This is a genomic window from Brevibacterium sp. JSBI002, from assembly GCF_026013965.1.
Lineage (GTDB): Bacteria > Actinomycetota > Actinomycetes > Actinomycetales > Brevibacteriaceae > Brevibacterium.
The window spans coordinates 1,727,327-1,958,012 of sequence record NZ_CP110341.1; the positions used below are offsets into that span (position 1 = coordinate 1,727,327).

At 64.6% G+C, this 230,686-nt stretch carries 201 protein-coding genes, 6 tRNA genes, 1 other RNA gene and 10 pseudogenes (1 of these 218 only partly in view); 80 read left to right on the top strand and 138 right to left on the bottom strand.

Translation table 11 applies throughout. The features are described from left to right. The first annotated feature begins 6 nt into the window (after positions 1 to 6). The 8 genes and pseudogenes from LJ362_RS07920 to gluQRS all read left to right on the top strand — a co-directional run bounded on the left by LJ362_RS07920 (position 7) and on the right by gluQRS (position 8,011). A pseudogene (locus LJ362_RS07920) lies at positions 7 to 1,562 on the top strand (ABC transporter permease). A gap of 29 nt (positions 1,563 to 1,591) precedes the next feature. Then, the gene (locus LJ362_RS07925) at positions 1,592 to 3,280 is read left to right on the top strand and encodes an AMP-binding protein (protein ID WP_264801631.1); all 1,689 of its coding nucleotides are present in this window, start codon (positions 1,592 to 1,594) and stop codon (positions 3,278 to 3,280) included. A gap of 125 nt (positions 3,281 to 3,405) precedes the next feature. Beyond that, positions 3,406 to 4,155: an amino acid ABC transporter ATP-binding protein gene (locus LJ362_RS07930; protein WP_413774237.1), complete on the top strand. Its 750-nt coding sequence runs from the start codon at positions 3,406 to 3,408 to the stop codon at positions 4,153 to 4,155. Between the two features lie 34 nt (positions 4,156 to 4,189). Then, on the top strand, positions 4,190 to 5,089 hold the full coding sequence (locus LJ362_RS07935; RefSeq protein WP_264801632.1) for a glutamate ABC transporter substrate-binding protein: 900 nt from the start codon (positions 4,190 to 4,192) through the stop codon (positions 5,087 to 5,089). A gap of 70 nt (positions 5,090 to 5,159) precedes the next feature. Continuing rightward, positions 5,160 to 5,822, top strand: coding sequence for an amino acid ABC transporter permease (locus LJ362_RS07940; protein ID WP_264801633.1), 663 nt, complete (start codon positions 5,160 to 5,162; stop codon positions 5,820 to 5,822). After that, entirely contained in the window at positions 5,819 to 6,661 is an 843-nt protein-coding gene (locus LJ362_RS07945; protein ID WP_264801634.1) for an amino acid ABC transporter permease, read from the top strand. Before LJ362_RS07940 ends, LJ362_RS07945 begins: the two co-directional genes overlap by 4 nt. Before the next feature lie 94 nt (positions 6,662 to 6,755). Continuing rightward, the gene (locus LJ362_RS07950; protein ID WP_264801635.1) at positions 6,756 to 7,076 is read left to right on the top strand and encodes a GNAT family N-acetyltransferase; all 321 of its coding nucleotides are present in this window, start codon (positions 6,756 to 6,758) and stop codon (positions 7,074 to 7,076) included. Further along, positions 7,073 to 8,011 carry a tRNA glutamyl-Q(34) synthetase GluQRS gene (gene gluQRS, locus LJ362_RS07955; RefSeq protein ID WP_264801636.1) on the top strand — a complete coding sequence of 313 codons (939 nt, stop codon included), beginning with the start codon at positions 7,073 to 7,075 and terminating at the stop codon, positions 8,009 to 8,011. The genes LJ362_RS07950 and gluQRS overlap by 4 nt, the downstream gene beginning before the upstream one ends. Positions 8,012 to 8,055: 44 nt before the next feature. Here gluQRS and LJ362_RS07960 read toward each other — a convergent pair whose 3' ends face one another. Next, on the bottom strand, positions 8,056 to 9,267 hold the full coding sequence (locus LJ362_RS07960) for a glycosyltransferase (protein ID WP_413774248.1): 1,212 nt from the start codon (positions 9,265 to 9,267) through the stop codon (positions 8,056 to 8,058). After that, positions 9,268 to 10,179 (bottom strand): DMT family transporter, encoded by a 912-nt coding sequence (locus LJ362_RS07965; RefSeq protein ID WP_264801638.1) that lies wholly within the window; start codon positions 10,177 to 10,179, stop codon positions 9,268 to 9,270. A 256-nt stretch (positions 10,180 to 10,435) separates the two neighbouring features. Here LJ362_RS07965 and LJ362_RS07970 point away from each other — a divergent pair. From LJ362_RS07970 to LJ362_RS07990, 5 genes are all read left to right on the top strand, one after another. Then, a tRNA-Asn gene (locus tag LJ362_RS07970) sits at positions 10,436 to 10,508 on the top strand. A 227-nt stretch (positions 10,509 to 10,735) separates the two neighbouring features. Further along, the gene (locus LJ362_RS07975; protein WP_264801639.1) at positions 10,736 to 11,752 is read left to right on the top strand and encodes an LLM class flavin-dependent oxidoreductase; all 1,017 of its coding nucleotides are present in this window, start codon (positions 10,736 to 10,738) and stop codon (positions 11,750 to 11,752) included. Positions 11,753 to 11,848: 96 nt separating this feature from the next. Next, the gene (locus LJ362_RS07980; protein WP_413774249.1) at positions 11,849 to 13,270 is read left to right on the top strand and encodes an MFS transporter; all 1,422 of its coding nucleotides are present in this window, start codon (positions 11,849 to 11,851) and stop codon (positions 13,268 to 13,270) included. 102 nt (positions 13,271 to 13,372) lie between these two features. Further along, positions 13,373 to 14,674, top strand: coding sequence for an EAL domain-containing protein (locus LJ362_RS07985; RefSeq protein WP_264801642.1), 1,302 nt, complete (start codon positions 13,373 to 13,375; stop codon positions 14,672 to 14,674). 92 nt (positions 14,675 to 14,766) lie between these two features. Continuing rightward, a tRNA-Ile gene (locus LJ362_RS07990) sits at positions 14,767 to 14,840 on the top strand. Between the two features lie 74 nt (positions 14,841 to 14,914). Here the strand turns inward: LJ362_RS07990 and LJ362_RS07995 are convergent. Continuing rightward, positions 14,915 to 15,436, bottom strand: a complete 522-nt coding sequence (locus LJ362_RS07995) for a hypothetical protein (protein ID WP_264801643.1) — start codon at positions 15,434 to 15,436, stop codon at positions 14,915 to 14,917. A gap of 157 nt (positions 15,437 to 15,593) precedes the next feature. Between LJ362_RS07995 and LJ362_RS08000 the strand changes: the two genes are divergently transcribed. Further along, entirely contained in the window at positions 15,594 to 16,085 is a 492-nt protein-coding gene (locus tag LJ362_RS08000; protein WP_264801800.1) for a DUF3145 domain-containing protein, read from the top strand. 229 nt (positions 16,086 to 16,314) lie between these two features. Here LJ362_RS08000 and LJ362_RS08005 read toward each other — a convergent pair whose 3' ends face one another. The 6 genes from LJ362_RS08005 to aceE form a co-directional block, all read right to left on the bottom strand. Continuing rightward, complete coding sequence (locus tag LJ362_RS08005) at positions 16,315 to 17,559, bottom strand: beta-ketoacyl-[acyl-carrier-protein] synthase family protein (RefSeq protein WP_264801644.1); 1,245 nt, start codon at positions 17,557 to 17,559, stop codon at positions 16,315 to 16,317. A 67-nt stretch (positions 17,560 to 17,626) separates the two neighbouring features. Continuing rightward, on the bottom strand, positions 17,627 to 17,878 hold the full coding sequence (locus LJ362_RS08010) for an acyl carrier protein (RefSeq protein WP_025776743.1): 252 nt from the start codon (positions 17,876 to 17,878) through the stop codon (positions 17,627 to 17,629). Positions 17,879 to 17,997: 119 nt separating this feature from the next. Beyond that, positions 17,998 to 18,999, bottom strand: a complete 1,002-nt coding sequence (locus tag LJ362_RS08015; protein WP_264801645.1) for a beta-ketoacyl-ACP synthase III — start codon at positions 18,997 to 18,999, stop codon at positions 17,998 to 18,000. A gap of 17 nt (positions 19,000 to 19,016) precedes the next feature. Next, the gene (locus LJ362_RS08020) at positions 19,017 to 19,922 is read right to left on the bottom strand and encodes an ACP S-malonyltransferase (protein ID WP_264801647.1); all 906 of its coding nucleotides are present in this window, start codon (positions 19,920 to 19,922) and stop codon (positions 19,017 to 19,019) included. 34 nt (positions 19,923 to 19,956) lie between these two features. After that, complete coding sequence (locus LJ362_RS08025) at positions 19,957 to 21,177, bottom strand: PucR family transcriptional regulator (RefSeq protein ID WP_264801648.1); 1,221 nt, start codon at positions 21,175 to 21,177, stop codon at positions 19,957 to 19,959. 126 nt (positions 21,178 to 21,303) lie between these two features. After that, on the bottom strand, positions 21,304 to 24,066 hold the full coding sequence (aceE, locus tag LJ362_RS08030; RefSeq protein ID WP_264801649.1) for a pyruvate dehydrogenase (acetyl-transferring), homodimeric type: 2,763 nt from the start codon (positions 24,064 to 24,066) through the stop codon (positions 21,304 to 21,306). 294 nt (positions 24,067 to 24,360) lie between these two features. On the opposite strand from aceE, the gene LJ362_RS08035 reads away from it, so the two are divergent. The 3 genes from LJ362_RS08035 to LJ362_RS08045 all read left to right on the top strand — a co-directional run bounded on the left by LJ362_RS08035 (position 24,361) and on the right by LJ362_RS08045 (position 25,737). Then, positions 24,361 to 24,804 (top strand): DUF3052 domain-containing protein, encoded by a 444-nt coding sequence (locus LJ362_RS08035; protein WP_264801650.1) that lies wholly within the window; start codon positions 24,361 to 24,363, stop codon positions 24,802 to 24,804. Continuing rightward, positions 24,801 to 25,268 (top strand): redoxin domain-containing protein, encoded by a 468-nt coding sequence (locus LJ362_RS08040; protein WP_264801651.1) that lies wholly within the window; start codon positions 24,801 to 24,803, stop codon positions 25,266 to 25,268. Before LJ362_RS08035 ends, LJ362_RS08040 begins: the two co-directional genes overlap by 4 nt. 64 nt (positions 25,269 to 25,332) lie before the next feature. Continuing rightward, positions 25,333 to 25,737 carry an HIT family protein gene (locus tag LJ362_RS08045; RefSeq protein ID WP_262776898.1) on the top strand — a complete coding sequence of 135 codons (405 nt, stop codon included), beginning with the start codon at positions 25,333 to 25,335 and terminating at the stop codon, positions 25,735 to 25,737. Positions 25,738 to 25,763: 26 nt separating this feature from the next. Here LJ362_RS08045 and LJ362_RS08050 read toward each other — a convergent pair. Together LJ362_RS08050 and LJ362_RS08055 are read right to left on the bottom strand one after the other, a co-directional pair. Then, a pseudogene (locus LJ362_RS08050) lies at positions 25,764 to 26,371 on the bottom strand (MerR family transcriptional regulator). A 71-nt stretch (positions 26,372 to 26,442) separates the two neighbouring features. Beyond that, on the bottom strand, positions 26,443 to 27,624 hold the full coding sequence (locus tag LJ362_RS08055; RefSeq protein WP_264801652.1) for a trans-sulfuration enzyme family protein: 1,182 nt from the start codon (positions 27,622 to 27,624) through the stop codon (positions 26,443 to 26,445). 109 nt (positions 27,625 to 27,733) lie between these two features. Here LJ362_RS08055 and LJ362_RS08060 point away from each other — a divergent pair, with 109 nt between their 5' ends. Further along, positions 27,734 to 28,210, top strand: coding sequence for an Lrp/AsnC family transcriptional regulator (locus LJ362_RS08060; RefSeq protein WP_264801654.1), 477 nt, complete (start codon positions 27,734 to 27,736; stop codon positions 28,208 to 28,210). 17 nt (positions 28,211 to 28,227) lie between these two features. Next, on the top strand, positions 28,228 to 28,656 hold the full coding sequence (locus LJ362_RS08065; protein WP_264801656.1) for a DUF1801 domain-containing protein: 429 nt from the start codon (positions 28,228 to 28,230) through the stop codon (positions 28,654 to 28,656). A gap of 79 nt (positions 28,657 to 28,735) precedes the next feature. On the opposite strand, the gene LJ362_RS08070 is transcribed toward LJ362_RS08065, so the two are convergent. From LJ362_RS08070 to LJ362_RS08080, 3 genes are all read right to left on the bottom strand, one after another. Continuing rightward, the gene (locus LJ362_RS08070; RefSeq protein ID WP_264801657.1) at positions 28,736 to 29,326 is read right to left on the bottom strand and encodes a DUF2249 domain-containing protein; all 591 of its coding nucleotides are present in this window, start codon (positions 29,324 to 29,326) and stop codon (positions 28,736 to 28,738) included. Between the two features lie 158 nt (positions 29,327 to 29,484). Beyond that, positions 29,485 to 29,558 (bottom strand) — tRNA-Val (locus tag LJ362_RS08075). 118 nt (positions 29,559 to 29,676) lie between these two features. Then, positions 29,677 to 30,162 (bottom strand): TetR family transcriptional regulator, encoded by a 486-nt coding sequence (locus LJ362_RS08080; RefSeq protein WP_264801658.1) that lies wholly within the window; start codon positions 30,160 to 30,162, stop codon positions 29,677 to 29,679. Between the two features lie 82 nt (positions 30,163 to 30,244). Between LJ362_RS08080 and LJ362_RS08085 the strand changes: the two genes are divergently transcribed. Then, positions 30,245 to 30,321 (top strand) — tRNA-Pro (locus LJ362_RS08085). Positions 30,322 to 30,438: 117 nt separating this feature from the next. Here the strand turns inward: LJ362_RS08085 and LJ362_RS08090 are convergent. Continuing rightward, a complete protein-coding gene (locus tag LJ362_RS08090; protein ID WP_264801659.1) occupies positions 30,439 to 31,905 on the bottom strand; it encodes a uracil-xanthine permease family protein in 1,467 nt (488 codons plus the stop codon). 260 nt (positions 31,906 to 32,165) lie between these two features. On the opposite strand from LJ362_RS08090, the gene LJ362_RS08095 reads away from it, so the two are divergent. Then, positions 32,166 to 33,056: a radical SAM protein gene (locus LJ362_RS08095; protein ID WP_264801661.1), complete on the top strand. Its 891-nt coding sequence runs from the start codon at positions 32,166 to 32,168 to the stop codon at positions 33,054 to 33,056. Positions 33,057 to 33,070: 14 nt separating this feature from the next. Here LJ362_RS08095 and LJ362_RS08100 read toward each other — a convergent pair whose 3' ends face one another. Beyond that, the gene (locus tag LJ362_RS08100; RefSeq protein WP_264801662.1) at positions 33,071 to 34,612 is read right to left on the bottom strand and encodes a fatty acyl-CoA synthetase; all 1,542 of its coding nucleotides are present in this window, start codon (positions 34,610 to 34,612) and stop codon (positions 33,071 to 33,073) included. A gap of 118 nt (positions 34,613 to 34,730) precedes the next feature. Between LJ362_RS08100 and LJ362_RS08105 the strand changes: the two genes are divergently transcribed. Both LJ362_RS08105 and LJ362_RS08110 read left to right on the top strand, forming a co-directional pair. Then, positions 34,731 to 35,585, top strand: coding sequence for a Nif3-like dinuclear metal center hexameric protein (locus tag LJ362_RS08105; RefSeq protein WP_264801663.1), 855 nt, complete (start codon positions 34,731 to 34,733; stop codon positions 35,583 to 35,585). Between the two features lie 14 nt (positions 35,586 to 35,599). Then, positions 35,600 to 36,328 carry a zinc ribbon domain-containing protein gene (locus tag LJ362_RS08110; protein ID WP_264801664.1) on the top strand — a complete coding sequence of 243 codons (729 nt, stop codon included), beginning with the start codon at positions 35,600 to 35,602 and terminating at the stop codon, positions 36,326 to 36,328. 57 nt (positions 36,329 to 36,385) lie between these two features. On the opposite strand, the gene LJ362_RS08115 is transcribed toward LJ362_RS08110, so the two are convergent. After that, a complete protein-coding gene (locus tag LJ362_RS08115) occupies positions 36,386 to 37,162 on the bottom strand; it encodes a YaaA family protein (protein ID WP_264801665.1) in 777 nt (258 codons plus the stop codon). A gap of 141 nt (positions 37,163 to 37,303) precedes the next feature. On the opposite strand from LJ362_RS08115, the gene rnpB reads away from it, so the two are divergent. Beyond that, an RNA gene (rnpB, locus tag LJ362_RS08120) (RNase P RNA component class A) lies at positions 37,304 to 37,672 on the top strand. A 27-nt stretch (positions 37,673 to 37,699) separates the two neighbouring features. Here rnpB and ppgK read toward each other — a convergent pair. Further along, positions 37,700 to 38,533: a polyphosphate--glucose phosphotransferase gene (ppgK, locus tag LJ362_RS08125; RefSeq protein ID WP_264801667.1), complete on the bottom strand. Its 834-nt coding sequence runs from the start codon at positions 38,531 to 38,533 to the stop codon at positions 37,700 to 37,702. A 1-nt stretch (position 38,534) separates the two neighbouring features. Next, complete coding sequence (map, locus tag LJ362_RS08130; RefSeq protein ID WP_264801669.1) at positions 38,535 to 39,443, bottom strand: type I methionyl aminopeptidase; 909 nt, start codon at positions 39,441 to 39,443, stop codon at positions 38,535 to 38,537. A 125-nt stretch (positions 39,444 to 39,568) separates the two neighbouring features. Here map and LJ362_RS08135 point away from each other — a divergent pair, with 125 nt between their 5' ends. Continuing rightward, positions 39,569 to 40,294 carry a FadR/GntR family transcriptional regulator gene (locus LJ362_RS08135; protein ID WP_264801670.1) on the top strand — a complete coding sequence of 242 codons (726 nt, stop codon included), beginning with the start codon at positions 39,569 to 39,571 and terminating at the stop codon, positions 40,292 to 40,294. 77 nt (positions 40,295 to 40,371) lie between these two features. Here the strand turns inward: LJ362_RS08135 and ald are convergent, their stop codons facing one another. Continuing rightward, complete coding sequence (gene ald, locus LJ362_RS08140) at positions 40,372 to 41,490, bottom strand: alanine dehydrogenase (RefSeq protein ID WP_264801671.1); 1,119 nt, start codon at positions 41,488 to 41,490, stop codon at positions 40,372 to 40,374. 319 nt (positions 41,491 to 41,809) lie between these two features. Between ald and LJ362_RS08145 the strand changes: the two genes are divergently transcribed. Genes LJ362_RS08145 through LJ362_RS08155 form a run of 3 tightly spaced genes read left to right on the top strand, consistent with a single transcriptional unit; the run spans position 41,810 to position 46,417 of the window. Further along, positions 41,810 to 42,013, top strand: a complete 204-nt coding sequence (locus tag LJ362_RS08145) for a hypothetical protein (RefSeq protein ID WP_062242447.1) — start codon at positions 41,810 to 41,812, stop codon at positions 42,011 to 42,013. Between the two features lie 4 nt (positions 42,014 to 42,017). After that, positions 42,018 to 43,376, top strand: a complete 1,359-nt coding sequence (glnA, locus tag LJ362_RS08150) for a type I glutamate--ammonia ligase (protein WP_264801672.1) — start codon at positions 42,018 to 42,020, stop codon at positions 43,374 to 43,376. Next, a complete protein-coding gene (locus tag LJ362_RS08155; protein ID WP_264801673.1) occupies positions 43,376 to 46,417 on the top strand; it encodes a bifunctional [glutamine synthetase] adenylyltransferase/[glutamine synthetase]-adenylyl-L-tyrosine phosphorylase in 3,042 nt (1,013 codons plus the stop codon). Before glnA (LJ362_RS08150) ends, LJ362_RS08155 begins: the two co-directional genes overlap by 1 nt. A 78-nt stretch (positions 46,418 to 46,495) precedes the next feature. On the opposite strand, the gene LJ362_RS08160 is transcribed toward LJ362_RS08155, so the two are convergent. Then, positions 46,496 to 47,962: a mycothione reductase gene (locus LJ362_RS08160; protein ID WP_264801674.1), complete on the bottom strand. Its 1,467-nt coding sequence runs from the start codon at positions 47,960 to 47,962 to the stop codon at positions 46,496 to 46,498. Between the two features lie 150 nt (positions 47,963 to 48,112). Further along, positions 48,113 to 49,537: a type I glutamate--ammonia ligase gene (gene glnA / locus LJ362_RS08165; protein ID WP_101547431.1), complete on the bottom strand. Its 1,425-nt coding sequence runs from the start codon at positions 49,535 to 49,537 to the stop codon at positions 48,113 to 48,115. Between the two features lie 143 nt (positions 49,538 to 49,680). On the opposite strand from glnA (LJ362_RS08165), the gene LJ362_RS08170 reads away from it, so the two are divergent. Continuing rightward, positions 49,681 to 50,121, top strand: coding sequence for an RDD family protein (locus tag LJ362_RS08170; RefSeq protein WP_264801675.1), 441 nt, complete (start codon positions 49,681 to 49,683; stop codon positions 50,119 to 50,121). A 172-nt stretch (positions 50,122 to 50,293) separates the two neighbouring features. Here LJ362_RS08170 and LJ362_RS08175 read toward each other — a convergent pair whose 3' ends face one another. The 3 genes from LJ362_RS08175 to lipB all read right to left on the bottom strand — a co-directional run bounded on the left by LJ362_RS08175 (position 50,294) and on the right by lipB (position 52,796). Next, entirely contained in the window at positions 50,294 to 51,031 is a 738-nt protein-coding gene (locus LJ362_RS08175; protein ID WP_139467176.1) for a DUF4191 domain-containing protein, read from the bottom strand. 63 nt (positions 51,032 to 51,094) lie between these two features. Continuing rightward, positions 51,095 to 52,147, bottom strand: coding sequence for a lipoyl synthase (lipA, locus tag LJ362_RS08180; protein ID WP_092013963.1), 1,053 nt, complete (start codon positions 52,145 to 52,147; stop codon positions 51,095 to 51,097). Between the two features lie 10 nt (positions 52,148 to 52,157). Then, positions 52,158 to 52,796, bottom strand: a complete 639-nt coding sequence (gene lipB / locus LJ362_RS08185) for a lipoyl(octanoyl) transferase LipB (protein WP_264801676.1) — start codon at positions 52,794 to 52,796, stop codon at positions 52,158 to 52,160. A gap of 168 nt (positions 52,797 to 52,964) precedes the next feature. On the opposite strand from lipB, the gene LJ362_RS08190 reads away from it, so the two are divergent. Continuing rightward, positions 52,965 to 54,380 (top strand): hypothetical protein, encoded by a 1,416-nt coding sequence (locus LJ362_RS08190; protein WP_264801677.1) that lies wholly within the window; start codon positions 52,965 to 52,967, stop codon positions 54,378 to 54,380. A gap of 62 nt (positions 54,381 to 54,442) precedes the next feature. On the opposite strand, the gene sucB is transcribed toward LJ362_RS08190, so the two are convergent. The 3 genes from sucB to LJ362_RS08205 form a co-directional block, all read right to left on the bottom strand. Continuing rightward, positions 54,443 to 56,329, bottom strand: a complete 1,887-nt coding sequence (gene sucB / locus LJ362_RS08195) for a 2-oxoglutarate dehydrogenase, E2 component, dihydrolipoamide succinyltransferase (protein WP_264801678.1) — start codon at positions 56,327 to 56,329, stop codon at positions 54,443 to 54,445. Positions 56,330 to 56,350: 21 nt separating this feature from the next. Further along, on the bottom strand, positions 56,351 to 57,739 hold the full coding sequence (gene lpdA / locus LJ362_RS08200) for a dihydrolipoyl dehydrogenase (protein WP_264801679.1): 1,389 nt from the start codon (positions 57,737 to 57,739) through the stop codon (positions 56,351 to 56,353). Between the two features lie 153 nt (positions 57,740 to 57,892). After that, positions 57,893 to 59,368, bottom strand: a complete 1,476-nt coding sequence (locus LJ362_RS08205) for a leucyl aminopeptidase (RefSeq protein ID WP_264801680.1) — start codon at positions 59,366 to 59,368, stop codon at positions 57,893 to 57,895. A gap of 122 nt (positions 59,369 to 59,490) precedes the next feature. On the opposite strand from LJ362_RS08205, the gene LJ362_RS08210 reads away from it, so the two are divergent. Beyond that, positions 59,491 to 60,597, top strand: a complete 1,107-nt coding sequence (locus LJ362_RS08210) for a quinone-dependent dihydroorotate dehydrogenase (protein ID WP_264801681.1) — start codon at positions 59,491 to 59,493, stop codon at positions 60,595 to 60,597. Here the strand turns inward: LJ362_RS08210 and LJ362_RS08215 are convergent. Further along, a complete protein-coding gene (locus LJ362_RS08215; protein ID WP_264801682.1) occupies positions 60,572 to 61,183 on the bottom strand; it encodes a DUF3043 domain-containing protein in 612 nt (203 codons plus the stop codon). The genes LJ362_RS08210 and LJ362_RS08215 overlap by 26 nt on opposite strands. A 23-nt stretch (positions 61,184 to 61,206) precedes the next feature. Here LJ362_RS08215 and LJ362_RS08220 point away from each other — a divergent pair, with 23 nt between their 5' ends. The 6 genes and pseudogenes from LJ362_RS08220 (at position 61,207) to LJ362_RS08245 (ending at position 66,797) form a co-directional block, all read left to right on the top strand. Continuing rightward, entirely contained in the window at positions 61,207 to 62,583 is a 1,377-nt protein-coding gene (locus LJ362_RS08220) for a dipeptidase (RefSeq protein WP_264801684.1), read from the top strand. Between the two features lie 79 nt (positions 62,584 to 62,662). Beyond that, positions 62,663 to 63,016, top strand: a complete 354-nt coding sequence (locus tag LJ362_RS08225) for a HesB/IscA family protein (RefSeq protein WP_025778316.1) — start codon at positions 62,663 to 62,665, stop codon at positions 63,014 to 63,016. Between the two features lie 29 nt (positions 63,017 to 63,045). Then, positions 63,046 to 63,723: a leucyl/phenylalanyl-tRNA--protein transferase gene (gene aat / locus LJ362_RS08230; protein ID WP_264801686.1), complete on the top strand. Its 678-nt coding sequence runs from the start codon at positions 63,046 to 63,048 to the stop codon at positions 63,721 to 63,723. Positions 63,724 to 63,833: 110 nt separating this feature from the next. Continuing rightward, a complete protein-coding gene (gene coxB / locus LJ362_RS08235; RefSeq protein WP_139467187.1) occupies positions 63,834 to 64,706 on the top strand; it encodes a cytochrome c oxidase subunit II in 873 nt (290 codons plus the stop codon). After that, positions 64,703 to 66,399, top strand: a pseudogene (ctaD, locus tag LJ362_RS08240) (cytochrome c oxidase subunit I). The gene coxB and the pseudogene ctaD overlap by 4 nt, the downstream one beginning before the upstream one ends. Further along, a complete protein-coding gene (locus LJ362_RS08245; RefSeq protein ID WP_264801688.1) occupies positions 66,396 to 66,797 on the top strand; it encodes a cytochrome c oxidase subunit 4 in 402 nt (133 codons plus the stop codon). The pseudogene ctaD and the gene LJ362_RS08245 overlap by 4 nt, the downstream one beginning before the upstream one ends. A 1,169-nt stretch (positions 66,798 to 67,966) precedes the next feature. Here LJ362_RS08245 and LJ362_RS08250 read toward each other — a convergent pair. The 4 genes from LJ362_RS08250 to LJ362_RS08265 are packed head-to-tail and all read right to left on the bottom strand — an operon-like array spanning position 67,967 to position 72,094. Then, the gene (locus LJ362_RS08250; protein ID WP_264801689.1) at positions 67,967 to 69,592 is read right to left on the bottom strand and encodes a cytochrome b; all 1,626 of its coding nucleotides are present in this window, start codon (positions 69,590 to 69,592) and stop codon (positions 67,967 to 67,969) included. Beyond that, positions 69,589 to 70,632, bottom strand: coding sequence for a ubiquinol-cytochrome c reductase iron-sulfur subunit (locus LJ362_RS08255; protein ID WP_264801690.1), 1,044 nt, complete (start codon positions 70,630 to 70,632; stop codon positions 69,589 to 69,591). Before LJ362_RS08255 ends, LJ362_RS08250 begins: the two co-directional genes overlap by 4 nt. A 49-nt stretch (positions 70,633 to 70,681) precedes the next feature. Then, positions 70,682 to 71,467 (bottom strand): c-type cytochrome, encoded by a 786-nt coding sequence (locus tag LJ362_RS08260; RefSeq protein WP_101544143.1) that lies wholly within the window; start codon positions 71,465 to 71,467, stop codon positions 70,682 to 70,684. Between the two features lie 57 nt (positions 71,468 to 71,524). Further along, positions 71,525 to 72,094 carry a heme-copper oxidase subunit III gene (locus tag LJ362_RS08265; protein ID WP_264801801.1) on the bottom strand — a complete coding sequence of 190 codons (570 nt, stop codon included), beginning with the start codon at positions 72,092 to 72,094 and terminating at the stop codon, positions 71,525 to 71,527. Between the two features lie 284 nt (positions 72,095 to 72,378). On the opposite strand from LJ362_RS08265, the gene trpD reads away from it, so the two are divergent. Next, the gene (gene trpD, locus LJ362_RS08270) at positions 72,379 to 73,500 is read left to right on the top strand and encodes an anthranilate phosphoribosyltransferase (protein ID WP_264801691.1); all 1,122 of its coding nucleotides are present in this window, start codon (positions 72,379 to 72,381) and stop codon (positions 73,498 to 73,500) included. On the opposite strand, the gene LJ362_RS08275 is transcribed toward trpD, so the two are convergent. Genes LJ362_RS08275 through LJ362_RS08285 form a run of 3 tightly spaced genes read right to left on the bottom strand, consistent with a single transcriptional unit; the run spans position 73,468 to position 76,542 of the window. After that, positions 73,468 to 75,225, bottom strand: coding sequence for a DEDD exonuclease domain-containing protein (locus LJ362_RS08275; RefSeq protein WP_264801692.1), 1,758 nt, complete (start codon positions 75,223 to 75,225; stop codon positions 73,468 to 73,470). The genes trpD and LJ362_RS08275 overlap by 33 nt on opposite strands. 47 nt (positions 75,226 to 75,272) lie before the next feature. Next, positions 75,273 to 75,725: a hypothetical protein gene (locus LJ362_RS08280; RefSeq protein WP_264801694.1), complete on the bottom strand. Its 453-nt coding sequence runs from the start codon at positions 75,723 to 75,725 to the stop codon at positions 75,273 to 75,275. 28 nt (positions 75,726 to 75,753) lie between these two features. Next, positions 75,754 to 76,542 carry an alpha/beta hydrolase gene (locus LJ362_RS08285; protein ID WP_264801695.1) on the bottom strand — a complete coding sequence of 263 codons (789 nt, stop codon included), beginning with the start codon at positions 76,540 to 76,542 and terminating at the stop codon, positions 75,754 to 75,756. Positions 76,543 to 76,648: 106 nt separating this feature from the next. Between LJ362_RS08285 and LJ362_RS08290 the strand changes: the two genes are divergently transcribed. Beyond that, positions 76,649 to 77,401 carry a lysophospholipid acyltransferase family protein gene (locus LJ362_RS08290; protein ID WP_264801802.1) on the top strand — a complete coding sequence of 251 codons (753 nt, stop codon included), beginning with the start codon at positions 76,649 to 76,651 and terminating at the stop codon, positions 77,399 to 77,401. A 248-nt stretch (positions 77,402 to 77,649) separates the two neighbouring features. After that, positions 77,650 to 78,231, top strand: a complete 582-nt coding sequence (locus tag LJ362_RS08295) for a MerR family transcriptional regulator (protein ID WP_101544153.1) — start codon at positions 77,650 to 77,652, stop codon at positions 78,229 to 78,231. A 200-nt stretch (positions 78,232 to 78,431) separates the two neighbouring features. Here the strand turns inward: LJ362_RS08295 and LJ362_RS08300 are convergent, their stop codons facing one another. Continuing rightward, on the bottom strand, positions 78,432 to 79,277 hold the full coding sequence (locus LJ362_RS08300; protein WP_264801696.1) for a ParA family protein: 846 nt from the start codon (positions 79,275 to 79,277) through the stop codon (positions 78,432 to 78,434). Between the two features lie 175 nt (positions 79,278 to 79,452). On the opposite strand from LJ362_RS08300, the gene LJ362_RS08305 reads away from it, so the two are divergent. The 3 genes from LJ362_RS08305 to LJ362_RS08315 are packed head-to-tail and all read left to right on the top strand — an operon-like array spanning position 79,453 to position 84,258. Then, positions 79,453 to 82,854 (top strand): pyruvate carboxylase, encoded by a 3,402-nt coding sequence (locus LJ362_RS08305; RefSeq protein WP_264801699.1) that lies wholly within the window; start codon positions 79,453 to 79,455, stop codon positions 82,852 to 82,854. Further along, complete coding sequence (locus LJ362_RS08310; RefSeq protein WP_264801700.1) at positions 82,847 to 83,353, top strand: peptide deformylase; 507 nt, start codon at positions 82,847 to 82,849, stop codon at positions 83,351 to 83,353. Before LJ362_RS08305 ends, LJ362_RS08310 begins: the two co-directional genes overlap by 8 nt. Positions 83,354 to 83,403: 50 nt before the next feature. Then, positions 83,404 to 84,258 (top strand): 3-hydroxybutyryl-CoA dehydrogenase, encoded by an 855-nt coding sequence (locus tag LJ362_RS08315; RefSeq protein WP_264801701.1) that lies wholly within the window; start codon positions 83,404 to 83,406, stop codon positions 84,256 to 84,258. An 85-nt stretch (positions 84,259 to 84,343) separates the two neighbouring features. Here LJ362_RS08315 and LJ362_RS08320 read toward each other — a convergent pair whose 3' ends face one another. Beyond that, on the bottom strand, positions 84,344 to 85,603 hold the full coding sequence (locus LJ362_RS08320) for an aminotransferase class I/II-fold pyridoxal phosphate-dependent enzyme (RefSeq protein ID WP_264801702.1): 1,260 nt from the start codon (positions 85,601 to 85,603) through the stop codon (positions 84,344 to 84,346). 129 nt (positions 85,604 to 85,732) lie between these two features. Between LJ362_RS08320 and LJ362_RS08325 the strand changes: the two genes are divergently transcribed. After that, a complete protein-coding gene (locus LJ362_RS08325; protein ID WP_264801703.1) occupies positions 85,733 to 86,467 on the top strand; it encodes a class I SAM-dependent methyltransferase in 735 nt (244 codons plus the stop codon). A gap of 112 nt (positions 86,468 to 86,579) precedes the next feature. Here the strand turns inward: LJ362_RS08325 and LJ362_RS08330 are convergent, their stop codons facing one another. Next, the gene (locus LJ362_RS08330; RefSeq protein ID WP_264801704.1) at positions 86,580 to 87,050 is read right to left on the bottom strand and encodes an Hsp20/alpha crystallin family protein; all 471 of its coding nucleotides are present in this window, start codon (positions 87,048 to 87,050) and stop codon (positions 86,580 to 86,582) included. A gap of 82 nt (positions 87,051 to 87,132) precedes the next feature. On the opposite strand from LJ362_RS08330, the gene LJ362_RS08335 reads away from it, so the two are divergent. Then, entirely contained in the window at positions 87,133 to 88,065 is a 933-nt protein-coding gene (locus LJ362_RS08335) for an AEC family transporter (RefSeq protein ID WP_264801705.1), read from the top strand. Between the two features lie 137 nt (positions 88,066 to 88,202). Here LJ362_RS08335 and LJ362_RS08340 read toward each other — a convergent pair whose 3' ends face one another. The 5 genes from LJ362_RS08340 to LJ362_RS08360 form a co-directional block, all read right to left on the bottom strand. Beyond that, positions 88,203 to 88,718 carry a ferritin gene (locus LJ362_RS08340; protein ID WP_264801706.1) on the bottom strand — a complete coding sequence of 172 codons (516 nt, stop codon included), beginning with the start codon at positions 88,716 to 88,718 and terminating at the stop codon, positions 88,203 to 88,205. A 159-nt stretch (positions 88,719 to 88,877) separates the two neighbouring features. Continuing rightward, on the bottom strand, positions 88,878 to 90,311 hold the full coding sequence (locus LJ362_RS08345; RefSeq protein ID WP_264801707.1) for an amidase family protein: 1,434 nt from the start codon (positions 90,309 to 90,311) through the stop codon (positions 88,878 to 88,880). Continuing rightward, on the bottom strand, positions 90,308 to 91,549 hold the full coding sequence (locus LJ362_RS08350; RefSeq protein ID WP_264801709.1) for an amidohydrolase: 1,242 nt from the start codon (positions 91,547 to 91,549) through the stop codon (positions 90,308 to 90,310). Before LJ362_RS08350 ends, LJ362_RS08345 begins: the two co-directional genes overlap by 4 nt. Positions 91,550 to 91,643: 94 nt before the next feature. Then, complete coding sequence (locus LJ362_RS08355; RefSeq protein ID WP_264801711.1) at positions 91,644 to 92,381, bottom strand: hypothetical protein; 738 nt, start codon at positions 92,379 to 92,381, stop codon at positions 91,644 to 91,646. A gap of 9 nt (positions 92,382 to 92,390) precedes the next feature. Further along, entirely contained in the window at positions 92,391 to 93,137 is a 747-nt protein-coding gene (locus tag LJ362_RS08360) for a DUF5058 family protein (RefSeq protein WP_139467210.1), read from the bottom strand. 248 nt (positions 93,138 to 93,385) lie between these two features. On the opposite strand from LJ362_RS08360, the gene LJ362_RS08365 reads away from it, so the two are divergent. Next, complete coding sequence (locus LJ362_RS08365; protein WP_264801713.1) at positions 93,386 to 93,946, top strand: maleylpyruvate isomerase N-terminal domain-containing protein; 561 nt, start codon at positions 93,386 to 93,388, stop codon at positions 93,944 to 93,946. Positions 93,947 to 93,983: 37 nt separating this feature from the next. Here the strand turns inward: LJ362_RS08365 and LJ362_RS08370 are convergent. The 9 genes and pseudogenes from LJ362_RS08370 to LJ362_RS08410 all read right to left on the bottom strand — a co-directional run bounded on the left by LJ362_RS08370 (position 93,984) and on the right by LJ362_RS08410 (position 103,146). Continuing rightward, positions 93,984 to 94,501: pseudogene (locus LJ362_RS08370) on the bottom strand (hotdog fold domain-containing protein). Between the two features lie 48 nt (positions 94,502 to 94,549). Beyond that, a complete protein-coding gene (locus tag LJ362_RS08375; RefSeq protein WP_264801714.1) occupies positions 94,550 to 94,954 on the bottom strand; it encodes a DUF1801 domain-containing protein in 405 nt (134 codons plus the stop codon). Positions 94,955 to 95,326: 372 nt separating this feature from the next. After that, on the bottom strand, positions 95,327 to 95,791 hold the full coding sequence (locus tag LJ362_RS08380; RefSeq protein ID WP_320109165.1) for a transglycosylase family protein: 465 nt from the start codon (positions 95,789 to 95,791) through the stop codon (positions 95,327 to 95,329). Positions 95,792 to 95,961: 170 nt separating this feature from the next. After that, a pseudogene (locus tag LJ362_RS08385) lies at positions 95,962 to 98,342 on the bottom strand (ATP-binding cassette domain-containing protein). Beyond that, the gene (locus LJ362_RS08390) at positions 98,339 to 98,749 is read right to left on the bottom strand and encodes a VOC family protein (RefSeq protein ID WP_410710001.1); all 411 of its coding nucleotides are present in this window, start codon (positions 98,747 to 98,749) and stop codon (positions 98,339 to 98,341) included. The pseudogene LJ362_RS08385 and the gene LJ362_RS08390 overlap by 4 nt, the downstream one beginning before the upstream one ends. 19 nt (positions 98,750 to 98,768) lie before the next feature. Then, positions 98,769 to 99,176, bottom strand: a complete 408-nt coding sequence (locus tag LJ362_RS08395; protein ID WP_264801717.1) for a helix-turn-helix transcriptional regulator — start codon at positions 99,174 to 99,176, stop codon at positions 98,769 to 98,771. Beyond that, positions 99,173 to 100,696 (bottom strand): APC family permease, encoded by a 1,524-nt coding sequence (locus LJ362_RS08400; RefSeq protein WP_264801718.1) that lies wholly within the window; start codon positions 100,694 to 100,696, stop codon positions 99,173 to 99,175. Before LJ362_RS08400 ends, LJ362_RS08395 begins: the two co-directional genes overlap by 4 nt. 1 nt (position 100,697) lies before the next feature. Next, on the bottom strand, positions 100,698 to 102,056 hold the full coding sequence (locus LJ362_RS08405) for a flavin monoamine oxidase family protein (protein ID WP_264801719.1): 1,359 nt from the start codon (positions 102,054 to 102,056) through the stop codon (positions 100,698 to 100,700). A gap of 103 nt (positions 102,057 to 102,159) precedes the next feature. Beyond that, positions 102,160 to 103,146, bottom strand: coding sequence for an SDR family oxidoreductase (locus LJ362_RS08410; protein ID WP_264801720.1), 987 nt, complete (start codon positions 103,144 to 103,146; stop codon positions 102,160 to 102,162). A gap of 63 nt (positions 103,147 to 103,209) precedes the next feature. Here LJ362_RS08410 and LJ362_RS08415 point away from each other — a divergent pair, with 63 nt between their 5' ends. Beyond that, positions 103,210 to 104,145 (top strand): helix-turn-helix transcriptional regulator, encoded by a 936-nt coding sequence (locus LJ362_RS08415; protein WP_264801721.1) that lies wholly within the window; start codon positions 103,210 to 103,212, stop codon positions 104,143 to 104,145. Positions 104,146 to 104,174: 29 nt separating this feature from the next. Here LJ362_RS08415 and LJ362_RS16920 read toward each other — a convergent pair whose 3' ends face one another. Continuing rightward, entirely contained in the window at positions 104,175 to 104,975 is an 801-nt protein-coding gene (locus LJ362_RS16920; protein WP_320109166.1) for a septal ring lytic transglycosylase RlpA family protein, read from the bottom strand. Between the two features lie 256 nt (positions 104,976 to 105,231). Next, positions 105,232 to 105,555, bottom strand: a complete 324-nt coding sequence (locus LJ362_RS08425; RefSeq protein ID WP_139908032.1) for a hypothetical protein — start codon at positions 105,553 to 105,555, stop codon at positions 105,232 to 105,234. 56 nt (positions 105,556 to 105,611) lie between these two features. Between LJ362_RS08425 and LJ362_RS08430 the strand changes: the two genes are divergently transcribed. Together LJ362_RS08430 and LJ362_RS08435 are read left to right on the top strand one after the other, a co-directional pair. After that, entirely contained in the window at positions 105,612 to 106,376 is a 765-nt protein-coding gene (locus tag LJ362_RS08430; protein WP_264801722.1) for a glycerophosphodiester phosphodiesterase family protein, read from the top strand. Positions 106,377 to 106,561: 185 nt separating this feature from the next. After that, on the top strand, positions 106,562 to 106,903 hold the full coding sequence (locus LJ362_RS08435) for an RNA polymerase-binding protein RbpA (protein WP_098731087.1): 342 nt from the start codon (positions 106,562 to 106,564) through the stop codon (positions 106,901 to 106,903). Between the two features lie 124 nt (positions 106,904 to 107,027). Here the strand turns inward: LJ362_RS08435 and LJ362_RS08440 are convergent, their stop codons facing one another. Both LJ362_RS08440 and LJ362_RS08445 read right to left on the bottom strand, forming a co-directional pair. After that, positions 107,028 to 107,786: a polyprenol monophosphomannose synthase gene (locus LJ362_RS08440; protein WP_264801724.1), complete on the bottom strand. Its 759-nt coding sequence runs from the start codon at positions 107,784 to 107,786 to the stop codon at positions 107,028 to 107,030. 277 nt (positions 107,787 to 108,063) lie between these two features. After that, entirely contained in the window at positions 108,064 to 108,990 is a 927-nt protein-coding gene (locus tag LJ362_RS08445; RefSeq protein WP_264801805.1) for a metal-dependent hydrolase, read from the bottom strand. A gap of 76 nt (positions 108,991 to 109,066) precedes the next feature. On the opposite strand from LJ362_RS08445, the gene LJ362_RS08450 reads away from it, so the two are divergent. Further along, positions 109,067 to 110,770 (top strand): 5'-3' exonuclease H3TH domain-containing protein, encoded by a 1,704-nt coding sequence (locus LJ362_RS08450; RefSeq protein WP_264801726.1) that lies wholly within the window; start codon positions 109,067 to 109,069, stop codon positions 110,768 to 110,770. A 42-nt stretch (positions 110,771 to 110,812) separates the two neighbouring features. Beyond that, a complete protein-coding gene (secA2, locus tag LJ362_RS08455; protein ID WP_264801728.1) occupies positions 110,813 to 113,074 on the top strand; it encodes an accessory Sec system translocase SecA2 in 2,262 nt (753 codons plus the stop codon). 54 nt (positions 113,075 to 113,128) lie between these two features. Here the strand turns inward: secA2 and LJ362_RS08460 are convergent, their stop codons facing one another. From LJ362_RS08460 to LJ362_RS08480, 5 genes are all read right to left on the bottom strand, one after another. Next, positions 113,129 to 115,849: a DEAD/DEAH box helicase gene (locus tag LJ362_RS08460; RefSeq protein WP_264801730.1), complete on the bottom strand. Its 2,721-nt coding sequence runs from the start codon at positions 115,847 to 115,849 to the stop codon at positions 113,129 to 113,131. Beyond that, positions 115,842 to 116,684 carry a twin-arginine translocase subunit TatC gene (tatC, locus tag LJ362_RS08465; RefSeq protein WP_308423766.1) on the bottom strand — a complete coding sequence of 281 codons (843 nt, stop codon included), beginning with the start codon at positions 116,682 to 116,684 and terminating at the stop codon, positions 115,842 to 115,844. The genes LJ362_RS08460 and tatC overlap by 8 nt, the downstream gene beginning before the upstream one ends. Then, positions 116,681 to 116,962 carry a Sec-independent protein translocase subunit TatA gene (gene tatA / locus LJ362_RS08470; RefSeq protein WP_139467226.1) on the bottom strand — a complete coding sequence of 94 codons (282 nt, stop codon included), beginning with the start codon at positions 116,960 to 116,962 and terminating at the stop codon, positions 116,681 to 116,683. Before tatA ends, tatC begins: the two co-directional genes overlap by 4 nt. A gap of 86 nt (positions 116,963 to 117,048) precedes the next feature. Beyond that, positions 117,049 to 117,936 (bottom strand): WYL domain-containing protein, encoded by an 888-nt coding sequence (locus LJ362_RS08475; protein WP_264801732.1) that lies wholly within the window; start codon positions 117,934 to 117,936, stop codon positions 117,049 to 117,051. Beyond that, positions 117,920 to 118,942, bottom strand: coding sequence for a helix-turn-helix transcriptional regulator (locus tag LJ362_RS08480; RefSeq protein WP_264801733.1), 1,023 nt, complete (start codon positions 118,940 to 118,942; stop codon positions 117,920 to 117,922). The genes LJ362_RS08475 and LJ362_RS08480 overlap by 17 nt, the downstream gene beginning before the upstream one ends. Positions 118,943 to 118,982: 40 nt before the next feature. On the opposite strand from LJ362_RS08480, the gene LJ362_RS08485 reads away from it, so the two are divergent. Then, a complete protein-coding gene (locus tag LJ362_RS08485) occupies positions 118,983 to 120,116 on the top strand; it encodes a DUF3866 family protein (RefSeq protein ID WP_264801734.1) in 1,134 nt (377 codons plus the stop codon). Positions 120,117 to 120,255: 139 nt separating this feature from the next. Here LJ362_RS08485 and LJ362_RS08490 read toward each other — a convergent pair whose 3' ends face one another. The 7 genes from LJ362_RS08490 to dop form a co-directional block, all read right to left on the bottom strand. Beyond that, positions 120,256 to 120,630, bottom strand: coding sequence for an FKBP-type peptidyl-prolyl cis-trans isomerase (locus LJ362_RS08490; RefSeq protein ID WP_025778366.1), 375 nt, complete (start codon positions 120,628 to 120,630; stop codon positions 120,256 to 120,258). 42 nt (positions 120,631 to 120,672) lie between these two features. Next, the gene (locus LJ362_RS08495) at positions 120,673 to 121,626 is read right to left on the bottom strand and encodes an FKBP-type peptidyl-prolyl cis-trans isomerase (RefSeq protein WP_264801735.1); all 954 of its coding nucleotides are present in this window, start codon (positions 121,624 to 121,626) and stop codon (positions 120,673 to 120,675) included. Between the two features lie 64 nt (positions 121,627 to 121,690). After that, a complete protein-coding gene (gene pafA / locus LJ362_RS08500; RefSeq protein WP_264801736.1) occupies positions 121,691 to 123,094 on the bottom strand; it encodes a Pup--protein ligase in 1,404 nt (467 codons plus the stop codon). Next, positions 123,095 to 123,784 carry a proteasome subunit alpha gene (gene prcA / locus LJ362_RS08505; RefSeq protein WP_264801737.1) on the bottom strand — a complete coding sequence of 230 codons (690 nt, stop codon included), beginning with the start codon at positions 123,782 to 123,784 and terminating at the stop codon, positions 123,095 to 123,097. It lies immediately after the preceding gene. A gap of 34 nt (positions 123,785 to 123,818) precedes the next feature. Beyond that, positions 123,819 to 124,616, bottom strand: a complete 798-nt coding sequence (gene prcB, locus LJ362_RS08510) for a proteasome subunit beta (protein ID WP_264801738.1) — start codon at positions 124,614 to 124,616, stop codon at positions 123,819 to 123,821. Between the two features lies 1 nt (position 124,617). Then, entirely contained in the window at positions 124,618 to 124,809 is a 192-nt protein-coding gene (locus tag LJ362_RS08515; RefSeq protein ID WP_167196257.1) for a ubiquitin-like protein Pup, read from the bottom strand. Positions 124,810 to 124,820: 11 nt separating this feature from the next. Then, positions 124,821 to 126,350 carry a depupylase/deamidase Dop gene (gene dop, locus LJ362_RS08520; RefSeq protein ID WP_264801740.1) on the bottom strand — a complete coding sequence of 510 codons (1,530 nt, stop codon included), beginning with the start codon at positions 126,348 to 126,350 and terminating at the stop codon, positions 124,821 to 124,823. Between the two features lie 32 nt (positions 126,351 to 126,382). Here dop and LJ362_RS08525 point away from each other — a divergent pair, with 32 nt between their 5' ends. Then, positions 126,383 to 126,787, top strand: a complete 405-nt coding sequence (locus LJ362_RS08525) for a DUF3054 domain-containing protein (RefSeq protein WP_264801742.1) — start codon at positions 126,383 to 126,385, stop codon at positions 126,785 to 126,787. A gap of 102 nt (positions 126,788 to 126,889) precedes the next feature. On the opposite strand, the gene arc is transcribed toward LJ362_RS08525, so the two are convergent. From arc to LJ362_RS08540, 3 genes are read right to left on the bottom strand one after another with little or no spacing between them, the layout of a single operon-like run. Then, positions 126,890 to 128,542, bottom strand: coding sequence for a proteasome ATPase (gene arc, locus LJ362_RS08530; protein ID WP_173152260.1), 1,653 nt, complete (start codon positions 128,540 to 128,542; stop codon positions 126,890 to 126,892). Next, positions 128,539 to 129,612 carry a tRNA (adenine-N1)-methyltransferase gene (locus LJ362_RS08535; RefSeq protein WP_264801743.1) on the bottom strand — a complete coding sequence of 358 codons (1,074 nt, stop codon included), beginning with the start codon at positions 129,610 to 129,612 and terminating at the stop codon, positions 128,539 to 128,541. The genes arc and LJ362_RS08535 overlap by 4 nt, the downstream gene beginning before the upstream one ends. A 45-nt stretch (positions 129,613 to 129,657) precedes the next feature. Beyond that, complete coding sequence (locus tag LJ362_RS08540) at positions 129,658 to 130,818, bottom strand: site-2 protease family protein (RefSeq protein WP_264801744.1); 1,161 nt, start codon at positions 130,816 to 130,818, stop codon at positions 129,658 to 129,660. Positions 130,819 to 130,945: 127 nt separating this feature from the next. On the opposite strand from LJ362_RS08540, the gene LJ362_RS08545 reads away from it, so the two are divergent. Then, the gene (locus LJ362_RS08545) at positions 130,946 to 131,755 is read left to right on the top strand and encodes a RecB family exonuclease (RefSeq protein ID WP_264801745.1); all 810 of its coding nucleotides are present in this window, start codon (positions 130,946 to 130,948) and stop codon (positions 131,753 to 131,755) included. Between the two features lie 3 nt (positions 131,756 to 131,758). Here LJ362_RS08545 and LJ362_RS08550 read toward each other — a convergent pair whose 3' ends face one another. Further along, a complete protein-coding gene (locus tag LJ362_RS08550) occupies positions 131,759 to 132,433 on the bottom strand; it encodes an HAD family hydrolase (protein ID WP_264801746.1) in 675 nt (224 codons plus the stop codon). 22 nt (positions 132,434 to 132,455) lie between these two features. On the opposite strand from LJ362_RS08550, the gene LJ362_RS08555 reads away from it, so the two are divergent. Next, a complete protein-coding gene (locus LJ362_RS08555; RefSeq protein WP_173152272.1) occupies positions 132,456 to 133,286 on the top strand; it encodes a proteasome assembly chaperone family protein in 831 nt (276 codons plus the stop codon). A gap of 56 nt (positions 133,287 to 133,342) precedes the next feature. Here LJ362_RS08555 and mshC read toward each other — a convergent pair. The 3 genes and pseudogenes from mshC to LJ362_RS08570 form a co-directional block, all read right to left on the bottom strand. Then, a pseudogene (gene mshC / locus LJ362_RS08560) lies at positions 133,343 to 134,600 on the bottom strand (cysteine--1-D-myo-inosityl 2-amino-2-deoxy-alpha-D-glucopyranoside ligase). Positions 134,601 to 134,660: 60 nt separating this feature from the next. Further along, positions 134,661 to 135,473, bottom strand: coding sequence for an SCO1664 family protein (locus LJ362_RS08565; RefSeq protein WP_173152276.1), 813 nt, complete (start codon positions 135,471 to 135,473; stop codon positions 134,661 to 134,663). A 6-nt stretch (positions 135,474 to 135,479) separates the two neighbouring features. After that, the gene (locus LJ362_RS08570) at positions 135,480 to 136,043 is read right to left on the bottom strand and encodes a DUF3090 family protein (RefSeq protein WP_115614059.1); all 564 of its coding nucleotides are present in this window, start codon (positions 136,041 to 136,043) and stop codon (positions 135,480 to 135,482) included. 57 nt (positions 136,044 to 136,100) lie between these two features. Between LJ362_RS08570 and LJ362_RS08575 the strand changes: the two genes are divergently transcribed. Then, positions 136,101 to 136,361, top strand: a complete 261-nt coding sequence (locus LJ362_RS08575) for a hypothetical protein (RefSeq protein ID WP_025778383.1) — start codon at positions 136,101 to 136,103, stop codon at positions 136,359 to 136,361. A 29-nt stretch (positions 136,362 to 136,390) separates the two neighbouring features. Here LJ362_RS08575 and LJ362_RS08580 read toward each other — a convergent pair whose 3' ends face one another. After that, positions 136,391 to 137,305, bottom strand: a complete 915-nt coding sequence (locus LJ362_RS08580) for an aldo/keto reductase (protein WP_264801747.1) — start codon at positions 137,303 to 137,305, stop codon at positions 136,391 to 136,393. Positions 137,306 to 137,374: 69 nt separating this feature from the next. On the opposite strand from LJ362_RS08580, the gene LJ362_RS08585 reads away from it, so the two are divergent. Continuing rightward, the gene (locus tag LJ362_RS08585; RefSeq protein ID WP_173152284.1) at positions 137,375 to 138,211 is read left to right on the top strand and encodes an undecaprenyl-diphosphate phosphatase; all 837 of its coding nucleotides are present in this window, start codon (positions 137,375 to 137,377) and stop codon (positions 138,209 to 138,211) included. A 78-nt stretch (positions 138,212 to 138,289) separates the two neighbouring features. On the opposite strand, the gene LJ362_RS08590 is transcribed toward LJ362_RS08585, so the two are convergent. Next, on the bottom strand, positions 138,290 to 139,003 hold the full coding sequence (locus LJ362_RS08590) for a histidine phosphatase family protein (protein ID WP_264801748.1): 714 nt from the start codon (positions 139,001 to 139,003) through the stop codon (positions 138,290 to 138,292). 58 nt (positions 139,004 to 139,061) lie between these two features. On the opposite strand from LJ362_RS08590, the gene LJ362_RS08595 reads away from it, so the two are divergent. Beyond that, the gene (locus tag LJ362_RS08595) at positions 139,062 to 139,244 is read left to right on the top strand and encodes a DUF5703 family protein (RefSeq protein ID WP_173152290.1); all 183 of its coding nucleotides are present in this window, start codon (positions 139,062 to 139,064) and stop codon (positions 139,242 to 139,244) included. A gap of 141 nt (positions 139,245 to 139,385) precedes the next feature. After that, positions 139,386 to 139,610, top strand: a complete 225-nt coding sequence (locus LJ362_RS08600; RefSeq protein ID WP_245395758.1) for a hypothetical protein — start codon at positions 139,386 to 139,388, stop codon at positions 139,608 to 139,610. On the opposite strand, the gene LJ362_RS08605 is transcribed toward LJ362_RS08600, so the two are convergent. From LJ362_RS08605 to LJ362_RS08625, 5 genes are all read right to left on the bottom strand, one after another. Further along, the gene (locus tag LJ362_RS08605) at positions 139,564 to 140,871 is read right to left on the bottom strand and encodes a M20/M25/M40 family metallo-hydrolase (RefSeq protein WP_173152292.1); all 1,308 of its coding nucleotides are present in this window, start codon (positions 140,869 to 140,871) and stop codon (positions 139,564 to 139,566) included. The genes LJ362_RS08600 and LJ362_RS08605 overlap by 47 nt on opposite strands. 147 nt (positions 140,872 to 141,018) lie before the next feature. Beyond that, a tRNA-Leu gene (locus tag LJ362_RS08610) sits at positions 141,019 to 141,106 on the bottom strand. Positions 141,107 to 141,190: 84 nt separating this feature from the next. Next, the gene (locus LJ362_RS08615) at positions 141,191 to 142,042 is read right to left on the bottom strand and encodes a MaoC family dehydratase (RefSeq protein WP_173152294.1); all 852 of its coding nucleotides are present in this window, start codon (positions 142,040 to 142,042) and stop codon (positions 141,191 to 141,193) included. Beyond that, entirely contained in the window at positions 142,039 to 143,391 is a 1,353-nt protein-coding gene (locus LJ362_RS08620; protein WP_264801749.1) for a 3-oxoacyl-ACP reductase, read from the bottom strand. Before LJ362_RS08620 ends, LJ362_RS08615 begins: the two co-directional genes overlap by 4 nt. Further along, positions 143,388 to 144,677, bottom strand: a complete 1,290-nt coding sequence (locus LJ362_RS08625; RefSeq protein WP_264801750.1) for an acetyl-CoA C-acetyltransferase — start codon at positions 144,675 to 144,677, stop codon at positions 143,388 to 143,390. The genes LJ362_RS08620 and LJ362_RS08625 overlap by 4 nt, the downstream gene beginning before the upstream one ends. A gap of 58 nt (positions 144,678 to 144,735) precedes the next feature. Here LJ362_RS08625 and LJ362_RS08630 point away from each other — a divergent pair, with 58 nt between their 5' ends. Both LJ362_RS08630 and LJ362_RS08635 read left to right on the top strand, forming a co-directional pair. Further along, the gene (locus LJ362_RS08630; protein WP_264798659.1) at positions 144,736 to 145,347 is read left to right on the top strand and encodes a TetR/AcrR family transcriptional regulator; all 612 of its coding nucleotides are present in this window, start codon (positions 144,736 to 144,738) and stop codon (positions 145,345 to 145,347) included. Further along, positions 145,344 to 147,383 carry an acyl-CoA dehydrogenase family protein gene (locus LJ362_RS08635; RefSeq protein ID WP_264798660.1) on the top strand — a complete coding sequence of 680 codons (2,040 nt, stop codon included), beginning with the start codon at positions 145,344 to 145,346 and terminating at the stop codon, positions 147,381 to 147,383. The genes LJ362_RS08630 and LJ362_RS08635 overlap by 4 nt, the downstream gene beginning before the upstream one ends. A 129-nt stretch (positions 147,384 to 147,512) precedes the next feature. Here the strand turns inward: LJ362_RS08635 and metX are convergent, their stop codons facing one another. The 6 genes and pseudogenes from metX to LJ362_RS08660 form a co-directional block, all read right to left on the bottom strand. Next, positions 147,513 to 148,547 carry a homoserine O-acetyltransferase MetX gene (gene metX / locus LJ362_RS08640; protein WP_264798661.1) on the bottom strand — a complete coding sequence of 345 codons (1,035 nt, stop codon included), beginning with the start codon at positions 148,545 to 148,547 and terminating at the stop codon, positions 147,513 to 147,515. A gap of 1 nt (position 148,548) precedes the next feature. Continuing rightward, positions 148,549 to 149,871: an O-acetylhomoserine aminocarboxypropyltransferase/cysteine synthase family protein gene (locus tag LJ362_RS08645; RefSeq protein WP_264798663.1), complete on the bottom strand. Its 1,323-nt coding sequence runs from the start codon at positions 149,869 to 149,871 to the stop codon at positions 148,549 to 148,551. Between the two features lie 152 nt (positions 149,872 to 150,023). Continuing rightward, positions 150,024 to 151,112: a hypothetical protein gene (locus LJ362_RS16925; protein ID WP_413774250.1), complete on the bottom strand. Its 1,089-nt coding sequence runs from the start codon at positions 151,110 to 151,112 to the stop codon at positions 150,024 to 150,026. Beyond that, positions 151,101 to 153,439: pseudogene (dnaE, locus tag LJ362_RS16930) on the bottom strand (DNA polymerase III subunit alpha); the annotation flags it as partial. The pseudogene dnaE and the gene LJ362_RS16925, both read right to left, overlap by 12 nt. Before the next feature lie 47 nt (positions 153,440 to 153,486). Beyond that, positions 153,487 to 155,112 carry a Y-family DNA polymerase gene (locus LJ362_RS08655; RefSeq protein WP_264798664.1) on the bottom strand — a complete coding sequence of 542 codons (1,626 nt, stop codon included), beginning with the start codon at positions 155,110 to 155,112 and terminating at the stop codon, positions 153,487 to 153,489. Beyond that, positions 155,102 to 155,872 carry a DNA recombination/repair protein RecA gene (locus LJ362_RS08660; RefSeq protein ID WP_264798665.1) on the bottom strand — a complete coding sequence of 257 codons (771 nt, stop codon included), beginning with the start codon at positions 155,870 to 155,872 and terminating at the stop codon, positions 155,102 to 155,104. Before LJ362_RS08660 ends, LJ362_RS08655 begins: the two co-directional genes overlap by 11 nt. A 433-nt stretch (positions 155,873 to 156,305) precedes the next feature. Between LJ362_RS08660 and LJ362_RS08665 the strand changes: the two genes are divergently transcribed. From LJ362_RS08665 to LJ362_RS08675, 3 genes are read left to right on the top strand one after another with little or no spacing between them, the layout of a single operon-like run. Continuing rightward, positions 156,306 to 156,974, top strand: a complete 669-nt coding sequence (locus LJ362_RS08665) for a class I SAM-dependent methyltransferase (RefSeq protein ID WP_264798666.1) — start codon at positions 156,306 to 156,308, stop codon at positions 156,972 to 156,974. Between the two features lie 20 nt (positions 156,975 to 156,994). Continuing rightward, positions 156,995 to 157,459 carry a tRNA (cytidine(34)-2'-O)-methyltransferase gene (locus tag LJ362_RS08670; protein WP_173152323.1) on the top strand — a complete coding sequence of 155 codons (465 nt, stop codon included), beginning with the start codon at positions 156,995 to 156,997 and terminating at the stop codon, positions 157,457 to 157,459. A gap of 45 nt (positions 157,460 to 157,504) precedes the next feature. Continuing rightward, entirely contained in the window at positions 157,505 to 158,329 is an 825-nt protein-coding gene (locus LJ362_RS08675; protein WP_264798668.1) for a PfkB family carbohydrate kinase, read from the top strand. A 152-nt stretch (positions 158,330 to 158,481) separates the two neighbouring features. Here LJ362_RS08675 and LJ362_RS08680 read toward each other — a convergent pair whose 3' ends face one another. Further along, positions 158,482 to 158,736 (bottom strand): type B 50S ribosomal protein L31, encoded by a 255-nt coding sequence (locus tag LJ362_RS08680; protein WP_101544255.1) that lies wholly within the window; start codon positions 158,734 to 158,736, stop codon positions 158,482 to 158,484. A gap of 177 nt (positions 158,737 to 158,913) precedes the next feature. Between LJ362_RS08680 and LJ362_RS08685 the strand changes: the two genes are divergently transcribed. Next, a complete protein-coding gene (locus LJ362_RS08685; protein WP_264798670.1) occupies positions 158,914 to 159,465 on the top strand; it encodes a YbaK/EbsC family protein in 552 nt (183 codons plus the stop codon). Positions 159,466 to 159,510: 45 nt separating this feature from the next. Here LJ362_RS08685 and LJ362_RS08690 read toward each other — a convergent pair whose 3' ends face one another. The 4 genes from LJ362_RS08690 to LJ362_RS08705 are packed head-to-tail and all read right to left on the bottom strand — an operon-like array spanning position 159,511 to position 162,911. Further along, a complete protein-coding gene (locus tag LJ362_RS08690) occupies positions 159,511 to 160,281 on the bottom strand; it encodes a phosphatase (protein ID WP_264798671.1) in 771 nt (256 codons plus the stop codon). 45 nt (positions 160,282 to 160,326) lie between these two features. Then, positions 160,327 to 161,256 (bottom strand): TrmH family RNA methyltransferase, encoded by a 930-nt coding sequence (locus LJ362_RS08695; protein WP_264798672.1) that lies wholly within the window; start codon positions 161,254 to 161,256, stop codon positions 160,327 to 160,329. A gap of 30 nt (positions 161,257 to 161,286) precedes the next feature. Next, on the bottom strand, positions 161,287 to 162,123 hold the full coding sequence (locus LJ362_RS08700; protein WP_264798673.1) for a sulfite exporter TauE/SafE family protein: 837 nt from the start codon (positions 162,121 to 162,123) through the stop codon (positions 161,287 to 161,289). A gap of 2 nt (positions 162,124 to 162,125) precedes the next feature. Continuing rightward, positions 162,126 to 162,911, bottom strand: coding sequence for an ABC transporter ATP-binding protein (locus LJ362_RS08705; protein WP_139908060.1), 786 nt, complete (start codon positions 162,909 to 162,911; stop codon positions 162,126 to 162,128). A 256-nt stretch (positions 162,912 to 163,167) separates the two neighbouring features. Here LJ362_RS08705 and LJ362_RS08710 point away from each other — a divergent pair, with 256 nt between their 5' ends. Both LJ362_RS08710 and serB read left to right on the top strand, forming a co-directional pair. Then, the gene (locus tag LJ362_RS08710) at positions 163,168 to 163,689 is read left to right on the top strand and encodes a hypothetical protein (RefSeq protein ID WP_264798674.1); all 522 of its coding nucleotides are present in this window, start codon (positions 163,168 to 163,170) and stop codon (positions 163,687 to 163,689) included. Then, entirely contained in the window at positions 163,686 to 164,363 is a 678-nt protein-coding gene (gene serB, locus LJ362_RS08715) for a phosphoserine phosphatase SerB (RefSeq protein ID WP_264798675.1), read from the top strand. The genes LJ362_RS08710 and serB overlap by 4 nt, the downstream gene beginning before the upstream one ends. 116 nt (positions 164,364 to 164,479) lie before the next feature. On the opposite strand, the gene LJ362_RS08720 is transcribed toward serB, so the two are convergent. From LJ362_RS08720 to LJ362_RS08730, 3 genes are all read right to left on the bottom strand, one after another. Then, entirely contained in the window at positions 164,480 to 164,986 is a 507-nt protein-coding gene (locus tag LJ362_RS08720) for a SixA phosphatase family protein (RefSeq protein WP_264798676.1), read from the bottom strand. Positions 164,987 to 164,994: 8 nt separating this feature from the next. Further along, entirely contained in the window at positions 164,995 to 165,753 is a 759-nt protein-coding gene (fabI, locus tag LJ362_RS08725) for an enoyl-ACP reductase FabI (protein WP_101544266.1), read from the bottom strand. A gap of 147 nt (positions 165,754 to 165,900) precedes the next feature. Continuing rightward, the gene (locus tag LJ362_RS08730) at positions 165,901 to 166,611 is read right to left on the bottom strand and encodes a beta-ketoacyl-ACP reductase (protein WP_264798677.1); all 711 of its coding nucleotides are present in this window, start codon (positions 166,609 to 166,611) and stop codon (positions 165,901 to 165,903) included. Between the two features lie 184 nt (positions 166,612 to 166,795). Here LJ362_RS08730 and LJ362_RS08735 point away from each other — a divergent pair, with 184 nt between their 5' ends. Further along, the gene (locus LJ362_RS08735) at positions 166,796 to 167,344 is read left to right on the top strand and encodes a DUF3099 domain-containing protein (protein WP_264801807.1); all 549 of its coding nucleotides are present in this window, start codon (positions 166,796 to 166,798) and stop codon (positions 167,342 to 167,344) included. A 90-nt stretch (positions 167,345 to 167,434) separates the two neighbouring features. Further along, the gene (locus tag LJ362_RS08740) at positions 167,435 to 168,337 is read left to right on the top strand and encodes an SURF1 family protein (protein ID WP_264798678.1); all 903 of its coding nucleotides are present in this window, start codon (positions 167,435 to 167,437) and stop codon (positions 168,335 to 168,337) included. 51 nt (positions 168,338 to 168,388) lie between these two features. Here LJ362_RS08740 and LJ362_RS08745 read toward each other — a convergent pair whose 3' ends face one another. From LJ362_RS08745 to LJ362_RS08790, 10 genes are all read right to left on the bottom strand, one after another. Next, entirely contained in the window at positions 168,389 to 169,987 is a 1,599-nt protein-coding gene (locus tag LJ362_RS08745; protein ID WP_092013696.1) for an ABC-F family ATP-binding cassette domain-containing protein, read from the bottom strand. A gap of 145 nt (positions 169,988 to 170,132) precedes the next feature. Continuing rightward, positions 170,133 to 170,684: a ribonuclease H family protein gene (locus LJ362_RS08750; RefSeq protein ID WP_413774202.1), complete on the bottom strand. Its 552-nt coding sequence runs from the start codon at positions 170,682 to 170,684 to the stop codon at positions 170,133 to 170,135. A gap of 215 nt (positions 170,685 to 170,899) precedes the next feature. Continuing rightward, a complete protein-coding gene (locus tag LJ362_RS08755; RefSeq protein WP_025778421.1) occupies positions 170,900 to 171,235 on the bottom strand; it encodes a metal-sulfur cluster assembly factor in 336 nt (111 codons plus the stop codon). Then, entirely contained in the window at positions 171,228 to 171,707 is a 480-nt protein-coding gene (sufU, locus tag LJ362_RS08760; protein ID WP_264798679.1) for a Fe-S cluster assembly sulfur transfer protein SufU, read from the bottom strand. Before sufU ends, LJ362_RS08755 begins: the two co-directional genes overlap by 8 nt. A gap of 16 nt (positions 171,708 to 171,723) precedes the next feature. Next, a complete protein-coding gene (locus LJ362_RS08765; protein ID WP_264798681.1) occupies positions 171,724 to 172,974 on the bottom strand; it encodes a SufS family cysteine desulfurase in 1,251 nt (416 codons plus the stop codon). Further along, on the bottom strand, positions 172,974 to 173,732 hold the full coding sequence (sufC, locus tag LJ362_RS08770) for a Fe-S cluster assembly ATPase SufC (RefSeq protein WP_264798682.1): 759 nt from the start codon (positions 173,730 to 173,732) through the stop codon (positions 172,974 to 172,976). The genes LJ362_RS08765 and sufC overlap by 1 nt, the downstream gene beginning before the upstream one ends. A 27-nt stretch (positions 173,733 to 173,759) precedes the next feature. Continuing rightward, positions 173,760 to 174,083 carry a non-heme iron oxygenase ferredoxin subunit gene (locus tag LJ362_RS08775; protein WP_101553526.1) on the bottom strand — a complete coding sequence of 108 codons (324 nt, stop codon included), beginning with the start codon at positions 174,081 to 174,083 and terminating at the stop codon, positions 173,760 to 173,762. Further along, a complete protein-coding gene (sufD, locus tag LJ362_RS08780) occupies positions 174,080 to 175,255 on the bottom strand; it encodes a Fe-S cluster assembly protein SufD (RefSeq protein ID WP_264798683.1) in 1,176 nt (391 codons plus the stop codon). The genes LJ362_RS08775 and sufD overlap by 4 nt, the downstream gene beginning before the upstream one ends. A 40-nt stretch (positions 175,256 to 175,295) precedes the next feature. Continuing rightward, positions 175,296 to 176,726, bottom strand: a complete 1,431-nt coding sequence (sufB, locus tag LJ362_RS08785) for a Fe-S cluster assembly protein SufB (protein WP_039207512.1) — start codon at positions 176,724 to 176,726, stop codon at positions 175,296 to 175,298. Further along, the gene (locus LJ362_RS08790; protein ID WP_139467280.1) at positions 176,723 to 177,442 is read right to left on the bottom strand and encodes a helix-turn-helix transcriptional regulator; all 720 of its coding nucleotides are present in this window, start codon (positions 177,440 to 177,442) and stop codon (positions 176,723 to 176,725) included. The genes sufB and LJ362_RS08790 overlap by 4 nt, the downstream gene beginning before the upstream one ends. A 137-nt stretch (positions 177,443 to 177,579) precedes the next feature. Between LJ362_RS08790 and LJ362_RS08795 the strand changes: the two genes are divergently transcribed. From LJ362_RS08795 to LJ362_RS08810, 4 genes are read left to right on the top strand one after another with little or no spacing between them, the layout of a single operon-like run. Then, a complete protein-coding gene (locus LJ362_RS08795) occupies positions 177,580 to 178,497 on the top strand; it encodes an ABC transporter ATP-binding protein (RefSeq protein WP_264798684.1) in 918 nt (305 codons plus the stop codon). Continuing rightward, entirely contained in the window at positions 178,494 to 179,225 is a 732-nt protein-coding gene (locus LJ362_RS08800) for an ABC transporter permease (protein ID WP_264798685.1), read from the top strand. Before LJ362_RS08795 ends, LJ362_RS08800 begins: the two co-directional genes overlap by 4 nt. Before the next feature lie 8 nt (positions 179,226 to 179,233). After that, positions 179,234 to 180,136 (top strand): COX15/CtaA family protein, encoded by a 903-nt coding sequence (locus LJ362_RS08805; protein ID WP_264798686.1) that lies wholly within the window; start codon positions 179,234 to 179,236, stop codon positions 180,134 to 180,136. Positions 180,137 to 180,152: 16 nt separating this feature from the next. Further along, complete coding sequence (locus LJ362_RS08810; RefSeq protein ID WP_264798687.1) at positions 180,153 to 180,563, top strand: VOC family protein; 411 nt, start codon at positions 180,153 to 180,155, stop codon at positions 180,561 to 180,563. Positions 180,564 to 180,693: 130 nt separating this feature from the next. On the opposite strand, the gene LJ362_RS08815 is transcribed toward LJ362_RS08810, so the two are convergent. Next, positions 180,694 to 181,680: a heme o synthase gene (locus LJ362_RS08815; protein ID WP_101544292.1), complete on the bottom strand. Its 987-nt coding sequence runs from the start codon at positions 181,678 to 181,680 to the stop codon at positions 180,694 to 180,696. 10 nt (positions 181,681 to 181,690) lie between these two features. Then, complete coding sequence (locus LJ362_RS08820) at positions 181,691 to 182,248, bottom strand: hypothetical protein (RefSeq protein WP_264798688.1); 558 nt, start codon at positions 182,246 to 182,248, stop codon at positions 181,691 to 181,693. A gap of 226 nt (positions 182,249 to 182,474) precedes the next feature. On the opposite strand from LJ362_RS08820, the pseudogene tkt reads away from it, so the two are divergent. The 3 genes and pseudogenes from tkt to LJ362_RS08835 all read left to right on the top strand — a co-directional run. Beyond that, a pseudogene (tkt, locus tag LJ362_RS08825) lies at positions 182,475 to 184,555 on the top strand (transketolase). Continuing rightward, positions 184,552 to 185,655, top strand: a complete 1,104-nt coding sequence (tal, locus tag LJ362_RS08830) for a transaldolase (protein WP_101544296.1) — start codon at positions 184,552 to 184,554, stop codon at positions 185,653 to 185,655. The pseudogene tkt and the gene tal overlap by 4 nt, the downstream one beginning before the upstream one ends. 242 nt (positions 185,656 to 185,897) lie before the next feature. Further along, a pseudogene (locus tag LJ362_RS08835) lies at positions 185,898 to 186,425 on the top strand (glucose-6-phosphate isomerase); the annotation flags it as partial. Positions 186,426 to 187,427: 1,002 nt separating this feature from the next. Here the strand turns inward: LJ362_RS08835 and secG are convergent. The 10 genes and pseudogenes from secG to LJ362_RS08885 all read right to left on the bottom strand — a co-directional run bounded on the left by secG (position 187,428) and on the right by LJ362_RS08885 (position 201,022). Then, positions 187,428 to 187,673 carry a preprotein translocase subunit SecG gene (secG, locus tag LJ362_RS08840; RefSeq protein ID WP_101544300.1) on the bottom strand — a complete coding sequence of 82 codons (246 nt, stop codon included), beginning with the start codon at positions 187,671 to 187,673 and terminating at the stop codon, positions 187,428 to 187,430. Positions 187,674 to 187,728: 55 nt separating this feature from the next. Further along, on the bottom strand, positions 187,729 to 188,514 hold the full coding sequence (gene tpiA / locus LJ362_RS08845) for a triose-phosphate isomerase (protein WP_264798689.1): 786 nt from the start codon (positions 188,512 to 188,514) through the stop codon (positions 187,729 to 187,731). A 14-nt stretch (positions 188,515 to 188,528) separates the two neighbouring features. Then, entirely contained in the window at positions 188,529 to 189,746 is a 1,218-nt protein-coding gene (locus LJ362_RS08850) for a phosphoglycerate kinase (protein WP_264798690.1), read from the bottom strand. Then, positions 189,743 to 190,743, bottom strand: a pseudogene (gene gap, locus LJ362_RS08855) (type I glyceraldehyde-3-phosphate dehydrogenase). The gene LJ362_RS08850 and the pseudogene gap overlap by 4 nt, the downstream one beginning before the upstream one ends. A gap of 9 nt (positions 190,744 to 190,752) precedes the next feature. Continuing rightward, the gene (whiA, locus tag LJ362_RS08860; RefSeq protein ID WP_039207494.1) at positions 190,753 to 191,736 is read right to left on the bottom strand and encodes a DNA-binding protein WhiA; all 984 of its coding nucleotides are present in this window, start codon (positions 191,734 to 191,736) and stop codon (positions 190,753 to 190,755) included. 25 nt (positions 191,737 to 191,761) lie between these two features. Then, a complete protein-coding gene (locus LJ362_RS08865) occupies positions 191,762 to 192,757 on the bottom strand; it encodes a gluconeogenesis factor YvcK family protein (protein ID WP_264798691.1) in 996 nt (331 codons plus the stop codon). Between the two features lies 1 nt (position 192,758). Beyond that, entirely contained in the window at positions 192,759 to 193,649 is an 891-nt protein-coding gene (gene rapZ / locus LJ362_RS08870; protein ID WP_373284074.1) for an RNase adapter RapZ, read from the bottom strand. An 84-nt stretch (positions 193,650 to 193,733) separates the two neighbouring features. Continuing rightward, positions 193,734 to 195,593: an excinuclease ABC subunit UvrC gene (gene uvrC, locus LJ362_RS08875; RefSeq protein WP_264798692.1), complete on the bottom strand. Its 1,860-nt coding sequence runs from the start codon at positions 195,591 to 195,593 to the stop codon at positions 193,734 to 193,736. 5 nt (positions 195,594 to 195,598) lie between these two features. Beyond that, positions 195,599 to 198,469 carry an excinuclease ABC subunit UvrA gene (uvrA, locus tag LJ362_RS08880; protein ID WP_264801809.1) on the bottom strand — a complete coding sequence of 957 codons (2,871 nt, stop codon included), beginning with the start codon at positions 198,467 to 198,469 and terminating at the stop codon, positions 195,599 to 195,601. A 57-nt stretch (positions 198,470 to 198,526) separates the two neighbouring features. Next, positions 198,527 to 201,022 carry a DEAD/DEAH box helicase gene (locus LJ362_RS08885; protein WP_264798693.1) on the bottom strand — a complete coding sequence of 832 codons (2,496 nt, stop codon included), beginning with the start codon at positions 201,020 to 201,022 and terminating at the stop codon, positions 198,527 to 198,529. 65 nt (positions 201,023 to 201,087) lie between these two features. On the opposite strand from LJ362_RS08885, the gene LJ362_RS08890 reads away from it, so the two are divergent. Next, positions 201,088 to 201,378 (top strand): YciI family protein, encoded by a 291-nt coding sequence (locus LJ362_RS08890; RefSeq protein ID WP_264798694.1) that lies wholly within the window; start codon positions 201,088 to 201,090, stop codon positions 201,376 to 201,378. A gap of 132 nt (positions 201,379 to 201,510) precedes the next feature. Here the strand turns inward: LJ362_RS08890 and LJ362_RS08895 are convergent, their stop codons facing one another. The 5 genes from LJ362_RS08895 to rpsA form a co-directional block, all read right to left on the bottom strand. Continuing rightward, positions 201,511 to 202,569 (bottom strand): TerC family protein, encoded by a 1,059-nt coding sequence (locus LJ362_RS08895; RefSeq protein ID WP_264798696.1) that lies wholly within the window; start codon positions 202,567 to 202,569, stop codon positions 201,511 to 201,513. A 186-nt stretch (positions 202,570 to 202,755) separates the two neighbouring features. Further along, positions 202,756 to 204,888 (bottom strand): excinuclease ABC subunit UvrB, encoded by a 2,133-nt coding sequence (uvrB, locus tag LJ362_RS08900; RefSeq protein ID WP_139467298.1) that lies wholly within the window; start codon positions 204,886 to 204,888, stop codon positions 202,756 to 202,758. Positions 204,889 to 204,978: 90 nt separating this feature from the next. Further along, a complete protein-coding gene (coaE, locus tag LJ362_RS08905) occupies positions 204,979 to 206,154 on the bottom strand; it encodes a dephospho-CoA kinase (protein WP_264798697.1) in 1,176 nt (391 codons plus the stop codon). A gap of 9 nt (positions 206,155 to 206,163) precedes the next feature. Then, complete coding sequence (locus LJ362_RS08910; protein ID WP_264798699.1) at positions 206,164 to 207,990, bottom strand: hypothetical protein; 1,827 nt, start codon at positions 207,988 to 207,990, stop codon at positions 206,164 to 206,166. Between the two features lie 46 nt (positions 207,991 to 208,036). Next, the gene (gene rpsA / locus LJ362_RS08915) at positions 208,037 to 209,521 is read right to left on the bottom strand and encodes a 30S ribosomal protein S1 (RefSeq protein WP_167196481.1); all 1,485 of its coding nucleotides are present in this window, start codon (positions 209,519 to 209,521) and stop codon (positions 208,037 to 208,039) included. A gap of 206 nt (positions 209,522 to 209,727) precedes the next feature. Here rpsA and LJ362_RS08920 point away from each other — a divergent pair, with 206 nt between their 5' ends. Beyond that, entirely contained in the window at positions 209,728 to 210,567 is an 840-nt protein-coding gene (locus LJ362_RS08920; RefSeq protein WP_264798700.1) for a class I SAM-dependent methyltransferase, read from the top strand. A 189-nt stretch (positions 210,568 to 210,756) separates the two neighbouring features. Here the strand turns inward: LJ362_RS08920 and polA are convergent, their stop codons facing one another. Then, on the bottom strand, positions 210,757 to 213,420 hold the full coding sequence (polA, locus tag LJ362_RS08925) for a DNA polymerase I (RefSeq protein ID WP_264798701.1): 2,664 nt from the start codon (positions 213,418 to 213,420) through the stop codon (positions 210,757 to 210,759). Positions 213,421 to 213,462: 42 nt separating this feature from the next. Here polA and LJ362_RS08930 point away from each other — a divergent pair, with 42 nt between their 5' ends. Further along, positions 213,463 to 213,924 (top strand): PaaI family thioesterase, encoded by a 462-nt coding sequence (locus LJ362_RS08930; protein WP_264798702.1) that lies wholly within the window; start codon positions 213,463 to 213,465, stop codon positions 213,922 to 213,924. Between the two features lie 153 nt (positions 213,925 to 214,077). On the opposite strand, the gene LJ362_RS08935 is transcribed toward LJ362_RS08930, so the two are convergent. After that, entirely contained in the window at positions 214,078 to 214,698 is a 621-nt protein-coding gene (locus tag LJ362_RS08935; protein ID WP_373284070.1) for an ANTAR domain-containing response regulator, read from the bottom strand. Positions 214,699 to 214,890: 192 nt separating this feature from the next. Here LJ362_RS08935 and LJ362_RS08940 point away from each other — a divergent pair. Further along, positions 214,891 to 214,972, top strand: a tRNA-Leu gene (locus LJ362_RS08940). A 75-nt stretch (positions 214,973 to 215,047) separates the two neighbouring features. On the opposite strand, the gene LJ362_RS08945 is transcribed toward LJ362_RS08940, so the two are convergent. The 12 genes from LJ362_RS08945 to trpE all read right to left on the bottom strand — a co-directional run. Then, positions 215,048 to 215,608, bottom strand: coding sequence for a GNAT family N-acetyltransferase (locus LJ362_RS08945; protein ID WP_264798703.1), 561 nt, complete (start codon positions 215,606 to 215,608; stop codon positions 215,048 to 215,050). Beyond that, complete coding sequence (locus LJ362_RS08950) at positions 215,565 to 216,938, bottom strand: dicarboxylate/amino acid:cation symporter (RefSeq protein WP_264798704.1); 1,374 nt, start codon at positions 216,936 to 216,938, stop codon at positions 215,565 to 215,567. Before LJ362_RS08950 ends, LJ362_RS08945 begins: the two co-directional genes overlap by 44 nt. A 218-nt stretch (positions 216,939 to 217,156) precedes the next feature. Continuing rightward, positions 217,157 to 218,704, bottom strand: a complete 1,548-nt coding sequence (gene pyk / locus LJ362_RS08955; protein ID WP_264798705.1) for a pyruvate kinase — start codon at positions 218,702 to 218,704, stop codon at positions 217,157 to 217,159. A 126-nt stretch (positions 218,705 to 218,830) separates the two neighbouring features. Next, entirely contained in the window at positions 218,831 to 220,279 is a 1,449-nt protein-coding gene (locus tag LJ362_RS08960; protein WP_264798706.1) for a glutamate synthase subunit beta, read from the bottom strand. Then, positions 220,272 to 224,966, bottom strand: a complete 4,695-nt coding sequence (gene gltB, locus LJ362_RS08965; protein ID WP_264798707.1) for a glutamate synthase large subunit — start codon at positions 224,964 to 224,966, stop codon at positions 220,272 to 220,274. The genes LJ362_RS08960 and gltB overlap by 8 nt, the downstream gene beginning before the upstream one ends. A gap of 175 nt (positions 224,967 to 225,141) precedes the next feature. After that, positions 225,142 to 226,317, bottom strand: a complete 1,176-nt coding sequence (locus tag LJ362_RS08970; RefSeq protein WP_264798708.1) for a prolipoprotein diacylglyceryl transferase — start codon at positions 226,315 to 226,317, stop codon at positions 225,142 to 225,144. Beyond that, complete coding sequence (gene trpA / locus LJ362_RS08975) at positions 226,314 to 227,105, bottom strand: tryptophan synthase subunit alpha (protein WP_264798709.1); 792 nt, start codon at positions 227,103 to 227,105, stop codon at positions 226,314 to 226,316. The genes LJ362_RS08970 and trpA overlap by 4 nt, the downstream gene beginning before the upstream one ends. Further along, the gene (gene trpB, locus LJ362_RS08980) at positions 227,102 to 228,316 is read right to left on the bottom strand and encodes a tryptophan synthase subunit beta (RefSeq protein WP_264798710.1); all 1,215 of its coding nucleotides are present in this window, start codon (positions 228,314 to 228,316) and stop codon (positions 227,102 to 227,104) included. The genes trpA and trpB overlap by 4 nt, the downstream gene beginning before the upstream one ends. Positions 228,317 to 228,443: 127 nt before the next feature. Beyond that, positions 228,444 to 229,241: an indole-3-glycerol phosphate synthase TrpC gene (gene trpC / locus LJ362_RS08985; protein WP_264798711.1), complete on the bottom strand. Its 798-nt coding sequence runs from the start codon at positions 229,239 to 229,241 to the stop codon at positions 228,444 to 228,446. Next, entirely contained in the window at positions 229,238 to 229,507 is a 270-nt protein-coding gene (locus LJ362_RS08990; RefSeq protein WP_173152511.1) for an HGxxPAAW family protein, read from the bottom strand. Before LJ362_RS08990 ends, trpC begins: the two co-directional genes overlap by 4 nt. Positions 229,508 to 229,603: 96 nt before the next feature. Then, positions 229,604 to 230,152, bottom strand: coding sequence for a Trp biosynthesis-associated membrane protein (locus LJ362_RS08995; protein WP_264798713.1), 549 nt, complete (start codon positions 230,150 to 230,152; stop codon positions 229,604 to 229,606). 4 nt (positions 230,153 to 230,156) lie between these two features. Further along, positions 230,157 to 230,686, bottom strand: the end of a protein-coding gene (gene trpE / locus LJ362_RS09000) for an anthranilate synthase component I (protein ID WP_413774203.1). The gene runs 1,111 nt beyond the window's last position; 530 of the gene's 1,641 nt are visible here — the last part of the coding sequence; the start codon falls outside the window, past its right edge; the stop codon is at positions 230,157 to 230,159.

The window sequence follows — 230,686 nt, forward strand, 5'->3', positions numbered from 1 at the left end:
ATCGGGATGGTCTCCCGCATCGACCCGCAGGGCCTCCTCGACGTCATCCGCGCCGAGGAATCCCGGCTCGCGATGCAGCTGTCCCTGCTGACCTCGGTGATCTCGGCCCTGGTCAGCGTCGCCCTCGGGTTCCCGCTGGGCTACCTGCTCGCGACCAAGGACTTCCGCGGACAGCGGATCGTGCGCACCCTCATCCTGCTGCCGCTCGTGCTTCCACCGGTGGTCAGCGGTCTGGCACTGCTCTACACCTGGGGGCGCTCGGCCGTTCTCGGCGGCGCCGCGGAAGATCTCGGACTGAGCCTGGCCTACACCACCTCGGCGGTGATCATGGCCCAGATCTTCGTCTCGCTGCCGTTCATGGTCATGTCGGTCGAGACCGCAACCACGGCTCTGGGGCGTCGCTTCGAGCTCACCGCCGCCGAACTCGGGGCGAAACCCGACCGCGTGTTCTTCACGGTCACGCTGCCGCTCCTGCGCAACGGCATCACCACTGGCGCCGTCCTCTGCTTCGCTCGCTCCCTCGGCGAATTCGGTGCCACCCTGACCTTCGCCGGATCCCTCTCCGGCGTCACTCGCACGATGCCCCTGCAGATCTACCTCGTCCGCGAATCGGATCCGCAGGCCGCCATCGGCCTGTCCCTGCTGCTCATCGTCATCGCCGTGGTCATCATCGTCCTAGCCTACCGATCCCCGCACGCCCCCCGCCTCCGCCCGACACCCCGGACGGTGAAGTCCACCCTCGCCGAGGCGGCCACCCCGCCACCGCGCCATGACCGGGCACAGGGTGCTCCGATCACATCCGGTCCACCGTCCGGAGGGCGTCTGAGCACCGCGGTGGAACTTGCCGAGCGGGGAATCGCTCTCGACTTCACCGTCCCCGCCGGGGCGACGACCGCGATCATCGGGCGCAACGGCGCCGGCAAATCGAGCCTCTTCCACATCCTCACCGGAGCGCTGCGCCCCGACTCCGGACACCTGCGCATCGGTGACGATGCGATCTTCGATCTGGACGCCGGGCACTGGCCGGCCATCCACGACCGCGGCATCATCCATCTGGCGCAGAACCCGCTGCTGTTCCCACACCTGAGCGTCATCGACAACGCGAGCTACGGTCTACGCGCTCACGGCATGGCCCGCGGGCGGCCCGGGAACGGGCGCAGGACATGCTCGACCGCCTCGGCGTCGGTCACTGTGCGCAACGGCGACCCGAAGCGGTCTCGGGCGGCCAGGCCGCACGCATCGCTCTGGCCCGCGCCCTCCTCGTCGATCCGCGGCTGCTTCTGCTCGACGAGCCCCTTGCCGCACTCGACGTCGATGTGCGCGTCGAGACCCGTCAGGTGGTCGCCGAACTCCTGGCCGATCGCAGCGCACTGCTCATCACTCATGACATCGACGACGTCAGCGCGCTGGCCGATGAGCTCGTGCTCGTCGAAGACGGAGCGGTGGAACTGTCGGCCCAGGTAGGGCACGTCGATCCAGGGCAAGCCGGAGCAGGGGAGGACTTTCTGCGGAGCTTTTGCATGATGGACCGCGACGGCATAGTGTGCAATCAGTCACATTGAACCACTGACATTTCAAGGAGCACAGCGCCGTGGCCGAACTGTCCTATTCCTCCGGTATCTCCACCGAACCCCTGCTCGGGATCACCATCGGAGAGCACTTCAAACGCATCGCGACTGCGAACCCCGATGCCTTGGCACTCGTCGACCGGAAATCGAACCGGCGGTGGACGTACTCGGAGTTCGACGCCGACACCGATGCACTGGCCGTGGGACTGCTCGAACGCGGCGTGAAGAAGGGCGACCGAGTCGGGATCTGGGCGCAGAACGTTGCCGAATGGGCCCTCGTCCAGTACGCGACCGCGAAGATGGGCGCCATCCTCGTCAACGTCAACCCCGCCTACCGCAGCCACGAACTCGAATACGTGGCCAAGCAGTCCGGGATGACGCTGCTCATCTCGCAGGTCGTGGCGCCCCCGCATTCGGATTTCCACGCCATCGGCACCGAGGTGGCTGCGAAGGTCCCGGCACTCGACCTGGTGTTCCTCGACACCGTCCCCGAGGACCTCATCGGCGGCGCGAACATCGGCGAACGTCAGTCCTTCGCCCGCCTCATCGGACACGGCAGGCAGCTGCTGGCCGACTCGGGCGCGAAGTACGGCGTCCGCCTGCAGCAGGTGATGGACGACCTGTCGGCCGATGAGCCGATCAACATCCAATACACCTCAGGCACCACCGGATTCCCCAAAGGCGTGACGCTCAGCCACCACAACATCCTCAACAACGGATTCTTCATCGGCGAGACGCTCTCATACACCACTGCTGACACCGTCGTCGTGCCCGTGCCCTACTACCACTGCTTCGGCATGGTCATCGGCAACCTCGCCGCACTCAGCCACGGAGCGGCGATCGTGCTGCCCTCACCCGGCTTCGACCCGCTGGAGACGATGACCGCCGTCACCGAGGAGAAGGCCACCTCCCTCTATGGTGTGCCGACGATGTTCATCGCCGAACTCGAACACCCGCAGTTCTCCGAATTCGATTTCTCGAGCCTGCGCACCGGCGTCATGGCCGGGTCCCCGTGCCCGGTGAACACGATGCGCAGAGTCATCGACGATATGAACATGTCGGAGGTCGCCATCTGCTACGGCATGACCGAAACGGCACCCGTGTCGATGATGACCCGCGTCGACGACTCCCTGGAGAAGCGCACCCAGACGGTCGGGCGCGTGATGCCCCATCTCGAGATCAAGATCGCCGACCCGGTCACCGGACAGACTCTCCCGCGTGGACAGAAGGGCGAATTCTGCACCCGCGGCTACGCGGTCATGCTCGGATACTGGGAGCAGCCCGACAAGACGGCGGAGACGATCGACGCAGCTCGGTGGATCCACACCGGCGACCTCGCGATCATGGACGAGGACGGCTACGTCGACATCTCCGGTCGCATCAAGGACATGGTCATCCGCGGCGGCGAGAACGTCTATCCGCGGGAGATCGAAGAGTTCCTCTACCACCACCCGGCCATCCGCGACGTCCAGGTCGTCGGGGTCTCCGACGAGAAGTACGGGGAGGAGCTCATGGCCTGGGTGATCCTCAAGGACGGCTTCGAAACCCTGAGCGCCGAGGAGCTGCGGGAGTTCTGCTCCGGCAAACTCGCCCACTTCAAGATCCCCCGCTACGTCGAGGTCCGGGATTCCTTCCCCATGACGGTGTCGGGAAAGATCCGCAAGATCGAACTTCGCGAAGAGGGCGAGAGGATCGCACACGCCGCCGTCTGAGGCCCAGCCGCGATCCGGAACCGAACTGCTTTCGGATCGAGCCTGAGATCACAAGTCGGTTGCAGTTCGAACCCGACCGGGCATGAGTTTCTCTTGTGTGCCCGAATTCACTAGGATCATTGTTCATGAGAGCTGAATCACAGCCATTGGTGTCGCTGACGAACGTCGAAAAGCACTACGGCGATTTCCACGCATTGAAGAATGTCAACCTCGACATCGCCGAACGCGAGGTCGTTGTCGTCATCGGCCCGTCAGGATCGGGCAAATCGACCCTGTGCCGGACGATCAACCGTCTCGAGACGATCACCTCGGGCAGCATCACCATCGACGGCAAGGAGCTGCCAGCTGAAGGTGCGGCACTGGCCCAGCTGCGCTCGGACGTGGGCATGGTCTTCCAGGCGTTCAACCTGTTCGCCCACAAGACGATCCTCGAAAACGTCACGCTCGGCCCGATCAAGGTGAGGAAGCTGTCGAAGTCCGAAGCGGACAAGCAGGCCATGGCCCTGCTCGAACGCGTCGGAGTCGCGCACCAGGCCGACAAATATCCCGCACAGCTGTCCGGCGGACAGCAGCAGCGCGTCGCGATCGCTCGATCGCTGGCGATGAAACCGAAGGTGATGCTCTTCGACGAGCCCACCTCGGCGCTCGACCCGGAGATGATCAACGAAGTCCTCGACGTCATGGTCGGGCTCGCCGAGGAGGGCATGACGATGGTCGTGGTCACCCACGAGATGGGCTTCGCCCGCAAAGCGGCACACCGCGTCGTGTTCATGGCCGACGGGGAGATCGTCGAAGTCGCCGAGCCCGAGGAGTTCTTCACCAATCCGCAGAGCGGGCGGGCCAAGGACTTCCTGTCGAAGATCCTGACGAACTGAAACCACCGCACCACCTCACTCACAAGGAGAGACAATGAAGAAGCTCAGACTCGCGGTCGCCTCGGTGGCCATCGGCATGTTGGCGCTCAGCGGCTGCGGCCAGGGCGGAACCCCAGATGCTCCGGCCGAAGGTGATGGCGCCCAGGCCGAAGCACCCGAATACAAGGTCAATGACAGCGCGGACGTTGCTGACTCGAAGACCTGGAAGGCTGCGAAGGACGCCGGCGAGATCACCATCGGCGTGAAGAAGGACCAGCCGGGACTCGGCAACGTCAAGGCCGGTTCGAAGGAGCCCGAGGGCTTCGATATCGAGATCGCGAAGATGGTCGCCGCCCAGCTCGGCTTCAAGCCGGACCACATCAAGTACACGGAGACCGTTTCGGCCAACCGCGAGCCGTTCCTCCAGCAGGGCAACGTCGATATGGTCGTGGCGACCTATACGATCAACGACGAGCGCAAGAAGGTCGTCGACTTCGCAGGACCCTACTACGTGGCCGGCCAGGACCTCCTCGTGGCCGAGGACTCCGACATCACCGGACCCGATGACCTCGCAGGGAAGAAGGTCTGCTCCGTCGACGGTTCGACCCCGGCACAGAACATCAAGGAGAAGTACAAGAAGGCCGAGCTCGTCACCTACGATGCCTACTCGAAGTGCGTGACCGACCTGCAGTCGGGATCCGTCGATGCGGTGACCACGGACGATGCGATCCTGCGTGGCTACGCCAAGCAGTATGAGGGCGAGTTCAAGGTCGTCGGCAAGCCCTTCACCGAGGAGCCCTACGGTGTCGGTCTGCCCAAGGGCGACGATGCACTGCGCGACGCAGTCAACGATGCTCTGGAGAAGGGCATGGACGACGGTGACTGGAAGAAGGCCTTCGAATACACCCTCGGCTCCACCGATGATGTCGACATGCCCAAAGTCGACCGCTACTGACCCAGTCCACAGATTGACATGATGCGAGGGCACCGTCAGCGGTGCCCTCGCATCGATTAAGGAATCTGCTATGGATTTCCTGGAGCTTCTCCAGATGTTCCTCTCCGGTGCGTGGGGAACGATCAAACTCTTCACCATCGCCTTGATCGGATCCATGATTCTCGGCACGGTGCTGGCTGCCATGCGGGTCTCGCCGACCCCGGTGCTGCGGATCGCGGCATCGACGTACATCAACGTCGTCCGGAACACTCCGCTGACCCTGGTGATGTTCTTCTGCGCGTTCGGACTGCCGTTCCTCGACATCCGATTCGGTGCGACGAGCTCATTCAACTCCTTCGTGTACGCGACGATCGCTCTCATCGCCTACACGGCTTGCTTCGTTGCGGAGACTCTGAAGTCGGGAATCTCGACGATTCCCGTCGGTCAGGCCGAAGCCGCCCGAGCGGTCGGTCTGAGGTTCGGTCAGACTCTGGGCGAAGTGATCCTGCCGCAGGCTTTCCGCACGGTGATTCCGCCCCTGGGCAGCGTGATCATCGCGATGCTCAAGAACACATCGATCGCCTCGGCGTTCAACAACCGAGAGCTCATCTCCGCGATGCGCAACGCCATCGAGGTCCGTGGTGACCTCGTCATTCCGATCCTGTTCGGCACCGCCTTGGCCTACCTGGTCCTGGCTCTGCTGCTCGGCCGTGTCTTCGACTACCTGGAGAAGAAGCTGGTGATTCTGCGATGAGCGCACCGACACAAGTTCTGTTCGACGAACCGGGCCCGAAGGCGCGCCGGAACAACATCATCCTCTCGATCGTGTCTCTGATCGTGCTCTTGGCACTTGCGGCCTTCGTGGTCTGGAAGTTCGCCGATGCCGGTCAGCTCGAACCCGCGAAGTGGTACCCCTTCACCTTCGCGCAGATCCAGATGGTGCTCTTCCAGGGAATGCTCGCCACCCTCAAGGTCGCCGTTGTCGCATCGGTGCTTGCGATGGTCGTCGGTGTCGTCTTCGCTCTCCTGCGGCTGTCGAACAAGAGGGTCGTCTCCGTTCCCGGAACGATCGTTCTCGAGTTCTTCCGCGGAGTTCCCGTCCTGCTGCTGATCTTTGCGATGTTCCTTCTGTTCGGCAACGAGATCGGTTCCTTCTGGTCGGTCGTCTTCGGCCTGACCCTCTACAACGGAATGGTGCTGGCCGAGATCATCCGTGCAGGCATCCTCGCCGTCCCCACCGGGCAGCGTGAAGCGGCCATGGCGATCGGGCTGCGCTCGGGACAGGTGATGAGTCTGGTGCTCATGCCGCAGGCGCTGCGAGCGATGATGCCGACGATCATCGCTCAGATCGTCGTGCTCCTGAAGGATTCGGCTCTGGGCTTCATCGTCACGTATCAGGATCTGCTCTACCAGGTGAACCTCATCGGGCGAGAGTACAACAACCTGTTGCCGACGTTCATCGTCGGGGCACTCCTGTTCATCATCATCAACATGATCGTCGCCGGGTTCGCCCGCTGGCTCGAATCCCGACTCCAGCGAAAGACGACCGCCGATACCGAGGCGGATGCTCTGACCTCGAAGATCATCGACTGATTCCCCGGTTGCGAACAGGGCCCGGTCGACAGCGACCTGGCCCTGTTCGACCATGTATCGTTCACATAGGAGTCGGCCATGAAGGAGTGCATCAATGCCACAGCCTCAACTCAGCCCCACACCGGTTCGAATGGTGAAGAACATCGACCGCGAACGGTACGAGCTGTTCACCGATGAGACCCCGGGAGAGTTCATCGGGTTCCTCGCCTACCAGGTCATCGATGACCACACTCTGGAACTCCAGCACACGATCATCTCCGAAGGCTTCTCCCGACGAGGCTTCGCCCGTACCCTTGTCACCCAGGTGCTCGACCTCATCCGGGCCGACGGGTCGACCATCGTGCCGACCTGTTCGTACGTCCAGGACTACCTCGAGCGGTTCCCGCAGTACGGCGATCTCGTGTCCCCTCAGTGACGGAGAGACAGCAAGGCGGCGGAGCGGGCCGTTTCGCTCCGAGCCCGAGCGGTGACCTCCACATCGGCAATATCCGCTCCGGACTGCTCAGCTATGTGCGTGCCCGGCAGACGGGCCGGCGGTTCGTGTGGCGGATCGAAGACCTCGATCGGGTGAAGGCCGGAGCGGCCGACTCACAGCTTCAGGTCTTCGCCGAACTCGGCGTCGACCCAGACGAAGCTCCTCTGGTCCAATCCGAACGCACTGCCGAATACGCCGCCGCGATTGCGAGGCTGGAGGCGGACGGACTCGTCTACGAATGCTATTGCTCACGCAAGGACATCGCTCAGGCCCCGAGCGCACCGCACGCACCACCCGGGGCGTACCCGGGGACCTGTCGCCGCCTCGGGGAAGAAGAGCGCGAGTCCGCCCGACTGAGGCTCGAAGCGAGCAATCGGCGCCCGGCGCTGCGTCTGCGCGCGGACAACCGAGTCCACAGCATCGACGATGTGCTGCTGGGCCGGGTGGAGGCCGTCGTCGACGATCTCGTGCTGCGGCGAGGTGACGGTGTCTTCGCCTACAATCTCACCGTCGTCGTCGATGATGCAGCGACCGGAATCGACGAGATCCTGCGCGGCGACGATCTCGCTTCTTCGGCACCCCGGCAGGCGTACCTGGCACGGCTGCTTGGTCTGCCCGAACCGGACTGGGTGCATGTTCCACTGGTGCTCAACGACAGTGGTCAGCGGCTGGCCAAACGCGATGGAGCGGTGACCTATCAGCAGCTGCGCGGCCTCGGCTGGACCAATGAAGACGTCTTCGCCTGGATGCAGCAGTCACTGGGATTCGACGGAGACGGTGCCCCGTGGAGATCCGTCGACGATATGGTCAGGGACATCGACTTCGCTCGGATGGCGACGACGCCGACGGTCTTCATCCCGCCTGCGGGCTCCTAGGGCCGATTCCGCTCAGGCCGTTTCCTCGTCAGGCCGATGCTTCATCAGGCTGCGGAAGAGTCGACGGCGTCTCGGATGACGTCGTCGTAGATCGCTTCGAAGGTGTCGAGGGTGTATTCGATATCGTGTTTGGCCACGACATCGAGCGACGCCTTCGACATGGCATCGAGTTCATCATCGGGCATCCGGCAGATGCGGGTGAAGCGGTCCGCCAGCGCATCGGTGTCGCGCGGCGGAAACAGGTACCCGTTGACTTCGTCGCGGACGAGGTGCGGCAGGGCCACAGCATCGGCGAGGACCACAGGTTTGCGCGACGCCAGTGCCTCCAGCGTAGCGATGGACTGCAGCTCGGCGGTCGACGGCATGCAGAAGAAGGTGCAGCGCTGGTACGCCTCCATGAGCGCCTTGTCACTGATCTTCCCGAGCACATGCACACGATCGGCGATGCCGAGTTCGGCAGCCAGCTGCTTCAGCGGCTCCTCCTGGTCACCGCCGCCGACGATATCGGCTTCGAGCCCCAGCGCGGGATCGGTCTTGGCCACGGCCTCGACGATGTCGGAGGCATGCTTCTCCGAGGAGAGCCGACCGACGAAGAGAACACGTGGGGGAACGGCACGCGACGCGGCGCAGTCGAGTTCGCGCAGATGGGCAAAGCGTTCCAGATCGATCCCGCAGGACACTGCCCTGATGGGCGAGGAGAACCCGTTCTCGGTGAGCAGATCGGCGGCCAGCTGCGTCGGAACCGTGATGAAATCGGCGGACTGGAACTTCCGGCGCAGGTCCCACCAGGCGATGGCGGTGCCGCCGTCGAGAACGGCCTTCGGAGCTTTGAGATAGGGGCGGACGTTGTCGGGCATGAAATGGTTCGTGGCCACGACAGGGATTCCGCGCCTGATCGACTCGGAGAACGCATAGCGGCCGATGACGAAGTGCGCCTGAGTATGCACGACATCGGGGCGGACGCTGTCGAGGAGCCGTGAGAGCTCGGGCTTCGTCTCCCACGGCATGCAGATCATCCACGTCGGGTGCAGCGGCCACCTGTGGGCGGTGAGTCGGTGGACGGTGACCCCGTTCTCGACACTGACCGAGGGTTTGCCCGTGGCCGAGGGGCAGGCGACGTGGACATCATTTCCGCGAGCGGCGAGACCTTCGGCCAACCGTTCGGCGAATTTCGCGGCACCGTTGACTTCGGGGGCGTACGTCTCCGCCGGGATGAGGATGCGGCGTTTCGGGGTGGGACGGTGCGCAGACAGGATTCAGCTCTCCTCGGTGTCGGTCATGGTGCCGGAACGGCGGGCGTTCCGGCGCTGAGCTTCTCGATCTCTGACATCGGGATGATACCGCGACAATACAACGACGGCCGCGCAGGCGACCAATCCGGTGAGCGAGATGAGGATGATGAGCCAGACGGGGGAGTGGGCCGCCTCGCCGAGGACGACGGTGCCGAGGATGACGGCGCCGATCGGGTCGATGACGGTCAGGCCGGCGATGACCATCTCCGGGGGGCCAGCGGCATAGGAATTCTGGACGAACAGGGACCCCAGTGCCACGGCCGCCAGAAGCGCTGCGACATTGATCCAGGTGACCTGATCGAGCCCGGCCTGGAGGAACTGGACGCTGACCAGGTGAGCGTTCGTCGCCACACAGGCGAACAGCAGGCCGGCGGCGATGATGAGCACGAGCTGAGGGGCGTGGCGGAAGACCACCACGATCACCAGGCCGACCGCCACGGCGACGGCAGTGATCCAGAACAGCGGCATCGCATCGGCTCCGAGGTGGACCTCCGACTGTGCCGTCGTCGCCGAGAGCGCGACGAAGAGCGTCACCCCGGCGGTGCACCAGACGACTGACTGGACGAGTCGCCTGTTGACCTTGAGCCCGCGGTGGCGGACGCCGAGCAGCACCGAGACGATGAGTGAGAACGCCCCGATCGGCTGCACGACCATCACCGGAGCCAGCGCCAGGGCCACGAAATTGCCCGCCGTTCCCACTCCGAGGATGATCAGCCCGAGCAGCCACCGACGATTGCGCAGCAGCTCGGCGAAATGGGCCCAGCTGAGTCCGTTGTGGGAGGCATCCTGCCCGGCGACCGCATCGTGCTGATACAAGGCGCCATAGGCCAGTGCCACGGCCGCGAGGACGGCGAGGGCGATTGCCACTATGGTCACGATGAGTCTTCCGGTGTCGACGGTGTGGATGTGGGGAGCGGATCGCTTCGAGTCTATCGCGCGGGGCGGCGGCGAAGATGGCCGCAGACTGTGTTTGTGCTGACTGTAAGGCAACCCTGCGGCGACAGGTGGGGAAACCCACAGCGGCGCGGCCGAGGCACCCTCAAGGCTGTGAGCTAAAGCACTCGTCACGGTTTTGTTCGCCGGCCAGGGGATTTGCTAAGCTGGAACACACGTCCGCAGGAAACTGCGGCATTCCTCCGTAGCTCAGTTGGCAGAGCATTCGACTGTTAATCGAAGGGTCGCTGGTTCGAGCCCAGCCGGGGGAGCAGCCAAGGCCCCGTCCGTTAGGACGGGGCCTTCGTCGTTCCTTGCCGCTTTTGTCACAGCTGTCTCGCGGCGGTGCGCGCCTCACCTGCTCGATCAAGCCCCAGCGCGTCTGTCGACCCGTGGACGTTCGGATATCCGTGTTACGCCTTGAACGACACCTGCCACCGCGCTCGGTGTCGTCGACGTGTATGGGGAATAGGCTCTGCACGCGGCGAGTTCTTCGGGCATGAAGTCTTTCGGATTCCTCAGTTTCGGTCACTACGACAACTCTGGCGACCTCGACGCCGGGCGGATGCTGCGCGATGCGATGGAGATCTCCGTCGGTGCCGACGAGCTCGGCGTCAACGGTGCCTACTTCCGAGTCCACCATTTCGCGACCCAGGCGGCCTCTCCCATTCCGCTGCTGTCGACGATCGCCGCGAAGACCAGCAACATCGAGGTCGGTACCGGGGTCATCGACATGAGATATGAGAACCCGCTCTATCTCGCCGAGGAGGCCGCCGCCCTCGATCTGCTCTCCGACCAGCGAGTGGCGCTGGGCATCAGTCGCGGATCCCCGGAACCGGCCCTGCGCGGTTGGGAAGCCTTCGGCTACGAGGATCCCACCGAGACGAAGGCCGCGAACATGGCCAGGGAGAAGTTCGATCGGTTCCTCCGGGCCATCCGCGGCGAGGAACTTGCCCCGGCCGATCCGCAGCAGTTCGGTCCGGGGAAGCGCCTGCGCATCGAACCGCATTCCCCTGGCCTTGAACGCCGCATCTGGTGGGGAGCTGGATCCGCTTCCACTGCCGAATGGGCGGCAAAGCAGGGTGTCAACCTGATGAGTTCGACTCTGCTCACCGAGGCGACCGGCGCGGCATTCGGAGACCTGCAGGCCGAGCAGATCGCCAGGTATCGTCAGGCGTGGAGCGCCGCGGGGCACGGATGGGCTCCGAGAGTGTCCGTCAGCCGCAGCGTCTTCCCGATCACCTCCGACCTCGACGACCTCTATTTCGGTCGGCGTGGGGCCGGCGAAGGTGACCAGATCGGCATCATCGACGACACTCGCTCGACGTTCGGCCGTACCTACGCGGGTGAACCGGACAAGCTGATCGACGAGCTCAAGTCCGACCCGGCGATCGCGGCAGCCGACACCCTCATGCTCACCATCCCCAGTCAGCTCGGAGCCGACTACAACCTGCATATCCTCGAGTCCTTTGCCAAGCACGTCGCGCCGGCGCTGGGCTGGGTTCCTGCCGGATAATGCTGAGACGCGGGGTCGAACCGGACTGCATGAACGTAGGATGAGACGAGCCAGAGACGATGAAAATGAGGGGGCCGCGTGAGCGAGAGCACGAAGATGACGCAGACGCAGAAGCGCATCCTCCTCATCGGCCTCGTTCCCCTCTTCATGTCCCTGCTGTCGGTGTCCAGCATCAACGTCGTCCTGCCCTCGATCGCTGCTGATATCGACGCTTCCACTTCGGCGCTGCAATGGGTGCTCACCGGTTATGCGCTGTCCTTCGGCGTGGTCCTCGTCGCCGCCGGACGTGCCGGAGACGTCTTCGGACGCGGACAGCTGTTCGTCATCGGAGTCGGTCTGTTCGGACTGTCCTCGCTGGTGGCCGGAATCGCCCCTGATCCGCTGACGCTCAACATCTCCCGAGTGGCCATGGGGCTTGGCTCCGGATTCCTCAACCCGCAGGTCGTGGGTCTGCTGCAGCAGTACTTCCAGGGGCCGCCGCGCGGTCGTGCATTCGGGCTGATGGGCACCACCGTCGGTTTGTCAGTGGCTATCGGCCCTGTGCTCGGCGGTGCCCTCATCGCGGCCTTCGGCAGCGACCTCGGCTGGAGAGCGACCTTCCTGGTCAATGTTCCCTTCGCCATCGCCTCCCTCATTCTCGCCCGGGTCTGGCTGCCTGCCGGCGCATGGCGACCTGCCGTCGACCAGGACGCGAAGAACTCCGACGGCGGCAAGGATCTCGACCCTGTGGGGGTCATCCTCCTCGGCGTCGGCGTCCTCCTGATCCTCCTGCCGTTCGTCGAATCATCGCTGGGCTGGTTCATCTGGCTGTCCCTGCCGATCGGCATCGGCATGGTCTGGGTGTGGGCCCGGTGGGAACGTCGGTACGCGCGTCTGGGCCGTCCCCCGATGGTCGATCTCGATCTCTTCCGCATCCGCAGCTTCAGCAACGGTTCGATCATCATCGCCCTCTACTTCCTCGGCGTCACCAGCGTCTGGGTCCTCGTCGCCATGTACATGCAGCAGGGGCTGGGACACACCGCCTTGGCCGCGGGAATGATCGGTCTGCCTGCCGCGCTGTGCTCGGCGGTCTCAGCCGATGTGTCCGGACGGTTCGTCTTCCAGATCGGACGCCGCCTCGTTGTCTGGGGGATCGCGCTGTGCCTCGTCGGTCTGGTGGCCACGATCGCCGTCGTCGCGCTGCTGTCCCAGGGCATCGGCAGCGAGTGGTGGATGCTGCTGACCCTGGCGTTCATCGGCTCCGCGCAGGGCATGGTCATCAGCCCCAATCAGACTCTCACCCTGCAGGAGGTCCCCCTGAGGTACGCCGGGTCCTCGGGAGGAGTGCTCCAGACCGGGCAGCGCATCGGCACTTCGATGGGGCTGGCGATCATGACCGCGCTGGCGTTCTCGATCACCGCGGTGAGCAATTGGCATTGGGGGATGATGGGGGCGTTCGTCGCGATCGCCGTCATCGTCATCCTCGCCGGTATCGTCGGTCTCATCGAGGTTCGCCGAGGCGGCCCCCGCCGGGCTTGAGTGCCGCTCGCGCCGCGCCCGGCCGAGTCAGGCAATCGTCAGCTGTCAGCGCAATAATGTTACGGATTTTAGACAATCCGCTGTGTCCGAATGTGGAAGACTATGAACGCACATCAGCCCATGGAAGGAACCACAGTGGTCGAGGCCGTACCCGATGACGAGCTGGAGCTCGAGGAACTCGTGCGCTCGGGCGGGATAGAAACCTTTTTCGCCCCTGTCGTCGACGCACTGACTTTCCAGCGGGTCGGCCACCAGATTCTGCAGGCTCCCACGGGTTCCCCGGAGCTGGGTCGTGCCGAGTCAGAGAACCTGCGTCACGCCATGCGCGTCTCGACGATCACGGGTGATATCGACGCCTCTCTGCGTGACTCCGCGCTGCGCACGGCAGAAGGTGCCGGACTGCCGAAGTCGAACCGCCTGTTCCTCCATGCCGAAGCTGAGTCTTTTGCGACCCTCGAGGACCGTACCGGAGAACCCGACCGCTCGGTCATCCTCCAGCTCGACGCTACCCGGGTCGCCTCGTCCCCGGCCTCCGTGCTGCGCTCGGTGCGGTCGGCACGCGCCATGGGCTGGGGAGTGGGCATGTCTTCTGTGGGTGCCGACCTGCGCAGCACCGCCTTCGTCCCGCTGGTCAATCCTTCGGTGGTCGGACTCCACCCGGACGTTCTGCGCATCGACTGCGACTCTCATCTTGCCGAACTCAACCGTCTTCTCCACGCCCATCTCGAACGCACCGGTGCGGTCATCCTCGCCGACGGTGTCGAGACCGAAGACGATCTGGACCGTGTGCGTGCGCTCGGGGCGCGGTTCATGTCCGGACCCTACTTCGGTGAGGCCACGAAGCAGCCGCAGGCGTTCTCCGAGCCGAGCGAGGACGCCCTCGTCTCTCACTACTCTCGCAATCTGCCGGCACTGGGCACCCCGTATTCGATCTCTCAGGGACTGCGGCGGGAGCCTCTGGTGATGAACCGCGAACTGCTCGTCGCTCAGATCGCTGCCTTGGAAGAGCGCGCTCTGGCATCGGGTACCGCAACCATCACCCTCGGCGTGTTCGGGGAGGACGACGAATTCTCCGAGGCGACGCGACTCCGGTACGAGAAGATCCGGGACACTGTGGGGCTCACGGCGATGTTCTCCGGCGGCTTCGACGGACCGCCGATTCCCGGAGTGCGCACCGGACTCGTCGATGCGTCCGATCCCATCCGCAACGAACACGGCGTCGTTGTGGTCGGGCCGGACTGGTCGGGCATGGTTGCCGCGTCGAAGCGCAACGACCCGGGCAGCGACGGACAGACCGTCTTCGATGTCTACATCACGACCGACCGCTACACATGCGTCGACGCCGCACGCAGCGTTCTCACTCGCGTCGCACCTCTTACCGCAACAGCGAACCTGCGCGCCTGAGCAGCGCGAGTCCGGGTGTCTCGACTCCGCAGAACGCACGTGTGATCCGAATGGGGAAGCGGACTCCGATGGTGCTAATGTTGTCTCGGCTGGCCCCTGTAGCTCAGCTGGTTAGAGCAGGGAACTCATAATTCCTTGGCCGTCGGTTCAAGTCCGACCGGGGGCACCGCGAACCATCGAACCGGTTCGGACGACCGTCTTACTCGCCTGATCAGTTGCCGACGAGCGGACGGCACGTCGTCAGTCCTCCTCTGGCGCGTTCTCAGTCTGCCTGTTCGGTGTGAAGACGGTGTCGGACAGTGGCGCATACGCGAGCCAACCTCCATCAGGACTGCTTCTGACAGGTTCGGCGATCCGACGGTCATCTTCGTCCACTTCGTCGAACAGGCTTGTGAAGGCGGATTCCGCATTCGAGTTCTCGGTGGCTTGCTCAGCCCGCGAATACACTGTCTCCGCGCCGGTCTCGTACGATGAGAACCTCACGACGAATTGCGGACCCACTTCGGCAGAGACCAATCGTGCGAGACGAACGCCCTCCTCGGTGAATGCGCGCGCTGCCGCATCGGAAACCCAGTCGATCTCATCGTTGAGCGAGTCATAGTAGGACTGTTCCCACGCCTGCAGCTCCGCGACGAGGCCAGTGGACAGCCCTGATTTCAGGTAGTTGATGGGATCGCGGATCCACAGCACCGAACATGCATAGTCGGGGAACATGCGGATGGTCCGCGGCGGTCGTTCGTCGGGCATATGAGCCTCGGTCATGGGGCCAGCCTAACGTCGGTGATCAGCTCGGCATAGACACCCGACCCCACCAGCATTTTTGGTGCTTGGCTGCACGCCGAACATCGACTATCATGTGGTCAGCACCTCCTTTCGGATCGTAGGGGAAGACGTATCGAGGTAGGAGGCAGAAATGGATATGACTCAGGGCGTACTCTTCGTCCACTCAGCACCTCGTGCGCTGTGCCCTCACATCGAGTGGGCAGCGGGCGGGGCCATCGGCGCACAGGCACGCTTCGACTGGACACCCCAGCCGGCAGCACCAGGCCTCGTGCGCGCAGAAGTCTGCTGGCGCGCGCCCGCAGGCTCCGGAGCTCGCATCGCATCCGCACTGCGCGGCTGGGATTCGCTCCGCTATGAAGTCACCGAGGAGCCCTCGGCCGGAGTCGACGGCGGTCGATGGAGCCACACACCCGATCTGGGCATCTACCACGCTGTCACCGATACGGCCGGCAATATCCTCGTCCCTGAGGACCGCATTCGCTCCGTGATGGAACGCGCTGCCGGGGACCCGACGAAGTTCTCCTCGGAGATGGCGAGCGCCCTCGGTGAGGCGTGGGACGAGGAACTCGACGCGTTCCGCCACGCAGGTGAAGGCGCACCGGTGCGCTGGCTGACGAAGGTCGGCTGAGCCGCTCCCTTCACCGCCGAACTGCAGTCAGCCGCGAGAGTTCGGACGTTCACAAATGCCGATGGGCACACCTTCCTACCTCGGGTGTGCCCATTTCGCATGTCCCCGCGCGTGACCCCGCATACCGCCAGGAACGCCAACGGCCCACTCTGAGCTGAACAGCACAGTTTCAAAACCGTGCTATCCGACTCAGAGTGGGCCGTAGAGCTGTCTGAGTTCGCTCAGGACCTCAGACTGAGCGGAACGCGACGACGGCGTTATGACCACCGAAGCCGAACGAGTTCGTGATCGCTGCGATATCGCCGACAGGCAGATCCGCAGGAGTGTCACGGACGATGTTGATCCCTTTGACCTTCGGGTCGACTTCGTCGACGTTGATGGTCGGGGGAGCGGTGCGAGTCTGCAGCGCCTTGACCGTGAGGATCGCCTCCACGGCACCCGTACCTCCGAGGAGGTGTCCGGTCATCGACTTCGTGGCCGAGACCAGTGCATCGGAGACGTTGTCACCGAGGAGTTCGCTGATGGCCAGCGATTCCGGGATGTCTCCGATAGGAGTCGACGTGGCATGGGCGTTGACGTGCTTGATTTCGGCGGCGGTCAACCCGCCGGCGTCGAGTGCCTGCTGCATGGCGGCCAGCGCGTGCTTGCCCTCCGGCTCTCCGCCGGTGATGTGGTAGGCGTCGTTCGAGATGCCCCAGCTGGCCACCTCGGCGTAGATCTTCGCTCCACGAGCCTTCGCATGCTCCTCGGTCTCGAGGATGAGCGTGCCCGCACCTTCGCCCATGACGAAGCCGTCGCGGTCGACGTCATAGGGACGCGAAGCGGTCTCGGGCGAATCCGTGCGACGCGACAGCGCCTGCATCGAATTGAACGCGGCAAGAGTGATCGGGTGGATCGCTGCTTCCGAACCGCCGGCGATGATGATGTCGGCCTTGCCCGAAGCGAGAACGTCATAGGCGTGGCCGAGGCTCTCGGTCGATGAGGCGCAGGCGGAGACCAGGGTCTGCACGCCGGCACGAGCCTTGAATTCCATGCCGATAGCGGCTGCAGGTCCGTTGGGCATGAGCATGGGAACTGTCAGGGGCATGACCCGGCGCGGGCCTTCCTCCTGCAGGGTGTCCCAGGCGTCGAGCAGAGTCCAGACTCCGCCGATTCCGGTGGCCCAGGAGACGGCGGTGCGTTCCGGATCGGTCTCCTCGAGACCGGCATCGGCCATGGCTTCACGAGCAGAGATGAGAGCGAACTGGCTCGAAGGATCGAGGCGTTTGGCCTGGACCCGTTTGAGATTGTCGGGCACGACCTGTGGGTCGACCTGCGCTGCGAAGTCCACGGCGAGGCCGTACTTCTCTGACCAATCGTTGTCCATTGTGTGGACGCCGGACTGACCGGCCAGAATGGCTTCCCAAGTGGCATCGACAGTCGCGCCCAAGGGGGTTACCGCACCGATTCCGGTGACGACAACTTTAGATGTCATGGTACAAACCTCGTCGATAGTGTGGACACGGCCCGTCTGTGGACGGGCCGTGTTCGGCTGCTGTGCGTCAGGCTTCCTGAGCCTTGTTGATGTAGTCGACAGCGTCCTGAACGGTGACGAGGTCCTTGACGTCGTCATCGGGGATCTTCACGCCGAACTTCTTCTCAGCGTTGACGACGATGGTCATCATCGAGATGGAGTCGATGTCGAGGTCATCGGTGAACGACTTGTCGGCTTCGACTGCTTCGACAGCCAGGCCGGTCTCTTCGTTGACGATCTCTGCCAGCCCAGCGAGGACTTCAGCTTCGGTGAATGCCATTTCTTTCCTACTTTCTGATTTCGGTCGAGGGTTTTTCGACCGTTTGAGGAACTTTTCGACGAGTGTCCCGCCGAATATCTTAGGACATTCACGGAGAGTTTTCCGTGAATGGGTGTGTTTCAGGGCAGGCGCACGACCTGAGCACCGTAGACGAGGCCCGCGCCGAAGCCCATCTGCAGGGCGAGGCCGCCGCTGAGTTCGGGCTGTTCCCGCAGGAGCCGTTCGGTGGCCAGTGGGATCGACGCCGCCGAGGTGTTCCCGTTGTCGGCGATGTCACGTGCGATGACAACGGATTCGGGGAGCTTCAGCTGCTTGGCGAGCTCGTCGATGATGCGCATGTTCGCCTGGTGCGGGATGAAGGCAGCGAGATCCTCGGCCTCGATGCCGGAAGCAGCGAGAGCCTCCTTGGCCACCTCGGCGCCGTCCCACACGGCCCAGCGGAAGACGGTGGGTCCGTCCTGACGCAGGGTCGGGAACGGCAGGTCGCGGTCATCGCGGATGTCGTAGAGCGAATCGGTCATCCGGATGGTCGACCAGTTCTCGCCCTTCGAACCCCACACGGTCTTCGAGATTCCCGGCTCATCGGCCGAGGTCACCACCACTGCGCCTGCGCCATCACCGAGGATGAACGAGATCGACCGATCCTCGGGGTCGATGACCTCGGAGAGCTTCTCGGCACCGATGACCAGCACGTTGTCCATGGTTCCGGCCCGCACCAGGGCATCGGCCTGGGAGATTCCGTAGCAGTACCCGGCGCAGGCGGCGCTGATGTCCCAGGCCGGGATCGGGCCGGTGCCCAGTCGAGCGGTGAGAGCCGCCGCCGCAGACGGGGTGAAGTACTCGAAGGTGACGGTGGAGATGATGATTCCGCCGATGTCCTCAGGCTTCAGGCCGGACGAGGCGATGGCCTCCAGCGCGGCTTCCTCGCACATGTCGAGCACGCCGACGTCCTTGCTGGCCCGACGCCGGGTGATGATGCCCGTGCGCTGACGGATCCACTCGTCCGAGGAGTTGATCGGACCGGCGATATCGTCATTGGTGACGAGGTTCTCAGCTCGGTAGGCGCCGATCCCGGCGATGCGGGAGAAAGTGCCGAGTTCGGCTGTCTTGAGTGTAGGCATTGGTCTTCCTTCGATTCTCAGGCGTGGGCTGCCGCGAACTCACGCGCGCCGTCGAGGTCGGCGGCTGACTTGATGGCGAATGTCTCCACGCCCTTCATGGCACGTCGAGCGATCCCGGCGAGTGTGCCGCCGGGGACGAGTTCGATCATTCCGGTGACGCCGGAGCTCAGCAGGGTCTCCTGGCACAGATCCCAGCGCACCGGGTTCGTGACCTGCTTGACCAGACGGTCGACATACTCGCGACCGGCCTCGACCGCAGTGCCGTCGGAGTTGCTGAGGATCGAGACGACAGGGTCGGAGACCTCCATCGCCGAGGCGGCGGCAGCGAGATCGGCGGTGGCGGCAGCCATGAACTCGGTGTGGAAGGCGCCGGCCACTGCCAGCGGGATGACCCGAGCCCGCTCAGGCGGGTTCTCAGCCAGGGCCTCGAGCGCCTCGAGAGAGCCTGCGGCCACGGTCTGGCCCCCACCGTTGACATTGGCAGGGCTGGCTCCGGCGGCCTCGATCGCGGCGAGAACATCCTCGGGCTGGCCGCCGACCACGGCGGACATGCCGGTCGGAGTGGCGGCGGCAGCGGCGGCCATTCCATCGGCACGGACCTTGACGAAGGCCATGGCGTCGGCCGGGGTGAAGATGCCTGCGATCTGTGCGGCCGCAATCTCACCCACGGAGTGGCCGGCGACGACGGCAGGGCTGACGCCGAGCTCGGCGGCGCAGGCGATGGCGGAGGCGACGAGCAGAGGCTGTGCCACCGCAGTGTCCTTGATCGTCTCGTCATCGGATTCGGTTCCGTGCAGACGCAGATCGATTCCCGAGGCTGTCGAGAGTTCGTCGATCTGTGCCGAGAAGGTGTCGAGTTCGAGGAACGAACTCAGGAAACCGGTCTTCTGGGCTCCCTGGCCCGGACAGGTGATTGCAAGCACTCAGTTCTCTTTTCGTTGGGTTCCGTTGTTCAATCTAATGGACACTGGACCGATCTCGGTGAGATTTGTCGCTGTTCGACAATACGCCGTCCTCGGACAGTCGCCCATACACCAAGGCGATGTGGATGACGAAGGCATCACGCGATGTCGTCGGATCGAGCCCGATGGCGTCGGTGATCTTCCGCAGTCGGTAGCGCACAGTATTCGGATGCACGGACAGTGCCTTGGCCGTGGCTTCGAGCGAGGACCCGAATTCGACATAGGCGCTCACGGTCTTCAGCAGCTGGCCCGTTCCCGAGGTCAGCGGTTCGTAATAGCGTTCGATGAGTTCGGTCAAGGCGATCTGGTCCCCGGACAGAGCGCGTTCGGGCAGAAGATCATCGGCTTTCACCGGGCGGGGGGAGTCGGGGCGGGCGGTCGCGGCCTTGAGCGCGCGGATCGCCGCCTTCGCCGAGGTGGCCGCTTCGGCAAGTCCCGGCACTGCCGGTCCGACGATGACTTCGGAGGGTCCGAAGCAGTCCGAGAGGTCCTCGACGGCATCGTCGAGTTCCGTCACGCCGCCGAGGACGATGAGCAGACGGTTGTCGTGGATGCCCACAAGCGCGTCATCGGCCCACCGACTGGCCTTACGGCGGATGCCGTCCAATCCCTTCTTCGCCGAGCGCTGCGGGGCGCGGCCGACGATGACGCACACGGGGCCCTCTGACTGCCAGCCGAAGGCAGCGGTCCGGCTGGCGAGTTCGTCGACGGAGTCTCCGCGGACGAGAGCGTCGACGACCATCGCCTCGAGTCGCGCGTCCCAGCTGCCTCTGGCCTCTGCGGCCCGGGCGTAGACATCGGCCGCGGCGAACGCGATCTCCCGGGAGTAGATGAGCACGGCCTCGCGCAGCGCCGGTTGCTCGACGGGACGAGCGATGTCCGGAACGCGTTCCTCGACGACCTCGACGACGATCTTGAGCAGCTGCAGGGTCTGCTGCAGGCTGATGGCCCGGATGAGGTCGCGTGGCGCGGTTTTGAAGATGTCGGAGACCACGCGCAGATTCGTATCGGGCTTGCGGTACCAATCGACGAACGAGGAGATGCCCGATTGGGCGAGCAGCCCCACCCAGGAGCGGTCTGACGACGACATCGAGCGGTACCAGGGCAGCTGAGCCTCCAGCCGCTGCAGAGTCACCGATGACAGGACGCCGACTCCGGCGCGCAGTCTGCGGGCGGTTTCGGCACGACGGCGCAAGGTCTCGGCATCAGACATCATGAGCACGAGTTTAGATGAATCGGAACAATCCGGTTGTCAGCGACATACAAAGAGTCGAAAAAGGCGACAAACATGGCCGGAGTCTTGGAGACTCCGGCCATATTCGCTTTCAGCTTGCGGGCGAGTTCAGGCGCCTGCTCCCTCGGTTGAACCCGAGTTGCCGGCACGGACATCGTTGAGCTGGTACTTCTCAGCCGCCTCGGCGGCCTTGTCGATCGAGATCTTCCCGGTATCGGCCAGCGAGATGAGCGCCTGCGTGACCACGGAAGGACCATCGACCAGGTAGTAGCGACGTGCCGCGGGACGGGTGTCCGAGATTCCGTATCCGTCGGTCCCCAGCGAGGTGAAGTGGCTGGGCACGTACTGACGGATCTGATCCGGCACTGCGCGCATATAATCCGAGGTCGCAATGACCGGGCCCTCGGTCTCGGCCATCTTCTCGGTGACATACGGAGTCCGCGGTTCGGATTCGGGGTTCTTCAGACGCTCGTTCTCGGCGTCGAGTCCGTCACGGCGCAGCTCGGTCCACGACGTCACCGACCACACATCGGCCGAGACGCCCCAGTCCTGATCAAGCAGCTCCTGAGCCTCGAGCACCCACGGCACACCGACACCTGAGGCCATCAGCTGAACCTTCGGCCCGCCGTTGTCTGGTCCCTTCTTCAGGAGGTAGAGACCCTTGAGCACGCCTTCGACGTCGAGATCCTCCGGTTCGGGCGGCTGGACCATGGGCTCGTTGTACATCGTGATGTAGTAGAGCACGTCAGGGTCTCGCTCATCGGCGGGATCGTACATCCGTTGGATGCCGTCCTTGACGATATGCGCGATCTCATAGCTGTAGGCCGGGTCATAGGAGACCACGGACGGGTAGGTCGACGCCAGCACGTGCGAATGTCCGTCGCCGTGCTGGAGGCCCTCGGCCACCAGAGTGGTGCGTCCCGCGGTGGCGCCGAGGACGAAGCCGCGAGCCATCTGGTCACCGGCGGCCCAGAAGAAGTCACCGGTGCGTTGGAAGCCGAACATCGAGTAGAAGATGTAGAACGGGATCATCGGCTCACCGTGGGTGGCATACGAGGTGCCGACCGCAGTCAGCGCCGCGGTCGCCCCGGCCTCGTTGATGCCGACGTGGAGCAGTTGACCGTCCGTGGCCTCCTTGTAGGCGAGGAACAGGTCGCGGTCGACGGAGATGTAGTTCTGCCCGTGCGGATTGTAGATCTTCGCTGTGGGGAAGAACGAGTCCATGCCGAAGGTGCGAGCCTCATCGGGGATGATCGGCACGATCCGGTGGCCGAACTCCTTCTCCCGCATGAGGTCTTTGAGCACGCGCACGAAGCCCATCGTGGTGGCGATCTCCTGCTTGCCTGATCCACGACGACCGGCCTGGTAGGCCTTGTCCGAGGGCATCTTGAGATCGATATGGGTCGACCGACGCTCGGGGGAGTAGCCGCCGAGCTCCGCGCGGCGCTCCTGCATGTACTTGATCTCGGGTGCGTCGACGCCCGGGTGGTAGTACGGAGGCAGCTTCGGATTGTCCTCGAGCTCCTTGTCCGAGATCGGGATCTGGAAGTGGTCGCGGGCGAGCTTGAGATCGTCGACCGTGAGCTTCTTCATCTGGTGCGTGGCGTTGCGGGCCTCGAAGTGCGGTCCGAGCGAGTAGCCCTTGACCGTCTTGACGAGGATCACGGTGGGCTGTCCGGTGTGCTCCATCGCGGCCTTGTAGGCGGCGAAGACCTTTCGGTAGTCATGCCCGCCGCGCTTGAGGTTCCAGATCTGCTCGTCGCTGTAGTCCTCGACCATCGCCTTCGTCCGCGGGTCGCGGCCGAAGAAGTTGTCGCGCACGAAGCCGCCGGACTCACCCTTGTAGGTCTGGTAATCGCCGTCGGGGGTGGCATTCATGAGGTTGACGAGCGCGCCGTCGCGGTCCTTGGCCAGCAGCGCGTCCCACTCGCGTCCCCAGACGACCTTGATGACGTTCCAGCCGGCACCGCGGAAGTACGACTCGAGTTCCTGCATGATCTTGCCGTTGCCGCGGACGGGTCCGTCGAGACGCTGCAGGTTGCAGTTGATGACGAAATTGAGGTTGTCGAGCTCTTCGAAGGCAGCGACGTGGAGCATGCCGCGGCTCTCCGGCTCGTCGAGCTCGCCGTCACCGAGGAAAGCCCAGGTCTGCTGCTGGGAGGTGTCCTTGATCCCTCGATTGTGCAGATACTTGTCGAACTGTGCCTGCGCGATCGCATTCATCGGTCCCAGACCCATCGACACCGTCGGATGCTCCCAGAAGTCGGGCAGCTGGTGCGGGTGGGGGTAGGACGGCAGTCCCTGCGGCTTGCCGTCGATGAAGTGCGATTGCTGCTGGCGGAAGCCGTCGAGCTGTTCGGCGCTCATCCGGCCCTCGAGATAGGCACGGGCATACATGCCGGGGGAGGCATGGCCCTGATAGAAGATGTGGTCGCCGCCGCCTGGATGGTCCTTGCCGCGGAAGAAGTGATTGAGGCCGACCTCGTAGAGGGTCGCCGAGGAGGCGTAGGTGGAGATGTGGCCGCCGACCTCGACCCCGGGACGCTGGGCGCGGTGGACGAGCATGGCGGCATTCCAGCGGTTCCAGCGACGGTAGCGGCGTTCGACCTCTTCGTCTCCGGGGAACCAGGGTTCGTTCTCCGGGCCGATGGTGTTGACGTAGTCGGTGGCGGTGAGGCTGGGCACGCCGATCTGCTTCTGGCGAGAGCGCTCGAGCATGCGCAGCATGACATAGCGTGCTCGAGTCCGACCGCCCTCGTCGATGAGGCCATCGAGGGAGGCCAGCCATTCGGCGGTCTCCTCCGGGTCGATGTCGGGCACCTGGCTGGGCAGCCCGTTGAGGATGGGCCCGCCCTGATTCCGATTGTCCACGATGTGGTCCTCTCTTCAGCTCCACGATCTTCTTTGGTGTAGAGATCATGACCATCGGATGGTGTGTGCTCCGCAGGTTGTCTGAGCCCAGAGGCCACCCGATCTACCTGTCAGCCTAGTACTCCCAGCCGAACTTCGCGCTCCCGCGAAGTTGTGATCTCTCTGACGCATCTGCACACTGTGCCGACAGGTTCACGGTCCGGTGTGCCGTTTGAGTGCCGTTTGAGTGCGCTTGCCGCACGCGGGCGCGCCGATTATTTGCACCTTGACCACTGTTGGCGGAAGAATACGAGCATGAGCAACTCCGCTTCTGAAAGGACATCCTCCACTTCGACCCTCGCAAACGAGCTGGGACACAACCTCGGTTTGAAAAAGGGCGACTATGTGCAAGAGGTCGGCTATGACGACGACGTCGATCAGGCACTCTGCGAGGCGATCGAGAACATCATCGGAGACAAGATCGCCGATGGCGAAGAGGATGACGTCTACGACGTGATCCTCATGTGGTGGCGGTCGGACGACGATGACCTCGTCGACGGTCTCGTCGACGCCCAGACCACATTGAAGGAGGGCGGAGCCGTGTGGCTGCTCAGCCCGAAGGCGAACCGTCCGGGACACATCAGCCCGGCCGACATCTCCGAAGCGGCGCCCACCGCCGGAATGCATGTGACTTCTACGGTCAGCGCCGCCGATGACTGGGCCGGATTCCGGCTCGTGGGCAAGAAGAACTATTCATGATCCTGCGGCCCGGTGATCGGGCCCCGGATCTCACCCTTCCCGATCATCTCGGGTCGGTCATCGCCCTCAACGAGGCGGCCCCACCTGCCGCTCGTTTGCTCGCATTCGTTCCGTTCGCCTTCTCTCCGATCTGCGGAGACGAACTCGCCGCTCTCGACAAGTGGCAGGAACGGATGCGAAAGGGTTCCCGGGCCGTCGACGTGGTGGTCGTCTCAACCGACTCCAAGTACACTTTGGCGGCGTGGGCCCGGCAGACGGGAGTCGACGTCACTCTCGCATCGGATTTCTGGCCCCATGGTGAAGCGGCTCGCGCGTTCGGCGTCTTCGATCAGGTCCACGGAGTCGCCGAACGAGGAGTCTTCGTCATCTCACCTGCGGGTACGATCGTGAGTGGCAGGAAGGTCGCCCGCTCCGAGACTCGGGATTTCTCCGAGGATGTCGCCGTGGCGCTTTCCAGCCTCTGAGAATCGAGCCCCCGCCGAAGAGCCGATCGACGGCACCTTCGGCGCCTGTTGAGGAGGACACCTTATGGCCACGCTGTTCACGAAGATCATCAACGGAGAGATCCCCGGCACCTTCGTCCATCAGGATGACAAGTGCGTCGCATTCCTCGATGTCGCTCCGATGACAGAGGGCCATGTCATGGTCGTCCCGCGCGACGAGATCTCTCACTGGATCGACGCCGACGCAGAGCTTCTCGCCCACCTCACCGCAGTGGCGAAGAGAATCGGAGAAGCCCAGAAAGCTGCCTTCGACTGCGAGCGGATCGGCCTCCTCATCGTCGGCTACGAAGTACCCCACCTGCACATCCACGTCCTGCCGACGAACTCCATGGATGACTTCGACATCTCCGACCGTGCTCCGATGCAGACACCGGAGCAGCTGGAGGCGCCCGCCGAGAAGATTCGGCAGGCGCTCTCCGAACTGTCCTGATCCGGTGCTGCTCGGATCAGATCGACTCAGAGGCCGTTGGCCTCGAGGCAGCGGTCGGGTGAGTCCCTGACGAGTTCGGCTCCCGCGGTTCCGCCGTAGTTCGCGCCGAACCGCGGGTCGTCGACATACATCTGCCCGAGACCGCGCACGTATCCTGCGAGGTCTCCGTCGGGATCAGTGGCGGGCGTGCCCGGGACTGCCCGCAGCCATTCGATATGGCGTCGGCACCCCAGCGCCTGGTCACTTCCTCTTCGTATTCGCGATGGTCGAAACCATCGAACATCTCTTCAGCCCTGAGCGGCTCACCGGCTTTCAGTCGTGTGATGGTGACGGTGACGGCGGCGAGCTGTCGGTCGAGCCTGTCTCTCTCGCGTCTGAGCGAGACCAGATGCTGCGACAGCGCCTCGACCGGATCGTCTCTCCGATCGAGCACCTCCGCGATCGTCGTCAACGGCAGACCCAGCTCCTTGAGCAGCAGGATGCGCTGGGGGCGCACCAGAGCCGCTTCGTCGTAGCAGCGATAGCCGTTGGCGGCGATCGAGGTCGGCGGCAGCAGACCGATGGCGTCATAATGACGCAGGGTTCGGCTCATCGTTCCCGTCAGCCGTGCGATTTCCTGAATGGACCAGTCCATGTCTGACAGCTCAGAAGTTGACGCAGCGTCAAGGTCAAGAGCCGTTTGAGAAGTTCGACGAGTGAGCGGTGTCAGGCCGCTTCGCGAATTGCGTCCAGCGCTGTGAACAGGTCGCGTGCGAGGTCGTCGACATGCTCGAGCCCGACCGCCAGGCGGACGAGGCCGTCTCCGGGCTTCGCTGTCGCCGCTACGGGCCGGTGGGTGAGTGAGGCAGGGTGCTGGATGAGCGTATCGGCGCCGCCGAGCGACACCGCGTGCACGATGAGGTCGCAGTGCTCGACGAAGGTGCGAGCCGCTTCGAATCCACCGGCGAGTTCGATGGCGATCATCGCCCCGCCGCCGCGCATCTGGGAACCGACCAGCCCGCGCGGATCGGAATCGGCGAGCCCGGGGTAGTGGACCCGGGCGACCTCGGGGCGCGTCCGGAGACGACGAGCGAGCTCACCAGCGGTGTCCTGAGCTGCGCGCATCCGCACGGCCAGCGTCCGCAGCCCACGATGGAGGAGATAGGCGCCCATCGGGTGCAGAAGGGCCCCGGTGATGGCGCGGACCCGGCGCAGACGCATGGTCCATTCGGAGTTCGTTGCGATGATTCCGCCCATCGCGTCGCCGTGACCGCCGAGGTATTTCGTGGCGCTGTGGAGGACGAGGGCGGCCCCGTGATCGATCGGCCGTTGGAGCACAGGGGTGCAGAAGGTGTTGTCCACCAGTACCGGGACATCTCCCGCGGCGGCGACGACCGAGCCGATGTCGACGAGATCGAGGCTGGGGTTCGCCGGTGTCTCGATGATGACGAGCCCGGTGTCTTTGCGAATCGCCTCGGCGATCTGGTCCTCTTCCGCCCAGGTCACAGACGTACCGAGGAGCCCCGACTCAAGCAGGTGGTCGCTGCCTCCATAGAGGGGACGGACGGCGACGATATGGGGTGTTCCGGCCTCGACTGCAGCCAGCAGTGCGGCGGTCATGGCGGCCATTCCCGTGGCGAAGGCGACGGCGGATTCGGCGTTCTCCAATTCGGCGAGCGCGGATTCGAATCGCGCCACACCGGGCTGCCACAGACGTTGGTAGACCGGGGAGTCCCCTTCTTTCAGGGGATGTCCGCCGGCGAGGCTCTCATAGGAATCTCCTCCCGTGCGGACGTCGTTGACCGGGTTGGTGGTGGAGAGGTCGATGGCGGGGACATGGACGCCTGCGGCCGCGAGGCCGTCCATTCCGCCATGAACCAATCGTGTATCAGGGTGCATAGAAGTCATAAGCGCATTCAATACACTTCTCCCGGTCTGCGCAAGGAATGTGCAATCTCCTGCAAGTATTCGGCCGTTTCCCGGATAGCCTGCGATCAGATATGGGAGACTGTGACTCATGTCGCAGAACTTCTCACTCGATGACACCGATCTTCGCCTTCTGCAGGAGCTCAACGCCGATGCCCGGGCCTCAGGTGCGGTCTTGGCCGCAGCCGTCGGGATCTCCGAATCGACGGTCTCCCTGCGTCTCAAGAGACTGAAGTCGCTCGGCGTCATCCGCGGCCTCCATATCGACGTCGATCCGGCTGCGCTCGGGGTCGGTCTGCAGGCGCTCGTATCGATTCGGCTGGCCAAACATGATCGGGCCGAGATCGACGCATTCACGGCGGCTGCACCGAAGTTCCCGGGGGTGGTGCGGATGTACCACATGGCCGGAGCCGACGACTACCTGCTGCATATTGTCGCCACTGACACCGCTGCGGTGCAGTCCTTCGTCCTCGACTACCTCACCCGATTTCCCGCTGTCGCACATACGCGGACGAACCTCATCTATCGGGTCGAAGACGGTTCCGCCTGGATCCCTTCGGAGACCTGAACTGCCATACTGGCTTCATGGCAGAGAACAAGACCCAGCCGACGGAAGCCGATGTCGCCGCATACCTCGATTCGGTGACTCCCGAGAAGCGTCGCGAGGATGGAATCTCTCTCGATGCGATCTTCCGAGAAGTCACCGGTGAGGAACCCGTGATGTGGGGACCCTCGATCGTCGGCTACGGCCGGTACCACTATCGGTCGCCCGTGAACCCGCGCAACCACGGTGAGTGGCCGGCCACGGGATTCTCCCCGCGCAAGAGCCAGCTCTCTCTGTACGGACTCAAGGACCTTCCCGAAGGAGCGAAGCTGCTCCCGCAGCTCGGCAAGTACACCGAGGGGGCCGGGTGTGTCTACGTGCGTCGATTGGAGAACATCGACGAGGCGGTGCTGCGCAGACTCATTGCGATCGCCGCTGCTCGTCCAGATGATCCCGAACCGGGCAGCTGATCACTCGCGCTGACGGCCGCTGACAGAACCTGCCCGAGAGATCGCAGAAGGACATCGTTGGCCGAGAACGTCTCAGTGTTCAGCTGCGCGCGGTGATGCTCAGCCCCGGTTTGCGCTGGTGGATCGAGAAGTACTGCAGTCCCGCCACGGTGTCGGCCAGGAAACGACGACGAGAACGACGGGGCAGCCACGCGATCTGACCGGGGGACAGGTCGATCGTTCCCGTTTCGGTCTCGAGGGTGCCTGCACCGGCGAGGACGTGGATGAGCACGTCGAGCGATGGACCCGTGTGCTCGCGGATCTCGCCGCCGGGGGCGAGCGCGATGATATTCGCGTCGAGGTCGCGTCGCTGCGTCGGCAGCTGCCAGACGGACCCGGACTTCTCAGCCGGGCTCGAAAGCTCGGCGACATCAAACACGATGCGTGGTGCGGGGGTGGCGGCACGACGGATGATGCGCACCCGAACCCCGTCCTGCGTGCTCTCCAGCGGCTCCCACCCGACCGCCTCGGCGAACTCGCGGTCCATTTCGACGCGCAGCCCTTCAGGCGAGTGGTCATTGATGAGGATCAGGCTGGAGCCGACGTCAAGATCTTCATACGCTCTGATGATGAGCGGATGCCGTTCCGGTTTCGGTATCGACCGGACGTCGATGACGGGTTCGTCTGCCACGGCTGCCCCTCTCAATCGCTTGGATAGTTCCTCCTCGAAACTATCACCGGAGTGATGACTGCCGGCCTGGGCCGGCCAGCGGCGCCGGGCAAAGACCGCTCGGGTCAGTCCTACAGGAGAACGGAAAAGGCACCCCGTGATACGGGGTGCCTTGACGGTGGGCCCAGAGGGACTCGAACCCCCGACCCTCTCGGTGTAAACGAGATGCTCTAGCCAACTGAGCTATAGGCCCCACCTGCGTCGTCGATGTCTCCGACAGCGCTTGATCAGTATGCCACATCCGAGGGGGACCGGCGAAACGGGAACGCAGGCGGTCGCGGGACCGGTCAGTGCGTCGGTCCGGACTGCCATCAGGAGGATCGGAGCAGGCGTGCCGCATTGGCGGCGAAATTCTCAGCTGCCTCTGCGGTGTCGACGTCGAAGATCCTGCGATTCTGCTCCACGGCCACGGCACCGAGTGTGAGGGTGAGGATTCCGTGCGAGAGTTCGGCCCCCAGGCGATCAGCCCCCAGTGCCTGTGGCGCAACGTCTGTCGGAGCGATCGAATACCCCAGCAGCACGATCTCTGCTCCATCACGGTATTTCAGCAGCACCTCGCGCAGAGACATCGCCGCGGCGAGCGGGTCGGCAGTGGCAGGACAGAGGGCATCGACTTCGGCTTTGAGCGAACGCGAGATGAGGATGAGCAGTGACTGCTTGTCCTTGACGTGCCAGTACAGTGCAGACGGCTGAACGTCGAGTTCGCGGGCGAGCCGGCGCATGGACAGATCGCCCAGACCGTACTGCGAAAGGATGCTCAACGCAGTGGTGGTGATGCTTTCGGCTGTCAGTGCCAATGAGACATACCTTTCATTCTCGTGCAGCGGCCCTTCCCGATTTTTCAGAACGCGTTCCCCTCGCTATAGTAGTTCCTGGTCACGGGATATAGCGCAGCTTGGTAGCGCGCCTCGTTCGGGACGAGGAGGTCGTGGGTTCGAATCCCGCTATCCCGACCAAGGGAAAGTGCCGCAGCATCGCTCAGGCGAGGTTGCGGCACTTTTGCATTCTGTACGAATTGTGATGGGGGCGCGCTGCTCGAAACGGCAGTGCGCCCCCATCGTTTCAACTGGTGCTCAGGCGGGTGCGCCCGGCTCTTGGGAGGCGCCGTCCGTCGCGTCGGAAGCGAACGGGCGGGTCGCCCGGCCCCGTCGAGGAGCCTGCGGCGCGTCGGTTCGGTCGGCCGCCTCGGCGAAGTTCTCCGCGACGATGTCGGGATCCGTGCCCCGCCACCGGGCGATCGCCTTCATCACCTGATAGACGATGATCGCCGAGGCGGTGCCCAGGGCAATGCCTTCGAACTGCAGTCCGCCCGGGGTCCAGGTGAAGTTCGCGATGGCGACGATGAGCGAGACCGCGGCAGTGTTGAGGTTGATCGGGTTCGAGAAGTCGACCTTGTTCTCCACCCAGATCCGCACGCCGAGCATGCCGATCATTCCGTACAGCACGGTCGCAGCTCCGCCGAGGACCCCGGGAGGGATCGTTGCGATGATCTCACCGAACTTCGGCAGCATGCTGAGGACGAGGGCGATGATCGCCGCACACAGGTAGGCGGCAGTGGAGAAGATGCGCGTGGCTGCCATGACGCCGATGTTCTCGGCATAGGTCGTCGTTCCCGAACCGCCGCCGGATCCGGCGAGGATGGTGGAGAAACCGTCGGCGAAGAGTGTCCGGCCCGTCAGGTGATCGAGGTCGCGGCCGGTCATTGCGGCGACCGATTTCACATGGCCGATGTTCTCGGCGATGAGGACGAGGACGACGGGCAGGAACAGGCCGAGGTAGCCGAGATCGAACGCCGGTGCATGGAACGCGGGCAGTCCCACCCAGTCGGCTTTCGAGACGGTGGAGAAGTCGAGCTCACCCTGCAGCCAGGCAGCACCATAGCCGACCAGGACGCCGATGAGGATCGAGAGTCGGCCGAGCATCCCGCGGAAGAGCACCGTGGTCAGCAGAATCGCGACGATCGTGATCACGGCGGTCAGGGGAGCGGCCTTGACCCAATCCCAGGCGGCCGGAGCCAGGTTGAGGCCGATGAGGGCCACAATGGCCCCGGTCACCACTGGGGGCATTGTCACTTCGATCCATCGGACGCCGACGAAATGGACCACGAGCCCGACGAGCGCCAAGGTGACTCCCACCGAGATGATTCCACCTTGAGCCAACGCCATGGCATGAGGTTCGAGGTTCTCTCCGGCCGTCGCCGAGAACCCCGTGACCGCCCCGATCGGAGCGAGCAGCCCGAACGACGAAGCGAGGTAGGAGGGCATCATGCCCTTCGTGATGAGCAGGAACAGCAGCGTGCCGATGGCGGTGAAGAACAGCGTCGTCGACGGTGGGAACCCGGTGAGCAGGGGCACGAGGAACGTCGCGCCGAACATCGCCACGACGTGCTGTGCGCCGATGCTGATGGTCCGCGGCCAACTCAGACGCTCTTCCGGCAGAACCCTCTCACCGGGAGCGATCGTCCGCCCGTTTCCCTGCAGACGCCAGCCGCGGCGATTGCCTGTTCCTTCGCGAGTGTCCGTGGGTGCCGACTCCGCCATTGTGCTCCTCGTTCCGTTCATCCCTGTACTGGGTCGTTGGCCGGCGATCGGGCAGCGCTCGGGGCCGGCGAAAGAATTCTATGCTCCAGCTCACCGGCACGCCGACTCGAACGCTGACGAACCGGCATGGCGGGTGTGTCTGAGGGCCCTGCTCCGGAAGGCGGGTTCAGCATTCTGGTAGCGTATTGAACAGTGTTCAGGGGATCTGGGCTGGATCGATTCCGACCTTGTTCAATCGCACGGAGACAAAGGACCAATCGATGACGACTGTGAACCCTGACCAGAACGTGAACCCCGAAAGGCTCGCCGAGTCCATTCTCAACGGGGGAGCAGCCACTGAATCCGACGCACTCGCTCTCCTGGCTACGCCGGATGAGGAGCTGTTCGGTCTCGTCCATGCCGGATCGCGACTCCGCCGAGAGCACTTCGGCATGACGGTCAAGTTGAACTATCTCGTCAACCTCAAATCGGGAATGTGCCCGGAAAGCTGCACCTACTGCTCACAGTCACTGGGGTCGACGGCCGAGATCCTCAAATACTCGTGGCTGAGCACCGCCGAGGCCATGGATCAGGCGAGCATGGGCATCGGCGGCGGGGCGTCGCGCGTCTGCCTCGTCGCCAGCGGTCGTGGGCCGAGCCGTCGCGATGTGGGCCGCGTCGGTGAGATCGTCGAACGCCTCAAAGACGAGAATCCCGAAGTCGAGGTGTGTGCGTGTCTGGGCATCCTCGAGGAAGGTCAGGCCGAGGCGCTCAAGGAAGCCGGCGCCGATGCCTACAACCACAACATCAACACCGCGGAATCCTTCCACGACAACATCGTGAAGACCCACACCTACGCGGACCGGACGAATACCGTCGAACACGCCAAGGCGGCTGGACTCTCACCCTGCAGCGGCCTCATCGTCGGGCTCGGCGACTACCTCACCGCCGAGGGCCAAGCCGCCGCCGATGACTTCGCCATGATCCGCGACAACGGATTCACCATCCTCGGCCAGGAGGGCGGGGAGGCCCGGACAGAGGAACCCGTTGCAGGATGCGGTGGGGAAGCCGGCTGCTGTTCCGATCGGCAGACCACCGCCGAGGCGGCCGCCCACACCGATCCCGTCATCCGCCGACGCGGCGCGGGCACCGCTGAAGTCGCCAACGCCTGAGGGGCCGCGTGCCCTCAGGCTTGGCGCAGGCTGCGCTTGAGGATCTTCCCGGCTGAGTTCTTCGGCAGTTCGGCAACGAACTCCACCCGCTTGGGCACCTTGAACCCGGCCAAGCGGGACTTGACGTGGCCGATGACATCGTCGGCCGACAGCGGCGGCTGTCCGTCCTTGAGGACGACGAAGGCGGCCACCGCCTCGATCCACTTCTCATCGGCAATCCCGACCACAGCCACCTCGGCGACCTGCGGCAGCTCGAAGACGGCATCCTCGACCTGGCGGCTGGCGACCAGCACGCCACCCGTGTTGATGACGTCCTTGACTCGGTCGACGACCTCGACGAAGCCCTCGTCGTCGACCTTGACGAGGTCCCCGGAATGGAACCAGCCGTTGTCGAACGCCTCGGCGGTGGCTTCCGGCCGGTTCCAGTAGCCTTCGCACAGCTGCGGCGACCGGTAGAGGATCTCGCCCTCCTCGCCGGTGCCGACGTCGTCACCGCCGGCGTCGACGACGCGGGTCTCGACGAACATCACCGGGCGACCGGCCGAACCCGGGTGATCGTCGTGCTCCTCGGGGCGCAGCACAGTGCACAGCGGGCCGAGCTCCGACTGGCCGAAGCAGTTGTAGAAGCCCAGCTGCGGAAGCCGTTGGCGCAGGCGCTCGAGGATCGGTCCGGGCATAATCGAAGCACCGTAGTAGGCCTTGTGGAGGCTGTCGAGGTTGCGTGTTTCGAGGTCGGGGCTGTTGGCCAATGCCACCCAGACAGTGGGGGCGGCGAAGAACGAATTGACCTCCCGTTCCTCGAAGATGGCGAGCAGCTGCTCGGGCACGGGCGCGGGGACGATGATGTTGTGCGCGCCGATCGACAGAAGCGGCAGCAGGAAGACGTGCATCTGCGCAGAGTGATAGAGCGGCAGGGCATGGACCGCGCGATCGGTCGCGGCGAAGTCGAGGGACATCAGCGACGACAGGTACTCGTGCAGAAGGGCACGATGGGACATCACCGCACCTTTCGGCGCCGAGGTGGTGCCGGAGGTGTAGAGCAGCTGTGCCACGTCCGTGTCGTCGACGGAGAATTCTGCGCTGCCGGCAGGGGCGATGTCCTCCGCGGTGGCGACCGGAACGAGATCGGCGAAGTCGATCACCTGCGCCTCGGCTCCGGTCGGGGTTGAGGTGACGGCGGACTTGAGGTCGGAGTCGGCGAAGACGATCTCGGCACCGGAGTTGCTGAGGATGTAGTCGAGTTCGTCGCTCTTCAGCTGATAATTGACCGGCACGTGGATGAACCCGGCACGGGCGCAGCCGAGATAGAGGAGGACGAAGACGTCGGAGTTCTTCCCATAGGCGGCGACACGGTCGCCCTTGGTCACGCCGAGACGAACCAGTTCGCGGGCCACTGCGGTCACGGCAGAGTCGAGTTCTGCATAGGTCCAGGTTCGGTCGCCGAATTCGATGGCTGTATCGGTGGGGAAACGGCCGGCGCTGCGTCGGATGAGATCAGAGACCGTGGACGAGGTTCTGATGACGGGTGATTCGGAGGAGGCGAGTGTAGTTGTCATGATCCAAATATATGAGCCAGATCACGTTCGGCGAAAATCGTCCGCCGATCGCTGGCCAGGGTCCTCGGTCCCACGGTGCCGGCGATGTGTCCCGGTTCGGATGTAATAGTGTGGGGGCATGAGACATCCGAAGGTGAGTGACTGCGTAGAGGTGTTCGACTCACTGTGGCCCCCGGCCCTGGCCGAACCCTGGGATTCCGTGGGACTGGCCGTCGGCGACCCCGACGCCGAGGTCCAGTCGATCCTCGTGGCTCTTGATCCGATGGATGCCGTGATCGCCGAGGCCGTCGTTCTCGGCGCGGATCTGGTGTTCAACCATCATCCGCTCATGCTCAAACCCGTGAAGTCGGTGAACGCCGCAACCTTGAAGGGTGGAGCCGTCCACACTCTCATCAGCAACGATATTGCGCTGTTCAATGCGCACACGAACGCCGATTCGGCCCGCGGGGGAGTCTCCGATGTGCTCATCTCACTCTTGGGGATCGAGAGCGCGCAGCCACTGTCCCCGCATGACGAGGCTGATGATTCGGGACGCGGCTCGCTGCCGACCGGGATCGGCCGCGTCGGCGACCTTGACCGGCCCACACCGGTCCGGGACCTTGCCAGGCGACTGGCCGCGCAGCTGCCGCGCACCACGACCGGTGTGCGCATCGCCGGCGATCCCGCTGCGACAGCGACCCGTGTCGCGGTCTGCGGCGGCGCCGGCGACTCGCTGTTCGACGAGGTCCGGGCCAGCGGCGCCGACGTCTACGTCACCGCCGACCTCCGCCATCACCCGGCCACCGAGGCGCTTGACGCGGCGAATCGTCGAGAGCGCGGACTCTCGCTCATCGACGTCTCCCACTGGGCGTCTGAGACAGTCTGGCTGAATGCGGCGGCCGAGGCACTCGAGACCGAATTCGCGCGGCGCGGGTTCACTGTCTCGCTGCAGCACTCGGCGGTCAACACCGACCCCTGGGTCGAACGGTACTGACAAGGAGACCGACGATGCTCATCACCGACAGCCAGAGAACTGCGCTGCAGACCCTCATCGAACTCACCGCCCACGGGCGCGCCCTCCAGTTCGAACATGACAACCCGAAGAGGGCAGAGGAGCTGCAGGAGCTCATCTCCCGGCACAAGGAGCTCGGAGCGAAGCGGACCGAGGCCGCCGATGTCGTCGACGGCCATCAGGACGCCATCACCGAAGCCGCCGGACTCATCGAAGCACAGCGATCGAAGATCGAGAAAAAGACCGCCGAGCTCAACGACGGTACCGGTCTGACCAGCAGAGATATGGTGAATCTGCAAGAGGAGATCGCCGGTCACAAAGCTCGGGTCGCCGAACTCGAAGAATCGCAGCTGGAGGAGATGGAGAAGCTCGAAGCCGCTGAAGACGAACTCGCGGCAGTCGATGACCGAATCGCCGAAGTCACGGCCTCCGGCAAAGAGGTGCAGACTGCGGTGAAGGACAGGAAGTCGGAACTGCGGGAACTCATTGCCGAGAACGAGGCAGCGGCGTCGGGCGCGAGGAGCGAGTTGCCGCAGCAGCTGCTCACGACATTCGATGCCAATGTCCGGCAGGGCGGTCCCGGAGCCGCCCTGCTCAATGGTCCGAACTGTCAGGCGTGCGGGCAGGAGATCGGCGGAGCGGTCTGGCACGGAATGCTCGGCGCCGATGCCAACGAAACCTATGAATGCGAAGAATGCGAGGCAGTGCTGCTGCGTCGCAGCTGATCCTGTCCCGGCTGATCTCGTCGACGTTGAAGGACAGAGTCGCTGTTGACGAGCCTCTCAGTCGCGGATGACGATCATGAGGTTCGCCGGTTTCGAGTTCGTCGAGGCTGTGAATTCAACCTCATAGAACTGCTCGGCCCGGGACACAAGGTCTTCAGCCGTCTCCGGCAGGGCCCGATCATCGGAGAGCAGCCGACCGGCGAACTCGCCTCGATAGAACTTCGCCCAGTGGGAGACGACGCGACGTTTCCCGCCGCTGACGGACACCGCGCCCATGGTGACGACCTGATCGGTGGGACCCGGCCACACGGACCGGTAATCGCTCGAGCGGCAGTCGAGGGCCACCTCGGCGGGGTCGAGGGAGCAGGACTTCGCCAGAACCGGCTTCCAATAGGATGTCAGCTTTCCCAAGGTCCCCAGATCGGTCTTCATCGCCAGTCGGTAAGCAGGGATCTCATCGAGTCCGTGCACCCGGCCGAACAGGGCGGAGAATACGTGGACGTCGTGGAGGCGGTCCCGCAGCTTTTCGTCATCGTTCGACTGCGCCACCAGCTCGCCAGCGCCCATCGCCTCATAGAGCACACCGGAATAGGTGAGCAGCGCGGGGGCACAGGGGATCTCATCGAGGACGGTATTCCGTTCGACGTCCGCGGCGAGCGACGCGCCGACGCCGAGCTTCTCGAGGGCATCTCGGCGTTTCGAGACCTTCTTCAGCGCAGCGAGCACACGCTTGCGCTTCGTGGTGAGTTCCGGAGCCGAGAGACCGTCGAGATCGAGCGTGGGACCGGTCGGCGACGGAGTCTTGCCCTCGGAGGGCGGCAGGAGGATCTTCACCACCCCATCGTATGATCACGCAGTGACGCGGCTGGGACCGGGTGCGGATGAGGTTGATCACGTTCGGTCTCCGGCCTCCGCTGCGTGTGGGTGCCGTGTGCGTGGGGGAGTCGCGGAGCGACTACACTGGGATGCTTGAGGACAGGTCACCAGACGGTCGCGGCTCTCTTCGTGAGGGCTGAGGAACGTCCGGGCTCCACAGAGCAGGGATGGTGGGTAACACCCACCCGGGGCGACCCGCGGGCCAGTGCAACAGAAAGCAGACCGCCCAGTTCCGACTGGGTAAGGGTGAAACGGTGGTGTAAGAGACCACCAGTGCGGCGGGTGACCGTCGCTGCTGGGTAAACCCCATCCGGAGCAAGATCAGACAGACGACGTTCGAGGCTGCTCGCCGAGTCGTCGGGTGGATTGCTTGAGGCCGGTGGCAACATCGGTCCCAGATAGATGACCGTCAGGCGAGAAGGGCAACTGACTCGTCGACAGAACCCGGCTTATCGGTGGCCTGTCCTCATTCTCAGCGTCTTCGGCTGTGTCCTCTCAAGACGGACTGCGACGGACCTTCGCCTTTCCGTCGTTGACTGCGATCATCGCGGCTCCCACGATTCCGGCGTTGTTGTACAGCTTCGCCGCCTTGAGTTTCGCCCGCGTCCTGATGAGCGGCAGGAACTGGTCATGGGACTTCGAGACGCCACCGCCGACGATGATGACGTCGGGCGCGACCAGCAGTTCAATCTGGGCATAGTACTGCTGCAGCCGCGCCGACCATTCCGGATATGTCAGTCCCAGCCTGGTCCTGACCGATTCCGCTGCCTGTGTCTCGGCATCGGCGCCGTTCATCTCGATATGGCCGAGCTCGGTGTACGGAACCAGCCGGCCCTGAGTGAACAGTGCGGTTCCGATTCCCGTGCCCAACGTCGTCAGCAGCACCGTCTTCTTCCGGTGCTTGCGTCCGGCACCGAAGGTCATCTCGGCCAGTCCGGCGGCATCGGCGTCGTTGAGGAAGTACACGGTGCGGCCCGTGCTCTCGCCGATGATGTCGGCGATGGGCGAACCGACCCAACTCTGGTCGAGGTTCGCCGTGTATTCGACGAGTCCTTCGCGGATGACGCCGGGGAATCCGCAGCCGACCGGAAGGGAGTCGATAGCGGCACGGTCGGCGACGAGTTCGAGTTCGACGGCACGTTCGCTCAGCGCATCCAACACCGTGGCGATCGTCGCAGCCACGGCATCCGGGGTGCTCGGCTTCGGAGTGAGCTCGCGCAGCCTCTTGAACGGCAGCTTGCCCGTCACCGTGTCGACGAGTGCCGCTTTGATCCCGGTGCCGCCGATGTCGATTCCGATCGCAAAGCGTGGTGAGGTCTCCGCGCTCAACTCAGCTCTCCTCATGTGCGGGTCCGGCGGCAATCGCGGTGTCGGCATCGGGCAGAGTCAGGATATCGGCACCGGATTCGGTCACCACCAGCGTATGCTCGAACTGAGCGGAGCGCTTGCGATCCTTCGTCACCACGGTCCACGAATCATCCCAGACGTCCCAGTCGATCGTGCCGAGGTTGAGCATCGGTTCGATCGTGAAGATCATTCCCGGTTCCATCGTCTCCGCGTGGGCGGGAGCCGCGTCATAGTGCGGGATGATGAGCCCGGAGTGGAATTCGCGTCCGACGCCGTGCCCGCTGTAGTCGCGCACGACTCCATAGTCGAAGCGCTTCGCGTACTTCTCGATCACCCGTCCGATGACGTTGATCTGACGCCCCGGCTTGACCGCCTTGATTCCTCGCATCATCGACTCGTAGGTGCGTTCGATGAGCAGACGGGACTCCTCATCGGCGTCTCCGGCGGTGAATGTGTAGTTCGTGTCTCCGTGCATGCCCTGGTAGTAGGCGGTGATATCGACATTGACGATGTCGCCGCCTTCGATGACGGTCGAATCGGGGATGCCGTGGCAGATCACCTCGTTGACGGAGGTGCACACGGATTTCGGGAAACCGCGATAGCTCAGCGTCGACGGGTACGCTCCGTGATCGCACATGAACTCGTGCGCCACCCTGTCGATGTCGTCGGTCGTGATGCCGGGGACGATCATCTCGCCGACGGCAGCCAGGGCATTGGCCGCGATCCGACCGGCCGCCCGGACCACCTCGACCTCCTCGGGGCTGTAGAAATTGTTTCCCCGACCTTCATCGGCGTCGGCGCGACCGACGTACTCCGGGCGGGGGATGTCCTTCGGCACACCGCGTTCGGGCGAAATGGTGCCGGGCGTGAGCAGGCGAGTGTGAACAGTCATGATGGTGTCGATCCTATGCTGGAAACGCGGCTTTGTCCCGCTGCCCGGTCGCCTGTCGATGCCGCGGTGCGGTGCCGGTGGAGTCTAGAATCGGAAGCAGCCGTGCCAAGGAAGCGGGAGGCAGATTGAGCGACGACACGACATCGGCGGGCCACGAGTTCGCTGGACTGGGCGAAGTGGTGAGCCTGACGAGCGCGCCGCAGCAGATCGCCGACCATATCCTCTCCGGAATCGCCGTCGGAGCGCTGCCGGAAGGCACCCTGCTGCCGGGTGAACGCACGTTGGCCGCGGATCTGCAGGTGTCCCGTTCCAGCGTGCGCGCAGCTCTGCTGCGGTTAGAGCGTCTCGGAGTCGTCGAGCGCCGCCGTGGACGCGGGGGAGGGACGTTCGTCAAGACCGCCCGCCCCGAGGCGCTGGCTCCCATGGCCGGCAGAATCGACGAATTCCATGCCGAACGGCGGAACCTGCTCGACGCCCGCGCCGTCTTCCAGAATTCTCTAGCGGCGACAGCCGCACTGCGACGCACCGAGGAGGAGCTGAGCGAGCTCCGGGAACTGGCCGAGGTCTATTCGCAACGCGCCGAGGCGGCCGCCGCGCGCACGGCGGACGCGCAGTTCCATTTCGCCATCGCCCGTGCCGGGCACAACCCGGAACTCGTGCGCATGGCCATCGACCTCGATACGAAGATCAACGCCGGTTTCCGTCACGACCCGTTCTCTCCAGAGCTCTTCGACCACGCTGTGGACGACCACGCTGCGATCGTCGAGGCGATCGCCGCCGGAGACGCCGCAGCGGCGGGAAGGCTCTGCGAAGAGCACTTCAGGTACACGACCATCGTCCCCCGCCCCTAACCCAATTACTACCTGACGGCGGCCCAGCAACCTCGCGCCAGGTTGCTGGGCCGCCGTCAGGTAGTAATAGGGGTTTTTCAGTTGGCTAGGGCGTGGGCCACGGACACTGCTTCGAAGCCGAATGCCTCGGCGACGTTGTCGTTCGTGACGTGCCCGTTGTGGATGTTGAGACCACGGGCCAGAGCCGAATCGTTCGACAGTGCCTTGTGCCACCCCTGGTTAGCGACCTTCACAGCAAAGGGCAGAGTCGCATTCGTCAGCGCCGCAGTGGCTGTGTTCGGCACCGCACCCGGCATGTTCGCCACGCAGTAGTAGACCGAGTTATGGACGGTGAACGTCGGATCGTCGTGAGTCGTCGGATGAGAATTCTCGAAGCAACCGCCCTGGTCGATGGCGATATCGACGAGCACCGATCCCGGCTTCATCCCAGCGACCATCTCGTCGGTGACGAGCTTCGGCGCCTTCTTGCCCGGGATGAGCACCGAACCGATGACGAGGTCGGCGGTGGCCAGCGACTTCGTGATCTCGTACTTGTTCGACACCTTCGTGCCGATGGCACCTGCGAAGGTCTCATCGATCTGCCGCAGACGCGGAATGTTGATGTCGATGACCTCGACGGTCGCTCCGAGGCCCAAAGCCATCCGGGCGGCATTCGTCCCAGCCACACCGGCACCGATGACGACGACATTCGCCCGCTCGACCCCGGGGACACCGGACAACAGGATCCCGCGGCCGCCGTTGGCCTTGAGCAGGCTGTGAGCGCCGACCTGAGTCGACAGGCGTCCGGCGATCTCGCTCATCGGAGCCAGCAGCGGCAGTCCGCCGCCGTCGGGCTGGACGGTCTCATAGGCGATGGCGGTGGTGCCGGCCTCCATGAGCGCCGTGGTGAGCGCCTCATCCGCGGCGAGGTGGAGGTAGGTGAACAGGACGAGATCCGTGCGCAGGAAGCCGTACTCCTGGGCGATCGGCTCCTTGACCTTGAGCACGAGGTCGCCGGCGGCCCACGTGGTGGCGGCGTCAGGGGCGATCTTCGCTCCGGCAGCCTCGTATTCGGCATCGGCGATGAAAGAGCCCTCACCGGCTCCTGCCTGCACGGTGACCTCATGGCCGTGGGCGACGAGTTCATGGACGCCGGCAGCGGTGATGGCGACTCGGAACTCATTGTTCTTGACCTCGGTGGGCACTGAAATGCGCATGGTGTGTCCTTCTCTCCTGATCGTGTGCCGCAGGGGCGGAGGCGGCCGACTTCTCCGTCGGTCGTCCATGATGACAACTCTATTCCTTAGAAGGTTTGGAGAGCAAACCTTTAAATCTGTTTTCGTCACCAATGATGCGAAATCAGTGCGTCTGGGTGCCAGATATCGCGGAAAACATGATTCCAGTCGGGCTCAGACTGCACCAAAGATGCAGATAGGGCGCTTCCAACGCATAAGCGACACATTCCGTCAGTTCGCGACTTGAAACGGTAAGCTGAAAGCGTCAATGCAGAACCCCGCAGAGGAGAGAAGGCTCGCCATGGGACTCTACGAAGATATCGACGACCCGAACTCGAAGTACTACTTCAACCTCGAGACGAACACCGTGGAAAAGGGCCTGGTCAGCGACTGGACCCACCGCATGGGGCCCTACGAGACCGAGGAGGTCGCCCGCGCCGCCCTGGAGAAGGCACGTGAACGCAATCAGCAGTGGGACGAAGACGACGAGAAGTGGAACGGCTGAATAGATGTCGCGTCAGGAGGAATTCGTTCTCAGGACCGTCGAGGATCGTGAAGTGCGATTCATCCGACTCTGGTTCACTGATGTCCTGGGACAGCTGAAGTCCGTGGCCATCGTCCCCGCCGAACTCGAAGGCGCCTTCTCCGAAGGCATCGGATTCGACGGCTCGGCAGTCGAAGGGCTGTCCCGGGTGTTCGAGGCCGATATGGTGCTCAAACCCGACCCCTCGACGTTCTCTCTGCTGCCCTGGCGCGGAGAGATCGAACCGACTGGGAGGATGTTCTGCGATATCCATGTGCCCGGGGGAGACCCAGCGCCGGCCGATCCGCGCAACGTCCTCAAACGCACTCTGGCCAAAGCCGCCGAACGCGGCTTCACCTTCTATGTGCATCCTGAGATCGAGTTCTACCTCTTCAAGACCGACAATCTCGACCCTGTGACCGGGATCAGCGACGGCACAGCGCCGATGCCGGTCGACACAGCAGGCTACTTCGACCATGTCAACGGGGGAACGGCCAATGACTTCCGCCGCGAAGCAGTCACCATGCTCGAAGCCATGGGACTGTCGGTGGAATTCTCCCACCATGAGGCCGGACCTGGTCAGAACGAGATCGACCTGCGCTACGCCGACGCGCTGACAATGGCCGACAACGTCATGACGTTTCGGTCGGTCATCAAAGAGGTCGCGATCTCCCAAGGCGTCTACGCTTCGTTCATGCCCAAGCCGATGGCCGATCAGCCAGGCAACGGGATGCACACGCATGTCTCCCTGTTCGAGGGCGAGAACAATGCCTTCTTCGAACCGGGGGCCGAATATCAGCTGTCGAAGACCGGCCGACAGTTCATCGCCGGACTGCTCACCCACGCCGCCGAGATTTCGGCAGTGACCAACCAGCACGTGAACTCCTATAAACGTCTATGGACCGGCCATGAAGCTCCGTCGTACATCTCGTGGGGCCACCGCAACCGTTCTGCTCTCGTACGGGTCCCGCAGTACAACTCCGGAAAGTCCTCGTCCGCTCGTGTCGAGTACCGTGCGCTGGATTCCTCCGCCAACCCGTACCTGTCGTATGCGCTCATGCTCGCAGCGGGACTGAAAGGGATCGAAGAGGGCTACGAACTGCCCGAAGAGGCCGAGGACAACGTCTGGCTGCTCTCTTCCACCGAACGTCGGGCGATGGGGATCGAAGCGCTGCCGCGCAGTCTGTCTCATGCCCTGGAGCTGATGGAGGGATCGGATCTCGTCGCCGAGACCCTGGGCGAAGAGGTGTTCGACTTCTTTCTGCGCAACAAACGGCAGGAATGGGCCGATTACCGCGCGCAGGTGACTCCATATGAGCTCGCGAAGCACTTCACCTCGATGTGATGGCCGCTATCACCTCACGCACGACCAGCGTGCCGGAGGCCACCTCTCGGTTCCTCCATGAGCTCGATGAGCTCCTCGGCGTCCCTCTGGCCACTGATTCGCGGTTCGTTGATCTCCTCATGGCAACCCCGGATCCGCATGGAGCGGCGCTGGGTCTGCTGCGCGTGATCGAGGCCGCAGGGGAGGGTTCCGCGGCCCTGCTGGACGCAGTGCGGACCGGATCGAAGAGCGAGCTGGCCGAGGACGAACTCAACCGGCCCCTCCTGGCCCGGCTCCTCGCGGTCGTCGGCACCTCGGAGGCGATGGTCGACCATCTGGTCCGGCATCCCGACTCCCTGCCGCTGCTGCTCGTTCCCGACCCGTTCCTGCTGATCTCCACGCCTGCCGCCTCGGCGGTATCCCTGCGAGCAGAGATGCTCACGGTCCTCGGTGCGGACCCCGAGGACCCGGCTCCGCGCGCGACTGTGACCGGAGATGACGGGGTCAAGGCGCTGCGAAGGAACTACCGGGATGCGGTGCTTCGCCTCGTCGCCGATGATCTGGCGGCGGAGTCTCCTGACGAAATCGTCGACCATGTCATGGCAGTCCTCTCCGACCTGGCCGCCGCTGCCCTCGACGCGGCGCTGGCCATCGCACGAGCCGAACTCGACGAGGCGGCCGACGTCCGTCTGGCGGTCATCGCTTTGGGTAAGACCGGAGCACGAGAACTCAACTACGTCTCCGATGTCGATGTCGTCTTCGTTCTCGATTCCGCCGAGACCGAAGGGGCCAGGAGCCTGGCCACCGACCTCGCCCAACGCATGCGCGGCATCCTCTCCGATGCCGGTGGTGAGCCTGCACTGTGGGAAGTCGATACGGCGCTGCGCCCCGAAGGCAAAGCCGGTGCGCTCGTGCGTACGCTGTCGGAGTTCGAGCACTATTACGCCGATATCGCGGAGAACTGGGAATTCCAGGCCCTCCTCAAGGCCCGACCGGTTGCCGGCGATGTCGCAGTGGGGGAGGCGTTCTCCCAGTCGCTCCTGCCCTTGGTCTGGCAGGCGGCCAGCCGTCCCGGCTTCATCGACGGGATCCGTGCGATGCGTCGGCGCGTCGTCGACCTCATCCCGGCGGTCGAAGCCCCGCGTCAGATCAAACTGGGTCGCGGCGGTTTGCGTGATGTCGAATTCTCCGCACAGATGCTCCAGCTCGTCCATGGACGCAATGATGAGGACATCCGCACCCCGAATACGCTCGTCGCCCTCGGTGAACTCGGAGAACATGGCTATATCGGGCAGCAGGACGCCTCCGTTTTCTCCACTGCATACCGGTTCATGCGTGTCGTCGAACACCGAGTGCAGATCCCGAGGATGATGCGCAATGCGCTCATTCCCGATGATGAAGCCAAGCTGCGAACGTTGGCTCGTTCCGTCTTCCGGTCCGGATCTCGAACCGGGGATCGCCTCGAAGAGGCCCGCCGCGACTATGCCAAACAGGTCACCCGCCTCCACGAACAGATCTTCTATCGGCCCATCCTCGAGGCGGCTGTCGGCGTCCACGGCGCCGTCGTCGATGCACAGAAGCGGGGGTCGAGCCTGCAGGCTGCCGCCGATCGTCTCCAGGCGTTCGGGTACGTGGACCCACAAGGAGCTTTGGGTCATATCAAGGCGCTGACGACTGGGATGTCTCGCACTGCCATGGTCATCAAGCAGGTGCTTCCGGCCCTGCTCGATTGGTTCTCCGATGGAGTCGAGCCCGACCGAGCACTGCTGGCCTTCCGCCGGCTGAGCGAATCGCTGTCCTCCTCCGGCTGGTTCCTCAAGATGCTCCGCGACTCCGGTCTGGCGGCCAAATCTGTGGCCGAAGTGCTCTCCCTGTCCGGATATGCGACGGAACTTCTGCTGCGCCAGCCCGCCGCTGTCGCCTGGTTGGACCGCCACGAGAACCTCGAGGCCCGTGACCTGGCGATTCTCAATGCTGAGGTCGATGGACTGCTCAAGCGCCATGGCGCCGAGGCGGTGACTCCGATCCGTGAGACCTACAGCCGTGAACTTCTGCGGATCGCGTTGCGCGACGTCCTCGGGGTCGGGGACCGAGTCGCCATACCCGGTGATCTCTCCGATCTCATGGACCTGGCGATCAGAGGTGCCCTGCAGGCGGTCCGAGCAGACCTCGACGGGCCCGAGACCCCGGACTACGAATTCGCAATCATCGCCATGGGTCGGTGGGGCGGACGGGAGATCGGCTACTTCTCGGACGCCGATGCGATGTTCGTCTACCGTCCCGTGTCAGACGACCTCGACGCCGAGGCGCGCGGAAGGCTGGGCAAGCACGTGACGAAGGTGGCCCTCCAGCTGTCGACTCGTCTCAAGGCCAGCGAAGGCGCTCAAGGGGTCGATCTCGATGCTGATCTGCGTCCGGAGGGCAAGAACGGCCCCTTGGTGCGCAGCTTCTCGTCTTACCAGGCCTATTACGCAAAGTGGTCCCAACCGTGGGAGGCGCAGGCGTTGCTGCGGGCCAGGCCGGTGGCAGGCGATGACGGCCTCATCGCCGACTACCTGGCGCTCATCGATCCGCTGCGCTATCCGTCGGAGATGCCGCAGAAGGCACTGACGCAGGTGCGCACTCTCAAGGCGCGAATGGAAGACGAGCGACTGCCGCGCAATGCCGATAAGCGACGACATCTCAAGCTCGGCCGGGGAAGCCTCTCCGATGTCGAATGGACCGTTCAGCTTCTGCAGCTCCAGCACGGGCATCAGGTGGAAGGGCTGCGCACGACCTCGACGCTGACGGCCCTCGACGTGGCCGCTGACGGGGGTCTGCTGCCGACCGAGGACGCCGAGCAGCTGGCTGCTGCCTGGCAGCTGGCCACCGATGTGCGTTCGGCCGTGATGCTCTTCCGTGGGCGCACCGCCGAGTCGCTGCCGGCCGATCATACCGAGCTCGAGGCCACAGCCCGCCTGCTCGGTTATCCGGCTGGGGCGGGCCATGACCTCGAAGACGACTATCTGCGCACCACCAGGCACGCACGTTCAGTGATGGAATACCGCTTCTACGACTTCTGATTCTCCAGGTGCGGCAGTCCGCCTACGTGCGATCTGCCGCTCCCGGTCATCGGCCGAATCGGTAGTCGGTGGATGTGCTCACTCGTCGAATTCGAGTCCGAGCAGGGCGTTTTCGACCACCTCGGGCAGGGCGGGGTGGATCCAGTACTGGCCGGTTGCCACCTCGTCGGCTGTCTGGCTGAAGGCCATGGCCTGGATGAGTGGTTGAATGAGCATCGAGGCTTCGTGACCGACGATATGAGCGCCGAGGATGCGCCTGGTGCTGCGATCGGCGATGATCTTCACGACTCCCGGATCATCGGCCATCGCCCAACCATAGGCGACATCGGAGAACTTCTGCACCTTGATCGTGACGTCGTGTCCGGCATCAATGGCTTCTGCTTCGGTCATGCCCACATAGGCGACCTGTGGGGAGGAGAAGACGGCACCGGGAACGGCATGGTGATTGACTGCGGCGAGGTCGTTCGCCCGAGCACTGCCGGGCGACCCTGCGGCAACGTCTGCGGCCAGATTGCGGCCGACGATCTTCGCTTCGTGGTTGGCGACGTGTTTGAGCTGGTGGGGTGAGGAGATGTCTCCGAGAGCGAATACTCCGGGAACGGGCTGGCCGGCCGCGAGGACTCTTTGGTATTCGTCCACGGACAGGCGGTTTCCGTCGGTGATGTCGAAGCCGGCGGCCTCGACGTCGAGCTCGGCGGTGTTGGGAACCCTTCCCGTGGCCACGAGCACTCCGTCGGCGGTGATCGTGTCCGGCAGGTCCGCCTCGGCGAGGCGGCCGCTGGGTTCGAGGGTCAACGTGACTTCACCGGCGGCGATGTCGATCTGCTTGGACTGGGCACCGTGCAGGACGGCGTGGGAGGAGTCGAAGATGCGGGTGAACTCGTCGGCGGCCTCCGCGTCGATATTGCCCAGGAGGCGGGGGCCGCGAGCGAGCACGGTCACCTCGGTGCCGAGGGCGGCGAAGACGTGGGCGAATTCCATGGCGATGATCCCGGAGCCGATTATGACCAGTCGCTTCGGCTGTTCGGCACGGCGCATCACCGTGTTCGATGTGAACACCGGGTAGTCATCGGTGTCGATGCGGGCGGTGTCGAGCCCTGCGATGTCGGGGATGATCGGGTGGGCGCCGGCGGCGATGACGATGCGATCGGCGGTGATCTCCTCACCGGATGCGGTGCGCACGGCCTTCTCTCCAGTGAAGTGAACATGTTCGGGGATGACCGTGATATTGGGCTGACGGTCGCTGCTGCGGTACTCGCGTCCTCCGGACTCGATCGCGTCGATGCGGGAGAATATGCGGTCCTGGAGCCCGGCCCAATCGACTTTCGGGTGGGTCGGGGTGAGATTGTAGCGGTCGGCCTGGGTGGCCTGCTCGGCAAGGGTGGCGGGGTAGACGAACATCTTCGTCGGGATGCACCCGACATTGAGGCAGGTGCCGCCGAAGTGCCATTCCTCGGCGATGGCGGTCTTCAGTCCGGCGAACCGCTTGTCGAGGAACATGTTTCCCGAACCGGTGCCGATGAGCAGCAGGTCATAATGCGTCAAAGTCCATCCCTTCGATGGTGCGTGATCCGACCGGCCGCGTCGACGGCCGCAGAGCCGAAAGGGCGCCACGGGTGATAACCCGTGACGCCCTCACTCTATTCCACTTCGCTGCCCGATCTCGGTTCGACTGGGATCGGCCAACGGCCGAGATCAGAGTGCGTAGTAGAGCTCGAACTCCGTCGGTGTCGGACGCAGGCGAGCGACATCGAGTTCGTTCTCACGCTTGATGCGGATCCACGTCTCGATGAGGTCGGGAGTGAACACATCGCCGGCGGTGAGGAAGTCGTGATCCTTCTCCAGCTCGTTGAGCGCCTCGTCGAGGGTGCCGGGGACAAGCTTGATGTCCTTGGCCTCCTCAGGCGGAAGCTCGTAGAGGTCCTTGTCGATGGGCTCCGGCGGTTCGATGCGGTTGCGGATTCCGTCGAGTCCGGCCATGAGCTGGGCCGAGAAGGCGAGGTAGGGGTTCGACGAGGGGTCCGGAACGCGGAACTCGAGCCGCTTGGCCTTCGGTGAGGATCCGGTCACCGGAATGCGGATCGCGGCAGAACGGTTGCGCGCGGAGTAGACGAGGTTGACCGGAGCCTCATAGCCGGGCACGAGGCGGCGGTAGGAGTTGATAGTCGGGTTCGTGAACGCCAGCACCGCCCCGGCGTGCTCGATGAGTCCTCCGATGTACCAGCGAGCCAGGTCGGAGAGTCCGCCGTAGCCGTTCTCGTCGTAGAACAGCGGCTCGCCGTTCTTCCACAGCGACTGGTGGCAGTGCATGCCGGAGCCGTTGTCGTCGAAGAGCGGCTTGGGCATGAAGGTCGCGGACTTGCCGAGCTCGAAAGCGGTGTTCTTGATCACGTACTTGAAGTCGAGCAACTGATCGCCTGCGTGCTGGAGCGTCTTGAACTTGTAGTTGATCTCCTGCTGACCGGCGGTGCCGACCTCATGGTGCGCCCGCTCCATCTCGAAGCCGATCTCCTCGAGCGTCAGCGACATCTTGTCGCGGACATCTGCGTACTGATCCTGCGGCGAGACCGGGAAGTAGCCGCCCTTGAACGGGGTCTTGTAGCCCTGGTTTCCGCCGACCTCGTCAGAACCGGTGTTCCACGCAGCTTCCTGTGAGCCGATCTTGTAGAAGCTGCCGCCGGGAGTGTTCTCGTAGCGGATGGAGTCGAAGAGGTAGAACTCGGCCTCGGCGCCGAAGAAGACAGTGTCGGCGATCCCAGTGGATTCGAGGTAGGCCTCGGCCTTGGCCGCGACCTGCCGGGGATCGCGGGAGTAGGGCTCATCGGTGAACGGATCGACGATCGAGTGCGTGACGACCAGCGTCTTGGCCTCACGGAAGGGGTCGATGTACGCGGAGGTGACATCGGCCAGCAGTTTCATATCGGATTCGTGGATGCCCTGGAAGCCTGTGATGGAGGACCCGTCGAAGAGCAGACCTTCGGTGATCTCCTCGGTGCCGTATGAGGCGGCGGGGAGATTGAAGTGCTGGACCACACCGGGCAGGTCGCAGAACCGGACATCGACGAATTTGACGTCATTGTCCGATATGTAGTTGACGAGTTCTTCAGCAGACGAGAACACTTAGGTCTCCTAGTTCGTGTACGGTGGCCGTTTGTCCTGACCACGGTCAATCTTAGTCGCCGAAGAATGAAGTGGTGATGTCGACCATGTTTCGGGCATGTTTCCTGAGGATCCACTCAGGCCGGGTTTCGTAGGCTGGGGGAGTGATCAATCGTGACGACCTTGGTTCCTGGCTCGAAGGACCCCGGTTCGACAGGGAAGTAGACGACTGGCCCGGAAAGCGGCTGGGTCTGCCTGTCAACGGCTCGCATTCTCTGGCCCCGGCGTGGAAGCGAATCCTCGCCCTGCTCGTCGACTGGCTGATGTGTCTGGCGATCGCCAATCTCATCGATCCGGCGAATCCGATCCTCGCGCCCGCGTTCTTCGCCCTCGAGAATTTCGTGCTCGTGGGAACTCTCGGGTATTCGGTTGGCCATCGTCTCTTCGGCATCGAAGTCCGGCGCCTCGACGGCCACGTGCCGGGACTGATCAAGTCGCTCATCCGCGCCGTTCTCGTCGTGCTCGTCATTCCGGCGCTGATCTTCAACCGCGACAACCGCGGAGTCCACGACCTTGCGGCAGGAACCGTCATCCTCCGCCGCTGACCTCCCAATTGCTACCTGACGGCGGCCCAGCAACTCGCGCGAGGTTGCTGGGCCGCCGTCAGGTAGCAATTGGAGGGGAATACACGGGGAATGGGAAGCGGCGCCGACTCTCGTTGAGTCGGCGCCGCTTTCTTTCGCCTCGGCCGAGGGGTTTCGGCGCAGGGGACGCGGGTCAGCGTCCGCGCATCGCCTTGTGGTTCGGGCGGGCCTTGTTCGGGTCGATGCCCTTCGGGATCGGCGGGCGCGTGCCCTGCGTCCCGAGAGCAGCCAGACGATTGCGCACGGCCAGGACCTCGGCGCGGTTGAGCTTGCGCGGCAGCTTCTGCACGGCCGGGACGACCTGCTTCATCGCGAGCTGGCCCTCTTCCTTGCCGCCCTGGAAGGTGTGCACCGGAACATTGGGGAGGATGCGTTCGTGGCGCTTCTTCTCCTTGGCCAGCAGCTTCGCGCTGCGTCCCTTCGGACCTTCGCTCAGCAGCACGACGCCGGCACGACCGGTGGACCGGAACACGAGGTCGCGGCTCTTCGGATCGACGGCGATCGGCTTCTCATCCATCAGGTAGCCGCGGCGGGCCGTGTTGAGAACGGCGCCGAAGGCTCCCGGCTGCCCGTCCATCTGAGCGAAAGCGGCGGTCTCGGCGAAGCGGCCGAGCATGAACATCCCCAACAGCAGACCGACCATGAAGCCGAGGATCGTCGTGAAGATCGCGGTGGTGCCGCCGATGAGCAGACCGATCAGCAGACCGATGAGCGTGCATCCGAGGATCGCCGCGGCCAGCAGCCACGGGGTCGCTTTGTTGTGTTTGGCGGACAGCTCGTAGACCTGACGCATCTGCGCCAGTCGACCGGGCTTCTTGTTCGGATCCTTCGGCTTGCGCCGGAACAGTCCCTTACGCGGTTCTTCGCTCATTCTCTCACTTGCTCTTGAGGGGCGTTGCGGCGTCGCCTCCGGAAATCAGGGGGAGGCCGACGCTCATTGCTCAGCAGTCAAGTCTACCTCTTCGCCGGGGCCGAAGGTATCCACAACGGCCTGCGCCTCCTGCTTGGCGGGCGTGTGCTTGTCCAGGTGCGCCAGATGCGAGGGGATCTCCTCTCCACGACGGCGCATGGCGGTGGCCCACAGGCGACCGGCACGGTACGACGAACGCACGAGCGGACCCGACATGACACCGAGGAAGCCGATCTCCTCTGCGGCATCGCGCAGCATCACGAAATCGGCGGGCTTGACCCACCGGGTGACGGGATGGTGCCGGGGAGAGGGACGCAGGTACTGCGTGATGGTGATGAGGTCGCAGCCGGCATCGTGGAGGTCCTGGAGTGCGGAGATGATCTCGTCGTTCGTCTCACCCATCCCGAGGATGAGGTTCGATTTAGTGACCAGACCGGCCTCACGGGCCTGAGTGATCACCGACAGCGACCGTTCGTAGCGGAAAGCGGGACGGATGCGCTTGAAGATGCGCGGAACCGTTTCGACATTGTGCGCGAGCACCTCGGGGCGGGAGGAGAACACCTCGGCGAGCTGATCCGGCTTGGCATTGAAATCGGGGATGAGCAGCTCGACGCCGGTGCCGCGACCGTCGACATACGAAAGGTCGTGGATCTGACGCACGGTCTCGGCATAGAGCCAGGCGCCGCCGTCTTCGAGGTCGTCTCGTGCCACACCGGTGATCGTCGAGTAGCGCAGACCCATCTCAGCCACCGAGGCGGCCACGCGGCGAGGTTCGTCAGCGTCGAATTCGGCCGGTCGTCCGGTGTCGATCTGGCAGAAGTCACAGCGCCGGGTGCACTGTTCACCGCCGATGAGGAAGGTCGCTTCGCGATCTTCCCAGCATTCGAAGATGTTCGGGCAGCCTGCCTCTTCGCAGACCGTGTGCAGCTCCTGCTTGCGCACGAGCGACTTCAGCGCGGTGTACTCGGGGCCGATATGGGCCTTCGCCTTGATCCAGGCCGGCTTGTCCTCGATGGGAGTTTCGGAGTTGCGGGCTTCGACGCGGAGCATGCGGCGGCCCTCTGGTGCGATCGTCATCTGAGTTCTCCTAAGCGGTGATGGTCTCGTGCAGGGTTTCGTCGAGTCGCTGCGCCACATCTTCGGGAGTGACCGTGCGACCGAGCTCAGCACTGATGGACGTGGTGTCGGCGTCTGTGATCCCACACGGGATGATGGACTCATAGGCGCCGAGGTCGTTGCTGCAGTTCAGGGCCAGGCCGTGCATCGTCACGCCTTCGTGGATGCGGATGCCGATGGCGCCGATCTTGCGGTCACGACGGAGTTCGTCGCCGCGCAGCCAGACACCGGCACGGCCTTCGATCGTGGTCGCCTCGATCTCGTATTCGGAGAGCAGTCGGATCATCGCATCCTCGAGTTGGGACACGAAGAGTCGGACCTCTTTGGGGTCGTTGAGCTTGTAGATGCAGTAGGCGACCAGCTGTCCGGGACCGTGCCAGGTGATCTTCCCGCCGCGGTCGACGTCGATGACATCGGTGCCGTCGGTGGGCCGTTCGAAGTCCTCGGTGCGTTTGCCGGCCGTATAAACCGGGGAATGCTCGAGGAGCAGGATCGTCGACCGACGGTCGCCTGCGAGCACTTCGTCGTGGTATCTCTTCTGCAATTCCCAAGTCTGCCGATAGTCCGAGAGGACAGGGGCGAACCCGAGCGTTTCTGTGGCCAGGGGCATGGCTCCACACTATGACTCTTGATCCCAGTGTTCAATTTGTTTCCAATCACATCTGCCGACCTCCACCGAGGCTGTGGCCCTTGACACATAACGACATCGGCTAGCATCATTACACATCATTAAACATGATTAAACGCAACTGATCATCATCAACGGAGATGAGGAACCATGACATGGGTGTTCCAAGCAACGATTGCGGATGATATCCACCGCGTCGTCGATTCCGACGGTCGCAGTGCGTGGGGCGTCGTGCACAATGACTTCGATGCCGACGATCCCCGTGTACTCGCCCTCACCGAGGTGGCTCTGCCGAACGGCGCCCGTTCCCTTCTCATCGTCCCCGCTTCGCCCGGAGGGCTCGTCCTCGACGTGATCCGCGCCTATCAGGGACTGACCGAGGCCGAGCTGTGCACCCTGTTCCTGGGCATCATCGAGGAGCTCACGACGTGCACGCGGCCAGAGGATCGGCTCACTCTGACCGCGTTCTCCCTCGACGCACACGGTCGACCGGTCATCATTCCCGGAGTCTCGGCGCCCATGGCGACGACACCGCGCCGCGCCGTGGGAGAGATGATCTATCACGCCGTCCACGGGCGTCCGTGGGCCGAGGTGCTGCTTCCCGTCGAACTCGCACTGTCCGATTCATCGTCGGCGCTGCGGTCACTTGTCGCAGGTCTCCTGGACGATGCGGCGTCCGATATCGGGTTGGGCACCGCCCTCGCCGAGGCGGCCGATTCCCTGCGTGCACTCGACCGTCCCGCTGCGCTGCCAATGGTGCCGGCCGAGAGCGGGACGTCGCCGGAATCGGCCCTCACGGCTCGACTGCGCGTGGCAACTGGGCTCAGACCGAACCGGCGATCGGAGGAGGACAGCGGTTCGACGTGCAGCGCACCGGCTCCGCCTCTGCGCAGGGGCGGAGTGTCTCCGCTGCGCGCCGAGGCGAAGAGTTCGCGACGCTCGAGACGCAAACGCGGGCGCGCCGATGGCCGAAAGGGATGGATGACACCGCTGTTGGACTCCGTGGACTCCCTGTGGACACGCGTGCGGGCGGTGGACCTGCAGCGTTGGTTCGGACGCAGCACCCTGCTCATCGGCCTCACCGTGTGCCTGACGGTTCTCGGCGGAATCGTCGTCTGGTCCTCATGGTCGTCCACCGCGGCCGTGAGCGGAGAGGAGGCGTCGTCGGCCAAAGGGGCGGACAGGTCGCCCGAACCGCAGCCAACGATGAACGCAGACGACATGACCGCAGTCCTCGAGGAGCTGTGTGCGTCACGGGCAACAGCTCTCAGCAAGGGCGACGAGGCGGCGCTGAAGGCGCTGACGGTGCCCGAATCAGCCGCCGCAGCGGCCGATGAGCTCATCGATCTTTCGGCGTATGCCGACTCCGACTATTCGATTGATGTCGAGGACGTGGAGATCGTCGCCGCCGACGATGACCGGGTGGTAGCCTCGGCGCTCATGCGCTCGAGCGGAGGCACCGGGGCCGACCTGGTGGAGTTCGCCGAGCAGACAGTCGAGTTCGAACTGCGCAGAGTCGAGGGGGCATGGCTCGTGGCGGAGGTACGGGAGGCAACGTCGCGGTGAATGGCCCGAGGGGCCGACCACGAATGGTCGGCCCCTCGAAGAGGTGTGTCGGTCAGTCAGGCTCAGAGGTCGAGATCGGCCTCGAAGTTGCCTTCTTCCAGACGTGCCTTGATGGTCTGCAGGAATCGTCCTGCATCCGCACCGTCGACCAACTGGTGGTTGTAGGTCAACGGCAGGTACACCATGTCGCGGATGGCGATCGCCTCGTCACCGTCGGCCGTCTTCACGGCGATGGGACGGCGAACGATCGCGCCCGTGCCGATGATGCCCATCTGCGGCTGGTTGATGATCGGCGTGTCGAACAGCGCCCCGACGGAACCGATGTTGGTCACCGTGAAGGTTCCGCCCGAGAGCTCGTCCGGCATGATCTTGTTGCTGCGAGTCCGGTCAGCGACATCGTCGATGGCCTTTGACAGACCTGCGACGCTGAGATCACCGGCATCCTTGATCACGGGCACGAGCAGTCCGCGCGGGGTATCGACCGCGACGGCCAGGTGCTCGTGATCGAAGTAGGTGATCTGTTGCGACTCGAGATCGTACTGGGCGTTGACCTTCGGGTGCACCTGAAGCGCTTCGACGATGGCCTTGGCGAAGAACGGCAGGTAGGTCAGCTTCGAACCGTGCTTGGCCTGGAACGCTTCCTTGTTGGCCTTGCGCAGCTTGACGACGCGAGACATATCCACTTCGATGACCTGCGTGAGCTGAGCGGAGACATCGAGGGACTCGCTCATGCGCTTGGCGATGGTCTGGCGGATACGCGAGGCCTTCTCCGTGGTGCCGCGCAGCTTCGCAGCCTCCTCGGGGATCTCGACCTTGAACGGAGCCTTCGGTGCCCCGGCCGATGCGCCGGACTGTGCCGCGGGAGCGGCAGCAGGGCCGTTCTTCGCCGCCGACTCGACATCCTGCTTGCGGATGCGTCCGCCCACTCCGGTGCCGGTGACCTGCGAGAGATCGACACCCTTCTCGCGGGCCAGACGGCGCACGAGGGGAGTGACGTAGGCAGCGTTCTCGCCGACGGTGTCGGCGGCGGCAGGTGCCTGTGCAGCGGCCTCCACCGGCTCTTCGGCCTGAGCGGCAGAAGCCGACTGCGCCGACGCGTCTGCGGCCGGCTTGGGAGCCGATTCCTGCTTCGGCGCCTCCTCCTTGGGGGCTTCCTGTTTCGGAGCCTCTTCAGCGGGGGCTTCCTCCTTCGGAGCTTCCTCGGCGGGGGCTTCCTCCTTCGGAGCTTCCTCGGCGGGGGCTTCCTCCTTCGGAGCTTCCTCGGCCGGTGCGGATTCGGCCGGGGCACCGGAACCGATGCGGGCCAGAGGCGCGCCGACCTCGACGGTGTCGTCCTCGTCCGCCAGGTGAGCCTGAACGACTCCGGCAACGGGGGAGGGGACCTCGGTGTCGACCTTGTCGGTGGAGACCTCGAGAAGCGGTTCGTCGACCTCGACCTCTTCACCGACCTCCTTGAGCCAGCGGGTCACGGTGCCCTCGGTGACGGATTCGCCGAGCGCGGGCATCGTGATCTCGGTGCCTTCGGAGGATGCGGAATCCGAAGCGGCAGGGGCCGACTCCTCCGCCGGTGCCTCATCGGCTGCCGGTGCTTCGTCAGCGGGAGCCTCTTCAGCAGGGGCTTCCTCGGCCGAAGCCTCTTCAGCAGGGGCTTCTTCGGCCGAAGCCTCAGCAGGCTCCTCGGCGGGTTCCTCGTCGTCGGATGAAGCGCCGCTGCCGTCGCCGATGTAGGCGAGGTCGCCGCCGACCTCGACCACGTCATCTTCTTCGGCCAGGATCTTCTCGAGGGTGCCGGCGTACGGGCTCGGGATCTCAGTGTCGACCTTGTCGGTCGACACCTCGAGCAACGGTTCGTCTACCTCGACTTCTTCGCCCACTTCCTTGAGCCAGCGAGTGACAGTGCCCTCGGTGACCGACTCTCCGAGAGCCGGCATCTGAACGGAATTCGACATGAGTATTCGTCTCCTCGGATCTTATGAGTGGAAGTGCAGAGGTTTGCCGGCCAGGGCCAGGTGGGCCTCGCCGAGTGCTTCGTTCTGCGTGGGGTGCGCGTGGATGAGCTGCGCGACTTCCTCGGGGAATGCTTCCCAATTGACGATGAGCTGAGCTTCACCGGCCTGCTCGGACAGACGCGCGCCGATACCGTGCACGCCCACGACCGGACCGTCCTTTTCCCGGACGACCTTGATCAGACCTGTCGTGTTCAGGATCACGGACTTGCCGTTGCCGCCGAGGTTGTACTCGAGCGATTCGACCTGATCCTTGCCGTACTTCTCTTCCGCCTGTGCGGAGGAGAGTCCGACGGAGAAGATCTCCGGTTCGCAGTAGGTTACGCGGGGGATACCGGATTCGACGACCGGTGCCGGGTTGAGTCCGGCGATCTCCTCGGCGATGAAGATGCCCTGGCCGAAGGCGCGGTGGGCCAGTTGGAGTCCGGGGACGATATCGCCGCAGGCGTAGATGTTGCCGACGCCGGTGTGGAGACGTTCGTTGGCGAGGACGAATCCGCGATCCATCGGGATACCCTGCTCTTCGAAGCCGAAGCCCTCGGTGACCGGGCCGCGGCCGACCGCCACGAGGAGGTACTCCGCCTCGAGCGTCGAACCGTCTTCGAGAGTAACCTTGACCCCGTCGGCCGTCTCTTCGACGCCCTTGAACATGACGCCGAGCTTGAACTTGATCTTGCGCTTCTTGAAAGCGCGCTCGAGGTTCTTCGAGATGGTCTCGTCCTCGTTGGCAACGAGGTGCTTGAGGCCCTCGACGATCGTGACGTCAGCTCCGAAGGAGTTCCAGACGCTGGCGAACTCGACGCCGATGACGCCGCCGCCGAGCACGATGGCCGAGCTCGGGACCTTGTCGAGCTGGAGAGCTTCGGTGCTCGTGATCACGCGGTCGGTGACCTCGAGTCCGATGGTCTTCGATGTCGAACCGGTCGAGAGCAGAACGTTCGTGCCCTTGACGGTGTGGTTGCCGTCTTCGCCGGTGACCTCGACAGTGTCTTTGCCGACGAGCTTGCCGGTGCCGAAGTAGGTGTCGATTCCGCGAGCCTTGACCAGACCCTGCAGACCCTTGTAGTTGCGGGTGATGACCCCGTCCTTGTACTCGAGCACCTTGGCGATGTCGATCCCCTTGAACTCGGCTTCGATGCCGAAGGTCTCGGAGTTCTTGGCGGTGTCGGCGACTTCTGCGGCGTGCAGAAGAGCCTTCGTCGGAACGCAGCCACGGTGCAGGCAGGTGCCTCCCACCTTGTCGCGTTCGATCAAAGCGACCTTCATGTCGAGCTCTGCGGCTCGCAGAGCAGCGGCATAGCCACCGGTTCCGCCACCCAGAACGACAAGGTCGTAGGTCAATTCGTCACTCACGGATTTCTCCTCGTAGCTGTGAATAAGCCTGCAGTACGCAGCTTTCAGTCTTATCTTTCCACTTTTCTTGCGCGGGGCGAAGAAAAACGCTGTCTGATTGGACACAGGTGGGCATCATCACGTTCACCTCGACAGCGTGTAGAACCACCGGGCTCAGGCCTTCGCCTTCGCGATTTCGATGAGGGTGCGCACCGCGGCTCCGGTCGCGGCCTTCGGTGTGTAGCCGAAGGGTGCTGAACCGTTGAAGCTCGGTCCGGCGATGTCGATATGCGCCCAGTTCGCATCCTCTCCGACGAACTCACGCAGGAACGCCGCAGCGGCGAGCATGCCGCCGGGGCGCGGTCCTGAGTTCGTGAGATCGGCGGCGGTGGAGTCGAATCCGGAGAGCATCTCCTCGGGGATCGGCATCGCCCACATCTGCTCACCGGCCACGGTCGCCGAGGCGATGACCTCTGCCCGTGCGGCCTCGGAGCCCATGACACCGGAGGTGCGTTCGCCGAGTGCGACGATCTGAGCACCGGTGAGTGTGGCCACATCGATGAGCAGATCCGGATTCTCCGCACCGGCGTCGGTGAGCGCATCGGCGAGGACGAGTCGGCCCTCGGCATCGGTGTTCGTGACCTCGACGGTCTTGCCGCTGCGCATCTTCAGCACATCGCTAGGGCGCTGTGCCGAAGACCCGGGCATGTTCTCCGCCATCGGCAGCCACGCGGTGACCCGCACCGGGAGCTTGAGGTCGGCGATGCCGAAGAGCGCCTGCACAACGGCCGCGGAACCGGCCATATCGGACTTCATGTCCTCCATGCTCTTCGCCGGCTTGAGTGAGATGCCGCCGGAGTCGAAGGTGATTCCCTTGCCGACGAAGCTGAGATGGCGCTTGGCGCCGCGAGGGGCGTATTCGACCTTGACGAGGCGAGGTCCGCGGGTCGAACCCTGGCCGACGCCGATGATTCCGCCGTAGCCTCCGGCCTTGAGCTCCTTCTCACCGAGCACGGTGACCTTGAGCTTGCGGTCCTTGGCCTGGTCCTTGACGATCTCGGCGTAGGACTCGGGGTAGAGATCGAGCGGGGGAGTGTTGACGAGATCGCGAGCTCTGTTCGTCGCGGCCGCGATCACTTCGCCGGCGTCATGGGCCGCGGCGAAGGTCTTGCCCTTGGGTCCGATGACGGTGATCTCGCCCGGCGTCGTGCCCTCGCTGCGGTAGTCGAGGAAACGGTAGGTTCCGAGTCCCACACCCACCGTGACAGCTTCGACCTCGGTCGGAGTAGTGGCGGGCAGGGCCAGAGCGATCGACTCGACACCGTCGAGCACGCGCAGCGCCGCCCCAGCGCCGCGACGCAGCGATTCAGCGGTTGCCGCGACATCGGAGTCATCGGGATCGAAGTCGCCGAGTCCGACGAGCAGGACGGAGTCGGCGGCGACACCCTTCGGAGCGGGAACACGAGCGGTGGATCCGGCCTTTCCGCTGAACCCGATGGCGCGAGCGGCTTCGTCGATGGCGGTCTTCGCCGCTTTCGCCCCTTCGAGCCCGAGGACCGTCGAGTCCGCTGCCGCCAGCACCAGAACGGAGGCGGTGGCCTTCACCGGTGAGGTCGTGGAGTAGCTGCTGAGGGTGGTTGCACCAGCCATGAGTTCCCTTTCAGTCGTCTTTGAACGTTGATTCGATCCTAATGCCAAACACGTCGACTTGCTGAAGCAGTGAGTCGAGCGCCTGCTGAAGCGATGAGGGAGTCTGACATATTCTTAGGTGCGTGTACTCATTGATCTTCAGACTCCTCTTCGTTCCGATGGATGCCGAACGGGCCCATCACCTCTCGTTCTCCGCGCTGCGCCTTCTTGACTCCGTTCCTCTGCTCGGTCGCCTGCTCCGCTTGGTCTGTGCCCGCGGCTCCGTCCGGCCCGTTCAGGTGATGGGTCTGCCCTTCCCCAACCGAGTGGGCCTGGCCGCCGGGTTCGATAAGAACGGTGTGGGGGTCCGTGCTCTGTCGTCGCTGGGCTTCGGACATATCGAAGTCGGAACGATCACCGCCCATGCGCAGCCGGGCAATGACCGTCCGCGGCTGTTCCGTCTGCGGAAGAATCTCGCCCTGCTCAATCGGATGGGGTTCAACAACGACGGTGCCCGGCAGGCGTCGTTCAACATCGCCGCTGAACGGAAGAAGATCGAGTCCCTCCCGCAGCGCCTGCGTCCGATCGTGGGCATCAACATCGGCAAGACGAAGGTCGTCGAGGCAGCCGATGCGGTGGCCGACTACGCGGCATCGACCCGTGCGCTGGCTCCTTTGGCCGACTACCTCGTCATCAATGTCAGCTCACCGAACACACCCGGTCTGCGCGACCTGCAGTCCGTGGACAGCCTGGAGCCGATCATCACCGCCGTCCGCGACACCGCCGCCGAGGTGGTCGAGAGTCCGCGATCGACGCTGGGCCATGTGCCCCTGCTGGTCAAGATCGCCCCGGATCTCGCCGACGAGGATGTCGTCGAGATCTGCGACCTCGCTCTGCGCACCGGCGTCGACGGACTCATCACGACGAACACGACGATCGATCGTGGTGTGCTGTCCGGCGCCGAGGCGGAATTCGCCGAAGGTCAGGCCGGCGGCATCTCCGGACGCCCGGTGGCCGAACGCTCACTCGAGGTGCTGCGTCTGGTTAAGAAGCATGTGGGAGACGAGCTCACCGTCATCTCCGTCGGCGGTGTCGCGGATGCGAAAGACGCCCGGGCTCGAGTAGCCGCGGGCGCCGATCTTGTCCAGGCCTATTCGGAGATGATCTACTCCGGTCCGTTCTTTCCCGGCCGCATCGCGCGCGGCCTCGAGTCGAGTCGACTGCTCATTCGGGGTACTGGCGGCGCTTGACCTGGGGCTTGGGCATGCGCAGCGGACGCAGCTGGATGCTGCGCATGACCGCGTAGAAGGTGATGCCCCGTTCGACTTCGCCGAACTTGTTGCGCAGCCGGTTCTTGAGGATGTAGTTGAGCACGAACCCGTCGAGGACGATCAGTGCGATGAGACCCCAGACGGCGTAGGTGAAGTACTGCTGGATCTGCACCGGCTGCGTGAACGCGATGACGAGGATCAGGATCGCGGCAGGAATGAAGATCTCGCCGATCGAGAAGCGGGCATCGATGTAGTCGCGGATGTACCGGCGCTGCGGGCCCTTGTCACGGCGGGTGAGGTATTTCTCCTCGCCGTTCATCATGCCGATGCGTGCGCGGTCGCGCTCCTGCCGCTGGTGCTCCTTGGCTTGTCTGTTCGCGACTTTGCGATCCTTGTTCACCAAGGGCTGACGGCGCGCTGACTCCTGTTGGCTGCGCTTGGGCGTGGGCCGTCCCTTCTTCGCCTCCGCTTCGCGACGGGCGTCGGCTTCTGCGGAGAGGTCGTCATGGACTGGCTGAGAGGCGGAGGTTTCTTCGACCGCGCGAGATTTTTTGCTTCCGAACACGAGATGAATACTACCTTTGGAGAATGAGCGAATCGACTTCAGCACTTGACAGTGCACAATTGCATGCCGAACTGGACACTATCTTCGACGAGGTTCTCGGCAATCTCACGGATCTCGTCGCCATCCCCTCCGTCGCGTGGCCGAGCTTCGACGCCGCGAATGTCACGGCCAGCGCCGAGGCTGTCGCGGGCTTGGCGCGTCAGCTCGGCCTCGAGACGGAGATTCTCACCGCGAAGCAGTCGGACGGCGCCGACGGATACCCGGCCGTCGTCGCCTCCGTGCCGGCGCCGGAGGGCGCCCCGACCGTCCTCCTCTACGCCCATCACGATGTGCAGCCGCCCGGCCGCGCCGAGGATTGGGCCACCGAACCCTTCGTCGCCACCCGGAAGGGCGACCGCCTCTTCGGCCGTGGAGCCGCCGACGACAAGGCCGGGATCATGGTCCACCTCACGGCTCTGCGGCTGCTGGCCGACCGCCTCGGTGTCGGTGTGACGCTCTTCTTCGAAGGTGAGGAAGAAGCCGGCAGCCCGAGCTTCCGCAATTTCCTCGAGACCTACCGGGACCGCCTGCGCGCCGATGTCATCGTCGTCGCCGATTCGGGCAACTGGGCCGCGGGCACTCCGGCCCTGACGACGAGCCTGCGCGGAATGTGCGCCGTCGAATTCGAGGTCTCCACCCTCGACCACGCCGTGCATTCGGGAATGTACGGGGGAGTGGCACCGGATGCGATGCTCGCGATGACGAAGCTGCTGGCCACCCTCCATGACGACAACGGCTCCGTCGCTGTCGCCGGCCTGCACTCGAGCACAGAGACGTCCATCGACTTCGACGAGGCGACGCTGCGAACAGACTCCGGGGTGCTCGCGGAAACCGAGCTCATCGGCGCAGGCACCTTGGCCTCCCGTCTGTGGACACAGCCGTCGATCACCGTCATCGGTCTCGACATTCCCGATGTGGCGGTCTCCTCGAATACCCTGCAGTCCTCACTGAAGGCCAAGCTCTCGATCCGACTCGCGCCCGGGGACACCCCCGCCTCGGCGGTCCGGGCCGTCGAGGAGCATCTGCGCGCGCATCTGCCCTTCGGTGCGCAGCTGAGCATCGGAGAGACCGAGGGCGGAAGCCCCTGGCAGGCCGATGAGAACGACACTGTGGTCCGGACCGCCCGCCAGGCGCTCACCGACGCTTGGGGCACCGAATCGGTGACGATGGGCATCGGCGGATCGATCCCCTTCATCGCCGATCTGCTCGATGTGTTCCCCCGCGCATCGATCCTCGTGACGGGCGTCGAAGATCCCGACGCGAGGGCCCACAGCGCCAACGAATCGCTCTACCTGCCCGATTTCAAAGCCGCGATCGTCGCCGAAGCCCTGCTGCTGCAGCGCCTCGGCGACCAAGGATGACACGAACGGGGAATAGCTTGCAGGGCACCGACGTTGTCACCGGTGTAGCCTGGGGACAGGAACGCGAAAAGGAGTAACCATGACTGTGACCGAAAAAGCAGAAGCCACCCACGAGGTGGAGCTGTCGTCGACCGCTGCCGACAAGGTCCGCAGCCTGCTGGAACAGGAAGGTCGTGACGACCTGCGCCTGCGCGTGGCTGTCCAGCCCGGCGGATGTTCCGGACTGATCTATCAGCTCTATTTCGATGAGCGTTTCCTCGACGGAGACGCAGTCCGCGACTTCGACGGCGTCGAGGTCATCGTCGACCGGATGAGCGTTCCCTACCTCAGCGGTTCGACCATCGACTTCTCCGACACCATCGAGAAGCAGGGCTTCACCATCGACAACCCCAACGCTGGCGGATCCTGCGCCTGCGGAGACTCGTTCCACTGATCAGCCTCGGCTGAGGAGGAGCGCTTCTCATGGACCTGGAGGATCTGCGTGCCGTGTCGTACACGGCAACGCAGCCCCAGGTCCTTTTGTCGTATCGGGCCGGACTCTTCCCGATGGGAGTCGGCCACGGGGGCACCGGTCGGATGGGATGGTGGGCTCCACGACGACGTGGAGTTCTGTTTCCCGGTGACCTGCGCGTGACGAAGAGCCTGCGCAAATCGATGAAGCACTTCACCTTCACCACCAACCGAGCCTTCATGCACGTCATCCGGGCGTGTGCCGACCCGCGGCGGACGGGCAGCTGGATCACCGAGGAGATGATCGAGCTCTATCAGGGCCTCCACGACGACGGGTGGGCGCATTCGGTCGAGGTCTGGAACGACGATGAGCTCGTCGGCGGACTCTACGGAGTCGCCATCGGTTCGTTCTTCGCCGGCGAATCGATGTTCCACACTCAACGGGACGCCTCCAAGGCCGCGCTGGCCCACCTCGTCGGACTCTTCGACGGAACCGACGTCGTCAGCGGAGAAAGCCGGTCCACCTCGGCGGATGCGGATACGGGACCGGGGGAGTGGCTCATCGACACCCAGTGGCAGACATCACACCTTGCCACCCTCGGCGTGTCGGAGATCAGCGGCCTGGAGTACTCCGCGCACCTAGATTCCGCGCTCAGGGGCAGTGTCTGTCAGCATATTCTCAACAAATGAACATCTGCAGGTGAATTTCTACCGCGTGTAGCGGTAGTCTTATGAGTGACAGAGTAAGTACACGTCTCTCGGCCTGACCTGGAGACGCAGAACGTTGTGAAAGGCTGCACGTGGATTCTCCGAATCAGTCAGGACCGCAGCGGTCCTGGGCGAAGCGGCTCGGCATTCTGAGCGCCGTGTTGATACCGGCGTTGCTATCGGGTTGCACTAAAGAGCAGATCGCCACAGGATTTTTTCCCGTCGAATCGCAAGGCGCGACGAACCACACGGATGCCTATACAGCGCTGTGGAACGGCGGCTGGATCGCCCTTCTCATCGTGGGCCTCATCGTGTGGGGACTCATCCTGTGGGCCATGGTCGCCTACCGCCGCCGCAAGAACGATCGCGGACTGCCGGTGCAGATGCGCTACAGCATGCCGATCGAAATCCTCTTCACGGTGACTCCGGTCGTCCTCGTCCTCGGCTTCTTCTTCCAGAACGTCCAGGTCATGGAGAAGACGACGGATGACTCCACCCCTGGCGAGCAGGTCATCGAGGTCGCTGCCAAGCAGTGGGCCTGGGACTTCAACTATGAGACCGAAGACGTCTACTACGCCGGCACTCAGGTTGCCCTCGACGGCACCGAAGCCCCCGAGAAGACCGCTCCCGTCCTCTATCTCCCCGTCGACACCGACCTGGAGATCCGCCTGCACTCCCGCGACGTCCTCCACTCCTTCTGGGTTCCCGCCTTCCTCGAGAAGCGCGATATGATCCCCGGCCACGATCAGAGCCTGCATCTGCGTGCCGAGAAGGAAGGCGAGTACGTCGGCAAGTGTGCCGAGCTGTGCGGTGAGTACCACTCGGAGATGCTTTTCAACGTCAAGGTCGTGTCCAAGGAAGAATTCCAGGAGTACACGCAGTCGCTTGCCGATCAAGGCAACACAGGCCAGCTGGGACCGGAGTACGATCGCAACTGGTACCCGAAAGAAGGTGCTGAGAAATGACCGCCACGATGGATCAGGCGGCTCTTGATGCTCCGGTAGTTCCACGGAGCAAGGGCAAGATCATCGTCGACTGGATCACGTCGACGGACCATAAGACGATCGGGTACATGTACCTCATCGGCTCGTTCTTCTTCTTCTGCGTCGGCGGTGTGATGGCGCTCATCATCCGCCTCGAGCTCTTCGAGCCCGGAATGCAGATCGTTGAGACCAAGGAACAGTACAACCAGCTGTTCACCATGCACGGCACATTGATGCTGCTGATGTTCGCCACCCCGCTGTTCGCCGGCTTCGCCAACGTCATCATGCCGTTGCAGATCGGCGCTCCGGACGTGGCGTTCCCGCGGCTGAATGCCTTCGCCTTCTGGATGTACCTCTTCGGCAGCCTCGTGGCCATCTCCGGATTCCTCACCCCTCAGGGTGCGGCATCCTTCGGCTGGACCGCCTACGCGCCATTGAGCAATACGACGTTCACACCGGGCGCCGGTGGTAACTTGTGGGTCCTCGGGCTCGCCCTGCAGGCTTCGGAACCATCCTCGGCTCCGTCAACTTCATCACCACTGTGATCACCATGCGCGCCCCGGGCATGACCATGTTCCGCATGCCGATCTTCACCTGGAACGTCCTGGTCACCGGCATCCTCGTGCTCATGGCCTTCCAGCCTCTGGCTGCTGCGCTGCTGGTGCTCGGTTCCGACCGCGTCCTCGGTTCCCATGTGTTCAGTCCGGGCAACGGCGGACCGATACTCTGGCAGCACCTGTTCTGGTTCTTCGGCCATCCGGAGGTCTATGTCATTGCGTTGCCGTTCTTCGGCATCGTCACAGAGATCTTCCCGGTGTTCAGCCGCAAGCCGGTCTTCGGCTACAAGGAACTCGTATTCGCGACAGTTGCCATCGCTGCGCTGTCGGTGACCGTGTGGGCCCACCACATGTACGTCACGGGCGTCGTGGCACTGCCGTTCTTCGCCTTCATGACGATGCTCATCGCGATTCCGACAGGTGTGAAGTTCTTCAACTGGATCGGCACGATGTGGAGAGGCTCGATCACATTCGAGACTCCCATCGTGTGGTCGATCGGCTTCCTCGCAACGTTCCTCTTCGGCGGTCTGACCGGAGTCATCCTGGCCAGCCCGGCTCTCGACCAGCATGTGTCCGACACCTACTTCGTCGTGGCGCACTTCCACTACGTCGTATTCGGCACCGTCGTGTTCGCGATGTTCGCCGGATTCTACTTCTGGTGGCCGAAGTGGACGGGCAAGATGCTCAACGAGAAGCTCGGTCACATCCACTTCTGGATGCTGTTCATCGGCTTCCACGGAACCTTCCTCGTCCAGCATTGGCTGGGTGTCGACGGAATGCCGCGTCGTTACGCCGACTACCTGCCGCAGGACGGCTTCACCTGGATGAACCAGGTGTCGACGGTCGGTTCGCTGCTGCTGGGTCTGTCCATGGTTCCGTTCTTCTGGAACGTGTGGATTACCCACCGCAATGCACCCAAGGTGACGGTCGATGATCCATGGGGCTACGGAGGATCGCTCGAATGGGCCACCTCGTGCCCGCCCCCGCGTCACAACTTCACCTCGCTGCCGCGGATCCGCTCCGAACGTCCTGCCTTCGACCTCAACCACCCCGAGCTGCTTGAATACAGCGGTCACGGCCAGGCAGAACCCCAGCTCACAGGAGACAACGCCAAATGAAGTCATCGATCTACGTCTTCAACCTCTGCGGCCTGTTCTTCATCGCAGTCGGGATCTTCTACGGCTTCTTCACCGACTTCACCGAGCTCGTCGGATTCCCGGCGCTGCTCCTCGTCGGGCTGATGGCCCTGATGATCGGCGTCTACCTCTGGCTGACGGATCGACGCGTCGGTCGTCAGCCTCAGGACAACGACGACGCCGAGATCTCCGACGCCGATGCCGACTACGGTATGTTCAGCCCGTGGAGCTGGTGGCCGATCTTCAGCGCGGGCGCTGCCGCCGTCGCCTTCTATGGAATTGCGATGGGCTGGTGGATCTTCCCTTTCGGTGTCGTGCTCGGCATCATCGCGCTCGTCGGTCTCACCTACGAACACGATCGCGGGGATTTTGCCCACTGATTCAGTGATCTGATCGCCCAGCCACTGTGGCCCGGACTCAAATCGAGTCCGGGCCACAGTGTTATTCACCAGCTGCGGACAGACGGACACAGGCGGACAGGGGAGCAGCACGGGGCACTCTCCTCCGGTTCCTCGTCGGCGCCGTAGTCGCTTACGGAAGCTTTGAAGAGTTCTTGCTGACCATAGGGACACTCGTGGGGTCGGTTCTGCCGTTCGCAGCCGGAGCAACCGTTCGAAGGCTGTTCCGGAGTAAGCGGCCGAAGGCTGTTTTGGTCTGAACTCATCACTTTTCTCCGGTGTGCATTTCTGGACATTGTGTACCAGTACACCAAAGCGCACCGCCACGAAGCAGCCGTTATGCCGACCCAATCGCCAAGAGCGACATCTGGTCCACCACAGTTCGGGGCCCACTAGGGTTCCGGCTCCAGCGAATGTGTGTGACTGGAGTCCAACTCCCATGCAGTCGTTGAGGTGTCCTATAAGTGTGTGCGAACTGAGCCCGATAAGCCCCCTCTTCACGTTGAACCCACTAGGGCGGACACGGAGGTAGCCAGAGTCGGTTCAAAGCTGACGAATGCCTTGGTGACGCTCTTGCGCTGGCCAAGATTCAGCAGTGAGTTCCTGTACCGCTCAGAGCATTCCTCTCCTGCCCGGCTTGAGTCTGATGAGCCTCAATCGTCAGTTGCGACTTTCAGAGCAGCTATGAGACGGCCTCGGGCCGGCGGAGACAGACTTCATCGCTGGCATCCACTGAACGAACGCCCTTCTTCGTGCTAGAGATGCCCGAGGCGAACGGAAGCATACGTTCGGAAGCTTCGTGCAGGCCTGTCAGGGCTGCTCGGAAGTCGCAGACGACCTCGTGCTTGTCTCAGGCGTTAACAGACGCAGAACGCGGCTCTCATGGCCTCCGCCGAGAGTTTCCACTCGCGGAGAGGCAGACCAACTCGACACGAGACTATTCCTAATGAGGCGGCAGCGGTTCAAGCCGGGTGTTACCGCCACAGGCGAGCAGACACTGAGACAGACAGGTTCAGCTGCAGATCGCCAAATCCGTAGGAGGAAGACGGAGTAGGTGACGGGGAGTGACGACTGAGCGCTTCTTCTGTGAATAGAGCGAGGGGCTCAGCAGTTGAACTGCTGAGCCCCTCGTATCTGGCTTGTCGAACCTGTCAGTGTCCGAGTTCCTTGTTGTTCGAACCCTCGACAGCGTCGTGGTCGTGGTGCGAAGCTTCGAGTTCCTGCTTCGTCACAGGCGACACACGATCTTCGAAGAAGAAGCGAGACAGACGTGCACGCAGCTTCTCCATTCCCGTGATCTTGCCCTCGGCGTTCGGCTCGGCCGGAATGTAGGTCGGCGACTCGAATGCGGTGATCTTCCACAGCTTGTGCGGGGGAAGAGCCTCGTGGCGTTCGAGGAACTCACCGTGGGGCAGACGGATGATATGAGCCGTCTCCCTACCGTGCAGAGCGATCTCGCGGTCCTTGCGCTGAAGTGCGAGGCACATGCGCTTGGTGATGATGTAACCGATGATCGGTCCGAAGAAGAACAGGAATCGGAAGATGTAGATCATATCGTTGAGCGACATCTGGAAGAACACAGCGATGATGTCACCCGATGCAGCCGCCCACATGTTGCAGTAGAAGATGATTCCGGCAACGCCGATGGCGGTGCGAGTCGGGTTATTGCGGGGACGATCGAGGATGTGGTGCTCTCGATGGTCCTTCTGCAGCCACGCCTCGAAGAACGGATAGATGAACATGACAGCGAACACGCCGCCCATGACGAGCACGGCACTGTTGATGTTGAACGAGATCGGCCATCCGAAGATGTAGAACTCGAACCAGCCCGGAACGATGCGGAGGAATCCGTCGGCCCAGCCGATGTACCAGTCAGGCTGGGTACCAGCCGAGACCGGGGAGGGATCGTACGGACCGTAGTTCCAGATCGGGTTGATCGTGAACAAGGCCGAGATGAGCGAGAGCAGACCGAAGATGAGGAAGAAGAATCCTCCGCCCTTGGCCGCGAAGGTCGGCAGAACCGGTTCTCCGACGACGTTCTTCTCCGTATTTCCTGCACCCGGGTACTGGGTGTGCTTGTGTACGACGACGAACATCAGGTGGATGCCGATGAGCGCGATGAGCAGGGCCGGCACGATCATGATGTGCAGGGTGTAGAGACGGGCCACGATGTCGATGCCCGGGAACTCTCCGCCGAAGAGGAAGAACGAGATATAGGTTCCCACGAGCGGCAGCGACTTCAGGATGCCGTCGATGATTCGCAGGCCGTTGCCCGAGAGCAGGTCATCGGGGAGCGAGTAGCCGGTGAAGCCGGCAGCCATGCCCATGATGACGAGCAGAACACCGACGACCCAGTTGAGCTCACGCGGACGACGGAAAGCGCCGGTGAAGAACACACGAAGCATGTGGACGCTCAATGCGGCGACGAAGAGCAGCGCACCCCAGTGGTGCATCTGTCGGATGAACAGACCGCCGCGGATCTCCAGGGAGATTGCGAGTGTCGAGTCATAGGCTTCGGAGATCTCAACTCCGCGCAGCGGCAGCCAGGGTCCGTCATAGTGAAGTTCACCCATGGCCGGCTGGAAGAAGAACGTGAGGAACGTTCCGGACAGGACGACGATGATGAAGCTGTAGAGAGCAACCTCGCCGAGCATGAACGACCAGTGGGAGGGGAAGATCTTGCGACCGAACTCGCGCACGAGGACAGATGCCCCGACGCGGGTTTCGGCGAAGTTCGCCGCCTTCCCGATGGTGGTGGTTGGCTGTGTAGTACTCATGGGTGGTTGATCTCCCAGAACGTAGGTCCGACAGGCTCAGGGAAGTCCGACTGGGCAACCAGGTAGCCTTCGCTGTCCACGGTGATGGGCAGCTGAGGAAGCGGTCGTTTGGCCGGGCCGAAGATGACCTTGCAGTGTTCCGTCACGTCGAAGGTCGACTGGTGGCAGGGGCACAGCAGGTGGTGCGTCTGGTGCTCGTACAGTGCGACGGGGCAGCCGACGTGGGTGCAGATCTTCGAGTAGGCGACGATGCCGTCGTACGACCAATCCTTGCGATCCGGATCCTCTTTGAGTTCCTTGGGATCAATGCGCATGAGAAGCACGGCCGCTTTGGCCTTCTCGTCCAGCGGGTGCTCGCTGACCTCCTCGTCGCCGATGCCCGAAGGCAGGACGTGGTAGGCCGAGCCGATTGTGACTTCGTCAGCCTTGATCGGACGTTCGGAATCGACCGAGGGGATTCCGCCGACATCGCGGATGAGGCGAGTGCCCTTCTGCCAGAGCGTGTTGAACATCTTGTCGCCCGGCAGCGGACCGAGGTCGCGGAAGACGAGGACTGCGGGCAGCGGAGCGATCGCCAGCGCCGCGATGAGGGTGTTGCGCAGCAGCGGACGGCGGGCGATGCCCGACTCTTCCTTGGCCTGGTGGAGGATCTCGAGCGCAATCGCCTGATCCTCTTCGCTGCCGCCGATGTCATGGCGTTCGTCGATGCCCTCATGATCGCTCATGAGGTTCTTGGCCCAGAGCACTGCGCCGAAGCCGATGGAGAACATCGCGACAGCGGCGCCGAGGCCGACGAACATGTTGTGGAGGCGGATGCTCTGCATCGATTCGCCCGGAGTGAACAGGAAGTACGCCACGATGAACCAGATGGTTCCGATCATCGAGAGGATGAACCAGGCGGCTACCTGTCGTTCGGCGATCTTCTCGGCACGTGGGTCCGAATCGGCCAAGCGCGGTTTGTGCTCGGGCAGACCTGGGTTCGTGAACCCGTTCAACTCCTCGAGCTGGCTGCCGCCGCCGGAGTGCTCTTTCGAGGTCATTGAATTCCCCGTCTATTCTCGTAATTGATGGTGAACGACACTGTCAGACTCACTTGGCCCTGGATGACAGCCACACTGTCAGACCGATGACGGCAGCAAGTCCGAAGAACCAGATGAACAGGCCCTCTGCCACTGGACCCAGCGATCCGAGCTTGAATCCGCCGGGGGAGGGGTTGTCCGAGACTTCCTTGACGTAGGCGATGACATCGCGCTTGTCTTCGGGAGTCAGGTTCGCGTCGTTGAAGATCGGCATGTTCTGCGGGCCGGTCTGCATCGCTTCGTAGAGGTGCTTCTCGGAGACTTCGGACAGGTTCGGTGCGTACTTGCCGCGGGTCAGCGCACCACCGGAGCCGACCACGTTGTGGCACATGGCGCAGTTGGTGCGGAACAGACCGCCGCCGGCAGCGGGGTCACCCTTCGAAGCATCGAGGTACTCGTCTTCGGGAACTGCCGGCCCGGGGCCGAGCGAGGCAACGTAGGCAGCGATCTGAGCAGTCTGCTCTTCGTCGAACTGCGGTTCCTTGACGCGAGCCTGCGGGCCGTTGGCCTGCAGCGGCATGCGTCCGGTGCCGACCTGGAAGTCCACAGCAGCAGCGCCGACGCCGATGAGACCGGGACCGGCCTTCGAACCTTCGGCGTTCATGCCGTGACAGGTGGCACAGTTGGCCGCGAAGAGTTTCTTGCCTTCTTCGATATCAGAGGCGCTGGCCGTGTCCGCCTTGGCGCTCGAAGTCTGCGTGAAGAGTGCATAGGCTCCGCCGGTCAGCAGCAGTCCCACGAGAAGAAGCGCGACCAGCGCCATGGGATGTCTGCGGCGATCTGCTAGAAGCTTCACTTGATCGTCCTTTGCTTGAAGTGTTGTGAGTCCTGGGGGCCGAGCATCTCAGGCCGGCTACTGGAGCAGGTAGATGATGCCGAACAGACCGATCCAGACGACATCGACGAAGTGCCAGTAGTAGGACACGCAGATTGCGAATGTGGCTTCGTGGTGACCGAACTTCTTCGCTCCATAGGCGCGTCCGATGACGAGCAGGAAGCAGATGAGTCCGATTGTCACGTGAATGCCGTGGAAGCCCGTGGTCAGGTAGAAGACGGAGCCGTAGCCGTCGGAGCTGATCGAGATGCCCTCGCTGACGAGGGTCGCGTACTCCATGACCTGACCGGAGACGAAGATCGCGCCCAGGGCGAAGGTGAGGTAGAACCACTCGACCATTCCCCATTTGGCGATGTTGAACAGCGAGCCGGTCCGCCGAGGGCGGAACCGCTCGGCAGCGAACACACCGATCTGGCAGGTGAACGAAGACGACACCAGGATCAACGTGTTGCCGAGAGCGTAGGGGATGTCGAGGATCTGGGTCCTCGCCTCCCACAGCTCCGGAACAACGGATCGGACGGTGAAGTACATGGCGAAGAGCGCGGCAAAGAACATCAGGTCGCTCGCGAGGAACACGATGAAGCCCACCGTGGTCACATTCGGACGATTGACAACCGGATGTGCTGGCGCTGTTTGAGATGCAGTGGCAGTTGACACAACCCCATTATTACCCGTCTCGGGGTGAGTTTTCATCTTTTACCCAGGTTTCGAGGAAGAAATTTCTACACGACGTAGCAAAAACCGCGATCTGGTGCCGAAATCTCGTTTCGGAAGCCGCTTCCGCCCGCGTGTCGAAGTCGCGATAGTATGCCGCAGGTAAGGTCCGCCCTGTTCTTCGGGGCGGCGGCAGCCCCTAGTGAGAGTTCAGACGGATGACCGATTCCACGCCCTTGACCACCCCGGCAGCTCAGGCTTCCGAGGCCCGCACCACGGTTCCGGCGGCTGCTGAGAACTGGCCCGACCTGCTCATGGCTCTCATGCACCAGCAGGACCTCGATGGAGACCAGGCGGCTTGGGCGATGGATCAGATCATGTCGGGCAAGACTCCGGATGTGACAATGGCCGCATTTCTCGCAGCACACCACACGAAGGGCGAGACCGTCGAGGAGATCGCCGGCCTCGTGGCGGCGATGATGGACCATGCCGTGCCCCTGCCGGGACTCGAAGACTCCGTCGACATCGTCGGCACCGGAGGCGACCGCGCGAAGACGGCGAACATCTCCTCGACCGCGGCCATGATCATCTCCGCCACCGGGCAGCGGGTCGTCAAGCACGGAAACCGCGCGACATCCTCGGCGTCGGGATCGGCCGATGTACTCGAAGCGCTCGGCGTGCGGTTCGACATCACCCCCGAACAGACCGGTCAGATCGCCCAAGAGGTCGGACTGGCCTTCTGCTTCGCCAACGTGTTCCACCCGTCGATGCAGTTCGTCGCTGCAGTGCGGCGTCAGATCAACGTCCCCACCGCGTTCAATATCCTCGGCCCCCTGACGAACCCGGCTCGGGCCAGGCATACGGCCATCGGCGTCGCCGATGCCCAGATGGCCCCGCTCGTCGTCGGCACGCTGGCCAAGCGCGGGCACCAGGCCGTGGTGTTCCGGTCGCGTGATGGTCTCGACGAGCTGAGCAACACCGATGTCAACGATGTGTGGGAAGTCCGTCACGGCGAGATCGAACACACGACCTTCGACGCCCTCGACCTCGGCATCGAGCGGGCGACGAAGGACGATCTGCGCGGCGGCGGTCCGAATGAGAACGCGGCCATCACGCGCGCAGTCCTCGACGGCGAACGATCGGCAGTGCGCGACATCGTGGCCATCAACGCCGCGGCGGCTCTCGTCGCCGCCGACGAGTCGGCTGTAGGCACCTTCACGGAGCGTTTGGCCCTCAAACTCGAGACTGCGACGGAGACGATCGACAACGGGGGCGGCGCGAACAAGCTCCAACAGCTCATCGACGTCTCACACAGAGTCGCTGAGACGAACCGCTCCTGAGCTGAGTGCATGGCTGGTCGCTCCCTGTCGGGGCAGCGACCAGCCATGACCGCCTGAGGGAGTCACGGAGACGAGCTCGGCGGTCTCCAGCCAGCCGGCCAGCAGTCGCGACTCCTCCGCAAGCGAGTCTGTCTCCTGCGGAAGCGCTCCGGGGGCAGGGACCCATTCGGCCGTCGAATGCAGCGCCGACAGGGAATCTCCCATGGCCTGCCTGGTCGACACATGGCCGGCACCGGCGAGTTTCCCGTGACGGATGATCGCCAGGTCCCAGCCTGAGTCGAAACCGGGGGCCGCCGCAATCAGTTCGGGAACTCTCCGCAGAGCCGTGACCTGTTCGGCCCGCGCCGCGGTGGACACCGCCGAACGCATTGCGTCACGAACCTCGGCGGCCGTTTCGAACCGGGCCTCTCCGGACAGTCGCTGCATCCGCTCAGCGGCCAAGCGATGCAGTGAGGACAGGTCCCCACCGAGCAGAGCGAAGAGTTCGCGGATCGAACTCCGATAATCATCGACATCGTTGATCCCAGCGCAGGGACCGCCGCACTGACCCACCTGCGCACTCACACAGGGACGATGTTCGCCGAGGCTGCGCTGCGTGATCGTCGCCGTGCACCTCTTGACCGGGTAGAGGGTGTCGAGGAGTTCCTTGACAGCCTGTGCCGACTTCCGTGACCGGAACGGTCCCAGCGGCGGAGCGGGGGAGCGTTCGAGCGCCGAGTTCGCCCGAACCACCGACAGTCGGGGGAAGAGCTCATCGCTGAGCACGATCCACGAATTGCGTTCAGGGTTCTTCGACCGTCGGTTGTACGGCGGCGCCAGCTCTCCGATGAGACGGATCTCGCGGACTTCGGCTTCCAGCGCGTGGGCGCAGGGCAGGCAGCTGACCTCCTGTGCCGCGGTGATCATCTCGGCCATGCGGCCACGGTTCTCCGAGGCGTTGAAGTACCCGCGCACCCGCCTGGCCATATTTCCGGACTTGCCGATGTAGAGCACACGGCGAGTGCCATCGAGGAACATGTAGACGCCGGGCTCCGGGGGGACGTCCTTGGCCAGATGGGATTTCGCCTGACGCTTCGCCCACCCCGACTGTCTGACGGTCGACAGCTCCTCCAGCGTCGTCACACCGTAGCCGCCGAATCGTTCGAACAGGTGGTGGAGGAGCTCGCCGGTGGCACGTGCGTCGGAGAGCGCACGGTGATCGGGCTCGACCTGAGTGCCGAAATGAGCGGCGAGCGTCGAGAGTTTGTGGTTGCGCACTTCGTCGCGGCCGACGACGCGCCGGGCCAGCGTGACGGTATCGAGGACTGTGGGCGCCGGCCAGTGGTAGTCGAGGCGTTCGCAGGCCGAGCGGAGGAATCCGATGTCGAAGGGCGCGTTGTGTGCCACCAGCACCGCACCGACGGAGAATTCCAGAAAGCTCGGCAGGACCGAGCTGATCGGGGGTGCATCATCGACCATCGCATGAGTGATGCCGGTGAGCCGGGCCACGAACGGGCTGATCACGGAGTGTTCCGGTTTGACCAGGGTCTGGAACTCGCCGATGACCTCGCCGCCGCGCGTCTTGACCGCGCCGATCTCGGTGATCTCCGACTGCCCGGCTCGGGTGCCTGTCGTTTCGAGGTCGACGATGACGAAGGTGACGTCGGACAGGGGAGTTCCGAGGCTGTCGAAGGACAGCTGAGTGTTGTGCAGTGCGCTGGGTGCGCGGTCGAAGGGGACGGTCATGATGCCCAGTCTCTCAGGTGCCGCTGACACGAAGCGGTCAGCATCGCTCACACCGAGGATCCGTCGCCGTCGTCGGCGGAACGATGGCTCGGCAGATGGAAGAACAGACCGACCGCGCCGCCGATGCCGACGGCCAGACCGATGAGCAGGTACCACCCGGGCAGCGGCCTGAAGAAGATCACGCCGACGAGCAGGAGAACGACCGCGCCGAGAGCCGCGGCCCAGGACAGCACCAGGGTGGGCGAAGCGGTGCGCCACCCGATCGGCTCCGCCGGTTCACGCTCCCAATGCTCGGTGTCCTCGAGGGCGTCGCGAACATCCTCGGCGGGCATATCACCCATCGTCGCCGAGGGTTCTGCGATCTGCCGGACGAGGTCGTCCCAGTCCGCGTCGCTGATGCGCGAGCGGTCGTGCCCGATCCTCTCCGGATCGGGAACGTCTCGTCGCCAGTCCTCCCGGCCCTCGTCGTCGGGAGTCGAAGCGGTGCCCTCGTCGTTCATACCTGAATCAGCAATTCCGCGGCCTCAGCTATTCCCCGGCCACGGACTGACAGACCACGGTCTCTTCGGTGGAGACCGTCTGCAGGACTGCCTCGGCGATGGTGTTCGCATCGAAATCGAGGGTCGCCACATGGCGGGACCGGCGGAGGGCGACGATCTTCGGCGGGTGCGGAAGGTCCGATCGCAGCGCCCGCAGCGTTCGCGGACTCACGACGTTGTCCTCACCGGAGATCATAGCCGTGACGGGACAGGTGACTTTCCACAGATCGTCGCGCAGTGTCCGCAGCGCACGATGGAACGTCGCCAGAGGCGCCACCGGCGTCCGCTCATAGGCGTACTCATCGCGGTCCGGGTGGGCGATGTCGCCGCCGATCGACGGAATCGTGCGCACGACGTGCCTGAGCACCGGCAGCAGGGGAGCGAAGGGAGAGTCGATGAAGAGAGCAGGATTGACCACGACGATCTCGTCGGGTGCGCCCTCTGCCGCCGCCAGGGCAAGTGCCAGGGCCCCACCCATCGACAGCCCGGCGACGACGACACGCTCGTGGTCGGCCTGCAGCCGACCCAGCTCTGTGCGCGCCTCGCCGAGCCAATCGGACCATCCCGTAGCGTCCATGTCCTGCCAAGAGGTGCCGTGACCGGGCAGTTGGGGGACGCTGACGTCGATGCCCTCCGCCGCGATCGCGCGGGCGATCGGCACCCAGGAGACGGGCGAACCGGTGAGTCCGTGCAGAAAGAGAACCGCCGACGCTGAACCGCTGTCGAGGCTGCGATAGGCGGCCGTCGGATCCGCCCCGAGTGTGAAATCGATCTCCATGCTCCCAGCATGGCACGGATGAGTCCGCGACGGACTTCGCTGTTCACCGTTCGTGTCGATATATGATTGCCGAGGACGACAAAGAGTCGTAGTCGGAAGGGTGCGCGTGTTCTACTGGTTTCTCAAGCGAGTCCTCGCCGGACCCATCCTGCGGATCCTCTTCCGTCCGTGGGTGCGGGGCCTGGACAATCTGCCGTCCGAGGGCCCGGCGATCATCGCAGGAAATCACAACCACTTCATGGACTCGATCTTCGTTCCGCTGCTCGCTCCGCGTCCCGTCGTCTATCTGGCGAAGAAGGACTACTTCACCGGTCGCGGAATCAAGGGTGCGGTGACTCGGTGGTTCTTCAAGCTCAACAATCAGCTCCCAATGGACCGCGGAGGCGGATCGGGATCCCAGGCTTCGCTCGAGTCGGGTCTGAAGGTCCTCCGCGAGGGCAACTCACTGGGCATCTATCCCGAAGGCACTCGTTCGCCCGACGGAAAGCTCTATCGCGGACGCACCGGCATTGCGCGTCTCGTCCTCGAGTCCGGCGCACCTGTGGTTCCCGTGGCGATCATCGGCACGGACAAGCTGCAGCCTGCCGGTCGCCTCATTCCCAAGCTCCGGCGTGTCGGAGTCGTCTTCGGCGCACCGATGGACTTCTCGAAGTATGCGGGTCTTCCCGTCGACCGTTTCATGCTGCGGTCGGTCACCGACGAGATCATGTACGAGATCATGCGCCTGTCCGGGCAGGAATACGTCGACACCTATGCGTCGACGGTCAAGACCAAGCTGCTGACGAGCGCAAAGCCGAAGAAGGCGGATCCTCCGAACCGGGACGAGCCGAAATCTGCCGGCGAAAGCTCGTCGAACTAGGCCCGACGGCCCCGACTCATCCTGCGCCGGGTCGCCTGAATGACATCCATGTGACATGTTCGAATACTGCGGTAACGGCGACACGCGGAAATTGTTACCTCGAGGTGTTTGTCCTGGCCGGGACGGCAGAATAACTTGGAGTTGTTGAATCCCACTGCAGGTTCGCTGGGAAGAGGGCTAGAATGACTATGTTCTCGGTCCTTCCAAGCGACCTTCGCTTCCCCCAGGGACTTTAAGGAGGAGTCGGTGTGAACCGCTCAAGTCATGAAAGCGTCGACATGACGCCGATGCCGTCAGCAGCCCAAGGGCTGCTGTTCGATGATGATCTGCCCGTACTCGATGAAGAGGCCGGCTACCGCGGTCCCACCGTCTGCAAGGTCGTCGGCATCAGCTACCGTCGCCTCGACTATTGGGCGCGCACCGATCTGGTGACCCCGTCGATCCGCAATGCGACCGGATCCGGCAGCCAGCGGCTCTACAGCTTCCGTGACATCCTCGTCCTCAAGATCGTCAAGCGACTCCTCGACACCGGCGTCGGACTGCAGTCGATCCGCACAGCGGTTGAGCACCTGCGTTCCCGCGGCGTCGACGATCTCTCTCAGATCACTCTCATGTCCGATGGTGCCAGCGTCTTCGAATGCACCTCGCCCGATGAGGTCGTCGACCTCCTCCAGGGCGGACAGGGCGTCTTCGGCATCGCCGTCGGCCGCGTCTGGAACGAAGTCGAAGGCTCGCTGTCGGAGTTCCCGAGCGAACGAGTCCCGGAAGACGATGCGGCCCTCGAAGCCATGGATGAGCTCGCCGCCCGTCGCGCACGCAAGTCCGGCTGACAGCCGACAGAGTACTCACATCACCACCGAGGCGGTCCGCTCAGTTCGAGCGGACCGCCTCGGTTGTCGTATGGAACGGAAAGGCTCGGTGCAGAGTGGCCTCGAATGAGTCCGAGGGGCCCGAGAACAGAGAACTGCCGTCGCGAACCTGAGTCCGCGACGGCAGTCGACGTGATGCTGGGGGAGCGGCAGCTAGTCGTTCACTTCTTCTCGGGCTGCTGAGCGTCGTTCTTCGCCGGGGCGGCACCGCGCCGACCGCGGATGTTCTCCGAGCGGAGTGCACGTTCGAGCAGAGCGTCGAATGAGCCAGCGACTTCTTCGGCGGGTTTGCCCGGCCAAGAGTGGATCGGACGCGCCGATCCCTGAGCCTGCTGCATGACGGCCCGTTCGGCCAAAGGCGGATTGAGGACGAGAGGACCGAACATCTCACGCATCTCCTGGATGCGATAGTCATGTTCGGTCGAACCGGCACGCACCCGATTGACGACCAGGCCGAGCGGCTGCAGATCGGAGGCGCCACGCTGCCGCAGTTCGTCCGTCGCCCGCAGGGCACGGTCGGCAGCTGCCACGGAGAACAGGCTGGGCTCGGTGACGACCGCGACTCGGTTGCTCGCTGTCCACGCCGTACGGGTGAGACCGTTGAGGCTGGGCGGACAGTCGATGAGGACGAGTCGGTAGCCTTTCGCGATGCGCGTCAGGGCATCTTCGAGTCGGCGCAGATAGCGCTCGGACAGCGAAGGCCGATCGAATTCCGCGGCACGCGGAGATCCGGAGATCACATCGAGGTGGCCGAGCCTGTCACCGACCCACCCGGAGGGGATGATCGCCTCGGACAGGATCTTCTGGGACTTCGGAGCAGCGAGCACATCGGCGATGTCGACACGCGTCGAGGTCGGCACATCGAGGCCGGTCGACGAGTCCGCTTGCGGGTCCATGTCGACGACCAGGGTGGGAATCCCCCTGCTGTAGGCCGCCGAGGCCAGACCGAGCGTCACGGATGTCTTACCGACTCCGCCTTTGAGGCTGCTGATACTTAGGACAAGCACCCTCCTACGTTAACGTATCGGCGGCTGCCGAGCCGTGCCGACCACGCCGAGACTGACGTCTAAGTCCAAAGTCGACCCCCGGGCGCAGGGGTGTTCCAGGTCACTTGTAGAGTATGTTTCCGACAGCTTGTCGACCAGTCGCCCAGTGCGGCCGATACAGAAGTGAGAGACACCTATGTTCTCTAAAGTCCTCGTGGCCAACCGCGGAGAGATCGCCGTCCGTGCGTTCCGTGCCGCCTATGAGCTCGGAGCCTCCACCGTCGCAGTCTTCCCCTATGAGGACCGCAACTCCGAACACCGCATGAAGGCCGACGAGGCCTACATGATCGGTGAGGAGGGGCATCCCGTCCGCGCCTACCTCAGCGTCGAAGAGATGCTGCGGGTGGCGAAGGAAAGCGGCGCCGACGCCATCTACCCCGGATACGGCTTCCTCTCTGAGAACCCCGATCTGGCGCGTGCCTGTGCCGAAGCGGGAATCACCTTCATCGGCCCCAAGGCCGATGTGCTCGAACTGGCCGGAAACAAGGTCCAGGCGCTGGCGGCCGCACGCAATGCGGGCATCCCGGTCCTCGACTCGACACGCCCCTCGGCCGATATCGCACAGCTGCTCGCCGATGCCGAATCGATGGAATACCCCCTCTTCGTCAAGGCCGTCGCCGGCGGCGGTGGTCGCGGAATGCGTCGCGTGGCCCAGGCCTCCGACCTCGAGGACGCTCTCAAGGCCGCCATGCGCGAAGCCGAAGGCGCCTTCGGCGACCCCACGGTCTTCATCGAGCAGGCGGTGCAGCGTCCCCGCCACATCGAGGTCCAGGTGCTGGCCGACAACGACTCGAACGCCATCCACCTCTTCGAACGCGACTGCTCCGTGCAGCGCCGCCACCAGAAGGTCGTGGAGATCGCTCCGGCCCCGAATCTCGATCCCGAGATCGCGGCCGCCCTGCACGCAGATGCCCTGAAGTTCGCAAAGGCACTGGGCTACCAGAACGCCGGCACCGTGGAATTCCTCCTCGAGACCGACGGACCGCGCGCCGGCAAGCACGTGTTCATCGAAATGAACCCGCGCGTCCAGGTCGAACACACTGTGACCGAAGAGATCACCGATGTCGACATCGTGGCTTCGCAGATGCGCATCGCCGCCGGGGCCACCCTAGAAGAGATCGGCCTGCGCCAGGACGAGATGCGGATCAAGGGTGCCGCACTCCAGTGCCGCATCACCACCGAGGATCCCGCGAACTCCTTCCGCCCCGACACCGGCACGATCACCGCCTACCGCTCTGCCGGTGGTGCAGGTGTGCGCCTCGACGGCGGAACCGTCCACGCCGGTGCTGCCGTCAGCCCCCACTTCGACTCGATGCTCGTGAAGCTCTCCTGCCGCGGCCGCGACTTCGCTCAGGCCGTCGGCCGTGCCAAACGCGCCCTGGCTGAGTTCCGCATCCGCGGCGTATCGTCGAACATCGGCTTCCTGCAGGCCGTCCTCGACGATCCCGCGTTCGTCGCCGGGGACCTGTCCACGTCCTTCATCGAAGAACGCCCGCAGCTCTTCGACGCTCGGGTGAGCGCCGACCGCGGATCGAAGCTGCTGGACTACCTCGCCGATGTCACGGTCAATCGCCCCCACGGCGAACCGGGTCTGCGCATCCGTCCGGGCGACAAGCTCCCGAGCATCGACCTCTCCGCGGCGCCCGCAGCGGGCAGCCGCGACCGTCTCGCCGAGCTCGGACCGGAGGGCTTCGCCCGCGCCCTGCGTGAGCAGAGTTCCCTGGCCGTCACGGATACGACGTTCCGCGACGCCCACCAGTCCCTGCTGGCCACCCGCGTGCGCACCCGAGACCTACTGGCCGTGGCCGGGCACGTCTCCCGGATGACACCCGAGCTGCTGAGCATCGAGGCCTGGGGCGGTGCGACCTATGACGTGGCTCTGCGCTTCCTCGGCGAGGATCCATGGGAACGTCTCGAAGCCCTTCGCACCGCGGTGCCCAACATCAACCTGCAGATGCTTCTGCGCGGACGCAACACCGTCGGCTACACCCCGTACCCGACCGAGGTCACCGACGCATTCGTCGATGAGGCGGCCCGCACGGGCATCGACATCTTCCGCATCTTCGACGCTCTCAACGACGTCGAGCAGATGCGTCCGGCCATCGAAGCCGTGCGCGGAACGAACATGGCACTGGCCGAGGTGGCCCTGTGCTACACCTCGGACATCCTCGATCCGAAGGAAGAGCTCTACACGCTCGACTACTACCTGCGCCTGGCCGCACAGATCGTCGACGCCGGAGCCCATGTGCTCGCCATCAAGGACATGGCCGGCCTGCTGCGGCCGGCAGCCACGGTCAAGCTCGTGACTGCTCTGCGGGAGAACTTCGACCTGCCCGTCCACGTCCACACCCACGACACTGCGGGCGGACAGCTGGCCACCCTCTATGCTGCTGCCGCCGCCGGTGCCGATGCCGTCGATGCCGCCTCGGCGGCCATGGCCGGAACCACCAGCCAGCCGAGTCTCTCCGCGCTCGTCGCCGCCTTCGAGAACACCGAGCGTGACACCGGCATCAGCCTCGACGCCGTCAGCAACCTCGAACCCTACTGGGAGTCGGTGCGCAAGCTCTACGCACCGTTCGAGTCCGGGCTCGCCGGACCGACCGGCCGCGTCTACCGTCACGAGATCCCCGGCGGACAGCTGTCGAACCTGCGTCAGCAGGCCGTCGCACTGGGCCTGGGGGAGCGGTTCGAGGACATCGAACACATGTATGCGGCCGCCGATTCGATTCTCGGCCATCTCGTCAAGGTCACCCCGTCCTCGAAGGTCGTCGGCGATCTGGCGCTTCACCTCGTCGGCGCCGGAGTTGCGCCCGAGGAGTTCGCGGAGAACCCCGACAAGTTCGACATTCCGGATTCGGTGATCGGGTTCCTCAACGGCGACCTCGGTGATCCTCCGGGCGGATGGCCCGAGCCGTTCCGCTCGAAGGCCCTCGCCGGCCGTTCCGCCAAGCCGCTCACCGAGCATCTCGAACCTGCGGATGCCGAAGCGCTGCAGACGCCGGGCCGGGACCGGAAGGACAAGCTCAACGAGCTGCTGTTCCCCGGTCCGACGAAGGAATTCCAGTCGATGCGCTCGAACTACGGCGACCTCTCGGTCGTCGAGACCTCCGAGTACCTCTACGGTCTCACCAGCGGCGAAGAGCATGCCGTCGAGCTGGCGAAGGGCAAGAACCTGCTCATCGGCGTCCAGGCCATCGGCGGCACTGACGAGCGCGGGATGCGTTCGGTCATGTTCACCCTCAATGGACAGCTGCGTCCGCTGCAGGTGCGTGACCGCTCCGTAGAAAGCGAAGTCAAGACTGCGGAGAAGGCCGATCCGAACAACAGCGGACACGTCGGCAGCCCGTTCGCCGGAGTTGTGACCATGCAGGTCCACGAGGGCGACAAGGTCTCCGTCGGCGACACCGTAGCCACCATCGAGGCGATGAAGATGGAAGCGACGATCACAACCCAGACGGCTGGAACCGTCGCCCGTGTGGCCATCGCCGATGTCCAGCAGCTCGAAGGCGGAGACCTCGTCGTGGTGATCGATGCCTGAACGCGAGATCCGACTGTGGGGAGACCCCGTGCTCCGCAGCAAGTGCGAACCGGTGACGGTCTTCGATGATCACGTCGAAGCTCTGGCAGCCGACCTCGTCGACACCGCACGGCCGGAGGGCCGTGCGGCCGTCGCCGCTCCGCAGATCGGGGTCGGACTGCGAGCATTCGGCTACGACCTCGACGGTCGTACGGGATATGTCATCAACCCGGAGATCGTCGAGCTGGGCGGGCAGCTGCGTGACATCGAAGAAGGCTGCCTCTCTGTCCCCGGGCTGTTCTTCCCCACCCCCCGCTACGAATTCGCTCGGGTGCGAGGGGTGGATGCGAAGAATCAGCCGATCGAGATCGAAGGCGCGGAAGTCTTCGCCCAGATGCTCCAACACGAGGTTGGGCACCTCGACGGGCAGGTCTACATTCAAACTCTGCCCGGGGAACGCCGGCGGGAGGCTATGAAAGCCATCCGCTCGGCCGATTGGTTCCTCGCCCGAATGCCCTGAGCTGAGTCATTCGCACCCGACCGACCATATAGACCAAGAAGGAGAAGTTTATGAGCATCCAGCGCACCGCCGTCATCGGCAGCGGACTCATGGGAGCCGGAATCGCCGAAGTGCTGGCGAAGTCCGGTCTCGACGTCATCGTCCGCGAGATCAACGAGGAGGCCTCGGCCGCAGGTCGTGCCCGCATCGAGAAATCCCTGGCTCGCGCAGTGGACAAGGGCAAACTCGATGCCGCTGCCCGTGACGAGGCGCTCGGCCGACTGCGGTTCACCACCGATATCAGCGATCTCGCCGATCGTCAGCTCGTCATCGAGGCGGCCAGTGAGAACGAAGACATCAAGAAGTCGATCTTCGCTGAGCTCGACCAGGTCGTCACCGACCCGGAAGCGATCCTGGCCTCGAACACCTCGTCGATGCCGATCATCCGATTCGCGCAGGCGACCTCGCGCCCCGAACGCGTGCTGGGAGTGCATTTCTTCAACCCTGCACCGGTCCAGCCGCTCGTCGAGATCGTCTCCTCGGTGCTCACCGCCGAGGATGTCCGCAGCACCGTGACGTCCTTCGTCGCCGATGTGCTCGGGAAGAACCCGATCCAAGCCGATGACCGTCCCGGTTTCATCGTCAATGCCCTGCTCATCCCGTACCTGCTCAGCGCGGTCCGGATGCTCGAGGCCGGACACGCGACGAAGGAGGACATCGACGCGGGAATGGTCGGCGGCTGCGCCCACCCGATGGGGCCGATCAAGCTGGCCGACCTCGTCGGTCTCGACACCTGCCTCTATGCCGCAGAGAGCATGTATGAGGAGACCGGTGATCCTGCGAACAAGCCTCCGATCCTGCTGTCGCGCATGGTCGATGCCGGCCTGCTCGGTGTGAAATCCGGACGCGGATTCTACGAATACTGATCCGACGTCCCAGGTACAGACAGGTCCGCCCCGAACCCTTCGGTTCGGGGCGGACCTGTCTCAGTCTGCAGGCCGCGTTCGAGTGTCAGCCGGCGAGCAGCTTCTCATAGCTGGCCAGGCGCACACACGCCACGAGGCCCTGAGCGGCGAGTTCGACCTCATCGAGGGTCGGCATCGTCGGCGCGATGCGGATTATGTTGTTGTTGGGGTCGACGCCGTACGGGTGCGTGGCACCGGCAGGAGTCAGCTTCACTCCAGCTTCCCCAGCGAGTTTGACGACGCGATCGGCGATGCCCTCCATCGTCGTCAGAGTGATGAAGTACCCGCCGTCCGGTGAGGTCCACTGCGCCAGCTCTTCCGCTCCGAGTCCGTCCTCGAGCGCCTTGAGCACCGCATCGAACTTCGGTGCGACGATCTCGGCATGCTTGCGCATATGTGCTTCGACCCCGGCCGTGTCGGAGAAGAACCGGACATGGCGCAGCTGGTTGATCTTGTCGGGACCGATCGCGACCTTCCCGAGGTTCGCTCGCATCCAATCGACTGTGGCAGGGCCTCCGGCGAAGAACGACACCCCGGCCCCGGCATGAGTGATCTTCGACGTCGAGGCGAAGACCCATGCACGTTCGGGATGACCCGCCTCTGCGCAGAGCGAGAGGATGTCGAGATTGTCCGGATGGTCCTCTCGCAGATGGTGCACCCCGTAGGCGTTGTCCCACAGCAGAGTGAAGTCGGGCGCCGCCGTCGGCATGGCAGCCAGCTCCCGTGCCCGCGCTTCGGTGACCGTGATTCCGGTCGGGTTGGAATACATCGGCACCAGCCACATGCCCTTGACCGCAGGGTCTTCGGCCAGACGCTGCGCCTCGGAGATCACCGGGCCCTCGTCGTCCATCGGAATGGTCAACAGCTCGAACCCGAGGGATTCGGCCAGGGTGAAATGGCGGTCGTAACCGGGCACGGGGCACAGCAGCTTGTGCGGACCCTGCCCCCACGGGCGATCATCGACGGCCGTGCCGTGCATGTGGGCGAAGGTCAGCGCCTGGGTCATGAATGTCAGCGAGGCATTGCCGCCGGCCAACAGCTGGTCGGCCGGAACCTTGAGCAGCGGAGCGAAGATCTCCCGCAGTTCGATGAGTCCGTCGAGTCCGCCGTAGTTGCGGGTGTCGACGCCACCGGGAGTGCGATAGTCGTCGCCGCTGACCGCAGTGAGCAGATCGGCAGCGAGGTCGAGCTGTTCCGGGGCGGGCTTGCCCCGTGTGATGTCGAGCGAGAGACCGCGCGAGGCGAATTCCTCGTACGCGGCGGAGACTTCGTCCAGTTTGGACGAGAGGTCGGACGGTGCGGACATGCTGGCTCCTTAGGGCTGGGAACGGGCCGTTGACTCCATCCTATCGACTCGGCGAATGCCAGCGACGCTAGAGTGGTCTGCAGCGGTCGCCCGGACGACCGCCGGCAATTCGATGAAAGGCAGACTCAGATGGTGCGACCACGTGCGCAGGCCGCCCACGGCCGCAGTTTCGGCACCCAGGCCGGAGTCTATGACGAGGTGCGGCCCGGATATCCCGACTCAGCCCTCGACCTCGCGCTGACCGGTTGGGAGCCGCGATGGTCTGGTCTGCGCGTGTGCGACCTCGGTGCGGGAACGGGGATCCTCAGCGGCCGGCTGCTCACACGCGGTGCCGATCTCATCGCCGTCGATCCCGACACGGCCGCGCTCGAACGCAATCCAGCCCCCACCATGGTCGGCACCGCTGAGGACACCGGCCTGGAATCAGGGAATCTCGACCTCGTCACTGTCGCGCAGGCCTGGCATTGGTTCGACGAAGCGAGAGCAGCCGCCGAAGTCGCGCGCATCCTCCGCCCGGGAGGCCGGCTGCTCATCCTCATCAACCAACTCGATGTCCGGGTCGACTGGGTGCTGCGCCTGAGCCGGATCATGCACGCCGGCGACGTCTATCGACCGCAGTACCGACCCCAGCCCGGCAACGGTCTGGTTCTCACCGACCACAGGCTCGTCGAGTTCACCACGGAGCTCACCGTCGATGGAATCGTCGACCTCGCGCGCACCCGGTCGTATTGGCTGCGTTCGAACGAGAAGACTCGAGCCCGAGTCGAAGCGAACCTGCGCGGGTACTTCAGTGTCGAGCATCCGGTGTCCGGCACGGTGGATCTGCCGTATATGTGCCTGGCGTATCTCCTCGAACGGGGCTGAACGCACGAAGCGGGCCGCACCCGATGAAGGTGCAGCCCGCTGCCGGCAACCGGGAAACGCCTCGGCGTCCGAACCTCGGTCACCGTGATTCCGTTGGAATCCGGCGCCGGTGTCAGCCGTCGAGGCCGGGGGAGCGGGGTTCGTCGGACGAGGACGATTCAACCACCTCGGGGGAGGTCTGTCCGGCTGCATGGGAGACGGAGATCTTCCGGGGGCGGGCCTCCTCGGCGACGGGGATCGTCAGCGTGAGGACACCGTCGCTGTAGTCGGCGCGGATGCGATCCAGCGCCACCCGATTGCCGAGCGTGAGCTGGCGGGCGTAGGTGCCATTGGTGCGTTCCCGGGTCAGCCACTTCACGTCCTTGTCGGCGACCTCGGACTCGCGGCGAGCGCGCACCGTGAGCGTGCGGTCTTCGACATCGACATCAATGCTGCTCGGATCGACTCCGGGCATATCGATGCGGGCGATGAAGACTTCGCCGTCACGGTAGAGGTCCATCGGCAGGGTGGTGGCGTTCGGGGTGCGGGTCACCTCGGAGAAGAATCGGTCGAGGTCGCGGATGGGGTCGAAACGTGTAGCCATGTGCTTCCTTTCGTTCGGGTCCTACATTGAGTCAAACACACTCAACTTTGAAATGATTCCGAACTCATGAAATTCTCAGTCTGTGAGCTTGGTTCCCATTCTCCTCGCACTGCTTCCCGTCACGGCGCTCATCGCCTTCGGTCTCGCACTGAAGAGACTGCCGGGATTTCGGAGTCCGGAATTCTGGTCGGGCGCGGAGAAGCTCGCGTACTACTGCCTCCTTCCGGTGCTCCTCTTCACCTCCGTCGCCGAGGTGGACGTAGCCCATGTCCCGCTCGCGCGCTTGGCAGCCGCGCTCGTCATTCCCACCGTGATCGTGTCCCTGGGCATCGTCGTCGCCCGCCGGGTCATCGCCCGCGATCTTCCGGCCTTCACCTCCGTGCTCCAAGGCGGGATCCGCTTCAACACCTATATCGGCCTGTCGTTGGCGGGCAGCCTGTTCGGTTCCGAAGGCAGCGCCGTGGCCGCGATCGTCGCGGCGGTCCTCGTCCCCACGGTGAACGTCATCTCGAGCCTCGGCTTCGAGCTCCTGCGCACCGGACCGAGCTCGCTGCTCGCGCTGCTGCGGGCGATCGCGACGAATCCTCTCGTGCTCGGCTGCGTCGCCGGAGCTGCGGCCAATCTCAGCGGTCTGGGTCTGCCGGACGTGGCGGCCACCGTCCTCGAACCCTTGGCGGCCGCCTCGCTGCCCATCGGGCTCCTCTGCGTCGGCGCCGGTCTGCAGGCATTCTCGATGCGTGACCACGCCCGGGCCATCATCGCCTCGACGTTCATCAAGCTGATCGTGCTGCCGGGGCTGTCCCTCGTCGCACTGTCACTCTTCGCCGTCCCGACGGTGCCGGCGCTGGTCGGGCTGCTCTTCCAGTCGATCGCCACGGCGAGCTCCGGTTATGTCATGGCGCGGCAGCTCGGGGGCGATGCGAAGCTCATGGCCGCACTCATCGCCGGACAGACCGGCGTCATGCTCGTGACTCTGCCGATCGTGCTGCTCATCGGCAAGTCGGTCCTCGGCTGAGGACGCACCGGTCTCCCCGCAAGCTCGGGCCTGCATACGACAGCGGCCGACCCCCATGCTGGGATCGGCCGCTTGAGTACTCGATTCGAGTTCACACTTGACTCATAGAGCTCGCCCTGAGTGCTGAGCCGAAGTGGTCACTCGCTGTCGGCAGTGATATCCGGGTGGCGTGAGCCGAGTTCGGAATCGATGCGCAGGACGCCGGCACCGTCGTTGCCGACGCGCTCGAGGCGACCGATGATCTCGGAGATGCTCGACTCCTCCTCGACCTGCTCGTCGATGAACCAGTGGAGCAGCGGCAGGACGTCGAGGTCGGCCTCGTCCTGAGCGGTGCGGTAGATGTTGCGGATGGATTCCGAGACCTTCTCCTCGTGGGCCAGTGCGGCCTTGAAGAAGTCGAGCGGCTGCGAACCGGAGACCTTCGGAGCGGCGATGTCGCCGATCTGAGGGGCGAATCCGCGGTCGAGGCAGTGCTGAGTGAACTTGGCGGCGTGAACCTGCTCTTCTTCGGACTGGGCGCGCATCCAGCGCGTCATTCCGGGCAGATCGAGATCATCGAGCTGGATGGAGAGCTGGAGGTAGACCAACGAGGCTTCGACTTCGAGGGTGACCTGCTCGTTGAGGACCTTCTGCATGGCGGGGCTCAGGTGCATCTTTTACTCCTTTGCAGTTCGAGGCGGATCCGTTCCGCCTGCTTAGAGAATATCCTGACACCTTTTCTAGAACCGTTCCAGTGTGGAAAGGCTCGGCAAACTCTGCCCAGGTATGCCATACCTGCCTCGACCGAAGCCGCGTCCTGCGAAGACTGCCCCTCAGAGGTCCGGACGTCTGGAGTGATGTCCGGTGGCTGCCTCGAAGGCGTGAGCGACTCGCAGCAGCTCGACATCAGCGCCGGGTTTCGCCACGATCTGCACACCCACCGGCAGACCGGAGGCCGAGAAGCCGGCAGGCACCGAGATGGCGGGGCAGCCGGTCGCCGAGATCAGGCACAGTGCTCGCATCCAATCGAGGTAGTTCTCCAGCTGCACACCGTTGATCTGTTTCGGATACTCGATGTCCGCGTCGAACGGCAGGACCTGGCACGTGGTGAGCACGAGGACGTCGTGTCCGGCGAAGTAGCTGTCGATCTCCGCATGCAGACGGGTGCGCGCTGATTCGGCCGAAGCCACCTCGGCGCCGGTGAGGTCGAGCCCCATGCGGATGTTCCACCCGACCGATTCCTTGATTCTGTCCGGGTGCGCCTCATACAGGCCGCCCCAGGAGCCCACGAAGTCGAGGGCGCGGCGGACGTTGAACACCTCGTCGGCGTCCGTGAGATCCGGGATCTCTTCGTCCACATGTGCACCGAGGCTGCTGAATACCGGTGCGGCGGACGCGACGATCTCCTTCACCTCGGTTTCGACCGGAAGCAGTCCGTCCAGGTCGGGGTTGAAGCCGACCCGGAGTCCGGTGAGGTCGGGGGAGCGGTCGGAGCCGTGTGCGAACTCCGGGAGGTCGAACACGCCGCCCGACTCGAGGATCGATCCCGGCGCCGAAGGATGCGGCCCTGAGGCCACCGACATGAGCAGCGCCACATCGGAGACCGTGCGTGCCATGAATCCGCTCTGGGACAGCCACGCAAAGGGGTTGCCCGGTCGAACGTGGGGGATACGGCCGTTGCTCGGCCGCAGACCGACGACGTTGTTGAACGATGCCGGCGACCGCAGTGATCCGCCCATATCGGAGCCGTCACCTGAGGCCTGGATCCCGGCTGCGAGCACCGCACCTACGCCACCGGAGGATCCCGATGCCGATTTCGTCCGGTCGTAGGGGTTCACGGTTGTGCCGAAGACCTCATTGAAGGTGTGGGATCCGGCGGCGAACTCGGGCACGTTCGTCTTGCCTGTCGTCGTGATTCCGGCGGCTTTGAGACGGGCGACGATGAGCGCATCCGATTCGGGCACGCGATCGGCCATGAGCGGTGAACCCCAGGTCGTGCGCAGACCTGCCGTGTCGTGGGTGTCCTTATGCGTCATCGGCACTCCGTGCAGGGCACCGAAGCTCTCACCGCGGGCGGTTGCTGCGTCTGCGGCATCAGCTCGGGCGAAGGCGGTTTCGTCGTCTCGGGTGACGACGGCGTTGAGGGCAGGGTTGACCTCATCGATGCGGTCGAGATGGGCCTGCAGAGCCTCCCGAGCAGAGACTTCTTTGGCGGCGATTCGGCCGGCCAGCTCACGGGTCGACCACCACAGCATCTCCTCGCTCATGCGCGGTCCTTTCCGACCTTGCTCAGCACCGCGGACAGCGCGGCTCTGATGCCGGTCTCGAGAGTGGTCTCGACATCGTCGGGAGCGAAGAACGGGGAGTGATTCCCGGGCGGGGTCTGACCATCGGCGAACTTCTCGGGGGAGTATCCGCCGAAGAACCAGTACACGTATGGGACGCCGATGTCATCGCCGAACGCTCCGACATCCTCGCTGCCGGTGGCGGGCTCGGACAGGTGGACCTGTTCGGCGCCGAGTTCGGCTCCGGCATGGGTGAGGAACGACTCGGTCTCCTCGGGGTCGTTGAAGCAGCGCGGGAACCGATACATCTCTTCGATCTCGGGCTCCGGAGCTCCGGAAGCAAGAGCCTCGGCTTCGATGATGCGCCTGACCCGGTCGAGGACGACCGCGCGGACCTGCTCGGTGAAGGTGCGGATATTGAGTTTGAATTCGGCGGAGTCGGGGATGATGTTCTCTTTGAGTCCGCCGTGGAAGGTGCCGACGGTGACGACCGACATGTCGCGGCCGGAGATCTCGCGTGACACGACCGACTGAAGGCGGGTGATCATATAGGCGCCGAGGACGATCGGGTCGATCGCGTTCTCCGGCTGGGATCCGTGTGCCTGCTTGCCCTTGACGGTCACGCGCAGGCAGTCGGACATCGCCATGGCGGTGCCGCTGCTGACGTAGAGGTGACCGGCGGCACCGGGCCACACGTGCTGACCGAAGATGACCTCGGGGCGCACGATCTCATCCCAGAGCCCGTCATCGAGCATGGCGCGCGCACCTTGGCCGGTCTCCTCACCGGGCTGGAAGAGCATAACGACTGTTCCCGACCACAGGTCCCTGTGTGCGACGAGGTGCTTGGCGAGGTAGAGGCCGACTGTGATGTGAGTGTCGTGGCCGCAGCCGTGCATGACCTTCGTCGTCTCGCCGTCGGGAAGAGTGCCGTCCGCCGTGGAGGCATAGTCGAGTCCGGTGTCCTCGCTGATCGGCAGTCCGTCGATGTCGGCACGGTAGCCGATGACCGGACCGTCGCCGTTCTCGATCACGGCGACGACTCCGGTTCCGCCGAAGGTGTGGGTCTCCAGTCCGAGGGCTTGGAGTCGGGAAGCGATCTGTGCGGCGGTGTTCGTCTCCTGCATGGACAGCTCGGGAGTGCGGTGGAAGTGCTTATAGTCGGCGATCGTCTGGTCGAGATCGGCACTGATCGACGCGCGGAGGGCGGAGTTGAGTGACATGATGTCCTTTCAGCAGAGGTCTGGTGCCATCTTGGCAGGAATTGTCGGATGCGTGGGTCGGTCTCGGCAGACGAGCACCGAACGTTGTCAGCCCTCAGTTGATGCCGACGGTGTCGGTGCCGTCGCTGTCGGGTCTTTTGTCCGTGACCGCCTTGTTGCGGGTGAACCATGTGATGAGGATGGTCAGGAACACGACGATGGCGACGTCGCCGGGCGCGAGCACGGGAACCAGTCTGACGAGGACGAGGATGACCAGCGCCGCCGTGCCGAGGGCGATGAGCGTCGATTTCAGCTGCTTGAGAGAAGCGATGAGCTGGACGGTGACACCGCCGAGGATCGCCGGGAGGATGTAGAGCTTCGCGACGAGGGTCACCGGCTCGGGAATGAGGGAGACGAGCCAGGTGCCGAGGATGCCGACGAAGATGACCATCGAGGCGACGTGGATGATCGCGGCCCCGCAGATGGCCATTGTGGCCGCATATTCGCCCTTGCGGGTGCCCGGCTTCGCCCCGATCGTGTCCTGGGCGACGATCGCCGAGGGAAGCAGTTTGTTCGAGACGTTGCCGATCATGAAGGCCTGGTACATCCCGGCGGGTCCGAGGATCGGGAAATAGGTGAGAGGTTCGACGATGTAGAAGACTCCGTAGACGGCGAACACGGCGAGGAATCCCTTGAGGATCTCTCCGAGATCGATGTTCGCATCGGCGACGAACAGAAGATAGAACGGCACCGAGGTGGCGATGAGGAATCCGATGAACAGCGTGATCGAGCCCCACCGGCTGGTGGTGCGCTCGAATGCCGCGTGCGAGGGTGATGTGATGATCGATGACATGGTCTCTCCTCAGGCTTCGGGCATGCCGAGACCGGCATAGTGGGCGAAGTAGGCGGCGACGAGGCCGATGAGCAGGGAGATTCCCAATCCCCATTCCTTCAGCCAGTTCTGTTTGAGCGTCTTGGCGAGCAGCAGGCAGATGCTCATCACCACTGCCGAGACGATGACGGCGATGACATGGGTCGGTGACTTCGGCAGCTCACGGAAGGTCAGCGCCGCGAAGGCCGCGAGCAGTGCCGCACCCGGGATGATCGACATGAGTGCGGGATTGACCTTCTCGAGCTTGTGAGAGCTGCGTTTGAAGATCGGGGTGAGGATGAGGGTGGAGATCATCCAGCCGGCGCCCGAGAGGCTCATCGCCATGAGGGCGACGATGAACACGCCCCGAGTGAAGGTCTCATCACCGAGGTTGGCACCCATGGTGCCTGCCGCCAGGGACGCAGATGCGACCTCGGTGGCGGCGGACCCGATGAGTCCGACGCGGACGATGACCGGGGGAGTGCCGAACAGAGGCAGCAGAGCGATGGCGACGAGGACCACCGACAGCGATGGCCCGATGGCGGCGACACCGCCGGCGCGGAAGGCCGAACGGACTTCCTGTTGGCTCATACCCGCGGACTCGGCGTTCTTCTTCACCGCGGTCATGTAGATGAGCGATTGAACGACGACGACACCCATCACCGCCATCGCGAGTATCCAGAGAATCGGTGCGTTTGCGAGGCCGATGTAGTCGGCCGAACCGCTGGCCACGGTCATGGTCAGCTCCTCACTTCATTGTCGAGTTGCAGGGGCGCAGGACGGCGATCCACATTGGTATACCATCACGCAGCGCGCAGCGCGCAGGAACAACCTATACTGACCGAACGGTCAGGACTATGATTCGACCAGAAGTTCTCAACAATCGAGATTCATCGGAGCGATCTCTGATGCCCTTCCCGCCTTGCGGAACGACACCACCCGAGATCGTCGGTACGGTCCCAGGCATCCGGACTTAGGCTGAGGGCATGGATGAAGTCACGACCACTCAGCTCGATCAGGCAGAAGCATGTTGGGTCACAGCCCTCCGTCGAGTCCGCACCTCCGATCTGAACCGGACGAGCGGGGCGGCGGAATGGTCGAATGCGGAGCTCATCAATCACCTGATCGGCGGGGGAGTCCGCTACACGAAGCTGCTGCAGCAGGCGAGCACGGAGGAAGTCGAAGCCACCAGGGGAGCCGATCACCTCGGAGAGGACATGCTCGATTCCTTCTGGACTCACGAGAGGTCGTTCAGAGCGCTGGTGTACGAATGCGACCTCCACGCGCCCGTGGCTCACCGGATCGGCAGCATCCCGGGAGCGCAGCTGGTGCAGATGCGCATTCTCGAGCTCGCACTCCATGCCGCTGATCTCTCACGCGGCACCGGGCATGACTGGCCGATCGATGAGAGCCTTGCCGAGTTCATCTCAACCGAGCTCGGCGATCTCATCATCGACTTAGGGCCTGAGGGCGGGTACAGGCCGCCACGCCCGATCGGTGGGGCAGTCACGCACGCTCAGCGCGTGCTGCTGCTGTCGGACCGGTAAAGGTTTCCAGGCGGTGACCTGGTGGATCCGCGGTGCTTCAGCGCTTCTTCGGTGAGATGTACATGGTGATGCGTGCGGTGACGAAGGCGATGCCGTTCGCGTCGAGGACATCCACAGGGACGATCAGGTCGAACTTCTCCTCGCCGAATTCGGGGATCTCTTCAAGCCGGGTGACTGCCATGACCGCCCCTTTGCTGGCCTTGGCGTTGTATTCCACGGTCATTCCCGCTGGGATCCAGCGGTGAGTGGGCGGCACGGTCGCTTCCGTCATTACACCGGCGGCGACTTCGGCCATATTGCACGACGCGATGCGTGATAGGTGCCGATATGGTTGTGCATTCCACGGCGGTTGGGCGCAGCGACGCGGCACAGCCCGGGTCGCAGCTCTTTGATCTGCGGGCGCACAGTACGGAAATAGGGTGCTTTGAAGCAGATGCCCTGAGAGAACAGCCATGAACCGACGAGGCCGCCCAGAGGCATCTCCTGCATCTTCTTCCAGAGCTTGAAGGTGGGTGCAGATTCGGCGGTCTGCACGGCTGTGGTGTCTGCGGTCATGGAGGCGCCCCTTACTGTGATCTGAGTTACTGTTCAGTACACATGCTATCAGTCGGACCATTCGGCGAGCGTGTGGTCACGAGTGCGCTTGAGGAGTTCACGCAGCACCGATTCGTCGGCATCATTCAAGCGCGTGAGATACAGGCACGACGTGCCGCTGCGGTACTTGCCGAGCCTGGAGGCAAGGTCGGGCCAACGGTCCTCATAGTCGCTCGTGAGATAGATCGTATGCTGACGCGAGGCAGGGGAGTACGCGAGAACCGGCATGGTGCCGCCATGTCCTGATTCGTAGCGATACTCGACCTCGCCGAATCCGATGATGCGTGAGGCCCAGACAACGGGCTCTTCGCCGGAGATCTCTGCGAGGATCTCGCGCAGGCGATCAGCCTCGGCGCGCCTGGGACCGCCTGCACGGTCGAGCACGTCATCGACGGGTTCGCCTGTCGGTCGCATTGCTGGTTGCTTCGTCGCCATTTCGCCTCCCAGTCAGAACTCAGCAGAAGACCTGGACCATCAGATTGCAGAACACATCTGCGGCCATCGATCGTCAGCATCAACTCTATAGGCGAGACCACGGGGAAGCGGCTCGGCTCTCAATCTTTACTTAACATAATGTATATTATCGGCGTTGTACCCATAGTCGGAGAGGAGTCTTGGATCCCTCGAAAGACACCCTCGCAGCGAAAACCCAATACACGGCAACTAGCGTCACCGACAGGAATGGCCGTGAGCAACGCGTAGGTCGCTCACGGCCGTTCCAGGATCACGAACACAGCGCACGTGCTCATGCCTGCAGATCGTTGATCGTCAGTTCATCGTGTGGTCTCAGTTGCCGACGGTGACGTTGCCGCCGAGGCCGACCTTGCCGCTGTCGTCCGAGCCGCCGTCGTCTTTCTTGCCGTCGTCGGATCCGCCGCCGTCGTCGGCCGCGCCGTTCTCCTTCGTCAGTCCGGCCTTCTCACCGCAGACCGGCCAGGCGCCCGGGCCCTGTTCCTTGAGCGTCTTCTGGGCGATGTCGATCTGCTCTGCCTTGCTGGCCTCGTGCGGCATTCCCTCACCGCCGAAGGCCTTCCACGTCTGTTCGGAGAACTGCAGTCCGCCGTAGTATCCGTTGCCGGTGTTGATGTGCCAGTCTCCGCCGGATTCACATTCGGCGACCTTGTCCCAGACGCCCTTCTCAGATGCCTGTGCCGGCTGCCCTGCGCTCATTCCGGTCAGTCCGGCGGCTGCAACAGCGCCGGCGCCGACGAGCAGGGCGACCTTGCGGAGGCTTGTGCTGTAGAGGTTCACTGTGTCTTCTCCAAAGTACGACTGCATTTCGGTTCTGTAACCCGGTCGTTACCGAGCCGTTATACACCGTAACGAATCAACTGCCGCATTTGAACCCGAGGCCGTGAATTCAGCATCCGAATCGCCTCCGCGGAACCTGAGTGGGGCCTGAAGAAGAGCGGCTCCCCCGGTCAGGAAGTCACGTACTGTGCCAGATGCTCCGCGGTCAGCGATCCATTCGCCTTCGCGCCGGCGACCAGCTCAGTCGGGCTGCCTTCGAAGACGATCGACCCTCCGTCATGTCGGCGCCGGGACCCAGGTCGATGATGTGATCGGCGTGAGCCATCACGGCCTGATGGTGTTCGATGACGATGACGGTCCGCCCGGAATCGACGAGCCCATCGAGGAGTTGCAGCAGATTCTCGACATCGGCCAAGTGCAGCCCGGTCGTCGGTTCGTCAAGGATGATCACCTGCGCGGCATCCGCGGCCTTCGCCGACAGATGGACCGCCAACTTCAGTCTCTGCCGCTCGCCCCCTGACAGAGTCGTCAGCGGCTGACCGAGGCTGACATAGCCGAGTCCCACCTCGGCGAGGATCTTCAGAATCTTCACGACCGCGGGGATACGCGACTCCCCCGCACCGAAATGCTCGATCGCCGCGTCAACGGGCAGGTCGAGGACTTCACGGATATTCAGTCCGCCCAAGGCGAACTCGAGCACCTCGGCTTGGAAACCCTTGCCCTCGCACTCGTCGCAGGGTGCGGACACGCCGCCCATGAGCGCCATATCCGAATAGATGATTCCGGCCCCGTTGCACACGGGACAGGCACCTTCGGAGTTCGCGCTGAAGAGGGCGGGCTTGACCCCATTGGCCCTCGCGAATGCCTTCCGAATGGGCTCGAGCATCCCCGTATACGTGGCTGGGTTGCTGCGTCGGGACCCCTTGATCGGCGCCTGATCGATCATCACGACCCCATCACGCCCACGCAGGGATCCCTCGATGAGGCTGCTCTTACCGGACCCTGCGACGCCGGTGACGACGGTGAGCACGCCGAGGGGCACGTCGACATCGACATCTCGCAGATTGTGCGACCCGGCGTCGCGGATCTCGAGAGCTCCCGCCGGCTCCCGCACCGTTTCCTTGAGCGACGCCGTGTATCCGAGGTGTCGACCGGTGAGCGTATCGGATGCCCGGAGACCGTCGACGGTGCCGGTGAAGGTGACCTCTCCCCCGTTGCTTCCGGCTCCGGGTCCGAGATCAACGATGTGGTCGGCGATGAGGATCGTCTCGGGTTTGTGTTCGACGACGAGCACCGTGTTGCCTTTGTCCCGCAGCGCCAGCAGGAGTTCGTTCATCGATCGGATGTCATGCGGGTGCAGGCCGATCGTCGGTTCGTCGAAGACGTAGGTGACGTCCGTGAGCGAGGATCCGAGGTGGCGGACCAGTTTGATCCGCTGCGCCTCTCCCCCGGACAGCGATCCAGCCGATCTGTCCAAGGACAGATATCCGAGTCCGATGTCGTCGAAGGCGCGCACATCCGCGCGCAGGGAATCGAGCAGCGCCGAGGCGGCTCCCGGCTCGATCTGGTCCAACCAACCCGTGATGTCCGAGATCTGCAGAGCGCAGACATCGGCGATCGACTTCCCGGCGATCAGCGAGGACCGGGCGGCGGCGTTGAGCCGTGTCCCTGCGCATTCGGGGCAAGTGGTGAAGACGACGGCACGGTCGACGAATTCGCGGATGTGCTTCTGCATCGAATCCCGGTCCTTGGACAGGAACGAGCGTTGGATCCGTGGGATCAGCCCGTCGAACGTGATGTTCGTGCCGTTGATCCTGACCTTCTCGCCTTCGGCATAGAGCAGGTAGTGCCGCTCGTTCTCGTCGAAGTCGCCGACCGGCTTGTCGGGGTCGAAATACCCGGATTCGGAGAACATGCGCACCGACCAGCCGCCGGGTTTGTACCCGGGGACGGTGATGGCTCCGTCATTGAGGGATTTCGACTCATCGACCACCTCGGCGATGGAGATGTCCGTGGCTGTGCCCATGCCCTCGCAGTGCGGACACATGCCGCCGTTGACGGAGAACGACTTCCGTTCGACCTGTTTGCCCTCGCCCTTGTCGATGGTCACCGCGCCCTTGCCGCTCAGGGTGGCGACGTTGAAGGAATACGCGTTCGTCGATCCGAGGTTCGGTTCTGCCAGGCGCGCGTAGAGGGTGCGCAGCTTCGCATTGATGTCAGAGACCGTGCCCACCGTGGAGCGCGGGTTCGCCCCGATCCGCTCCTGGTCGACGAGGATGGCCGTCGTCAGTCCCTCGAGGACGTCGACTTCGGGTCGGGCCATCGCCGGCATGAAGCCTTGGACGAAGGCGGAGTAGGTCTCGTTGATCATCCGCTGGGACTCGGCGGCGATGGTGTGGAAGACCAGTGAGCTCTTCCCGGAGCCGGAGACGCCGGTGAAGACCGTGAGACGGCGTTTGGGGATCTCGACGCTGACGTTCTTGAGGTTGTTCTCCCGGCCTCCGCTGACGCGGATGAGGTCGTGGCTGTCTGCAGTGTGCACTGGTGTCAGCCTCTCTGCTGGATGCGGATCATGTTCCCGGCGGGGTCCCGCAGAGCGCAGTCTCGCAGACCATAGGGCTGGTCCATCGGCTCCTGCACGATGTCGGCGCCCTTGGCCTCCACCTCGGCGAAGGCCTCATCGACGTTCGGTGTCGCGAGCACGATCGCGGCATAGCTGCCCTTGGCGATGAGACCTTCGATGGTCTCCCGTTCGGTGTCGCTGATCGTCGGGTCGGTCACGGGCGGGGTGAGCACGATCGAGGTGTCGGGTTGGCCGACCGGTCCCACCGTCAGCCAGCGCATGCGTCCGGCACCGACGTCGAGACGCAGCTCGAAGCCGAGGATGTCACGGTAGAAGGTCAGGGATTCTTCTGCATCGGTGTGGGGCAAAAAGCTGGCGTTGATCGAGATGTCCATGTCAGCAATCGTAGACTGCTCAGCGCGGTGGGACTTCTCGATTCCTGACCGGTCGCAGCGCATTCTTCACCACGATCGTCGGCAGCCGGTGCTCGCCTGCGGCGACTCCGTCGCGGTAGCGGGTCGGTGAGAGTCCGACGAGTTCGCTGAAACGGGTGCTGAAGGTGCCCAAGGACGAGAAGCCGACGGTGAAGCAGATCTCGGTGATCGTGAGATCACCGCGGCGGATGAGGGCCATTGCCCGTTCGATCCTGCGCGTCATGAGATACGAATACGGCGATTCTCCGAAGGCCGATCTGAACTGACGGCTGAGGTGACCGGCGGACATGTGCACGCCTGTGGCCAGGGCCTCCACGTTCAAGGGCTGGTCGAACTCGCGGTCGATGCGGTCTCGGACTCGGCGCAGCGCCACCAGCTGTTCGTTCACCCCTCGTCGACTCCCTGTTTCAGGGTGCGTCCGCGGAAGAAGTCGGGATGGCGGACGGATTGGATGATCATGATGACCGCGCCCAGGGCCAGCACCCCGATGCCGAGGACGAAGACGAGTCCGACGCCGAAGACCGAGGATCCGGATCCGTAGTCGGGGTCGAGCGAGTCGATTGCGGTGGTGACGAAGATGACCAGCAGGGTCAGGCCCCCGATGAGCGGGAACAGGAACCGGTAGAAGAACGTGCGGGTCGAGGCGAAGAGGCTGCGTCGGAAATACCAGATGCAGGCCAGGCCCGTGATGCCGTAGTAGAAGCAGACCATGAGGCCCAGCGCAGTGATCGTGTCCCACAGGGCGTTCTCCGAGAGCAGGCGCATGACGACGTAGAAGATGATCGCAGCGCCCGCCGAGGTGACGGTGGCGACCGACGGGGACTTGTAGCGGGGAGAGACCCTGCCGTACTTCTCAGGCAGCGCCCCGTAGTGGCCCATCGCCAGGATCGTCCGCGAGGGTGAGACCATCGTCGCCTGCAGCGATGACAGGGAAGATGAGAGCACCGCAATGGATACGAGCACTGCGAAGGGCCCCATGACCGGGCCGGCGAGTGAGGCGAAGATGGATTCCTGGTTATCGGGGTTGCCCGCACCCAGGCCTTCGGTGCCGACTCCGGCGAAGGAGATGACGGCGATCGTGCAGGCGATGTAGATGATGACGATCGCAATGATCGTGAGCATGGCCGCGCGCCCCGGAGTCTTCTCCGGATCCTTCGCCTCCTCGTTCATCGTGATCACCGTGTCCCAGCCCCAGAACAGGAAGATCGACAGCGATACGGCCGCCGCGACGGTGGAGAAGTCGCCGGCGGACAGCGGATTGAACCAATCAAGCGAGACCGGGGTCGGATCATAGGAGGTGCCGTTGGACGCCTGCACAATCGCGGCGACGACGAACCAGCCCAGGGCCAGCACCTGGAAGGCGACGAGCCACACCTGCAGCTTCTCGGTGGCTTCGACCCCCCGATAGGACACCCAGGCCGCAGCAGCGGTGAGGAAGATCGTCACGGGGATGTTGATCCACAGCACCCGTGTGAGTTCGGCGGTGGACGGATCGGAGAACACCTGGGACAGCAGGAGGAAGAGGAAGTCGACGGCCACGGCCGCGAGGTTGGACAGCACGAGGACGGTGGCGGCGACGAGCCCCCATCCGCCCATCCAGCCCAGCCATGGCCCGAACGCTCTGGTCGCCCATGTGAAGGTCGTACCCGAATCCGGCATCGCGGTATTCAGTTCGCGGTAGCCGAAGACGACGAGGAGCATCGGCACGAACCCGATGAGCAGCACGGCCGGGGTGTGCACCCCGACCTCGGAGATCGTCGGGCCCAGTCCCGAGGTCAGCGTATAGGCCGGAGCGATGCAGGAGATGCCGATGACGGCTCCCCCGATGGCTCCGATCTTGCCGGCGGAGAGTCCTTTCGAGCTCAGTCCGCTCGTGTTCGTCGACGGTGACGGCTGTGTGCTGCTCATCTCAGGACTTCTCGCCGAGGATCCTCTCGGCGGTGGCGGTGCCGATGCGCACCGCTCCGTCGACGTGCTGGTAGCCTTCGGCTGCGATATCGGAGCTGGCGAAGTGGATGGGACCGACCGGGTCGTTCTGGAACGGTCCCCACCGGTGCAGACCGCCCAGGTCGTAGCTCGTCGCATAGGCTCCGCGGGTCCATTCCTCCGCGCCGAAGTCGGAGAGGTAGAACACCCGGGGGTCGAGTGCCTTCGGGCCGAGGAACTCGGCGAGGGCTTCGAGGATCTTCGTCCGGCGGGACTCTTCGTCCAGGGCCCACATGGCATCGGCGTTGACATCGGAGATGAAGCCGACGAGAGTACCTTGCTCTTCACCGTGGTTCGTGTTGTCGTATACCTCTTGGACGAGACGGGAAGCGCCGAAACCGGTTCCGCACAGTCCGTCTTCGCGCCAGAACGGGGTGTCGTAGGTGGCGTGGACCTTGATGACGAGCCCCATCGACTGGTGCTGGTGGAAGATCTGCTGAAGCCTCGGCAGAGGTGGGTCATAGCTGATGCGCGAGTAGAGGTTCGGCGGAACGGCGACGATCGCCTGGCCTGCGCTGACTGTCAGCTCGTCGGTGGAAACGCTGACGCCGGTCTCCGACCATTCGATCCGACGGACCGGCTGCTGCAGACGGACGATGTCCTCACCGAGTTCCTCGGCCATCTGCACCGAAACCGACTGCATTCCGCCGACGACACGTCGGTCGAGGATGAAGTGATCGTCGACGAGATTCGTGAACGATCCCGCCGAGGCGGCCATGAGAATCGCTTGGAGTGCTGAGAAGGTGGTGGCGGGCTTGGTCAGCATGCCGCCAGCGACGAACAGCCCGATGTTCTCGCATGCGAGTTCGTCGTCGGACTGTTGGCGCAGCCAGTGGTGAAAGGAGATCGAGTCGAGTTCGGCAGCGTCTTCGGCATCCCAGGGTGCATTCGGACCGATCCTGGCGGCGAGTTCGTCGAGGATGCCGATGAGACGTTCCATCTCGGACTGGGTCGACTCCCCCACCGGGAACATCTCTCCCGAGTAGACGGTGCGTTTTCCGTCGGGAGCGATGTAGACGCTGTCTCCGTCGCGGTACCGCGGGTAGGTCTCTTTGCCGAGTTCGTCGACGAGCGCGAGCAGCGCGGTCTGGTCCGGGGAGATCCACTGGCCGCCGAGTTCGAACATCTGCCCGTCGATATGTTCGGTCCAGGTGCGGCCGCCCACGCGGTCACGGGCCTCGAGCACGATCACGCTGCGTCCGGCCTTCCGCAGCCGACGGGCGGCGCTCAGGCCCGATGGGCCTGCTCCGATGATGACGACGTCACGGGTTTCTGCGGACACGGCGAACTCCTCCTGAAGCGATTGGGTGGCTTCAGACTAACGAGGTCCCGGACCCGTGCCAAGACGGATTCGGCAAGTGCGGAATCCGCACTCGCCCGTGCGGTCAGCGGAACTCGCAGGGATCCGCCGCAGGGTCGTTCTCGAGGGTGGTGATGAAGCTCCACGAATCGGGTCGCGAACCGTCGAGGTCATTGAATCCGTAGTGGACAGCCAATCCGTGGGTGTCCTGCGTCGTCGAGTTGAAGCTGTGCCGGTCGGGATCGGCGGCCAGTGCGACAACGGAACGACCGAGCAGATGAGGCGTCTCGGAGATCGCAAAATCGCGTGGCGGTTCGGTGCGGGTTTCGTCGAGCGAGTCGCGCATCCAGTCATCCTCTGTGGTGCCGAAGTGATCGAGCATCATCTCCGATCGCAGCCAACCGGGGGTGATGGCGACCGCTGTCGCTTCCACCTTGGCGAGTTCGTGGCCGAGCCCGAAGGCCAGTCGGCTCACAGCCGTCTTCGTGAGGTCGAGGAAGATATTCTCCCGGTAGTGGCTCGCGTTGAACTCTGCGGTGCCGTCGGTGATCTCGATATGGAGACCGCCCGGGTTCCGTGTGAGCAGGGGCAGGGCGGCATGTGCGGTGTGCAGTTGAGCGAGCAGTCCCGCCCGGAACAAGCGCATCTCGGTATCGAGTTCGGTCTCCCAGAACGGTGTGCCCCACTCGACGTAGGCTTCTCCCCCGATGTCGTTGACGAGGATGTCGAGACGACCGTGGTCGGCTTCGATCTGGCGAATCACTTGTGAGATCCGGGCCGGATCGAGGTGATCGCAGACGTGGGCTTCGGCCTGGCCGCCTTCGTCGGTGATGAGGGCGGCGGTGTCTTCGATCGTCTCTGTGCGTGCGTAGTCGGAGGGACGCCCGTGGGTCGATCGGCCGGTGCTGTGGACGAAGGCGCCGGCGCGTGCGAGATCCCGGGCGATGGCGCGGCCGGCTCCTCGGGTGGCTCCGGCGACGAGGGCGACCTTGCCGCTCAGTGCACGTTGGGAGAACGGAGCGAAGTCGGCGGGGTCGGCGGCGTGAGCTGATTCCGGTGTCGGTGTGATCATGGGACCAGTCTCATCGGCTTCCACTGACATCTCGTGTCAGTGTCCTTCATTATTCTCGGAATCATGAAAGCTGCTCGCCTCGTTTCGGAGATCGTCATCCTCGGTGCGCGTTCTCGGCCGATCACGGCATCCGATCTCGGGCGACGTCTCGAGGTCACCGAGCGGACGATCTACCGTGACCTCGGTGAGCTGTCGCGGATGGGCGTGCCCGTCATCACCGAGGCGGGGCCCGGCGGCGGGATCAGCGTCCTCGGCGACTGGGTCTCGCCTGTGGCGGGTCTGACCCGGGACGAACTCGACTCCCTCCTCATCGGCTCCCCTGCCGCGGCCGATCTGGGCTTCTCGTCCGCGTTGGCCACGGCCCGAGCGAAAGTCCTCGCCGAATCGTCATCGGCATTCTCGCAGCTCATCCTCGTCGACGGGCCGGATTGGTTCATGGCCAAGGAGGATCCCGAGCAGCTCGACACCATCGTCACCGCACTGCGCACTCAGCGGGGACTGCAGGTCACATATCGCGGACGGAATGGTCTGCGATCGCGCACACTGCTGCCTCTGGGACTCGTCGTCAAGGCCGGTCGCTGGTATCTCGCGGCGCAGCCGCCGGGAGGCAGTCCCCGAACGTATCGAGTCTCACGGATCGGCTCGGCCGAGCTGCGATTCCTCCACTGCACTCCCCCGCCTTCTTTCGACCTCGCGGACTACTGGACGGGGGCGCAGGCTGAATTCGATGCTTCGATTCGTCGGATACTCGTGAGAGTGCGGCTGCCCGTGGCCCAGATCGACGACCTTAAGCGCGCGATTCCGGGCCGACTCACCGAGGACGCCATCGACTCGGGGCGGACGGATCGCGACACCATCGAGATCGACCTTCCCATGGAACCCGCCGGGGTGGCCGTCAGCCAACTCGTCACCGTGCCCGGGGTCGAAGTCCTCTCACCAAAACAGCTCCGCCGCGACCTGCACGATCATGCATGGGCCGCGGCGGAGCTCAATGAGTGACGTGAGCAGTCAGCAGCTCACCGCCCGGGTCACTGCACTTCGTACTTGCCGTTGATCTGCCCGGCGCCGACGCCGCCGACGGCCTCCATGGCGGCCTTGGACAGGTCGAAGCACCGATTGCCGTGGTAGGGGCCGCGGTCGTTGACCCGCACCGTCACGGACTTTCCGTTCGCGCTGTTCGTGATTTTCACCTTGGAGCCGAACGGCAGAGTCTTATGGGCCGCGGTGAGCTTGTTCGTATCGAAGATCTCGCCGTTGGCGGTCCGGTTTCCGTCGAATCCGTCCCCGCCGCCGTAGTAGGACATCGGGCAGCTGCCGGATTCGCCGGCAGACTTGCCGGAGTTCGACGGTCCGTCGTTCTCATCAGCGGACCCGCCGGTTGAGGCCTCATCCTTTTTGTCTGCGGTCTTCGATGGCTCGGGGCTGGGTGTCTCGATATGGGTGTCGATCGTGACTTCTGCGGGCTTCTCCTTGGCCTGCTTCTTCGCCTTGGCGAGAAATTCATCCGCGGCCTTGGTCGGTTCGGAGACGGCGACGGCGGGGGCTTCGGCCGGCGCTTCGGCCACGACCTGGCCGCCCGTGGAAGAATCATTGGGCACCATTGCAAGGCTCGAAGCGACGACGGCTGCCGTTGCGGCGGTCGGCACGATGAAGGCGGAGAGCACCGGACGGGTGCGGACTGCTGCCAGCACTCCCCCGGCGGTGTTCAGGCGGTCGGTCGGTGCGTGGCGTCCGGTCTTCTTCTTCGCCGTCAGCGCTGAGAAGATCGACCCGGTCTTCTTGGTGCTCGGTGCTGAGTGTCTGCCCACAGTGGTGTTCCTCGTCGTCATCAGAGAGTGTCTCGGCAACTCGGAGATGTAATGAAAAGACCTCTCGCAGCAGTGCGCTCGAGGAGAAACTCCAAGTTATCTGATCGTTACCTTCACAGATTCTAGTTAAGGAACTGTTACAAAAGCAATGTGGCACACCCGAACGGTGTGCCACATCGCTGAGATCCTGTTCACGACAGCATGTCCGTGTGCCGCTGGTCCTCGGAACCTCGACGGGTGCGAGAAACGCAAGGCGGTCCTGGCGAGCCGGTGATGGTCAGCGGGACTTGCGCGTCACCAGTTTTCGGACACCGTCGGCTCCTGTCGTCACGGTCTCCTGTGCCCGGTCGAAGGCTCGTTCGACCTTGCCGCTGCGCACAGCGTCATCGATCGCGTGCGAAACGGAACCCAGTGCACGGTTGACGCCGTTCTCGGTGGCTTCGATGAGGCGGGAGGTCGAAGTCGCCTCGCGCACATTCTTCACACCTGTGCTCGCGACGCTGTATGCGCGTCCGGCGGCCCGGCGGGCGCGTTCTGTCGGGGTCTTCGCGGTTGCGTCGATGACGTCGTCGGGTTCGATGGGTTCGCGGTGTGAGCTCATGGCTCCATCCTTGAACACAGCCTCGGTGAAATCAACACCCTGGTTAGGATTGGACCATGAATTCCCAGCGGGAGGTCATCGCGGACCCAGAGATCATCGCGCACCGAGGCGGACTGTGGCCGGGGATGAGCGAAAACACCATTGAGGCTTTCGCCGCTGCGGCGTCGGCTGGAGTCGAGTGGATGGAGACCGACGTCCACGCCTCCGCCGACGGAATCCTCTTCGCCGCACACGATGCCGACCTCAATCGCATCGCCGGGTTGGACCACACCATTCGGGAACTGCCGGCGGCCGAGCTCGACCGAGTCGAACTCCTCGCAGGGGGTCGGCTCCCCCGCCTCGAGGCGTTGGTGGAAGCACTGCCGGACGTGCGATGGAACATCGATGTCAAAGCCGCCCACAGCATCGGCCCGATGATCCGCTTCGTTCACAATTTCCATGCCGCCGAGCGCATCCGCCTCGCTTCCTTCGATTCCGCAACGCTCCGACGGCTGCGCATAGCTCTGCCCGGTGTGCGGACGTCGACGGGGACGACGGAGACCGCCCTCTTCGCCCTCGGCCGGATCCCGGGGGTCCCTGCACACGGTGCCGCGCACCTGCCGCCCGGTGTCGACGCGTTGCAGGTCCCGGCAACGTTCAAGCGGATCCCCGTGGTCACAGCGGACTTCGTCGACCGGGCTCACCGGTCAGGTCTGCTCGTCCACGTCTGGACGATCAATGACGAGGCGACGATGCGGTCGCTGCTCGATCTCGGAGTCGACGGGATCGTCACCGATGATGTCGAGCTCGGCCTCGACGTGCTGGCCAGCCGACGCGGATAGACCGAGGATTCGGCCGAGAATGCAACACGTTCTCCTCATGCAGCGACTGCCTTTCAGCGCTGTGGCGGCCCCGGAACACGGGCCGCTGGGCGAATGCGGTCGTGGCCTGTCGGCAAGGAATATCCGAGCACGGTAGACTGTTACATTGCGTCCAAGGTGTGCAGTCGAGTCGGAAGGTCTTAGATATGAGCGAACGCAGTCTCCGCGGAACACAGTTGGGCTCGCGCAGCCTCGAAACCGAAGAGGGCGTCGAGCCGGCACCCCGCCAGATGGTCGAATTCGAATGCGAAGACGGGACCCGTTTCAAGGTGCCGTTCTCCATCGAAGCCGAGGTTCCCTCGACCTGGGATTCGGGAATCCACGGCATCGGCGTCCGCGTCGGAGTCAACGAACCCGATGGCGAGCCCGTCAAGCATGTGCGTTCCCACTGGGACATGCTCCTGGAACGCCGATCCTTCGACGAACTCCAGGTGCTCCTCGACGAGCGCCTCGCAATCCGTCGCGGTGAGGTTCCGGCCCAGAGCTGATACAACCGCAACAAGCGCACACACGGGGTGCAGGTCAACCGACCTGCACCCCTTATTGCTACCTGACGGCGGCCCAGCAACCTCGCGCCAGGTTGCTGGGCCGCCGTCAGGTAGCAATAAGGGGTTAGGCGGTGGGGGTGGAGCGGGTCAGCAGGCGGCGCAGCTGACTGCGGCGGCGCGTCAGGCCCCAGCCGGCGACCTTCGTGAACGCCTCGGTGATGATCGAGCCGCTCATCTTCGATTCGCCGAGTTCGCGTTCGACGAAGACGATGGGCACCTCGGCGACCCGGAACCCGGCCTCGACGGTGCGATAGGTCATGTCGATCTGGAAGCAGTATCCCTGCGACTGGACGTCGGAGAGATCGAGCGCCTCGAGCACAGCCCGGTTGTACGCACGGAATCCGGCGGTCGCATCTTTGACTCCCAGGCCCATGACAGCGTTGACGTAGACGTTCGCGCCGCGGGAGAGGAAGTATCTCGACTTCGGCCAATCGACGATCTCGCCGCCGGGCACCCACCGTGAGCCGATGATGAGGTCTCCTCGTCCTTCTGCCGCGGCGTCGAGCAGCCGCCCCAGGTCGAGGGAGCGGTGAGAACCGTCAGCATCGAACTCGCAGATGATCTCGTAGTCGCGTTTCAGCGCCCATTCGAATCCGGCGATATAGGCCTTGCCGAGGCCGGACTTCTCGGTGCGGTGGAGGACGTTGATCCGGGCATCGGCCGCAGCCTGCTCATCAGCCCACTCCCCCGTTCCATCGGGAGAGCCGTCGTCGACGATGAGGACGTCGACTTCGGGCTGCTGCTCGAACAGTCCGGCCAGGGTCACGGGGAGGGCGAGACGTTCGTTGAAAGTGGGGATGACGACAAGAATCTTGAAAAGCACGGACTCCACGATACGCGGAAGTCGCCCCAGACAATGAGTCGACACCCCCACCTTCGGACCACGCTGCCGCAGCAGCGAGTTATCTATTGACGGGAGTGCCGACTCCATCCCTCATCAAGCGGAATGTTCACGTCGAATCTAGTGGCCGCCGGAGACTTTGCAAAATCGGTGTGACCTGGGCTGATGGCTGAAACTGCAGGTCAGAGGCTCAACTGAAGAACCGAAATTTTCAGTCCATCGGCATGTTGGCGGGACAGGCCGAAGCGTCGGCTTCGGATCAGAGTTCCACCCGGGTGGGCAGAGCCACATCGGGAGACAGTTCGGGCAGCCCCGGTGTACCCGACCGCGGGTCGGTGCTCCAGGCTGCGACGCGCGGGTCGGCGACCTGCACGACGAGCCGTTCGACCTTCCAGCGGACGATATCGGCATCGGCACCGGGGGCGAGCACGCCGCCTTCGGGATTTCCGGCCGCCCGGTGGGCGAAGCGGGTGGCAGCGTTGAAGGCCGCACGGGCGCCGATTCCTCCGTCACCGACAACGGCATTCCGCACTCCTGCCCAGGGAGAGGTCTCGGAATGGCTGAAGGACACCTGCGCTCCGGCGGCGAGCAGCTGAGCCAAGGGCTGCGGGCGAGCCGGGTCGAGGGTGATGGCGATTCCGCTGCGGCCGAGGGCTTGAACCTGATCGTCCGGAACGGAGAAGTCCAAGCGCAGACGGTACCCGTGGCGTTGGGAATGAGCGGCATCGGCTCGCAGGGCCTCGAGCACCTCGGTGAGCTGGGCGTCCGAGGCGACGAGGATGAAGAGGCTCAGTGCCGGCAGCTCTTCGAGTCCGAGCAGGTCAGCGGCGGTGATCGAGGCGCGACGGGGCCCAACGGAACCGGAGTCCAGCCGCGGGTAGTCGACGATCGACAGTGCCTCAGGAGTGTCGGCGGCGAACCGGGCGACCGCCTCGGCGGTGCCGATCGCGTGCACATGGGTGAAACCCTGTGCGTACAGGTCGGCTGCCGACGGGGCCGAGTCGTCCACGATCAGCCCGGCATGGACGAAGCCCGGGGTGAGGAAGTCCTCACCGAGGTCGATCGCCTCCGGGTCCAGAGCCTTGGCCGCTTCATCGGAACCGATGAACGAGACCTTCCCGTCCTCATATCCCAACGCCGTCGCAAACGGATCGACACTGCTGTAAACATCTCCACCAAAGTACATAGTCACAGCCGACAGGCTACACCGTCGGCCGTTGCGGCTACACCTGTGTCAGGAGGGTCGGGTATCGTCACCTGATGTGAAGCCCTTGGTTCTGCTCGACACTCCAGCCCTGTACTACCGCGCCTTCTATTCGGTGCCGGATTCGATCGTCAATGCCGACGGTCACCCGGTCAACGCCGTTCGCGGGGTGCTCGACACCATCGCGCAGATGGTGCGCCGGTTCGACACCGATCGTGTGATCGCGACGATGGACGCGGATTGGCGTCCGGCCTTCCGCACCGCGATCATGCCCGAGTACAAGGCGGCACGCGTCAAGGACGAAGAAGCCGGCACGGAGATCCCACCTGAGCTGGCCGTGCAGCTGCCCATCATGAACCGCGTCCTCACAGCCGCGGGGATTCCCATCGCCGAGGTGGCCGGGACCGAAGCCGATGACGTCATCGCCACGATGGCTGCCCAGTCGAAAACCCCTGTGATCATCGTCTCCCCCGACCGCGATCTGTTGGCTCTGCTCGACTCGTCCGCCGAAGTCAGCGTACTGCGCCCCCGGAAAGGCGGCGAGTGGGAAGCCCTGGCACAGACCGACCTTCCGACCGCCTACGGAGTGCCCGACGGCGCCCGCTATCGCGAGCTCGCCGCTCTGCGCGGCGATCCGTCCGACGGGCTTCCCGGAGCACCCGGGATCGGGGAGAAGACCGCCGCGACCCTGCTGGAGAACTTCGGCTCCCTCGAATCGATCGTCAAGGCCGCCAAGGCCGGGGTGAAGACCGGCGGGCTCAGTCCGAAGCGAGCCGCAACGATCATCGAGGTCGAGGAGAGTCTCTACAAGACTCTGGAGGTCATGCGCTGCCTGACCGACGTCGAGCACGGCATCGACCTCGACCGCGTCCCGAACAGCTTCGACCGCGCCGGGGTCGAAGCCGCGGCCGAGGGGCAGAACATCCGCCGCTCCGTCGACAATCTCACCAGTGCTCTCGAATCCGTGTCGGGGACCGCCGGTGCGGCATCCGCACAGTCCGCGGCACCTGGGAGCACAGCGACAGCGTCCCCGCCATCCAAGTCTGCCGAGTCAGCTGAGTCAACAGTACGGAACGGGACCGACGGTTCGTGGGCTCAGTCGCGGCTCGTCGGCTTCGACCTCGAGACCACCGGAATCGAACCGGCCACCGCCCGAATCGTCACCGCCGCCTTCGTCGACTCGGCGGATCAGGTGCGCACGTGGCTGGCCGATCCGGGGATCGAGATCCCAGAGTCGGCGCGGGCGGTCCACGGCATCACCACCGAATTCGCTCAGGCCAACGGAGCGGCCGCCACTCAGGTCATCAGCGAGCTGTGCGCAGAATTCGCCGCACTGAGAGAAGAGGGCGCCGTCGTCGTAGGACACAACGTCGTCTACGACCTCAGTGTGATGGCCGCCGAGGTGGCCCGCCACCGCCCGGACATCGATTTCCCCTCGATCATCCCGACGATCGTCGACACCTTCGTCGTCGACAAGCACATCTATCCCTACCGCAAGGGCAAACGGACGCTCATCGAGACGGCGAAGACCTACCGCGTCGAACTCCTCGACGCCCATGATGCTGCCGCCGACGCTCTGGCCGCTCTGGACATTTCCCGAGCATTGGCCGAAAAGTCGACGGAAATCTCAGCGATGAGCAACGATGAGATCATGGCCGCACAGGCCGATTGGAAGCGCTCACAGGCGGCAGGGCTGCAGGCCTGGCTGCGGAAGAAGGGCACCGCCGAGGCCGTCGTCGACGGTTCGTGGCCCATGTCCTGAACGCTAGACTCGACATCGACGTACAAACGACGAAGGACGACAATGGGATTCTTTTCTCGCCTGCTCAACCGACCCGGCTCTCATGCGGAGAAGACGACAGGTTGGTTCGAGCGCGCCGTCGACGATCTGGACGCGGCCGGGCGCGAATTCTCCGAGCTCAGCGATGCCGAAATCACGGAGGCCGCCGGCGAGGTCTTCGGCTCGGGCACACAGCAGCAGACTCTCATCCGCTACTGCGCTCTGGCGCGCGAAGCCGGTGAGCGGGTGCTGGACGAACGCGCCTATGACACACAGCTTCGCGGACTCGTCGGGCTGCTGCAGGGCAGCATCGTCCAGATGGCCACCGGTGAGGGCAAGACTCTCGTCGGTGCGCTGGCCGCAGCCGGCTACGCACTGCAGGGGCGACGCGTGCACGTCGTCAGCGTCAACGACTACCTCGCCGTCCGTGACCGCAACTGGATGAAGCCCCTGTTCGACCTCCTCGGGGTGAAGTCAGCCGCGATCTCCGGCGCGCAGGGCGACGACGAACGCCGTGAAGCCTACCGCTCCGAGGTCGTCTACGCCTCGGTCACCGAGGTCGGCTTCGATGTCCTCCGTGACCGGTTCCTCACCGAGGATGCCGATCAGCGGGTACCCGAACGCGATGTCGTCATCGTCGATGAGGCCGACTCCGTGCTCATCGACGAGGCGCGTGTGCCGCTCGTCCTCGCCGGTTCTTCCAGTGTCCAGGACACCGACGCCGCGATCGCAGCGCTCGTGTCCCGGCTCAGCCCTGACACCGACTATGAGGTCAGCGCCGACAGGCACGCCGTCTCACTCACCGACGCCGGAGTCGACCGGGTCGAGGAGGAACTCGACGTCGAACTCTTCGGAGAAGACTCCGAGACGCTCGCCGCCGTCAATCTGGCACTCCACGCCAGAGCGCTGGTCAGACGCGACGTCGACTATCTCGTCGTCGATGGACGGATCAAACTCATCTCCTCGTCCCGAGGTCGCGTCGCCGAACTTCAGCGCTGGCCGGACGGACTCCAAGCCGCGGTCGAAGCCAAGGAGAGCCTCGACGCCACCGACAGCGGTGAGATCCTCGACCAGATGACAGTCGAAGAGCTCATCCACGGATATCAGACCGTCTGCGGAATGACCGGCACCGCCCTGGCCGTCGGGGACGATCTGCGCGAATTCTATGGGCTGGAGATTGTGCCCATCGATACGCACCTGCCCGTGATCCGCGTCGACGAACCCGACCGCCTGTTCACCTATCAGGAGTCGAAGGAACGAGCGATCGTCGAAGAGGTCGCCGACCAGCATGCCCGCAGCCGTCCCGTTCTCATCGGCACCTCCTCGGTGGCCGAGAGCGAGTCGTTGGCCGAACGGCTGACCGAACGCGGAATCGACGTCGCCGTCCTCAACGCCAAGGACGATTCCCGGGAAGCAGAGATCATCGCGAAAGCCGGTGCACCTGGTGCGGTGACGGTGTCGACGCAGATGGCCGGACGCGGGACGGACATCCGACTGGCCGACGACGAGGTCGCTGACGCCGGGGGCCTCCTCGTCATCGGCGCCGGTCGCTACCCGTCATCGCGACTCGATGACCAGCTGCGCGGTCGCGCAGGTCGTCAGGGCGATCCTGGCACGTCCGTGTTCTTCACCAGCCTCGAAGACGAACTGGTCACCAGGGTTCCCGAGATCCAACGCTTCGTCTCCGAAGGTGATGAGACGGGTCTCATCGAATCCAAGCGCGCGCTCGGCCTCGTCGAACACGCTCAGCGCATCGCTGAGGGACAGAACACCGCACTGCATCGTGACACCTGGCGCTTCAATGAGCTCATGGCCAAACAGCGCGAGCTCGTCCTTGAGCGCCGAGCCGAGATACGCAAGGACGACGAGCCCGTCGAGCAGCTGCGCAAGGAGCTCGGCGACCGTGCCGATGAGATCGCGCAGGACCACTCCGCGGAGCTGCTGGACTCGGTGCTGCGAGAGGTCATGCTCTTCCACCTCGACGCGCGTTGGGTTGATCACCTCGCCTTCCTCAACGATCTGCGTGAGGGCATCCACCTGCGCACATTCGCCAGGGAGAAGCCGCACGAGGCGTTCAACACCGAGTCGATTCGGGTCTTCTCATCGTTCTGGTCCGATGTCATCGACGATTCGAAGTCGACGATCGAGGAAGCGACGATCACCGATGAGGGAATCGACCTCGAGTCGCACGGACTCAAACGCCCGTCGTCGACGTGGACCTACCTGACGACGGAGAACGCGTTCGGCTCCGATATCGAGAACATCGTGAAGAAGGTCCGCCGCTGAGACGAAGACGCTGCGTCTGCGCTCCCCCGGCGGAGAGCGCAGACGCGGTGACGCTCAGGAGTCGGCGACGACTCCGCGACGAATGGCTTCGATGGTGCGACGAACGCGCACTGCGGTCTCCGCGTCGATGACCTCCGCGACCTGACCGAGCAGATCGAGGCTCTGCTTGGCCCATCTGACGAAGTCACCGGCGGCGATATCGCTGCCCCGCAGTGATTCCGACAGGGTTTTGCCTTCTGTCCACCGGTACATCGGTCTGATCAGCCCACGGTCCGGTTCGTCAGTCGTGGTCAGAGCATGCTGTTCTTCGAGGTGGAAGAGCCGACGCCAGATCGTCTCCGATTCGTCGCAGACAGCCTTGAGGTCGGGGCTCGGAGCCCGATGTGCGGTCAGGGTGTCCCTGCGCGACTGGAAGACGAAGATCGATGCGAAGGCCGCAAGTTCCGGCTCATTGAGTCTGTCCCACAATCCGGCGCGGATCGTCAGTGCCACCAGGAGATCCCGTTCGCCGTAGATCCGACGCAGCATAGTCGAGTGCTCGGGATCGAACCCGAGCCCGCGCAGCACATCCTGGACTCGGTCGAACACCAGAGCGATCGAGGTGGTGCGGCCTTCGATCCGGGCGATGAGCGAATCGTTCTCCCGGATGAGTTTGTCCGCACGGTTGGCCCACCGGGCGTGGAGTTCCCGGTCCGGGCAGTCGTGACAGGGATGTGCCCGCATCTGCGCTTGGAGCTCGGCGACAGTGGTGCTCTCCCCCTGATGCTCTCGGGTCGATTCCCAATGGGCTTCCGCATCGACCCTGCCGTCGGCAACGGCGGATTCGAGGATGGACAGCAGCTGCCTGCGGTCGCCTGCCTGCCGGTGGTTGAACTTCTTCGGCACGCGGACGCGCCCTTGAGAGGCGACGGGTTCGGTCACCTCGTGGGGTCGCAGATGCCACACCTTGCCCTGCTCTGTGAGGACGGTGGGCAGTCGTGAGACACCGTCCTTGTTGCTCATCGGAGAGATGATGACTGCGCGTCCGCCGACCCGTTTGGCCGGCATCGTCACGACATCGCCGATCTTGAGAGCGGTGAGGGATTCGACGATGTCGCGCTGCCTGTTCCGCGACTTCGTCCGGGTCTCCTGCTTCTGCTTATCCGAGATCGCCCGGCGCAGTCCGGCGTATTCGGAGAAGTCACCGAGGTCGCAGTGCATGGACTTCTCGTACGCCTCGATCGTGGCTTCGTTCTTGCGCACCTTCCGGGCCAGGCCGACGACGGCCTTATCCGCCTGGAACTGGGCGAAGGAGGTCTCGAGCACCTTGGCGGCCTCGTCCGAACTCATTCGCGACAGCAGATTCGCGGTCATGTTGTAGGTCGGCCCGAACGCCGAATTCAGTGCGTAGGAACGGTTCGAGGCCAAGGCTGCCAGCTCGCTGACCTCGATGGTCGGGTGCCAGACCACGACCGAATGGCCGATGCGGTCGATTCCGCGGCGACCGGCTCGTCCGGTCAGCTGGGTGTATTCCCCCGGGGTGATCATCACATGTGCTTCGCCGTTGAACTTCACGAGTTTTTCGAGCACGACCGTGCGCGCAGGCATGTTGATGCCCAGCGCCAGCGTCTCCGTGGCGAAGACGACCTTGATGATTCCCTGCGAGAACAGCTCCTCGACGAGCTGTTTGAACTGCGGGATCATCCCCGCATGGTGCGCGGCCACTCCGAGCAGCAGACCCTCACGGAAGGTGTGATAGCCGAGGATGCCGAGGTCTTCGTCGGCAAGATCGTCGCGCAGCGACTCGAGAGCGGCATTGACGATCGTCTTCTCCTCCCGAGAGTTCAGATCGGTGCCCGTGCTCAGATACTGTTCGACGGCTTCATCGCAGCCATTGCGGGAGAAGATGAACATGATCGCCGGGAGCATGGCCGCATCGGCGAGAGATGCCACCACCTGAGTGCGGCTGGGACGACGGAACCGGGCACGGGTGGCGCGTGCGCGCTTCGACCGCGGTCCCCCGTGTGTGCGAGTGGCGTGGTTGAGTGCCGGATCGATGCGATCGGAATCGCTGTGCGTGAACAGGTCGTACATCCGGTGTCCGACCAGGACGTGGTTGACCAGCGGCACCGGCCGGTGACTCGTCGAAACGATCGTCGTCGGTCCCCGGACTTCACGCAGCCAGGCCCCGAACTCCTCCACATTCGACACCGTCGCCGACAGAGACACCATCTGCACACGATCCGGCAGGTGGATGATGACCTCTTCCCACACCGGTCCGCGGAACCGGTCGGCGAGGTAGTGGACTTCATCGAGGACGACGAATCCGAGGTCCGAGAGACCAGACACGTCGTTGTAGAGCATGTTGCGCAGCACTTCGGTGGTCATCACGATGATCGGCGCATCCCGGCGGATCGACGTGTCGCCGGTGAGCAGCCCGACGTTCTCCGCCCCATGGACCTCTGCGAGGTCGTTGAACTTCTGATTGCTCAGCGCCTTGATCGGGGTCGTGTAGAAGACCCGTTTGCCCTCCCCGCGGGCCAACTCCACAGCGAACTCCGCGATGAGCGTCTTGCCGGCACCGGTCGGCGCGGTGACCAGCACGTCCTCACCGTCCTGCAGATGGCTGCAGGCTTCGACCTGGAAGTCATCGAGGGCGAACTCGGTGCGCTCCATGAACTGTCCCAAGGGAGTGCGGGCGAACTCCGCACGCGCCTTGAAATCGGCGTAGGCAGCCGAGGGGCTCAGCGGTTTCTCGGCAGAAATGTCGGTCGAAAGCGGCGTAGGGTCAGTCATTCTTCTCTTCGTCGGTCAGTTCGTCCTCGTCGACCCACAGGCCCTGCGCGATGAGGCGCTTCTTACGTCGGCGATCATTGAATACACAGATCACCCACGCCAGACAGAACAAGGTCATCATGGGGATGACGAGGAAGAACATGGACATGGCGTCCGGAGTCGGGGTGGCGATCGCGGCGAACAGGAAGACGAGCATGACGATGATGCGCCACGACTTCTTGATCCTCTCCGCCGACAGGATTCCGAGCATGTTGAGTCCCACCATGAGCACGGGAAGGACGAATGCGAGTCCGAAGACGACGATGATGATCATCACGAAGCTCAGGTAATCCTGTGCCGGGATGATGTTCGTGCCGCCCTCGGGGGTGAACGAGGTCAGTGCCTTCACCGCATTGGGCAGAGCGAAGAACGCCATGGTCGACCCGGCCAGGAACAGCGGAATCGCTGCCCCGAGGAATCCGAGGGAGTACAGCTTCTCCTTGCGCTTCAGTCCCGGGACGATGAAGGCCCAGACCTCATAGAGCCAGATGGGGCAGGAGAGGAAGAGGCCGATGAAGAACGAGAGTTTGATCTTCAGGTCGAAGGGAGAGGCGACTCCGGCGAAGTTGATCTCGGCCATCCGTCCGCCGTTGTCACGGATCGTCCGGATCGGCTCCTGGAGGATGTCGAGGACAGGGTCGTAGAGGAACCAGCCCGCCACCGCGCCCAGAGCGATGGCGATGGCGGAGATGATGACGCGATTGCGCAACTCGACGAGATGCCCGACGACGGGCATCTTCTTCTCAGGATTGCTCTTCCGTGATCGAGATGGCTTCCGCTGGCTGTTCTCTTTCACTTCTCGTGAGACTGCGGGTCCTGCTTCTCTCGCCGCGACTCCTCGGTACCAGTGGTTTCACCGGTGGCCGTGGTGGAATCGGTCGAGGAGTTCTGGTTGAGCGCTCCCGGCTCGGTGGTCTTGCCGGATTCGTCGTCGTCGCGCAGGTCCTTGACTTCGGACTTGAAGATCTTCATCGACTGTCCCAGGCTTCGGGCCAGCTGCGGCAGTTTGGGTGCGCCGAAGATGATCACGATGATGAGGATCACGATCGCGATCTGCACGAAACTTGGTCTCATGGGGAGCTCCTTGGATTGTTGATGCTGTGGATGATTCTACGCGCTGCGGCTGAGCCTTTCATCCACATCCGGGCGCGGTCTTCGTCTCAGCCGAGCCTGTGCAGAGCGGCCGCAACGGCTTCGGTGTCGTCGATCTCGGTGATGACATCGGCATGGCAGAGCAGGAACCGGCTGAGCCAATCCACCGAATGCACGAGCAGGCGGATGCGTACGCTCGTGTCACCGCCGTCGAGGTACTCGCGATTCGTCACGTCGAGTTCATCTGCCAGCCATGCTCCCGCGGCCCCGAGACCGAGGGTGACTTCGTAAGAGCTCGTTGTCGAACCACTGACCGACATCGGCGGATGCGCTGCCGGTTCCCAGGAACGGATGCGCCCCAGGGCGAAGCGGCGGGGTGCTCCGGCCGAGTAGCACCAGGCATCGACGTACCAGTCAGCACCAGGTACGAGCCGGGTCGGGGCGATGGTCCGGGTCGTGAGTTCGTCGCGGGAGCCGACGTAGTAGTCGATGCTCATCGCCGTGCCTTCTTCGACAGCCTGTCTCAGTGCGGTCAGCAGCTCTTCGTCGGCATCGATGGGGCTGACGTCGACGGCGGTGCGCAGGTTCTCTCCTGCCGCTGCACGCAGTTTGGATGCTGCTGTGGCCACGGCTTCGGAATCGAGTCCGGGCAGGGAAGAGAGCATGTCGAGCGCGAGCACGAGGACGCCGGCTTCCTCGGCGCTGAGCCGCACGGGCACGGAGACCTCTTCGGCGTTGGAGATGAATATCTGCCCGCCTTCCCAGGACGCGTCGATGAGATCATCGGGCATATGTCCGGGTCGACCTGTGACGAAGAGCAGCTGCAGATCGTCGATGAGGGTGTCGGAGTCGATGCCGAAATAGGCGGCCGTCTCTTCGAGGTCCGCTCCCGGATGCGCATCGAGGTAGGGCACGAGGCTGAGCAGCCGGGTGAGGCGTTCACGCGCTGAGGACACTGGTGCCTCCCAAACGGTTGAGCGAGTCCCGAATCGTTTCGCGTCGGCGGTCGACGGCACGCACGAGGTCGGGCGGATCGACCACGTCGACGGCGTCCCCGAAGCCGACGATCTCAGCAGCGAGCCCCTCGACATCGGAATATCCGATGATCACGGCGTCTCCGTCGCTGCGGATCTGTCGACGGCGCAGCGGATCGGCCCGGTGGGCACGGATGCGCAGCGTCGCCTCGGCGACGACGGCCATCTCGGAACTCGACTGCAGCGCCAGCTGCGGGGAGAAGTCCTCGGGAATCTCATAGTCGCCGGGTTCACGGCCGCTGAGCTTCGCGATCCCTCCCTCCACACGGGAGAGCCGGAAGGTGCGGCGAGCTTCGCGATCGAGATCGAAGCCGAAGAGGTAGACGCGATCACCGCGGCTGAGCAGCGCATAGGGTTCCAGACGCACTTTCCTCACGCTCTGGCCGGGTTTGTGGTAGCGGAAGCCGACGGCTTCACGGGCGTTGATGTGGTGGAGGGCTGTGGCGAAGTTCGCGCTCGCCAGCCGGTGCGCGGCGGTGCCCGGGTCGACGCTTCCCGGTCCGGCGGCGGACTGGCCGAGGTCGATGCCGAGAGCACGCAGCTTCGTCAGCGCCTGAGCCGAGGACTCCCCGAGTTCGGTCTCCGACCAGAACGCGGCGGCCACGGTCACGGCAGCCACCTCGGCGGGGGTGAGATCGACGTCGCCCATCGCATAGTCGGCGGTCGAGATCCGATACCCCGTCTCCCCCACATCACCGTAGGCATCGTGTTCGGCCCGGGTGGCGATGGTGATGCCCATGTGCCGCAGCAGCTCTTTATCGCGAGAGAATTTGCGATCGAAGGCGACCTCGTCGAGTCCGGAATAGCCGTCGATGGCGCTCATCAGCGTTTTGCGCGACACCCAGCCGCGGGAAGCGCGCAGGGCGATCAGCAGATTCATCAGACGTTCGGTCTGCTGTCTCTGTCTGCTTGTGCGGGGTGTATTCACGATTCCACCGTAACCTAAGCCGGGCGATAGTCTTGGGACCATGATTCATTGGCGCAAAGGAATCGTCGCAGCGATTCGCTCCACCCGGCCAGGATACACAGAGGTCGAGGTCGAACTGGACGAGGCCGTGCCCGGCACCGATGTGAGATCCATCCGAGCGGTCGCCTACACCGATGCCGTCGGGCAACCGCAGAGCCAGGACACCGTCATCGTCAATGTCTCGGCTCTTGCGAAGCGCCTGGGCACCGGTGGCTTCGGTCTCATCGTCGCCCTACCCGATGCGCTGCCGGCAGATCCCCCGGACGGCCCCGGCCATCTGGTCAAGGACCGCTATTCGCCGTTGCAGACGATGGTCCTCGGCGTCGACGATCAGGAGTCGCAGCACCATTCCACCCTCGCCGAGGCGGACAGCCTCGGTGGCATGCCGGTGGTCGTGGCCGATCTGCATTCGGCTCTGCCCGCGGTGCTCGCCGGAATCCGCGTCGTCGACCCGTCGTTGTCGGTGGCTTATGTGCTCAGTGATGGTGCGGCTCTGCCGGCCCCGTTCTCTCAGGCCGTCGCCGGGCTCAAGGGCGCCGGCTGGCTTCAGGGCGTGATCAGCACAGGCCAGGCTTGGGGCGGAGATCTCGAAGCGGTGACCATCCACACGGGGCTGCTCGCGGCCAAACACGTGATGGGTGCCGATACCACCATCGTCGCCCAGGGGCCAGGGAACCTGGGCACCGGCACGAAGTACGGCTATTCGGGACTGGTCACCGGAGAGCACCTCAATGCCGCCGCTCTGCTCGGCGGGCATCCGATCGGTCTGCTGCGGATGTCGAACGCCGATGCCCGCGGCCGCCATTTCGGTATCTCCCATCATTCGCTGACGCCCTTGAGTGAGATCGCACGACCGGGGATGACCGTACCGGTGCCCGATTTCTCCACCCTCACCGAGGCGGAACGAGCCGAGATGGACCCGGATCCCGGTGTCGTCGCCGAAACTGTGGCCGAGCAGCTGCATCGACTCCAGATGCATGATCTCGTCGATATCGATCTGAAGGGGCTGTGGGAAGCGCTGCGCACCTCACCTGTGGGTCTGTCGACAATGGGCAGGAAGCTGCCCGCCGATGCTGCGTCGTTCCTCGCAGCGGCCGCCGCTGGACGCTGCGCCGCCGGGCTCGTCCGCCGCTGACCGCGTCGAGCACAGGTCAGCGCCTGATCTCCGCAGAATCCCCCTCCGCGGCGGGGAAGACAGATGTGGCCGGGTTCCGAAGAACCCGGCCACAGTCGTCTCAGTCAGGATCAGCGCGTGCTGATGATCCGGCTGGTTCTCAGCGCACGTTCTCGAGGTCGCAGACGAAGATCAGCGACTCTCCGGGCTGGATGACTCCGCCCGCACCCTGATCGCCGTACGCCAGGTGCGGCGGGATCTGCAGGGTACGGCGTCCGCCGACCTTCATGCCCTGGATGCCCTGGTCCCAGCCGGAGATGACCATTCCGGATCCGAGACGGAACTCCAGCGGGGTGCCGCGGTTGTACGAGGCGTCGAACTCCTCGCCCGTGGAATGGGCGACTCCGACGTAGTGCACGCTCACGGTGTCGCCGGGTCCCGCCTCGGCGCCGGTGCCGATCACATCATCGGTGATGATGAGCTCGGTCGGGGCGTCTCCGCCGGGGAAATCGACTTCGGGCTTCTGCTTGCTCATGTGTTCCTCCTGGTGTCGGTTCTGTTGGGATATCGGACGGTCTCAGCCCTGGGCCGAGAGGATATCGACGACGAAGATCAGCGTCGAGTTCCCTGGGATCGAGTCGTTGCCCTGTTCGCCGTAGCCCTTGTCCGGCGGGACGACGAGGACGACCTGGTCGCCGACCTTCTTGCCGACGAGCCCCTCGTTCCAGCCGTCGATGACCTGAGCCTCGCCGACCGGGGCGACGACGAGGGGCTGTCCGCCCTTCTTCCAGTTCGAGTCGAAGGTCTTCGAGGTGTCGTCCCAGAGCCAGCCGGAGTACTTCACGGCGACGCTCTGGCCCTTCTTGACCTCGTCGCCTTTGCCTTCGATCGTCGTGTACGACTCGAGCTCGGTCGGCTTCTTGCCCTTCGGCTTCGAGATCGATGGGGCACCGTCATCGCCCCACTTCACGGTCACGGGGTTGTCCGACTGATCGGCTTTCTTCCCCTCGGCGCGAGTCAGCGGCTTCTTCGTGTCCTCGATGTCGATGACGTAGACGAGCGTCTGTGACGCCTCCCCCTGCTGGGCGCTGCCGTTGAGCGACATCATCACGCGGGAACCGACCTTGGCGTCGATGAGCGCGTTGTAGAGGTCTTCGGAGATCTGGGACTTGTCCATGGGGAATCCGGCGGCGGAGTCCGAATCGTAGCTGGATTCGACGGTCTTGCCGGTCGTCCCGGAGACCAGAGTCATCTGTGCCGTGACCTGCTCGCCGTCGGCGACCTTGGCGCCGGTGCCCTTTTTGAGCACCTTCTTCTCGGTCTTGTCCATGACCAGCGGTGCCTCGAAGCTGACCTTGGGCTTCTTCCCCATCTTGCCGACGACGGAGATGTCGTCGAGGCTGGTCGACTTCGCGTCCTGGGCGGCCACCGAGGGCGGAGGCGTGGTCGAGTCCTCTGACTCCTCACCCTGCCCGCAGGCCGAGAGCAGCAACAGGCCCGCCGCGATGGCGCTGAGCACTTTGGTGCGCACTGGTTTCCTTTCGTCACGCCGAGGCCGCGCCCGGGTAGGGGCTCGACCGAATCACAGGGCGATCTTACAGGCCCGCGATGAGTGTTTCCGCCTGCGGGTGAGTCGTGGCGAACGGGTCCTTGAGAGCGACGGCGCGCCCGGATTCGTCGTTGAGGCGGAGGTGCACCCAGTCGACGGTGTAGTCGCGACGGGCCGCATGGGCCGCGCGGACGAATTTGCCGCGGATCGCCGCCCGTGTGCTCGCAGGCGGTATGTCCTTCGCTCGTTCGGCCGCCTCGGCGGGGACGAGACTCTTCGCCATTCCCGCGGCCTCGAGCTTGGGAAACAGCCCCGTCGCGGGCGTGATGTCGTGGAAGGCGATGTCGAGTCGGTGGATGCGCGCATCGTCGATATCGGTGATTCCGCGCTGCAGCGACCGTTCGATGAGGGTGCGTTTCATCACCCAGTCGATCTCCGTGTCCACGGTCGAGAAGTCCTGCGATTCGACGGCGGTGAGCATCCGCGTCCACAGGTCGATGACGTAGTGGGCCAGATCATCATCGCCGAGGCTGTGCTCCCCCGACTCCACGATCCGCTGTGCCCGATCCCGGTAGTCGCCGAGCAGTCCCAGCGGAGTCGTCGTGGTTCCGTCGGTGCGTTCGAGCACGACCCGTCCCGTGAGATCACGGGCGACGAGGCGGATATCGCGCACAGGATGGCGCAGTCCGTTCTCCGGGATCCGGGCGCCCTGTTCGATGAGGTCGAGCATGAGCACCGCGGAGCCGATCTTCAGCGCCGAGGTGGCTGTCGACATCGAGGAATCACCGACGATGACGTGCAGCCGCCGGTACTTCTCCGCATCCGCGTGCGGTTCGTCGCGGGCATTGATGATCGGTCGGGACCGTGTCGTCGCCGACGACAGTCCCTCCCACATGACATCGGAGCGGGCCGAGAGACCGAACATCATCTCCGAACGGTCGGCCTCCTCGTCGGGGGTGAATGCGGAGCGGCGCGGAATGATCGCACCGGCACCCACGAGCAGCTGCCGGGACACGAGGAACGGCAGCAGCACGGTGGTCAGTCGGTTGAAGTCGAGAGTTCGGCGGATGAGGAAGTTCTCATGGGAGCCGTAGGAGTTTCCGGCGGCATCGGTGTTGTTCTTCACCATATGCACACGGCCGCCGATGCCATCGGCCTCCAGTGCCGTCTGCGCCTGCTCGAGCAAGTCGATCATCAGGCCTTCACCGGCGCGGTCCTGAGCGAGCAGGTCCCCGAGGTCATCGCATTCGGCGGTCGCGTATTCCGGGTGGGAGCCCACATCGAGGTAGAGGCGGGATCCGTTCGGCAGGAAGACGTTCGAGGACCGGCCCCATTCGACGACGGGACGGAACAGGTAGCGGGCGATCTCCTCGGGACCGATCCGCCGACCCTCGGGATCGGCTGTGTGGGCGAGCCCGTATTCGGTTTCGAGTCCGTAGATGCGTGCCATTCAGTCCTCCCGCAGCTCGTTCATCGCGGCGTCGTCGAGCGTGCGGAAGGTGCGCTGCTTCGTTGTGGTGCGGTCGAGGATCGCGGCTTCGAGCGCTTCGGTGGCGAGGCTCGTCTGGGTCGCAGCGGCCAAGGCCGTCACTCCGTGGTTGAAGACTTCGCGCAGACTCATCTCCGAGCTGCGCACAGCGGCCAGGGACGCGGTGATCGCATCGGCCTGACCGCCGATGGCCACATGTTCGGACTCATCGATGACGGAACCGTCATAGCTGAGCCGGTAGAGCTGGTCGGTCTCCGGGGTGATTCCGAGTTCGGCGACGACGAGTTCGACTTCGAAGGGTTTGGACTCGGTGGTGAAGACTCCGGCCAGGGTCTGCGCATAGGCGTTCGTCAGTCCGCGGGCGGTGACATCGGTGCGGTCGTAGGAGTAGCCGCGCAGATCGGCGTAGCGGACTCCGGCCTGGCGCAGGGTCTCGAACTCGTTGTACTTCCCGACCGCGGCGAAGCCGATGCGGTCGTAGATCTCAGCGATCTTGTGCAGCGTCGGCGACGGGTTCTCCGCCAGCAGCAGGATGCCTTCGTCGAAGCGCATGACGACGACCGAACGGCCGCGGGCGATGCCCTTGCGGGCGAAGTCCGCCCGGTCCTTCATCAGCTGTTCGGGTGAGACGTAGAACGGTGCCTGACTCATCCACGGTCCTTTCGCGGTAAAGGCGGCGTACTCATCACCGGGCGGTGGCGGTGCGGCGGTCGACGACCTCGGTGGCGGCTTCGAGAACGGTCGCCGAATCGATTTCGGTGACCCCGTCCTCGAGGTCGACGGTGAAGATCGTCGGGGCGATCTGGCGGACGAAGTCCGGCCCGCCGGTGGCCGAATCATCGTCGGAGGCGTCGAAGAGCGCTTCGACGGCAACCCCAATCGCCTGCTCGTGGTCGAGGTCGGCTCGCCACAGCTTCTTCAGGGCTCCGCGGGCGAATCCGGACCCGGAGCCGATGGAATGGAATCGATGCTCTTCGTATTTGCCGCCGGTGACGTCGAAGCTGAAGATCTGCCCCTGCGGGCTCGATTCGTCGACTCCGGCGAACAGCGGGACCACGGTGAGTCCCTGCATCGCCAGCCCGAGGTTCCCGCGCAGCATCGCAGCCAAGCGGTTGGCTTTGCCGTTGAGCGAGAGACGGGCGCCTTCGATCTTCTCGTAGTGTTCGAGTTCGAGTTGGAAGAGCCGGATGAGGTCGAGTGCGACCCCGGCGGTGCCGGCGATGCCGATGACGGAGTAGTCGTCGGCGGCTTTGACCTTCTCCATCGAATGTGAGGCGATGAGGTTGCCGATCGTCGCTCTCCGGTCACCGGCCATGATGATGCCCGAGGCGGTGCGGAAGCAGATGATCGTCGTGCCCTCGGGAGTCTGTTCGGCCAGGTCGCGGGCGCCGGGCTGCAGCAGTGCTTCGGGAGCGAGCGTGCGGGCGAGTTCGACGAACGAGTTGCTCGTCGAACTTAGGAAGGCAGGAGGGAATCCTGCCATCTCATTGGCCGCCCTTCTGGACGAAGTTCTTCACGAATTCCTCCGCGTTCGACTCGAGCACTCCGTCGATCTCGTCGAGGATGGAATCGACGTTCTGAGTGTTGATCTGTCCCTGCACGGCCTCCGGCGGATCGACGGGGGCGTCTCCCCCACCGGTTGATTTGTCTCTCTGGACCTGTTCCTGCGAGCTCATCTCACACTCCTTCAGTCGTTCTTCGAACTCAGTCTATCCACTCCGAGCGCCTTGAGCAGGCCCTCGGCGGTCTCGATTCCCTCCACCCGATCGGCAAGCAGCTCACGGGTGCCTTTGAGCGGTTCGTGCATGGGCAGACGCACCACACCGAGGGCTCCCGCGTTGACCACGAGCGAGTCCCAGCTGGCGGCGACCAGATCCTCGCCGAGGCGGCTGACCGCCACGGAGCGCAGGAACGCGCGGGTCCCGTCGGGTGCGTTGACCACGGCGGCTTCGACCTCGGCGTCGGTGGTCATCCGACGGATGCGGCCGGCACGTTCGAGCTTGTGGAACAGCCCCTTCTCCGGGCGGACATCGTGGTACTGGACGTCGATGAGGGCAAGCTTCGGATGGTCCCAGTCGATTCCCTCACGAGACCGGTAGCTCTCGAGCAGCACCCATTTGGCGACCCAGTCGATGGAGTCGGCCAGGGTCTTCGGGTCGGTCGAGAGCGCATCGAGGAATCGGCGCCATTCGGCGAGCACCTCGGCGGTTTCGGCGTCCTCGGCATCGGCGTGCTCGAGGCACGCGGAGTAGAAGGCTTCTTGGATCTCCAGCGCCGTTGTCGTCGTGCCGTCGCTCAGCGCCACCGGAGCGCTGAGGCTGAGGTCGTGGCTGACGTCCCACAGCGCCTGCAGGGCATCGGCGAGCTCGATCTGCGGCGCCAGTCCGGCCTCGATGAGTCCGAGGACGAGGGAGGTCGAACCGAAGCGGACGAACGTCGCAGGCTCCGCCAGAGTGGCGTCGCCGATGATCACGTGCAGCCGGCGGTATTTCGCGGGATCGGCATGTGGTTCGTCCCGGGTGTTGACGATGGGACGGCGCAGAGTGGTCTCGAGTCCCACTTCGGCTTCGAAGAAGTCGGCACGGGACGAGATCTGGAAACCCTTGCCCTCGCCATCACGGCCGATGCCGACCCGTCCGGATCCGCACAGGATCTGCCGAGTGACGAAGAACGGGACGAGGCCGGCGACGATGTCGTCGAAGTCCGTGGACCGGTCGACGAGGTAGTTCTCATGGGTGCCGTAGGAGGCTCCCTTGGAGTCCGTGTTGTTCTTGTACAGATTGACCGGTTCCGCGCTCTTCTCGAGGGTCCGCACCGATTCGAGGGCGACGAGGTCGCCGGCCCGGTCGAAGGTGACGATATCGCGTGGAGTGAGGACCTCCGGGGACGAGTATTCGGGATGAGCGTGGTCGACGTAGTAGCGGGCGCCGTTCTCCGTGACGACGTTCGCCAGGTACTGGGCTTCGAGGTCGTCCTGCGGAATATGTGTCAGCTGCGAGGAGTCGGCGTCGGCGATGTTCATGAAGAAGCCGCGGGCGTCGGCCAATGGAGACTCCGTAGCGAAGTCCCAGAAGTTCTGGGACGACTTCAATCCGCGCGGTCCGGCATAGGCGTCGACGACACGCGCCGAGTCCCGCATCGGGTTCGCTCGCGGATTGCCCGGCTGACTGAGGCCGAACTCCGTCTCGGCTCCCATGACGCGCCTGACTCTGAGCATCTGATTCTCCTCCAAGGTCTAGACTCGGGGACGTGGCAACGAAGAAATCTCATCTCCCCATCGCACTGATCGTCGACCTCATCCTCGTGGTGCTGTTCACGATCGTCGGTCATTACACACATTCTCACAATTTCGATCCGCAGGGGCTGATGACCACAGCGTGGCCGTTCGTCGCAGCCCTCGTCATCGCCTGGCTGCTCACGGCCGTCTGGGATCGGCCGATCGCTCCGCTGGCCACGGGAACCGGGGTCTGGGCGGTCACCGTCCTTCTCGGACTCGTCCTGCGCGGGGTCACCGGAGCCGGCGGCGATCCGGGGTCGGTGCCGGTGAGCTTCATGATCGTCGCGACGTCGCTCAACCTCATCACTCTGGTCGGTTGGCGTCTCATCGCCACGGCCGTCTCCGGGGGTTCGGGCCGCCGCAAGCGCAGCCGTTGAGCATCTTGCCCTTCGGCCCTGTGCACGGCCGGTAACGAGACGAGCCCGCCGCTTCCGTCAGCTGACGGAAGCGGCGGGCTCGTCGTTCTTACCGGACCCGTCTCAGACGAGGTCCGAGTTGGGCCGCACCTCGGCGACGTCGGTCTCGTACGGCACCGTCGGGGCTCCACTGGTCGTGTCGAGGTGCATCATCCGCAGATGAGTGACCCTTTCGCCCTTGCGCCCGGAGATCCGTGCCCATTCGTCGGGGTTCGTCGTGTTCGGCAGGTCTTCGTGTTCGCTGAACTCTTCGGCGATCGCATCCTCGAAGTGACCGGGGCGCAGGCCTCGCTCGCCGGTGTCGAGCAGCGATTTGATCGCCGCCTTCTTTGCACGGTCGACGATGTTGTGGATCATCGCACCGGAGGCGAAGGCTGAGAAGTGGAGGACTTCCTTCGACCCGTCGGCGTAGCTGACCTCGACGAATTCATTCTCCGGAGTCTCTGCGAACATCCGTTCCACACAGCTGTCGATGAGTGCCGAGACCGCCTCGGCGGGGGTGTCGTGGCCGGCGAGCACGCTCGAATGCAGGGGCAGCTCCGCGGTGAGGTACTTCTCGAAGATGTCGCGGGCCGCTTCGGCGTCGGGACGTTCGATGCGGATCTTCACATCGAGTCGGCCGGGGCGCAGGATCGCGGGGTCGATGAGGTCTTCACGGTTCGAGGCGCCGATGACGATGACGTTGTCGAGCTGTTCGACTCCGTCGATCTCGGTGAGCAGCTGCGGCACGATCGTCGTCTCCACGTCCGACGACTTGCCGGTGCCGCGGGTGCGGAACAGTGACTCCATCTCGTCGAAGAACACCACGACGGGGAATCCTGCCGAAGCCTTCTCACGTGCCCGGGCGAAGATAAGGCGCAGCTGACGTTCGGTCTCGCCGACGTACTTGTCGAGCAGCTCCGGACCTTTGATGTTGAGGAAGTAGGTCTTGCTCGTGCGGACCTTTCCGGTGCGATCTGCCAGGGAGTTCGCCACGGCCTTCGCGATGAGCGTCTTTCCGCAGCCGGGAGGGCCGTAGAGCAGGATGCCCTTGGGCGGTTTGAGTCCGTGTTCGGTGTAGAGCTCGGGATGTTCGAAGGGCAGTTCGACAGCGTCTTTGATCTGTTCGATCTGGTCGGCCAGTCCGCCGATGTCCTGGTAGGTGATGTCGGGGACCTCTTCGAGCAGCAGCGAGGAGACCTCGGGCTTCTCGACGACCTGCAGCGCGTAATGGGTCCGGGTGTCGACGACGACGGCATCGCCGACGCGCAGTCCTGCGTCGACGAGGCCGGCGGCGAGGGTGAAGACCTGCTCGTCATCGCCGGGAGCTCCGACGAGGATGCGCTGGGAGTCGACGAACTCACGGACGTTGACGACCGACCCCACGGGAGGGAACTCGCCGGTGCCGATGATGACGAGGCCCTCGGACAGGAGCACATCGGCTCCGGCGCGCAGGGTCTCGGGTTCGATTTCGGGGGCGACGGCCACGCGCATGCGTCGTCCGCCGACGATGACATCGGCGGTCACTGCGTTCTCGCCCAGCGCGATGAGTGTGCCCCAGTTGTTCGGCGGCTCGGTCAGGCGCCGAGCCTCTTCCTTGATCCGATTCAGCTCATCACGGGCCGTGCGCAGAGTCTTCGACAGTGCTTCATTGCGTTTGCCCGCTGTGTAGAGCTGCTGGCGCAGGGACGCAGTGTCCTCGCGCAGCTTCTTCACTTCGGTCGTGGTCTCTGTCATCGATCCTCCTTCGGCCCAGTGCTGTTGCTGGTCGGGCTGTCTGTGACATCTGTGGGCTGCGCATTCTCGGAGCCTTCGGGCTCGGTGCGCAGGCGCCTGCCGGCGTCTCGCATCACCCGGCGCAGCTTCTTGCCGTGCGCGGTCCGGGTACCGATCGCCGCCTCGGTGACTTCGGGCTCCGTCCACGCCGCCACATCCTCGGCGGCCGCGGTGGCTCCCTGGGGGCGTTTCTTCTTCTCCAGCGGACTGATGCCGTCGGCCATTCGGCGGGCCATGATGAGGAACCCGGTGTGGGCGATCATCCGGTGGTCGGGCCGGACGGCGAGTCCGTCGACGTGCCAGCCGCGGACCATAGCCTCCATGGACTCGGGTTCGGCGAACTTGCCGGAAGCGCGCAGGGCTTCGACGAAGCGTGAGAGCTGCGGAACCGTGGCGACATACGCGATGACGATTCCCCCAGGTGTCAGCGCTTCGCTGACGGCCTCGAGTGTGTTCCAGGGAGCGAGCATGTCGAGGACGACGCGGTCCACGCTGCCGGGCCCGAAGGTCTGCGGCAGAGTATCCGCAAGGTCGCCCACGGTGACGGACCAATTCTCCGGTTCGCCGTCGAAGAAGTCGGCGATGTTTCCGGCCGCGATCGTGGCGAATTCCTCACGCAGTTCGAACGAGTGCACGGATCCCGTCGCGCCCACGGCGCGCAGCAGCGCCATCGACAGGGCTCCGGATCCGACACCGGCTTCGACCACGGTGGCGCCGGGAAAGATATCGCCGAGGGTGACGATGAGTCCCGAATCCTTCGGGTAGACGACTGCAGCGCCGCGGGGCATGGAGAGCACGAAGTCCTCGTAACGCGGGCGGAAGACCTGGAAGTCGACTCCCCCGGTGTTCGCGACGATGATTCCTTCTGTGCGCCCGATGATGTCGTCGTGGCTGATGAGCCCCTTGTTGGTGTGGAAGTGCTCACCCGGTGCGAGCACGAAGGTGTGCATCCGCCCCTTGGGGTCGGTGAGCTGGACCTTCTCTCCGCGGCTCAGAACGCGCGGGGGCCGGGAATGCAGTGGCTGAGTCATGATGAGTCCACTCTACGCTGGTGAGGATTGCCTCATACAACCGGCTCAGGCGGCGAGGAGTTCGTCGAAGAATTCCTGCAGGTCGATGACTCCGATCAGGGTGTTGCCGTCCATGACCAGGCTGAACTGCGCCTTGGGGCGGTGGGTGAGCGATTCGAGCAGGTGCGGGGCCGTGATGTCCTTCGGCACTCCGATCCACCCGGCCAGAGGGCGGGCGACCTCGCCGGCGGGAACCGCTTCGAGGGTTTCGGCGAGACGACCGGCTGCGGCGTGCCGGTCGACGAGACCGTACGGCAGCCCCTTCTGATCGAGGACGACGATGAGGGTGCGTTCCTTCGCGTTCCCGAGCGTGTTCGCATAGTCGAGGGTGTCAGCGAGGTCGGCGTCCCAGGTGGCGGCGATCGCGGGCTGGATGACCTGGGAGAGGTCGTAGGTCTCCATCTTCCGGGCCCGTTTGGCGTGGGTGGCGGCGTCTCCGGCGGAGAACCACAGCATGATCGCGATGAGCGACATCCAGGCCACGGTCAGCGGATCGGGTCGTTCTCCGGCCAGCAGCGGGGTGATGACCGACCAGCCGATGAAGCCGACGGCGATGATCCGGCCGACCCAGCTGGCCACGATCGTGCCGAGGAACTGGGATCCGGTGATGCGCCACATGATCGCCTGCAGCGCCCAGCCGCCGTCGAGCGGAATGCCAGGCAGCAGGTTGATCGCACCGAGAGCGACATTGGCGAAGGTGACGGCGATGAGCAGCAGCCACGGCACCGAGGTGGGGCTCGCCGCACTGAGACACCACCATCCCAGCAGGGCGAGAACGATGTTGACGATGGGGCCGACGATGGAGATGACGAAGCTCGTCATCGCCGCTTTGTCGCGCGGGTTGTCCATCTGCGGTTCGAAGCGGGTGAATCCGCCCCAGATGTTCAGCTCGATCGCGGCGACCTTCTGCCCGTAGAACTGGCCGGCGACTCCGTGCGCGAGTTCGTGGAGGAACACGGAGGCAAAGAGAAGGACCGCATAGGCGAAGGCCACGAACCAGGCGCCGATGCCCAGATCCGGTCGGACCTGGTTGAGCCACGGGGTGAAGAGGATGGTGATCACGATGGCGGCGAGGAACCACGACCATGCCAGAATCACCGGAGCGCCGAGCACCGTGCCCAAGCGCAGACCCGATGACGCACCGGGGTGGTGGTTTTTCGCGGCCATTGAAGGGGTTCCTCCGGTCGATGTCGTGGTCAGCGGACCACTGAGGGTCGGGTACTCAGCCTAACAGCGACGACGCACTCACCGCTGGTCGCCACGTCGTGTCCGTGCAGGTCGTTACAGTGGAGTTATGGCCGAGCTCACCAGTCTGTCGCCCTCCCGGGCCAATGACTTCATCCAATGTCCTCTGAAGTTCCGCTTCCGCAGCATCGACAAACTGCCGGAGCCGCCTTCTCAGGCGGCGTTCCGCGGCACTGTGGTCCATTCGGTGCTCGAGAAGCTGTTCATCGCGCCGCCGGCCGAGCGCACGGCGGAGCTCGCACAGACGATGCTGATGCCTGCGTGGGAGGAGCTCGTCGAGAAGGACCCGGATGTGCTCGAGATCTTCGAAGGCGAATCGGAGAAGGAGACGTTCTTCACATCGGCACGTCGGCTCATCGATTCCTACTTCGTACTCGAGTATCCCGAGCATCTCGATCCGGAGGAGACAGAGAAGTTCGTCCGCACCACATTGGACAACGGTCTCGAGCTGCGCGGGTTCATCGACCGCGTCGACGTCGCCCCGGGTGGGGAGCGGCGCCTCGTCGACTACAAGACGGGCAAGCAGCCGAAACCTCAGTACGGACGAGAAGCCAAGTTCCAGATGGGCTTCTACGCTCTCGTCGTCTACCGGCTCTCGGGCGAGCTCGTCCACACCCTGCAGCTGATGTACCTGGGTTCGCGCAGCGTGCTGAAGTCTCATCCGACGATGGCGGAGGTCGAACAGACCCAGTTCGAGATCGATGCCATCTGGAAGGACATCATCGCCTCGGCCGAGTCGGACCGTTGGCGGCCGAAGAAGTCACCGCTGTGCAATTGGTGCACGTTCAAGCCGCTGTGCCCGGCGTGGGGCAACGCCGCTCCCCCGACTCCGGAGATCACGAAGATCGTGGGAGCGTAGAGCTCAGGCGCTCTGCTGCGCACGGAGGCGTCGCAGATCGGCGACGCTGCGGCCTTCGAGACTGTTCCACAGGATCCGCCCCGGACGAGGTTCGAGGTCGATGAAATGCGGGATTCCGATTGCAATGGTGCCGGCCGCCTCGGCGCTGGCCAGACCCGGCTTAGAATCCTCCAGTGCCACACAGTCGGCCGGGTCGAGGTCGAGCAGCGCAGCACCCCGCAGATAGGGCTCCGGATCCGGTTTGCCGGCGGTCACCTCATCGCCGGCGACGAGACCGGCGAAGCTGTCGGGCGGACAATTGGCGATGACCGCCTCGGCCAGCGGCCGGTACGACATCGTGACCATGACGTTCGGGATGCCTTCGGTCTTGAGTTCGGCCAGCAGCTCCAGCGCACCGGGGCGGAAGGGCACGGATTGTCGGATCTGTCCGATGACGTTGTCCATCAGGGTCTCGACGATCTCCTCGGCGGGAACGTCGAGGCCGGCCTCACGCATCATTCGAGCGGAGACGATGAGCTCGTTGCCGACGAATTCGAGCCCCTGCTCTTCGGACCAGGAAAGCCCATGGGCGTTCATGAGCTCGGTCTCGGCGCGGATCCAATACGGCTCGGTGTCGACGAGGGTTCCGTCCATGTCCCACAGGACGGCGGCAGGGTCGGCTGATGCATGGTTCGTCATACGCCCAGCGTAGTCTGGAACCATGAGTATTCTTCCATCCGGGTCCGGGGCACTCGTCTTCATCGCCTTCGAAGGTCAGGATGCCGATGCTTCCGAAGCGGCGAGCTCACTGGTCAAGGATCTCATCGAGGTCTGGCACCTGGACGACTCCGAGATCCTCGACACCGATGGGTTCTACGAATTCCGCTTCTCCGAACCCGAGATCATCCGCGACGAGGACGGGACGGCGTCGATCGCCTGGCCGGGTGTCGCGGTCCATCGGGGTCTCCTCGGCGAGCAGCCGATCACGGTCATCCACGGTCACGAACCGGGGCTGAAATGGCGGGAGTTCCTCTCCCTCGTCCTCGCTCACGTCGGCGACGACGATACCGTCATCCTCCTCGGCGGTCTCCATGCCGAAGTTCCGCATACGCGTCCGCTGCCGGTGGTGGCCAATACGGAGGACGCAGAGCTTGCGTCCGAGCTCGGCATCGACGCCAACGGCTATGAGGGTCCCATCGGCATTCTCGGTCTCCTCGGCGTCGCCTGCCGGTGGCGCGGGGTCCGCGCCATGAACCTGTGGGTGGGAGTGCCGGACTATCTGGCCGAGTCGCCGTCGCCGAAAGCCGAACTCGCGTTGGCGAAGGCGGTAGAACGCTATGCCGGCATCGAAATCGATATCCACGTGCTCGAAGAGGAGAGCCGGGCATGGGAGCTCGGCGCCGATGAACTCGTCTCCTTCAACCCGCGGCTGGCAGAACTCGTCCAAGCACTGGAGAAGCAGAACGATTCGACGGAGCTTCCCGAAGCCAGCGGAGATGCCATCGCGGCCGAGTTCGAACGCTATCTGCGCAAACGCGGCCGCGATAAGTGAATCACCGACTCCCGGCGCTCAGGCGGTGAACGCCGGTCGACATCGGACGAGCGATGTCAGTCGAGCAGGCGGATGCCGAGGAGGGCGTCGACGGCGTCGGCGACTCGGTCGCCGGTGATGGCTGCTGTCTCCGAAGGATCGGAGTCCGCATAGTGTTCGGCCCATTCGTCGAGGATCCCCAGAGCCGCGGCTGTCGAGGTCATCGGTGAGTGCTTCGCGCAGCAGCCCGATGATGTGCTCACGCAGACCCTGGCGACATTCTGATTCGCATTTGGCCGCGTGCTTCCATGCCTGCAGGCGTGCTTCGGCGAGGGACAGCTGCTCCTCGGTGAAGCTCCAGTCGCTGCGGTAGTGGTTGGACAGGATCACGGTGCGGATGGCCATGGGATCGACTCCGCGCTCGCGCAGCTTCGAGACGAGGACGAGGTTGCCCTTGGACTTGCTCATCTTCTCGCCGTCGAGACCCACCATTCCGGTGTGCATATAGGTCTTCGCCATCGGTGTGTCCCGCCAGGCAGCAGCATGGGCGGCGCTCATCTCATGGTGCGGGAAGATGAGGTCGCTGCCGCCTCCCTGCACGTCGACGGGGAAGCCGAGATACCGATCGGCGATGACAGTGCATTCGACGTGCCAGCCCGGTCGACCCCGGCCCAGTGTGCCTCCGTCCCAGGAGGGTTCGCCTTCGCGTTCGGCCCGCCACAGCAGCGGATCGATGGGGTTCTTCTTGCCCGGAGTCTCGGGGTCACCGCCGCGTTCGGCCGAGAGCGCTGCCATGGTCTCGGCGTCGTCATGGCTGACCGTGCCGAACGGCGGGGTGATCTGCGTCGACACACGGTAGTAGACGTCACCGCTGTCGAGAGTGTAGGCGGCCCCCTTGTCCACGAGATCGCGGACGCCGGCGGCGATATCGTCGACGGATTCGACGACGCCGATGAAGTTCGCCGGCGGGATCACCCGGAGGGCTTCCATATCCTCTCGGAACAGATCGATCTGCGACGAGGCGAGTTCGCGCCAGTCGACTCCCGTGGCATCGGCCCTCTCCAGCAGCGGATCGTCGACGTCAGTGGTGTTCTGTGCGTACTCGACTTCGAGTCCCGCATCGCGCCAGATCCGGTTGAGCAGGTCGAAGGCCACATAGGTGGATGCGTGCCCGAGGTGGGTCGCATCGTAGGGGGTGATGCCGCAGACGTAGAGTCGAGCGGTCTGCTTAGATCCGCGCAGCCTGCGCGGGCTGCGTGTGCTCGTATCAAAAACCGTAGGCACCTTGCCGGTGCTGGTCAGACGGGGCAATTGAGGTTCGGGCCATGACTTCACGGCACCCAGCCTAACCGAGAGGCAGGCGTTCGGCACTTCCGAGGCGAAGTGATGCCGGTTTCATATCGGCGGCCAGGGAATGACGGTGCGATCGTCCGGTGCGTCGGGGAAGAACTCGGCGGCGAGAAGCCGGTCGCCCCGGTCCTTCAGAGCCTCGATCTCGTCGGCTGACAGGCAGTCGCTCAGCTGCGTCCGCAGCCTCTCGTCCATGGCGGCGACTTCCTGAAGCGCATCGATCTCTTCGGCGCAGAACGAGGTGTGAGAGAAACCCCACAGAACGGTGCGCAGCTTCTCCTCATTGTGGAAGGTCAGTCCGTTGTCGATGCCGAAGACGCCGATGTGGGCCGCGGCCGTGGTAGGCAGACAGCTGCCGGTGATGACATGACCTGCTTTGCGGTCGGCGTTGTTCGCCAGGAGATCGAAGAAGGCGATGGAACGCAGTCCCTCGTCGACGGAATGGGAGAGTACGAGGTCACGTCCGTCCTCTGTGCGCAGAGCGAAGATCGGTGTGTGATCGACAGGGATCGCGTTGACCGTCGACAGCGTCACCGCTTCGTCATCGTCGGAGGCTTCGACATAGGCCTGCAGGGATCCGCGGCCGGCGGGCAGATCATCGCGCAGAACCGTCGGCGGAACGACCCCCAGGTCGAGTGCGGCGGAGAGTCGATACGCCGCCACCTCGCGCAGAGCCAGTGTCTGTGCCGGGAAGTCGTGCAGGGGCCGTTCGCCCGAGATGGGCTTGTAGACGGCCTTGATCGCCCGGCCTTCGTGTTCGAGCACGAGCAGTCGGGTGTCGTTGCTGGCACGAGGGATCGATCCCATCTCCGTCCACTCCCCCGCAGCCAGCGCGTCGAGGAGAATCCCGTGGTCCATCATTGATCAGGCGCGCGGGATCCCGTTGGCACGGGGGCACAGGTGGCCGTCGGGTTCGAGCGGGAGGGAGCAGAACGGGCAGTCTCCGCGTCCGGCGCTGACGACCTGTTCTCCGCGGCGGGCGAATTCTCGGGCGGCGGCTGCGTCGAGGACGATGCGCAGGACTTCGCGTTCGACCTCGTCGTCATCGGGGTCGGCGGAGGTTCCGGCCTGGGCGTCCGCCTCGGTGAGTTCGAAGCATTCGATGACGAGTTCGTGCTTGACGGTGTCCCACCCCAGGCTCATCGTGCCGACGCGGAACTCCGGTTCGATGGGGACGTTGAGCCCGGCGTTGTCGATGAGATCGTCGAGCGCCGTCTGCGGCACCCGCGCGGCCGGATCCTTGATCATCACCATGTCGAGCAGTTCGGTGATCCGGTCGGAGAGGATTTCGACCTGCTCCTTCTCGACGACCACGGTCGTCAGCGCGTTGCCGGACTTCGCCTGGAGGAGGAACGTCCTCTCGCCGGGAAGTCCGATTGTGCCGACGACGAAACGATCGGGCGTGGGGTGGTCGTACAGAGCTGCCATGTCTTCAGCCTAGTTCAAAGACTTACATGTCGGTCCGGCCTGGGATACATTTGAGTCATGAGCACTGATCCTCGTGAGGCCCTGGACGCATTCCTCGAAGCAGTGAGAGAGCACTACGCTGCATCCGCGCACCGCAACGGTGACCAAGACCCCCGAGTCGAAGCCGCTTATATGGCTTTGGCCGATGCCTTCGAAATCTACGAAGACGCGATCTACACCGCGTTCGACGAAGTCACCCCATTCGAACTCTTCGATGATGTCGAGGATGCCAAGGACGATGACGAGTTCCTCCTCGACGATGACGACGAGGACGACTGAGAGATTCGCAGAGGGTCGGGCCTGCAGTTCTAGTCCGACGGACCCCAGGAGATCTGGTCGAGCACCTCGGCGATCTCATCGGCCAAGTCGACCTCGCTGCCGGTGACCTCGGCCAGCTGCGCCGGGGTGCGAGGCGAGACCAAGGTGCTTGCGATACCGTGCTGGCGGTTGAAGGCCAAGGCGATGTCCAATGTCGATACGCCCAGAGCGGTCGCGGCACGACGGACGCCGGCGAGCACCCGGTTCGACCGCTCATCGAGATAGGCACCGGCGTAATCGCTCAGCTCCCCCGCCAGGCGCGAATCCTGCGGAGTCGCATTCCGGTATTTGTCGGTGAGCACACCTCTACCCAGCCCGGCTCCGGCGATGAGGGAGACGCCCGCATAGTCGGCGGCCGGGACAAGCTCTGCCTCGGCCTCGCGGTTGAGCAGCGAGTATTCGGCGACGGCACAGGCAACCGGAATCCCGGCACCGCGCATCTCCGCCAGCTGCCAACCGGTGTGGTGGGACACGCCCACGTAGCGGATCTTTCCAAGCGTCAGCAGTGTCTCGACCGCCGAGGCTGTCTCGGCACGGTCGACCTCGGCATCGAAGACGTCGAGGACGAGCACGTCGAGGTGGTCGCGACCGACTGTGCGCAGCAGGGAATCGACTTGGCTGAGGATTCTCGAGCGCCCGAGTCCGGTCTCGATGTGGCCGGGTTCACTGAGGGACACGCCCACCCGGGCCAGCAGCAGAATCTCTTCGGGAAGTCTCAGCCGTCCGAGCACCTCGGCGGAGATCGTAGCCGAGCTGGGCAGCTCGATGAGGTTGCCACCTGCGTCTTTGTACCCATCGACGAGGCGCTGGGCGACCTGGTCATCGACCCGATGCCCCCACTCGAAGGTCCCGAGACCCACATCGCTGACGACCAGACCGGTAGTGCCGAGGCGTTGGTGCTTCATGCTTCTTGAGGTTACCCGATGCTGCGACTACCGTGGTTTCGTTCCCACCTCATATTCTCAAGGAGTCGTATGTACGACTGGCTGGTCGCTGCCGTGCTCGGAATCGTGCAGGCACTCACCGAGTTCCTCCCGATCTCCTCCTCTGCGCATGTGCGCATCGTCGGCGAACTCATGCTGCCCGGTTCGGATCCGGGCGCGTTCTTCACCGCCATCATCCAGATCGGCACCGAGGCGGCCGTCGTCGTCTACTTCTGGCGCGACATCATCACGATCATCTCGAAATGGTGCAAGGCACTCGTCGGCAAGCACGATCGCAAGGACCCCGAGGTGCGTCTGGGCTGGCTCATCATCGTGGGTTCGATTCCCATCGTCATCATCGGCCTGCTCTTTCAGGATTACATCGAGGGTGCTCTGCGCAGCCTGTGGATCACCGCGACGATGCTCATCGTCTTCGGTCTCATCATCGGCATCGCCGACTGGGCCGGGAAACGCGAACGCACCCTCGAGGACATGAACTGGGGTCAGGGCATCCTGTTCGGCTTCGCACAGGCGCTCGCCGTCATTCCCGGCGTGTCACGCTCGGGCGGCACGATCATGGCCGGCCGTTTCATGGGCTTCGATCGCCCGGCAGCGGCTCGCTACTCGTTCCTGCTCGCCATTCCCGCCGTCGTCGGCTCCGGCCTCTACGGTGTGGCGCAGACGCTCGGTCGCAGTGAAGCCATGGTTCTCGGCTGGGGACCGACGATCCTCGCCACGGTGATTTCGTTCGCTCTCGGCCTCGTCGTCATCCACTGGTTCCTCAAGTACGTGGAGACGAAGTCCTTCGCCATCTTCGTCTGGTACCGCGTGGCCCTGGGCATCGTCCTCTACATCCTGCTCGGCACCGGAGTCCTCGCAGCAGTCTGAGCCCGCGCATTTCATTTCGGGCTGACATCCGACCCTCCAGCATCATCTGATCCCGGCATTCGCTCCTGAGTGCCGGGATCAGCGCATTCCGCCGCCGCCGACGGCGGCCGATTGGGCGAGTCCGGCAGCGGTCACCGACATCGCCGCGAGCACCGGCCTGTCACCGGAGAAGTCGATGACCGTGAACGACCCGGGAGCGACGCTCAGCCGTTGGAAGTCATCCAGCGGCATCCCCAGGGCGTCGGCGATGATCGCCTTGATGATGTCTCCGTGGGAGACGATCATCGCCCACCGAGGCGGCGTCGATTTCTCGGTACCGTCCGTGGGTTCTGCATCGGCCCGGGATTCGGCATCGGCACGTTCGTCCTCACGCAGCTGGGCCACGAGATCACGGACGCGGGCTGTGGAACGTTCGGCCGCCTCGGTGATGGATTCCCCTCCGGGGAACCTGGCCTGCGACGCCGACTTCACTACGGTCGCCCACAGGGGCTCCTCGCCCAGTTCCTTGAGTGGCCGGCCAGTCCATTCGCCGTAGTCGAGCTCGATGACGGCCTCGTCGACGTCGATGCGATCGAAGTCAGCTGTTTCGGCCGCGATCGATGCGGTCTGTGCGCAGCGCTGCAGGGGCGAATGCAGCAGCTGGGTGAAGTGTCGGTGCGGCAGCAGTTCGAGATTGGCCCGCAGCGCCCGGATTCCCTCATCGGTGAGGGACACGCCGGGGGCGCGTCCGGCCAGGATTCCGGAGACGTTGGCGCTGGAGAGGCCGTGCCGCAGCAGAACGATGACGGGCATACCCTCAAGATTAGCCCAGATCGTCTAGGGTGAGGCTATGAAACGTCAGCGTCCACGTATGACATACGAATTCCGCAAGGTCTCGTTCTCTCGCGATGTGCCGCGGTCGGTCAGCCTGCAGGAACTCAACGACCAGGCGGAATACGGCCAATGGGAGCTCGCCCGCACCCGCATCTCCGCCGGCGGAGTCCGCACCGTGTGGCTGCGCCGGAAGATCATGCCGTTGACGATGAGTAGCTGATGGTGTGAGGTCGCCTACCCTCGTTCCTGTTCTCACTGCCGGCCTCGTCACGATCACTGCGGGAGCGGCCATGTCGCTCCAGGGACGAGCGAACGGTCTGTCTTCATCGCCCTGACGACGGTCACCGTAGCCAGGCTGGGCGTGCTGCTGCTCAGCCTGTTCGCGCTCTTCGGCAACCTCGCCGGGGCATTGGCCCTCGATGTGCTGCTGCCGATCCCCGGCTCCGATGTCACGCTGACCACGGTGCTCAGCGCCATCGGAGTGCTCATCGGTATCGTCGTGACGATTCTGCCGGTGCCGGTCGGGCCTTCAGCAGCGGTCAGGCCTTCATCAGGAAGTCGCCGAGGACCCGCGTCCCGAACTTGAGCGCCGAGATCGGCACCCTCTCGTCGACGCCGTGGAACATCGCCGGGAAGTCGAGGTCGCCGGTGAGCTGGAGCGGAGCGAAGCCGTAGCCGGTGATGCCGAGCTCGGCCATCGACTTGTTGTCCGTGCCTCCGGAAAGCGTGTAGGGCAGGACGTTCGCGCTCGGGTCGTCGGCGAGCAGGCTCTTCTGCATCTGCGCGACCAACGGAGTGTCGAACGGTGACTCGAGCGCCTCGCCTTCATCCTCGGCGGTGATGTCGATCCCCTCCCCCGCGAGTTCCTTGATCTTGAGCATGACGTCCTCATGCTGTCCCGGCAGAGTGCGGCAGTCGACGTAGGCTGTTGCGCTGCCGGGAATGACGTTGTGTTTGTATCCGGCTTCGAGGAATGACGGGTTGGAGGTGTTCTGCAGCGTCGGTGCCACGAACTTCTCGACCGAACCCAGTTCGGCGAGCAGCTGCGGGATCGTCTCTGCCGTGAACTCGATTCCCGTGAGCTCCGAGACGCCTTCGAGCAGTTTCCGTGTGGCCAGAGGGATCTCCTGCGGCCACGGGTGGTTGCCGATCCGGGTGATCGCGGCGGCGAGCCGCGTGACGGGATTGTCGTCGTTGCGCTGAGATCCGTGCCCGGCGGTGCCGTGGGCGACGAGGTTGAGCCAGGCCAATCCCTTCTCGGCGGTCTGGATGAGGTAGACACGCTGCCCGCGGACGTCGACGGAGTAGCCGCCGACTTCGGAGATCGCCTCGGTGGCCCCGGAGAACAGCTCGGGACGGTTGCGCACCATATGGCGGGCACCGTAGTTTCCTCCGGCCTCCTCGTCGGCGAAGAACGCGATCACGAGGTCCCGACGCGGAGTGAGTCCCTGGCGGAGCATGGCGCGGACGGACGCGACGATCATCGCGTCCATGTCCTTCATGTCCACCGCTCCGCGGCCCCACAGCAGACCGTCCTTGACGACTCCTCCGAAGGGGTCGACGCTCCAGTCCTCCGCGGCCGCCGGAACGACGTCGGTGTGGCCGTGGACGACGAGGGCCGGCGCCTCGGGATCGGAGCCCTTCACACGGGCCACGAGGTTGGCCCGGCCCGGTGAGGATTCGACGATCTCGGACTTCAGGTCCACCTCGGCAAGCCAGGACGCGATGAGTTCGGCGGCCGGCAGCTCCGGGTTGGCTTTGTTCCCGCCCCAGTTCTGGGTGTCGATGCGGATGAGCTGACGGCACAGTTCGGTGACTTCGTCCTCTGCGGCGCTGAAATCAAACACGGAGACTCCCCTCGATGGTGGTTCGATCACGCGGCGGTGCTGTGATCGGCCTGACAGTCACCACCGTATCCCACCCGCGAGCCTGTCTCCGACTGCCGAATACGAAAACGGCCTCCGGATCGAAATCCGGAGGCCATCCCCTCGTTGTGCGCGAAGGGGGACTTGAACCCCCACGCCCGATAAGTTGGGCACTAGCACCTCAAGCTAGCGCGTCTACCAATTCCGCCACTCGCGCTGGCAACAGAGATAACTCTACATGCGCGAAACGGTGTCGCAAAATCGAAATCGGCTTTTGTGACGCACTGCACTTATCAGACCATCAGTCGAGGTGTGCCACCCGCGAGAGGACGTGCGGTTTGCCGTTCTTCAGGTCGAAGACGGCCGACTGCGCAGCCTCGTGACGACGCCCTTCGGTCAGCGCATAGCCGACCGTGCCGGGCAGCAGGATCGGCTTCGCGAAGGACACATCCCAGCGGTAGGACTCGAGCCGCGGATCCATCGCCGAGAACGCCCGGGAGGCGCTGTACATCCCATGGGCGATCTGCCGCGGAAATCCGAATCCCTTCGCGGCCAGACCGTTGAGGTGAATCGGGTTGTAGTCACCGGAGACCTTCGCATAGCGCTGACCGATGATCGGATCCAGACGCCACAGGGCACTGGGCTGCGGCGCCGTGAACTCGAGGTGCGGCACCTGTGCCTTCGGCTTGGCTCCGGAGAGCTTCCGCCCCTTGGCCAGGTACGTTGAAACCTCGACCATCACGGGACGACCGTCGACCTTCGCCTCGAGCCGAACCTCGATCGTGGTGCCCTTCGTGTGCTCGAAGGGACCGGCGAGCTCGAGGTGGAAGTCCACGACCTCGCCGAGGCGGGCCTGCGAATGCATATCGACGCGATTGTGGATGTGGACCATCCCCATCATCGGCAGCGGCACTTCGGGGTCGGCCAGCAGCTGCATGCTCAGCGGGAAGCCGAGGATGTGCAGGTAGCCGGGGTGGACGATATCGTCCAGACCGTGGCCGACGACGTGGGCGAATCCCGCATAGGCGACCGGTTCGAGCGGAATGCTGCGATCGATCGCATGATCCGGCAGCTCCGGACCGGTGCGCGGGCCCACCGGCAGGGTCTTGAGCAGTGCACGGGCATAGATGGGAAGCATCGAATCCGCCATCATGCACCCACCATGTTCTGACCGCACACGCGCAGCGTCTGTCCGTTGATGCCGCGGGCACCGCTGGATGCGAGGAAGCCGATGGCTTCGGCCACATCGACCGGCTGCCCGCCCTGCTGCAGGCTCGAGAGCCGGCGCGCGACCTGGCGTGTGAGGGTCGGCATCTTCGCGGTCATATCCGTTTCGATGAAGCCGGGTGCCACCGCATTGATCGCTCCCCCGCGGGCGGCGAAGTCCTCCGCCGAGGCCGCCGTGAGTCCGATGACTCCGGCCTTCGAGGTCGCATAGTTCGTCTGTCCGCGATTGCCCGCGATTCCCGAGGTCGAGGCCAGGGAGACGACCTGGGCGCCGTCGGCGAAGAGTCCCTTCTCCGACAGGCGCGCATTGATCATCGTCTGCGCGGCGATGTTGACGGCGATGACAGAGTCCCATCTGGCCGCGTCCATGTTCGCCAGCATCTTGTCGCGGGTGATGCCGGCGTTGTGGACGAGGATGTCCACGGGTGCTCCGAGCGCCTCGGTGATCTTGTCCGGGGCATCGGCTGCGGTGATGTCGAGCTGCAGCGACTTGCCGCCGATCCGGTTCATCACCTGCGCCAGCGCCTGACCGGCCTGCGGCATGTCGACGCCGACGACGTAGGCGCCGTCGCGGGCGAGATTCTCGGCGATCGCGGCTCCGATTCCGCGTGCGGCACCGGTGACCACGGCGGTGCGTCCGGCCAGCGGGCCGGCGGCACCGGTGGACATGAATTCGTCTAGGCTCAGCCGCTGACCGGCGTCCGAAGACACCGTGAGGAACTGGCCGGAGACATAGGCGGATTTGCCGGAGAGCAGGAACCACAGGGCCGCTGCCACCGAGGGTGCGGTGAGGTCGACTCCGTCGAGCAGGATCCCGTTGGCGGTGGCGCCGGCGCGCATCTCATGGGCGACCGACCTGGTGAAGCCGGTGATGCCCTGGGCGGTGGCGGCCTGCTCCGGCGTCTGGCTCTGCGCATCCGGTGCCGTCGAGATGGTGATCACTCGACCACAGGCGGCCAGTGAACGCAGGGCGGCGCCGATCTCGAGGACGACCGGTGACAGGTCGGCTGGGGACTGCGCGTCGTCGAGGACGGCGATGACGGCCCGCAGCTTCTCCCCGGTTTGGGCGTTGCGGCGGACCTCGAGTCCGTTCTCCAGCAGCTGATCGGCCAGCCCCTGGGCTCCCGGACCGGTGCCGAGGACGAGGACCGGCTTGTTCTCATAGGACGCCGGGGTGGAGCCGAAGCGGTTGAGTTCCACCGGCTGCGGCAGGCCGAGGGTTTTGGCCACCTGCTTCAGCGGTCCGTTGACGAGGGAGAGATAGGTGTCTTTCATGCTGCCTCCACAATCGCAGTGAGTCCCTGTCCGCCTGCGGCGCAGATCGAGACCAGGGAGCGCTTCTTGCCGGTGGTCTTCAGGTGCTTGGCGGTGGTGGCGATGATACGTCCGCCGGTGGCGGCGAAGGGGTGACCTGCGGCCAGGCTCGAGCCCAGCGGGTTGAGCTTGTCGCGGTCGATGCTGCCCAGTGCCGCATCCAGTCCGGCCTTGTCCTTGCAGAACTCTTCGGATTCCCAGGCGGCCATGTGCGAGAGCACAGTGGAGGCGAAGGCTTCGTGGATCTCGAAGACATCGAAGTCGTCGAAGGTCAGCCCGTTGCGGGCCAGCAGACGCGGGACCGCATAGGCCGGGGCCATGAGCAGCCCTTCGGCACCGTCGACGAAGTCCACGGCAGCGGCTTCGGCATCGACGAGGCGCGCCAGCGGGGTGAATCCGTGTTCGGCGGCCCAGTCCTCGCTGCCCAGCAGCACCGAGGAGGCACCATCGGTCAGCGGAGTCGAATTGCCGGCGGTCATGGTCGCCTCGGCGGCGAGCTTCCTGCCGAAGACCGGGCTGAGCTTCGCCAGGGATTCCACGGTCGAGTCGGCACGCATGTTCGTATCGCGGCTGACCCCGAGGTACGGGGTGGTGAGGTCGTCGAAGAATCCGGCTTCCCAGGCCGAGGCGAGGTTCTTGTGGGAAGCCACCGCGAGCTCGTCCTGAGCCTGCCGGGTGATGCCCCAGGCCGCGGTGGTGATCGCCTGGTGCTCGCCCATGCTCAGGCCCGTGCGGGGTTCGCCCGTGCTCGGAGCCTGAGGCGCGAGGTAGGCCGGACGGATCTGCGAGGCGATCTTCGCCTTCTGCATCATCGTCTTCGCGCGGGTGAGTTCGAGGAGGATCTCGCGCATCGAATCGTTGACGACGATCGGAGCGTCTGAGGTCGAATCCACGCCCGAGGCGATTCCGGACTCGATCTGTCCGGCATTGATCTTGTTGTTGAGGCTGACCACGGCTTCGAGTCCGGTGGCGCAGGCCTGACCGAGATCGAAGGCGGGGGTCGTCGGAGCCAGCGCGGAGCCGAGCACGGCCTCGCGGGTGAGGTTGAAGTCCTTCGAATGCTTGAGGACTGCACCTCCGGCGACTTCACCGATGTTCTCTCCGGCCAGGCCGAAGCGGGCGACGAGCCCGTCGATGGCCGAGGTGAGCATATCGAGGTTCGTGGCCTTCGAGTACTGCTTGTTCGAGCGGGCGAAGGGAATTCGGTTGCCGCCGAGGATGACGGCGGGGTTGTTGGGAGCGGACATGTGCACCTCCGAGTGGTTGATTTAGCCGATACCGACAGTACCTGATACTGTCGGTTACATGAAATCGATCACAGACGGTCGCTCGACGAGATGGCAGAAGCATCGCGATGAGCGTCGTCGCGAACTTCTGCGTTCCGTACGGCTCGTCGTAGACGAGTACGGCGACGATATATCGATGGAGCAGATCTCGGACGCGACCGGGACGTCGAAGTCTGTGCTCTACCGATACTTCACCGACCGGGCAGGTCTGCAGGCAGCCATGGGCGAATGGGCGATGGGCGTCATCGTCTGGTCTCTCGATGAGGCCGCGGCCGCCTCGGCGAAGGGCGAGGGTTCAGCCGCGGCGCAGGAGTCCCTGGCCGCGATGATCCGCGCATTCGTCACGCTCGCCGGGAATTCCCCGAACGTGTATCGCTTCTGCGACACCGCGGTCAACCGGTTCGCGCCCGAGGAGACCGGCGGTTTCTTCAATTCCGTTGCCGGGCAGCTGGCCGAACGCCTCGACCTGAGCGGGGAGCAGGCTCGGCTGTGGTCGGCCGGAGCGATCGGTTTCGTCCGCGCCGCCACCGAGACGTGGTTGTCCCGACCGGACCGGCCCGAGGAATTCGCCACCACCATCACCCATTGGCTCTGGGCAACCCTGCCCGAACAACGAGGAGTAGAACAATGAAGCTGTCTCTTGACCCGAAAGCCATCAACGACGTCCTCGACGGACATTGGGCAGAAGCTCGCCGACTCGGGCGGACCCTGGCCGAAGCGTCGTCGACCCATGACGATCCGGCCGATGATCTCGACACCGCACGGGCGAAGACCCTCGACGGGGTCATGATGATGGCCGAGACCGGACTGCCGATGACAGGGCTGTCACCGGAGATGGGCGGAAAGAACGAACACGCCACGAACGTCGCCGGGTTCGAAGAGACCGTCACGGCCAACCCGAGCCTGCAGATCAAGGCCGGCGTCCAGTTCGGACTCTTCGGCGGAGCGATCCTCCATCTCGGGGACAAGGAACAGCATCAGAAGTGGCTGCTCGACGCTCAGTCCGGCCGTCTGCTGGGTTCGTTCGCGATGACGGAGATCGGGCACGGATCCGATGTGGCGAACGTGGCGACCACCGCCACCTACGATGAGGCGACCGAAGAGTTCGTCATCGAGACCCCCTTCCGGGCCGCAACGAAGGAGTACATCGGCAACGCCGCCCGCGATGCCCGGGCCGCCGTCGTCTTCGCTCAGCTCATCACCAAGGGAGTCAAGCACGGGGTGCATGCATTCTTCGTGCCCGTCCGCGACGAGGCCGGTGAGCCGATGCCGGGAGTCTCGATCGAAGACGACGGCTACAAGGGCGGGCTCAAGGGAGTCGACAATGGGCGCCTCGCCTTCGACTCCGTGCGGATCCCACGCACGAACCTGCTCAATCGCTATGGAGACGTCACCGCCGACGGCACGTACTCCTCACCCATCGAATCGCCGGGACGCCGCTTCTTCACGATGCTCGGCACTCTGGTCCAGGGCCGCGTCTCGCTCGACGGCGCCTCCGTGGTCGCATCGAAGATCGCCCTCGACATCGCCGTGCGCTACGGACTCGAACGCAAGCAGTTCACGGCCGGCGATGACTTCGCCGAGACGACTCTGCTCGACTACGGCCGGCATCAGCGTCGCCTCATGCCGGCCCTCGCCGCCGTGTACGCCTCGGCGTTCGCGCACGAGAAGCTGCTGACCTCCTTCGAAGAGGTCTTCGCCGGAGCCGATGACTCCGAGGAGAACCGGGCTCTGCTCGAGACCCGGGCGGCTGCGTTCAAGGCCGACTCGACCTGGATGGCGCTCGACGTCATCCAGGAATGCCGTGAGGCCTGCGGCGGTGCCGGATTCATGGCGGAGAACCGCCTCGTGGGACTGCGCGCCGATCTCGATGTCTACGTCACCTTCGAAGGCGACAACACGGTGCTGCTGCAGCTCGTGGCCAAGCGCCTCCTCGGCGACTATGCCAAGGAATTCGCGAATCTCGACGTCGGCGGAGCCGCCCGCTTCATCGGCACCCAGGCCGCAGAGCACACGCTCTACCGCACCGGTCTGGCCAATGCCGGACGGGCGATCTCGGATGCGCTGACCCCGAACCTCGGCGACAAGCGGATCAGGTCGGGTCGCCTGCAGCGGACTCTGCTCGAGACGCGTCTGGAGGTCATGGTCGCCGGAGTCGCCCAGGCGCTGCGGCCTGCAACGAAGATGCCGGCTGCGCAGGCAGCCGATCTGTTCAACGTCCACCAGCATGAGCTCATCGAGATGGCACGCGCCTATGTCGAGCTCGAGAAGTGGAAGGCACTGGACGAGAAGATGAAGCAGCAGACCGACGCCGATCAGGCCAAGGCCTTCCGTCGTCTGCGTGACACCTACGGTCTCGGACTGATCGAGAAGCACATGGCCTGGCACCTCATGTACGGTCGCCTGCCGATGTCGCGTGCACGCCAGATCAATGAGACGCTGGACCGTCTGTGCAAGAAGCTCGCGGCCAATGCCCTCGACCTCGTCGAGGCATTCGGCTATTCGGATGTCCACCGTCGGGCCACTATCGCCTCAGGTGTCGAAGCCGAGCGTCAGGCAGAGGCCGCCGACTACTACCGTCGGGCCCGGGCTCGTCAGGACTTCCCGGTCGACGAGAAGCAGCTGCGCAAGGCCGCGAACAAGAAGGCGAAGGCCGCCGCACGGTGAACGCAGGCCCGTGATCCGGGCACACCAGAAGACCCCCGCAGCGAACGGTCTGCGGGGGTCTTCTGGCGCTTGGGGAGATTCGGGTCGCTGTCTGGCGCCTGCGCTCGTCGCCAGACAGCCCCGTCGGTCTCAGTCGGCGAGGAAGTCGGCGAGCACCGCGGAGATCTTCTCTGTCTCGGTGAGGAACCCGTCGTGACCGACCGGAGAGTCGATGATGTGGTGTCGCACTCTCCCCGGCAGCGCCTCGGCGAGGATGCCCACCTGTTCCGGCGGGAACAGCCGATCCGAGGACACGGAGACCACGAGGTTGTCGGTACAGGCGTCGGCCAGTGCGACCGTGAGGTCAGAGGAGCGACCTCGGCGCACATCATGGTCGCGCAGGGCACGTGTGAGCACAATGTAGCTGTGCGGGTCGAACCGGGCGGTGAGCTTCTTGGCCTGATGGTCCAGGTACGAGGTCACCTCGTAGTAGTCCTCCGAACGCAGCCGACGGGAGAAGCGTTCGTTGAGGTCGGCATCGTTGCGATATGTCAGGTGCGCGATCTGCCGAGCCAGGCCGAGGCCATGACTGGGGAAGCTGCCGACGGCCGAATAGTCTCCGGAATAGTAGTCGGCGTCGAGTTCGATCGCGCGTTCCTGCATCATCGCCCAGGCGATCTGGTCAGCTTCGCAGAAGGCCGGTGCGGCGATGACCGCGCATTTGCGGACCTTCCGGCTGTCCAACAGAGCGAACTCGAGCGCTCGCGCACCTCCCATCGATCCGCCGATGACGGCGACCCAGGAGTCGATGCCGAGGATCTGGGCGAGATTGTGCTCCAGGCGCGCCATGTCGCGGATTGTCACCCGAGGGAATCGGGAGCCGTAGGCCAGGCCGTCATCATAGGACGACTGCGGCCCGGTCGTTCCCGAGCAGCCTCCCAGCGAGTTCGCACACACCACGAAGTACTTGTCGGTGTCAATGGCTTTCCCGGGTCCGACGACACCCGCCCACCATTCGGTGACGCGGGTATCGCCGGTCAGAGCATGCTCGATGAGGATCGCATTGGACCGGTCGGCGTTGAGAGTGCCGAAGGTCTCATAGGCGATCTCGACCGTGCCGAAGGTGTGTCCCGAGTCCGTACCGAAGCCGAGGATCCGTTCGACGGAAGTGCTCTGGGTGGTCATCTCAAGCCGCGGTCTGCGCCTTCGCCGCTGCTGCCGCGAAGCCCTTGTCGAGGTCGCCGATGATGTCGTCGACGCCTTCGATGCCCACTGACAGGCGGACCAGTGCCGGGTTCACTCCGGCGGCCTTCTGGGCTTCCTCGTCCAGCTGTGCGTGCGTGGTCGAGGCCGGGTGGATGACGAGCGAACGGACGTCGCCGATGTTCGCCACCAGCGAGTGCAGTTCGAGGGCGTCGACGAAGGCCACAGCGGCGTCGTACCCGCCGGCGATGTCGAAGGCGAGCACCGAACCCACGCCGTTCGGCAGGTACTTCTTGGCCAGGCCGTTCCAGGGGCTCGACTCGAGTCCGGCGTAGGCGACGCGGTCGACCTGCTCGTGGGCTTCGAGGTAGGCGGCGACCTTGTTCGCGTTTTCCACGTGGCGCTCGATGCGCAGGCTCAGGGTCTCGATGCCCTGGGCCAGCAGGAATGCGTTCGTCGGGCTGAGCGAGGGTCCGAGGTCGCGCAGACCCTGCACGCGAGCCTTGAGTCCGAAGGACACGTTCACTCCGAAAGCTCCGCCGGCGCCGAGATCGCGAGCGAAGACGAGTCCGTTGTAGGAAGCGTCGGGTTCGTTGAAGCCGGGGAACTTCTCCGGCTGTGCGCCGTAGTCGAAGTTGCCGCTGTCGACGAGGACACCGGCAACGGAGTTGCCGTGGCCGCCGAGGTACTTCGTGGCGGAATGGAGGACGACGTCGGCGCCGTGTTCGATCGGACGCACGAGGTAGGGGCTGGCCAGGGTGTTGTCGACGATGAGCGGCACACCGGCTTCATGGGCGATTCCGGCGATCGCTTCGATGTCGAGGATGTCCGAGCGCGGGTTCGACACGACCTCGCCGAAGAGGATCTTGGTGTTGTCCTGGATCGCGTTCTTCCATGCCTCGTGGTCGTCGACCTCGACGAAGGTGGTGTCGATGCCGAGCTTGCGCAGGGTGACGTCGAGGAGGTTGACGGTTCCGCCGTAGAGGCTGGAGCTCGCGACGATGTGGTCGCCGGCTCCAGCGACGTTCGTGATCGCGAGGAAGGCCGCGGACTGGCCCGAGGCGGTGAGGACGGCGTGGACGCCGCCTTCGAGATCGGCGATCCGGTTCTCGACGACTTCGTTCGTCGGGTTCGTCAGGCGGCTGTAGACGGGGCCGACATCGGTCAGCGCAAAGCGCGCTGCGGCATGATTCGCGTCGTTGAACACGAACGAGGTGGTCTGGTGGATGGGCAGGGCGCGCGAACCGGTGACCGGGTCGGGAACCTGTCCGGCATGGATCTGACGGGTTTCGAATGCCTGGGTCATGGTGACTCTCCTGTATGAGTGCGGTGGCGGTGTCGCTGGTTGAGGCGATGTGATGTGTCTACTGTCATCGACTTCTCCGGCTTGCGTCCGCCTGTCTGTCATGTTGGCGTCATCATGTGTCATCTTTCGTCACACGTGTGCGGCGCCGACGATCAGCGGAAGTTTCGCGCCTTCGTCGGCAGCTGCACCTCGAGGGGGATGAGTTTGTGGGCGTAGAGGCTGACCACATCTCCCCCGCGCTGGATGAGTCCGGTGACGACGAGGGCGTTGCGGGAGGTCGCGACCGTGCGGAAGCGTTTCATCAGCCCGGCCGTGGCTACGACGTTGAGCATCCCGAATTCGTCTTCGAGGTTGATGAAGGTGATCCCCGAGGCGGTGGCCGGGCGCTGCCGATGGGTGACGATCGCGGCCACCGTCATCCGGGTTCCGTCTGCGGCGGCGGCCGCATCCGCGGTCGATGAGTATCCGCGGGCGCGAAGCGTCTCGCGCATCATCTCCGTGGGGTAGCCGTCGACGGTGATCCCGGTGGAGAACAGCTCGGCCAAGGTCGTATCGAAGGCATCCATGACCGGCAGGCTCGGAGCCGAGTCCACGCTCGCCGTTCCCGGCAGCAGCCCCGGGTGGGCACCGGCGACTCCCCCGGCCAGCCACAGGGCCTGCCGTCGGTCCAGGTCGAATCCGGACAGGGCCCCGGCCGTGGCCAGCGATTCCAGGGCCTGCTTGCCGATGCCGGTGCGTTCGGCCAGGTCCGCCACCGAGGTGAACGGTGCATTCTCGCGTTCGGTCACGATCACCTCGGCGAAGGAGCCGACATGCGCGACCGTGTCCAGTCCCAAGCGGATCCCCAGCTCCCCCGCCGAGGCGGTGTCCCCATCCCCCGCCTCTGCGACCCGTTCGAGGTCCGTGGCCGCTTGGGACCGGCGGATGTCGACGGGCAGGATCGGCACTCCGTGCCGGCGGGCGTCGGCGATGAGCGACTGCGGGGAGTAGAAGCCCATCGGCTGGCTGCGCAGCAGTCCGGCGGTGAAGGCGGCGTGGTGATGGTACTTGAACCAGGCGGACTGATAGACGAGGTTCGCGAAGCTGATGGCATGCGATTCGGGGAACCCGTAGTTCGCGAAGGCGGCGATGGTGGCAAAGATCGCCTCGGCGGTCTCCGCGTCGACTCCGCGCGCACGCGCTCCGGTGCGGAACTTCTCGGCGAGTTCGGCCATCCGCTTCTCCGACCGGCGGGAGCCCATGGCCTGCCGCAGCCGGTCGGCATCGGCCCCGGTGAACCCACCGACGTCGATGGCCATCTGCATGAGCTGCTCTTGGAACAGAGGGACCCCGCAGGTCTGGCCAAGGACTTCTCGAGCAGCGGGTGGAGGTATTCGACCTCATCCAGACCCTGCCGTCTGCGGATATAGGGGTGGACGGAGCCGCCTTGGATCGGCCCCGGTCGGATGAGGGCGACCTGGACGGCCAGGTCGTAGAACGTTCTCGGACGCAGCCGAGGCAGGGTGGCCAGCTGGGCGCGGGATTCGACTTGGAAGACCCCGATCGCGTCGGCGCGGCAGAGCATCTCGTAGACGGCTTCGTCGTCGTCATCGATCTCCGCCCGGTCGATGAGGACTCCGGTGTGACGGTGGACAAGTCCGACCATCTCGTGCAGGGCGGTGAGCATGCCCAGACCGAGCAGGTCGAACTTGACCAGGTCCATGGCCGCGCAGTCGTCCTTGTCCCACTGGACGACGGTGCGGTGGCCCATCGTCGCCTTCTCGATCGGCACGACTTCGCCGATGGCACGGTCGGCCAGGATCATCCCGCCGGAGTGGATGCCCAGATGGCGCGGTGAGCCGAGCAGATCCTCGGCGACCTTGAGCACCGGCGCGGGCACCGGTGAGTCCTCGACATCGGGCAGGCTCGACCACCGGTTGCTCGACTTCGAGAACGCATCCTGCTGGCCGGGGGCATAGCCGAGGCTGAAGGCGGCGTCCCGAATGGCCGATTTCGCACGGTAGGTGATGACATTGGCGACCTGGGCGGCCCGGTCGCGGCCGAAATGGTCGTACACGTATTGGATGACCTCTTCGCGGCGGCCGGATTCGATGTCGATGTCGATGTCCGGGTACCCCTTGCGGTCCGGGGACAGGAACCGGTCGAAGAGCAGTCCGTGTTTGACGGCGTCGACGGCGGTGATGCCGAGGACGTAGCAGACCGCGGAATTCGCCGCCGATCCCCGCCCTTGGCAGAAGATGCCCATATTGCGGCAGAATTCGGTGATGTCGAAGACGATGAGGAAGTAGCCGCAGAAGCCCAGTTGGGCGATCATGTCCATCTCCCGGTCCAGCTGCTCCCAGGCCCGCGGGTGCTCTGCTCGGGATCCGTAGCGGGTGCGGCCGCGTTCGGCGATGAGGCTGCGCAGATACGTCTCTCCCTCGGTCTCATCGGGCATCGGCGCCTTCGGCAGGTCGGGGCGGGCCGAGGAGAGGACGAAGGAGCAGTCCCGACCGATCCGCACCGCATTGTCCACAGCTTGCCGAGGGAAGCGTGCGAGCATCTCCTCACCGGTGTGGATGCGTGCGCTCGCCGTCGCCGGCAGCCATCCGGCCAGTTCGTCCAGGGACTTCCGCGACCGCACCGAGGCGCGGACCTGAGCCGACTTCCACTCGGCCCGGGTGGCGAAGTGGACGGCATTGCTGGCGATGATCGGCAAGCCCGTCCGCTGGGCCAGATCGCCGAGGTGGCGCAGCCTATCGTCGTCATCCGGGGTTCCGTCCCGGCTGAGTTCGACGGCGACCCGGTCGGGTCCGAAGAGTGCGGTGAGTTCGCGCAGAGCGCTGAGCCCGCCGTCATCGTCGCCCAAGGCTCGTCGCAGCGGTCCTTTGCGACAGCCGGTGAGGATCATCCAGTCTCCGTCCTCGGCCGCGAGTTCTTCGAGGTCGAAGAGCGGACGGTTCTTCTCACCGCGCAGGTTCGCCTCGGTGATGACCTGAGAGAGCTGGTGGTAGCCCTCGACGCTGCGGGCGAGGACGAGCAGGTGGGTGGCATCGGGGTCGGTCTGTCCGGGGATCTTCTCGGCCAGCCCGATGGACAGTTCGGAGCCGAACACGGTGTCCAGTCCCGCCTCGTCGGCGGCATGGGCGAAGCGGACGGCACCGTAGAGTCCGTTGTGGTCGGTCAGCGCCAGGGAGCTCAGCCCGGCGGCGGCACCGGCGGCGACGAGCTCTTCGGGGTCGGAGGCTCCGTCGAGGAAGCTGAACTGGGAGTGCACATGCAGCTCCGCCCAGTCGACCTGCTTCCGCAGCAGTCCCGGTCCGCGGTTCGGCCCCTGAGCGCTGCCGGCGCCAGCCGACTCCTGATAGCGGCTGCGTCCGTCCGAACCGCCGGGGCCGACCGAGACTTGGTAGCGGGCGGGGCGGGAGAACGCAGGGGCATCGGAGCCGTCGGCATGCTTGTCGACAGGCTGTTCTCCTGCCGAGTTCTCGCCAGCAGGCTGTTTGTCCGCCGGGGAAGACCGGATGTCCTTGCCTTCGAGGCGGCGCGCCAGCTTCGACCACGGTGTGCGTGGGTTCGAGAATCCCATCGGGGCCTCCTCCTCTCAGATAGGGTCGTTGGTCAGCAGGCTGCCGGTCAGCGGTAACGGCCGGTGAGGTACCACTGACCGCGCTCTTTGCTCAGCAGAAGGGCACGGCCGGCATCGGTGACCACCTGCAGCCGGGTGCGGTAGACGGCTCGGTTCGGGTCCCACCACCCGGATTCGATGGGCCAGGAACCGGAGTAGTCGGTGATGGCCTCGGTCTGCCCGGTGGGGAATCTGATCGTCGCCGGGGCCGCGCCCAGCCCCGAGGGGCGTGCTTCCACCGGTGAGCCGTCCGCGGCGAGCACGTCGACGGCGGAGTGTTCGACGGTCGTCGGACGGGGTGCGTGCAGAGCACCGGGCCAGGGAGCGTCAGGGCTGCGTTCGGGGACGGCCGCCTGCTGCCACGGGGTCCACAGGTTCGTCTCTGCCGGGTCCCACCCGCCTTGGATGCCCGGAACCAGGACGGCATCGGGACCGAACAGTCCCTGCAGACGCTCGAGCGTATGGGTGATCTGCCCGGTGTTCTCGTCGAACAGGCTGCGTGTGGCACCGATCGGGGTGGTCAGTTCGGCCGCGATGAGGCGCAGCGCGATGATGCCGTCGTCGGAGAAGTCCTCGGCGTCGGGTGCCGGCTCGTCGACGATGTCGAGTTCCTGCGGGTCAGGCTGCGCCGTGCGGGGGTTCTGTCCCGGAGGCGAACCCCGGCCCACTCCCGCCAGCCAGCCTTCGGCCTGCCACCGCAGGCGGTCGGCGATCGCATTCTCCTGCATGTCCTCGATCCGCCAGGTCCGGGACGAGGACTGGCCGCCCGCGGCATCGAGTTCGATCGTGATCTGGGTGCAGACCAGCCCCTGTCTGCGCACCTTGGCCAGCAGGTCGGCACCGAGCTGGCGGGCGAGGAAGCCGAGGGTATCGCTGCGGGTCGTCGGGGCATCGAGGTCGAGTTCGACGTCGAGCTGTTCGCCGCGGACATGATCGGCGAGCGGGGCTCCTGCCCGCCCGGAGGCCAGGTCGTGCAGATGCCGACCGAAGGCGCCGAAGCGTGCGTTCACATCTTTGGTCGCGAGGCGGGCGAGGTCACCGAGGGTGCGCAGCCCCAGCTGCAGGAAGACCTCGATCAGCGCGGTCGCCTCGGCGCCGGCGTATTCCAGGGTGGTGATCGGCTGGGCGGAGAGGAAGTCCACGGTCTGTCCGGGTTCGACGCGGCGCGCCTGTCCGGCGGCGAGGACCGCGGCGAAGACGGTGTCGGCGATCCCGGGGAAGAACTCCCATCCGGTGTCATCGACGAGCGCCGAGACCAGTGTCTCGACCGCATCGGCTTCGTCGGCGTAGCCGTGTCTGAGCGAGTCGAGAGGGATCGCCAATGTTCCCGGGCTGAGCAGGGTGAACCGTGCGACGAGGTTGTCGAGGGCACCGACTCCAGCACTGAAATGACGGTTGTCAGCCTCTTCGTCCCAGACCGCGATATGGGCTTCCGGACAGCGATATCCCACGGCGCGTTTGTTGTTCCCGGCGGTGATTCCGGCGGCGCGGGCCGGAGCATCGGCGGCGATGACCTTGCCGGCGTGGAGGACCGCGACAGGGCGGCCCGGTGCGATGTCGTGTTCGACCGCGGCGGCCACCGCCGGCCAGTCGGGAACGGTGAGCACGAGGGTGCGGCCGGACTCATCCGACATGGCTGATCACCTGCCGCAGCTGTGTGATCGTCGACCACCGAGGATCGTCGTCCGTGTCCGTGGCCGGATCTGTGCCCAGATCCGTTGTCGGGGCCTTGGACGCTCCGCCGTCTGCCACCACTTCCAGCGTCCCCGCGGGGACGCTGGCGGGAGTTCCTGACGGTCCCGGCAGCAGGAACCGGTGGGTTCCCGTCTGTGAACGAGCACGGACGAGGCAGGACTGCAGACGGCCGTGACCGTGTTCGGCACCCGACCAGCGAGTGTCGGTGATCTCGATCTGCTCCGTGCTGCCGGAAAGAGGTCGGAGGCTGATGAGGCTCATTCGTCGTTCACGGATCTTCGCCAGGAGTCGGGACCGTTCCGACGCGCTCGGGGCGAAGCCGGGGTCGACGAGGATGATGTCGAAGGATTCGATGAGGATCGACGCCACTCGCAGCCAGTCCTCACCAGGGGTCGCGAGGTTGACGAAATGGTCGAGATCGACACCGAGGTCGGCGATCGAGGACACGGACGGTTCGCCGAGCCCGATGCCGGCACACCACTTCTGTTCCCGGGTCGCCGCAGCGATCGTCGCCAGGCCGCAGCTCAGCGACAGCTCACCGGTGACGGTGACGAGTTCCCCACGCGGCAGCCCGCCGCGACGGAACAGCGGAGAGAGCACAGGATCCACCGGATGGGGTGGGATCTTGTCGAACAGTGCCGCAGCGGTGGAGATCCCCGTCTCCCGACTGAGCTGTTCGATGACCGGTGCTGCTGACATGACATCCATTATCGAACTGATGTTCTAAATTGGCAAGATTCAGACAACAGCTTCGCCTTCCCGGGCGTGTCGGCATTCGACTTCGAGCCTTCATGCGGTAGCGAAACGAGGTCAAAGCCGCAGCACTCACCGCCGACTCCCGGGTCGGCCGCCTCCGCCGCATTCGGCTCATCGTCTCTCATGGCGCTCCCCTCCCGCGGCCGCTTCGGCCCTCCGGTCCGGCGATCCCCATGACCACCAACCGGGCCCCCCCCCACTCTAGGGTTCGGCACTGACGCGAGAATTCGAGCTAAGACAGTCTGCAGCAATCGATCATTGCCGAGATTCGATTGAGTTTCGTTTCTCCAGGTGACCGGACTCAACCATATGCGTCTGGCCGATTGCCGAACTCGCCCTTACCTGCCGTGTCAGCGCCGACGGGTAGGGTGACGTCATGACTGACGAAGCCCGCATCCGCGAAGCGGCCACGCGTGACTCCTATGATGCGATCGCCCGGACCTACACGGACTGGGTCGCCGATGAGCTCACCGCCAAACCGCATGACCGCGCCGTTCTCGGGGCCTTCTCCGAGCTCGTCCTCGGCACGGGCTCAGCGGAGGTCCTCGACATGGGCTGCGGGCCCGGTCGCATCACGACGTTCCTCGCCGCACTCGGACTCGAACCGCGCGGACTCGACCTCTCCCCTGCCATGATCGAACTCGCTCAGAGCCTCTATCCGATGCATCAGTTCGACGTCGGGTCGATGACCGCCCTGCCCTATGCCGATGAGTCCTTCTCCGGTCTCGTCGCCTGGTACTCGACGATCCACGTCCCGGACGATGAGCTTGTCCTCGCCTTCGCCGAGGCGGCCCGTGTCCTTCGTCCGGGCGGCTGGTTCCAGCTGGCGTTCCAGCTCGGGGACCGGGTCGATCATTTCTCCGATCTCGCCGGCTTCGGCGTCGATCTCAACTTCCACCGCCGCTCGATCGACGACGTGCTCACCGCGCTCGAACCGCACGGCTTCATTCCTGCCACCCGCATCGAACGCGAACCCGACCGGACCGGTCGTTTCCCGGAAGCGACCAGGCAGGGGTACCTCCTCGTTCGTAAGGCCAGTCTCTGAGGTGAGAAGATGAGGGTGATATGAACATCGACATCGTCTTCCACACTCCCGAGATCCCCGGCAACACCGGAAACGCCATCCGGCTCGCCGCGGTCACCGGAGCCCATCTGCATCTCGTCGAGCCCCTCGGCTTCGACCTCTCCGACGCGAAGCTGCGCCGAGCCGGTCTCGACTATCACGACCTCGCCCATGTCACCGTCCATCCTTCGATCGACGAACTCTGGGGCCGCCTCGGTGAACGTCGGGTGATCGCGTTCAGCACGCATACGGACAATTCCTTCGCCGAGGTGGACTACCAAGACGGTGATGTCCTCCTCTTCGGGCGCGAGTCGACGGGACTGCCCGACGAAGTCGTCAACGACGAGCATGTGGATATGACAGTGCGGATCCCGATGCTGCCGGCACGCCGTTCGCTCAACCTGGCGAATTCGGCATCCATCGCCATCTACGAAGCCTGGCGTCAGCACGGCTACGCGGGCGCCTGAACCCGCGTAGACTTCTTCGCGAACGCTTTACCAGAAAGGACCACTATGACCGCAAAGGTGCTCACTGTCGCCGGATCCGATGTCTCCGGAGGAGCCGGACTCGAAGCCGATCTGAAGATGTTCGACGAATACGGGGCCTTCGGCACTGCCGTCGTCACCTGCATCGTCACTTTCGATCCCAATGACGGGTTCGCCCACGTCCTCGAGTTCATCGAGCCCGAGGTCGTCACCCGTCAGCTCGAATCGACGCTGGCCGTGCACGAGTTCACCGCCATCAAGTCCGGAATGCTCGGCTCCGTCGACTCGGCGCTGGTCCTCGCAGAAGAGCTGAAGACCAATGATCTGCCGTACGTCTTCGATCCTGTACTCGTGTGCAAGGGCGCAGGCACCATGGTCGATCTCAAGGATCTCTTCGTCGAGAACCTCGTGCCTCTGGCCACCGTCGTCACCCCGAACCTCGAAGAGGCCGCGACCCTCGCCGGGGTCGATTCCATCGACTCCGTCGAGGGCATGATCGAGGCCGCGAAGATCATCCACGGCCAGGGCGCGAAGAACGTCGTCGTCAAGGGCGGAGCACGGCTGACCGGGGACGATGCCATCGACATCCTCTTCGACGGAGAGACCGTGACGACTCTGCGCTCGCGCAAAGTCAACAACAAGCTCGTCAACGGTGCAGGATGCTCCTTCGCCTCCTCGATCGCGGCAGGAATCGCCACCGGTCTCGACATCAAGGACGCCGTCGTCTCCGCGAAGGAGAAGGTCGCTCACGGAATCGCGAACTGCCTCGACAACGCCACCGGCGTCGCCTCGCTCTACCATCCGGCGTCACGAGTGAGCCCCTCGCCCGAGGTCTCAGTCACCGTCGACTGAACATCGGTGCTTCGGCTGCGTCCCCGCGGGGACGCAGCCAGTCACAGTCGGGACGTCGCATCAGAGTCAGTCGGCTTGCAGACGGCAAATCGCCCCGCACACCTTTCCGGTGTGCGGGGCGATTCGTATGAAGCTGTTGGGAACGCCCGAGATCAGCGCTTGCCGAAGCCCTTGTAGCGGTCCTTGAACTTCTCCACGCGGCCGGCGGAGTCGAGGATGCGCTGCTTGCCCGTGTAGAACGGGTGCGAAGCGGACGAGATCTCGACGTCGATCACGGGGTAGGTGTTGCCGTCTTCCCACTCGATGGTCTTCTCGCTCTTAGCGGTGGAGCGGGTGAGGAACTTGGTGCCGGAAGCCAGATCGTTGAACACGATCGGCGCGTATTCCGGGTGGATGTCCTTCTTCATTTTCTTACCTCTGCTGAATTCTTTCAGGCGCCTGATATGAGTTGAACTCATCTGCCAGTGCCCGAATTCGTCTGCTGGACACGCTCCGAACCGTAGGAACCGGACCCGGAGCGACAGTCCATTCTATCTGATGGGCCCGGACAAAGCGATTCGACACGGATCTCCTAAACTGTGGCCATGACCACGAAGGAACGCCTCTCCACTCAGTTCACCCTCCAACCCGCCGCCACCGCTCCCGAACTCATGGCCGAATCGACTGCCGCCGCCTTGTCCACGGTCTCCGGCGATGTCGACGTCTTCGACATCGATCCGCAGATCGCCGATACCGCTGCTCTCCTCGATGCCACGGATCTGCCTCCGGCCACCTCGGCGAACTGCGTTCTCGTCGCCGGGTCGCGGGGTGGTGAGGAGCGGATCGCCGCCTGCATGGTGCTTGCGAACACCCGCGCCGATGTCAACAAGCGGGTCAAGAAGCTCCTCGATGTCCGCAAGGCCTCGTTCCTGCCGCTCGAACGCGCCGTGAACGAATCCGGAATGGAGTACGGCGGCATCGGACCGATCGGCCTGCCGGAGAATTATCGGGTGCTCATCGACTCCCGCGTCGCCGAGGCCGACGAACTCATCATCGGTTCCGGTATCCGCGGCTCCAAGCTGCTGCTCGCCGGATCCACTCTCGCGTCCCTGCCCGGCTCCGAAGTGATCGAGGAGCTCGCGAACGAGATCGACTGAACGAGGCGCTCGGGCATGCATCGCCCGCCGGTCGAGCGCTGCTCGTCAGTTCAGTCCGGAACAGTCGATGACGAAGTCGATGAGCGGGGCGTAGAGGTTCGGCACGACATCGTCGTCCAGCGGGATTGTCGCTTCGATCTGCCCTTGCGCCTCGGCAACGAAGAGTGCCGGATCATTGCAGTCGGCATAACCGATCGTTCGCAGCCCTCTGCTCGAGGCGGCACCGGCCCACCCGTGGTCGGCGACGACGAGGTCGGGGGCAGATCCGCCGCGGGCGGCGATATCATCAAGCAGCGCACGCATGGGTTCGGCCAGGTGCGTGTGCGGACTGCCGCCGTGCAGGTGCCAGGTCCACACGTTGCTGATCTGTCGCACGTCCCCGCCGATCTCCGGAACCGGGATGAAATGATCACGGGTGTCGATGACGGCGCCGGCGTCTTTCGCCGCGGCGGCAATTGCCATATGCACAGGCAGAAGCCCTGCGGGGTGGCCGGTGGCGAAGAGGATCTGTCCGCCGGCGCGCGCGACCTCGCCGACCGCCTCGGCGAGCTTCTCCAGAGCGTCGATGCAGGCCTCGGTGGAGATCGTGTCCACGCCTTCGACGAAGTCGGGATCGGGCCGCAGGCCGCAGCGCGCAACCATGAGCGCGAACACTGAGTCATAGTCCCAGTCACGGGTGAGCTCGACACCGAAGTCGAACTGCCGTTCCTGGTCGAGGAACCGGTGGATATGAGAGAGATTGTTCTCTCTTGGAGTGGCGACCTCCCCGGTGATCCGTCCGGCTTCAAGGGCATGGGCTAGGGTGCTGCGGTCCACTGGGGTCCTCTCTGTATCTTGCGGGGAAAAGGGCACTGGAACAGCTCACTCTTCCTGCAGTGCGAAGCAGGTCACCGCCGAGGCGGCCGCGACGTTGAGGGAGTCCACTCCCCCGCTCATGGGGATCATCACGGTCGAGTCACAGGCGGCGATCGTCGATCTCTTCAGACCGTCGCCTTCGGTGCCGAAGACGACGGCAGTACGTTCCGGTGCGGCGGCGGCGAACTGGCGCAGGCTCACCGATTCATCATCGAGTGCCAGTGCCGCGAGATGGAAACCGGCTTCCTGGAGCTCTGCGACCCCGCCTGGCCAGGATTCGATGCGAGTCCAGGGCACCTGGAAGACCGTGCCCATCGACACGCGGATCGACCGGCGATAGAGCGGATCGGCACAGCGTGGGGTCACGAGCACGGCGTCGGCGCCGAATGCGGCCGCAGAGCGGAAGATGGCGCCGACGTTCGTGTGGTCGACGATGTCTTCGATGACGACGAGTCGCCTGGCATCGGCGATCAAGGAGGCGACCGGAGCCGGAGCGGGGCGACCCATGGCGGCCAGAGCTCCTCGGTGGAGGTGGAATCCGGTCAGGGACTCCACGGCGGCATCCGTGCCGATGAATATCGGCACATCGCTCTCGGAGATGATGTCGGCCAGGTCGAACAGCCATTTCGGGCTGGTGAGGAACGATCGGGGTGAGAGGCCGGCTGCATGAGCGCGGCGGATGATCTTCGAGGATTCGGCGATGAACAGCCCCTCGGCGGGTTCGCGGACACTGCGCAGGGCGACATCGGTCAGCTGCGTGTAGTCGCGCATGCCCTCGAGACGCCCGTGCAGGGCATCGCTGGAATCATCGCCCTGGCTCCCAGCAGTCAGGTCCGCCTCGTCGAAGAAGCGCAGACGCTCGACGGCGATCCCGAGTTCAGCGGATCGATCGATGACCTGCTGACGGGTCAGGGGTGCCTTGGCCGGAGTGTTCACAGCGTGCTTCCCTTCACAGCGGAATTCCGTTCACAGCGTGAGGATCCTCCAGATCGCGACGAGCCCGAGCGCCACGATGACGGCGCGCAGCAGCACGGGCGAGAACTTCCGCCCGATACGGGCACCGAAGTACCCGCCGATGAGTGAGCCGATGGCGATGCAGACTACGGCGATCCAGTTGATCCGGTCGTGACCGACGATGATGTACGTGCTCGCCGAGACCGTATTGACGACGAGGACGAGGACGTTCTTCAGCCCGTTGAGTCGCTGCAGATCATCTGGCAGCAGCAGACCGAGCAGAGCGATGAGGATGATGCCCTGGGCTGCGGCGAAGTAGCCGCCGTAGATCGCGGTGAGGAAGACGACGATGAGCACGGCGATGTACCGGCCCGTGGACAGGCGATCCCCCGCCTCGGCGACCCGATGCTCGACGCCGGCAGCCTCGGCCCGGCGCAGGGACCGGTTCTTCAGGTAGCGGGAGAGGTACGGCTGGCCGACCACCATGATCAAGGCCACGACGAGGAGGACCGGCACGATCGTCTCGAAAGCGTCCTCGGGCAGGTGCAGCAGCAGATACGCACCGGTCAGCGACCCGAGCAGAGAGGCGGGAACGTATCCGAGAATCCGTTTCCACTGCCCTCGCAGCTCTTCGCGGTATCCGAACGAGGAGGCGATATTGCCGGGGATGAGACCGACCGCGTTGCTCATCGTCGACACCACCGGCGGCACTCCGAAGGCGACGAGCGCCGGGAAGGTGATGAGCGTTCCGGAGCCGACGACGGCGTTGATGCCTCCTGCCGCGATTCCGGCGACGATGACGAGGCCGATCTGCCACGGTTCGAGGCTCAGGTTCGCCAGGAACTCCATGCTCAGAGGGCGGAACGTGCGTGGTAGCGCTGACCGTCCCGGGTGAGCTTGACGTCGATGCCGAAGGTGGCCGCAAGGTTCTCCGCCGTCAGGGTCTCCTCGATCGGACCGGCGGCCAGATCGGTGCCCTCGGACAGCAGCAGCACATGCGTGATGCCCTCCGGGATCTCCTCGACATGGTGGGTGACCATGATCGTGGCCGGCGCCCACTTCGACGAGAGGATCTCCGAGAGTGCGCCGAGCAGCTCCTCACGCCCGCCGAAGTCGAGTCCGGACGCCGGCTCGTCGAGCAGCAGCAGCTCCGGGTCCGTCATGAGCGCACGAGCGATCTGCACACGCTTGCGCTCGCCCTCGGACAGTGTGCCGAAGGTGCGATCGGCCAAGTGAGTGATGTGGAACGCGGCCAGCAGATCGCGGGCACGCTCGATATCGTCCTGTTCGTACTCCTCCACCCAGCGTCCGGTGACGCCGTAGGCGGCGGTGAGGACGGTATCGAGGACCGCTTCGGAACTCGGAATGCGGTTGGCAAGAATCGTCGAGGCATACCCGATGCGCGGGCGCAGCTCGAACACATCGACGCGCCCGAGCTGCTCCTCGAGGATGTTGACCGTGCCCGTCGTCGGATGCATGCGACCGGCCGCGATTTCGAGCAGGGTCGTCTTGCCCGCACCATTGGGTCCGAGCACTGCCCAGTGCTCGCCTTCGGCGACGGTCAGCGAGAAATCGTCGAGGAGGAAATTCGTCCCCCGGCGCACGGACACAGAATCCAGATTCAGGACTTCACTCATATCTTCAGACTCTATCGCAGACGAGCCGTCTATCCTGGTTCGACATGGACCTCACGACCGACTCACTGCTGCTGACCCTGGCCGTCAACCACCGTCTGCGCTCGACCCTGCCCCCTGACGAGGTGACCTCTGCGTTCCTCGACGATGATCGTGATGTTCCTCTCATCGTTTCCGATGAGGTCTTCGACTCGGTCGTTCCCACCGGTCTGCTGCTCTTCATCGCTGAGGCGGCCGCTCGGGAATCACCCATGCGCGCTTGGCGCTGCACCACCCGTCTCTGCCGCATACGACTCCCCCGGTCGATCGCACCGCCCGGACGAAGGTCGGACGCCACACCGCCCCCGTCGTCCTCCATCGCGGCGATGAGCAGGCGGCGATCGCCCTCATCGGCGCCGAGGCGAACGTCGAGATCATCGCCTGTGCGCCCACCGTCTTCCGCCCCGTCACGGTCGGGTCCGCCCCCGAGGCGCTGCGGCGTCTGCGCCTGCTGGTGATGGAGGGCTTACGCCTCGTCGAGACCATCGACGTTCCCGAGGACTGGCGGCAGGGGCCGTGGCGTGACTGGCAGGAGGAGCTGTCGACGATGCACCCGATCTCCCGGCTCATCCCCACTGAGGCGGATTCCCGAGCGATCTACGCCGCCCTCGACATCCACCACCGGATGCGCACCGTGCTCGCACCTGCGACCGTCGCCCCGCCAGAATTCGGTGCGCTGCTGTCTCAGCTGCACCCCGCCGCCGCGGACTACATCATGGCAGTGGCTACGATGAAGGGGTGAATGAGACGCCTCAGGCCACCGCCTCCCAGATCCCCGTCCAACTGCTCGTCATGGACGTCGACTCGACGTTCATCAACGAAGAGGTAATCGACCTCATCGCCGCCCATGCCGGGGTCGGAGACAAGGTCGCCGACATCACCGAACGCGCCATGGCCGGTGAGCTCGACTTCGCCCAATCCCTCGCCGAACGGGTCGCCCTGCTGAGCGGGCTGCCGGAGACCGTGCTCGATGAGGTGCGAGAGCAGATCACCCTCACCGAAGGAGCCGCCGACCTGGTCGCGGCAGTGCACTCATCGGGCGGCCAGGTGGCTCTGGTGTCGGGCGGCTTCACCGCCATCATCACTCCCGTCGCCGCACAGCTGGGCATCACCGACGTCTTCGCCAACGGACTCGACATCCATGACGGGCTGCTGACCGGGCGGACGAACGGCCGTGTCATCGACCCGAGCGCCAAGGCCGAGATCTTCGAGGATCTGCTCGCTGCCGGCGGATACGATCGTGCCGCCTCGGTGGCGATCGGTGACGGCGCCAATGACATCGGCATGGTCGAAGCCGCCGGTCTCGGAATCGCCTTCTGTGCGAAACCGGCCCTCGTCGCCGCAGCGGACGCGTCCGTGGAGACACGCGACCTGCGAGCCGTCATCGACCTGGTCGCTGCGCGTGCAGACGTGTGAGCGATCCCTCCCAGGGTGTGGCACCGGCGCCATTGACTGACCGAAGACGCCTGTGGCGCTGACGAATGTTTCGTCAGCGCCACAGGCGTCTTAGATCGCGTCGTCAGACGGTGCGTTCAGACTCCGTGGAAGACCCGGATCTGCGGGGCCGGGTAGTGTCCCGGCTCCACGTCCCAGCTCTCGAGGTCGAAGACCGCGATCGACGAGGGACGGAAGGTATCGGGAACCCCGCCTTCCGGATTGAGGTGGCCGACCACCTCGGCGACGGTCGGCTGATGGCCCACGATATACGCGCACTGCGCATCCGGGGGGATCGAGTTGATCGCATCCAGCCAGTCGTCGACGGACCCGGAATACAGCGAGGGATCCTCGCGCAGGGTCAGGTCGCCCGGTTCGTCGAGAGTTCCTCCCTGAGCGCGGTTGACGGCTTCGACGACAGCCTGTCCGGTCTGCACGGTGCGCCTGGCCGCCGAGGCGATGGCCACATCGGGTGACCAGCGCTCGGCGATCTCGGCTCCGGCCTCGACCGCTTGAGCCAGACCCTTCGCATCCAGGGACCGTTCGAAGTCGGTCGGACCGTGCGCTTCCGCCTTGGCGTGGCGGGCGAGGATGAGCACAGGCATGAGCGGTCTCAGGCGCCGGTGGAGTGGAATCCGCCGTCGACGTGGATCATCTCGCCGGTAGTGGCGGGGAACCAGTCGGAGAGCAGGGCGACGATGGCCTTGCCGGCAGGAGTGGTGTCCTTCTGGTCCCAGCCCAGGGGTGCGCGGTCGCCCCACATGTCTTCGAGCGTTCCGAAGCCGGGGATCGAGGTTGCGGCGGTGGTCTTCAGCGGTCCGGCCGAGACGAGGTTGACGCGCACGCCGTCTTCACCGACGTACTTGGCGAGGTAGCGGGCGGTCGATTCGAAGGCGGCCTTGGCCACACCCATCCAGTCGTAGACCGGCCAGGAGATGGTCGCGTCGAAGGTCAGTCCGACGATTCCGGCGCCCTTGTTGAGCACGGGCTTCGCGGCCACGGCGATGGCCTTGAGCGAGTAGGCCGAGACGTGGATGGCCGCGGACACGGAGTCCCACGGGGTGTCGAGGAAGACTCCGCCGAGGGCGTCCTTCGGAGCGAAGGCGATGGCGTGGACGATTCCGTCGATGTTGCCGCCGAGGCGCTCGGGCAGGGCCGCGAGATCCTCTTCGTTCGTGGCATCGAGTTCGATGACCTGCGGGGTCTCGGGCAGGCGTTCGGCGATCACCTGAGTGATCTTCATTTGGCGGCCGAAGCTCGAGAGGATGACCTCGGCTCCCTGCTCCTGTGCGATGCGGGCAGCGGCGAAGGCGATCGACGCCTCGGTGAGCACGCCGGTGACGAGAATGCGCTTTCCGTCAAGAATTCCCATGGTGGTCCTTTCGAAAGGAAGGTGGTTGCGTGTGCATGACGCCGCTTCGGGCGGTGTCTCTGTATCGAAGTCTACGGGCTGCGGCCCGGCGGGGCCGCATCGTCTGCGGCCGAGGATCCGGTTGTGACCGGCCCAGCGCCGTCTGAGTCAGTGGCCCATGCCCAGTCCGCCGTCGACGGGGATGACGGCACCGGAGATGTAGGCGGCATCATCGGAGGCCATCCAACGGACGACCTTGGCGACCTCACCAGGTTCGGCGAATCGCTTGGCCGGGATGGTGGCGAGGTACTCTGATCGCTGCTTCTCGCTGAGCTCATCCGTCATATCCGTGCGGATGAAGCCCGGGGCGACGACATTGGCGGTGATTCCGCGGGAGCCGACCTCACGGGTGATGGAGCGGGCGAAGCCGACGAGACCGGCCTTCGAAGCCGAGTAGTTCGCCTGACCGGGCACGCCGTAGAGACCCGACACCGAGGAGATGAGGACGATGCGGCCCTTCTTCGCGCGGATCATCCCGGTGATTCCGCGCTTGACGGTGCGGAAGGCACCGGTGAGGTTCGTGTTGATCACGGACTCGAATTCGTCATCGTTCATCCGCATGAGCAGATTGTCGGCGGTGATTCCGGCATTGGCCACGACGACCTCGACGGGACCGAGCTTCTCCTCGATCTCGGTGAACGCCCGATCGATCGATTCGCTGTCGGTGACATCGGCGGCCACGGCCAGCGCTCCCTCCGGGGCCTGACCGTTGCGGGAGGTGACTGCCACCTTGTCCCCCTGGGCGAGGAATTCCTCGGCGATGGTGCGACCGATTCCGCGGTTGCCGCCGGTGACGAGGACTGTGCGTGGTTCTGACACGTTGGTCTCCTGTTGATCGACTGTGTTCTTCAAATCTATCGTGGACAAACCTATCCTGTCCTTTGGCCGATGGATACGACTCTCACAAAGGACGAGTATCATGTTTGGCAGTCATCGATCGAAGAAGGATATGGTCAGGCACGCTCAGCAGATCACAACGGCAGACACCGCCCTTGATGACGATATGCGGTCTCGGATCATCAAGTATTCGATCACCATGGGCATCAGGACGGTCTGTTTCGTGGCCGCCTATTTCGCTTTCGTCGCAGATATGCACATCCTCATGTGGATCTGCGTGGCAGGGGCGGTCGTCCTCCCCTACCCTGCGGTGATCTTCGCCAATGCGGGCCGCGAACGCACCCGAGATGATCGTTCCGCCCTGCTCGAACAGGCCCCGCTGGCAGAGCTGCCGCCGGCGCGCGGTGAGACGATCTCCGGCGACACCCTCGGAGGGGAGACGGTCGACGACGCACATCCCCGAGGCGGCGCCTCTGACGCGACCGATCCAGGCGCGGATCACCGGCACGAAACGATCCGGGGCGAGACGACCATCCCGGGCGAAACCGTCCAAGGTGAGACGTCGACCACAATGACGAGGACAGGAGGGACCAGGTTTGAGCGAGCAGCTGCAGTGTTCCGCGAAGGAATGCCGGGCGTTCGCGACCCGCGCCCTGCTGTGGAACAATCCCCGCGTCCACACTCCCGAACGGAAGAAGACATGGTTGGCCTGTGATGAGCACCTCGACTATCTGCGTGACTTCCTGACCCTGCGCGACTTCTTCATCAGCGACGTCTCCGTCGACGAGATTCCGGAGGACGCAGGTTGAGCCGCTATTCCTTCCTCTTCTCCGCACGCTGGCTCAAATACATCGCCATGGCGATCATCGTCATCATCGCCTGCGTGTTCCTCGCCCTATGGCAGAAGGACCGCCGCGATCAGCGGGAGCAGGAGATCGCGACGATCACCGCGAACTACTCCGCCGACCCCGTCGACATCACCTCGGTGCTCTCGACCCCGAATTCGACGCTGGAGACCACCGATGAGTGGACCCAGGTGGAGCTGACCGGAGAGTACTCCGACGAGGACACCGTCCTCGCACGCAATCGCACGGTCGAAGACAAACCCGGCTTCTATGTGGTGACTCCGTTCGAGATCACCGGCGGTTCGACGATCGCCGTCGTCCGCGGCTTCACCGCCGAACAGGATTCTGTGCCGCCCGCTCCACGGGGTGAGCAGACCGTGATCGCTCATCTGCGTCCCGCTCAGGACGGATCCGAGGATGAGAACCCGAAGGGCCTCATCAAAGCCATCGATCCCGCGCGCATTCCGGGAATGGACGATGCCTATGCGCATGTCTACGTCGAGGCCTCACCGGCGGAGACAGGCGGTGCCCCGGAAGAGGGGCTGACCCCGCTGCCGATGCCCGAGCTCGATCCGGGCAACCACCTGTCCTATATGCTCCAGTGGTTCGCCTTCGGAATCATGATCATCATCGCCGTGGTCATCTCGGCCCGACGTGAGCGCAAGGCAGCCGCCGAGGCGGTCGAGCACGGCGCTGTCGAGAACGAAATGGTCGTCATCGACAAGGCCGCCCTCGACGCGGGCGCGAAGATCAGCCAGCCCGGCAGCCGCTATGGCCGCAACCGCTGGGCCTCGCCCACCGTGCGCGGGCAGGCCGAAGCCGAGGAGGATGCCCTGTTCGAGGAGCGCTTCCGCTCAAAGTGAGCCGATCAGCCGAGTGAGGCCGACCGGCTCAACCGAGTGTGATGTGCCCGCTCAGGCGAGCGTGACGAGATCGAGGTACGTGTCGTTCCACAGGTCCTCGTCGCCGTCGGGCAGCAGCAGCACGCGGTCGGGGTCGAGCGCGGACACCGCACCCTCATCGTGGGTGACGAGCACGATCGCACCTTCGTAGCGGCGGATCGCCGAGAGGATCTCTTCGCGGGACGCCGGATCGAGGTTGTTCGTCGGCTCGTCGAGCAGCAGCACGTTCGCGCTCGAGACCACAAGGGTGGCCAGCGCCAGACGTGTCTTCTCGCCACCGGAGAGCACCCCGGCGGGTTTGTGCACATCATCACCGCTGAAGAGGAACGAACCGAGCACATTGCGCACCGCGGTGTCGTCGAGGTGCGGGGAGTTCCGCGACATGTTCTCCAGCACTGTGCGCTCGAGGTCGAGAGTCTCATGCTCCTGCGCATAGTAACCGAGCTTGAGGCCGTGTCCGGGCACGACTTCTCCGGAGTCGGGTTCGTCGAGTCCGGCGAGCAGACGCAGCAGCGTCGTCTTGCCGGCACCGTTGTAGCCGAGCACGACGACTCGTGTGCCCTTGTCGATGGCGAGATCGACACCGGTGAACACCTCGGTCGACCCGAAGCTGCGAGAGAGTCCTTCAGCCGTCAGCGGCACACGTCCGCAGTCGGCCGGGGCCGGGAAGCGCAGATTGGCGACCTTCTCCGTGGCGCGTTCGTCCTCGAGCCCGGCGAGCAGTCGGTCGGCACGCTTGGCCATCTGCTGGGCGGCGACGGTCTTCGTCGCCTTCGCCATCATCTTGTTCGCCTGAGCGTTGAGCGCCGCGGCCTTCTTCTCGGCATTGGCACGTTCGCGGCGGCGACGCCGCTCATCGTCCTCACGCTGTTTGAGGTAGAGCCGGTAGCCCATCGAATAGATGTCGATGGTCTGACGGGTGGCGTCGAGGAAGAAGACCTTGTTGACCACCTCATCGATGAGATCGAGGTCGTGGCTGATGATGATCAGACCACCGGAGTAGGCCTTGAGGTGGTCGCGCAGCCACAGCACGGATTCGGCGTCGAGGTGGTTCGTCGGCTCGTCGAGGATCATCGTATCCGGAGCCGAGAACAGGATCCGGGCGAGTTCCACACGGCGACGCTGACCGCCGGAGAGCGTCCCGATCTCCTGGCTGATCAGGGCCTCGTCGAGGCCGAGGTTCGCGGCGATCGCGAAGGCTTCGGATTCGGCGGCATAACCGCCGGCGGCGATGAACTCCGCTTCGATGCGCGGGTAGCGGTCGATGGCCTTCGTTGCCACCTTCTCGTCCGGTGAGGCCATCTGCCGTTCGGCCTTGCGCAGACGCTTGACGAGGACATCGAGGTCGCGCACCGAGAGGATGCGTTCCATTCCGGTGGCGGTGAGGTCACCGCTGCGCGGATCCTGCGGCAGATAGCCGACGGTGCCGGAGATCGACACGGAACCGGATTGGGCCGGGTGTCCGCCCATGATCACCTTGGTCAGGGTCGTCTTGCCGGCGCCGTTGCGGCCGACGAGACCGACTCGGTCGCCCTTGTCGACGCGGAAGGACACCTCGGACATGAGGGTGCGGGCACCGACGGCGACTTCGAGGCCGGAGGCCTGAATCATTCTGTCTCCAAACTGCGGCCGATGAGTTCGGCCAGAAATTCTTGGGGGTGGATGCCGCGGGCCTGGGCCCGGGCGACGAGTTCATCTGCGACTGAGGACGGCACAACGCAGGACACGACAGTGGTGTCCGGCCCGGCCGCTGCGGTCACGGGCTCGACGGAAACATCGTCCTGAGCAACAGGTTCCGTCGGGTCGTCTGCCGGATCATCGTCGGCCGTCGCGGTCGACGTCCCCGCGGGACGTATCCTGGGCCTTCCGGCACGGGCGTGCCCTTCTGAAAGGCGGTGGCTGCCGCGCGGGCGCGAACGTCGGCAGCCTCATTGAGTTCGTGGTGGTTGTGTCCTTTGACCCATTCGAACTCGACCGTCCGCCCGCTCAGTGCCTCATCGAGAGACGCTAAGAGGTCCTTGTTGAGGACTTCTTTTCCATCGGCTTTCTTCCACCCTTTGCGTTTCCACCCCGGCATCCATTTGGTCAGGGCGTTGATGACGTACTGCGAATCACAGTATATCTTCAGTTCGTCGTCGCTGTCCGCGGTCGACCGGAGCAGGTCGAGCACGGCCATGAGCTCACCGCGGTTGTTCGTCGCGTTCTTCCACCCGCCGGCGTGCCAGGAGGTGTCGTCGATGTACCAGGCCCACCCGGCGGGTCCGGGGTTGCCGAGCGCGGATCCGTCGGCGGCAGCGATGATCGTCAATGGTTCTCCTTGGAAAGTCGGATTCTATTCTTTCACGCCGCTCTCGGGTTCTCGGTCCGCGGGGCGGTGATCTCCGCGACCCTGCCCGGACACGAGTGCCGGATCGGACGACAATCGCCGAGGCGGGGCTGACCTTCTCAGGTCGCCCCACCTCGGCGATGGTGTTCGTCTGCGTTCCCGAGGGACGCGGACAACCGAACGTCGTCGGTGTCGGATCAGATGTTGAATCCGAGGGCGCGCATCTGTTCGCGGCCGTCCTCGGTGATCTTCTCCGGACCCCACGGCGGCATCCATACCCAGTTGATCCGGTAGGCCGGCACGATTCCCTCGAGCGACTGTGCGGTCTGGTCCTCGATGACGTCGGTCAGCGGGCAGGCCGCCGAGGTCAGGGTCATCTCGATCACGGCGGTGCCGTCGTCTTCGACCGAGAGTCCGTACACGAGGCCGAGATCGACGATGTTGACACCGAGCTCGGGATCGACGACGTCCATCATCGCCTCGCGCACTTCGTCGACGCTGGCATTCTGCGGTGCGTCAATGACTTCAGGCATTGTGTTTCTCCTCACGAGCTGCTTGTGCTTGGTTGAGTGCGTCCTTGAACGCCATCCATGCCAGGAGAGCGCATTTGATCCTGGCCGGGAATTTCGACACTCCGGTGAACGCCGCGGCGTCCCCGAGAATCGACTCATCCGCCTCCATTGTCCCACGTGAATGCATGAGTTCGTGGAACGCGCCTTCGATCTCGAGCATCTGCGCGACGGAGGATTCGGCGGCCAGCTCCGACAGCACCGAGGCCGAGGCCATCGAGATCGAACAGCCGTCGCCGGTCCACCTCACCGCGATCGTGCCGTCCTCACGCAGTTCGGTCTCGAGCTCGATCTCATCGCCGCACGTCGGGTTCACCTGATGCGAATATCCGTGCGGTGACGATGCGGCATCACGGAGCAGTTCGGTGTTGCCGATGCGTGCCCGCGACTGGTCGAGGATCACCTGTTGGTAGAGCTGCTGCATCTGTGTGCTCATCGGTTCGCTCCCCGCCTCAGCCGACTCCGAAGAAGGGCCGCACTTCCGCCAGAGCAGAAAGGAAGCGGGTGCAGTCTTCGACGTTGTTGTACAGGTACGTGCTCGCCCGGGTCGAGGCGGTGACCCCGAAGCGGCGGTGCAGCGGCTGAGCGCAGTGGTGGCCCACCCGCACGGCGATGCCCTGCGAGTCGAGATACTGTCCGACATCGTGGGCGTGCACGCCGTCGACGTCGAAGGCCACGGTCCCGATCCGGTCTTCGGACTCGCCGAGGATGCGGATTCCGGGGATCTGGCCGATCCCGTCGAGGAGGACTCGGGCGAGTTCCTTCTCATGCTCGAGAACATTGTCCAGCCCCACCTCGGTGAGGTATCCGATCGCTGTCGCGAAAGCCGCCACCTCGGCGACCGGCTGAGTGCCGGCCTCGAACCGCTGCGGAGCGGGCATGAACTCGGTCTCCTCCATGGTCACCGTGGTGATCATGGATCCGCCGGTGAGCACCGGCGGCAGAGCGTCGAGCAGTTCGGACTTGCCCCACAGCGCGCCCAGCCCGGTGGGGCCGAGTGCCTTATGAGCGGAGAAAGCGGCGAAGTCGACGTCGAGGTCGACGAAGTCCACAGGCATATGCGGAACGGACTGGCAGGCGTCGAGCACGACGTAGGCTCCGACGGCGCGGGCCCGGTCCACGAAGCGGTCGACCGGGTTGATCGTGCCGAGGACGTTGGAGACGTGCGTGAACGCGAGCACCTTCGTCGATTCGTCGACGATCGTGTCGAGATCGGTCAGATCGAGTTCACCGGAGTCAGTGACCGGCAGCCAGCGCAGCTGTGCTCCCGTGGAGGCAGCCAGCTGCTGCCACGGCACGAGATTCGCATGGTGCTCCATCTCGGTGACGACGATCGAGTCACCGGGGGCGAGGGCGAAACGCTCTGCGTCGTCTCCCCCGAAGCCATGGCTGGCCCGATCCATGCCGAGGGCCACGATGTTGAGCGCCTCGGTCGCGTTCTTCGTCCAGCACACCTGTTCCGGTATCCCGCCGACGAGTCCGGCAGCGGCGATCCGACCGTTCTCGAAGGCGTCCGTGGCCTCGACGGCCAAGGAGTGCGCGCCTCGGTGGACGGCGGCGTTGCGCTGCTGGAAGTACTCGACGAAGGTGTCGATGACGCACTGCGGCTTCTGCGATGTCGCTCCCGAATCGAGATACGACAGCGGCGACTCCCCGACCCTCACATCGAGGATCGGGAAGTCGCCCCTCAGACGTGAGAACATCAGACGCCGGCGGTGAAGAAGCGGTCGTAGCCTTCGTTCTCGAGGCGTTCGGCCAGTTCCGGTCCGCCTTCCTCGGCCACCTTGCCCTTGATGATCACGTGGACGTGATCGGGCTTGATGTAGTTGAGGATGCGCGTGTAGTGGGTGATGAGCATGATGCCGACGTCGGTGGCGTCCTTGACGCGGTTGACGCCTTCGGACACGATACGCAGCGCGTCGACGTCGAGGCCGGAGTCGGTCTCGTCGAGGACGGCGAACTTCGGCTTGAGCATCTCGAGCTGCAGGATCTCGTGACGCTTCTTCTCGCCGCCGGAGAAGCCTTCGTTGACGTTGCGCGAGGCGAAGGCGGGATCCACACGGAGGTTCTCCATGGCCTGCTTGAGGTCCTTGGTCCAGTTGCGCAGCTTCGGAGCTTCACCGTCGATGGCGGTCTTGGCCGAACGGAGGAAGTTCGTCACGGTCACGCCGGGGACCTCGACGGGGTACTGCATGGCCAGGAACAGTCCGGCCTTGGCACGCTGGTCGACGGACATCTCGAGGACGTCCTCACCGTCGAGGGTGACCGAACCGGAGGTCACTTCGTACTTGGGGTGCCCGGCCAGGGCGTAGGCCAGGGTCGACTTGCCGGAGCCGTTGGGGCCCATGATGGCGTGGGTCTCGTTCGTGTTGATGACGAGGTCGATGCCGTTGAGGATGGGCTTGAGACCGGTATCGGTGTTGACACCGACGTGCAGGTCTTCGATCTTGAGAGTGGACATAGTGATCCTTCTTCTTCGGTCTTGAGGTCAGTTCAGGGTGGTGTTCGGGTCGACGAGGATGCGGCCGGCGATCTCTTTGCAGTCATAGACCGCGACGGGTTCGAACGCCGGGGGGTTCACCGGTTTGCCCGTCGTGAGGTCGAACTGCGAGCCGTGCAGCCAGCATTCGATGGTGCAGTCCTCGACGTCTCCTTCGGCCAGCGACACCTCACCATGGGTGCACAGGTCGTCGATGGCGTGGATCGTGCCGTCGGAGTCGCGAGCGATGCAGATCTCGTACTCGCCGACCTCGATGCGCATGGTGCCGCCGGGAGCCACCTCGTCGGTGGCCGCCACGTCGATCATGGTCACAGAACACTCCGGGACAATTCGTCTTCGATGCGTTCGTTGAGCACGTCTTCGATCTCGGGCACCTGGATCTTCTGGATCACTTCGTTGAAGAATCCGCGGACCACGAGCTGACGAGCGACATCCTCGGGGATGCCGCGGCTCATGAGGTAGAACAGGTGCTCCTCATCGAAGCGACCCACCGAGGAGGCGTGGCCGGCACCGGCGATGTCACCGGTTTCGATCTCGAGGTTCGGCACCGAGTCGGCGCGGGCGCCATCGGTGAGGATGAGGTTCCGGTTGAGCTCGTAGGTGTCGATGTCGAGGGCTTCGGGACGGATGAGCACATCGCCGATCCACACGCTGCGCGCGTCCTTGCCCTGCAGAGCGCCCTTGTAATGGACGTTCGACTGGGCCTTCGGCGTGTTGTGGTCGATGTAGGTGCGGTGCTCGAGGTGCTGACCGGCATCGGCGAAATAGAGTCCGAGCAGTTCGGCCTCTCCCCCGGCTGCCGAGTAGCGCACGTTCGTGTTCAGGCGCACGACGTCACCGCCGAGGGTGATGTGGATGTGTTTGAACTTCGCGTCCTTGCCCACGATCGCATCGTGCTGGCCGAGGTGCTGGGAACCGTCGTCCCACAGCTGCAGCGATACGAAGGTCACGTCCGCACCATCGCCGATGACGAGGGAGACGAGCTCGGAGTACCGGGCCAGTCCCTCGTGTTCGACGACGATGGTCGCCTTCGAATTCGCGCCGACGGTGACGACGACATGGCCGTGGCCGAGCGCCTCACCGGTGCCGTCGGCGTGGATGATCGCGGCCCGCTCGAGTTCGGTGTCCGCGGGGACCGAGTAGTGCGTCACCGCAGAGGCGCGGTTGGCGGCAACGGCCGCGGCACGGTCCTCGGGCTCGAGGATGCCCAGTTCCTGAGCTGACTCGAGCGAGATCTCCTCGACGGACAGGCCCTCGGGCAGATCCGACTCGAACTTCAGCTTCGCCTCGGTAGCGGTGTCCTCGAAGAACTCGCTGAACTTGCGGACGGGAGAGAAGCGCCATTCCTCCTCCCGGCCGGTGGGCACGGGGAAGTCGGCGACATCGAAGCTGCGCGTGCGCGCATCGCGCTTCGAATCGGGCACCTGGACCTCGGAACCGTGCGAATGCTCCGAGAGGCCAAGCGGGTTGGTGGTATCAGTCACAGATTTACTCCTTTGAGTGCAGTGGGCGCTGGGTCGGGTCTCAGCCGACCGCGCCTTCCATCTGCAGTTCGATGAGGCGGTTGAGTTCGAGGGCGTACTCCATCGGGAGCTCACGCGCGATCGGCTCGACGAAGCCGCGCACGATCATCGCCATCGCCTCGGTCTCCTCCATGCCGCGGGACATGAGGTAGAAGAGCTGATCCTCACTGACCTTCGACACGGTGGCCTCATGGCCGAGTGTGACGTCGTCTTCGCGGATGTCGATGTAGGGGTACGTGTCCGAACGGGAGACGTTGTCGACGAGCAGGGCGTCGCAGAGGACGTTGTTCGACGAGCCTTCGGCGCCCGGGTGGACGTGGACGAGTCCGCGGTAGCCGGCACGACCGCCGCCGCGGGCCACGGACTTCGACACGATCGACGAATGGGTGTGCGGTGCGGCGTGGACCATCTTCGCACCGGTGTCCTGGTGCTGCCCCTCGCCGGCGAAGGCCACGGACAGCGTCTCGCCGCGGGCATGCTCACCGGTGAGCCAGATAGCCGGGTACTTCATGGTCACCTTCGAGCCGATGTTGCCGTCGACCCATTCCATGGAGGCGCCCTCTTCGGCGATAGCGCGCTTGGTGACGAGGTTGTACACGTTGTTCGACCAGTTCTGGATCGTCGTGTAGCGGACCTTCGCATCCTTCTTCGCGATGATCTCGACGACGGCCGAGTGCAGGGAGTCGGTCTTGTAGATCGGAGCGGTGCAGCCCTCGACGTAGTGGACCGAGGAACCCTCGTCGGCGATGATGAGCGTGCGCTCGAACTGGCCCATGTTCTCCGTGTTGATGCGGAAGTAGGCCTGCAGCGGGATCTCGACGTGGACGCCCTTGGGGACGTAGACGAAGGAGCCGCCGGACCAGACAGCGGTGTTCAGAGCGGCGAACTTGTTGTCACCGGACGGAATGATCGACCCGAAGTACTCTTCGAAGATCTCCGGGTGCTCGCGCAGGCCGGTGTCGGTATCCATGAAGATGACACCCTGAGCCTCGAGCTCCTCGTTGATCTGGTGGTAGACGACCTCGGACTCGTACTGAGCGGCGACACCGGCGACGAGGCGCTGCTTCTCGGCCTCGGGGATGCCGAGCTTGTCATAGGTGTTGCGGATGTCCTCGGGCAGGTCCTCCCAGGACGTCGCCTGTCCCTCGGTGGAGCGAACGAAGTACTTGATGTCCGCGAAGTCGATTCCGGTGAGGTCGGCGCCCCAGTTCGGCATCGGCTTCTTGTCGAACAGACGCAGAGCCTTGAGTCGACGCTTGAGCATCCACTCCGGTTCGTCCTTGAGCTTCGAGATGTTGCGGACGACTTCCTCGCTGAGGCCGCGGGTCGCGGTCGCGCCGGCATCGTTCTCGTCGTGCCAACCGTATGCGTACTGCCCGAGGTCTTTGAGCTCGGGATTCGCATCGATGATCCGATTTCCTGTGTCAGTCATCGTGAACCTCCTTGAGGTCGATCATTGCTGTGGATGAGTGGTCTGGTCAGTTCCGAAGTCGGAATGTGGGTGGTGCACACATGGTCGCCCTGGGCCAGCGACGACAGCCGCCGCACGTCGACACCGAGGTAGTCGGAGAACATCGCGAGCTCTGCTTCGCAGATCTCCGGGTACTCCGCCGCCACGGCCTGGATCGGGCAGTGTCCCTGGCACAGCTGCATCGCCTCCAACGGGGTTCCGGCCGCGACCGGGGTCGCCGAGGCGGCGTACCCTTCCCTTGTGAGTGCGGCGGCAAGTGCACGTGAGCGAGACGCCACTGTGGTGCCGCCGCGCTTTTCGAGTTCCGGTCCGAGTCGCTCCCGCAGTCGGCTCACGAGGTCTTCCGTGAAGCCCTCCACTGCCGATCTGCCGTGCTTGTCCTCCATGAAGCGCAGGATGTTCACGGCCAACTCGTCGTAGGAATGACTGACCGAATCGTGTCCGGCCGTCGTGACCACATAGTGCCGGGCCGGTCGGCCCCTGCCCGCCTGTTTGCCGGCGAGTTCACGGACCTCGAGAAGGCCCTCACTCTCCAGCGCGTCCAGGTGACGACGGATCGCCGCGGGAGTCAGCTCGAGGGCTTTGGCCAAAGACGAGGCAGTGATCGGACCTTCGTCGAGCACCGACTGGAAGACCTTCTGCCGGGTTCGGCGATCTTCCGTGTCGTTTGCAGCCATAATCCACCTCCTTGACTAACACAACAATATTGTTGCGTAATTTGTTTCGTAAAACTAGGTGAGCCTAACCACCGCCCGAGCCGCGAGCGGACACCTGCGGTTTCGACACCCGTTTCGACGCGTCGTAGAATAGCCTGGTGTCATCTCCGGCCCTGACCATTCGCGGTCTCCAGTACTCCTACGGCACCCACCGTGTCGTCGACGGAATCGACCTCACGGCCGAGTCCGGATCCGTCCTCGGCGTGCTCGGACCCAACGGCGCAGGAAAATCCACGACCATCTCCCTGGCCGTGGGCACCCGCCGACCCGAATCGGGCACGGTGGAGATCTTCGGGCACGACCCCGTCACCGAACACGCGACGACGTCGCAGCTGGCCGGGGTCATGCTCCAAGACGGCGGACTGCCGATGAGCTCGAAGCCCCTGCAGGTGCTGCGGCACCTCTCCACCCTCTATGAGAATCCCGTACCGGTCGACGAACTCGCCGAACCCCTCGGCCTCCACGACTTCGCCGGACGCACGATGCGCAGGCTCTCCGGAGGACAGAAGCAGCGAGTCGCGCTGGCAGCGGCCCTCATCGGACGGCCGCGTCTCGTCTTCCTCGACGAACCCTGCGCCGGTCTCGACCCGCAGGCTCGCGAGGTCGTGCACAGCTTCATCCGCGATCTCGCCGACCGCGGAGTCGCCGTCGTCCTCACCACCCACGACCTCGCCGAGGCCGAGGAGCTCTCCGACGAGGTCGTCGTCATCGATCGGGGACGGATCATCGCTCAGGGAGCACCAGAGGAGCTGCGCAGCGCCTCCGCCGGGTCACGGTCGCTGACGATACGCCTCGACTCCCCCGTCCCCGCCGCCCTCGTCGATCGACTCACCGAGCTCGGTCCCGCCTCGGCGCAGGGTTCGATGATCTCCCTCGACGGAGCGCCGACTGCGAGCCAGATCGCGGCTGCGTGCACCGCCGTCGCTGACGCGGGCCTGCAGATCACGGACATCGGCATGCAGACGCAGTCCCTGTCCGATGTCTTCTTCGAACTGACCGGGAGGCCGCTGCGATGACATCGACCCGCACCGTCTCGCAGGCGAAGTTCGAGACCCTGTCCGTTCTGCGCAACGGCGAACAGCTGCTGCTCTCGATCATCTTCCCGCTGGGACTAATCGTCTTCCTCACGAAGACTCCCCTGCTCACCGGGCTCGGGGTCATCGAGGCCGGTGCCGATCCGCTGTCGATCGCAGTCCCCGGGGCGCTGAGCCTGAGCCTGGCCTCCAGCGCCTTCACCGGGCAGGCGATCGCCACCGCCTTCGATCGCCGCTACGGAGTGCTGCGGCAGCTGGCGACGACTCCGCTGGGGACGAACGGACTCATCCTCGGCAAACTCGGCGCCGTCATCGTCGTCGTTCTCATCCAGTACGCACTCGTCTTCGCCGCGGCGGCGATTCTCGGCTTCCGGGGCCCCGTCGACGTCCTCGGACTCATCCTGGCCACACTGTTCGGCACCGCAGCGCTGCTCTCGCTCGGTCTGCTCATGGCCGGCACGGTCCGCGCCGAGGCGACTCTGGCGGCGACGAACCTCATCTGGGTGCTCATGGCAGGCGTCGGTGGCCTCGTCATCGCGCATCCGGGAGAATGGGGAACGGTTGTGGGCTACCTGCCCTCCGGTGCGCTCGGCGACGCCATGCGATCCGCCATCGGACACGGCGGCACCGACATCAAGGCAATCATCGTGCTCCTGATATGGGGGCTTGTGGGAACGCTTGCGGCACGCAGGTGGTTCCGTTTCGAATGAGGAGTGAAGTGGTCACGAAGAAGATCCGCATCGCCGCTTGGGCCATGCTCATCGCCCAGGCAGGGATCATCCTGACCGGCGGAATCGTCCGGCTCACCGGCTCGGGGCTCGGCTGTTCGGACTGGCCGAAGTGCACCCCGGATTCGCTCGTGGCCACCAGCGAGATGGGGATCCACGGTGCCATCGAGTTCGGCAACCGCCTGCTGGCTGTGGCGCTGGCGATCCTCGGCGTGTGCATTGCCCTTCTGCTGTGGAAGAGCCGGAAACAGCGACCGGATCTCTTCTGGCTCAACATCGGGCTGCTGGCCATCGTGCCCGTCCAGGCCGTCGTCGGCGGAATCACCGTGTGGACGAAGCTCAACCCCTGGGTCGTCGCCGGACACTTCGTGCCCTCGGCCGTCGCTGTCGGGGTCGCCGCCTACTTCGTCCGCCGCACCTATGACACGGGAGTGCGACTGAGGACCAAGGCCTCAACTCCGCTGCCGACTCTGGGCTGGATCATCCTCGGTCTCACCGCGATCATCGTCGTCTTCGGCGTGCTCACGACGGGGGCCGGGCCTCATTCGGGTTCGACGATCTCGACCCGCAACAACCTCGACAACATCTGGGTCACCCGGCTGCATGCCGCGCCCGTGTGGCTGCTCGTCATCTCCACGATCTCCGCGCTCGTCGTCGCCCGGAAGAAGGCGCAGACGGCGATGGTCGCCCCGCTGACCGTGCTTCTCGTCGTCGAGGTCGCACAGGGAATCATCGGCTACGTCCAGTACTTCCTCGGTGTTCCCGAACTGCTCGTGGCCTTACACATGGTCGGCCTGTCGGCTACGATTGCGGCAAGCGTTGCCGTCCTCGACAGCGCATATCCGAGGAGCACCGATGTCCATACCGATCGTTCCGTGTCTGTGGTTTCCTGACTGCGCCGAGGAGGCCATGGAGTTCTACTGCTCCGTCTTCCCCGATTCGCGCGTCCTGTCCATCGAACGCTATCCCGACGAATCCCTCGACGAACACTTCAAGGGGATGAGCGGGAAGGTCCTGACCGGCCGGTTCGTCCTCGACGGCACAGAGTTCATCTGCCTCGACGGCGGACCGGTGTTCACATTCAACGAGGCGATCTCGCTGACCGTCGAATGCGCGGACCAGGCCGAGATCGATCATTACTGGTCACACCTCTCGGCCTCCCCCGAGCACGAACAGTGCGGCTGGCTCAAAGACCGCTTCGGAGTCAGCTGGCAGATCGTTCCGGCGAACCTCGGCGAGCTGATGACCGGTCCGGCACAGACTCAGGCGCTCATGCAGATGAAGAAGATCGTCATCGACGACCTCGTCAACGCCGGCTGAGGATCTGAGTTCCGGCCCGAAGCGCAAGGCACAGACGCACAACGGCCCAGTTTGAGTTGGATAGCACTGTTTCAAACGTGTGCTATCCAGCTCAAACTGGGCCGAATGGATCAGCGGGTTCTTCGGCGAATCACCAGATACCGGGGATCAGGGTGGGCACGAACGGGTCGATGGCCACTGCCAGGAAGAGCAGTGACAGGTAGGTGATCGAACCGTGGAAGACCTTCATCGCCTTGAGCGAGGTGCCGTCCTTACCCTGCTTGGCACGGGAGACCAGCGAGTAGCACGACCACAGGAACCAGACTCCGGCGCCGACGGCCACGATCGTGTAGACAGGACCCATCGGAGCGACGGGAATGAGCGCGAGTGAGCAGGCGATCATCGCCCAGGTGTAGAGGATCATCTGACGGCCGACGGATGTCGGCGGCACCTTCGACGGCAGCATGGGCACGTCGGCGGCGTCGTAGTCGGCCTTGTACTTGATCGCCAGCGGCCAGTAGTGCGGCGGGGTCCAGAAGAAGACGACGAGGAAGAGCAGCACGGGCTCCCACGCGATTCCTCCGGTCACGGCCGACCAGCCGATGAGCACGGGCATGCAGCCTGCAGCGCCGCCCCAGACGATGTTCTGTGAGGTGCGGCGCTTGAGGACGAGGGTGTAGAAGACTGCGTAGAGCAGAATCGCCGAGGCGGTGAGTCCCGCCGTGACCCAGTTCGTGAATCCGCCGAGCCAGAAGATCGAACCGATGCCGAGCACGAAAGCGAAGATGAGTGCAGAACGGGGGCTGATCTCACCGGTGACGAGGGGACGGTCCTTCGTCCGTTCCATCTTCGCGTCGATGTCACGGTCGACGTAGCAGTTGAAGACCGAGGCCGAGGCCGCAGCGGCGGCTCCGCCGATGAGGGTGTTGATGACCAGCCAGATGTTCGGCAGTCCCTGAGCGGCCAGGAACATCACGGGCGCGGTCGTGACGAGGAGCAGCTCGATGACCCGCGGCTTGGTCAGCGCGATATAGGCGCTGATGATCGAACGCGGTCGGGTAGCGAGACTCTGCTCGTCGATGGCCCTCTGCAGAGGTCGTTCACTCTGCTCTTCCCGGTTCTGACGAAGTTTGCTCACGCCCTAGATTCTACCTGTTGTCGAAGTTTTTGCCAGTCGCGCGCAGGCGAGTCGAGTCACTGACGATGCGGACGAGGAACGCCACCGCCGCACACACCGGAGCAAGCACGACGACCTGCACGATGACCACTGAGATGAAGCTCAGCGAAGCCGACTGCGGATCGGTGCGGAGGAGATTCGCATCGACGCACAGTCCGATGATTCCGGCGATGACGGAATAGACGAGGGCAGTCGTCCACACCAGCCCGCCGCGCCGTGCATTGAGCATCACGGCCAGCGCTGCCGCGAAGGGGGTGAGCAGAAGGAGTGTGCCCAACGTCCACAGGCCGAGCTCCCCGATGTCGACGGTGCCGCGCAGCGGCTGGGCGATCGCCGACGACACGGCGACGGTCGCCACGGCGAAGAACACCGGGCCCGCCGTGCCGATCCGGGAGATCAGCCGACGGAGCCCCCTCGTCTGTTCGGCCACCTCGGCGAAGTCGGGGCGCCTGCCCGCCAGCCGATCGGATCGTTGGTCTCCGCTGTCTGCGACGGCGGCATCGATCACGGGATCAGCACCTTTGCTCACCCTGTCACCTCTCTCAGTCAGTACCGGTCGCCCTTCAGTCTCTTCGGCGCACCGCAGTTATTGAATGTCGAATCACAGCTGTGCGCGAGACCACACTTTACCCGTCGGTAGCCCAAATGTCTCGCTCCCCGTCGGCACGGCAGATGAACAGGGGCGGCGCTTCAGGCATCCGACGGGTAGAGTTTGAATGCACGCTCTTCAGACGAACGAAGGATCGCTCGACGACATGACAACTCTGTCCTGGACTGAACTCGACAATCGCGCAGTCGACACCGCCCGCCTCCTCGCCGCGGATGCGGTGCAGAAGACAGGGAACGGGCACCCGGGCACCGCAATGAGCCTGGCTCCCATCGCCCACTACCTGTATCAGCACGGACTCACTCACGACCCGGCCGACCCGACTTGGGCCGGCCGTGATCGTTTCGTCCTCTCCTGCGGTCACAGTTCGCTCACCCAGTACGTCCAGCTCTACCTGGCAGGGTTCGGGCTCGAGCTCGACGATCTCAAGGCGCTGCGCACATGGGGTTCGCTGACCCCGGGCCACCCGGAAGTCGGCCACACCGCCGGCGTCGAGATCACCACGGGTCCCCTGGGCTCCGGACTGGCCTCGGCCGTGGGCATGGCCATGGCCGCTCGCCGTGAACGCGGACTCTTCGACCCCGAGGCGGCTCCCGGCACCTCACCGTTCGACCACAACATCGTCGTGCTCGCCTCCGACGGCGACCTCGAAGAGGGAGTGTCCGGAGAGGCGTCATCGCTGGCCGGGACACAGGAGCTGTCGAACCTGCTGGTGATCTGGGACGACAACAAGATCTCCATCGAAGACGACACCGCGATCGCCTTCGGAGAGGACACGGCCGCCCGGTACGCCGCCTACGGCTGGCACGTCCAGCACGTCGACTTCACCGCCGGCGTGACTACCACGAGGACATCGAAGCCTTCCACGCCGCCGTCGAGGCCGCTCGCGCGGATTCCCGCCCCTCGTTCATCCGCCTGTCCACGATCATCGCCTGGCCCGCCCCGAACGCGCAGAACACCGGCGGATCCCACGGTGCGGCCCTCGGCGAGGACGAGATCCGTGCGACCAAGGAGGTCCTCGGCTTCGACCCGGAGTCGACCTTCGCCGTCGACGACGAGGTTCTCGCCCACACTCGTCAGGCCCTGGACCGCGGTCGTGCCGCCCACCTCGAATGGGACAAGTCCTTCGCCGACTGGCGCACCGCGAACCCGGACAACGCCGCTCTCTTCGACCGCCTGTCAAAGCGCGAGCTGCCAGCAGGCCTCGATGCAGCCTTCCCGGTCTTCGAAACCAGCGAGAAGGGCATCGCCACCCGTGCCGCCTCCGGTCAGGTACTCAATGCCATCGCTGAGACGATGCCGGAGCTGTGGGGCGGTTCCGCCGACCTTGCCGGTTCGAACAACACGCTGATCAAGGGTGAGCCGAGCTTCCTGCCCGCACACCGGTCGACCGATGCGTTCTCCGGAAACGAGTACGGCCGCAACATCCACTTCGGCGTCCGCGAGTTCTCCGCCGGTCTCATCGGCAACGGCATCGCCCTGCACGGCGGAACCCGTCCGTACAACGGCACATTCCTCGTCTTCAGCGACTACCAGCGTCCCGCCGTGCGCCTGGCCGCCCTCCAGCAGCTGCCGAACCTGTTCGTGTGGACGCACGACTCGATCGGCCTCGGCGAGGACGGACCGACGCACCAGCCGATCGAGCACCTCTCCGCGCTGCGGGCGATCCCCGGCCTCGACCTCGTCCGACCGGCCGATGCGAACGAGACCGCGGTCGCGTGGCGGAAGATCCTCGAACGCACCGACGGCCCCAGCGGACTCGTGCTCACCCGACAGGCCGTGCCGGTCCTCGACCGTGAGAAGTACGCGCCCGCCTCCGAGGCCGCACGCGGCGGCTATGTGCTCACCGACACCGGTGACCAGCCCGAGGTGGCCATCCTCGCCAGCGGTTCCGAGGTCGCCATCGCCCTCGAAGCAGCCGAGGCTCTGCAGTCATCGGGCACAGCCGCTCGCGTCGTCTCCATGCCGTGCCAGGAATGGTTCGACGCTCAGCCGGAGGACTACCGGGCCACCGTGCTGCCGCGTTCGCTCAAGGCACGGGTGAGCATCGAAGCCGCCTCGGCGATGAGCTGGCACAAGTACCTCGGCGATGCCGGTCGTGCCGTGTCCATCGAACACTTCGGTGCATCCGCGGACTACCAGACCCTGTACGAGAAGTTCGGCATCACGGCCTCGGCCGTCGTCCACGCAGCCAACGAATCCATCAACGCAGCAAAGGCGGAAGCATGAGTGAACGTCTCCAGCAGCTCAGCGCGGCCGGAGTCTCGATCTGGCTCGACGACCTCTCCCGCACCCGACTCGAATCCGGGGATCTCGCCCGCCTCATCGAGCAATCCTCCGTCACGGGTGTGACGACGAATCCGACGATCTTCGCGAACGCGATCTCGGCAGCCGACGACTACGACTCTGCGGTCGCCGAGCTCGGTGCCTCCGGTGCCGATGTGGATGAGGCCATCGAGGCGCTGACCACAGCGGATGTCGCCGAGGCGGCCCGCCTGTTCCGTCCGGTCTTTGAGTCCACGGACGGTGAGGACGGTCGCGTTTCGATCGAGGTCGCTCCCCCGCTGGCCCATGATGCCGGGGCGACCGTCGCCTCGGCGAAGGCCCTGTGGGAACGCGTCGGCGAGCCGAATGCGATGATCAAGATCCCCGCCACCGAGGAGGGACTCCGCGCGATCTCCGAAACGATCGCGGCCGGGATCAGCGTCAACGTCACGCTCGTGTTCTCCCTGACCCGCTACCGCCACGTCGTCGAAGCCTTCCTCCAGGGACTGGAGAAGGCCCGCGCCGCCGGTCATGACCTCTCGACGATCCGGTCGGTCGCCTCGGTGTTCGTCTCCCGGGTGGACTCCGAGATCGATTCCCGACTCGACTCTATCGACGACCCGAAGGCCGTGGAGCTCAAGGGCAAGGCGGGCATCGCGAACTGCGTGCTCGCCCATGAGATCCATTCGCAGCTGTTCACCTCCGAACGCTTCCGAGTCCTCGAACTCGCCGGGGCCCGTCCGCAGCGTCTGCTGTGGGCTTCGACCGGAGTGAAGAATCCCGACTACGCCGACACGATGTACGTGACCGGGCTCGTCGCACCGAACACCGTGAACACGATGCCCGAACCCACTCTGGAGGCGTTCGCCGACCACGGTGAGGTCACCGGCCAGATCACCTCCGAGCACTACCGTGCCGCCGACGAAGTCTTCGACGCTCTGGCACGACTGGGCATCGACTACGCTGAGGTCATGACTGTGCTCGAAGAGCAGGGGCTGGAGAAGTTCGACGTCAGTTGGACCGAACTCCAGGAAACGATCCGTACGGCTCTGGACCGCTCATGAAGCTCTCACTCTCTGTTCCCGTGGATGAGGAGTTCGAGGCAGAGGCCGCGCGTCTCATCGACGCCGGACTGGCTTCCCGGCTGAGCGCCAAGGATGCGGATCTGTTCGACGGGGCCGCCGATGCCGCGGACCGGATGGGCTGGGTGGATCTTCCGCAGAACGCCGCAGATCTGCTCGATGAGATCGAATCCCTGCGGGTGCGTCTGCAGGAGCAGGGTCTGCGCACGATCAGCTTAGCCGGAATGGGCGGATCATCGCTCGCTCCCGAGGTGATCGCTCAGACGGCCGGTGTCCGACTCGAGATCATCGACTCGACGGATCCCAATCAGGTCGCCGAGGCGATCGGCACCGATCTCGACCACACGGTCCTCATCATCGCGTCGAAGTCCGGAACCACGGTGGAGACGGATTCGATCCGCCGCAGCTTCGCCGCGGCCTTCGAGTCGATCGGCGTCGATCCGGCGTCCAGGATGATCGCGATCACCGATCCGGGAACCGAACTCGAGGCGCTGGCCGCCGATCAGGGCTTCCTCGCGACCTTCCTGGTCGACCCCACGGTCGGCGGACGCTTCAGCGCTCTCTCGGCCTTCGGACTCGTCCCCGCGGGTCTGGCCGGTGCCGATGTGCGCGGAATCGTCGCAGAGGCCGCCGCTGCCGACGCCGACCTGTCTGCCGACGCTCCGGACAATCCTGCGCTGCGGTTCGGCGCTTGGCTGAGCATCGCTCACGCCCGGACGACCGAGAAGCTCGTCCTCGCCGAAACCGCTGAGAAGCTCAGCGGACTCGGGGCCTGGGTCGAGCAGCTCATCGCCGAGTCCCTCGGCAAGGACGGTCAGGGCATCCTTCCCATCGTCGTCGACTCCCCCGCCGACATCGGGTTCTCCGATGCACGTGCAGACGCGCTCCTGTGCCTGCTCGGGCCGGCAGCCGATGACTCAGAGCTGGGTGCGCCGTCCGGATTCGAAGCGACGATCACGGGTGGGTTGGGCGAGCTGTTCCTGTTCTGGGAATATGCCACGGCGATTGCCGGATACAGCATCGGGGTCAATCCCTTCGACCAGCCTGATGTGGAGGCGGCGAAGGCACAGGCCAGGCATCTGCTCGACGGACCGGACTCCGGTTCGACGGAGCAGCCGCGGTTCCGTGAGGGTGACATCGACGTTCTCGAGGTCGTCGATGGGGCCACGGATCTCATCGGAGCCCTTGAGGAGCTGTTCTCGCAGGTCGACGAGTACGGTTATGTCGGCATCCAAGCCTACCTCGATCGGATCGCCGATGCCGAGGCTGAGGATCTGCGTCCGCTCGTGTCCACGCATGCCGGGGTGCAGTCGACCTTCGGCTTCGGCCCCCGCTACCTGCATTCGACCGGTCAGTACCACAAGGGCGGTCATCCCAACGGAGTGTTCCTCCAGATCACCGGTGAGGCTCGCACGGACCTGCTGGTGCCGGGACGCGACTTCGGCTTCGCTCAGCTGCAGCGCGCCCAGGCCGCCGGCGATGCGGCGGTGCTGAGTGAGAAGGCCGGCCCGTGGTGCGCCTGCACCTGCTTGATCGTGCTCGTGGGCTCGAACAGCTGCGGGAGGCGATCGCGTCGATCAGCCCGCGCCACCACTTCGGCCACGACTGATCTGCCGGAAACGGCACCGATCAGCCGGCACGACGGACAGAGCACGAACAGAGAAGGACCCCGACCGAATCGGTCGGGGTCCTTCTCATTCGTCCACCGGGGCGGACGGTGTCTCACGGTCTCGGCATCAGCGGGCCACGATGACTCAGGAATTGAACCGGGTGAGGACGCCCAGCAGGATGATGCAGGCCGCCCAGATGATCGCCATGAGCGTCGTGAACCGGTTGAGGTTGCGCTCGGCGACGCCCGAGGATCCCAGCGACGAGGACATTCCGCCGCCGAACATGTCGGACATGCCACCGCCCTTGCCCTTGTGCATGAGGATCAGCAGGGTGAGGAAGATGCTCGTGAGCACGAGCAGCGCGATGAGAATGATGTTGAGGATTTCCACGTCGGATTCAACCTATGTTTCGTCGAGTGTTTCGTCGAATGATGCGTCTGTCAGTCTACTTCGCGACCGCGGCCTTGCACAAAGCGGCGAAGTCCGGACCGCTGAGGCTCGCACCTCCGACCAATGCGCCGTCGACGTCCGCGGAAGCGACGATCTCGGCGACGTTGTCGGCCTTGACCGACCCACCGTAGAGAATGCGGGTGGTCTGGGCAAGAGCCTCGCCGTACTTCTCACCGATGCGTGCGCGGATCGCCGACGCCATCTCGGCGGCATCGGCGGCAGTTGCTGTCTCTCCGGTGCCGATCGCCCACACGGGTTCATAGGCGATGACGAGGCCGGAGAGGTCGCCTGCGTCGAATCCGGCCAGCGACTCCTCAAGCTGTCCGAGGGTGAACTCGATGTGGCTCTTCTCCTGTCGCTGCTCCAGCGACTCCCCCACGCAGAGGATCGGTGTGAGTTCGGCCGAAAGTGCTGCCTTGATCTTGGCGGCCACGACCTCGTTGGTCTCGTGGTTGTCGGCACGGCGTTCGCTGTGGCCGATGACCACGTAGCTGCAGCCGAGGCGGGAGAGGAACGATGCGGCGATCTCTCCGGTATGCGCTCCGGGAGCGTGCTGGGAGACGTCCTGGGCACCGTACTTCAGCCACAGCTTGTCGCCCTGGACGAGTGTCTGCACCGAACGGATGTCGGTGAACGGCGGAATGACGACGACTTCGCAGTCGCTGTCGTCGAGTTTGGCGTCCTCGAGTGCCCAGGCGAGCTTCTGGACAGCGGAGATCGCCCCCAGATGATCGTGGTTCATCTTCCAGTTGCCTGCCAGCAGCAGGGTGCGGTCGCTCATGGTGTCTGTCTTCCTCATCCGAGTGCGTCGAGTCCGGGCAGGGTCCTGCCTTCGAGATATTCGAGGCTGGCACCTCCGCCGGTGGAGATGTGGCCGAAGGCGTCATCGGCGAAGCCGAGGCTGCGCACGGCGGCTGCGGAATCGCCGCCGCCGACCACGGTCAGCCTCTGTCCCCCGCTGCTGCCTTCGTCGGCCAGGGCTTGGGCTACGGCTTGGGTGCCGGAGGCGAAGGCCGGGAATTCGAAGACGCCCATCGGCCCGTTCCAGAACACAGTGGTCGAGCCTGCGATGATCTCGGCATAGGCGCGAGCCGATTCGGGGCCGATGTCGAGGCCGAGGCCGTCGCCTCCGGCCGGAGTGTCTTCGAGTTCGGCGACGGGCCGTATCCAGTGCTCGGCGTCGGCGGCGAAGGAGGCGGCCATGACGATGTCCGTGGGCAGGACGATGCGTGCACCACCGGATCGGGAGCGTTCGAGGTAGCCCTTGACGTCGTCGATGCGGTCCTTCTCGACCAGGCTCGATCCGATGTCGTGGCCGAGTGCGGCGAGGAAGGTGAAGACCATTCCCCCGCCGATGAGCAGATTGTCGGCACGGTCGATGAGGTTGTCGATGACGCCGAGTTTGTCCGAGACCTTGGATCCGCCGAGGACGACGGTGAACGGTGGTTCGGGGTTGTTGAGCAGCCTGTCGCTGACCTCGACTTCGGCACGCACGAGTGAGCCGGCATAGTGCGGGAGGAGGCCGGCGATGTCGTAGACCGAAGCCTGTTTGCGGTGGACGACACCGAATCCGTCGGAGACGAAATCGTCGGCCAGCGCTGCCAGCTGGGTGGCGAATTCCTGGCGTTCGGCATCGTCCTTCGCTGTCTCGCCGGGGTTGAAGCGCAGGTTCTCCAGCAGCAGCACGTCGCCGTCGGACAGGGCTGCGGCCCTCGTCTGCGCATCGTCACCGACGGTGTCGGCGGCGAAGGCGACCGGACGGCCGATGGCTTCGGCGAGTTCGGGGACGATCGGGGCCAGTGAGAACTGCGGATCCGGTTCTCCCTTCGGCCGGCCCAGATGCGACATCACGATGACCTTGGCTCCCGCCTCGGCGAGGGACCTGATCGTTCCGGCTGAGGCCAGGATGCGACCGCGGTCGGTGATCGTGCCCTCGTCCATCGGCACGTTGAGATCGCTGCGGACGAGCACCGTGTGTCCGGCGAAGATGCCCGCATCGTCGAATGTCCTCATGAGTCCCTTTCGCTGAGAATGTAGCTGACCATGTCTTTGAGTCGGTTCGTGTATCCCCACTCGTTGTCGTACCAGGCGACGACCTTGATCTGGTCGCCCAGCACCATCGTGAGCTTGGAATCGACGATCGCCGAGGCGGTGGTGCCGACGATGTCGCTGGAGACGAGTTCGTCGGTGGAGAAGTCGAGGTAGGGCGATCCATCTGCTGCGGAGGCGAGGATCGCGTTGACCTCGTCGCGGTCGGCGCTCGTGGAGGTGGTGAAGGTGAAGTCGATGATCGATCCGGCGGGCACCGGCACGCGGACGGCCAGTCCGTCGAGCTTTCCCTCGAGGTGGGGCATGACACGGCCGACGGTGCGTGCGGCTCCGGTCGTGGTCGGCACGATGTTGACGGCGGCGGCTCGGGCGCGACGCAGATCCCGGTGGGGTCCGTCGACGAGCATCTGATCGCCGGTGTAGGCGTGAACGGTGTTGAGCAGCCCGGATTCGACGCCGAGGGCATCGTCGAGCGCCTTGACGACGGTGGCCATGCAGTTCGTGGTGCACGAGGCATTCGAGACGACGGAGTGCGCGGTCGGGTCGAACGTTTCCTCGTTCACCCCCATGACGAGGGTCGCGTCGACGTCCTTTCCGGGGGCGGAGAGCACGACGGTCTGCACGGTGCCGCCGAGGTGGCCGCGGCCTGATCCTGACGGGTGAAGCGTCCGGTGGATTCGACGACGAGTTCGACCTTGTGCGAACTCCAGTCGATGGCGGACGGGTCGGCTTGGCTGGTCACCGCGATCTCTCGACCGTCGACGATGATCGCCTCGTCGGCGGCGTCGACATCGTGGTCGAAGCGAGGCCACACGGAGTCGTGGGAGACCAGATGAGCCAGGGTCGTCGTATCGGTGAGATCGTTGATGGCCACGACCTCGAAATCAGCATCGGGTTCGAGGGACAGACGGAACAGGGCGCGGCCGATGCGGCCGAAGCCGTTGATGGCGATTCGTCTCATGCCTCGATCTTAGCGATCCTCGAGCATTTCCGGGGTCAGACTGGCTTCGGTGCCGGGAATTCCCAGTTCTTCCGCATGCTTGTCCGCTGTGGACAGCAGCCTGCGGATCCGGCCGGCCACCGCGTCCTTCGTCATCGGCGGGTCGGCGAGCTGACCGAGCTCTTCGAGGGACGCCTGTTTGTGGGTCACGCGAAGCTGACCGGCGTACCGGAGGTGTTCGGGGACTTCGTCACCGAGGATCTCCAGGGCGCGTTCGACCCGGGCACCGGCGGCCACGGCGGCACGTGCCGAGCGACGCAGGTTCGCATCGTCGAAGTTCGCCAGGCGGTTCGCAGTCGCGCGGACCTCCCTGCGCATCCGCCGTTCCTCCCAGACCAGCACGGCGCTGTGGGAGCCCATGCGGGTGAGCAGAGCGGCGATATCGTCGCCGTCGCGGATGACGACGCGGTCGACTCCGCGGACTTCGCGGGCTTTCGCGCTCAGTCCGAGCCGGCGGGCGGCGCCGACGAGGGCAAGAGCCGCCTCGGGGCCGGGGCAGGTGACTTCCAGCGCCGAGGAGCGCCCCGGCTCGGTCAGTGAGCCGTGAGCGAGGAAGGCTCCGCGCCAGGCGGCTTCGGCATCGGCGACGGAGCCGTTCACGATGGCCGAGGGCAGTCCACGCACGGGACGGCCGCGGTTGTCGACGAGTCCGGTCTGGCGGGCCAGGGCACCCCCGTCACGGGTGACGCGCAGCAGGTAGCGGTTGGAGCGGCGGATTCCGGCGGCGTTGATGACGACGATGTCGGCATGCTGACCGTAGAGATCCTTGATCTCCGCGCGCAGCCGTTTGGCGGCCTGGGCGGTGTCGAGTTCGGCTTCGAGAACGATCGAGCCGTTGACGAGGTGGAGGGCGGAGGAGAAGCGGAAGATCGAGGACACCTCGGCCTTGCGGGCGGAGGTGCGAGTGATCTTCACTCGCGCCAACTCGTCCTTGACCTGAGCGGTCAGTGCCATAGCTCGTCCTCCTGCACCTGAAGTTCTACCACTGCTCGGCGACGCCGATCCCGGCGTCCAACAACATGTCACGGTAGCATGCCGCCAGCTTGAGGCTGTCATGCTGTCCCTGCCTCCGAGAGCGCAGGGGACGTTCCCAGAGTTTCGCTCCGAACATGTCCTCGGCACGCTGCGACAGGTCGGGTTCGAGTTCGGTGGCCGCCTCGTCGACGAGGACATAATCCAAGGTCAGTGAGCGGGCATGACGGTGGAGGGAGACGAGGTGTTCGCCGAGGCTCAGGTCTTTCGTCTCACCGTCGGTGGAGCTGAGATTGAGCGTGAGGGATTTCACCGCTGTCGAGGCCACGATCGCCTCGGCGAGCGACGGCACGAGCAGGTGCGGCATCACCGAGGTGTACCAGGAGCCGGGGCCGAGGTTGAGAACCTCGGCCTCCTCCACGGCTTCGATCGTCTCATAGCGGGCCGGTGGAGCCGCCGGGTCGAGGCGCACGGTCTCGACGTGGCCGATCGTGGAGGCGAGCACGGACTGTCCGCGCACGACCTGGAAGGAGCCGGGGAACTTCACATCGGCTTCGATCGTCAGCGGCACCGAGGACATCGGGAGCACGCGACCGTGAGCGCGCAGCAGCCGAGCCATCCAGTCCAGGCCGGCCACATGGTCGCCGTGGATCTGCCACAGGGCTGCGATGAGCAGGTTGCCCACCGCGTGACCGTGCAGCTCACCTGTCGATTCGAAGCGGTGCTGGATGACATCACGCCAGGTCTGGCCCCACGTGCCGTCGTCGCAGAGTGCGGCCAGAGCCATCCGCAGATCGCCGGGAGGCAGTCCGCCGAGTTCGTCGCGCAGTCGTCCGGATGAGCCGCCGTCGTCGGCGACTGTGACGACCGCGGTGAGGTCTTCGGTGAGCAGACGGAATGCCCTCAGCGCCGCGTAGAGTCCGTGGCCTCCGCCGAACGAGACGATATTGGGACCGTCCTTCTGTGCGCCCGTGGAGATGACGGGCAGATCTTCGGTCTCCATGTCATTCTCTTCCCAGATCGCGGTGACGCACAGCCACTGGGATCCCGGTCTGGGCCGACAGCAGTCGTCCGACCCTTTCGCTGATCGCCACCGAGCGGTGTTTGCCGCCCGTGCAGCCGATTCCGATCATCGCGTAGCCGCGGCCTTCGTGCAGATATCCCTCGGCGACGGTAGACAGAGTCGCGGCATAGCGTTCGATGAATTCCTCGGCGCCGTTCTGCTCGAGGACGTAGGCTGCGACATCGGAGTCGAGTCCGTTGTGTCCGCGCAGATGGGGAATCCAGTACGGATTCGGCAGGAAGCGGACGTCGGCGACGTGGTCGGCGTCCTTGGGCAGGCCGTATTTGAATCCGAAGCTCATCACCGTCAGACGCAACGGCGGGGTGTCGTCGTCGCTGAAGCGTTTGCGCACCTCCGCGGAGAGCTGGTGCACGTTGAGGTCGGAGGTGTCGACGATGATATCGGCGCGGTGTTTGAGGGACTCGAGCTCGGCACGTTCGGCCTCGATGCCGTCGAGCAGGGTCCCCTCCCCCTGCAGTGGGTGGGGCCGCCTGGTCGATTCGAAGCGTCGGACGAGGACTTCGTCGGAGGCGTCGAGGAAGACGATGCGCAGGGACAGACCCTGATCGACGAAATCGCTGATCGTCTCCTGCAGTTCGGTGTATTTGGTGCGCCCTTTGGCGTCGATGACGATGGCGATCTTCGGCAGGGCGCCGTCGGCACGGGCGACGAGTTCGACGAGCGGACGCATCATCTGCGGCGGCAGGTTGTCGACGACATACCAGTCCATGTCTTCGAGCACATTGGCCACGGTGGTACGACCCGCTCCGGACATTCCGGTGACGAGCACAACCTCGATGGGGTGGTCGGATCCGTTCGATTCGGCCTGCACGCTCACTCGTCCTCCTCTGCTCGTGCCCGATCGGTCGGTGGGCACTGTACCTCTCGGCACTACTCTAGGCCAGAATCGCAGAGCTCAGTCGGCCAGAGCCGTGACGATCTTCGCGGCGAGGGAGGGACCGATTCCCTTGACCTCGCAGATCTCCTCGGCGGTGGCAGCACGGACCTTCTTCACGGATCCGAAATGGCGCAGCAGAGCGGTGCGCTTCGACTCTCCGAGACCCGGAATGTCGTCGAGCACGGAACTCGTCATCGCCTTCGCACGTTTCGACCGGTGGTAGGTGATGGCGAAGCGGTGGGCCTCATCACGCAGGCGCTGCATGAGGAAGAGCCCTTCGGAGTTGCGTGGGAGGATGACCGGGAACGGATCGTCCGGAATCCAGATCTCTTCGAGCCGTTTGGCCAGACCGACGACGGAGATGTCGACGATGCCGAGATCCGTCAGTGCGCGCGTCGCTGCCGCAACCTGCGGGCCGGCACCGTCGACGACGAGGAGGCTGGGTCGGTAGCCGAAGCGTTCATCCGGTTCCTCGGAGGTCATCTGCTCGAGGTAGCGGCTGAAGCGACGGGAGACGACGTCGTACATCGAAGCCGTGTCGTCGGCCGCGGCATCACCGTGGATGGCGAAGTGTCGGTAGTCGCGCTTCTTCGCCATTCCGTCTTCGAACACGACGAGGGAGGCGACGACGTTCGATCCCTGGGTATGGGAGATGTCGATGCATTCGATGCGCAGCGGTGCTTCCGGCAGGTCGAGGTGCTCCTGGATCTCCTTGAGAGCCTGGCTGCGGGTCGTCAGGTCGGACGACCGTTTGAGCTTGTGCTGGATGAGCGCTTCCTTCGCGTTCTTCCCCACGGTGTCCAGGGCCGCCTTCTTCTCCCCGCGCTCGGGTACCCGCACGGTCACCCGCGAACCGCGCTGCTCGCTCAGCCAGGCCTCCAGGGATTCCAGATCCGCCGGAAGTATGTCGACGAGGATCTCCTTCGGAATGGCATCGGCATCGAGTCCGGAGTATGCCTGTCGCAGGTAGTCGGTGGTCAGTTCCGCGGGAGTGTGATCATCGGAGCGTTCGATGATCCAGCCGCGTTGGCCGCGGATACGACCCTGGCGCACGTGGAAGACCTGGACGGAGGCTTCGAGCTCCTCGGTGACAAGGGCGAAGATATCGCAGTCGGCGCTCACCGATAGGACGACGGCGGATTTGTCGAGGACTTTCTGCAGGGCGGAGATCTCGTCGCGCAGACCGGCCGCGCGTTCGTAGTCGAGTTCGGCCGCGGCTTTGGCCATCTCCTTCTGCCGGTGGCTGATGAACCGGCCGGTGTTTCCGGACATGAAGTCGGAGATGCTGCGGGCCAAGTCCTTGTGATCGTCCTTGCTGATCTGACCGACGCAGGGAGCAGCGCATTTGTCGATATAGCCGAGCAGGCAGGGCCTGCCGCTGCGTTCGGCCCGCCGGTAGACCCCTGCTGTGCAGGTGCGCATCGGGAAGGCCTTGAGCAGCAGGTCGAGGGTGTCCTTGATCGCCCACACCTGAGCGAAGGGACCGAAGTACTTCACGCCCTTGCGTCGTTTTCCCCGGGTGATGAAGGCCCGAGGCACCTCGTCATTCATCGTAATCGCGAGGTAGGGGTAGGACTTGTCGTCGCGGAACATGACGTTGAACCGCGGGTTGAACTCATTGATCCACGTCCATTCGAGCTGCAGAGCTTCGACCTCGGTGTCGACGACGGTCCATTCCACCGAGCTCGCGGTGTGGACCATCGTCGAGGTGCGGGGGTGCAGCTGGGCAGGGTTGGCGAAGTACGAATTGAGTCGGTTGCGGAGGTTCTTCGCCTTTCCGACATAGATCACCCGCCGGTCGGGGTCACGGAATTTGTAGACCCCGGCCGATGTGGGGATCGACCCGGTGGCCGGACGGTAGGTGGATGGATCAGGCATTCGGATCAGGACTTGAGCATCGGCTTGAGGAACCGTCCGGTGTGCGATTCGGCCACCTCGGCGACCTCTTCGGGAGTGCCCTGGGCGATGATCTGCCCACCGCCGCGGCCGCCCTCGGGTCCGAGGTCGATGATGTGATCGGCATTGCCGATGACATCGAGGTTGTGTTCGATGACGATAACCGTATTGCCTTTGTCGACGAGTCCCTGGAGGACCATGAGCAGCTTCGAGATGTCCTCGAAGTGCAGACCGGTCGTCGGTTCGTCGAGCACGTAGACGGTGCGACCGCGGGAGCGCTTCTGCAGTTCGGCTGCGAGCTTGACACGCTGAGCCTCACCGCCGGAGAGCGTCGTGGCCGGTTGGCCGAGTCGGACATAGCCGAGCCCCACCTCCACGAGGGTCTTGAGGTGTCGCGAGATCGCGGGAATCGCGGCGAAGAAGTCGTTGGCCTCCTCGATGGGCATGTCGAGGACCTCGGCGATGTTCTTGCCCTTGAACGTGACTTCCAGGGTCTCCCGGTTGTACCGGGCGCCCTGGCAGACCTCACAGGGGACGTAGACATCGGGCAGAAAGTTCATCTCGATCTTGATCGTGCCGTCGCCGCTGCAGTTCTCGCAGCGTCCGCCCTTGACGTTGAAGGAGAACCGACCGGGCAGATAACCGCGGACCTTCGCCGATTCGGTTTCGGCGAACAGTCGGCGCACATGGTCGAAGACCCCGGTGTAGGTCGCGGGATTCGACCGCGGCGTGCGACCGATCGGCGACTGGTCGACGTGAACGACCTTGTCGAGATTGTCCAGGCCGGTCACGCGCTTGTGCCGTCCCGGCACCCGCGAGGCGCCGTTGAGGACGTTGGCCATCTGTGTGTAGAGGATCTCGTTGACGAGAGTCGATTTGCCCGAACCGGACACGCCGGTGACGGCGGTGAGCACACCGAGGGGGAAGGACACCGTGACGTCGCGCAGGTTGTTCTCCACGGCCTTCTCGACGGTGACCATCCGGTCCTTGTCGACGGGGCGGCGGGTCGGCGGGATCTGGATCGCCCGCCGGCCGGAGAGGTAGTCGCCGGTGATCGATCCTTCGGCATCCCTGAGGCCGGTGACGGGACCGGAATAGACGACCTCTCCCCCGTGCTCGCCGGCGCCGGGTCCGATATCGACGATCCAGTCGGCGGATTCGATGGTGTCCTCATCGTGTTCGACGACGATGAGGGTGTTGCCGAGATCCTTGAGCTTGTTGAGTGTTTCGATGAGTCGGCGGTTGTCTCGCTGGTGCAGTCCGATCGAGGGCTCGTCGAGGACGTAGAGGACGCCGACGAGGCCGGAGCCGATCTGCGTGGCCAGGCGGATGCGCTGGGCCTCGCCGCCGGAGAGCGTACCGGCTGCCCGGTTGAGGCTGAGGTAGTCGAGGCCGACGTCGAGGAGGAACCCGAGTCGGGCGTTGATCTCCTTCATCACCTGCGCCGCCACGGCGGCATCGCGGGAGCTCAGCTCGAGGGAGCCGAGGAAGGAAGCCGCTTCATCGAGGGCGAGTTCGGAGACCTCGGCGATGGACCTGTCTCCGACCTTGACGGCGAGGATCTCCGGTTTGAGGCGCGTACCGTCACAGCTGGCACACGGGATCTCGCGCATATAGGACTCGTAGCGTTCCCGCGACCACTCGGATTCTGTTTCCTCGTGCTTGCGCTGAATGTATTGGTAGACGCCTTCGAAGCCCGTCGAGTACGTGCGTTCACGCCCGAAGCGGTTCTTGTACTTGACGTGGACCTTGTAGTCCTTGCCCGTGAGAATCGCGGTCTTCGCGGATTTCGGCAGCTTCTTCCACGGCGTCTTCATATCGAAGCCGAGTTCGTCGCCGAGCCCCTTGAGCAGACGGTTGAAGTACTTCGAGACCTGTTTGCCTCCCGACCAGGGGGCGATGGCCCCGGAGCCGAGGCTGAGATCCTCGTCGGGGACGACGAGATCTTCGTCGACCTGCAGACGGGTGCCGATGCCGTCGCAGGTGGGGCAGGCGCCGAAGGGCGAGTTGAAGGAGAATGAGCGGGGTTCGATCTCGTCGATCGTCAGCGGGTGCTCGTTGGGGCACGACATGTGCTCGGAGAATGTGCGGGTCGTGCCTGCGTCGACGAGTTCGATGTCGATGCGTCCGTCGGCGAGTCCCAGGGCGGTCTCGACGGAGTCGGTCAGCCGCGGGCGCATTCCCGATTTGGCGACGAGGCGGTCGACGACCACGGAGATCGTGTGCTTGTACTGCTTCTCCAAGGTCGGCGGTTCGCTCAGGCTGATCTGCTCGCCGTCGACGATGGCCCTGGAGAAGCCCTTGGACTGCAGGTCGGTGAAGAGGTCGACGAATTCGCCCTTGCGGGACCGGACGACGGGAGCGAGGACGAGGAACTTCGTCCGCTCCTCGAGTTCGAGCAGCTGGTCGACGATCTGCTGCGGGGTCTGCTTCGTGATGACCTCACCGCAGACGGGGCAGTGCGGGATGCCGATCCGCGCCCACAGCAGGCGGAGGAAGTCATAGACCTCGGTGATCGTGCCGACGGTCGAACGCGGATTGCGCGATGTCGACTTCTGGTCGATCGACACCGCCGGAGACAACCCTTCGATGAAGTCGACGTCGGGTTTGTCCATCTGCCCGAGGAACATCCGGGCATAAGAGGACAGGGATTCGACGTAACGTCGCTGTCCCTCGGCGAAGATCGTGTCGAAGGCCAGCGAGGATTTGCCGGAACCGGACAAGCCGGTGAACACGACCATCGAGTCGCGCGGCAGCGCGATCTCGACGTTCTTGAGATTGTGTGCTCGCGCTCCCTTGACCCACAGGGTGTCGAGATGGGAGACGCCTGTCACTTGCTCACCGTTATTGGTTTTCATCACCTGACCACTGTATTACTCGGCACTGACATTGCTGCATTCGCAGCGGTTTCCGGCTCATCCGCCGATCTCTCCGACGGAGAGGATGCGGAGCACGATATCTCCGGATTCGTCGCTGGCGGCCACATCCACCTCGGCGTCGATGGCCCAGTCCCGGTTGTCATCGGGATCGGCGAGGATCTGTCGGACGCTCCATGTGTCTGAACCGGGAGTGATATCGATATATTCCCCACCGCGGGCCTTCTGGTCGACGATGAGCTCCCCGTATTCGTCGTAGAAGTCCTCGATCGCGTCTTCCCAGGCACGGGAGTCGAAACCGGATTCGGCGTCGAGACGGCCTAGCTCGATGTAGTTCGCACGTTCGGCCAGCAGCACTCGGTGGAACAGGGCATTGCGGACCTCTGCGGTGAACACCTTCGTATTCTCGGAGAAGCGGCGGTCGAGCGCCGGCAGCTCGTCGGAGGCTTCGGTGGGGTCGAGTCCCTGCAGGGTGCGCCATTCGTCGAGCAGCGACGAATCCGTCCGGGCAATGGTCTCACCACACCATTCGATGATGGTCTCGAGCTCCTCGGTCCGATTCTCCGCGGGGACGTTGTGGAGCAGCGCACGGTAGACGTCGGTGAGGTAGCGCAGCAGGCTGCCCTCGGCCCGGGCGAGGCTGTAGTAGCCGACGAACTGGGTGAAGCCCATGGCCTGCTCGATCATGTCGCGGACGACGGATTTGGGTTCGAAGCCGCCTCGGTGGAGCCAGGGATGGGTCTCGACGAAGTGGTCGAAGGCCGGGTCGAGCATCTCGGCCAGAGGTGCGGGGCTTTCGATCTCGTCGAGGATCGCCATGCGTTCGGCGTATTCGACGCCTTCTGCCTTGAGCTCGGCCAGGGTCTCTCCCTTGATCCGGTCGAGCTGGCCCTTCAGGATCTGGAACGGCACCGAGGTGGTCGCCTCGACGATGGATACGACGTCGAGGGCGTAGGTGTCGTCGTCCTCGTCGAGAAGCTCCAGTGCGGCGAGCACGAAGGGAGCCAGGGGCTGGTTGAGCGCGAACTGGGGGCCGAGGTCCTGGGTGGCGATGAGTTCGCTGCCGCGGACCTCGATGAGTCCGGCGTCGATGAGGGAGCGTCCGATGCTGATCGCGGTGAGTTTGAGGTCGAGCCGGCGTTCCCTTGTCTCATGCGTCTTGTCGATGAAGTCGCTGATGGTCGACACATCGGAGCCGGGACGGGCGACGAGGTTGAGGATCGTCGAGTGGTCGATCTTCATCCGCGGCCGCAGGGTCTCGGATTCGCCTTCGATGAGTTTTGCGAAGGTCTCTTCGGACCAGCCCACGAAGCCGACCGGAGCGGCCTTCTTCTTGACCTTCTTCTTTTTCTTCTTGTCATCGTTGGCCGCTTTGGCTTCTGCCTTGAGGTTGTCGATGACGTGTTCGGGGGCTTGGGCGATGACGTAGCCGCGGGTGTCGAATCCGGCGCGGCCGGCACGTCCGGCGAGCTGTTGGAATTCGCGGACGCTGAGTCTGCGCATCTTCCGCCCGTCGAACTTCGTCAGTCCGGTCAGCAGCACGGAGCGGATGGGCACATTGATGCCCACGCCGAGGGTGTCGGTGCCGGAGATGACGAGCAGCAGTCCCTTCAGCGCGAGCTGTTCGATGAGACGGCGGTACTTCGGCAGCATTCCGGCGTGGTGGACGCCGACGCCGTGCAGCAGCAGTTTGCGCAGGCTGGTCCCGAATCCCTTGCCGAAGGTGAAGCCCTTGATGGCTGCGGCGATCGCGGCCTTCTGTTCCTTGGAGGCGAGATCCACCGAGAGCAGGTTGGTGGCGAGGTCGATGGCACCGTTCTGAGAGTAGGAGACGACGTAGACCGGGGCTTTGTCGTTGCGGACGAGGCCTCGGAGAGTGTCCGAGAGCGTCTCCGTCGAATATTCGTAGTCGAGCGGGACCGGCCTGGTCGCCGAGGTGACCACGGAGGAGTCGCGTCCGGTCGTCTCCGTCATCGTCCGTCGGATGTCGGTGGTGTCGCCCAAGGTGGCGGACATGAGGACGAACTGGGTCTGCGGCATCTCGAGGAGGGGCACCTGCCAGGCCCAACCGCGGGAGGGGTCTGCGACGTAGTGGAATTCGTCCATGACGACCATTCCGGCGTCGAGCATTCCGCCTTCGCGCAGCGCCTGATTGGCCAGGATCTCCGCCGTGGCGCAGATGACGGGTGCCTCCGGGTTGACGGTGGAGTCGCCGGTGATCATCCCGACGTTCTCGGCACCGAAGGCGTCGATGAGGGAGAAGAACTTCTCGCTCACCAGGGCCTTGAGCGGGGCCGTGTAGTACGACCGGATCCCGCGGGTGAAGGACTGGTAGAGAGCGAACAGAGCGACGAGTGACTTCCCCGAGCCGGTCGGGGTCGCCATGATCGTATTGTCTCCGGCGAGGATCGTGAGGAACGCCTCGTCCTGAGCCGGGTAAGGCTCGACACCGATCTCTCGGCAGTATTCGCCGAAGGACTCATAGATCGTGTCGTCGTCAGCGAATTCCGCTGGGATCTCCTGCAATCTGGCCACGCTGATGCACAGACCTTTCCGATTAGACTGATTCCATCCTATTGCTCGACACCGAGGAGTCACATATGCCGGTCTTCGCCGTCACCTACCACTATGGTCCCGATACGGATACGCGGATGGAACACCGCCCCGCGCATCGCCGCTGGCAGGCGGAGCTGAATGAGGCCGGGACGATCCTCGCCTCCGGCCCCTTGGACAACGATCCGCAGCCGGGAGGGCTGCTGATCCTCAACGCCGCCGACCGTGCGGAGGTCGAAGGCCACCTCGCCGCCGATCCCTATGCTTCCCTCGGTGTCACCGAGTCGACGGACATCCGCGAATGGACTCCCGTGTTCGGCCCCTTCGCCCAGGGCTGAGGGCCGCTCTGCCGGTCCGGGTCTGCCCCGACAGGGAAGACGCGAGCGGGGTCCGTCTCGAGAGATCGAGACGGACCCCGCTCGCTCTGAGCCGACACCGAGGAGGTGCCGGCGCGACCGGGTCCGATCGGCTCAGGCCTCTTCGGATTCGTTCGAGCTGACGTCCTTGAAGGAGATGCCGTCCTTCTTCATCTTCACGAGTGAGGCGATGGTGGCCACCACCATGGCGAGGACGATGACGGTCAGGGACAGCCACGTCGGCACCTCGGGGATCGAATGACCCCACGAGAGGAACTCCCAACCACTCGAATGCAGAGCGTGGATGATGAGCTTGACGCCGATGAAGCCGAGGATCGCGGCGATTCCGTAGTGGAGGTAGACGAGCTTGTCGACGAGTCCTCCGAGCAGGAAGTACAGCTGACGCAGACCCATGAGGGCGAACACGTTCGCGGTGAACACGAGGAACGCGTTCTGAGTGACGCCGAAGATCGCGGGAATCGAGTCGAGAGCGAACATCACGTCGGTCGAGCCGATGGCGATGAACACGATGAACATCGGGGTCCAGTACTTCTTGTTGTCGTCGAGGGTCACCCTCAGCTTGTTGCCGTGGTATTCGTCGACGACGTTGATGCGCTTGCGCAGGAACCGGATGAGGCCGTTCTCGCCGTCCCCTTCGTCTTCGGAGCTGAAGGCCTGCCGGTAGGCGACGATGAGGAGGAAGATGCCGAAGATGAAGAAGACTTCGACGAAGGCGCTGATGATCGCCGCACCCGCGAGGATGAAGATGCCGCGGAAGACGATGGCGATGATGATGCCGACCATGAGCACTTCCTGCTGGTACTTCCGCGGTACCGAGAAGCTGCCCATGATGATGATGAAGACGAACAGGTTGTCGATGCTCAAGGAGTACTCGAGCAGCCAACCGGTGAGGAACTCGCTGCCGTGCTGGGCATCGCCGATGGCGAAGAGCGCGCCGGCGAAGACCAGCGCCAGGGCGACGTAGAAGGCGACCCAGATGCTCGCTTCCCGCATCGACGGAGTATGTGGTCGCTTGACGACCAGCAGGAGGTCGAAGACGAGGATCGCAACGACGATGATTCCCGAGGTGATCATGAACCAGACGGGGATCGGAGATTCGCTCGCAGCAGCTGCGTTGCCGCCGGCCGCGAGCGTGGAGGACAGGATATCCATGGATGCCTTTCGTGGTGAACAGGATGTATCCAGGTCGAAAGTCTCTCCCACGCGGTGAATCTGCGTGCGCTCCGCGTCCGGACCCTTTGTAGGGTCGTGGTGACGACCGCGGATGGACGGGATACTCCCTTTCGCCAGCACACCAGTATAAACACGCGAGCATCACTCCCGCGTCACCGGTGCGGATCAGGCGTGCCCGGCCTCCTTCATCTGGCGCAGCTCCTGCTTGAGGTCGGAGAGCTCATCGCGGAGTCGTGCGGCGAGCTCGAACTGCAGCTCCGCGGCGGCCGAATGCATCTGCGAGGTCAGCGATTCGATGAGTTCTGTGAGGTCAGCCGCCGGCGGGCGCAGCGAACCGGGCTTGCCGGCGGCTTCCCTCTGTTCGTCGGTCAGGGTCGAGTTGTAGCCGCGCTTGCCCTTGCCGTAGTCGAATTCGGTGAGCAGCTCTCGAGTGTCCTCGTCCTCACGCTGCAGTCGTTCGGTGATGTCTGCGATCCGCTTGACCAGCGGCGCCGGATCGATTCCGTGCTCTTCGTTGTAGGCGATCTGGATGGCGCGCCTGCGGTCGGTCTCGTCGATGGCGGTGCGCATCGAATCCGTGATCGTATCGGCGTACATGTGCACCTGGCCGTTGAGGTTACGTGCGGCACGACCGATCGTCTGGATGAGCGATGTCGACGACCGGAGGAAGCCTTCCTTGTCGGCATCGAGGATCGCCACGAGCGAGACCTCGGGAAGGTCGAGGCCCTCACGCAGGAGGTTGATGCCGACCAGCACATCGAATTCACCCGCGCGCAGCTCTGTGAGCAGCTCCACACGTCGCAGAGTGTCGACGTCGGAGTGGAGGTACTGGACGCGGATATCGTGTTCGAGCAGATAGTCGGTGAGATCTTCGGCCATCTTCTTCGTCAGAGTCGTCACGAGCACACGCTCATTCGCGTCGACACGGGTCTTGATCTCGTCGAGCAGGTCGTCGATCTGCCCCTTCGTCGGCTTGACCTTGATCTCGGGGTCGACGAGTCCGGTGGGGCGGATGATCTGTTGGACGTATCCGTTGGCGTTGCCGAGTTCGAAGTTGCCGGGTGTGGCCGACAGGTACACGCTCTGTCCCACGCGCTCCCGGAACTCGTCGAACTTCAGCGGCCGGTTGTCCATGGCACTGGGCAGACGGAAACCGTGCTCGACGAGGGTGCGCTTGCGAGACATATCGCCTTCGTACATTCCGCCGATCTGCGGGACCGTGACATGGGATTCGTCGATGACGAGCAGGAAGTCCTCGGGGAAGTAGTCGAGCAGGCAGTTCGGTGCCGAACCGGGATCGCGGCCGTCGATGTGCCGGGAGTAGTTCTCGATGCCGGAGGTGAAGCCCATCGACTCCATCATCTCGAGGTCGTAGGTCGTGCGCATCTTCAGCCGTTGGGCTTCCAGCAGCTTGTTCTGCGATTCGAACTCGCTCAGCCGCTTCTGCAGCTCGTCCTCGATGCCGCTGATCGCGGTGGCCATCCGGTTCTCACCGGCGACGTAGTGGCTGGCCGGGAACACGTGGATGGTGTCCTCGTCGCGGACGATCTCGCCCGTCAGCGGGTGGAGGGTCTGCAGCGATTCGATCTCGTCGCCGAAGAATTCGATCCGCAGCGCGAGCTCCTCGTACTGCGGGATGATCTCGACGGTGTCTCCTCGCACGCGGAAGGTCCCGCGGGTGAAAGCCATATCATTGCGGGCGTACTGCATCGACACGAAGCGTTTGAGCAGTTCGTCCCGATCGCATTCGTCGCCCTTGTGAAGGGTGACCATCCGGTCGACGTACTCCTCAGGAGTGCCGAGACCGTAGATGCATGACACCGTCGAGACCACGACGACGTCGCGTCTGGTGAGCAGCGAGTTCGTGGCCGAGTGCCGGAGACGTTCGACTTCGTCGTTGATCGAGGAGTCCTTCTCGATGAACGTGTCCGTCTGCGGCACATAGGCTTCCGGCTGGTAGTAGTCGTAGTAGGAGACGAAGTACTCGACCGCGTTGTTGGGCAGAAGCTGTCGGAACTCGTTCGCCAGCTGCGCGGCGAGAGTTTTGTTCGGCGCCATGATCAGGGTCGGTCTCTGCACCTGCTCGATGAGCCATGCCGTCGTCGCAGACTTGCCTGTGCCGGTGGCACCGAGGAGGACGATGTCCCGCTCTCCTGCATCGAGCCGGTCGGAGATCTCTCGGATCGCCGTCGGTTGGTCGCCGGAGGGAGAGTACTCGGAGACGACCTCGAAGGGCGCCACTTCACGGGTGACGTCGGGGCGGTGGCCGATCGCTGGCAGGGGGCGTTCTGAGCTCATAATCCAACCTTAGCCCCCGCCCCTGACATTGGGCAGATCGGAGTCGGAACGACAGCCTCGGCGAAGTGCCTGCCGACATGTGTCAGCGTGTCAGTCGAAGCTGTCGGGCACCAGTCGGCGGCGCATCTGCAGGAAATACGGTTCCTTCGATTCCGCATATGTTCTTATCATCTGCCCGTTCGTGCCGCCCGCAGCCTTGGCTTCGGCCACACGGTCTCTCTTCAACTCGAGGTAACGGTCCCGCTCCCCCGTGTCCGCGATGAGCAGGTCACGGAATGCGCGGGCGAAGCGCACACCGACCGAGTCCGCGGTGCGCACATGCAGATTGACGGCGCGGCCGGGGTCCGTGTTCGCGTGGAACCATTTCCCCTCGGTCGACTCTTCGCCGAGGTGGTCGCTCATCTCGGCTCCCGGATAACCGAGTTCGGCCAGTCGGGGTGCCAGCTCCCTGGCGGCGGTGAGATCGAGGACGAGGAGCTGCAGATCGATGACGTCCTTGGCGGGCAGTCCCGGCACAGAGGTGGAGCCGATATGTTCGACGGCGAACTTCTCGCCCGTGCCGTGTCGCAGCTTTCTGATCGCTCTCTGCGCGTCACCGATCCAGTCGGCATCCGCGGGATCGACGAGTTCGAGGGCTGCCTTCGGTGCCCACTGCCCGGACGAGAGATTGGCGGCGAAGGGGCGGATCCGGGATTCGATGAGCCGGGCGACCGCGGCCCTCGTCTCTTCGACGGGACCGGAGTTGTCGATGGTGACATCGCAGGCTGCTCGGCGGGTGTCGTCATCGGCTTGGCGGGAGATCCGTGCGGCGGCGTCGTCGCGGCCCATTCCGCGGGAGTCCATGAGCCGCTGCAGGCGCACCTCGGCGGGCACGTCGACGAGGAGATTGAGGTGGTAGGCCGGTGTCATGTCGTTCTCGACGAGCAGCGGAACGTCGTGGACGACGATCTCGGCGTCGGCGTGTCTGGCGAAGTGTTCGGCGGTGCGGTCGCGGATCGCCGGATGCATCAGGCCGTTGAGCCGTGCTGTGTGGTCGGAATCGACGAAGGCTGCCGCGGCCAGTGCCGGCCGGTCGAGCGAACCGTCGGAGTGCAGCACTTGCGGCCCGAAGGCCTCGGCCAGTTTCTCGAGCAGCGGCTGTCCGGGTTCGACGACTTCGCGGGCGATCCTGTCGGCGTCGACGAGCACTGCCCCGTGTTCGACGAGCATTGCGGACACCGTTGACTTTCCGGCGCCGATTCCGCCGGTGAGACCGATTCTCAGCATGGGATCATCTTACTGATCCAGTCGGTACACCCGCACTCCCTCCTCGGCGAAGATCGGATCTCCGACGGCGGCATCGAGGAATTCCGCATAGTCTCCGTCACCTCCCGGCAGGAGCGGAGCTTCGGGGGCGAGGACGATGAAGTCGACCCCGGTCTCCCTCAGTTCGGCGATCGCCGACGCGACTTCCGGGCTGTCCGCGCGCGGCATGGGCTCACCGTCGAAGACGGAGCCGTGCAGGAGTTCGTCGAGGGCATCCTCGGGGGCGGAATAGGTCACCGGCGATTCAGGGCTCGAACCGATGAAGTAGCCGCCGGTCTCGCGGTAGCGAAATCCGCTGACCGACTGCCACACCATGGCTTCGTCGGCGTGGGGCTCAGCCCATGCCAGGGGGCGGGGGAAGGTCTTGACGACGGATCCGGCGGGGACCACCTCGGCGATGGAGTGCTCGTAGAAGTCCGGAACTGTCACCTCATGGGCGGTCTGCGGAGCGGGGAGGATGGCAGCGGCGGCGAGGACGAGCAGGATGAGGAGGGCGCGGGCGCGAAGCAGCTTCCGGTGGTTCAGCGCCCACTGGAGGCCGATTCCGAGCACGGCGAAGAGCGCGATCGTCGAGTGGAGGACGAGCCGCATGGGCAGGATGTTGTTGAGTACGGGGATGGCTTCGATGAGCGCGAACGGACCGGTCTCGAGGGCGATTCGGCCGCCGAGGAGAATCGGTGAGCCGAGTGCCAGCAGGCCGACGAGGATGCCGGTTGCCGCGGCGATGCGCACCGGCACCTCGTGTGCGGACCGTTGGGCGAGGCCGAGAACGATGAGCACAGCCGCCGCCAGTGCTGGTGCGCCGACGTAGGCGCCGAGTTCGGCGGGGTCGATCTCCATGATTCGGGGCAGAGGAGGCACTCCGGAACTCAGCCAGGCCGGGGCAGCGGGCAGGATCGGGTCGAGCAGGTCGGTGTTCCATACTCCGTGTGGGCGGATCGCGCCCTGTGGGGCGTTCGGTCCGGACATGGTCACCAGCAGCGGTATCGCACACAGCATGGCGATGCAGCCGGCGACTGCGGAACCGAGTCCGAGGGCGACCCATGACCGGGCGCGGTAGAGGCGGAGTCCGAAGACGGCGAGGCTGGCCAGGAAGCAGAGTGCGGCGAGGAAGGTTCCGGCCAGAACTTCGGTGGAAACGTAGAACTGGAAGCCGAGGAGGAGCCCGAAGCCTCCTCCGATCAGCCACAGGCGACGGCTGCGCAGCAGTGAACGGCCGGGATCCGCCTGTATCGCTCGGCCGAGGTCGAGGAGCGCGAGGATCGCCCAGGCGGTCAGGGGCGGAGTGACGATATAGGCGAGGTTCGGATGGCCGCCGAGCTGGGCGATGACATAGCTGGAGAAGCCGACTCCGGCAGCGGCCATGAAAGCGGGCAGGCGGGCGAGGAAGCGGCGGAAGAGCACGGCTGCGGCCAGGCTGCCGAACACCGGGAAGGCAAGGATGAGGAGGTTGTAGCTCACGATGGGGCCGGCCACCCACGTCACAGGAGCGAGCAGGATCGCAAACCCTGCGAGCGAGGTGTTCCAGGCTCCGTTGACTCCCCCGCCGAGGGCGTTCATCGATTCCGTGTACAGCAGCCTCCCGGTCTGCCCCGGTCCGAATCCGAGGGCGTCGGCGAGCACCTGTGCACCGTGTCCGAGCCACCAGATGAACAGGGAGGTGTCATCGTTGGAGGCGACGACGCTGCCGCCGGGATCGGCGGCGACGGAGCCGAAGACGGTGAGGCTGCCGACGCAGAGGATGAGGGTGTACCACAGCCAGGGGCGCAGGCGCGCCCTGATTGCGGGGGCATACACAAAGGGCTCCCGGCCTTCCGACCGGGAGCCCTTGTGGGAGCTGTTATCAGCTGCCTGCAAGCTTCTCACGCAGAGCCGCGAGAGCTTCGTCGCTGGCCAGGGTGCCCTCGTCGTTCGCCTCTTCGGAGGAGAACGATCCGGTGGCCGGAGCGGCTTCGGCAGAGCCGACGGCATCGGCTGCGGAAGCCTCGGCGTCCGCTGCGATGGCCTTGGCGACCTGCTTCTTGTGCTCTTCCCAGCGTTCCTGAGCGGCGGCGTACTGCTGCTCCCAGGTCTCGCGCTGAGCCTCGTAGCCCTCGACCCATTCGTTGGTCTCGGGGTCGAAGCCCTCGGGGTACTTGTAGTTGCCGTCCTCGTCGTACTCCTGCGGCATGCCGTAGAGAGCGGGGTCGAGGAACTCTTCGGCCTCGGGGTCGACGCCTTCGTTCGCCTGCTTCAGCGACAGCGAGATGCGGCGGCGTTCGAGGTCGATGTCGATGACCTTGACGTAGATGGTCTCGTCGACCGAGACGACCTGCTCCGGCAGATCCACGTGGCGCACGGCCAGCTCGGAGATGTGGACGAGGCCTTCGATGCCGTCTTCGACGCGCACGAACGCACCGAAGGGAACGAGCTTGGTGACCTTGCCCGGCACGATCTGACCGATGACGTGCGTGCGAGCGAAGTGCTGCCAAGGATCTTCCTGGGTGGCCTTGAGCGACAGCGAAACGCGCTCACGGTCCATGTCGACGTCGAGGACCTCGACGGTGACCTCGTCACCCACGGTGACGACCTCACCCGGGTGATCGATGTGCTTCCAGGACAGTTCGGAGACGTGGACGAGTCCGTCGACACCACCGAGGTCGACGAACGCACCGAAGTTGACGATGGAGGACACGACACCAGGACGGACCTGGCCCTTCTGCAGGGTCTGCAGGAAGTCGTGGCGGACGGCCGACTGGGTCTGCTCGAGCCAGGCGCGGCGCGACAGGACCACGTTGTTGCGGTTCTTGTCGAGCTCGATGATCTTGGCTTCGACCTGCTGGCCGATGTAGGGAGCGAGGTCGCGGACGCGGCGCATCTCGACCAGGGACGCGGGCAGGAAGCCGCGCAGTCCGATGTCGACGATCAGGCCGCCCTTGACAACCTCGATGACGGTGCCGGTGACAACGCCGTCGTCTTCCTTGATCTTCTCGATGTCGCCCCAGGCGCGCTCGTACTGAGCACGCTTCTTGGACAGCATGAGACGACCCTCTTTGTCTTCCTTCTGAAGGACGAGGGCTTCGATGTCGTCCCCGACCTCGACGACTTCGCCGGGATCGACATCGTGCTTGATGGAAAGCTCACGCGCGAGGATGACGCCTTCCGTCTTGTATCCGATGTCGACGAGGACTTCGTCACGGTCGACCTTGACGACTTCGCCCTCAACGATGTCGCCATCGTTGAAGTACTTGATGGTCTCATCGACGGCGGCGAGGAAATCCTCAGCGGTTCCGATGTCGTTGACAGCGACCTGCTTCGGCTGCACCGATTCCGGCGTGGTGGTGGTCATATAGGTAGGGACTCCGATGGAATATTGGTCCAGATCCGGTACCCTGGCGGCAGGTCGTGTAAGTTGCCGCAAGAACCGAATCCGGTCTCGATTGCGAATTTGGACTTGTATGCACAGGCGCATACGGTTGTCAATGCTAGCACCTTTTCAGGCGTGAATGCACGCCGCAGAGTCGAATTATCACCACCTGGGGCCACGGAGGAACCATGAGCGAAGGAACTGACGGAGCCGAGGTCATCAGCGGTGGCTATCTCCCCATCGACGAAGAGGCTTCAGTCCGGGCCAATCGCAGCTATTGGGACAACTCTGCCGAGGAGTATCTGGCCGAACACGGCACGTTCCTCGGCGCTTCGGATTTCATCTGGTGTCCGGAGGGAATTCACGAATCCGATGTCCGCCTCCTCGGCGACGTCGACCGGAAGCAGGTGCTCGAGGTCGGCTGCGGTGCCGGTCAGTGCTCTCGGTGGCTGGCCGAGCAGGGCGCGATCACCACAGGTGTCGACGTCTCCGCCGGAATGCTCGAGCAGGCCTCGCGTCTGCAGCGCGAACATCCCCTGAGCACCGAGGCGACTCCCCCGACGTTCCTCCTCGCCGATGCCCGACAGCTGCCGTTCGCGTCGAACAGCTTCGACGGCGCGTTCTCCTCCTATGGGGCCCTGCCCTTCGTCAAGGACGCCGAAGTCGTCTTCGCCGAGGTGGCCAGGGTGCTGCGCAGCGGCGGGCAGTGGGTCTTCTCGACGACGCACCCGATGCGGTGGATGTTCCCCGACGTCCCCGGTGAGGCCGGGCTGACCGTCGAGTATTCGTATTTCGATCGCACTCCGTACGTCGAGCTGTCCTCGGACGGTCAGCCGGTCTACGCCGAGCATCACCGGACGATGAGCGACTGGGTCAGCCTCCTCGTCGAGGCCGGCTTCACGATCGATTCGGTGACCGAACCCGAATGGCCCGAGGAGAATCGGACCGCTTGGGGCGGCTGGTCGCCGCTGCGCGGGGCGCTCATGCCCGGCACCGTGATCTTCTCCACCACTCTGAACAAGGACTGAGGTGCCGCCCAGCCGAGCACTGAGGCGAACGCTCGGTCAAGCAGCGCCGCGCGCAGCAACCTCGTTCAAGCGCCAGCTCGAATTTTGATAGGTACACGCCGCGATAAGTGGGCGCGGCCTTGATCGAGCACGGGCAGCATCGATTTCTGCGCTGGCCCTTGAACGAGGAACGCTATAGCGCTCAGCCGGTCAGTGGGCGGCGGCGTGCCAGGAGCGGCCGGTGCCGACGTTGACGTCCAGCGGAACATCGAGTTCGAACGCCGATCCCATCTCCTCCGTGACGATCGTCTTCACCTCATCGATCTCGTCCGGACGAACGTCGACGATGATCTCGTCATGGACCTGCAGCAGCATCGGCGAGTGGAGATCCTTCAGCCGCGCGGCCACCTTGAGCATGGCGATCTTCATGATGTCGGCTGCCGAACCCTGGATCGGAGCGTTGAGTGCGGCGCGTTCAGCCATGTCCCGCAGCTGCCGACGGTCGCTGTGCAGCGCCGGCAGATAACGGCGACGCCCCATGATGGTCTCCGTGAACCCCTTTGCCCTAGCCTGCTCGACGATGTCGTCGAGGTAGTCCTTGACGGCACCGAAGCGCTCGAAGTACTGGTCCATCAGCCCCTTGGCCTCGTCGACGCCGATCGCCAGCTGCCGGGAGAGTCCGTAGGCGGAGAGCCCGTAGACCAGCCCGTAGGACATGGCCTTGACCTTCGAACGCATCTCGGAGTCCACCTCGTCGATGCCGACGCCGAAGACCTTCGAGCCGACATAGGAGTGGAGGTCCTCGCCGTCCTTGAACGCCTGGATGAGCGCGGCATCGCCGGACAGATGAGCCATGATCCGCATTTCGATCTGCGAGTAGTCGGCGGTGAGCAGAGTCCCCTCGGCCACCTCGGGGTCGGCGATGAAGATGCCACGGATGCGCCGACCCGATTCGGTCCGCACCGGGATGTTCTGCAGGTTCGGGTCCAAGGACGAGAGCCGTCCGGTGGCGGCCACGGTCTGCTGGTAGGTGGTGTGGATGCGGCCGTCGTCGGCAACGGTCTTGAGAAGTCCGACGACGGTCTGCTTGAGCTTCGTCGAATCCCGATAGGCCAGCAGGTGCTGGAGGAAGGGGTGTTCGGTCTTGACGAACAGTTCGGCCAGGGCGTCTGCGTCGGTCGTATAGCCGGTCTTCGTCCGCTTGGTCTTGGGCATATCGAGTTCGTCGAAGAGCACGGTCTGCAGCTGTTTGGGAGAACCGAGGTTCACCTCGTGGCCGATCGCGTCATAGGCCTCCTGCGCACTGGCTTCGGCCTGTTTCGTGAATTCGTCGATGAGGTTCGACAGTCCGGTCTCGTCGACGGCGATCCCGGTCGCTTCCATGCGCGCGAGCACGGGCACGAGCGGCAGTTCTATCTCGCGGTACACCTGCGTCATGTTCGCGTCCTCGACGGCCTTCGCGAGCACCTCGTGGACCTCGAGCAGCGCGGCGGCGCGTTGGCCGAGCGTGGTCACGGCCGCATCGGAGTCGAGGTCGAGGGCGAGCTGTCCAGAATCGGCCTCGGGTTCGCTGAGATCGATTCCGGCACGGTCGGCGGCGATCTGGCCGAGTTCGTAGGACCGGGCATCGGGAACGAGGAGGTAGGCAGCCAGGGCTGTGTCCCCGGCGATGTCCGTCACGGACAGTCCCATCGACTCCCAGGCTTTGATCTGCAGCTTCGAGCTGTGGAGGATGAGCGAATGCCCACCCAGGGCGGAACCGAGCGCACCGACGGCTTTCTGCCCCGCCTCGGCGAGGTCGACGACCCAGGCCTGGCCAGGTTCGGCGGAGACCGCCAGGGTCCGTGCCTGACCGTGGCCGAGTTCGAAGGAGGCGTCGGAATCGAGCGCCAGCACATCGTGGCCGGAGATCTTCGTCAGCAGAGCGTCGATGTCGACGGTTTCGATATTCGTCTCGCGTGCCGGTGCCGGCTCGGATTCGGCTCCGGCCTCGGGGAAGATCGCGGCCAGACGCTTGCCGAGCGCCTGGAACTCGAGTTGGTCGAACAGGCTCGACAGCTCGGCCGGGTCCCCTTCGCCCCAGACCAGGTCGTCGAACTTCAGTCCCAGGTCGACGTCGTCGAGGAGGCGGTTGAGTCGGTAGTTCCGCTCCACCTCGGTGATATGGTCGCGCAGCTTCTCCCCGACCTTGCCGCCGATCTTGTCGGCGTTGTCCAGCACGCCTGGCAGGTCGCCGTGGGCGGTGAGCCATTTCGCGGCGGTCTTGTCGCCGACTCCGGGCACGCCGGGCAGATTGTCGGCCTTCTCACCGACGAGTGCAGCCAGACCCCGGTAGTTCGCGGGGCTCACCCCGTATTTCTCCTCGACCGCGGCCGGCGTCATCCGGTTGAGATCGCTGACTCCGCGTTTCGGGTAGAGGATCGTCACCCGGTCGGAGGCGAGTTGGAACGAATCCTTGTCTCCGCTCATCACCTGGACGAACGAGCCGGCGTCCGTGCCCATCTTCGCCATCGTCGCCAGAGCGTCATCGGCTTCGAACCCCTCCTTCGTCACGACCCGGATGCCCATCGCCGTGACGATGTCCTTGATGAGGTCGATCTGCGGGTGGAACTCGGGCGGAGTCTTCGCTCGGCCGGCCTTGTACTCGGGGTACTCCTCGAGACGGAACGTCTGGCGTCCGAGGTCGAAGGCCACGGCCACGTGGCTGGGCTCTTCATCGCGGAGGACGTTGATGAGCATGGAGATGAAGCCGTAGATGGCGTTCGTCGTCTGGCCGGTGCTGGTGGAGAAGTTCTCGACCGGCAGGGCGTGGAATGCCCGATAGGCCAGGGAGTGTCCGTCGATGAGCAGGAGGGATTCGTTTGAGTGACTCACATGGCATAGCCTAGCGTTCGAAGCTGACTTGAAGGAGAACCGATGCTGCGTCCCGACGTGTCCCTGACCGCTCACACCACACCCGAGGAGATCGACACGCTGCTCGGGCAGCTGCGCACACCGGGGTCAGGGGGTGAGCTGGCCGAGAGGATGGGAATCGAGTTCGTCGAGCTCGCCCATGATCATGTCGTGGCCACCGCTCCCGTCGTCGGCAATCGGCAGCCGATGGGTCTCTTCCACGGAGGCGGCCACGTCGTTCTCGCCGAATCCCTGGCATCGATGCATTCCTATCTGCTCTCCGGCGGCAAGAACGTCGTCGGAGTCGATCTCAACGCCACTCACCTGCGCGCCGCGCGTGAGGGCGTGGTGACCGGTCGCGCCGAGGTGCTCCACCAGGGACGCACGATCGTCTCCCATGAGGTGAAGATGACCGATGAGGCGGGGCGCCTGCTCTCGATCGTGCGGATCACGAATATGATCCTGAAGACCGCGCCGAAGGGCTGAGGCACAGCGCCTCCTCGGCGAAAGTCCACGGCGAAAGCAGAGTCCACGGCGAAAGCAGAGTCCACAGTGAAAGCAGAGGGCCGGCGAATCCTTTTCGGGATCCGCCGGCCCTCCCGGGTTCCGGGTCCGGACCGTGACCGGTCCGGGAGGTGATTACTTCTTCGTGCCGATCTGCTTGAGCACGGTCTCAGCGACCTCGCGCATCGTCAGGCGACGGTCCATCGACGTCTTCTGGATCCAGCGGAAGGCTTCGGGCTCGCTGAGTCCCATTGAGGTCTGCAGCAGGCTCTTGGCGCGCTCGACGAGTTTGCGGGTCTCGAAGCGTTCGGTGAGATCGGAGATCTCGGACTCGAGCGAGCTGATCTCGGCATGGCGCGAGAGCGCGATCTCCAGGGCCGGGATGAGGTCGGCCGAGGTGAACGGCTTGACGACATAGGCCATGGCACCGGCATCGCGGGCCCGCTCGACGAGCTCCTTCTGCGAGAAGGCGGTGAGCAGCACCACGGGGGCGATGCGGGCCCGGGCGATGCGCTCGGCGGCGGAGATTCCGTCGAGGATGGGCATCTTGATGTCCATGACGACGAGGTCCGGGCGCAGCTCCTCGGCCAGACGGATGGCGGATTCGCCGTCCGCAGCCTCACCGACGACGTCGTAGCCGACCTCGCGGAGCATTTCTACGATATCGAGACGAATCACGGCCTCGTCTTCGGCCACGACTACGCGGCGGACCGGCACGGACTCATCTGAAGTTGATTCTTCGCTGTTTGAAAGCACGGCACCAGTCTAGACCAGGCGCTCAGCGTCATGGCCAGCGGACCCGGAAGTTTATTCTGTGAGGGTGGCCACGGGCGGTGATAGTGGCCACCGGAGGGCATCCTCGGCGGGTGGCGATTGTGCAATCGGTCCGCGCGCGCAGTAGAATCGTCCCCGTTGCACAGGCGGTCCGCAAGGGACTGCTCGTGACGAGCCGGATTGGCGGAATCGGTAGACGCGGTGCACTCAAAATGCATTGTCGAAAGACGTGCGGGTTCGAGTCCCGCATCCGGTACGGACGAAGGCACTGTCGAATGTGATGTCGACAGTGCCTTCTGCATTTCCCCGGGAGCCGATCGGCGACCGAATATCAGCGACCTGCGCGCAGGTCGAGGGAGTGCAGCAGCGTGTCGTACCGCTTCTCCCCCACCGCCACGAAGTCCGGAAGTCGTCCGTATCGGGTGAAGCCGAGGGATTCGTAGAGCCCGTTGGCGGCCACATTGTCTCCGCGCAGATCGAGAGTGACGACCTCAGTCCCGTGGAGACGCGCCGCCCGAATGAGCGCCTCCATCAGCTTCCTGCCCACGCCCTGACTTTGAGCATCCGGGGCGACAGCCACCTTTTCGATGTCGACATGTGGGCGGAACGTCGGGCGAGCGTACCGATTCCGGTACGCGAAGCCGGTGACCTCGGTTCCCGTGCGAGCGATTGCCGCAGCGGATTCCCCGTTGTCAGTGCCCGCGGCCAGGCGGCCGACGAGATCCGCGATCTCCACGACAGACGGAGCTGAGACCCAACCGAGCGCGGCACCTGCCTCGACGAGGCGGCCGAGCAGTGACGTCACTTGCCCGACATCGTGCTCGGCCAGCCCCTCGGCCGGAAGGAGATCAACTCTGGCTGCGGGCATCCTCGGTGCGGGCCTCGTCGACATCTGCATCCTCCTCGGTCGGAACGTAGCCGTTGATGCGCGGGGCATCGTAGCGTTCGACGTCCAGGATCTCATGCCGCTTGGCCACGATGGCCGGGACGAGCGCCTGACCGGAGACGTTGAGCGCGGTGCGGCCCATGTCCACGATCGGCTCGATGGCCAGCAGCAGTCCGACGCCCTCGAGGGGCAGACCCAGGGTCGACAGGGTCAGGGTGAGCATCACGGTCGCACCCGTCGTGCCGGCCGTTGCGGCCGAGCCGATGACGGCGACGAAGATGATGAGCAGGTACTGGATGAGGGAGAGATTGATGCCGAAGAACTGGGCGACGAACACGGCGGCGATGGCCGGATAGATCGCAGCGCAGCCGTCCATCTTCGTCGTCGCACCGAAGGGCACGGCGAAGGCGGCGTAGGAGTGGGGCACTCCGAAGTTGTCGGTGGCGACCTTCTGCGTCACGGGCATGGTGCCGATCGACGACCGGGAGACGAAGCCCATCTGAGTGGCCGGCCAGACACCGGAGAAGTACTGGCGCACCGAGAGTCCGTTGGCGCGAGCCAGGGCCGGATAGACGATGAAGAACACGATCGCGAGGCCGATGTAGACGGCGACGACGAACCACAGCAGCGAGCCCATCGTCGACCAGCCGTAGGAGTTCACGGCGTTGCCGATGAGGCCGAGCGTGCCGATCGGGGCGATGCGCACGATCCACCAGACGACCTTCTGGACCACGGCCAGGGCCGCCTCGGTGAACTGGAGGAACGGCTCTGCGGCCTTGCCGACCTTGACCGCGGCGATGCCGATGGCACCGGAGACGATGATGAGCTGGAGGATGTTGAAGTTGACCTCGGAGGTCATGACTCCGGCGTCATCGGGTGCGGTGGCCACCTCGAGCCCGAGGAAGTTCACTGGGATCAGTCCGGTGAGGAAGCCCAGCCAGCTACCCTGGGAGTCGGGTGCACCGGCGTTGAGCGAAGTGGCATCGGCGTGGGCACCGGGTTGCATGACGATGCCGATGATGAGTCCGAGGACGACGGCGATGAGAGCGGTGAGGGCGAACCACAGCAGGGTCGACATCGCCAGCCTGGCGGCGTTGGTGACCTTGCGCAGGTTGCCGATGCTCGCGATGATCGCGGTGATGACCAGTGGGACGACGGCAGCCTTGAGCAGTGTGACATACGACGAGCCGATGGTGTCCAGGGTCTGGCCGAGCCAGTTGTCAGTGGTGTCGCTGACCGGTCCCCATGAGCGGGCGATGAGCCCGAGGATGACACCGGCGATGAGTGCGATAGTCACCTGCACCCCGAAGGACTTGCTCCACGCGGGCAGTCTCATTGAATTCCTCTCCTAGCAGGTCCTCCCCTCTGAGATCCGCAGGGAGGATTGGGCAACAGAGAGCACAACTGTTGAGCAATTTGCAAAATTCCCTGGCGATTTGTGATCTGTCCCGCAGTTTGGACTCGGTCCACGCTCGGTCCCGGACACAGAGACGCCGACGGCGCCTGCCCCGTGGTCATGGGGCAGGCACCGCCGGCGTTTGAGCCTGGTGGCGGTCAGTGTCGGGGCGAGTGCCCCTCGCGCACAATCGGCACCTCACGGGTGATAGGCGCTTCGGCCACGACTCCGTATCCGGCCAGTGGGTCCTCCTCGGAGTCCGAGGCGTCCTGGTAGGCGGCAGCCACACCCTTGGCGGCATCACCGATGGTGTGGATTCGCAGAGCGTTCGTCGAGCCGGGGATCCCAGGAGGCGAACCGGCCACGAGGATGCTCTGATCGCCTTCGCGGGCGGTGCCGTCGGCGAGCAGAACGGCGTCGACCTGGCGCGCCATCTGGTCGGTGTGGCGCACGGTCTTCACGAGGTACGGCCGGACTCCCCAAGTCAGCGCCAACTGGTGACGGACCTGCGGGTCGGGCGTGAAGCCGAGGATCGGCCAAGCCGGACGCAGACGCGACATGCGCCGCACGGAATCGCCGGTCTGCGAGAAAGTGCACAGAAGATCGATATCCAGCTGCCGAGCAATCTGCACGGCCGCGGCGGTGACGGCTCCGCCCTTCGTGTGCGGGACGGTGCCCAGCGCCGGAATCCGTTCGAGACCGTGCTCTTCGGTGGAGCCGATGATCCGGCTCATCGTCCGGATCGCCTCGACCCAGTGGGCGCCCACCGAGGTCTCGCCGGAGAGCATGAGCGCATCGGCGCCGTCGAGGACGGCGTTCGCGCAGTCGCTGGCCTCGGCACGGGTAGGTCGCGGAGCGTCGATCATCGTCTCGAGCATCTGTGTGGCCACGATGACGGGCTTGGCCTGCTGGCGGGCGATCTCGACGGCCCGCTTCTGCACGATCGGCACCTGCTCGAGCGGCAGCTCGACGCCGAGGTCGCCGCGGGCGACCATGATTCCGTCGAAGGCGTCGATGATCTCATCGAGCTGGTCGACCGCCTGCGGCTTCTCGAGCTTGGCGATGACAGGAGCCGTGATGCCGACCTCGTCCATGACCGCGCGCACATCGTTCATGTCCTCGGGGCTGCGGACGAAGGACAGCGCCACCCAGTCGAAGCCGAGCTGAAGCCCCCATTTGAGATCGTCGATGTCCTTCTCCGACAGGGCGGGGACGGAGACCGGAACGCCGGGGAGGTTGATGCCCTTGTGGTTGGAGATGGTTCCGCCGATCTCGACTTCGGTGACCACATCGGTGGCGGTCACCTCGGTGGCGCGCAGGCGCAGGCGCCCGTCGTCGATGAGCAGCGGGTCTCCCACGGAGACGTCTTCGGCCAGGGTCGGCAGGGTCGTGGATACGAGCTCTGCCGTGCCGGGGACGTCACGGCTGGTGATGGTGAAGGCGGCCCCTTCGACGAGCTCTTCCTTCCCGTTTGCGAAGGTGCCGACGCGGATCTTCGGACCCTGCAGGTCCAACAGGACGGCGACGGGGCGTCCGGTGTCGAGGGCGGCCTGGCGGACCCAGGCGAACTTCTCTTCGTGCTCTTCTCGTTTTCCGTGGCTCAGATTGAATCGGGCGACATCGACGCCTTCATCGACGAGCTCGCGGATCTCTTCATAGGAGTTCTGGTTCGGACCTAAAGTTGCGACTATCTTTGCACGCCTCATACGCTCCACCCTACCTAAAGTCTCAGCGGGCGGTTTCCACCGCTCTACGCTGGTCACGGGCGGTGAGAGTGCGGCACTTCGCTGTGCCGCCCCACCGCCCTTTCTCAATGGCTGACATGCATTATCTTAGCATTTGAACCCTTCGTCGGTGGGCCGCACGGGTGCCGGCAGTCGCGTCGACCCGGTCAGGAACCGGTCGACTTCCGCGGCCGCGGCACGGCCTTCCGCAATGGCCCAGACGATGAGCGACTGTCCGCGTCCGGCATCGCCGGCGACGAAGACTCCCGGCTGCGCCGCATAGTCCTCAGCCCGGTCGAATGCCCCACCTGCACCGGCTTCGAGATCGATCTGCGCGGTCTCCGGTCCGCTGAAACCCAGTGCCAGCAGCACGAGATCGGCGGGGACGACGTGCTCGGTGCCCGGTGTCGGGATACGGCGGCCGTCGGCGAACTGCGTCTGTGCGACCTCGATTCCGCACACCTTGCCCGCATCGTCTCCGACGAACCGCGTCGTCGAGGCCAGATACCGCCTGGTTCCGCCCTCCTCGTGTGAGGATTGGACCTCGAAGATCCGCGGCACCGTCGGCCACGGCGAGTCGGCACCGCGGTCGACCGGCGGCTGGGCGCCGATGGCCAGGGTCGTCACCGAGGCGGCTCCCTGGCGCAGAGCCGTGCCCAGGCAGTCCGCTCCGGTGTCGCCGCCGCCGATGATGACGACGTGCTTGCCGGCCGCATCGATGAACTGTGCCGAGTCGGCCTCCGAGGACGCCTGTGCCCGGTTGGACGGGACGAGGTAGTCCATCGCGAATTCGATTCCGTCGAGTCCGCGCCCCGGCAGCTCCATATCGCGCGGCACGGTGGCACCGGTCGCCACCAGCACCGCGTCGAAGCGAGTCTGCAGTGCGGCGAAGTCGATGTCGCGGCCGATCTCGACTCCGGTTTCGAACCGAGTGCCTTCGGCACGCATCTGGGTCAGTCGGCGGTCGATATGGTGCTTCTCGAGTTTGAAGTCCGGGATGCCGTAGCGCAGCAGTCCGCCGAGGCGGTCCTCGCGTTCGAAGACGACGACCGTGTGCCCGGCTCGGGTCAACTGCTGAGCGGCGGCGAGTCCGGCCGGTCCGGAGCCGATGACGGCGACGGTGTGCCCGGTGATCCGGTCGGGGACGACGGGGGTGATGAGTCCGGCCGCGAAACCGTCGTCGACGATGGAGACTTCGACCTGCTTGATCGTCACGGCGGGTTGGTTGATGCCGAGCACGCAGGCGTTCTCACACGGTGCCGGGCAGGCCCGGCCGGTGAATTCGGGGAAGTTGTTCGTCGCGTGGAGCAGTTCCACGGCGCGGGAGAGCTCCCCGCGATACATGGCGTCATTGAACTCCGGAATGAGGTTGCCCAGCGGGCATCCTTGGTGGCAGAAGGGCACTCCGCAGTCCATGCAGCGGGAAGCCTGTCGGCGCAGCTGTGCCGGATCGCCCTTCTCGTAGACCTCGGAGTAGTCCATGAGCCGGATCGGCACGGGCCTGCGGGCAGGGAGTTCGCGTTCGGTGGTGGTGAGGAATCCTCGCGGATCAGCCATGTGCGGCCTCCAGAATCGTCTGCCAGGAGTTCTCGGAATCGGCGGTTTCGCCGCTGTTCTCGAGTTCTTCCTGGATGTCTTTGATGCGCGCATAGGCGACGGGAATGATCTTGGTGAAACGGGACAGGATGTCCTGGCCGCGGTCGAGCCCGGCCAGCAGTTCGCCGGCCAGCGGAGAACCGGTCGCCGCGACATGGTCGCTGAGCAGTCTCTGCAGGATCGGCACATCGGAGTCTCCGATGCCGCCGAATCTGAAGACGCCAGCGGCTCGTTCCTTCGGGTTGAGTCGACTGGGGTTGAAGTCGAGGACGAAGGCCGTTCCTCCGGACATTCCGGCCGCGAAGTTGCGTCCGGTGGGTCCGAGGATGACCGCCACTCCCCCGGTCATGTATTCGAGTCCGTGGTCTCCGATGCCTTCGACGACGGCTTCGACGCCTGAGTTGCGCACGAGGAATCTCTCGCCGACCGTTCCGGACAGGAATATCGACCCGGACGTCGCTCCGTAGCCGATGACGTTGCCGGCGATGACGTTGTGTTCCGGTCGGGTGGAGTTCTCCGGGCGAGGCGCGACGCTGATCGTGCCGCCCGACAGTCCCTTCCCGACGTAGTCATTGGCGTCGCCGCGCAGATCGATGCTCACACCGCGCGGCATGAAGGCGCCCAGGGACTGGCCGGCTGTGCCGTTCAGGGTTACGCGCACGGTTCCCGAGGGCAGCCCGTCCGCGCCGTGGGCCTGAGTCACTCGGTGGCCCAACAGGGTGCCGACCGACCGGTCCGTATTCTCCACCTCGGCGTTCAGGTGCACCGGGGAGCCGGTTGCGACAGCCGCTCCTGCCTGCTCCAGCAGTCGAACGTCGAGTTCGCCCGCGAAGTCACGTGGAGGGCGCGTCTGGCTCACCCTCGCCGAGGCGGGAGCGCCGTCGAGATCGGTCGGAACCGTCAGGATCGGGGTCAGGTCGAGATCCAGTCCCGAGGCGGCCGCCCGATCTGCGTCGATGCGCAGACGTTCGACGGCTCCGATCGCCTCGTCGAGGCTGCGCAGTCCCAGCTGTGCGAGGTAGCCGCGGACCTCCTCGGCGATGAAGGTGAAGAAGTTCACGACATGGTCGGCCTGACCGTGGAACCGTTCGCGCAGCTTCGGGTTCTGCGTGGCCACGCCGACCGGGCAGGTGTCCTGGTGGCAGACCCGCATCATGATGCATCCGGAGACGACGAGCGCGGTGGTGGCGAAGCCGAACTCCTCGGCCCCGAGCAGGGCGGCGATGATGACGTCGCGACCGGTCTTCAGCTGCCCGTCGACCTGGACGCTGATCCGTTCGCGCAGACCGTTGAGCACAAGGGTCTGCTGGGCTTCGGCCAGTCCGAGCTCCCACGGGGTTCCGGCGTGTTTGAGCGAATTGAGCGGGCTGGCGCCCGTGCCCCCGTCATGGCCGGAGATGAGCACGACATCGGCTCCGGCCTTCGCCACTCCGGCGGCCACCGTGCCTACTCCGATTCCGGAGACGAGTTTGACGTGGACGCGGGCGGCCGCATTGGCCCGACCGAGGTCGTGGATGAGCTGAGCGAGGTCTTCGATGGAATAGATGTCGTGGTGCGGCGGCGGCGAGATGAGGCCGACTCCGGGAGTGGCGTGGCGGGTCTTCGCGATCCACGGGTACACCTTCTCCCCCGGCAGCTGACCGCCTTCACCGGGTTTGGCACCTTGGGCCATCTTGATCTGCAGGTCGTCGGCGGCAGTAAGGTAGTGGCTGGTGACGCCGAACCGACCGGAGGCGATCTGCTTGATCGCCGACCGACGTTCCGGGTCGAGCAGACGTTCGGTGTCCTCGCCGCCTTCTCCCGTATTCGACTTTCCGCCGATCCGGTTCATCGCGATCGCCAGCGTCTCGTGCGCTTCGGCCGACAGCGAGCCGTAGCTCATGGCTCCGGTGGAGAACCGGCGCATGATGGCTTCGGCGGGTTCGACCTCGGAGATGTCGATCGGCCCCGATTCGGTCGGGACCAGGTCGAAGAGCCCGCGCAGAGTCATCAGCTCGGCGGACTGTTCGTCGACGGCACGCGTGTACTGCCGGAAGATGTCGAAGCGACCGGTGGCCGTCGAGTGCTGCAGCTTGAAGATCGTCTCCGGGTTGAACAGGTGCCCCGGGCCTTCCCTCCGCCACTGGAATTCGCCGCCGACGAGCAGATTCCGGTGCGCCGGACGCGGATGGTCCTCACGATAGGCATCGGCGTGCCGCGCCGTCGTCTCGGCCGCGATGTCGTCCAGCGTCTTGCCGCCGAGCTGATGCGGCGTCGAGGTGAAGTGCTCATCGATGACCGAATCCGCCAGTCCGAGAGCCTCGAAGGTCTGTGCTCCGTGGTAGGACTGGACGGTCGAGATGCCCATCTTCGACATGATCTTCAGCAGTCCCTTATTCAGCGCCGTGAGCACATTGGCCACGGCCGCCTCGGCGCTGATGCCTCGGATCCGTTCGGACCTGACAAGATCCTCGGCCGATTCCATGAGCAGGTACGGGTTGACCGCCGAGGCGCCGAAGGACACGAGCGTGGCCGCATGGTGGACCTCGCGGACGTCTCCGGCCTCGACGATGATGCTCACCTGCGTGCGGCTGCGCTCGCGGACGAGGTGGTGGTGCAGGGCGGAGGTGAGAAGCAGCGACGGGATCGGCGCGTATTCCGAGTTCGACTCCCGGTCCGTAAGGATGAGGAACACTGCGCCCTCGGCGATCGCGGCACTCGCCTCCGCACACAGGTCGGCGAGGCGAGAAGCCATCGCGTCCTCACCGGCGCCGACCGGGTACAGACCCGACAGCGTCACCGAGGGGCGGGTGATTCCCTCGCCGAGGTGGCTGCCGGACAGGTGCGCGATCGCCGTGAGCTCGTCGTTGTCGATCACCGGCCGCTCGAGCAGGATATGTGCGGAGTCCGGCCCGGTGGAGCACAGCAGGTTGCCTTCGCGGCCGATTCCGGCCGACATGCTCGTGACGATGTCCTCGCGGATGGAGTCCAGCGGCGGGTTCGTCACTTGAGCGAAGTTCTGGTGGAAGTGGTCGAAGAGCAGCCGGGGGCGGGTACTCAGCGCCGCGATCGCGGTGTCGCTGCCCATCGCGCCCAGCGGCTCGGCCCCGGTTTCGGCCATCGGGGCGATGAGTACACGCAGCTCTTCCTCCGTGTATCCGAAGGTCCGCTGTCGTCTCCGAACCGAGGCGCCGGGGTGACTGACGTGGACGCGGGTGGGCAGTTCGGCCAGTCGGGTGGCCGAGGCGTCGACCCATTCCCGGTAGGGATGTTCGGTGGCGAGACTGTTCTTGATTTCCGTGTCGGAGATGATGCGTCCGGCCTCCACATCGACGAGGAACATCCTGCCGGGGGTCAGTCGTCCGCGGGCGGTGACTTCGGCTTCGGGCAGGTCGACGACTCCGGATTCGCTGGCAAGCACGACGGTGTCCTCGGTCATGATGTACCGGGCCGGGCGCAGGCCGTTGCGGTCGAGCACGGCTCCGGCGAGTCGGCCGTCGGTGAAGGCGACGCAGGCCGGCCCGTCCCAGGGCTCCATGAGCAGCGAGTGGTATTCGTAGAAGGCCCGCCGCTCCTCGGACATGGCCGGGTTGTTCTCCCAGGCTTCGGGAATCATCATCAGCATGGCCTGCGGCAGCGACCGGCCGGAGGCGACCATGAGTTCGAGGACCGAGTTGAAAGAGGCGGAGTCCGAGGCTCCGGCAGGAATGATCGGGAAGATCCGCTCGAGTCCCTTGGACGTCCCTGCGACCGGAGATTCAAGGAGGTCGCTGGCCAGGGCGGATTCGCGTGCCTGCATCCAGTTCCGGTTGCCGCGCACCGTGTTGATCTCGCCGTTGTGGGCGATCGTGCCGAACGGCTGTGCCAGCTGCCAGGAGGGAAAGGTGTTCGTGGAGAACCGGGAGTGGACGAGAGCGATCGCCGAGGTGAGGCGTTCGTCACCGAGTTCGGTGAAGAAGCGGTCGAGCTGGGCGGTGGAGAGCATTCCTTTGAACGTCAGCGTCGTCGGCGACAGCGACGGGAAGTAGAGGCCGGCGTTGTCGAGTCGCTTCCGCACGATGAACGACCGGCGAGCGAGATCGTTCTCATCACGGGCGGGATGGTTCTCATCACAGCTGAAGAACACGTAGCGCATGGACGGCATGGTCTCGGCGGCGATCCGACCGAGCACTCCGGGGTCGACAGCCGCGGATTCCACGTGGAGGACCTGCAGTCCTTCTTCCGCGGCGATCCTGGACACGAGTGCGTCCTGGTCGACGCCTGCGGCGTCAACGCTGAAAGAGGGCTGCGTCTCCTTGGTCAGCGGAGCGGTGGCGGCGTTGAGATCGGCGGCGTAGTCCTGCGCGAAGAAGCCGATGCCCATGGCATAGCTGCCCGGCGCAGGAAGAGAGATTCCGGATTCGCCGAGAACCGCGGCGAAATAGTCGTGCGGGATCTGGATGGTCAGTCCGGCACCGTCTCCGGTCCCATCGTCGGAACCGATTCCGCCGCGGTGTTCGAGCCTGCGCAGAGCGTCGAGGGCCTGGGTAATGACCGTGTGGTCGGCTCCGCCCCTGTAACGGGCGATGAGGGCCAGGCCGCAGTTGTCATGTTCGAGCGCCGGATCGTAGAGCCCGATGCGGCCAGGTGGGGCCGTGGTCTTGGGGGTCGACTGAGCGCTGTGGTTCATATGCTGCCTTCTCGGTGTTGAGTGCTTCCCGAAAAGACGGCGCTGTCCTCTGCGGTTTGGACGAGACCGGAAAGGGTGTTCCCGGACCCGGCTGTGAGATGACTCTCACAGCCGGAGTATCAACTTACACCATGTGCAATTAGAGAAAAAGCAGAAAAAGGAACGAAGTGCGAACCTATTTGTCTTGAGTATCGGACGTTCGAGGTTCTACGTCGTGCGCTGCGGGGGCTGATTTCCCGCGCACATCCGGCACGATCGAGATCGCCGAGGTGACCGCCCCGAAGAATCCGAAGCTGTGGCGACCGCTGAGATCGATTCCGGATTCGTCCTCAGGCTCCGAGTCGTCCGGGTCGGCGCCAGTCGTGGTGCTGTCCCCTGTCGCAGACGCCGCATCGTCGACGTCTGCACGGCTCGCAGAAGCATCGGCAGTCAAGTCGGAAGCCGAGGCGGGGGACGCTGTCACGGTCGAGCGCCGTGATGTCGGTGCCCCGCCTCCGTTGTGACCGTGCTGATCGTCCGGATCGGCCACCCGCGCTACCGAAGGCAACGGGGCTCCGGAGGCTCCGGCCGCCTCGGCGATATTGGGTGCATTGATCTCGAAGGTGTGCTTTCCGCGGCGATGGCGGCGCAGCAGGGTCCGAGACCCGTGCATGTAGACACCGGTCTCGTAGGTGCGGTGACGCAGGCGGGAGACGATGAGCCAGCCGAGGCCGATGAGCAGGGCGAGGATGGCCGTCCACACGTTGAACGGCAGTCCGAGGAGCAGGCGCGCGTCCTCGGCGGCGGGGGTGCCGATCCGCAGGGCCTCGAGCAGAATGCGGCCGAGGCCGAACAGGCACAGATACAGGGCGAAGACCTGTCCGTAGCCGAGCCGGAGGCGTTTGGACACGATGATGAGCACAACACAGGCGATGAGGTTCCACGCCGATTCGGTGAGCACCGTGACCAGTTCCAGGCGACCGTCGAACCAGTCGCTGAAGGCTCCGGCGACGTGGCCGAGGATGAGCCCCGGTGCGACCGAGTCGAGCAGCGGTCGGAACCTGATGCCTTGGATGCGGGTGAGCACCCAGACGGAGAGGAAGCCGAGGATGGTGGCGCCCCAGAAGCTGAATCCGCCGTCCCAGATCGCCAGCGCCCGCAGCAAGCTTCCGTCGGGGCCGAAGTAGGTGTCCGGCGCCGAGAGCAGATGTCCAAGGCGTCCGCCTATGACTGCCGCAGGCAGACCGACGACCGTGATGGCCCAGAGGTCTCCCTTATGGCCGCCGCGGGCGCGCCATTGGATGCCTGTCATCCACAGCGCGAGTCCGATGCCGAGGACGGTGAATACGACCCATGCAGGGCTGAAGCTCATGCACACCCTTCTGCGAGCTCGGCGGCGAGTCGACCGACTCCGGCCACTCCGTCAGAGTCCAGCGCCCGAACGAGGGCGGAGCCGACGATGACTCCATCGGCGTATTCGGCGACCTCGGCCGCCTGTTCGCGGTTCGACACGCCGAGGCCGACGCACGCGCGCTCGGCTCCGGCTTCCTTCAGCCGGGCGACGAGATCGCGGGCATGGTTGTCGACTTCGGAGCGGACACCCGTGACGCCCATGGTCGAGGCGGCGTAGACGAACCCGGAGCTGTGCTCGACGATGCGGGCGAGTCGCTCGGGCGTCGACGAGGGCGCGGCGAGGAAGATGCGGTCGAGGTGGTGCTTCTCGGAGGCTGCCAGCCACGGTGCCGCCTCATCGGGGATGAGGTCGGGAGTGACGATTCCGCCGCCTCCGGCCGAGGCCAGGTCGCGGGCGAAGCTGTCGACGCCGTACTGGAGCACGAGGTTCCAGTAGCTCATGACGACGGCGGTGCCGCCGGCTTCGGCGATGGCCTCGACTGCGGTGAAGACATCGGAGGTGCGCACACCGTTGTCCAATGCAGCCTCACCGGCGCGCTGGATGACGGGGCCGTCCATTCCGGGGTCGGAGTACGGCAGACCGACCTCGATGATGTCGACGCCGTTGCGGACGAGTTCGACCATCGCCTCTGTCGAACCGGCCACGGTCGGGAAGCCGACGGGCAGGTAGGCGATGAGTGCGGCCTTGCGGCCCGCCTCGACGACGGCGTCGAGGGTGGTTCCTGTGCGTGGACCTGAGTGCGTCATACCTGCACCGCTCCTTCGTCGATGTAGTCGAACCATTTCGCGGCGGTCGTCATATCCTTGTCGCCGCGGCCGGAGAGATTGACCAGCAGGACCGCATCGGGTCCGAGCTCACGGCCGACGCGCATGGCTCCGGCCAGGGCGTGAGCGGATTCGATGGCGGGGATGATGCCCTCCGTGCGGGAGAGCAGTCGCATGGCCTCCATCGCCTCCTCATCGACGACGGGTTCGTACGTCACACGTCCGGTGTCGTGGAGGTGGGAGTGCTCGGGGCCGACCGATGGGTAGTCGAGCCCGGCGGAGACCGAGTGGGAGGCCTGGGTCTGTCCGTCGGCGTCCTGGAGGATGTAGGTGGCGGAGCCGTGGAGGACCCCAGGGCGTCCGCCGGAGAACCGGGCGGCGTGATGGCCGGAGTCGACGCCTTCGCCGCCGGCCTCGAAGCCGAAGATCTTCACGTCCGCGTCGCCGAGGAAGGCGGCGAAGAGTCCCATCGCGTTCGATCCGCCGCCGACGCACGCGCAGACGGCGTCGGGCAGGCGCCCGACCATGTCCTGGATCTGTTCGCGGGCTTCGACCCCGATGACGTTCTGGAAGGAGCGGACCATCGCCGGGAACGGGTGAGGACCGGCGACCGTGCCGATGACATAGTGGGTGTCGTCGACGTTAGCCACCCAATCGCGCATGGCCTCGTTCATCGCGTCCTTGAGGGTGCGGGTGCCGTTGGTCACGGCGTTGACCGTGGCTCCGAGCAGGCGCATGCGCGCGACATTGAGGGCCTGACGCTGAGTGTCCTCTTCGCCCATGTAGACCACGCAGGACATGTCGAGCAGCGCCGCGGCGGTCGCCGTGGCGACTCCGTGCTGACCGGCTCCGGTCTCAGCGATGAGACGGGTCTTGCCCATCCGCTTGGCCAGCAGAGCCTGTGCCAGCGCGTTGTTGATCTTGTGGCTGCCCGTGTGGTTGAGGTCTTCGCGTTTGAGGAACACTCGAGCACCGCCGCAGTGCTCGGCGAAGCGAGTTGCCTCGGTGAGCAGAGAGGGCCGGCCGATGTAGCTGCGCTGCAGAGTGAGGAGTTCGTCGGTGAAGGCCGGATCCACCTGGGATTTGCGCCAGGTCTCTTCGATCTCGTCGAGTGCCGGGATCAGCGCTTCGGGGATGAACCTGCCTCCGAACTCGCCGAAGTACGGTCCGGTCTCCTCGCTCAAATCGGTCATTGCGGTCCTTCTCGATCTCCTCGTGGCGCCGGCCTGTGGGACGGAGGGACTCCGCCTCACCGGACGCCGGAATGGGTGCAGTGTCAGCCCATCGTCGGTCACGTGCAGCGGCCGACACGGGCGGGGTTCAGGATGCGGACAGGGAGCGGCGTTCCCGGCCGAGTGCGGTGTACTCCTCGACTGCGGCCTGCGGACGGCCGCCGGTGACGAGGGCTTCGCCGACGAGCACGAGGTCGGCTCCGGCGTCAGCGTACTTCGACACCTCGGCGGCTCCGGCGACGCCGGACTCGGCCACGAGGGTGCACCCGGCGGGAGCGAGTTCGGCCAGGGGCGCGAACCGGTCGGTGTCGACGCTGAGATCCTTGAGGTTGCGGGTGTTGACGCCGATGAGTTCGGCACCGAGCTCCGTCGCGATCTCCAGCTCTTCGCGGTTGTGGGTCTCGACGAGCGCTGTCATCCCCAGTTCCGTGGCCAGGGCGTGGAATTCGGCCAGCTGCACGGGATCGAGGGCCGCGACGATGAGCAGAACGATATCGGCACCGTGGGCACGGGCCTCATGGAACTGGTATTCGTCGACCATGAAGTCCTTGCGCAGGACCGGGATGTCCACGGCAGCGCGCACCGAGTCGAGGTCGGCGAGGCTGCCATTGAAGCGGCGGGATTCCGTGAGCACGCTGATGGCCTGCGCTCCCCCGGCGGCGTAAAGACCGGCGAGAGTGCCAGGATCGGGGATCTCGGCTAGGTCACCACGGGAGGGCGACTTCCGCTTGACCTCGGCGATGACGCCGAAGGCAGCGGACAGGTCGAAGGGGCGGACCGGTTCGGCCGCCGCAGCACGCGCCGTGATCTCGCTCAGCGGAACCTCGCTCCGGCGTGCCTGCAGATCTTCCCGCACGCCGGAGATGATGTCGGTGAGGACTGTCATTTCTTCTTCGGCTTGTTGCCCAGTCCGACGGCGCGCAGGATCAGGCCGACGACGACGCCGAGGGCGACGATGCCGATGGAGATGTAGGTGATCGTGGGGTTGTGGATCGTGAAGCCCACACAGCCGACCGTGACGCCGATGAGCATGATGATGACTCCGGTCCATCCCGCCACCGAGTTGCCGTGACCGGGATCGGCGATCGCTGCGTAGTCGATCGTGGATTTGTCGAGATCTGCGGCTCCGTTGCGGGCGAGGGACTGCGACATGGCGCTCCTTTGTGTGAGTGCGTGACACGCGTGTGGAATCTTTCCTCCATTGTGTCACGCTTCTTCGGCTGACCGGACACCGACCCGGTCACAAGGTCATTTCGAATCCGGGTCGGCATCCGGGTCGGACGACGTTTTGTCGTCGGGTGCGTCTTCGACGTCCTCTCCGCGGGACAGAGCGTCCCAGGTCGCGGCAGAATCGAATTCCCCGGAGGCGGATTCGGCGGTGCGGGCGTAGCGGTTGGAGTTCGTCCACCCGTTCGAGGCGACGGCGACCCAGACGATGCCGATGACGCCGACGCCAGCGGCCACTGCAGCGATGATCGCCCAGGAGGTGGCTCCCGGAGCCGAGGCGGCGCTCAGTGCGGTGATCCCGTAGCCGATTCCGGCGATGCCGGCCAGTCCCAGGACGACGAAGCGGCCGATCCGTCCGAGCATCGCGGCGAGCAGTCCCGAAACCGCGATGATCGCCACACACGCGGTGGCCACGGGTGAGGTCTGGGAGCTCGCATCCTCGGTGACCTTCGCCACTCCGCTGGGTCCGAGCGTGTCGCCTCCGGCACCGGCCTGCCAGGCGGAGATCGTCAGCGTCCACAGGGCAGCGGCGATGACGAGGATGATGAGGACGCCGCGTGATTTCGTCATGGCCTCACCTCTGACTTCCCTCCGCCGCGTCCAATGCGTCGGCTGCGGCGGCGGCACGCAGCACCGCTGCGGCCTTGTTCTCGGATTCCTGGTACTCGGTCTCGGGCACGGAGTCGGCGACGAGTCCGCCTCCGGCGTAGACGCTCATCGTGCCGTTCCGGAGCACCCCGGTGCGGATGGCGATGGCGAGGTCGAGGTCGCCGGTGAAGGACATATAGCCGACCACTCCCCCGTAGAGTCCGCGTCCGACGGGTTCGAGTTCGTCGATGATCTGCAGCGCCCGGGGTTTGGGCGCACCCGACAGCGTGCCGGCGGGGAACGTCGCCCGCAGCACATCGATGGCGGTGGTTCCGGATTCGAGTTCGCCGCGCACGGTCGAGCTGATGTGCATGATGTGGCTGTAGCGGACGATGTCCATGAACTCGCTGACGTCGATAGTTCCGGCCGCGCAGACCTTCGCCAGGTCGTTGCGGGCGAGGTCGACGAGCATGAGGTGCTCGGCTCGTTCCTTCTCATCGGCCAGGAGCTCTCGGG

Coding starts and splice junctions, on each gene's coding strand:
- LJ362_RS08995 (WP_264798713.1), bottom strand. CDS start 230,152: ATGACGAAATCACGCGGCGTCCTCATCATCCTCGTCATCGCCGCTGCC.
- coaE (WP_264798697.1), bottom strand. CDS start 206,154: ATGCTGAGAATCGGTCTCACCGGCGGAATCGGCGCCGGAAAGTCAACG.
- LJ362_RS08305 (WP_264801699.1), top strand. CDS start 79,453: ATGTTCTCTAAAGTCCTCGTGGCCAACCGCGGAGAGATCGCCGTCCGT.
- dop (WP_264801740.1), bottom strand. CDS start 126,350: ATGCTCAGAGTCAGGCGCGTCATGGGAGCCGAGACGGAGTTCGGCCTC.
- LJ362_RS08065 (WP_264801656.1), top strand. CDS start 28,228: ATGGCAGAGAACAAGACCCAGCCGACGGAAGCCGATGTCGCCGCATAC.
- LJ362_RS07945 (WP_264801634.1), top strand. CDS start 5,819: ATGAGCGCACCGACACAAGTTCTGTTCGACGAACCGGGCCCGAAGGCG.
- LJ362_RS08735 (WP_264801807.1), top strand. CDS start 166,796: ATGCGGTCTCGGATCATCAAGTATTCGATCACCATGGGCATCAGGACG.
- LJ362_RS08545 (WP_264801745.1), top strand. CDS start 130,946: ATGGCCGAGCTCACCAGTCTGTCGCCCTCCCGGGCCAATGACTTCATC.
- tpiA (WP_264798689.1), bottom strand. CDS start 188,514: ATGAGCGACCGCACCCTGCTGCTGGCAGGCAACTGGAAGATGAACCAC.
- trpA (WP_264798709.1), bottom strand. CDS start 227,105: ATGACGCACTCAGGTCCACGCACAGGAACCACCCTCGACGCCGTCGTC.
- LJ362_RS08400 (WP_264801718.1), bottom strand. CDS start 100,696: ATGAGCAGCACACAGCCGTCACCGTCGACGAACACGAGCGGACTGAGC.
- LJ362_RS08970 (WP_264798708.1), bottom strand. CDS start 226,317: ATGAGCTTCAGCCCTGCATGGGTCGTATTCACCGTCCTCGGCATCGGA.
- LJ362_RS08645 (WP_264798663.1), bottom strand. CDS start 149,871: ATGACCCAGGCATTCGAAACCCGTCAGATCCATGCCGGACAGGTTCCC.
- LJ362_RS08045 (WP_262776898.1), top strand. CDS start 25,333: ATGGCCACGCTGTTCACGAAGATCATCAACGGAGAGATCCCCGGCACC.
- LJ362_RS08340 (WP_264801706.1), bottom strand. CDS start 88,718: ATGCACCTGAGCCCCGCCATGCAGAAGGTCCTCAACGAGCAGGTCACC.
- LJ362_RS08670 (WP_173152323.1), top strand. CDS start 156,995: ATGAACATCGACATCGTCTTCCACACTCCCGAGATCCCCGGCAACACC.
- whiA (WP_039207494.1), bottom strand. CDS start 191,736: ATGGCACTGACCGCTCAGGTCAAGGACGAGTTGGCGCGAGTGAAGATC.
- LJ362_RS08005 (WP_264801644.1), bottom strand. CDS start 17,559: ATGACATCTAAAGTTGTCGTCACCGGAATCGGTGCGGTAACCCCCTTG.
- prcA (WP_264801737.1), bottom strand. CDS start 123,784: ATGAGTCAGGCACCGTTCTACGTCTCACCCGAACAGCTGATGAAGGAC.
- prcB (WP_264801738.1), bottom strand. CDS start 124,616: ATGGCAGGATTCCCTCCTGCCTTCCTAAGTTCGACGAGCAACTCGTTC.
- LJ362_RS08580 (WP_264801747.1), bottom strand. CDS start 137,305: ATGAAGCACCAACGCCTCGGCACTACCGGTCTGGTCGTCAGCGATGTG.
- LJ362_RS08810 (WP_264798687.1), top strand. CDS start 180,153: ATGGAGTTCTACTGCTCCGTCTTCCCCGATTCGCGCGTCCTGTCCATC.
- fabI (WP_101544266.1), bottom strand. CDS start 165,753: ATGGGAATTCTTGACGGAAAGCGCATTCTCGTCACCGGCGTGCTCACC.
- LJ362_RS08945 (WP_264798703.1), bottom strand. CDS start 215,608: ATGTCGACGAGGCCCGCACCGAGGATGCCCGCAGCCAGAGTTGATCTC.
- sufU (WP_264798679.1), bottom strand. CDS start 171,707: ATGAGCACACAGATGCAGCAGCTCTACCAACAGGTGATCCTCGACCAG.
- secA2 (WP_264801728.1), top strand. CDS start 110,813: ATGGGATTCTTTTCTCGCCTGCTCAACCGACCCGGCTCTCATGCGGAG.
- LJ362_RS08960 (WP_264798706.1), bottom strand. CDS start 220,279: ATGGCTGATCCGCGAGGATTCCTCACCACCACCGAACGCGAACTCCCT.
- LJ362_RS07940 (WP_264801633.1), top strand. CDS start 5,160: ATGGATTTCCTGGAGCTTCTCCAGATGTTCCTCTCCGGTGCGTGGGGA.
- LJ362_RS08155 (WP_264801673.1), top strand. CDS start 43,376: ATGGCCGCTATCACCTCACGCACGACCAGCGTGCCGGAGGCCACCTCT.
- LJ362_RS08250 (WP_264801689.1), bottom strand. CDS start 69,592: ATGAGTACTACACAGCCAACCACCACCATCGGGAAGGCGGCGAACTTC.
- LJ362_RS08660 (WP_264798665.1), bottom strand. CDS start 155,872: ATGTCAGCAGCACCGGTCATCGAACAGCTCAGTCGGGAGACGGGGATC.
- LJ362_RS08220 (WP_264801684.1), top strand. CDS start 61,207: ATGAGCGAATCGACTTCAGCACTTGACAGTGCACAATTGCATGCCGAA.
- LJ362_RS08255 (WP_264801690.1), bottom strand. CDS start 70,632: ATGACCTCGAAAGAGCACTCCGGCGGCGGCAGCCAGCTCGAGGAGTTG.
- LJ362_RS08550 (WP_264801746.1), bottom strand. CDS start 132,433: ATGACGAACCATGCATCAGCCGACCCTGCCGCCGTCCTGTGGGACATG.
- LJ362_RS08330 (WP_264801704.1), bottom strand. CDS start 87,050: ATGGCTACACGTTTCGACCCCATCCGCGACCTCGACCGATTCTTCTCC.
- LJ362_RS08515 (WP_167196257.1), bottom strand. CDS start 124,809: ATGAGCTCGCAGGAACAGGTCCAGAGAGACAAATCAACCGGTGGGGGA.
- tal (WP_101544296.1), top strand. CDS start 184,552: ATGAGTGAACGTCTCCAGCAGCTCAGCGCGGCCGGAGTCTCGATCTGG.
- gltB (WP_264798707.1), bottom strand. CDS start 224,966: ATGAACCACAGCGCTCAGTCGACCCCCAAGACCACGGCCCCACCTGGC.
- LJ362_RS08390 (WP_410710001.1), bottom strand. CDS start 98,749: ATGGACATCTCGATCAACGCCAGCTTTTTGCCCCACACCGATGCAGAA.
- LJ362_RS08950 (WP_264798704.1), bottom strand. CDS start 216,938: ATGAGACTGCCCGCGTGGAGCAAGTCCTTCGGGGTGCAGGTGACTATC.
- LJ362_RS08890 (WP_264798694.1), top strand. CDS start 201,088: ATGCCGGTCTTCGCCGTCACCTACCACTATGGTCCCGATACGGATACG.
- LJ362_RS08035 (WP_264801650.1), top strand. CDS start 24,361: ATGAGCAACTCCGCTTCTGAAAGGACATCCTCCACTTCGACCCTCGCA.
- LJ362_RS08535 (WP_264801743.1), bottom strand. CDS start 129,612: ATGACTCAGCCACTGCATTCCCGGCCCCCGCGCGTTCTGAGCCGCGGA.
- LJ362_RS08615 (WP_173152294.1), bottom strand. CDS start 142,042: ATGATGGCGGATTCGATGCTTCCCATCTATGCCCGTGCACTGCTCAAG.
- LJ362_RS08490 (WP_025778366.1), bottom strand. CDS start 120,630: ATGAGCAAGCAGAAGCCCGAAGTCGATTTCCCCGGCGGAGACGCCCCG.
- aat (WP_264801686.1), top strand. CDS start 63,046: ATGGACCTGGAGGATCTGCGTGCCGTGTCGTACACGGCAACGCAGCCC.
- LJ362_RS08060 (WP_264801654.1), top strand. CDS start 27,734: ATGTCGCAGAACTTCTCACTCGATGACACCGATCTTCGCCTTCTGCAG.
- LJ362_RS08990 (WP_173152511.1), bottom strand. CDS start 229,507: ATGTCGCAGTCCCTCGCCCGCAACGGAGCCGCAGATCTCGACAAATCC.
- pyk (WP_264798705.1), bottom strand. CDS start 218,704: ATGAGGCGTGCAAAGATAGTCGCAACTTTAGGTCCGAACCAGAACTCC.
- trpB (WP_264798710.1), bottom strand. CDS start 228,316: ATGACCGATTTGAGCGAGGAGACCGGACCGTACTTCGGCGAGTTCGGA.
- LJ362_RS08655 (WP_264798664.1), bottom strand. CDS start 155,112: ATGTCGGATGAGTCCGGCCGCACCCTCGTGCTCACCGTTCCCGACTGG.
- LJ362_RS08280 (WP_264801694.1), bottom strand. CDS start 75,725: ATGAACGACGAGGGCACCGCTTCGACTCCCGACGACGAGGGCCGGGAG.
- lipA (WP_092013963.1), bottom strand. CDS start 52,147: ATGACGATCGCACCAGAGGGCCGCCGCATGCTCCGCGTCGAAGCCCGC.
- LJ362_RS07950 (WP_264801635.1), top strand. CDS start 6,756: ATGCCACAGCCTCAACTCAGCCCCACACCGGTTCGAATGGTGAAGAAC.
- LJ362_RS08175 (WP_139467176.1), bottom strand. CDS start 51,031: ATGAGCGAAGAACCGCGTAAGGGACTGTTCCGGCGCAAGCCGAAGGAT.
- LJ362_RS08620 (WP_264801749.1), bottom strand. CDS start 143,391: ATGAAAGACACCTATCTCTCCCTCGTCAACGGACCGCTGAAGCAGGTG.
- LJ362_RS08460 (WP_264801730.1), bottom strand. CDS start 115,849: ATGACTGACCCTACGCCGCTTTCGACCGACATTTCTGCCGAGAAACCG.
- LJ362_RS07930 (WP_413774237.1), top strand. CDS start 3,406: ATGAGAGCTGAATCACAGCCATTGGTGTCGCTGACGAACGTCGAAAAG.
- trpC (WP_264798711.1), bottom strand. CDS start 229,241: ATGACAGTCCTCACCGACATCATCTCCGGCGTGCGGGAAGATCTGCAG.
- sucB (WP_264801678.1), bottom strand. CDS start 56,329: ATGTCGAATTCCGTTCAGATGCCGGCTCTCGGAGAGTCGGTCACCGAG.
- LJ362_RS08100 (WP_264801662.1), bottom strand. CDS start 34,612: ATGACAACTACACTCGCCTCCTCCGAATCACCCGTCATCAGAACCTCG.
- sufC (WP_264798682.1), bottom strand. CDS start 173,732: ATGTCCACTCTCAAGATCGAAGACCTGCACGTCGGTGTCAACACCGAT.
- trpD (WP_264801691.1), top strand. CDS start 72,379: ATGACCGATTCCACGCCCTTGACCACCCCGGCAGCTCAGGCTTCCGAG.
- LJ362_RS08630 (WP_264798659.1), top strand. CDS start 144,736: ATGAAATCGATCACAGACGGTCGCTCGACGAGATGGCAGAAGCATCGC.
- LJ362_RS08590 (WP_264801748.1), bottom strand. CDS start 139,003: ATGCCCGTCATCGTTCTGCTGCGGCACGGCCTCTCCAGCGCCAACGTC.
- LJ362_RS08275 (WP_264801692.1), bottom strand. CDS start 75,225: ATGACCGTCCCCTTCGACCGCGCACCCAGCGCACTGCACAACACTCAG.
- uvrA (WP_264801809.1), bottom strand. CDS start 198,469: ATGAAAACCAATAACGGTGAGCAAGTGACAGGCGTCTCCCATCTCGAC.
- LJ362_RS08355 (WP_264801711.1), bottom strand. CDS start 92,381: ATGTCATCGATCATCACATCACCCTCGCACGCGGCATTCGAGCGCACC.
- LJ362_RS08485 (WP_264801734.1), top strand. CDS start 118,983: ATGATTCATTGGCGCAAAGGAATCGTCGCAGCGATTCGCTCCACCCGG.
- LJ362_RS07985 (WP_264801642.1), top strand. CDS start 13,373: ATGAACGCACATCAGCCCATGGAAGGAACCACAGTGGTCGAGGCCGTA.
- LJ362_RS08765 (WP_264798681.1), bottom strand. CDS start 172,974: ATGTTCTCACGTCTGAGGGGCGACTTCCCGATCCTCGATGTGAGGGTC.
- LJ362_RS08010 (WP_025776743.1), bottom strand. CDS start 17,878: ATGGCATTCACCGAAGCTGAAGTCCTCGCTGGGCTGGCAGAGATCGTC.
- glnA (WP_264801672.1), top strand. CDS start 42,018: ATGTCGCGTCAGGAGGAATTCGTTCTCAGGACCGTCGAGGATCGTGAA.
- tatA (WP_139467226.1), bottom strand. CDS start 116,962: ATGAGACCAAGTTTCGTGCAGATCGCGATCGTGATCCTCATCATCGTG.
- LJ362_RS08665 (WP_264798666.1), top strand. CDS start 156,306: ATGACTGACGAAGCCCGCATCCGCGAAGCGGCCACGCGTGACTCCTAT.
- LJ362_RS08415 (WP_264801721.1), top strand. CDS start 103,210: ATGAAAGCTGCTCGCCTCGTTTCGGAGATCGTCATCCTCGGTGCGCGT.
- LJ362_RS08025 (WP_264801648.1), bottom strand. CDS start 21,177: ATGATGTCTGATGCCGAGACCTTGCGCCGTCGTGCCGAAACCGCCCGC.
- LJ362_RS07980 (WP_413774249.1), top strand. CDS start 11,849: ATGACGCAGACGCAGAAGCGCATCCTCCTCATCGGCCTCGTTCCCCTC.
- LJ362_RS08315 (WP_264801701.1), top strand. CDS start 83,404: ATGAGCATCCAGCGCACCGCCGTCATCGGCAGCGGACTCATGGGAGCC.
- LJ362_RS08245 (WP_264801688.1), top strand. CDS start 66,396: ATGAAGTCATCGATCTACGTCTTCAACCTCTGCGGCCTGTTCTTCATC.
- ald (WP_264801671.1), bottom strand. CDS start 41,490: ATGCGCATTTCAGTGCCCACCGAGGTCAAGAACAATGAGTTCCGAGTC.
- LJ362_RS08145 (WP_062242447.1), top strand. CDS start 41,810: ATGGGACTCTACGAAGATATCGACGACCCGAACTCGAAGTACTACTTC.
- LJ362_RS08565 (WP_173152276.1), bottom strand. CDS start 135,473: ATGGACCACGGGATTCTCCTCGACGCGCTGGCTGCGGGGGAGTGGACG.
- LJ362_RS08585 (WP_173152284.1), top strand. CDS start 137,375: ATGTACGACTGGCTGGTCGCTGCCGTGCTCGGAATCGTGCAGGCACTC.
- LJ362_RS08595 (WP_173152290.1), top strand. CDS start 139,062: ATGACATACGAATTCCGCAAGGTCTCGTTCTCTCGCGATGTGCCGCGG.
- LJ362_RS08410 (WP_264801720.1), bottom strand. CDS start 103,146: ATGATCACACCGACACCGGAATCAGCTCACGCCGCCGACCCCGCCGAC.
- sufB (WP_039207512.1), bottom strand. CDS start 176,726: ATGACTGACACAGGAAATCGGATCATCGATGCGAATCCCGAGCTCAAA.
- LJ362_RS08930 (WP_264798702.1), top strand. CDS start 213,463: ATGCTGCGTCCCGACGTGTCCCTGACCGCTCACACCACACCCGAGGAG.
- LJ362_RS08540 (WP_264801744.1), bottom strand. CDS start 130,818: ATGGCCGCGAAAAACCACCACCCCGGTGCGTCATCGGGTCTGCGCTTG.
- LJ362_RS08445 (WP_264801805.1), bottom strand. CDS start 108,990: ATGTACTTTGGTGGAGATGTTTACAGCAGTGTCGATCCGTTTGCGACG.
- LJ362_RS08745 (WP_092013696.1), bottom strand. CDS start 169,987: ATGATTCAGGCCTCCGGCCTCGAAGTCGCCGTCGGTGCCCGCACCCTC.
- LJ362_RS08755 (WP_025778421.1), bottom strand. CDS start 171,235: ATGCCTGAAGTCATTGACGCACCGCAGAATGCCAGCGTCGACGAAGTG.
- LJ362_RS08375 (WP_264801714.1), bottom strand. CDS start 94,954: ATGCGACCGACAGGCGAACCCGTCGATGACGTGCTCGACCGTGCAGGC.
- LJ362_RS08095 (WP_264801661.1), top strand. CDS start 32,166: ATGACGACTGTGAACCCTGACCAGAACGTGAACCCCGAAAGGCTCGCC.
- LJ362_RS08015 (WP_264801645.1), bottom strand. CDS start 18,999: ATGCCTACACTCAAGACAGCCGAACTCGGCACTTTCTCCCGCATCGCC.
- LJ362_RS08700 (WP_264798673.1), bottom strand. CDS start 162,123: ATGGAGTTCCTGGCGAACCTGAGCCTCGAACCGTGGCAGATCGGCCTC.
- uvrC (WP_264798692.1), bottom strand. CDS start 195,593: ATGCCTGATCCATCCACCTACCGTCCGGCCACCGGGTCGATCCCCACA.
- LJ362_RS08435 (WP_098731087.1), top strand. CDS start 106,562: ATGAGCGAACGCAGTCTCCGCGGAACACAGTTGGGCTCGCGCAGCCTC.
- LJ362_RS08430 (WP_264801722.1), top strand. CDS start 105,612: ATGAATTCCCAGCGGGAGGTCATCGCGGACCCAGAGATCATCGCGCAC.
- LJ362_RS08555 (WP_173152272.1), top strand. CDS start 132,456: ATGAGTATTCTTCCATCCGGGTCCGGGGCACTCGTCTTCATCGCCTTC.
- LJ362_RS08325 (WP_264801703.1), top strand. CDS start 85,733: ATGGTGCGACCACGTGCGCAGGCCGCCCACGGCCGCAGTTTCGGCACC.
- LJ362_RS08320 (WP_264801702.1), bottom strand. CDS start 85,603: ATGTCCGCACCGTCCGACCTCTCGTCCAAACTGGACGAAGTCTCCGCC.
- LJ362_RS08105 (WP_264801663.1), top strand. CDS start 34,731: ATGAGACATCCGAAGGTGAGTGACTGCGTAGAGGTGTTCGACTCACTG.
- LJ362_RS08345 (WP_264801707.1), bottom strand. CDS start 90,311: ATGAGCGAGGAGATGCTGTGGTGGTCGACCCGTGAGCTGGCCGGCCGA.
- LJ362_RS08705 (WP_139908060.1), bottom strand. CDS start 162,911: ATGAGTGAAGTCCTGAATCTGGATTCTGTGTCCGTGCGCCGGGGGACG.
- LJ362_RS16925 (WP_413774250.1), bottom strand. CDS start 151,112: ATGGGCTCCCGCCGGTCGGAGAAGCGGATGGCCGAACTCGCCGAGAAG.
- LJ362_RS08570 (WP_115614059.1), bottom strand. CDS start 136,043: ATGGCAGCTCTGTACGACCACCCCACGCCCGATCGTTTCGTCGTCGGC.
- LJ362_RS07935 (WP_264801632.1), top strand. CDS start 4,190: ATGAAGAAGCTCAGACTCGCGGTCGCCTCGGTGGCCATCGGCATGTTG.
- LJ362_RS08360 (WP_139467210.1), bottom strand. CDS start 93,137: ATGACCGTGGCCAGCGGTTCGGCCGACTACATCGGCCTCGCAAACGCA.
- LJ362_RS08685 (WP_264798670.1), top strand. CDS start 158,914: ATGACCACGAAGGAACGCCTCTCCACTCAGTTCACCCTCCAACCCGCC.
- LJ362_RS08350 (WP_264801709.1), bottom strand. CDS start 91,549: ATGTCACTCAACTCCGCCCTCCGCGCGTCGATCAGTGCCGATCTCGAC.
- LJ362_RS08190 (WP_264801677.1), top strand. CDS start 52,965: ATGACATGGGTGTTCCAAGCAACGATTGCGGATGATATCCACCGCGTC.
- LJ362_RS07975 (WP_264801639.1), top strand. CDS start 10,736: ATGAAGTCTTTCGGATTCCTCAGTTTCGGTCACTACGACAACTCTGGC.
- LJ362_RS08365 (WP_264801713.1), top strand. CDS start 93,386: ATGGATGAAGTCACGACCACTCAGCTCGATCAGGCAGAAGCATGTTGG.
- LJ362_RS07995 (WP_264801643.1), bottom strand. CDS start 15,436: ATGACCGAGGCTCATATGCCCGACGAACGACCGCCGCGGACCATCCGC.
- LJ362_RS08090 (WP_264801659.1), bottom strand. CDS start 31,905: ATGGCGGAGTCGGCACCCACGGACACTCGCGAAGGAACAGGCAATCGC.
- LJ362_RS08000 (WP_264801800.1), top strand. CDS start 15,594: ATGACTCAGGGCGTACTCTTCGTCCACTCAGCACCTCGTGCGCTGTGC.
- LJ362_RS08040 (WP_264801651.1), top strand. CDS start 24,801: ATGATCCTGCGGCCCGGTGATCGGGCCCCGGATCTCACCCTTCCCGAT.
- LJ362_RS08575 (WP_025778383.1), top strand. CDS start 136,101: ATGAGCACTGATCCTCGTGAGGCCCTGGACGCATTCCTCGAAGCAGTG.
- metX (WP_264798661.1), bottom strand. CDS start 148,547: ATGACCACCCAGAGCACTTCCGTCGAACGGATCCTCGGCTTCGGTACG.
- LJ362_RS08790 (WP_139467280.1), bottom strand. CDS start 177,442: ATGGCTGCAAACGACACGGAAGATCGCCGAACCCGGCAGAAGGTCTTC.
- LJ362_RS08800 (WP_264798685.1), top strand. CDS start 178,494: ATGACATCGACCCGCACCGTCTCGCAGGCGAAGTTCGAGACCCTGTCC.
- LJ362_RS08635 (WP_264798660.1), top strand. CDS start 145,344: ATGAAGCTGTCTCTTGACCCGAAAGCCATCAACGACGTCCTCGACGGA.
- arc (WP_173152260.1), bottom strand. CDS start 128,542: ATGACAGAGACCACGACCGAAGTGAAGAAGCTGCGCGAGGACACTGCG.
- LJ362_RS08895 (WP_264798696.1), bottom strand. CDS start 202,569: ATGGATATCCTGTCCTCCACGCTCGCGGCCGGCGGCAACGCAGCTGCT.
- rpsA (WP_167196481.1), bottom strand. CDS start 209,521: ATGACCACCACCACGCCGGAATCGGTGCAGCCGAAGCAGGTCGCTGTC.
- map (WP_264801669.1), bottom strand. CDS start 39,443: ATGACTGTTCACACTCGCCTGCTCACGCCCGGCACCATTTCGCCCGAA.
- LJ362_RS08285 (WP_264801695.1), bottom strand. CDS start 76,542: ATGGAGATCGATTTCACACTCGGGGCGGATCCGACGGCCGCCTATCGC.
- LJ362_RS08225 (WP_025778316.1), top strand. CDS start 62,663: ATGACTGTGACCGAAAAAGCAGAAGCCACCCACGAGGTGGAGCTGTCG.
- LJ362_RS16920 (WP_320109166.1), bottom strand. CDS start 104,975: ATGACGACGAGGAACACCACTGTGGGCAGACACTCAGCACCGAGCACC.
- LJ362_RS08425 (WP_139908032.1), bottom strand. CDS start 105,555: ATGAGCTCACACCGCGAACCCATCGAACCCGACGACGTCATCGACGCA.
- lipB (WP_264801676.1), bottom strand. CDS start 52,796: ATGCCCCTGGCCACAGAAACGCTCGGGTTCGCCCCTGTCCTCTCGGAC.
- LJ362_RS08625 (WP_264801750.1), bottom strand. CDS start 144,677: ATGTCCGCTCCCAACAACCCCGCCGTCATCCTCGGCGGCAACCGAATT.
- LJ362_RS08720 (WP_264798676.1), bottom strand. CDS start 164,986: ATGCCTGTGCTCATCCTCGCCCGCCACGCCAAGGCGGAAGCGCACGGT.
- LJ362_RS08310 (WP_264801700.1), top strand. CDS start 82,847: ATGCCTGAACGCGAGATCCGACTGTGGGGAGACCCCGTGCTCCGCAGC.
- LJ362_RS08920 (WP_264798700.1), top strand. CDS start 209,728: ATGAGCGAAGGAACTGACGGAGCCGAGGTCATCAGCGGTGGCTATCTC.
- pafA (WP_264801736.1), bottom strand. CDS start 123,094: ATGGCACGCATCTACGGACTCGAAACCGAATACGGGCTCGCCCACACA.
- LJ362_RS08110 (WP_264801664.1), top strand. CDS start 35,600: ATGCTCATCACCGACAGCCAGAGAACTGCGCTGCAGACCCTCATCGAA.
- LJ362_RS08205 (WP_264801680.1), bottom strand. CDS start 59,368: ATGGCTGGTGCAACCACCCTCAGCAGCTACTCCACGACCTCACCGGTG.
- uvrB (WP_139467298.1), bottom strand. CDS start 204,888: ATGAGCTCAGAACGCCCCCTGCCAGCGATCGGCCACCGCCCCGACGTC.
- LJ362_RS08680 (WP_101544255.1), bottom strand. CDS start 158,736: ATGAAGAAGGACATCCACCCGGAATACGCGCCGATCGTGTTCAACGAT.
- LJ362_RS08865 (WP_264798691.1), bottom strand. CDS start 192,757: ATGGAGACCGAAGATCTGCCCGTCATCTCCACGGGCGCACAGAAGGAC.
- LJ362_RS08850 (WP_264798690.1), bottom strand. CDS start 189,746: ATGAGGACATTCGACGATGCGGGCATCTTCGCCGGACACACGGTGCTC.
- LJ362_RS08055 (WP_264801652.1), bottom strand. CDS start 27,624: ATGACTTCTATGCACCCTGATACACGATTGGTTCATGGCGGAATGGAC.
- LJ362_RS08675 (WP_264798668.1), top strand. CDS start 157,505: ATGACCGCAAAGGTGCTCACTGTCGCCGGATCCGATGTCTCCGGAGGA.